Genomic DNA, 230,686 nt, shown 5'->3' on the forward strand with positions numbered 1-230,686 from the left:
GGCGTTACCGGGCCGATCCGCAGCCCCACCTACACTTTGGTCGAGCGCTATCCGCTCAGTACCGGCGACGAGGCCTGGCACATGGATCTGTACCGCATCGGGCATGCCGGCGAATTGGACTTTCTCGGGCTAGACGAGGGCAGCGCGAGCCTGTGGCTGGTCGAATGGCCGGAACGTGGCGCAGGCGCACTGCCGCCGGTGGATCTGGACGTGGAACTGGCCGTTGAAGGCGAAGGTCGCAGCGTCAAGCTGCTGGGCAGAAGCGAAACCGGGCGCGGCTGGCTGGCACGTCTGCTACAGCACCCCGAGTTGCAGGCGCTTTCTGTCGGCTCACAAGAACAATGAACGCCAGGTTGTGGATTATTAAGGGAAATCACCTTGCAATTGACACTATTGGGTGATTGAATCCAGCCCCATGACACCGGGGATCCGCCAGTTCTGTGTTTCTGCCCTGACCGCCAGCCTGAGCCTGGCGGTTTTTGCTGCGTGGGCCGGCGAAATCAAGAGCGTTGGCGTCAGCACCGGTGCCACCGGCACGCGCGCCGAGATTCAGCTTGCCGGCAGCGGCGGCTTCAAGACGCTGTCGTTGGCCAACCCCAATCGGTTGGTGGTGGATTTCCCCGATTCTGCGGGCGTGCGTGGTCTCAAGCTGCCTGGCGCTGCAGGTCTGGTGACTTCGGTGCGCACTGGCCAGCCGGTGCCGGGGACGTTCCGGGTGGTGTTCGAGCTGGCAACGCCGGTGACGCCGCTGAAGCCGCAGATGCAGACGCTGGGCAGTGCCTCGACCTTGGTGATCGAGTGGCCGGGCGATCCGACGCCGGTTGCGGCCACGGCCGCCACCACGGCGACAGCGCCTGCAGCAATGCCGGTGCCGCGCCCGGTCACGGCGCAGCCGGTGAATGCACAGGCCGAGGCAGCGCGTGCGACCGCAGCCTTGGCTGCATCTGCGCAGCGCGCCTCATCCGCGCCACCGCCGCAGGCACCAGAACCAGCACCATACGTGCCGGCATCGGCCATGCCTACCGTCACAACGGCACCCGTTCCGACAACGGTCGCCACTGGCGTGCCGACGCCGCGTCCCAGCGTTGCCACGAACGCGGTGACGACCAGTACGGCTATGCCGGCAAGCGCCGGCAGCAATACGCCCAATCGCGTCACGGTCACCACTGCCAATGCACCCACAGGCGTGGCGATGACTGGCGGCAGCGCATCGCCCGCTGCGATCTTGAACGGTGGCACTGCGCCGATGGGCGTTGCACCCGGCAACACCGCGGCAGCCATGCCGAACGCGGCGTCAGGCGTGGTTGCGGGCACAGACAGCGACGATATCCCGCCGCGCCCGGTCCTGCCCAGCGAAGCCTCGCGGATCAAGATGGCGCCGGGCATGCGCCCGTTGATCGTGGCAATCGATCCCGGCCACGGTGGCCAGGACCCGGGTGCGATGGGCCCCACCGGCAAGCGCGAAAAAGACGTCACCCTGGCGGTCGGCCGCGAACTGGCGCGCCAGATCAACGCAACGCCCGGCATGAAGGCGTACATGACGCGCGACACCGACGTGTTCATTCCGCTGCCGATGCGCGCGCAAAAAGCGCGCGCCGCCAAGGCCGACATCTTCATCTCGATCCACGCCGATGCCGCAGAAAATCGCAGCGCAACCGGTTCATCCGTCTACGTGCTGTCGACCAAGGGGGCTTCCTCGCAGCGCGCGCGTTGGTTGGCCGACAAGGAAAATGCTGCCGACCTGGTCGGTGGCGTGCGCTTGCAGCAAACCGAAAGCACGCTTGCCAACGTCTTGCTGGATCTGGCGCAAAGCGGCCACATGAAGGCTTCCGAAGATGCTGCCGGCCATGTGCTGGGCGGGCTCAAGCGGATCGGCAACAACCACAAGCCGTTTCTGGAACGCGCCAACTTCGCGGTGCTGCGGACCTCGGACATGCCGGCGATGCTGGTGGAAACCGCCTTCATCTCCAATCCGGATGAAGAGCGGCGCCTGATCGATCCGGCCTACCAGCGCAAGATTGCCTCGGCCGTGCTGGACGGCATCGATACCTTCTTCACTCGCCAGCCGCCACCGGGAACGCTGTTCGCCGCGCGTGCGCAGGCAGAAGCCGATGCAAGCGCCGGCACCGTGGCCGGCGGCAGCCGCTGACCCGCTCGGCTATCATTCCGCACTGATTCCTTGATGACGGCGCCTGCGCGCCGCCGGATTGCCGTGCCGACGTCTGTCTTGCTTGCTACACCCTCGATGCGCTTCCCAGTTTGCGACCAGCGCGAGTGCCTGCGCTGATGGCGATTCGTCAACTGCCCGACATCCTGATCAACCAGATTGCTGCCGGCGAAGTGGTCGAGCGGCCCGCGTCGGTGGTCAAGGAGCTGGTCGAAAACGCGCTCGATGCCGGCGCCACCCGCGTGGATATCGAGCTCGAAGAAGGCGGCGTGCGCTTGATCCGTATCCGCGACAACGGCGGCGGCATCCCGCCGGACGAACTGCCGTTGGCGGTATCGCGGCATGCCACCAGCAAGATCGCCTCGCTGGACGATCTGGAAACCGTGGCCACGCTCGGTTTTCGCGGTGAAGCCTTGCCGTCGATCGCCTCGGTCAGCCGCTTCACCCTGGTCTCGCGCCGCCACGATGCCGAACATGGTTCTGCGTTGGAAATCGAAGGCGGGCGCCTGGGCGAAGTGACGCCGCGTGCGCATGCGCCGGGCACCACGGTGGAAGTGCGCGAGCTGTTCTACAACGTGCCGGCGCGGCGCAAGTTCTTGCGTGCCGAGCGCACCGAGCTTGGGCATATCGAAGAGTGGCTGCGCTCGTTGGCACTGGCGCGGCCGGATGTGGAATTGCGGGTCTCGCACAACGGCAAACCCTCGCGCCGCTACAAGCCAGGCGATCTGTATTCGGATGCGCGATTGGGCGAAACGCTGGGCGAGGATTTCGCCCGGCAGGCCTTGCGCGTGGATCACAGTGGCGCCGGTCTACGTCTACATGGCTGGGTCGCGCAGCCGCATTACTCGCGCGCCAGTACCGACCAGCAATATCTCTACGTCAATGGCCGCTCGGTGCGCGATCGCAGCGTGGCGCATGCGGTGAAGATGGCCTATGGCGATGTGCTGTTCCATGGCCGCCAGCCGGCGTATGTGTTGTTTCTGGAACTGGACCCTGCGCGCGTGGACGTCAACGTGCACCCGGCCAAGCATGAGGTGCGCTTCCGCGAGGCGCGGCTGATCCACGATTTCGTGTATCGCACCTTGCAGGACGCGCTGGCGCACACGCGTGCCGGCGCGATGCCAAACAGCATCGGCACGGAAGGCGCCAGCGACACAGGTGCTGCACCGAGTGGAATGGCCAACATCCCAAGCTACGGTGGCGCAACCGGCAGTGGTGGCGGCACTGGCTACGGCAACTGGACCCCATCGCAAACACCCTTGGGCCTGCGCGTGGATGAAGCGCGCGCCGCGTACAGCGCGTTGTATGCACCGCCATCCGGCAGCGCACAGCAGCAGTCCGCGGCCATGCAGACCTTCTCCGGCACCGGCTTGCCGGCGACTTCGCACGACAGCGGTGTGCCGCCGCTCGGTTATGCCGTTGCGCAATTGCACGGCATCTACATCCTGGCCGAAAACGCCGAGGGCTTGATCGTGGTGGACATGCACGCCGCGCACGAACGCATCGGTTACGAACGGCTCAAGAACGCGCACGACAGCATCGGTCTGCACGCGCAGCCGCTACTGGTACCGATGACGCTGGCAGTGGGCGAGCGCGAAGCCGACACCGCCGAGCGCGAAGCCGATACGCTGGCCAGCCTGGGCTTCGAGATCACCCGCGCCGGTCCGCAATCGCTGCATGTGCGCAGTATTCCCGCGCTGCTGGCCAATGCCGAACCGGAAGCGCTGCTGCGCGATGTGCTCGGCGACCTGCGCGAACACGGTCAGAGCCGCCGCATCGCCACTGCGCGCGATGAGCTGCTGTCGACCATGGCCTGTCACGGTGCAGTGCGCGCGAATCGACGCCTCACCTTGCCCGAAATGAACGCGCTGCTGCGCGATATGGAAGCCACCGAGCGCTCCGGCCAATGCAACCATGGCCGACCGACCTGGGCACGGTTTACGCTGGGCGAAATCGATCGTTGGTTTCTCAGGGGGCGTTGATGGCTGGGTTGCATAAGGGGAAACACTGGCTGCTCGGCATGCTGGTGCTCATGACGCTGGCCGGATGCGGGCAAGACGCACCGCCGCCGGCGGCGCCAGTCGCCCTGGACAAGACCTTTCTGGCCGACGATGCCGCCTGGCGCGAAGCCCGCCTGGCAGAGCTGCGTGCGCCAGACGGCTGGACCAGTCTGGTCGGCCTGCACTGGCTTTCGCTGAAGGCGCATTACATCGGCAGCAGCGCCGACAGCGGCATCAAGCTGGCGGTCGGGCCGCCCAAGATGGGCATGGTGTCCTCCGAGGCCAACACGGTCTGGTTCGTGCCCGAGCGCGGTGCAGCACTGAGCGTCGATGGCAAGCCGCTGACCGGCAGGATCCGCTTCCACTCCGATGACGAGCCACAGCCGACCTCGATCAATTTCGATGACGGCAAGGGCGTGTTGAGCCTGATCCATCGCGGCGACCGCAATGCCTTGCGGGTCAAGCATGCCGATGCACCATCTCGCACCGGCTTCGCCGGTTTGGAATACTGGCCAGTCGATCCGTCCTGGCGTATCAGCGGACGCTACGTGCCCAACGATGTCGGCAAGACCATCCCGATGGTAGATATCGTGGGCATCAGCAGCGAGCAGCCGAACGCGGGGGCAGTCGAATTCGAGCGCGACGGCAAGCCCTATCGGCTGGAAACCATCGGCGAACCGGGGCGGCCGATGTTCGTGGTGTTCGCCGACCGTACCAGCGGGCATGGGAGCTACCCGGCCGGGCGTTTTCTGGATCTGGATGTCGCCGATGCTTCCGGGCATGTGGTGATCGACTTCAATCGTGCCTACACCCCGCCGTGCGCGTTTACGCCGTTCGCGACCTGTCTGTTGCCGCCACCGGAAAACCGGATCGACCTGGCCGTGTCGGCGGGCGAGAAGGCTTACAAGGTGCCGCACTGACGTGGAGAAAACCAACGTGGTGAAGACAAGCGCGCGAACCCGATTTGCAACATGGTGCAGCAGCGCACTGATCTGTGTGGCGCTGTGGAGCGGGGCAGTCGTACCGACCTCGGCGCGTGCTGGCGGCGAGACCCCGGCCGGCCCACCGGTGCCGTTGTTGTGGAAGGTCGATGGCAAGGGCGGCACGTTGTATCTGCTGGGCTCGTTCCATGTGCTCAAGCCCGGCGATTACCCGCTGTCGCCGGACGTCATGCAGGCCTTCGCCAAGGCCGACCGGCTGGTGTTCGAACTACCGCCATCGGATGCGCAATCGCCGGAGCTGGCCGGTCGCATGCTGCAGGCGGCACGGCGCACCGACGGGCGCCGGTTGCAGGACGCGCTCGATGCAAAAACCTGGCAGGCCTTGAGCGCCTACGCGCGCAAATACGGCATGTCACTCGATACCCTGCAGCCACTCGAGCCCTGGTTTGTCGCCTTGACGATCAGCCTGGCCGAGATGAGCCGGCAAGGCATGGACCCGAACGCCGGTCTGGATCATTACCTGATGGAGCAGGCGCAGGCCAAGGGCAAACCGGCCGATGGCCTGGAGCGCGCCGAACAACAGATCGCCATGCTGGATGGCATGTCGCCCACCGAGCAGCATCAGTTGCTGGAAGAGTCGCTGGACGAGGCGGAGGCTACCGATCAGGTGCGTCAGCTGCACACGGCCTGGCGCAATGGCGATGTGCATACGCTATCCACGCAAATGGCCGAAGACATGCGTCGGCAATACCCGGCGCTGTATCAGGACATCAACGTCGAGCGCAATGCGCGTTGGGTGCCGCTCCTGGAGCAACGGCTAGGTAAAGGCAGCGGAACCACGCTGGTGGTGGTCGGTACGCTGCATCTGCTGGGTAGCGACGGCGTGGTGGAGCGTCTGCGTGCACGTGGCTACCACGTGGAGCGGATCTGCTCGGCCTGCACGGAGCAGGCCGGCCGCTGATCTGGCTGCGCCGGGAGCGTGTCACGCTCCCGCGCAGCAGTCGTCTTTCAGCCGCGATTGCGGGCCTTGCCGGTGGTGCCCGTGTTGCTGGACGTGCCGTGTGTACCCGTTCCCTTGTGCGTGCCGGTCCCCATCGGGCCGCTGCCCACACCCGTGGAGCCCGGTGGTGTCGGCGGCATGCCGGGGCCACCTGGACGACCGAAGCCGGCGCCGAAATTGCGCTGGAATTCCTGCCACAACTCCAGGTTGCGCTCGGTCAGCTGATTCATCATCGCCCACGGGGTCTGCCCAAGCAGGTTGCCCATCTGCTGGCGGAACTGCTGCTGCTGATCCAGGAACACCTGCATGCTGCGCTCTAGGTAATTGCCCATGAAGCCCTGCAGCGAGTCGCCGTAAAAACGGATGATCTGACTCAGCAACTGGGTGGAGAGCATCGGCTCGCCGTCCTGTTCGCGGTCGGCAATGATCTGCAGCAATACGGCGCGACTGAGGTCTTCGCCACTCTTGGCGTCGCGTACTTCGAATTCTTCGCCGTCGATGATGAGCTGACGCACGTCCTCTATGGTGATGTAGCTGGAAATTTCCGTGTCGTAAAGACGGCGATTGGGATACTTCTTGATGATGCGAAGTCCGGCCATGGAACGTTCACTCACAACGATAGTGCGCGCAGGATGGCGCACCGCAACAGCGCTTGCAACAGCAAAAGGCCTTATTTTCTTAAGCAGACACCTAAAAAATGCTGCGCAGCATGATTTCTAAGGAAATTTCATGCTGCAGCGCGAAGGTGCAGCAAACGCTACCAGCCCATGTGATGGCCGCCGTTGATATCCAGGTTGGATCCGGTGATCCAGGCGGCCTCTTCTGCGACCAGGAATGCCACCGCATAGGCGATCTCTTCCGGGCGACCCAGCCGCCCTGTGGGAATGTCGGCAACGATCTTGGCGCGCACCTCTTCCGGCACCGCCATTACCATGTCGGTGGCCACGTAGCCTGGTGAGACAGTGTTGACGGTCACCCCGAATGCCGCGTTTTCGCGCGCCAGCGAGATCGTGAAGCCGTGCATGCCGGCCTTGGCGGCGGCGTAGTTGGCCTGCCCGTACTGGCCCTTCAATCCGTTGATGGAGCTGATCTGGATCACCCGGCCCCAGCCGCGTTTGCGCATGCCCTCGATCACCGGACGGGTGACGTTGAAGACCGAATTGAGGTTGGTATTGATGACCTCATGCCACTGCTCGGCGGTCATGCGGTGGAAGGTGGTATCGCGGGTGATGCCGGCGTTGTTGACCAGTATTTCGATCGGCCCCAGTGAGGCTTCCACTTCCTCGACCAAGGCGCGCGCATGCTCGGAGGAGGCCACATCGCCGCGAAACAGGGCGAACTCGTAGCCCTGCGCCTGCATGCGCTGCTGCCATTCGCGGGCTTTTTCCTCATTGCGGAAATTGCTGGCGACCCGGTGCCCCTGGTCGGCCAGGCGTTTGCAGATGGCGGTGCCGATGCCGCCGGTGCCGCCGGTGATCAATACGACGCGAGATGTCATGACGACTCCAATCAACAGATGAGGCTGGAGGCAATCGGGGTGCTGGCAGTCGCGCCGCGCCCGGTTGCCGGTGCTGGGTCGCAATTCTAGTCACGCCGGCGCTGTGATGCGCGTTCGGTCACGTTCGGAGGGGGTGGCGGGGCAGCAGCTGGGGCGAAAAATGCTGCACGGCATGTTGCAGCAGCGTGTCGACTGCAGTATGCCGCGGCAGTGCTGCCACGTTCTGTCCTAGTGCGGCCCAGGCGGCGTGCAGGGCCGGCAGCGGGTCGGCATCGTCCAGTGCGGGTGCGTCGTGCGACTTGGACAGCTTGCGGCCGTCGCCATCCAGGATCAGCGGCAGATGCAGATAGCGCGGCTGCGGCAGGCCCAGGGCGCGCTGCAGCAGCAGCTGGCGCGGGGTGGAGTCGAGCAGGTCCGCGCCACGCACCACATCGGTGATGGCTTGCGCGGCATCGTCCACCACCACCGCCAGTTGGTAGGCCCAATACCCATCGGCGCGGCGCAGCACCACATCGCCGACCTCCGCATACACGTCCTGCACCACGTGGCCCTGCAGTGCGTCGTCGAAGCCGACCGACGCCTGTGGCGGCACCCGCAGGCGCACCGCGCGGCGGGTACCCAGCGGCGCCACACAGGCGTGGTGGATGCCGCCCATGCCGGCAAGATCGGCGCGGCTGCAGCTGCATTCAAAGGCCAGCCCGGCCTCCAGCAACGTGGTCAGAGCGGCGGCGTACTGCGCGTCGCGATCGGACTGATACATCACCGGGATGTCCGAGCTCAGCCCGAATGCCGCCAACGTGCGCAACTGGCGTTGGGTGGCGCCGGGCTCGGCACGCGGCGGGTCGATGTCTTCGATGCGCACGCACCACTCACCGCCGGCATGCCGCGCGAGTAGCCAGCTGCCGAAGGCCGCCAGCAGGGAGCCGAAGTGCAGGGGGCCGGTGGGGGAGGGCGCAAAGCGGCCGCGGTAGCTGGGTGATGACATGGGCAGCTGAATCGTCGGTCAGATGCTTGCTTGATTTCAAGCGCTGGCGGCCGCAAATCCGCAGCAGTTCATTCCCGCATGTGTGGAGTCATCGCGCCATGTTCAACCGCATTTTCCTGTTTCTGCTGACAAATTTTGCGGTACTGATGCTGGCCGGCATCGTGATGTCGGTGCTGGGCGTCAATCCCGCGCAGATGAGCGGCTTGCTGGTGATGGCGGCCGTGTTCGGCTTTGGTGGGTCGCTCGTGTCCTTGCTGCTGTCCAAGTTCATGGCCAAGCGCAGCACCGGCGCCCATGTCATCACCGAGCCGCGCACGCCGACCGAGCGCTGGCTGCTGGAGACCGTGCGTCGCCAGGCGCAGGCGGCCGGCATCGGCATGCCGGAGGTGGCGGTCTACGACGGCCCGGAGATCAACGCCTTCGCCACTGGCGCCAATCGCAACAATGCCTTGGTGGCGGTGTCCACCGGCTTGCTGCAGAACATGAGCCAGGACGAGGCCGAAGCGGTGTTGGGCCATGAAATCGCGCACGTCGCCAACGGCGACATGGTGACCATGGCGCTGCTGCAAGGCGTGCTCAATACCTTCGTGATCGTGCTGGCGCGTGTGGTCGGCGGTGTTATCGACGGCGCCATCTCCAGCAATCGTGAAGGTGGCCGCGGTTTTGCGTATTACATCATCGTGTTCGCGCTGGAGATGGTATTCGGCTTGTTCGCGACCATGATCGCAATGTGGTTCTCGCGTCGCCGCGAGTTTCGCGCCGATGCCGGTGGTGCGCAGCTGGCAGGGCGCAGCAAGATGATCGCCGCGCTGGAGCGTTTGTCGCTCAATCACGGCCAGAACACCTTGCCGTCGCAGGTGCAGGCGTTCGGCATCTCCGGCGGTGTGGGCGACGGCCTGCGTCGTCTGTTCCTGAGCCATCCGCCGTTGACCGAACGCATCGCTGCGCTGCGTGCCGCGAACGGTGCTGCGCGATAACGCGGCACTGCTGTCGATTGTCTTGAAGTGGCTGGTCAGCGCGGATAGATCGGTTGTAGAGCGGCTGATCTGTTGATTGGCTGCAGGGCCCTTGCCTGCCCACCATCGCGGGACACGCTGCAAGTACGTCCTTGTAAGCTCTTACGCGGCATCCATGCCGCGTAAGGTCCCGCGACGGTGGGCGGGCAAGGACCAGTCGAGATGGTCGGTGTGCATGGCTTTGAGTAAAGCAGTCAGCAAACCTTCTGGTGCGGTGTCCTCACCGATTGCGGGACCGTGTGGCGGCATGGATGCCGCTACCGAGCCCCCATGGACGGGTTCACGGCGTGTCCCGCGAACGGTGAGGGCACCGCGCCCTCGACTCACCTAGCTTTGATTGTTGATCTTTCGCTTGCCTCGGCAAGGCCTTCAGCCGAACTCGTAGTTCATCAACGGCCCGGTCGGTGCGACGAAGTCGCCTTGCACGTAGTCCACGCCGGCACTGAAGAAGCTGCTCATCGACTGCGCATCGGCCACGAATTCGGCCACGGTAAGAATGCCGGCCGGTTGCGCACGCGAAGTGATCTCGCGAATTTTTTCCTGACTTTCGCGGGCCGATGCGACATCTCCGGTGATGCCGCGATCCAGCTTGAGAAAAGCCGGCTGGAAGTGCGCCAGCAACTGGAACGAATCCAGGCCAGAACCGAATTGTTCCAGCCCCACCTTGCAGCCCATCGAAGACAGCGAGGCCAGAAACTGCTGGGCGTTGCGCAGATGCGTGAACACCTTCGATTCCGGCGTCTGCAACCACAGCCGCTCGCCGGGCACGCCGTACACCGCCAATTGCTCGCGGATGGTGTCGATCATCTGTGGGTCGGAGAACGAGTTCGGTCCGATCCGCACCAACAGATGTGTCTTGTGTCCGGCACGCTGCCGCTCCCCGAGCTGGCGAATCGCGCGCGCCACCACCCAGCGGTCGATTTCGGTGATCAGGTCGTGCTCTTCGGCGATGGCGATAAACGCGTTCGGCGACATGATTTCGCCATTGCGTTCCAGCCGCAGAAACGCCTGGTACAACTCCACCGGCTCGCCCTGCAGGTTGAGTACAGGCTGGTAGTGCAGCGAGAAGCCATCGCCGACCAGTGCTTCGCGCAGCTGTTCTACCCAACGTTCGATGCGTTCTTCTTCGGCGCGATCAGAGGCGGCGGGGTCATAGATGCTGACCGCATTGCCGCCGAGTTCGGCAGTGGTGCGTACCGCCTCGGTGCCGCGATTGAGCACCTGGCCGATGCTGGCGATCTTTTCGCCAATCTGCACGCCCCCGATGCTCACCGTGACCGTGGCCGAGCGCGCGCCGATGCTGAAGACATGCTGCGCAAACGCATCGCGCACCATTTCTGCCAATGCGTGGGTGCGCGCGTAGTTGCCGTCCATCAGCAACGCAAAGCTGTGCTCGCCGAAGCGCGCAGCCACCACGCTGTCATCCAGCACGCTGGCCACGTGCGCGGCCAGGGCGGCGATCAACGCGTCGGCCGAATCCAGGCCGATTTCGGGCAATAACCGCGCGTAATGGTCCGGCTCGATCAGCAGGAAGCCGGATTGGCCTTCGCTGCGACCGGCCCGTGCCACCGCCTGTTCCAGCGCGACCATGAAGGTCGGCCGGTTGAGCAGACCGGTGACCTGATCGCGTTGGCGCAGATCTTCGACCTCGCGTGCCAGTTCCGGGTCGAATTCCTCGCGGCGGCGAAACACCACCTGGATGCACGGCTCGCCTTCATACGTGGCGGTGGCAAATTCCATCGTCGCCGGAAAGGTGTCGCCTTCCAGCCGGCGCGCGTCGACCTTGTATTGCGCCGGCGGCGGTTCGCCCTTGGACAGCGACTTGAGCAATTGCTTGAAATCGTCCACGTACTGCGCGGCGATCATGTCCAGCAACGACACGCCCTCGACATCCTCGAACGACTCGAAGCCGAACATCTCCAGATACGCCTCGTTGGCACGGATATGCATGCCCTCGTGCACGTAGGCGATGGGGTCGCGCGAAGACGCGATCAGGGCATCGCACCGCCGCTCGGTTTCGCGCATCTGCGCTTCGATGCGGCGCAGTCCGCGCCGGGCCTGCAGATCGGCCCATTCCGAACGCACCAGTGCCAGCAGATGCTCGGGACGATGCCGCAGCACGAGCGCGCGAATGCCGTGCGAAGCGGCTTCGACCAACGCGTTTTCTTCGATCCGTTCGGCCAGCAGAATGATCGGAATGTCCTTGCCGCTGCTCGCGATCTGCTGCTGCAGGGCGTTCATCGGAATCTGCAGCGCCTGGCCATGCAGGGCCAGATCGATCTGGCCGGACAACATGCTGGCGAGGTCTTCAAGGGTCTGCGGCCGCGATGGACGCACTGCAATGCCGCCGTTGCGCAACGCGGTCACGATCGCCTCCGCGCTCTCGACACTGTCGTCGACGATCATCAGGCGGAGGGTGAGATCTTTACCTTTCTGCATGCGCGGCTTCCTGGAGACGGCTCTAAATACACGAAGGGGGTCGGAGGCGTCCATGTGTGTGGACAAGGCCGCATCCGGGGTGAGACTTGGTCCACGTTTCTATCACCCAGCATAGGCTTAAGCGACGCTTCCTGCGGCGTGACCGGATGCCCATGCCCACTGAAAGTTGTAGCCGCCCAACCATCCCGTCACATCCAGCACCTCACCGACGAAATACAAGCCGGCCACCAGACGCGACTCCATGGTTGCACTGGAGACTTGGTTGGTATCGACACCGCCGAGCGTTACTTCAGCGGTACGGTAGCCTTCGGTTCCGCTGGCGACCAGCGGAAATGCGCCGAGCAGGTCGGCCGCGGCCTGCAGTTGCGGCGGGTCGAGCTGACGCACCGGCTTGTCCGGCAGCCACACTTCGCACAGGCGCTGCGCAAAGCGTCGCGGCAGCACATCGGCCAGTACATTGCGCAGTTCGGTGGCGCCGCGTTGATTTTTTTGTTCGCGCAACCAGGCTGCAGCATCCTGGCCGGGCAGCAGGTCCAGGCGCAGATCATCGCCGGGCTGCCAATACGAGGAGATCTGCAGGATCGCCGGGCCACTGACCCCGCGGTGGGTAACCAGCATGAAATTGCGAAAGCTGACCCCGTTGCAGTGCGCCTCGACCGGCAAGGCCAGCCCGGACAACTCCTGCAGCCGCTGCTGATGCTTGCCACTCAGCGTTAGCGGAACCAGCCCGGCGCGTGTCGGCAGCAGCTCGTGGCCAAACTGTTTGGCCAGCGTATAGCCGAAGCCGCTGGCGCCCATGCTCGGAATCGACAGCCCGCCGGTGGCCACGATCAGCGATTGCGCCTGCACGCGTCCCTGGCTGGTTTCGATGCTGAAGCCATCACTGTCGCGCCGCACCGAGCGTACTTCGCACTCGGTACGCACCTGCACGCCAGCTGCTTCGCATTCGTCCAGCAACATGCGCACGATCTGCTTGGACGAGATGTCGCAGAACAGCTGGCCCAGTTCTTTCTCGTGATAGGCGATGCCGTGGCGCTCGACCATTTCCACGAAATCCGCCGGGCTGTAGCGGGCCAGCGCGGATTTGCAGAAGTGCCGATTGGCCGACAAAAAGTTGCCTGGCGTGGTGCCGGTATTGGTGAAGTTGCAGCGCCCGCCACCGGACATCAGGATCTTCTTGCCGACCTTGTTGGCGTGGTCGATCACCAGCACCTGGCGGCCACGTCGGCCGGCGGTGAAGGCGCTCATCAGTCCGGCCGCGCCGGCACCGATGACCAGCACGTCGTAACGCGTGCTCATTCGGCCGGGGCTTGCCGCACCATCGGGGTCAGGGTGACGTTGCCCTGATCTGCGAGCATCTGCACCTCGCCGTCCTGGATGATCACATCGAAGCGCATGCCGCGCTGGATCAGGGCACCGAGCGCCTCGGTGGCCTGCGAATCGAGCTCCAGTACGCGCAGGTTGCGTTGTCGGCCGAGCGCATTGGCCTGCTTCTTCCACCAGGTTTCGGTGGCCTGGCCGCCGTAGCCGATCACCACTGCCTCGCGCGAGCGATTGCAGGCCTTGCGCACGCGGCTTTCGTCCGGCTGGCCGAGGTCGATCCACAGATCCGGGTCGCCGGTGTAATCGCGCCGCCACAGGTCGGGCTCGTCGTCGTTGCTCAGCCCGCGGCCGAACTCCAGACGGTCGTCGGCAAACAGCGCGAACGCCAGCAGCCGCACCATCAGGCGCTCGTCGGTTTCGGAGGGGTGCTGGGCCAGGGTCAGTGAATGGTTGGCGTAATAGCCACGGTCCATGTCGCTGATCTGAAGTTCCGCCCTGCGGACGGTGGCGGTAAGAGCCATCAGGATGCCGATTGCAAAGGGCGCTCATGATACGCCGCCGCTGCAAGGCCGGCGTGCTGCCGCTAGATGCGCGGTTGCGCTGCCAGCCAGCGGTCCAGTTGCGCAGCAAATGCTTGGCGGTCGCGTGCATGCAGCGCAGGCGGCCCACCGGTGGCGACGCCGGCACCGCGCAGTTCTTCCAGAAAGCTGCGTACCGACAGGCGCTCCTTGATGGAGTTGTCGGTGAATGGCTCGCCGCGCGGGCTGATGGCGGTCGCGCCTTGCTCCAGGACACGGGCAGCCAATGGAATGTCCTGCGTGACGACAAGATCGCCGGCGGCAACCCGTTCGGCAATGGCATCATCGGCCGCGTCCGGTCCGCCCGGAACCTGGACGGCGCGCACATGCGCCAGGCGTGGCGTGGGCAGGAAATGATTGGCGACCAGGGTCACTGCCGTGCCGGTGCGCACGGCAGCTCTGAACAAGATGTCGCGGACCACGGCAGGACAGGCATCGGCATCGACCCAGATCTGCGCCTGGGTTGGCGTACTCGGCGTATTCATAAGGTGATATCGATAGGGAAGGGACCTGACATGCGGTCGGATTTGGCCCGATAGTAAAAATTTTGACGCGGGGTGTCGCTTTTTATCGGAATCGCGAGTATTGTGCACGCACTGTGTTTGCAAGGGTCACCGTGAATCGTGGCCTGATGCAGCCGGATCGTTACAGATCTCGCTTCATCGTTCCGCTTTACCAACGCCTGCAACTCAGTCTCAGCTCCGGCTTTTCGGACGCTGCGATTTATCAATCAATAGTTCAGGAGTTAGTAAAATGTCAGAACGTCTAAACGGTACTGTGAAGTGGTTCAACGATGCCAAGGGCTTCGGCTTCATCACCCCGGAAAGCGGCCCGGACCTGTTCGTGCACTTCCGTGCCATCCAGGGCACCGGCTTCAAGTCGCTGCAGGAAGGCCAGAAGGTCACCTTCGTCGCCGTGCAGGGCCAGAAGGGCATGCAGGCTGACCAGGTGCAGGCGGTCTAATCCGTCTGCAACCGTAAGGTTGCCAAAAACGCCGGTCGCGCAAGCGATCGGCGTTTTTTATTGGGCGTCGTTTGAGCAATGCGCTTGCATCGTCAGCATCGCGGCGCCTGCAGGCGCGGGTGAGCGCGGCGACGACGCATGGATGGGTAGGATGTGCGCTTTCCGCGCGCAGCCCTTCTCATGATCACTGTCCACCATCTCAATAATTCCCGTTCCCAGCGCGTGCTGTGGCTGCTGGAAGAACTGGCGCTGCCGTACCAGATCGTTCGGCATGAGCGCGACCCCAAGACCATGCTGGCACCGGCCGCATTGCGTGCTATCCATCCGCTGGGCAAATCGCCGCTGATTGTGGATGGCGATCTGACCGTGGCCGAGTCCGGCGCGATCATGGAGTATCTGACCGAACGCTACGACACCGAATGCGCGCTGTCGCCATCGCCGCGTCCGCAGGATTCGCCGGAGCGCATGCAGTTCCGCTACTGGATGCATTACGCCGAAGGCTCGGCGATGCCGCCATTGTTGATGACGCTGATCTTCGCGCGCATTCGCAGTGCGCCGATGCCGTTTTTCGTCAAGCCCATTGCGCGCGCGATTGCGGACAAGACGATGTCGGGCTTCGTCAGCCCGCAACTCAAGCTGCATCTGGACTGGATGGAGCAATCCCTGCAGGCCAGCAACTGGTTCGCCGGTGAGCGCTTTACTGCGGCCGACATTCAGATGAGCTTTCCGGTGCAGGCCGCCGCGGCGCGTGGTGGCGGATTTGAAAATTATCCGCGTTTGCGCGCGTTTCTGGAGCGGATCGAAGCGCGTCCCGCGTATCAGGCTGCGCTGAAAAAGGGCGGCCCGTTCGAGCTGATGGGGCGCAAGTCCCCAGAGTAATGCTGGCAGCGGCTTGGCGAGCCGTAATGCTGCGGCAAGCAGCGATCACTTTGCTTGCCGCCATTCGTCTGGGTTTGCGACTCCCCAATCCCGACGTCCCAATTCCGCGCGCAACCATCTGCGCGCGGACATCCAGACCTCAGGGCGTACGACACTGCCGCAGGAACTGCAACGTGTCGCGCATCACTTGCGAGTCCTTGCGGAGTGACAGCACCAAACGCATATGGCCCATTCCTGGATAAAAAATGCGGTGCGCCTGGACCCCCGCCTGTTGTTCGGCGGCAGCGAGAACCGTGCTGTTACGCGGTTCCACCACGTGGTCGGCATCGCCGTGCAGCAGCAACATCGGCGGCTCGTCCCCATCCACATGACGAATGGGTTGTGAGGCTTCCTGTTCGGCAGGTGAAGTGCCGAAGATCCGGATCAATTCAGGGTCGGTCATCGGCGAGAAGTCGTAAGGGCCTGCGAGGCCGACGAAACCGCAGAGTTGGCGCGGTTGCATGCCCTGTGCCTGCAGCCATCGTGGATCGGTGGCGAGCAGTCCGGCGATGTGCGCACCGGCGGAGTGGCCCATCACCGCCAGGCGGGCAGGGTCTCCGCCGTAGGCGCGTGCGTGCTGATGGCTCCAGGCGGTGGCCTGTGCGGCATCGCTCATGAAGCCGTCCAGTCGGACCTGCGGATACTTTCGATAGTCGGCCACCATCACCACCATGCCCTCGCGGGCCAGCGAGCGGCCGACCCAGCGATAGTTGGCGCGGGCGCCACGCTTCCAGGTGCCGCCGTAGAAAAACACCACCACCGGCGCATCGACGGCGTCGCGCGGTTGGTAGACGTCCAGCGCCAGGCCGTGCTCCGGGTCGAAGACCTCGTTGCGGTGTTCGATGACGCCAGTGCGGCTGGATGCAGCGTTGATGCCGCCGAAGAACACGCTGCTGCAGCCACTCAGGCTTAACGCGCCGAGGAGCAAAAGGGCAGGGCGAAACCAGCGGGAAGTGTGCAAGCGCATGGATAGGGTCGCTGTAATAATTGAAGAGGAATAAATCTGCGGCTGTTGTGATGTGCGAGTGCGGCTGGATGCTGCAGTTCAGCGTGTCTCGAATGGGGATACGAGGCCGGTAGCGAATAGGATGCGCGGTTCACCCATGCGAAGTTCACTCGCTCTGGCCTAGGCTTGTCGCCATGACAGATATCCAGTTCGACAACCGCCTGCGTCAGCAGTTGCCTGGTGATCCGGAAGAAGGGCCGCGTCGCCGGGATGTGGTCGCTGCCTGGTCTTCGGTGTCGCCGACGCCGGTCGCAGCGCCAGGGCTGCTGGCCTATTCTGCCGAGATGGCGCAACGACTCGGGCTGGACGAGGCCGAGCTTGCCAGTGCGCGTTTTGCCGAGGTGTTTGGCGGCAACGCGTTGTATCCGGGCATGCAGCCGTGGGCGGTCAATTACGGCGGGCACCAGTTCGGGCATTGGGCCGGTCAGTTGGGCGATGGCCGGGCCATTTCGCTGGGCGAGGCGATCGGGGTCGATGGTGGTCGCTACGAATTGCAGCTCAAGGGCGCCGGTCCCACGCCTTACTCACGCGGCGCCGATGGGCGCGCCGTGCTGCGCTCGTCGATTCGTGAATTCCTGTGTAGCGAAGCGATGCACCATCTGGGTGTGCCGACCACGCGCGCACTGAGCCTAGTCACGACCGGCGATGCAGTGGTGCGCGACATGTTTTACGACGGCCGGCCGCAGCGCGAGCCCGGCGCCATCGTATGCCGAGTGGCGCCATCGTTCATCCGCTTCGGCAATTTTGAATTGCCCAGTGCGCGCGGGGATAGCGCGCTGCTGCGGCAATGGGCAGATTTCACCATTGCACGCGATTTCCCGGAGTTGGAAGGTGCTGGCGAGAATCTGTACGCGGCCTGGTTTGCGCAGGTCTGCGAGCGCACTGCCGTGATGGTGGCGCACTGGATGCGGGTCGGTTTCGTGCATGGGGTGATGAATACTGACAACATGTCGATCCTGGGTCTGACCATCGATTACGGCCCATACGGCTGGGTCGACGACTACGACCCGAACTGGACGCCGAATACCACCGATGCGCAGGGCCGGCGTTACCGCTTCGGCACCCAGCCGCAAGTGGCGTACTGGAACCTGGGACGCCTGGCGCAGGCGCTGGCGCCGCTGTTTGCCGATGCGGCGCCGTTGCAGCAGGGGCTGGACCACTTCCGCGATACCTACCTGGCCTGCGACCGCCGCGACACCGCGGCCAAGCTGGGTCTGGCCGACTGCCGCGACGAGGATCTGCACTTGATCGATGCGCTGCGTGAATTGATGCACGCGGGCGAGATGGACATGACGCTGACATTTCGTGGCCTGATCGATTGGTCGCCGGAGCATCCCGACCCGGAGCTGCTGCGCGAAGCGTTCTACGACCAGGACAAGCGCCTTGCGCACGCCGGGCAGTTGCAGGAATGGCTGCAACGCTATGCGACACGGCTGGGTCAAGACACACTATCGCCGGACCAACGCCGCGAGCGCATGCGCCTGGCCAACCCACGCTACGTGCTGCGCAACTATCTGGCGCAGCAGGCGATCGATCTGGCAGAGCAGGGCGATCCCTCCGGCGTGCAGGAATTGCTCGAGGCCATGCGCCGGCCCTACGACGACCAACCGGGCCGCGATGCGTTTGCCGCGCGGCGGCCGGAATGGGCGCGCGACCGCGCCGGCTGTTCGATGCTGTCGTGCAGTTCCTGACGCACTCAGATGCACGTATGTCGTAAACGCGGCGTCACGGGTCTGCGCAGCCTAGAATAGGGTCGTCCCCACCGGCCTTGACGCCATCGCCACCATGACTGACTGCACCCGCTGCGCCGGCAATACTTCTTCCGGACCCAACCATTGGGCTGAACGGATCCGCGACATCGCCGACTTTCCCAAGCAGGGCATCGTCTTCAAGGACATTACCCCGCTGCTGTCGGACGGCCCGGACTTTGCCTCGGCGCTGGACGAAATGGCGCAGCCCTGGCGCACCACGCCGCTGGACGCGGTCCTGGGCATCGAAGCGCGCGGTTTCATTCTGGGCGCGGCGCTGGCGCGCGAACTGCGCACGGGTTTTGTGCCGGTGCGCAAGCCAGGCAAGCTGCCCGGACGGACGTTGGTCCAAGAATACGCGCTGGAATACGGCACCGATCGCATCGAAATGCATGAGGACGCGTTGCCGCGTGGCGCGCGCGTGTTGATCGTCGACGACGTGCTCGCCACCGGCGGCACGCTGCGCGCGGCGCTGGGGCTTGCTGCACAGCTGGAACTGGAAATCGTCGGTGCGGCGGTGCTGGTCGAGTTGCTGGCGCTGCAGGGCCGCAGCAAGTGGGCCGATGACGTGCCGTTGCTGGCCACGTTGAGCTACTGATTCATACAGACTGCCGATCGAGCGTCTGGCGACATGGATGCGCAAGAATGCGCATCCATGTAGATGGTGCGGCAGGCGCTTCAGCACCTCCGCTTGATCGTATGGCCGGCGCAGGGTGCCTGCCAGGCGGCTGATTACAGCTTGCTGACCCGGAACCGGCGTCCCTTGATCTTGCCCGCATGCAGATGCGCCAGTGCCTTGGCGACGTGCGCGCGGGCGATGGCGACATAGGAGCGGGTGGGGTAGATCGCGATCTTGCCGATCGCCGCGCCCGAGAGTCCGGCTTCGCCGGTGAGCGCGCCGAGAATGTCGCCAGCGCGCAGTTTGTCGGTCTTGCCGCCATCAATGCGCAGCGTGGTCATGGCCGCCTGCGGCAGCTGCGCCGGGCGCGCGGTGGCCAACGGTGCACGCGACCACTTCAGCGGCTGGCCTTGTTCGGCTTCCAGTGCCTGCGCGCGCCCTGTTTCGCGTGAGGCCACCAGGCTGAGTGCAAGCCCGCGCTTGCCCGCGCGCGCGGTGCGGCCAATGCGGTGACGGTAGGTTTCGGTATCGGTGGGCAGCTCGTAATTGACCACTGCCGCCAGGTCTTCCACATCCAGCCCGCGCGCGGCCACATCGCTGGCCACCAACACGTTGCAGCTGCGGTTGACGAAGCGCACCAGCACTTCGTCGCGGTCGCGCTGCTCCATGTCGCCATGCAGGGCGAGCGCGGAGAAGCCGAACTCCTGCAGCGAACCGGCCACTTCGTCCACTTCCTTGCGGGTATTGCAGAACACCACGCTGGACTCGGGATTGAAGCGCAGCAGCAGCCCGGCGACGGCTTTCTGTCGATAGGTCGGGTCGACCTCGAAGAACTGCTGGTCGATTTCCGGCGCGTTATCGGCGCCTTCGACGGTGATTTCGATCGGATCCTTCAGGATCTCGCGCGCCAGCGTGCGGATGATGTCCGGGAAGGTGGCCGAAAACAGCAGGCTCTGACGGTGTTTGTCGCAGCGGCTAGCGATCTCGCGGATGGGTTCTTCGAAGCCCATGTCGAGCATGCGGTCGGCCTCGTCCAGCACCAGCGTGCGCACGCCGCCCAGATGCAATGCGCGCTTGCGGGCCAGTTCCTGGATGCGTCCGGGCGTGCCGACCACCACTTGCGGGTCGTGCGCTTCCAGCGAGGCCAGTTGCGGGCCCAGCGGCATGCCGCCGGTCAGCACCACCAGTTTCATGTTCGGAATGCCGGTGGCCAGCTTGCGCAGCTGCTTGCCGACCTGATCGGCCAGCTCGCGGGTAGGGCATAGCACCAGCGCCTGCGCGCGGGTCAGCGCGGGATCTAGCTTTTGCAGCAGGCCCAGCCCGAAGGCAGCGGTCTTGCCGCTGCCGGTAGGCGCCTGGGCGATGACATCGAGCCCTTGCAGGATCGGCGGCAGGCTTTGCGCCTGGATGGGAGTAAGGACGGTGTAGCCAAGGGCGTCGATGCCGGGGGCCAGGGCCGGCGACAGCGGCAGCGCGGAAAATTCGTTCATGGCGCATTTTAGCCGGGATTGGGCATTGGGGATTGGGGATTCGCAATCGCAACAGCGCGCGCTCGTACCAATCCCAAATCCCCAATCACCAATCCCGTACAATTGGCCCATGCCTTTAATCACTCTGCAAAGCGTCGACTACAGCGTCGGCGGCCCCTTGTTGCTGGAAAAAACCGACCTCACGATCGAGCCGGGCGAGCGTATCGCCCTGATCGGCCGTAATGGCGCCGGCAAATCGACCTTGATGAAATTGATCGCCGGCGAGCTCAAGCCCGACGACGGCGAAGTGCGCGTGCAACAGGGCGTGCGCATCGCGCGGCTGGAGCAGGAGGTGCCGCAGGGCACCGGCGGCAGCGTGTTCGAGGTGGTGGCCGATGGCCTGGGCGAGCTTGGCCATTGGCTGGCCGAATTCCATCAGCTCAGCCATGCCGAGGTGTTCGATGGCGATGCGTTCGGCAAGGTGCAGGCCAAGATCGACGCGGCCGACGGTTGGGCGCTGGATCAGCGCGTCACCGAGACGCTGACCAAGCTGGAACTGGACGGCGATGCGGAGTTTGCACGCCTGTCCGGCGGCATGAAGCGCCGTGTGTTGCTGGCGCGCTCGCTGGTGTCTTCGCCGGACGTGCTGCTGCTGGACGAGCCGACCAACCATCTGGATATCGAAGCCATCGATTGGCTGGAGTCGTTCCTGAAGAACTGGAACGGCAGCGTGTTGTTCGTCACCCATGACCGGCGCTTCCTGCGCGCATTGGCGACGCGCATCGTCGAAATCGATCGCGGCCAGGTCACCAGCTGGCCCGGCGACTGGGCCAATTACGAGCGTCGCCGCGAAGAGCGGCTCAATGCGCAGGCGCAGGAAAACGCGCGCTTCGACAAGATGCTGGCGCAGGAAGAAATCTGGATCCGGCAAGGCATCAAGGCGCGGCGGACCCGCGACGAAGGTCGTGTACGGCGTCTGGAATCGATGCGCAACGAACGTGGCCAGCGCCGCGATCTGAGTGGCAATGTGCGCATGGAAGTCTCGCAGGGCGAGTCGTCCGGCAAGAAGGTGATCGAGACCAAGGAGGTCGGCTTCGCGTTCGGTGCACGCACGATGGTCAAGGATTTTTCGACCATCATCCAGCGGGGCGACCGTATCGGTCTGATCGGCCCCAACGGTAGCGGCAAGACCACCTTGCTCAAGCTGTTGCTGGGCGACTTGCAGGCGCAGCAGGGCGAAATCCGCATCGGCACCAATCTGCAGATCGCGTATTTCGATCAGTACCGCTCCACGTTGCGCGAGGACTGGAGTGCGATTGAAAACGTGGCCGAAGGCCGCGATTTCATCGAGATCAACGGCAAGCGCAAGCATGTGCATGCGTACCTGCAGGACTTCTTGTTCACCCCGGAACGCGCCCGCGCGCCGATCACCCGTCTCTCAGGCGGCGAACGCAATCGCCTGCTGCTGGCGCGGCTGTTTGCGCAGCCGTCCAACCTGCTGGTGATGGACGAACCGACCAACGATCTGGACGTGGAAACGCTGGAGCTGCTGGAAGAGCTGCTCGGCGAATACACCGGCACCTTGTTGCTGGTCAGCCATGACCGCGACTTCCTCGACAACGTGGTGACCTCCACGTTGGTGATGGAAGGCGAGGGCCTGGTCGGCGATTACGTCGGTGGTTACAGCGATTCGCTGCGTCAGCGTCGCACCCCGGCGCCCAACGCGATGGCGGTTGCCAAGGCATCGGCGACGGCGGCTGCGACTACGCCAGCGGCGCCTGCTGCCGCACCGGCGGAAGCTGCGCCCAAGCGCAAGCTCAGTTACAAGGATGCGCGCGAACTGGAGCAGTTGCCGGCCTTGATCGACAGCCTGGAGCAGCAGGTCGCCGCGCTCACCAATGCGATGAACGACCCGGCCTTCTATCAGCGCGACAGCGCAGCGATGGCCGCGCATACCGCCGCGCTGGGCGATGCACAGGCGCAGCTGGATGCGGCGTTCGCGCGCTGGAGCGAGCTGGATAGTTGATTGCCGGATTGGCGCGCGACTGCGTGCCGGTCTTGTGGGGTTTTAGGCGTGGCAAACAAGCATCGCGAGCTGATAGATGACTTGTAGAGCGGCTGATCTGCGGGTTTGCTGCAGGGCCCTTGCCCGCCTACCATCGCGGGACACGCCGCAAGTACGTCCGTGTAGGCTCTTACGCGGCATCCATGCCGCGTAAGGTCCCGCGACGGTAGGCGGGCAAGGACCAGTCGAGATGGTCGGTGTGCATGCTTTTGAACAAGGCAACCTATTAACTGTCTGGTGCGGTGCCCTTACCGCTTGCGGGACCGTGTGGCGGCATGGATGCCGCCACCGAGCCTACATGGACGTACTTGCGGCGTGTCCTGCAAGCGGTGAGGGCACCGCGCCCTCGACTAACCAGCCTTTGATTCGCATCTAGATTTCGCTGCCAGTCCCGACAGTGCGTCATTCGCCAACGAAGGCGGGTGCGGCCAACACGTTGCCGCCATCGCTACAGCGTTAGAGAGGGTTTGTTAGCCGCTCTCAGTCGCAAGCACTCGCAGGCGCCACAAACGCTGCAAATGTGAGTCCGCGAGCGGCCCAGGCAGTGGCGGCTTCATCGAGAATATCCAGCAAGGTGTTGCGATCGTTCGGTGCAGTGCGCGCGAGTGCGTCTGCGCCGTTGATCAACAGCGCATAGCCATGTGATGCGGGCAGCCAGGCCAGGTCGCGCAAGGCATCAGAGAGCGCGTCCCAGTTGCGACCGAAGCTGACCGGGAAGTCCAGTTGGGCGGCCAGGCGCATCAGCAAAATGTGCTTGTCGCTGCAGCTGGCCAGATCCACACGCAGGATGCGCAGGCCGGCGTCGCGGGCGAGCGCGGCCATGGTGTCAAGATCGTCGGTGTCGGCCTGATAGACGCCTGATTGTTGCGGGTCGGACAGGTCCAGTGCGAAGTCGCCTGCGCTCATGGCGCCTGCTCCGGCGTGGGGCCTTTGAACGATTTGAAGCTCTGGTAATGATCGTCGCTGTAGTACCACGCTTGCGGCGGCGTGCCGCCGGTGACGATGCGGCGTGCGCCGCGGTCAGGGCTGCCGGGCGTCTCCACGGTGTACTCGTGGTAGTAGCCGCGCTCGCGCTCGGGCAGGCGTTGTTCGCGATTGCCGAACACGCTGCCGTCTTGCGCATGCGGGAACGGCCCGCCGCGCTGGATCAACGTGATCGTGGCCATTGCTTCGGGTGGCAGAAAACCCGGGAGACCCTGCTGCCGAGGCGTCTGTTCGGGCGGCGCTGTTGCGGCGATCGGCGCGTTGAGCTGCGGCGCGAACTGCGGCTTGGGCGTCTGCATCACGCGCACGCCCCATAAGCCGGCGACGAGCAGCACGATGGCGACGATCAGCAAAGCGGGCTTGCGCATGAAGACGATCCGGAAGCGATTGTGGAGACAGCAGATCAAGTATGCCGTTGCGCGACTGTGTCGACTTTGAACGCCGCGGCATGTGTACGCCTGCGCGATTCACGCCCAAGTAACCGGGGCATGGTGCAAGGTGTGCAGCGAACACGACGCGGTGTGCGATGGGATGAAGTTTCCCTGCCAGCACTCTTGGTAAGCGCCGCCGCCGTCCCTACTATTTATCCCGCAACGCCCGGTCTTCGCCGGGCGGCAAGTCCAGGAGACACGCATGGCTTACACCCTTCCGCAATTGCCTTACGCCTACGACGCGCTGGAACCGAACATCGATGCGCAGACGATGGAAATCCATCACACCAAGCATCACCAGACCTACATCAACAACGTCAATGCGGCGCTGGAAGGGACGGAGTATGCGGACCTGCCGGTCGAAGAGTTGGTGTCCAAGCTGAAGAGCCTGCCGGAAAACCTGCAGGGCCCGGTGCGCAACAACGGTGGCGGCCACGCCAACCATTCGCTGTTCTGGACCGTGCTGTCGCCCAATGGCGGTGGCGAGCCCAAGGGCGAGGTCGCCAAGGCGATCGACAAGGACATCGGTGGTTTCGAGAAGTTCAAGGAAGCCTTCACCAAGGCCGCCGTCAGCCGCTTCGGCTCGGGCTGGGCGTGGTTGAGCGTGACCCCGGACAAGAAGCTGGTGGTCGAAAGCACCGCCAACCAGGACAGCCCGCTGTTCGAAGGCAACACCCCGATCCTGGGCCTGGACGTGTGGGAACACGCGTACTACCTGAAGTATCAGAACCGTCGCCCGGAATACATCGGCGCGTTCTATAACGCGGTGAACTGGGAAGAAGTCGAGCGCCGCTACCACGCTGCGATCGCCTGATTCTTGAGTTGACGCTGTAACGCAAGAAGGCCGGGAGCGATCCCGGCCTTCTTCGTTTGCGCAATCTGCTGTGTAGGAGCGACCTTGGTCGCGAAGAGGCGTTCCCTGGGAAAGCTTCATCGCGCGCAAGCGCGCTCCTACGATTGCCCGGAGCGCCGATCAGAACTTGGGGTCGAACTCGCGCGCGTAGCCGGTGTTGACGATGACCTTCTGCAGCGCATCGCTGATCTTGATGTTGCCGGCCACGATCTGCTGCGTTTCCGGGCCCATGTTGTCCATGCGCGGCGGGGTGGCGCCCTTGTAGTCGCAGACCCGGCCACCGGCTTCGCGTACCAGCAGCACGCCAGCGGCGATATCCCAGGCTTTGACGCCAGCTTCGAAATACGCATCGGCGCGGCCGCAGGCCACATAGGCAAGATCCAGCGCGGCAGAACCGGTGCGACGCACATCTTCGGCCTGCACCAGCAGCGCATCGACGCACTTGAGCTGCGCACTGATGCGTGCACGCTCGCGCGGTGGAAAGCCGGTGTGGACCATCGCGCCCTCCAGGTCCTTGCGTTCGGCAATGCGGATGCGGCGGTCGTTGAGTACCGCGCCGGCACCGCGGCTGGCGGTGAACAGCTCGTTGCGCAGCGGGTCGAAGATCACCGCATCGGTAGGCTCGCCGTTTTCCACCAGCGCGATCGACACGCAGTAATGCGGAAAACCGCGCAGATAGTTGCTGGTGCCATCCAACGGGTCGATGACCCAGGTGTAGCGGCCACTCTTGCCGCCCTGCACGCCGCCTTCTTCGCCGAACACGGCGTACTCGGGGTAGCCGCGCTTGAGTTCCTTGATGATGACCTTCTCGGCATCGGCATCGACTTCGCTGGCGTAATCCATGCGGCCCTTCTGCACCACATTGAGCGAGTCGAGCTTGTTGATACCGCGCAACAGCACATTGCCGGCGAGGCGGGCGGCTTTGACCATGACGGTGACGGCGGGTTTCTGCATGGTTAAAGCTCCCGTGAAGGCAGAATTGAAGAATTGGCGAAGGTAAAAGAGCGGTCCGGCACGAAACCGGTCGCGCAGTTTACCATCTACGACCGAACAGCTCCCCAATCTCCGTTCATGTCCGTCAGTCAGCGCATCCGTTTTGTTCTTGTCGGTACCCAGCATCCAGGCAATATCGGCGCCGCCGCGCGCGCGATGAAGACCATGGGGATCTCGCGTCTGGTGCTGGTCGCTCCTGAGCGCGCCCTCGACGAAGACGCCTACCGGCGCTCTGCCGGTGCCGAGGACGTGCTCGGCGATGCACCGGTCTTCGCCACGCTGGGCGAGGCGGTGGCCGATTGCACGCTGGTGATCGGCTGCACCGCGCGCGCGCGCCGGGTGGCGTTGGAAGAGTTGCTGCCGGACGCCGGCGCACGCCGTGCCCTGGCCAAGGCCGGCGAGCCGGCGGAAGTGGCGATCGTGTTCGGCCGCGAGCGCACCGGGCTGACCAACGACGAGTTGCAGCTCTGCCACGCGGCCGTGCATATCCCGTCCGACCCGGCTTTCAGTTCGCTTAACCTGGCCGCCGCAGTACAGGTGCTGGCCTATGAAGTGCGGCTGGCACAGTTGGAAGCGGGCCAGGCGGAACCGGCGCCGGCAGCCACCACCGGCGCACTGCGCGAAGGCCCCGCCAGTCACGCGCAACTGGAAGGCATGTTTGCCCAGTTAGGCGAGACGCTGGACGACATCGATTTCCACAAGGGCCGCGCGCCGGAGTCGGCGATGCGCAAGCTGCGGCGGCTGTTGTTGCGCACCGAAATGAGCGAGCAGGAGGTGCGCTTGCTGCGCGGCATCCTGTCCGATGCCCAGCGCATGGCCATGCTGGCAAAGCGGGCCGGAAACTGACGTCTGTCACATCTTGAGAGATTCGGCTAGGCTGTCTGCGGCTCTAGGGAGTGTCCTTTTTGCGCGGTCTACGATGGTGTCTGATTGCCTGTTGGCTGCTCGCTGGGGCGGGCTTTGCCGTGACGGCGGCGGCAGCGCCTTCTTCGGTCCTGGTGCTTGGCCGGATCAGCGACGATCCCGCCACCCATTACGAGCAACTCAAGCCCTTGCTGGACTATGTGGTGCCGCGCATGCGCGTGGTCGGCATCCGCCGTGGCGAAATCCTGATGGCGCCGGATGCGCGGCAGATGTCCAGCTATCTGCGCCGTGGTCGGGTCGATTGGGTCAGCGAAACCACCGGTGCGGCGATGCTGCTGGAACAGCGCGGCGGTGCGCATCCGTTGGTGATGACCGAGCGCGGCGGCATGCGCGAGTTCCACACCGTGTTCTTCGTGCGCCGCGACAGCCCGATCCAGTCGCTCAAGCAATTGCGCGGTCACACTCTTGCGTTGCAGAACGCCTCGTCCACCAGTGGCTATCTGCTGCCGATGCTGGAGTTGCTGCGCAACGGCATCGCCTGCGATGTGCTGCTGTCGCCGGACGACATCCAGGTGCCGGGGTCGGTCGGTTATTTGATGGTCGGTACGAAATTGAACGTGGCCGCATTCGTGCACAAGCGCCTGATCGATGCGGGCGCTTTCAGCAATGCCGATTGGGACGACGAACGCCACTTGCCGGCGACCTTCAAGCGCGACTTCCGCATCGTGCACCGCAGTGCGCCGGTGCCGCGCGCGGTGGAGATGGTGCGTACCGGGCTGGACCCGGCGGTGGAGCGGCAGTTGCGCATCGTCTTGCTGCAGGCCGCGTCCGACCCGCAAGCCGGCCCGGCATTGAAGCGCTTTTTTGGCACCACCGCATTCCATCCTCTGGATGACAACAGCCGCCGACGCCTAAATGCGTTGAGCGCCGGTGTGCAACGTGTCAGGGACCAGGTGGAATGACTCAGGTGCGCTTTGGGTTGCAGGCACGTTTTCTGTTGGTGATGGCGCTGACGCTGCTGTTGGTCGGCGCGATTCTGGCCTCGTTGCTGCAACGCCAGAGCGCGATGCAGCGCGAGGTGCGCGGGCTCAGTGCGCAGATTCTGCACGAGCTGTTCGATCGCAGCCTGCGCTCGCGTGGCGAAACACTGGCCACCGAGCTGGCGGCCGGCCTTGCCAATCCGCTCTACTACTCCGACCTGGGAGCGGTGGGCGCATTGGTGCGCAACGCGTCGCGTCAGCAGGTGGTGAGTTACGTGCTGGTGTTCGACCGACGTGGCCGGCTGGTGCACGACGGCACGCCGACTTTGCAGCGCTACGGTCAGACGATGAACGACCCGCTGGCCGCCAAGGCGGCCAGCGCGCGCGCGATGTTGCTGCAATCCTCGCCCGAGGTGCTGGATGTGACGGTGCCGATCAAGATCGGCGACCAGCGCATCGGCGGCGTGCGCGTGGGCATGTCGCGCGAGCGGGTGCGCAAGATCGAGTCCGGCGCGAATCTGACCCTGGTGCAAAACCTCAACGCGATCGGTAAGCGCGATCTGGGCTGGCTACTGGTGCTGCTGGCTGCACTGGTCGCGTTGGGTGTGTTGCTGGCCATCTACGTGCAGCGCACGCTGGTGGCGCCGGTGCGCTTGCTGGCTGCAGCGGCCAAGCAGATCGAGCGCGGCGATTACGCAGTGCAACTGCCGCCGCATCCGCGCAACGACGAAATCGGCGAGTTGATGTCCGCGTTCGGACGCATGAGCGAGAGCATCGCCCGGCACGATCGCGAGGTGCGCCACATGGCCTATACCGACGCGCTGACCGGGCTGACCAACCGGCTGGGCTTTCGCGAAGGCCTGGACCATCTGCTCAATACCGCGCGCAGCACCGACAGCAAACTGGCGCTGCTGTTTGCCGATATCGACGACTTCAAGCGCGTCAACGACACGCTCGGGCACGAGGCCGGCGATGAGGCGCTGCTGCAGTTCGCCAGCCGTATCAGCCGTGCGGTGGGTGCATTGGGTGGCGACGATGCGATTCTGGCGCGTTTCGGCGGCGACGAGTTCGTGATCCTGCTGCAGAGCGGCGATGTCACGCTGCTGGCTGCCCAGCTCGCAGACCGGCTGGTGCACGAGTTGAGCCGTCCGTTGAATGTGCAGGGCCGCGAGGTGTTCCTGGGTACCTCGATCGGCATCACGTTGTTCCCGGACGATGCCAACGACGCCACCGCGCTGTTGAAGAACGGCGACATTGCGATGTACCAGGCCAAGGTCGCCGGCAAGAATTGCCATCGTTTCTACAGCCGTGCCGCTGATCACGCAGTCGAACGCCGTGTGCATATGGAGCATGAGCTGCGCGGGGCGTGGGAGCGCGACGAGCTGCGCCTGGTCTATCAACCGATCTACCGCACCATCGACCGTGTACTGGTCGGTGTGGAGGTGTTGCTGCGCTGGCAGCACCCGGCGCTCGGCACGATTCCGCCGTCCACCTTTATCGATATCGCCGAGCAGAGCGGCCTGATCGAAGTGATCGGGCCCAAGGTGCTGCGCGCGACCTGCCTGGAGGCAGCGCAATGGCCGGAAGTGGGGGAGGGCTTGTTCATCTCGGTCAACGTCTCACCGCGTCAGTTGCGCAGTGGCGACCTGATCGACACCGTGGCCGAGTGCCTGGCCGAATCCGGATTGCCGGCCGCGCGCCTGCATCTGGAACTGACCGAAACCGCAGTGATCGGCGACGAAATGATGGCCGCCAGCTTGCTCGATCAGTTGCACCGCACCGGGGTGAAGGTGTGGCTGGACGATTTCGGTACCGGCTTCTCCGGCCTGAGCCATTTGCGCCAGGTGCCAGTGGACGGGGTCAAGATCGACAAGAGTTTCATTGCCGACCTGCAGCGCGACCCGGACGATCTGGCGCTGACCACGGCCATCATCGGCATGGCGCATTCGCTGGGAATCACGGTGGTGGCCGAGGGAATCGAGCAAGAAGCGCAATTCAATCTGCTACGCGATCGCGGCTGCGACCTGGGCCAGGGCTACTGGTTCAGCAGGCCGCTGAGCCCGGCCGATTTGGTCAAGCTGATCGCGGCGGGGTGAGTGGCGTGCGTAGGTTGGTTTAACGTGCCATAGCGCGGTGCCTAGGAGCGCCCCTGGGCGCGATTGGGCGTTACCGGCAATGCTTCATCGCGCCCAGGGGCGCTCCTACGGGGTGTGCACGCGGCGGTGACGATTACAGCGGCCGTTTGCCGGTATCGCCAGGAATCTCGCGCACCAGGCGCGGCACCAGATAACCCGACAGACGCGTGGCCAATTCGGTATGCAGGGCGCGTGCATTTGCATCGTCCACTTCGAAATGCGCAACTCCTGCGACCCGGTCGAGCTGGTGCAGGTAGTAAGGCAGTACGCCCGCGGCGAAGCTGCGCTCGCTCAACGCGGCCAGTGCGTCCACGCTGTCGTTGACCCCGCGCAGCAGCACGGCCTGGTTGAGCAGTTGCGCGCCGGTGTCGCGCAGAGCACGCATGGCAGCGTCCACGCTGGAATCGAATTCGTTGGCGTGGTTGGCGTGTATCACAAAGGCCACCGGCCAAGGCAGGCTGCGCAGCCAGGCCAGCAGCGGCGCATCGACGCGCTCGGGCAGCACCACCGGCAGCCGGCTATGGATGCGCAGGCGTTTGATGTGCCCGATGGCGGCCAGCGCGTCGGTGAGTTCGGCCAGTTTGGTGGTGGCCAGCGACAGCGGGTCGCCGCCGGACAGCAGCACTTCGTCGATGCCGGGGTCGGCGGCGATCGCGGCCACCGCCTCGCGCCATCCATCGCGCGCGGCGGTTTCTTCGGCGTACGGGAAGTGGCGGCGGAAGCAGTAGCGGCAGTGCACCGCACAGCTGCCGGTGGCGATCAGCAGGGCGCGGCCGCGGTATTTCTGGATCACACCGTCTGCGGTCTTGGCGGCGCCATCGCCGACCGCATCCAGGCCGAAACCCGGCACCAGCCGCATTTCGGCATCCAGCGGCAGCACCTGGCGCAGCAGTGGGTCGTGCAGGTCGCCACGGCGCATACGCGCAACGAACGCGCGCGGTACCCGCAGCGGGAACTGGGCGGCTGCCTCTGCGCTGATGCCGGCAGCCGCCGCGTCCAGGCCCAGCAGCGCCAGTAGCTCGCGTGGGTCGCGCACGGCATCGCGCCACCGCTGCTGCCAGCGGGGCGGCTGCAGGGTGGGAGGCGGAGATGGCTGTAAGGCGAGGGGGGCTGCGGGTATCATGTGCGGTCACAAAACCAATGCCCGCCGGTTGCGGCGGGCGCCCCATTCTAATCCGACCTGCCACGGCCTGTGGCAGGTCGTGGTCTTATCGAGGAGCTGCACCATGGCCACTGTTGGCATGAACGACGTCAAGAACGGCATGAAGATCCTGGTCAATAACGAACCGGCGGTCATCACCGAGACCGAATACGTCAAGCCGGGCAAGGGCCAGGCCTTTACCCGCATGAAGTACCGCTTCATCAAGTCCGGTCGCGTGGTCGAAATGACCATGAAGGCCACCGACGATGTGGAAGTGGCCGACGTCGTCGATACCGACATGCGTTACCTGTACAGCGATGGCGAGTACTGGCACTTCATGGACCCGGAAACCTTCGAGCAGGTGCAGACCGACAAGGCCGGCATGGGCGGCGCCGAGAAGTGGCTCAAGGGCGAGGAAGACTGCATCGTGACGTTGTGGAACGGCGCGCCGATCTGGGTGCAGCCGCCGAACTTCGTCGAGCTCAAGATCACCGAGACCGATCCGGGCGTGCGCGGCGATACCTCGGGCGGCGGCGGCAAGCCGGCGACGCTGGAAACCGGTGCGGTGGTGCGTGTGCCGTTGTTCGTCAACCAGGACGAAATCATCAAGGTCGATACGCGTTCGGGCGAATACTCGGCGCGCGTCAAGTAAGCCGGATGCGCCCGGGACGCTGGCCTGGTCGAGCGGTACGCAGTGCCGGTGTCCTGGTAGGGCTGTGGGCGGCGCTCGCAGCGTGCCCGGCCTTTGCGCAAGCGGCTGCCGCAACCTGCGGCGCCGGTGACGTGGCCGCCGTTGCGGCCATTGCAACCTCCGGTGTCGTGGGCGGCGCTGCAGCCACGGTACCGGTCGAGCGTGCGGTGGCCCAGGCCTGCAAGCCGTGGCCGAACGATGCGGCGATCCGGCTGGCGGCAATCGCATTTGCTGGCGATGCGGAGGCCGTGCCTGGCGAGCGCGACATTGAGTTGCGCGTGGCCATGCTCGATGCGGCCAGCGGCAAGGTGCTGGCGTTCTACGCGCAGGACATGGGTGAGGACGCCGCCTTCGAACTCGATGCAGACAGTTTGCGTCTGGATACCGCGCGCTACGACCTGGCCAAGGACGTGCGTGCGATCGGCGTGGTGGTGCATAGCGCCGCGCAGGGGCCCAGCTGCCCGGATTTTTACAGCAATCAGGCATTGACCTTGCTGGTGCGTGAGGCGCGTAGCTTGCGCCCGGTACTGCAACGCGATCTCTATGCGTGGCAACGTGTGAAAGGCGAGCCGTGCAGTGTGGGGAAGAGCGATGTGATCACCGAAGTCGCCAATCTGAGCCTGAGCATGGCACCGCAGGCACATGCCGGCTATGCGGACATCGTGCTGACAGCCAACGTATCTACCGCGGAAAGCGTAGCTGACAGTGACACCATTACCGAACGCACCCGTCGCGTGCGCCAGGTGCTGCGCTACAACGGCCAGCGCTATGTGCCTGTGGCCGGCGGCGATACCAGCTGGCCGTTCGACAACTAACCCTTTATGGATCCGCTCATGACCAATGCCCCTCCCGAAGCATGCGACCTGTTGATCGAAGCCGGCTACGTGGTGCCGATCGAACCGCATGCGGTGGTGCTCGAAGACCACGCGGTGGCGGTCAGCAACGGCGCCATCGTGGCGATCCTGCCGATTGCCGAAGCGCGCGCACGGTTTGCGCCGAAGCAGACCGTCTCGCGCCCGGAGGCGGCGCTGATGCCGGGCCTGGTCAACGCGCACACGCATAACCCGATGACGCTGCTACGCGGCATTGCCGACGATCTGCCGCTGATGGTGTGGCTGCAGCAGCACATCTGGCCGGTGGAAGCGGCGGTGATCGGGCCGGAGTTCGTGGCCGACGGCACCACGCTTGCCATTGCCGAAATGCTGCGCGGCGGCACCACCTGCGTCAACGAAAACTACTTCTTCGCCGATGTGCAGGCGGCGGTCTACAAGCAGCATGGCTTCCGCGCGTTGGTGGGCGCGGTGATCATCGATTTCCCCACCGCATGGGCCTCGTCGGACGACGAATACTTCGCGCGTGCCGGTGAGTTGCACGACCAATGGCGCGACGATCCGCTGATCAGCACCGCGTTTGCGCCGCATGCGCCGTACACGGTGAACGATGCCAACTTCGAGCGTGTGCGCATGCTGGCCGACCAGCTCGACCTGCCGGTGCATCTGCATACGCACGAGACCGCGCAGGAAGTGGCCGATTCGATCAAGCAATACGGGCAGCGTCCGCTGGCGCGTCTGGATCGGTTGGGCCTGGTCAACGACCGCCTGATCGCCGTGCACATGACCCAGCTCACCGAGGCGGAAATCCATCTGTGCGCCGAGCGGGGCGTGAGCGTGGTGCATTGCCCGGAATCCAATCTCAAGCTGGCCTCTGGGTTTTGCCCGGCCTGCGCGCTGCAACGTGCCGGCGTGAACCTGGCCATCGGCACCGACGGCTGCGCCAGCAACAACGATCTGGACATGTTCAGCGAGAACCGCACCGCGGCCATTTTGGCTAAGGCAGTCGCCAACGATGCCACTGCGCTGGATGCGGCCACCACCTTGCGTGCGGCCACGCTGGGCGGCGCGCGCGCGCTGGGCTTCGGCGACAAGATCGGCTCGATCGAAATCGGCAAGCAGGCCGATCTGGTCTGCGTGGATCTGTCTGCACTGGAGACCCAGCCGCTGCATCATGTGCTGTCGCAACTGATCTATTCGGCCGGCCGCCATCAGGTCACCGATGTGTGGATCGCCGGCAAGCCCAAACTGGTGCAGCGCGAGCTGGTCGACATGGATATCGCCGCCCTGGTCGCCAATGCGCGGCAGTGGCGCGACCGCATCCGCACCGTCCGCGCCTGAGCGCGCGTCATCGCAACACGGAGCTCCGCATGAATCCGAATACTCACAGCACTTCCGGCAATTTTCATCAGAGCGAGCTGGATAAATTCGCCGCGCTGGCAACGCGCTGGTGGGATGCCGATGGCCCGCAAAAACCGCTGCATGCGCTGAATCCGGTGCGTCTGGATTACGTGTCCGCGCGGCTGGATCTTGCCGGCGCGCGCGTGCTCGATGTCGGCTGCGGCGGCGGGTTGCTCAGCGAGTCGATGGCGCGTCTGGGCGCACAGGTCACCGCGATCGATCTGGCCCCGGAGCTGGTCAAGGTGGCGCGCCTGCACAGTCTGGAATCGGGCGTGCAGGTGGATTACCGCGTGCAATCGGTGGAAGACCTAGCGGCCGAGCAGCCAGGCAGCTTCGATGCGGTGACCTGCATGGAAATGCTCGAACACGTGCCGGATCCGACCGCGATCATCCGCGCCTGCGCCAGCCTGCTCAAGCCGGGCGGCAAGCTGTTCCTGTCCACACTCAATCGCACCCCGGCCGCGTTCGCGCTGGCGGTGGTCGGTGCCGAATACATCGCGCGGTTGCTGCCCAAGGGCACGCATCACTACAAGGATTTCATCAAGCCGGCGGAACTTGCGGCGTGGTTGCGCAGCGCCGAACTGCAGCTGGAAGACGTCAGCGGCATGCTGTACGAGCCGTGGCGCAATCGTGCGCGGCTGTCGTCGCGCACCGAGGTGAATTATCTGGCCTATGCGGTGAAGCCGTGACGCGCAGGGATTGGGGAGTAGGGAGTCGGGATTGGCAACAGCAGGTGCGTGCTTGATGTCTGCGCATTCCCACCTTGCGGATGGCGAGACGCAGCCGTCCAGCGGCGGGGCGTCTATGAATTTCCCGCGTGCGGTGTTGTTCGATCTGGATGGCACCTTGCTGGACAGCGCGCCGGACATGCTTGCCACCGTCAACGCGATGCTGAGCGAGCGGGGACGTGCGCCGATCGCGTTGGCGCAGCTGCGCCCGGTGGTGTCGAAAGGGTCGCGCGCGATGCTGTCAGTTGCGTTTGCCGAACTCGATGCGGACGCACGCGATGCCTTGGTTCCTGAATTCCTGCGTCGCTATGAGGCCTTGATCGGCACGCAATCGCAGCTGTTCGAGGGTGTCGAAGAATTGCTGCTGCGGCTGGATCGTGCGGGGTGCGTGTGGGGCATTGTCACCAACAAGCCCGAATACCTGGCGCGGCTGATCTTGCCGCAACTGGGCTGGGAGCAGCGCTGCGCGGTGTTGATCGGCGGCGACACGCTGGCCGAGCGCAAGCCGCATCCATTGCCATTGCTGACAGCTGCCGAACGCATCGGCATTGCGCCTGCGCAGTGCGTCTACGTAGGCGACGATGAGCGCGACATTCTGGCCGCACGCGCGGCAGCGATGCCATCGGTAGCGGTGTTGTGGGGCTATCGGTTGCACGATGACGATCCCTTGAGTTGGCAGGCCGACGTGTTGGTCGAGCAGCCGCAACTGTTGTGGGATGCCGCGACGTGGCCGCAGCCGTGATCTTCTTTCGTTTTTTTCTGGACCCGCCATGAGCCAATCCAGCGCTCTCGACAGTTTTCTCGACAAGTGGCGCACCCGCTGGCCGGAATGGTCGGTTGCCGAGCCTTTCATTCCGCAACCGCAACGCCCACTGGCTGCCGCCTGGTTTGCCTTGCTGCAGGAATGGGAAGACATCATGAATATCGCCGGCGACCCGTTGCCGGCCGATGCCAAGCTGGCGTGGTGGCAGCAGGAGCTGCGCGATTGGTCGCAGCAGCGCTCGCGGCATCCGCTCGGGCGCGTGCTGGAACCGGTGCGTGCGCCATGGGCGCAATTGGCCGACACCTTGCCCGCAATGCAGGACGCCCGCGTGCCGCCGCAATCGTTGCAGCAAGCGCTGGACACCTTGCGCGCCTTTGCCGAGGCCGTGGTTGCAGTCGAAGCGGTGATGTTTACGCGCAACCAGCCTGGCGATGCCACGGCGGTGGCGGTGCAATGGCTGGACGCACGTCAGCGTGTGGCCGGTGACAGCGCAACGCCCGGCGGCATGACGACCGCCGCATGGCGGGCGCAATTGTTGCAGGCCTGGCCGCGCAAGCCTGGGTTGGCGCGGCCGCATCGGGTATGGTCGCGGCTGGCACGTTTGCGCTTGCAGCGCGAACTCGCTGGGAAGGCGGCGTATCCACCGCCGGTGCAGCAGCTGTGGCATAGCTGGCGTGCGGCCAGCGGTGCGGACTAAGAGCGACGGACAAAATACTGTGCTCACTGCCAGTTGGGCGCGGCCGGTTTTGTGGTTCCCATCAGCCACGACCACGTTAACCGGTGCGATGCCTTTGACTGACTAAGCTTCTTATCGCATCTAATTACGCTATGACTCGAAATCTCGTTCGTCTTGAAGTGATGAGAGAGTGTGGGTAGATCACTCGTCAAGCGGATGATCTGAGGCTTGGCCGCAAGGCCCTTGCCCGCCCACCATCGCGGGACACGCCGCAAGTACGTCCATGTAGGCTCTTACGCGGCATCCATGCCGCGTAAGGTCCCGCGACGGTGAGCGGGCAAGGGCCAGTCGAGATGGTCGGTGTGCATGGTGCAAGCGATGCATGACGTCCGTTGTTTGAATAACGGCGCGTTCGGTCATCTTCCCCACACAGGCCGAGCAACGGACATGCTTTAAGGAAGCAGTCGACCAACGTCCTGGTGCGGTGTCCTCGCCGATTGCGGGACCGTGTGGCGGCATGGATGCCGCCACCGAGCCTACATGGACGTACTTGCGGCGTGTCCCGCGAGCGGTGAGGGCACCGCGCCCCTCGACCATCCGAGTTTCAACGCATGGTTGGTGGCAGTGCACGCAGCGCGGCTTTAAAAAAACTCAGATCGGCGAATCAGGCAATACCGAGTGGTAAGCAATGAAGGCGTCATTGCACTGCAGCGGTGTGCCCGGCCCGGGCTTGCCTTGCAGTTGCACATCGTTGGGCACCGATTCCGACAGCTGATCGAAGAAGCTCACCGGGCCGCCCTTGAAGGTGAAGTGCGTTGCGCCCGGATTGCTGGCCGGCCCGCCGAAATGCGGCTTTGCGAACGAGATCGGGCCACCTTCCAGCACCACGTTGTCCAGCGACAGGGTGATCGGCAAGGTGGTGGTCGCATCGCGATAGCCGTAGAAGCTCAGCTCACCGCCGCCAAACGCCTTGGAACCGAGCGAGTGCACGTTGGTTAACGCAATGCCGCTGAAATTGGGCAGCTTGTTGCGTACCGCTGCATTGGCGTAGTTGGCATCGAATACCAGCGGCCTGGCAACGCTGCGCATGCAGACGTTTTCGAAACTGATGTCGTAGACCTGGCCGCCACGGCTGCCATCGGACTTGATACGCAAGCCGTTGGCAGAATATGGATCGGAGTTCACGTCGTTGCTGTTGAAGCCATCGATGCTCAGGCCGCGCACGGCGATATGGCGCATGCCCGAATCGGTTTCGCTGCCCAGCGAAAAACCGTGCGTGTAATAGAACTGGTTGTAGGCGAACAGCATGTTTTCCGAGGCGATGCTGCGCTTGCTGCTGGCATGCGCCTTGATTGCCACGCCATCGTCGCCGGTGCCGATATACGAGTAGGCCAGCAATACCTTCTTCGACTGGCCAGGATCGAAGCCATCTGTGTTCTTGGCTGTTTCCGGAGTGAAGCAGGTCGCATGCGGATTGACATCAGGCGTGCTGCCGGCCGGGCAGCGATAGCCAGGACGCGAATAGACCAGACTGGGCGCGAGAATCTTGATGCCCCATGCCGTCAGGCCGACCACGTTGTCGGTGGTGACGTGGAAATTGGGCGAATTTTCCAGGGTGATGTCGTACAGCGTGAAGTCGGTGCTGTCGTCGATCTGCAGCAGGCGCGGTACGTGCTGGCTCAGGCCCTTGGTGACGTTGAGATAGGCCAGATCCCACCAGCTGGCGGTGCCGGCATTGGGTCCGGCGGTGAGCGTGCTGCCGCCGCGGCCATCGATCTTGCCGGCACCCACAATCGCACTGTTGGCGGTATCGGCGACGTGGATCAGCGGGTTGCAGGATTTGGCCTTGTCGCTGGTCGCGGTGCCGCAGGTGCCCAGGCCATTGTCGTAGTCGCGCGGATTGCGCGAGCCGAACAAGGTGACGCCGCGATCGATCCACAGCGTGACCCCGCTCTTGATCGTCAACGGGCCGCTCAACACGCCCGACTCGCCGGCATCGCCGGTGACCAGACGCACCGCGCTGCCGGCGGGGCAATCATCGATGGCCGCCTGCAAACGCGCGGTATCGCGCTTGGATTGCGCCGGATCGTTGTCGAGCGTATCCAGCGAACCGGCAACCGGCACCAGCGCGGCCTTGAGCGTGGCGCAGACCTGCGTCGGTAGCGTGGGCTGCTGGATCACGCCCCAACTGGTGGAGATGCTGTGCGCGGTATCGGCCACGTCTGGCGTGTGCGGCCGTGCGGCGCTGGCTTCGTATGTCACCAGACCGAGTAGCGCGAGCGTCAACGGCGCAAGCGCTGGAAAGGGGGAATGAGACTGCATGGGATGACTCCGGGAGTGGAATGCGAAAAACGCCGTCGATCAGTCACGGGCGCGTCGCCGGTGTGTTGCATTCGCATGACAGCGATTGCAAACACGCGCCGTTGGCGCGCCCAAAGTATCGATCGCTACACAGTGTGATCGGGAGCGATCGACGACCAAGCGTGGCCTCTCATGCCAGCGCGCGATGTCGGATGGGCGAATTCAGCGCCGCATCGCCGAAGGCAACGCAGGCGTTGTCGCAATCGGTGCAGTGCAATGCTCCGTACGCGGCCTGTTGCAAGGCATGCGTTGCGCATGCCCTGCAATGTGAAGGCTGCGCTCGACAACCGCGCAACGCGCACTGCGCGCAACCAAGCACACCGACCATTTCCACCGGTCCTTGCCCGCCCGTCATCCCGGGACCTTCTGCGGCATGGATGCCGCAGAAGAGCCTAAACGGACGTACTTGCGGCGTGGTCCCGCGATGGCGGGCGGGCAAGAACCCTCCAGCGAATCAGCAGATCAGCCGCTCCACAACGCGGACTGCCGAAAGGCGATGATGGCGGCGTTGAACCGCGTGTTGACGCGAAGAGTCAGTCTGCGCTGCCGGCACCGCTATTGCTGTATTCGTAAAAACGGTTCGGCGAATTGGCGCAATTGCTGCTGCAGTACGGACGGCTCGCGGTGGACGCATTCCACGGTGCGGTCTTGCGGATATGGCTGCCCAGCGTGGAATTGCGCACCGTGACCTGCCCGTTGGGCGAGGTGCCATCGACATAGGCACTCAGATCGCTGATGCCCTCATCCCAGGCGCGCCCCAGATAGGTGTTGTTGTCGGGTGAGCCGGAAATGGCGACGAAGTTGCTGTCGATCGCCAGAAAGCCGTAGCTGCTGCCGGGGCGCGTGCTGGGCGCAAAGATGTAGCCGCCGCGGCTGGTGCCAAGCCGCGCGCCGGTGGAGCGGATGGTGGCGTGATCGAATACGCCTACGCCGGAGCCGAAGATGAAATCGACATCGCCATCGATCGTGCTGTTCTTGAAATAGGCACGGATCACGTTGGACGCGTTGGTAGCGCTGATCAACAAGGTGTCCTGATTGCCGGTCACAAGCACATCTTCGAAGCTGGCTTTGTCGCCGCGCACTGCCAGCGCCACTGCCGCCTGGTTGTTGTTGGTGTAAGTGCCTTCGACATAATTGTTGTCCACGCGCAGATGGCGTGCCTGAAAGCCGGCAGCGCGTACGGTCAGCGTTGCGCTATTGGACGTTCCCACCGTGGTTGCCGATGCATTGCTGGCACAGGCGTGGCTTGCCGTGCCCACCGGCTTGGGCGTGGGATTGGCGTTGTTGAAGCGGATAACGGTGTCTGCGGTATTCGTGCCCAAGCCGAACACGGTCAGCGGCGGTGCGCCCGTCGGCACGCAGACCAACTCGGTATAGGTACCTGCCTTGATGCTGATGTAACGACGCGTGGTGCCGCCCGCGGCCACGGCTGCATCGATCGCCGCTTGCACGGTGCGATAGCGCGTGGAGCCGTCGGCTGCGACCGCGTAATCCGCGCTGAGTAATGCAACGCCTGCAGTGGGATTCCAGTTGTCGGTCACCAGCGCGTTGAGCGGCCCGGCCTTGGCCAGCGCCTTGGCAATCGTGTAGGTGCTCGCTTCGCTGCTGGTGAGTTGTGGCCGGCTGGCGGTGCCGGTCAAGGCAGTCGCATCGATGCTGACAAGACTCAGCAGTGCGGCAGCGATGCAGCTCGTGCGGATAGGCAATGCAGACATGAGTGGCGCTCTCCATGAACAGGGCACGGTGGATAGGTCGATACGCTGCAGACGCTGAATCTTGCACGCGGGATGGGGAAGCCATGGCGCGACATGGGAAGGCGGGTGTCGATCGCCATGGTTGAGTCCTCTGTGTTGTCACCACGCGAGCAGCGAGGGGATGGTACTGCCGTGTCCGTTTGTTCCGGCTTCGCTACCAGGTGCAATGTCCAGGACCATCGGCGGCATCACGGTTTTCGACGAGATTGCGTCGCAAACGAGCCACGTGTGCTGCGCTGCGATACACGTGCGCATTCGTATTGCGTACTGCACGTTGCTGTTGTGTGCAGACAACGGTGCGCGTCGTCACATGCTGTGGTCGCTCGCGCTTACAGACTCAATCACCCGCGTAGAGATGCGCTTGTCAGGAACCGAAATGTCAGATCCCAAAGAGTTGCAGGAAAAATTCTGGAAGGCGCTCAAATCCGATCGCACCGTGATGCTGGGCCTGGACGGCGTCGAAGACGGCCATGCGCGCCCGATGACCGCGCAGATCGAAGGCGACAGCGGCGGCCCGATCTGGTTCTTTACCTCCAAGGACAATGCGCTGATCGCGATGCTGGGGCAGGGCCGTCGCGTCATCGGCGCCTTCAGCAGCAAGGGGCATGATCTGTTCGCCAGCATCAGTGGCGCCTTGCACGAAGACACTGACCCTGCGGTGATCGATCGCTTATGGAACCCGCACGTTGCTGCGTGGTACGAAGGCGGCAAGGACGATCCGAAACTGGCGCTGCTGCGCCTGGACGCGGACCACGCACAGATCTGGCTCAATGGTTCCAGCCTGCTTGCCGGTATCAAGGTGCTGTTCGGTGTCGATCCGAAGAAGGACTATCAGGACAAGGTGGCGGACGTCCCGCTGCGTTGAGGGTTTGCGTATGCGCGTAGTGCGGCTGACAGAACCTGGCAAGTGGTGGTCGGGCGGATGCGGATGGTGCTCAGGATCGGCATGTGGGAGCTGCTACATGCCGCAATGCGCACGGGCCGCGTCCGCCTGGCGTCTGTGTCGCATTTTTGAACACCGCGCTTGAAAGTCACATCTATGTGGCTTTCAGGCATTCACTAGTGCGATTTGGGGTTGCAGGGTATAGGTGTGCAATCGGCATGTCTGCCGACAACAACGCGATTGCCCACGCCACAACGCGCTGCGTGATGTTTCACCACGCCAGAACATGTCGCGGCGCGATGATCGGCGGTACTCGCTTAGCGCGCCTGCGCGATGCGTGCCCACCAGGAGATGCGACATGCAACGGATCGAAATTGGCCAGATGGTATTCCTGCGCGATGGTGAAGTCGGCGTAGGCGCAATACGCGATATTCGCAACGAAGGCGCCGAGCTTGTCATCAATATCGAAAACGGCGGCGATTTTGTGCTGCCTGTGTCGGTGGTGCGCGACGTGCATTCCGGCAAGGTGATGCTGGATGTCGATCAGTTGCCGGAGGAAGTGCGCGATGCGTTGCGCCACCCGCACGACAACGAGTTGCGAACCAGTCGGTATGCAGCCAGCAACCCACAGGACGGCGCGCTCAAGTAAGTGTTCGTCTCCCAGCGCGGGTAATGCGCGGATGCTCGGCGGCCTAGCGCGGTACCTGGATGGGTGTCAGTGGCCGCGGTGGCCGTGTCCATCTGTAGCTGAGGGCGTCCCATGCGGCATGGTGACTTTCGGGTCGTGCCGCCAGATGACCGATGTTTTACTGTCGAATCTCAGGACAGTGGAATGGGATGATGGGAATCAGCAAGCTGGCACTGGCTCTATCGGTCCTTGTTGCGTTCGATGCTTGCGGTGCGACTGCTCAACAGGACGAAGCCCAGGTGCGATCTGCCGACGCGGCGTTCTGGGAGGCCTACAACGCCTGCGATATGCAAGCCATTGCGGGTCTGCTCACGGCGGACGTGGAGTTCTATCACGACAAGACCGGGCTCACGACCTCGCGCGAGGCGGTCGTCGAGTCGTTGCGTCAGGGACCCTGCGCCGACGAAACCTTGCGTCTTCGACGTGAGGCGCTCAATGACAGCATCGCATTCCATCCGCTCAACGGCGGTTACGCAATGTTGTCGGGCCATCACCGCTTTTATGTGCAGGAACGTGACAAAGCGGAGCGATTGGACGGTCAAGCCGACTTCACCACGGTCTGGAAATTTGCCGATGGACGTTGGCGCATGCATCGCGTGCTCAGTTATGCGCATGGCCCCGTGCCGTATACACCGCCACCAAGAACGACAACACTCCCGGTCACGGTGCTGCAGCGCTACGCAGGCCGTTATCGCTCGCCTCGCATCGGAATCATTCAGATCGCGGTCGCCGGCGATCATCTGACGCTCACCGCCGGCAGTTTCATCGCCACGCTCTATCCGCAATCCACCACGCGTTTCTTTGCGATGGAGCGCGATCTGCGCTTCGACTTCGAGACCAACGGCGACGGACTTTCCAAAACGTTGGTGGTGTATGAAAACGGCGTCGTCAGCGAACGTGCCATGCGCTAAGATCCTGCTGCGCGCGAAGAATGGGCACAGACATGCTTCGCCGGCTGCGTTCGAAAGTACTCAAGCGAATACATCGATGCAGGCAGGCCGCCATATCGCACGGGTCTCTGGCTCAGCTGCCCACAACGTCTGGCGGCAGATCATCCGGTAGCAAAAACGTACGTGGCGCGGCATCTGGCGGGCCAGCCGAGGGCAGTGCCGGTTGCTCGGCTTCGTCCTTGAGTTGCACGCCGGATAGCTTGCGTCGAAACGCCTCGCGTAACAGGTACGCAAGTTTGTGCGTGGCTTCGGCGTAACTCAGCCCTTCGGCGCGGATATTGGAGATGCAATTGCGCGCGGCGTCGGTCAGGCCGAGCCGTGGGGTGTAAGTCAGATACAGGCCCAGGCTGTCGGGCGAACTCAGTCCCGGCCGCTCGCCGATCAGCACGATCACTGCACGGGCCTTGAGCAATTCGCCGACCTCGTCGCCGATGGCCACACGCCCTTGCGCAATCAGCACCACCGGTGCCAGCGACCAGCCCTCGTGTGCGGCCAAGCGATCGATATGCTCCAGCATATGCGGGGCATTGCGGTGTACGGCCAGCGCCGAGAGCCCGTCCGCGACCACCACTGCCACGTCATGTCCACCGCCATGCACGGCGGTCAGACCACGCAGTTGCGTGGCGGCGTCGGCGGCCAGGCGCCGGCCCAGATCCGGGCGTTGCAGATACACATGCCGATCTGCCGCCGCGCTGTGCAGCAGCATGCTGATACGCCCGCGCTGTTCGAGTTCGGCCTGCAGCGGCGCTGGATCGAACGCAAGATGCACCGCATCGCGTGCCTGCGCATGCGCCAGCTGGAAATCCAGATGCGCAGCTGTCGGCAAGCTGGTGCCGACGCGCCCCAACGCGATCCGTGCCGGCGTGAGATGACGCAGCTGCGCCCAGGCATCGCGAGGTGGCGTCGTGGGGCTGCTCATTGCGCCGTGCCGCTGTTCAATTGCGCCAGCGCACGCCGGAACGGTGCCGGCACCTCGCTACCGAGTTCGAAGCGGCCATCGCGCAGGCGCAAAATGCCTTGCTGTTCCAGCCACTGTTCGAACTCGGGCGCCGCACGCAGGCCCAGTGCCTGGCGCGCATACAGCGCATCGTGGAACGAGGTGGTCTGGTAGTTGAGCATCACATCGTCCGAGCCGGGGATGCCCATGATGAAGTTGATGCCGGCGGTGCCGAGCAGGGTCAGCAGCACATCCATGTCGTCCTGATCGGCTTCGGCATGGTTGGTGTAGCAGATGTCGCAGCCCATCGGGACGCCGAGCAACTTGCCGCAGAAATGATCCTCCAGCCCGGCGCGGATGATTTGCTTGCCGTCGTAGAGATATTCCGGGCCGATAAAGCCCACCACGGTGTTCACCAGCAATGGCTTGAACTGCCGCGCCACGGCATAGGCGCGCACCTCGCAGGTCTGCTGATCCACGCCATGATGCGCATTGGCCGACAACGCGCTGCCCTGGCCGGTTTCGAAATACATCACGTTGTCGCCCACGCTGCCACGGCGCAACGACAGACCCGCCTCATAACCCTCCTGCAGCAGGGCCAGATTGATGCCGAAGCTGGTATTGGCCGCTTCCGTGCCGGCGATGGACTGGAACACCAGATCCACCGGCACGCCGCGTCCGATCGCCTTGATGGTGGTGGTGATGTGCGCCAGCACGCAGGACTGCGTGGGAATCTGGTAGCCGGTGATCACCGCATCGAGCATGCGCAACAACGCGGTGGTGGCGGCTAGACTGTCGCTGGCCGGGTTGATGCCGATCACCGCATCGCCGTTGCCATACAACAAACCGTCGAGCACGCTGGCGGCAATGCCGGTGGCGTCGTCGGTGGGGTGGTTAGGTTGCAAGCGCGTCGACAAGCGTCCGCGTAATCCCAGCGTGTTGCGAAAGCGCGTGACCACGCGCGTTTTCTGCGCGACCAGAATCAGGTCCTGCACCCGCATCAGCTTGGACACCGCCGCCACCATCTCCGGTGTCAGTCCGGGCGCCAGTGCAGCCAATGCGGCTTCGTCGGCCTGCGCACTCAACAGCCAATCGCGAAAGCCGCCGACGGTGAGATGCGAGACCGGGGCAAATGCGGTTGCATCGTGTTGGTCGACAATCAAGCGTGTGACTTCATCCGCTTCGTACGGCACCACCGCTTCATCCAGAAAATGGCGCAGCGGCAGGTCCGCCAGCGCCATCTGCGCAGCGACGCGTTGCAGACCGGAGTCGGCGGCGAGCCCGGCCAGTTGATCGCCCGAGCGTGCCGGCGTGGCCTTGGCCAGCAACGTTTTGAGATCGGCAAACTGGAAGCGCTCGCCGCCTGCGGTGAAGGCGAACCCACTCATCTGACAGTGCTCGCAGGCGTGTGTTGGCCGCGCAAGCTCAGCACGCAACACACCGCACCAAACAGCAGCAGTCCTACAAAGATCAGCGCCACGATCGGGTTGAACCACACCATCGCCACCAGGCACACCAGCGCCAGCAGCAGCGCAATCGCCGGCACCACCGGATAACCCGGTGCGCGAAAACTGCGCTCAAGCAATGGCTCGGCGCGGCGCAGTTTGAACAGGCTGAGCATGCTCATCACATACATCACGATCGCGCCGAACACCGACATGGTGATCATCGCCGCGGTCAGCGACATGCCCTGGATCTTGACCACGCCATCGCTGCAGATCGCCGCGATACCGATCGCGCCACCGGCCAGAATCGCGCGATGCGGCGTGCGAAAGCGCGACAGCTTGGCCAGCCCATGCGGCAAAAAGCCCGCACGCGCCAATGCGAAGAATTGCCGCGAATAGCCCAGGATGATGCCGTGAAAACTGGCCACCAGACCGAACAAACCGATCCACACCAGCATGTGCAGCCAGGTCGAGCTATTGCCGACTACCGCTTTCATTGCCTGCGGCAACGGGTCGTTGATGTTGGAAAGCTGGCGCCAATCGCCGACGCCGCCGGCAAACACCATCGTTCCCAACGCCAGCACCACCAGCGTGAGGATGCCGGCGATGTAGGCGCGAGGGATCGTGCGCTTGGGATCCTTGGCTTCTTCGGCCGCCATCGCCGCGCCCTCGATCGCCAGAAAGAACCAGATCGCAAACGGAATCGCAGCGAAGATGCCGGAGATCGCCGCCGGGCCAAAATCGTTGCTGCCGGCCCAACCGTTGGCGGCAAAACGCGCGACGCTGAAACCCGGCGCCACCACGCCCATGAACACCAGCAGTTCGATCACCGCCAGCAGAGTCACCACCAACTCGAAGGTGGCGGCGATCGCCACGCCGACGATGTTCAAGCTCATGAAGATCACATACGCCCCGATTGCGGCGATACGTGGGTCCAGGGTCGGAAACTGCACGTTGAGATAGGCGCCGATCGCCATCGCAATGGCCGGCGGCGCGAACACGAATTCGATCAGCGTGGCCAGGCCCGCCAGCATGCCGCCATAAGTGCCGAACGCGCGCAGGCTGTAGGCGAACGGCCCCCCGGCGTTCGGGATGGCCGTGGTCAACTCGGTGAAGCTGAAGATGAAGCAGGTGTACATCACCGCCACCAGCACGGTAGTCACCAGAAATCCCAGGGTGCCGGCGGTGCCCCAGCCGTAGCTCCAACCGAAATACTCGCCGGAAATCACCAGTCCCACGGCGATCCCCCACAGTTGCCAGGTGCCCAGTGTGGGTTTGAGTTGCTCGTTGCGCATGTCGCACATCTCCTGCGGTCGGGGGAGGGGAGATGAAGCACGTCCGACGCCGCAGCGATGGACCAACCGTCTGGCTCGATCGTCCGCTACGAAAGTGGCGAGGATCGAAGATCGACGGTCGTCCCGGTTATACCCCAAAGCCCCGCGACCAACACAGGCACAGCGGGTAGGCCGCAGAGAACAGGCCGCCACGCTGACGCAACCGGTGCCCGCTGTTTCATTTCGCTACCCAACGGCTCTATTTGTTGCGCTCAAGCACCAGCAACGGATCGATGCGCACATCGAACCAATTCATCCCCCAATGCAGATGCGGCCCGGTCGCGCGCCCGGTGGCACCCACCGCGGCAATCACCTGACCCTGCTCCACGCGATCGCCCACTTTCACGTCGATGCGTGAGAGGTGCAGAAAGTTGGAGCTCACCCCGAAGCCATGGTCCAGCAGCACCGTACCGCCGGTCAGATACAGATCCGGCGCGGCGAAGGTGACCACGCCGGCGGCCGGCGCCTTGACCGGCGTGCCGGTGGGTACCGCGATATCCATGCCCGAATGACCGGCACCGGGCTGACCGTTATAGACACGCGCATTGCCGAAGCGCCCGCTGATGCGGCCCTGCACCGGCCAGATGAAGGGCTGCGCGAAATCGGTGCGCGCGTCGTCGCGATCGCGTGCAGCGGTGACCTGCGCCTGTTCGCGCTTGATCCGCTCGGCGATCGCCGCAGGCGGGTTGACGGTCTTGGGCGGCACGCCGTTGACGCGTTCCACCGGCCAATCGCGCGGCGTCACTGCGATGCTGGCAGTCTCCTTGCCGCCATCGGGCCGGGTGATCTGCACCTGTAACGGGCCGGTGGCATCGCGGCCGATACCGAACACCACGCTGCCATAGCCGCTCACCCGCAGCGTGCGGCCGGCGTACTGCACCTGGCTGCCCGCCGGCACCTTGCCGATCACCATCGCGCCTTGCGAGGCGCTTGGCGGAAACACCACATCCGCAGCGCTCGCAGATTGCGCAGCGGCATCACCAACAGCAAACGCGAGCGGCGCCAGCGCAAGCCAGGCGCCAAACAGGGCTGCGCGCATCAGCGGTCGAAGGTCAGGCGCTGACCGGCGGCAATGCCGACCAACTGTTCGCCATCCCACACCTGCTGGCCGTTGACCCAGGTCGCGGCGATGCGCGAGCGGAAGGTGGTGCCTTCGAACGGCGACCAGCCGCACTTGGACAGCACCTGCTCGCGCTTCACGGTGAACGGGGTGTTGTCGATCATCACCAGGTCGGCGAAATAGCCTTCGCGCAGAAAACCGCGCTCTTCCACATCGAACAACTGCGCCGGCGCATGCGCGAACTTCTGCACGATGCGGGTGATCGGCAGCTTGCCTTCATGCACCAGCTCCAGCGCGGCGACCAGCGCGTATTGCACCAGCGGCAGGCCCGACGGCGCCTGCGCGTAGGGCTTTTGCTTCTCTTCCCAGGTGTGCGGGGCGTGGTCGGTGGCGAGCACATCGATCACGTCTTCGGCCAGCGCTTCGATCAGCGCCAGGCGGTCGTCGGCGTCCTTGATCGCGGGGTTGCACTTGATCAGGTTGCCCAGCCGCGCGTAATCGCTGCGGTCGAAGCGCAAAAAGTGGATGCAGGTCTCGGCGGTGATGCGCTTGCGCACTTTGCCGTCGGCGTCGACCAGCGGGCCGGCCTCGAACAGCGCCAGCTCGTCGGCGGTGGAGATATGCAGCACGTGCAGGCGCGTGTTGTGCTTGCGCGCCAACGACACCGCCAGCTGCGAAGACTTCAGACACGCCTCGCGCGAGCGGATGTCCGGATGCATCTCCGGAGTCAATGCATCGCCGTACTTTTCCTTGAACTGCGCCAGCGTCGCATCGATGGTCGGGGTGTCTTCGCAGTGGGTGATGATCGGCGTCGGCGCGTCGCGGAAGATCGCGTCCAGCGTCTCGGGGTTGTCGACCAGCATGTTGCCGGTGGAGGCGCCCATGAACACCTTGATGCCCGGCGCAGTCTTGGGATCCAGCGTCTGGATCGCGGCCAGATTGTCGTTGCTGGCGCCCATGTAGAAGCCGTAATTGGCCCAGGCGCGCCCGGCTGCGGCGTCGTACTTGGACTGCAGCGCAGCCGCATCCAGGGTCGGCGGATTGGTGTTGGGCATGTCCATGAAGCTGGTCAGGCCGCCGGCCACGGCAGCGCCGGATTCGGTGGCGATATCGCCCTTGTGGGTCAGCCCCGGCTCACGGAAGTGCACCTGGTCGTCGATCATGCCCGGCAGCACCCAGCGCCCGGCCGCGTCCACCACCGTATCGCCTGCAGCCGGAGTGATCTTGTCGGCGATCTTGGCGATGCGGCCACCCTCGATCAGGAGATCGGCGTCGAACTCCTTGCCTTCATTGACCAGGCGGGCATTGACGATGACGGTTCGGCTCATGGGTGGGGTCCTTTGCAGCGGCAGGAAGTGGAAGAGGGCGAAGGCGCGGACGTAGGCGCGTCGGGGACGGGATCGAACCCGCCCGGATGGAAAGGATGGCAACGGCCCAGCCGGCGTGCAGCCAGCCAGCAGCCGCGAAGCGGGCCGAAGCGGCCGATCGCGGTCATTGCATACTCCGAGCAACTGGGCGCAAACCGGCAGCGCGGCCCTAACAGAGGGCTAATGAATATTTTGTAGAAGCGCAGCAGCGCGATGAGCAGGCGTGAGATCACTTGCCAATGATATGCCACTTGGACTAATGGGTGGTTGCCGGGGGGCCTTGGGGTAAGCTATAAAGGCCCGCTTTCCCGGGCCCCGGGGGAACCAAGGATGAGCGTTTCGTGGCTGCTAAAAAAACTGCAAACAAGGCCGTAGAGGCCGCCAAGAAGTCCGCCAAACCCGTTGCGAAGAAAGCGGCGGCGCCTGCCGCTGCAAAACCGGCTGCCAAGCAGGCGACGCCGGCCACCAAGCAACCTGTTGCCAAGAAGGCAGCTGTGACCAAGGCCGCTGCCAAGCCGGCGCCGGCCTCCAAGGCCGCAGTGCCCCAGCCCGCGGCTGTTAAACCTGTAAAACCGGCCGCCAAGAGTGCTGCAAAGCCGGCGGCAAACAAGGCAGCTCCGGCTGCCGCCAAACCGGCCGCCACGCCGGTGGCGCCCAAGTCCGTACCGAAGCCGGCTGCCAAGCCGACTCCGGCCAAGTCAGTCCCGGTCAAGGCTGAAAAGCCCGCGCCCGCACCGGCCCCCAAGGCCGTCCCTGCGAAGCCGGCAAAGCCTGCGACCCCGTCAGTTAAGAATCCCGTGCCCGTTTCGAAATCTTCAGCAAAAACACCAACCAAAACCGAAGCCCCCGCCAAGCCCGCCGCGACCCGTCCGGTCGGTAAGGTGGCCGTGGCCGTGACTGCCAAGTCGTCCAGCCCGACGCCCAAGACCAAGTACAAGGTGGTCGACTACAAGATCGACGAGACCACCGGTCGCCCGATCCTGCCGCAGGGCTACAAGCCTGCCGCGGACGAGGAGTACATGAGCAAGCTGCAGCAGGAGTACTTCCGTCAGCGTCTGCAGCGGTGGCGCAACGAGATGGTCGAGGAATCCAAGCAGACCATCGAGAACCTGCGCGAAGAAGTGCGCGATATCGGCGACGAAGCCGAGCGTGCCACCCGCGAGACCGAGAACTCGCTGGAACTGCGCGCCCGCGACCGTGCACGCAAGCTGATCTCCAAGATCGACAGCACGCTCAAGCGTCTGGAAGACGGCGACTACGGCTATTGCGTGGACACCGGCGAAGAGATCGGCCTGGACCGCCTGGAAGCGCGTCTGACCGCCGAGCGCACCATCGACGCGCAAGAGCGTTGGGAGCATCTGCAGAAGCAGCAGGGCGATTGATCGTTAAGATTGATCGTTCAGCAAGCGTCGAAGCCTCATTGGTCGATTAAAAAAAAACCCCGCCATGTGCGGGGTTTTTGATGCGTCAAGGCAATAGCGATGCCGGCTGCGTTCGCTACCGGCACATCAGCATTGCGCACGTCATTGCAAGTCGCGCAGATCCAGCTTGCGTAGCTTCGGCGCCTTCCACGCGGTGGTCGCAACCACGCCCAGCGTGACGCAGCCGCCGATCACCACCGCCGGCACCAGGCCGACCAGGCGCGCCATCACCCCGTCGTAGAACGCGCCCAGCTCGTTGGAAGAGCCGATGAAGATGCCGTTGATCGACGACACCCGGCCGCGCATCGCATCGGGCGTGGCCAGCTGCAGGATGGTCTGACGCACCACCACCGAGACGCCGTCGCACATGCCGTAGACCAGCAGGATCGCCGCCGACAGCCAGAAATGCCGCGACAGGCCGAACGCGATCGTGCAAAACCCGAAACCGGCCACCGACAGCATGAGGATGCGCCCGGCATTGCGCTGCAGCGGGTGCCGCGCCAGCCACACGCCGACCACGATCGAGCCCAGTGCCGGTGCACCGCGCAGGATGCCCAGGCCTTCCGGGCCGTAGTGCAGGATGTCGTGGATGAAGGCGGGCAGCATCGACACCGCGCCACCCAGCAGCACCGAAAACATGTCCAGTGCCATCGCGCCCAGCATGATCTGGTTGGACAGCACGAATTGCGCACCTTCGGCAATGCTGCGAAAGATCGGCGCGCGCGGGCCCTCGTTGACCGGCTCGCTGACGCGCAACAGGGCCAGCGCCAGGATCGCCACCAACGCCACACTCGCCGCAACTCCATAAGCCAGGCCCTTGCCGCCCCAGCCGACCAGCACGCCGCCCAGCGCCGGGCCGATGACCATGCCGGCCTGGAAGGTGACGCTGCCGATGCTGGCGCCGCGTGCGAAGGCCTCGCGCGGCAACGCGCGCGCGAACAAGGCGTTGTAGACCGGCGACAGGAACGAACGTGCTGCACCGGTCAGTGCGATGGCCGCATAGATCGGCCACACGCCTTGTACCGGCAGCCAGTCATGCGTGATCGCCAACAGCAGCAGCGCGGTGGCGACCAGGCCCAGTACCGCGACCATGCCCAGACGGCGGCGCGGCAGGTGATCGACCAGATAACCGGCAAACGGCGCGATGCAGAAGAACGGCAGGATCTCCGCCAGCCCGATCAGCCCGAGCGAGAGTGGATTGCGGGTGATCTCGTAGATATGCCAACCGACCGTGACCGCGACGATCTGGTACGACAGCATTGCCGCTACGCGATACAGCAGCACTAGGCCGAAGCCGGGGTAGGCGAACAGCGTGCGCAGCGAGGCGGAGGGCGAGGGAGGCGTGGGCGTGCTCACTGCTGGGCGCGGGCGGTGTCGCGAATGAAGGCCAGCATCGCCGCCACACCGTTGCTGCGGGTCGGCGACAGGTGCTTGGCCAGGCCAATGCCGGCGATGTAGTCCGGCTCGGTGGCCATGATCTCCTGCGCGCTACGCCCCGAGTACACTCGCAAGGCGAGATAGATCAATCCGGAGACGATCGCCGAATCGCTGACGGCGTGGAAGTCCAGCCGCTCGGCGTTGCCCTCCGGCACGATCCATACCATCGACTGGCAGCCATGCAGGCGGTGTTCTTCGGTCTTCCACTGTTCCGGGAAGGTGGGCAGCTTGCGGCCCAGGTCGATCAGGTACTGGTAGCGCTCGGACCAGTCGCTGAAGAAGGAAAACTCCTCGGCGATGGTGGCCTGTGCTTCGATGGCGGTGGGTTCGAGCGGGAAGGGGGTAGTGGTCATCAAGATTCCAAAATCACTCGCAAAAATCCAGGGTCGTTCGGTCAAAGCCCCTCTACCTCCGGGGCGAGAAGGCGCGGTTTGCGCGCCACTGGCGCGCGTGCCTTGGAGCGCCCGCGCCGCCAGCGCGGGCCGGGGCGCGAAGCGGGGGTTGGGGTGAGGGTGCGGGCGGAGCCACGTGCATTAACTTCTCTCATGTGGCTTTGCCCGTACCCTCATCCGGCGCTGCGCGCCACCTTCTCCCGCAGGGAGAAGGGAATAAGATCATGCTCGCTTCCAGCGTACGCCTTGCGGGGTGTCTTCCAGCACGATGCCTTCGTCGGCCAGTTGCTTGCGGATGGCGTCGGCACGGGCGAAATCCTTGGCTTTCTTTGCCGCATTGCGCTCTTCGACCAGCGTGGTGATGCGCGCATCGTCGCCGGCATCGGTGCCGCGCGAGAACCATGCCGCCGGGTCTTGCTGCAGCAAGCCTAGCGCCAGACCTGCGCCAAGCAGATCGGATTTGGCTCGGCGCAGCGCCGCAAGATGCTCGCCGCTTCGTTCGCTGTCCGGCCCGCCCGCCGGTGCCAAATCGTGCAGTGCCCGGCTGGCCTCCTTTGCAAGCTTTGCCAGTGCTGCAAGCGCCAGCGGTGTATTGAGGTCATCGTCCAGCGCAGATTCCACATCGCCAGGAATCGTGGTCGGCTGTGTTGTGCCGACGCCTGCATCGGTTTCCACAGCTGCCAGATCGCGCAACGTGCCATACAGCCGGTCCAACGTGTTCTTGGCCTGCTCGATCAAGCCATCCGACCAGTCCAGCGGCTGCCGGTAATGCGCGCTCAGCAGCGCGTAACGCAACGCCTCGGGCGGGTGTCGGGCGATCAGGTCGTGCACGGTCTCGATGTTGCCCAGCGACTTGCTCATCTTGGCACCGCTGAAGTTGAGCATGCCGTTGTGCAGCCAGAACCGCGCAAACGTGGCTCCGCCATGCGCGCATTCGCTCTGCGCGATCTCGTTCTCGTGATGCGGGAACTGCAGGTCCACGCCGCCGGCATGGATGTCGATGGTCGGGCCCAGGTGCGCGGCAGCCATCGCCGAGCATTCGATATGCCAGCCCGGGCGGCCGCGGCCCCAGGGCGAGTCCCAGCCGGGCAGCTCGTCGCTGGAGGGCTTCCACAGCACGAAGTCGCCGGGGTCGCGCTTGTACGGCGCCACGTCCACGCGCGCGCCGGCCAGCATTTCGTCCGGATCGCGGCGCGAGAGCTTGCCGTAGTGCGCAAAGCTGGCCACCGCGAACAGCACATGGCCTTCGGCGGCATAGGCATGCCCGTTGGCGATCAGCTGCTCGATCATCGCCACGATCTGCGGAATATGCGCGGTGGCTGCCGGTTCGATGTCCGGGGGGACCACGCCGAGCGCGGCCATGTCCTGGCGGTAGATCGCGGCGAAGCGGTCGGTGATGGTCGAGATCGGCACGCCCTGCGCCTGGGCGGCGGCGTTGATCTTGTCGTCCACGTCGGTGATGTTGCGTGCATAGCGCAGCGCGCCATAGCGGCGGCGTAGCAGCGCGGCGAGCACATCGAACACCACCGGGCCGCGGGCGTTGCCGATATGCGCGTAGTTGTAGACGGTGGGGCCGCACACATACAGGGTGGGGCTGGTGGGATCGAGCGGCGCGAACGGCTCGACCCGCCGCGTCAGGTTGTTGTGCAGGCGCAGGCTCATCGGCATCTGGAAAAGGGTAACTGCACGATTCTAGCCGGTCGCGGCGGCTAGGCGAACCAAACCCCAGGCGATGGCATGTCATGGCCGGCACTCGCAATCGGATGGGTTGCGTTCAGCCCCGGAGATCGCAAGCTCCATACACTTACGTACTGCCTGGCGACGCCTTCTCTGGTACTGATGCGACCTTCCCTGTTCTTCATGCTGCTGTGTGTGTTTGCCTGGCAGGCACTGGCGGCGCATGCGGCAGAGCCTGACCCCAAGAACCGGGTCGTGGTGATCGAGAACGTGAAGCTGGATTACGCGCAGGTGCTCAACGTGGAGCCGGTCTACCAGACCTTGCGCGCCACCCGCATCGAAGAACAGTGCGAGGCCGAGCAGATTGCGCCGGTCGCCGCTGCGCCTGCGGTAGACGACGAGGGCCGGATCAACCGGATGGTCGATTCGGTCAAGGAGATGTTCTCCCGCCGCCCCGAGCTGCCGTCTGCACCGGTGGCGGTGCCGCCGACCAGCACGCGGCGCAATTGCCGGGTGGTGGAAGTGCCGCGCGAGTTCCGGCGGCCGATCGCCTTCGATGTGGACTACGTTTACAAGGGCACCAAGTACCGTTCGCGGCTGCCGGAAGATCCGGGCAACCGGCTGCGTATCCGGGTCTCGGTGACCCCGTACATTCCCGACGCCATCGTCGCGCCTCCGCGATGACGCGCGCAGCGGTTGCGCCGTGCGCGCATGCATGCGAGGATTCGCGCCCTATGCACGCAAACGCCTTTCAGCACGACACCAGCGCCGCCCGGATGGCCTCCGGCATGACCTCGCGTGCCCGCCGACCGGAATCCCACATTTTCGCTGGGTGACCCGGGCGTGTTGCTGTCCGTTGTTGAAAACCCAGCCTCAAGGCTGGGTTTTTTCGTTTCAGGCGTCATAAAAGTTTCAACCGCAAGAAACGCGCATGTCGCGCACCCCGTCGCTCCTGGCGGACCACGCAGCAGAAGCACGCAGCACAAGGATCGATCGATGTCACTGAAGCACTTCTTGAACACCCAGGACTGGAGCCGCGCCGAACTGGATGCGCTGTTGACCCAGGCCGCGTTGTTCAAACGCAACAAGCTGGGAAGCGAGCTGAAGGGCAAGTCGATCGCGCTGGTGTTCTTCAACCCGTCCATGCGCACCCGCACCAGCTTCGAGTTGGGCGCGTTCCAGCTGGGCGGACATGCGGTAGTGCTGCAGCCGGGCAAGGATGCCTGGCCGATCGAGTTCAACCTGGGCACGGTCATGGACGGCGACACCGAAGAGCACATCGCCGAAGTGGCGCGGGTGCTGGGCCGCTATGTCGACCTGATCGGCGTGCGCGCGTTTCCCAAGTTCGTCGACTGGTCCAAGGACCGCGAGGATCAGGTACTCAAGAGCTTTGCCAAGTATTCGCCGGTGCCGGTGATCAACATGGAGACCATCACCCACCCGTGCCAGGAGCTGGCGCACGCGATGGCGTTGCAGGAACACTTCGGCACGCAGGATCTGCGCGGCAAGAAGTACGTGCTGACCTGGACCTATCACCCCAAGCCGTTGAACACCGCGGTGGCCAATTCCGCGTTGACGATCGCCACCCGCATGGGCATGGACGTGACTTTGTTGTGCCCGACGCCGGACTACATCCTGGACCCGCGCTACATGGACTGGGCGGCGCAGAACGTGGCCGAAAGCGGCGGCTCGCTGCAGGTCAGCCACGACATCGACAGCGCCTATGCCGGCGCCGATGTCGTGTATGCCAAGAGCTGGGGCGCGCTGCCGTTCTTCGGCAACTGGGAGCCGGAAAAGCCGATCCGCGACCAGTACCAGCATTTCATCGTCGACGAACGCAAGATGGCGCTGACCAACAATGGCGTGTTCTCGCACTGCCTGCCGCTGCGTCGCAACGTCAAGGCCACCGACGCGGTGATGGATTCGCCCAACTGCATCGCCATCGATGAAGCCGAGAATCGCCTGCATGTGCAGAAGGCGATCATGGCTGCCCTGGTGGGCCAGGGCAGCCGGGATTCGTGATTCGTGATTGGGGATTCGCAATAGCGAACCCCGCTCCCGATCCAACTTAGTCAACTTTCACAGAGAGCCCCCATGTCGCAGCAGACCGCTTCCACCAATCCCGAATCCCCACTTTCTAATCCCGGCACCAAGAAGGACATCGTCCTGGCGTTCTCCGGTGGCCTGGATACCAGCTTCTGCATTCCGTATCTGCAGGCACAGGGCTACGCGGTGCACACCGTGTTCGCCGATACCGGCGGCGTGGATGCCGAAGAGCGTGACTTCATCGAAAAGCGTGCGGCTGAACTGGGTGCCGCCAGCCATGTCACCGTCGATGGTGGTCCGGCGATCTGGAAGGGCTTCGTCAAGCCGTTCGTGTGGGCGGGCGAGGGCTATCAGGGCCAGTACCCGTTGCTGGTGTCCGACCGTTACCTGATCGTCGATGCCGCGCTCAAGCGCGCCGAGGAACTGGGCACGCGCAGCATCGCGCATGGTTGCACCGGCATGGGCAACGACCAGGTGCGTTTCGATCTGGCAGTGAAGGCGTTGGGCGACTACCAGATCGTGGCGCCGATCCGTGAAATCCAGAAAGAGCACACCCAGACCCGCGCCTACGAGCAGAAGTATCTGGAAGAGCGCGGCTTCGGCGTGCGCGCCAAGCAGCAGGCCTACACCATCAACGAGAACCTGCTCGGGCTGACCATGTCCGGCGGCGAGATCGACCGTTGGGAAGCGCCGGGCGAAGGGGCGCGCGGCTGGTGTGCGCCACGCAGCGAGTGGCCGGTGGAGCCGTTGAACGTCACCTTGAAGTTCGTCGAAGGCGAGGCGGTCGCGCTGGACGGCAAGGCATTGCCGGGCGAACAGATTCTGGCCCAGCTCAACAAGCTGTTCGCGCCCTACGGCGTGGGCCGTGGCGTGTACACCGGCGACACCGTGATCGGCTTGAAGGGCCGCATCGTGTTCGAAGCGCCGGGCCTGATTTCGCTGCTCACCGCGCACCGCGCGCTGGAAGATGCAGTGCTGACCAAGCAGCAGAACCGCTTCAAGCCGGACGTGGCGCGCAAGTGGGTGGAGCTGGTGTACGAAGGCTTTTATCACGACCCGCTCAAGACCGACATCGAGGCGTTCTTGCAGTCCTCGCAGTCCAAGGTCAACGGCGAAGTCACGCTGGAAACCCGCGGTGGCCGCGTCGATGCGGTGGCCGTGCGCTCGCCGCATCTGCTCAACACCAAGGGCGCGACGTATGCGCAGTCGGCCGACTGGGGCGTGGAGGAAGCCGAGGGGTTCATCAAGTTGTTCGGCATGAGCTCGACGTTGTATGCGCAAGTAAACCGCTGACGTTTGGAGTCACGTATGCAAAGCCCCTCTCCCGTCGGGAGAGGGGTTGGGGTGAGGGTACGGAGCGAAGCTCTCGCGATGTTCAGTGCACGAAGCTTCGCCCGCACCCTCATCCGCCCCTTTGGGGGCACCTTCTCCCGGTGGGAGAAGGGTGGCTTCGATGAGATTTACGAGCCGTTTGCGCACCTTCCTTACTTCCGCTTAGCCGCTGCTTCGGACCCTCGATCAAACCGATATGACCGATCTACTCGCATCCACCCTGACGCACCTGGAAACGCTGGTGTCCTTCGACACCCGTAATCCGCCGCGTGCGATCGCTGCCGAGGGCGGCATCTTCGATTATCTGCGTGCGCAGTTGCCTGGTTTCCAGGTTGAGGTGATCGACCACGGTGCCGGCGCGGTGAGCCTGTATGCGGTGCGTGGAAAGCCCAACTACCTGTTCAACGTGCATCTGGACACGGTGCCGGATTCGCCGCACTGGAGTGCCGATCCGCACGTGATGCGGCGCACCGACGATCGTGTGATCGGGCTGGGTGTCTGCGATATCAAAGGTGCGGCGGCGGCGCTGGTGGCGGCGGCCAATGCCGGGCAGGGTGATGCGGCATTCCTGTTTTCCTCCGACGAAGAAGCGAACGACCCGCGCTGCATCGCCGCGTTTCTAGCGCGTGGATTGCCGTATGAAGCGGTGCTGGTGGCCGAGCCAACCATGAGCGAGGCGGTGCTGGCGCATCGCGGGATCAGTTCGGTGCTGATGCGTTTCGCCGGGCGTGCCGGGCATGCGTCGGGCAAGCAGGATCCGTCGGCAAGTGCCTTGCATCAGGCGATGCGCTGGGGCGGAAAGGCGCTGGATCATGTCGAGTCGCTGGCGCATGCGCGTTTCGGTGGCTTGACCGGCTTGCGCTTCAACATCGGTCGCGTCGATGGCGGCATCAAGGCCAACATGATCGCGCCGGCAGCCGAAGTGCGTTTTGGCTTCCGTCCGCTGCCGTCGATGGACGTGGATGGATTGCTGGCCACCTTCGCCGGATTTGCCGAGCCGGCTGCCGCGCAGTTCGAAGAAACCTTTCGCGGGCCGAGCCTGCCGTCCGGCGATATCGCGCGTGCAGAAGAACGCCGCCTGGCCGCGCGCGATGTGGCCGATGCGCTGGACCTGCCGATCGGCAACGCGGTGGATTTCTGGACCGAGGCCTCGCTGTTTTCCGCTGGCGGTTACACCGCGTTGGTGTACGGCCCCGGCGACATCGCACAGGCACACACCGCCGACGAATTCGTGACGCTTGCGCAGTTGCAGCGTTACGCCGAGTCGGTCCACCGCATCATCAACGGCGCGCACTGACCGCTTTCACTAACGGCTCGTACCAAAGCCGCATTCCGCGCCTGGCGCGGCCATTCCTCTCTTCGATCACGGCAATGTCCCTCTCCGCACAGCCCCACAAACAGACCCGCCAGACCATCGTGCGCCTGCTTTCGAGCATGGCCAGCGCCAAGGAAATCAGCCAGTACCTCAAGCGTTTTTCGCAGCTCGATGCCAAACGCTTTGCGGTGGTCAAGGTGGGCGGCGCGGTGCTGCGCGATGATCTGGACGCGCTGACCTCGTCGCTGTCGTTCCTGCAGGAAGTGGGGCTGACCCCGATCGTGCTGCATGGCGCCGGCCCGCAGCTGGATGCCGAACTCTCTGCGGCCGGCATCGAGAAGCGCACCGTCAATGGACTGCGGGTGACCTCGCCTGAAGCCCTGGCGATCGTGCGCAAGGTGTTCCAGGCCTCCAACCTCAAGCTGGTCGAAGCGCTGCAGCAGAACGGTGCGCGTGCGACCTCGATCACCGGCGGCGTGTTCGAAGCGCAGTATCTGGACCGCGACACCTATGGCCTGGTCGGTGAGGTCAAGGCGGTGAATCTGGCGCCGATCGAAGCGAGCCTGCAGGCCGGCTCGATCCCGGTGATCACCAGCCTGGGCGAGACGCCAAGCGGGCAGATCCTCAACGTCAACGCCGATTTTGCCGCCAACGAACTGGTGCAGGAACTGCAGCCGTACAAGATCATCTTCCTCACCGGCACCGGCGGCTTGCTGGATCCCGATGGCAAGGTGATTGATTCGATCAACCTGTCCACCGAGTTCGATCACCTGATGCAGCAGCCGTGGATCAATGGCGGCATGCGGGTCAAGATCGAGCAGATCAAGGATCTGCTCGATCGCCTGCCGCTGGAATCGTCGGTGTCGATCACCCGGCCGGCGGATTTGGCCAAGGAGCTGTTCACGCACAAGGGCTCGGGCACGCTGGTGCGGCGTGGCGAGCGCGTATTGCGTGCGACCTCGTGGGACGAACTGGATCTGCCGCGCCTCACCTCGCTGATCGAATCCAGCTTCGGCCGTACGCTGGTGCCCGATTACTTCAGCAACACCAAGCTGCTGCGTGCCTATGTCAGCGAGAACTATCGCGCCGCGGTGATCCTCACCGATGAGGGCATGCTGGGTGCCAGCGCGCTGATCTATCTGGACAAGTTTGCCGTGCTCGACGACGCGCAAGGCGAGGGCCTGGGCCGCGCGGTGTGGAATGTGATGCGCGAAGAAACCCCGCAGCTGTTCTGGCGCTCGCGTCATAACAACCAGGTCAACATTTTCTATTACGCCGAGTCCGACGGCTGCATCAAGCAGGAAAAGTGGAAGGTGTTCTGGTACGGGCTGGAAAACTTCGAGCAGATCCAGCACTGCGTGGCGCATTGCGCGACGCGTCAGCCGACGCTGCTGGGCTGAGCACGATGGCGTCCATCACCTTGCCACCGCGCTGGCGCGAGTTGCCCACACTACGCGGCCAACACGTAACGCTGGAACCGCTGCAAGCTGCGCATGCCGTTGGTTTGCGCGCTGCGCTGGGCGACGGTGCGTTGTCGCGGCTGTGGTACACCGGCGTGCCGGCACCGGCGCAGGTGGACGACTACGTGGGCGCGGCGTTGGCTGCGCAAGCCGACGGGCTGGTGCTGCCTTACGTGGTGCGCGATGCGGCCGGTGAGGTCGTCGGCTGCACGCGCTATTACGGGCTGGATGCGACCGTGCCCAAGCTGTCGATCGGCTACACCTGGTACGCGCCGCGCGTGCAGCGCAGCGGCGTCAATACCGACGCCAAGCTGCTGCTGTTGCAGCATGCCTTCGAAACGCTGGGCTGTTGGAGCGTGGTCTTCGAAACCAGTTGGTTCAATCACACCTCGCGCGCGGCAATCGCGCGGCTGGGCGCCAAGCAGGACGGGGTACTGCGCAACCACACCCGCCACGCCGACGGCACACCGCGCGATACCGTAGTGTTCTCCATCATCGATACGGAATGGGCCGGGGTCAAACGCCACCTGCAGTTCCGCCTGGAAGCAAACGCATGACTGTTCAAACAACGACCATCGGCATCATCGGCGCCCGCGGGCATACCGGTTCGGAATTGATCAAGCTGGTGGCGGCGCATCCGCACCTGCGGCTGGTGTTCGTGTCCTCGCGCGAACTGGCCGGGCAAGCTGTGGCCGGCCACAACGATGCCTATCAGGGCGAGTTGCGTTACGAGAGCCTGGATGCCGATGCGGTGGCCGCCAAGGCCGCCGATGTGGTGATCCTGGCGCTGCCCAACGGCAAGGCAGAGCCGTTTGTCGCGGCGATCGATGCGGCCAGACCGCAGACGGTGTTGATCGACCTGTCGGCCGATTACCGCTTCGATCCGGCCTGGTATTACGGGCTGCCGGAGTTGACGCGCGGAAAGTACGCCGGGCAAAAGCGCATCAGCAACCCGGGCTGCTACGCCACCGCGATGCAGCTGACGATCGCACCATTGCTCGATCAGCTGGCAGGCCCTCCACAATGCTTTGGCGTCTCCGGCTATTCCGGCGCAGGGACCACGCCCTCGGACAAGAACAACCCGGAGTTGCTGGCCGATAACCTGATGCCGTATGCGCTGACCAACCACATGCACGAGCGCGAAGTTTCCGCGCAGCTCGGCGTGCCGGTGGAGTTCATGCCGCATGTGGCGCCGCATTTCCGCGGCCTCACCATGACCGTCAACCTGTGGCTGCAGCAACCGCTGACGCGCGAGCAGATCCAGGCGCGCTACACGCAGCGTTATGCCGATGAGCCGCTGATCGAAATCGTCGACGAAGCGCCGTGGGTCAGCCACATCGCCGGTACGCACGGCGTGCAGATCGGCGGCGTGACACTGGCACCGGGCAACAAGCGCGTGGTGGTGGTGGCGACGCTGGACAACCTGCTCAAGGGCGCGGCCACGCAGGCGATGCAGAACCTCAACCTGGCATTTGGCTGGGACGAATTGACTGCGATTCGTTGATGCAAGTCCCTCGCAAGCGCCCGCACATCCATGTGCGGGGATTCAACTGGACGACTTATTTCGAGACGCTTTCCGATGACCAATCTGTTGTGGCAAAAACCCGGTTTGGCAGTGGACGCCAAGATCCAGCGCTTCCTGGCCGGCGACGACGTCATCCTGGACCGCGAGTTTTTCCTGTACGACATCGCTGCCAGCAAGGCGCATGCGCAGGGGCTGCAGCACATCGGCATCCTGTCGCTGCAGGAACTGGGCGGGCTGAGCGAGCAACTGGATCTGCTGGCCGATGATTTCCGCAGCGGCGCGTTCGTGCTCGATGAGCAATACGAGGATTGCCATTCGGCGATCGAGGCGCGCCTGACCGAGCGCCTGGGCGATGCCGGCCGCAAGATCCACACCGGACGCAGCCGCAACGACCAGATTCTGGTCGCCACGCGGCTATGGTTGAAGGACAAGCTGCAACGTGTGGCCGAGCTCAGCGCGGAGATCGCCAAGGTGGCGCTGGACCGCGCGCAAGCCGAGGCCGACCTGCCGGTGCCGGGCTATACGCATATCCAGCGTGCGGTGGTGTCGTCGGCCGGCATGTGGTGGGCAGGCTGGGCAGAAGCCTTTATCGACAATGCACTGCGCGCAACCGACACCTTGCGGTTGGTGGACAGCAATCCGCTCGGCACTGCGGCCGGTTACGGCGTCAATCTGCCGTTGGACCGTGCGCATACCACTGCCGAGCTCGGCTTTGCGCGCCTGCAGGTCTCGCCGATCTACGCACAGCTCTCGCGCGGCAAGTACGAACTGGCTGCACTCGAAGCGCTTGGCAGCGCCACCCTGGACTTGCGCCGTATTGCCTGGGATCTGTCGTTGTTCACCAGCGGCGAATTCGCTTTCGTCGCGTTGCCGGCGCAATACACCACCGGCAGTTCGATCATGCCGAACAAGCGTAACCCCGACGTCATCGAACTGATGCGTGCCACCCATGCCAGCATCGCGGCAGCCCGGACCGAAATCGAACAGTTGTTGTCGCTGCCGTCCGGTTATCACCGCGATCTGCAGAGCAGCAAGGGCGCGATCGTGCATGGCTTCGGGCGCGGCCTGGCGGCCCTTGAGCTGCTGCCGGCATTGCTGGCCAATCTGGAATGGCGCCCGGACAAGCTGCGCGCGGCGATCGATTCGGGCATGTACGCCACCGATGTGGCGGTGGAAGCGGCCGTGGCCGGTGTGCCGTTCCGCGAGGCCTACAAGGCGGCAGCGGAATCGTCCGACACTGCAGGGCAGGGGCGCACGCCGGAAGGCAGCCTTGCTGCACGCGTCTCGCCAGGCGCCGCCGCGGATCTGCAATTGGATGTCTTGCGTGCCCGTTGGGAGGCCTTGCGCTGATGGCCGTGATCAGCACCGAGACCGCAGAACACTATCCCTGGGGCGAAGCTTGCGAAGGCTGGCACCTGTTGCGCGACCCCAGCTTGAGCGTGCTCGAAGAACGCATGCCGCCAGGCGTTGCGGAGTCGCGTCATCGGCATAGTCGCGCACGGCATTTTTTCTATGTGCTGGCCGGTGAGGTGATGCTGCAACTGGATGGCGCGCAGCACGTGCTCGGGGTCGGGCAGGGCCTGGACGTGCCGCCTGGCACCACGCACCAGATGCACAATCTGTCCGATGTCGAGGCGCGCTTTCTGGTGATCTCGGCACCGCATGGTCGCGACGATCGTGCACCCACGACAGCACGTGCGAAGGACGTCAGCTGATGACCACGCGCTATCTGGTGCTGGCGATGCGCAAGCCGGATTTTCCCGCCGATGTGGTGCAGCCGCATCTGGATTTTCTCGCTGCATTGCGCGCGGCCGGGCAGCTCGAAATGACCGGTGGTTTCAGCGATCGCACTGGCGGTGCGTATGTGTTGGTCAATCTGGGCAGTCTGGAGGAGGCGCAGCAGATCGTTGCGCGCGATCCCTTGGTGCTGCGCGATGCCTCGACGTTGACCGTGTATGAGTGGAACACGCACTGAGCGTCTGGCTGCCATGACAACCCCTGCCGACATGCCGTCGTTGTTTACCGAGCAGCCGTTGCCGCCATGGCGGCGCGCGGTGCTCAAGGTCGGCAGCAGCCTGTTGGCCGCCGATGGTGGTGGCCTGTCGCCGCGGTTTGCGTTGGGCTTGGCGCAGTTCGTCTCGGCTAATCTGGCCATAGGCCGCGAGCTGGTGATCGTCTCTTCCGGTGCGGTGGCGGCAGGCCGCGCGATCCTGCCGAAAGCCGCCGAAGCCGGTGCACCGATCGCCGCGCGTCAAGCCTTGGCCGCGCTCGGCCAGGCGCAATTGATCGCGCTGTGGCAGCGCTTTTTCGAACGTCCGGTGGCGCAGGTACTGCTCACCCACGACGACCTGCGCAACCGCCGCCGTTATCTCAATGCGCGCGCCACCCTGGGCGAGTTGTTGCGGCTGGGCGCGCTGCCGGTGATCAACGAGAACGACACCGTGTCGGTGGACGAGCTCAAGCTGGGCGATAACGACAATCTCGCCGCGATCGTCGCCGCGCTGGTCGATGCCGATGCGTTGTTCATCGCCACCGATATCGATGGCTTGTACAGCGCCGACCCGCGCAGCAATCCGTTGGCGCGTCCTCTCGATGAGGTGTCCGAACTCACCGCCGAGGTGCTGGCGATGGCCGGCGGCAGCGGCAGCGGCGTGGGCACCGGCGGCATGCGCACCAAGCTGGAAGCCGCCGCAAAAGCCGGTGCTGCCGGCATCGAAACCTATTTGTTCAACGGCCGCAGCAGCGAGGTGGTGCGCGGGCTTGCGCAGGATCGCCTGCGTGGCACGCGCATCCACCCCGCACGCACGCGCATTGCCGCCCGCAAATACTGGCTGCGCCACGCACCGGTGGAGCCGGGCGCGATCCTGATCGATGCTGGTGCCGCTGCGGCGCTGACCGGAAAGGGCGCCTCGCTGCTGCCGGGCGGTGTGGCCGGTGCGCAAGGCGACTTCCGTCGCGGCGACATGGTGGAGATCCGCCTGCGCGAGGCCGATGGCGAGCGCTGCCTGGCGCGCGGTGTCAGCCAGTATTCGGCAGTGGATATCCGCCGCATCGCGGGCCGTCATTCGCGCGAGATCGAAACCGTGCTCGGTTACAGCTATGGCGAGAATGTGGTGCATCGCGATGATTTGGTGCTGTTGTAGCGGGGATTGGGGAGTTGGGATTGGAGATTCGCAAAAACATCTGTACTGCGTTTCCCAAACGTTGCCTCTGTGTCCCAACGACTGATTCCCTTGTGGTGATAAAACGGTGTCGCCCGCTTTTGCCAATCCCCAATCCCGACTCCCCAATCCCGGCCCCCAAATGACCATCAAAACCCTCGCCCTGCAATGCCGTGATGCCGCGCACGTGTTATCGCAACTGTCGTCGTCTGCCAAGCAGGCCTTGCTGGAGGCGATGGCCGCTGCGCTGGAACACGATACGGCGGTGATCCTGGCGGCGAATGCGCGCGATCTGGAGGCGGCGCGCGAGAAGGGCGTGGGCACTGCGATGCTCGATCGTCTGGCGCTGGACACAAAGCGCCTGGACGGGATTGCCGCCGCGTTGCGCGAGGTTGCGCAGTTGCCGGATCCGGTCGGGCAGATCACGCGCGAAGACGTGCGCCCCAACGGCATCGTCGTGCAGAAGGTGCGCGTGCCGCTGGGGGTGATCGCGATGATCTACGAGGCGCGCCCGAACGTGACCGCCGACGCCGCGGCGTTGTGCATCAAGGCAGGCAACGGGGTGATCCTGCGTGGCGGCTCGGAGGCGATTCACTCCAACACCGCGATTGCGCGCGCATTGCAGCGCGCATTGCGTGAGGCCAATGTGCCCGAGGCCGCGTTGACGCTGGTCGAGGACCTGCGCCGCGAGACTATGCTGGAGTTGCTGCAGCTCAGCGAGATCGTCGACCTGGCGATTCCGCGCGGCGGCGAAGGCCTGATCCGTTTTGTTGCCGAACACGCGCGCGTGCCGGTGATCAAGCATTACAAGGGCGTGTGCCATCTGTTCGTGGATGCATCCGCCGACGTGGACCTGGCCGTGCGTCTGTTGGTCGATGGCAAGGCCAGCCGACCGTCGGCCTGCAATTCGCTGGAGACCTTGCTGGTACATGCAGACATCGCCGAGCGTTTTCTGCCGGTTGCTGCGCAAGCGCTGCGCGAACGCCATGTGGAGCTGCGGGGCGATGCGGCAACGCGTGCATTGCTGCCCGATATCGCGCCTGCCAGCGATGACGACTATGCCGCTGAATTCCTCGATCTGATCCTGGCGATCCGCGTGGTGCCGGATCTGGACACCGCGCTGGCGCATATCCGCCAGTACGGCTCGGACCACACCGAAGTGATCGCCACGCAGAGCACCGCCAATGCCGAACGATTCGTGCAATCGCTGCGCTCGGCAGTGGTCATGGTCAACGCGTCCTCGCGTTTTTCCGACGGCGGCGAGCTTGGCCTGGGCGCGGAAATCGGCATCTCCACCACGCGTCTGCATTCCTACGGCCCGATGGGACTGGAAGCGCTCACGGTGGAGCGCTTTGTTGTGCGTGGAGAGGGGCAGGTGCGCCACTGAAATGGCATGCGTTGCCGGTGCACTCGTGTGGCGCTGTGCAGTGCAGCACCACTTGCCGACATCGACTCGATCACGTGGCCTTCTTTTCTCCTCCAAGCACCGTGCTTATCCATTCATCGCTTGTTGGGGAAACGAAGCCAGTTCCTGACAGCCACACCTGTTTCCCGGCGCGGTCCCACTTTTCCATCTTTTCTTTGAATTCGGCGGGATAGTCGTTTGCCATGCAGGCGATATTGCACCAGGGGTCGCAGACATAGATGTCCGCGTCCCAAGCTGTCATGTCCGAAGGCAAGATACCTGCGCCTGGCACTGGGCCGACGATCGCGGCGGTGTGCGCTGTTCCATTGAAGAAGGCAAGGCGTGCAATCTGGTTGTGATCTTGCTGCAAATAGTGGACGGCCAGGGTCGCCAGTTCACCGCAGTTGTGCGCGTTCCCATCCATGGCCGCCGACACCACATCCTCTTCCAGGTCATCCACCTGCTGTCGCATCCGGGCGATCTCTGCAGTCGCCCTGTGGATTCGAACGGCCTCCTCGAAGCCAGTGTTTTTCTTTTTGTTGCTCGATTTCAAGCGGGGCGCTTTGTAGTACTGGGCCCTGACGGACCGCATGACCTGGCTGACAGCCCTGAGGCTCGGCGAGAGCGGGCGCTGTCGTAAAGACGATCTGCTCACACTCCTGCTAGGGCTCACGCTGCTCAGTCCTGCCAGCACGCCACTTGTCTGGTCGGGGTTGTTGACATGCTGCTGCGTGTTGCCCGCCGGCGGCTGCCGGGCCGGAGAACTTTCGATATATGTGAGTCTTCCCGAATTGACACGATCGACGGAACCGCAAATACCCATGAATGAGCACCTGATTGTTGAAGGCCGCTTCATCATGCGCAAGAACATCCCTTTCGAAAAATGGAAGCGCGAAGCGACTGACTTGTGTGCGAATCGTGGGCATCAGCATCGCCTGCAGCATGCGATGCGCGACCAATGGAATACTGAGCGATACATGGACTGTGGTGGTTCAGATGCCTGGACGGCGCCTTGCGGTCAGTCTCCGTGTTCCCAGCCCGGCAACCACGACCTTTGACACTCCCCCGGCAGGCCGCCGTCTGCCTACAGTCGACGACTGCCCCCGCACTTTCGGAGTCGTCGATGCGCCGTTTTGCCGCCTGCCTGCTCGCCACCGCCATTGCTGCCGCCACCGGTAGCACGATGGCGCAAACCTCGCCGATGACGCCGGATATCACCGGCAAGCCGTTCGTGGCAGGCGACACCGCCAACGACTACGTCAAACGCGAGGTGATGATCCCGATGCGCGACGGGGTCAAGCTGCATACGGTGATCGTGCTTCCCAAGGGCGCGCGCAACGCGCCGATCGTGCTCACGCGCACGCCGTACGACGCCAGCGGCCGCACCGAGCGTCTGGCCTCGCCGCATATGAAGGACCTGTTGTCTGCAGGCGATGACGTGTTCGTGGAAGGCGGCTATATCCGCGTGTTCCAGGATGTGCGCGGCAAGTACGGCTCGGAAGGCGAGTACGTGATGACCCGGCCGCTGCGTGGCGCGCTCAATCCCAGCGAGGTCGACCATGCCACCGATGCCTGGGACACCATCGACTGGCTGGTGAAGAATCTGAAGGAATCCAACGGCAAGGTCGGCATGATCGGCTCGTCCTACGAAGGTTTCACCGTGGTGATGGCGCTAACCAATCCGCATCCGGCATTGAAGGTAGCCGCGCCGGAGAGTCCGATGATCGATGGCTGGATGGGCGACGACTGGTTCAATTACGGTGCGTTCCGCCAGGTCAATTTCGACTACTTCACCGGCCAGCTCAGCAAGCGCGGCAAGGGCGCCGGCATCCCGCGTCAGGGGCACGACGATTACAGCAATTTCCTGCAGGCCGGCTCGGCCGGCGACTTCGCCAAGGCCGCCGGCCTGGAGCAACTGCCGTGGTGGCACAAGCTCACCGAACACGCGGCTTACGACAACTTCTGGCAGGAGCAGGCGCTGGACAAGGTGATGGCACGCACGCCGTTGAAAGTGCCCACCATGTGGCTGCAGGGCCTGTGGGACCAGGAAGACATGTGGGGCGCCATCCACAGTTACGCAGCGATGGAGCCGCGCGACAAGCGCAATACGCTCAACTATCTGGTGATGGGGCCGTGGCGGCACAGCCAGGTCAATAGCGACGCCAGTTCACTGGGTGCACTGAATTTCGACGGCGATACCGCGCGCCAGTTCCGTCGCGATGTGCTGCGCCCGTTCTTCGATCAATACCTGGTCGATGGCGCGCCCAAGGCGAGCACACCGCCGGTGTTTATCTACAACACCGGCGAAAACCATTGGGACCGTCTGCAGGCCTGGCCGCGCAGTTGCGCCAAGGGCTGTTCCTCGACCAGCAAGCCGCTGTATCTGCAGGCCGGCGGCAAGCTGTCGTTCCAGCAGCTGGCGGCGGGGCAGGTGGGCTTTGAGGAGTACGTCTCCGACCCGGCCAAGCCGGTGCCGTTCGTGCCGCGCCCGGTGGATTTTGCCGATCGCAGCATGTGGACCACCTGGCTGGTGCAGGATCAGCGCTTCGTCGATGGCCGCCCGGATGTGCTGACCTTTGTCACCGAGCCGTTGACCGAGCCCTTGCAGATCGCCGGCGCACCGGAAGTGCATCTGCAGGCCTCCACCAGCGGCAGCGACAGCGATTGGGTTGTCAAGCTGATCGACGTGTATCCGGATGAGATGGCCTCCAACCCCAAGATGGGCGGTTACGAGCTGCCGGTGTCGCTGGCGATCTTCCGCGGCCGGTATCGCGAGAGTTTCAGCACGCCCAAGCCGCTCGCGTCCAATCAGCCGCTGGCGTTTCAGTTCGGCCTGCCGACGGCCAACCACACCTTCCAGCCCGGGCACCGGGTGATGGTGCAGGTGCAGTCCAGCCTGTTTCCGCTGTACGACCGCAACCCGCAGACCTATGTGCCGAATATCTTCTTCGCCAAGCCGGGCGATTACCGGAAAGCCACGCAGCGCGTTTACGTGAGCCCGGAGCAGCCGAGCTACATCAGTCTGCCGGTACGTTGAGCGCACGGGCGCCGCGCGCAGGCGGCGCCCACACGTCTTCCAGCAGCTGCGGGCGGCAGGCCACCCAGGCGGCGGCCAGCTGCACCAGCAGGCAGATGACCAGGAACACGAACGGCGACGTCCAGCCGCCATGGTGCGCGTGCAACCAGCCGAACAGGAACGGCCCCAGGCAGCTCACCGCATAGCCCATGCCTTGCGAGAATCCGGACAACGCTGCCGACCCGGCAGCGGTGCGGCAGCGCTGATTGACCAGCACCAGCGCCAGCGGAAACGTGCTCGGGCCCAAACCCAGCAAGGTCACCCAGAGAATCGGCGCGGCCAGCGGTGCCCACCACAGCCCGGCAAACGCGACCAGATGGCAGGCCGCGCACAGCAGCACGATCGGGAAGGGATTGCGCATGCGCACCGCCAGTGCCGGCATGGTCAACGCACCGACCATGCCCAGTGCCGCGAACAGCGCGACCATGGTGCCGCCGAATGCGGGCGAGGCGCCGGCTTCGCGCAGCAGCGTCGGCAGCCAGGTGAACATGGAATAGGTGATCAGCGAGGTCATGCCGAAGGTCAGCGCCATGCTCCATCCCAGGGCGGTACGTGCGACGCGGCCTTCGGCCTCGGTTGTCGGCGTGATCGGTGCAGGCCCGGTGGCCCGCAGGCGGCGATGGTTGGCGTACACCAACGCCCAGGCCGCAAACGCCAGCAATGCCGGCAATACCCACACCACCATCGAGCTGCGCCAGCCCAGCGCATCGGCCACCGGCACCGCCAGCAACGCGGGCAACAAGGTGCCGACCTGCAACACGGTGATGTACAGCGTGCTGACCCCGCCCACGCGATCGCCGAAATAGCGCTTCACCAGCGGCGGCAACACCACGTTGCCCATGCCCATGCCGGCCAGCGCAATCAGCGATCCGACCAGCAGGCCGGCGGTGTCCGGCAGCAGCGGTCGCAACACTAATCCGAGCGTGGCCAATGCCATCGACAACAGCGCAGTGCGCAGCAAGCCGAAGCGGCGCAGCAACGCGGGCGTTGCGACGCCGGTGAGTGCGAACGCAGCGGTCGGCAACATGCCGATCGCACCCATGGTGGGCGCGCCGAATGCGTACTCATCTGCGATGCGTTCCAGCAGCGGCGTCAACGAGGTGACCGCCGTACGCAAGTTGAATGCGGACAACAAAATGGCAGCCAGCACCAACCCGCGGCCACGCAACTGGGCAGACGAGGAAGCACCGGCAATGACAACAGACATGACAGACCATCCGCATTGCGCGCATCGCTGCGCCAACGCCTGAAAACACAAAACCGGCACGAGGCCGGTTTTGTGTTTTGAAACTGGTCGGGGAGACAGGATTCGAACCTGCGACCTCTACGTCCCGAACGTAGCGCTCTACCAGACTGAGCTACACCCCGAAGGAGCCGCGTATGTTACATACGGATTGCCGAATCGGCAAGCATCTGCGCGATTTATTTTACGGGCGCGGCTGACCACGCTCGGATTCGCGTGCTTCGAACCACATGCCGTTGAGCACCGCAGCCAACGCAGCCAGGCCGGTGCCGAGGATCCATGCGAAATACCACATCGTTGTTCTCCTTAAAATTGTTGAAGGGTGTGAGATGTCGAGCGGGTGCGGCAACGTGCTTGTGCACCAGTCGCAGCGGGCGCGCTCAATACGCGTTGGGATTGGCCGACAGTTCATCGGCCGTGACCTTGCCCTTGAGCACGCGGTAGACCCAGCTTGTGTAGGCCAGCACGATCGGCATGAACACCGCGGTCGCCAGCAACATGATCCACAGCGTCAGACGGCTGCTGGACGCATCCCACAGCGTCAAGCTCATGCGCGGTGCAGTGGAGGAGGGCAGCAGGAACGGAAACAGCGCAAAGCCGACAGTGAGAATGATGCCGACGATGGCGCAACCCGAAGCGATGAACGCCAGGCCGCCACGCCGCACACGCAGCAGCAGCGCATTCATCGCAAGCCCGACCAGACCGATCAGTGGTGCCATCAAGGTCGCCGGCATGCTGCTGTAGTTGTGCAGCCAGCCACCGGCAGCGGTGAGCGCGGCGGTCTTGGCCAGCGGATTGGTCGGCGCATTGGTGGCCAGGACCGAAGTCACCGCGTAACCAGGCAGACCCAGCGCGACCCATGCACCGGCTGCCGCAAACAGCGCCACCGCACACAGCGCGGCGATGCTGCCGAAACGCGCCGCACGCTCTGCCACCGGCCCATCGGTCTTGAGCACCAGCATCGCCGCCCCGTGCGCCATCAGCATCGCCACGCTGAGCAACCCGGCGAGCAGTGCGAATGGCGTCAGCAAGCCGAACAGATTGCCGGTGTAGTAAATGCGCATGCTGTCGTCGAAATGGAACGGCACCCCGAGCAGCACGTTACCGACCGCCACGCCCATGATCAGCGCCGGAATGCAGCCGCCGATAAACAACGCCCAGTCCCAGTTATTGCGCCAGCGCTGTTCGGCCAGCTTGCCGCGGAACTTGAAACCGACCGGACGCAGGATCAGCGCGAACAGAATCAGGAACATCGCCAGATAGAATCCGGAAAAACTCACCGCGTACAGCGGCGGGAACGCAGCGAAGATCGCGCCGCCGCCCAGGATCAGCCACACCTGGTTGCCCTCCCAGACCGGGCCGATGGTGTTGATCACCAGGCGGCGTTCGGCATCGTTACGGGCAACCAGCGGCAGCAACGTGCTGACCCCCAGATCGAAGCCGCCCATCACCGCGTAACCGGACAGCAAGACGCCCAGCAGCAGCCACCAGATCACGCGCAGTGTGGTGTAGTCGAGCAAGATGAAATCCATGGTGTTTCTCCTGGCTTACGGTGCGCCGCCGGCCAACGCACCGGTGCTCAATGGGGCGCTGGGTGAGGAAGCGTGGGGCGATGTGGCGTTCGGCGAGGTGCCTTGATACGTCGGTGGAAACAGCGCATCCGGGCCCTTGCGGATGGTCTTCAGCGACAGCTTGATCGCGATGACCAGCAGCGTGGTGTACAGCGCGGTGAAGCCGACCAGGGTCAACACGATTTCGTACAGATCCAGGCCAGAGGCGGCGTAGAAGGTCGGCAGCACGCCTTCCACCGCCCACGGCTGGCGGCCGTATTCGGCCACGAACCAACCGCACTCGATCGCAATCCACGGCAGCGGCAAGGTCCACAGCGCCAGCGTCAGGAACCAGCGCTTGTCCTGGAAGTTGTGCTTGCAGGCAAACCAGAACGCGACGGCGAAGAACACGATCAGGTAGATGCCGATGGCGGCCATGATGCGGAAGGTCCAGAACAGCGGCAGCACGCGCGGTACGGTGTCCATGGCGGCCTGGGCGATCTGCTCCGGCGTGGCATTGCCGATATCGTCGCGATAACGCTTGAGCAGCAGGCCGTGGCCCAGATCCTGCCAATGCGCATCGAACACCTTGCGCGCTTCGGCATCGTCCTTGTTGGCGCGCACGCGCTCCAATGCACCGTAGGCGATCTGGCCGCCGCGGATGCGGTGCTCGGCGCGCCCCACCAGTTCCAGAATGCCGGGAATCGGCTCATCCAGCGAACGGGTGGCGATCAAGCCCATCAGATACGGGATCTTGATCGCGTAGTCGTTGCGATGGGTCTGCTGATTGGGAATGCCGAACGCGGTGAAGTCGGCCGGCGCGGCTTCTGTTTCCCACATCGCCTCGATCGCTGCCAATTTCATTTTCTGATGTTCGTTGGCGGCATAGCCGCTCTCATCGCCGAGCACCACCACCGACAGCGACGACAACAGCCCGAATGCCGCAGCCACCGCGAACGAGCGCCGCGCCATCTCCACATGGGTGCCGCGCAGCAGATAGAACGCGCTGATCGACATCACGAACACCGCACCCAGCACGTAGCCCGCGCTGACGGTATGCACGAACTTGGCCTGCGCCACCGGGTTGAACAGCACTGCCATGAAATCGACCACTTCCATGCGCATGGTGTCCGGGTTGAACACCGCGCCGGCCGGGTTCTGCATCCAGCCGTTGGCTATCAGGATCCACAGTGCCGAGAAGTTGCTGCCCAGCGCCACCAGCCAGGTGGTGACCAGATGCTGCACCTTGCTCAGGCGGTTCCAGCCGAGGAAGAACAGGCCCAGGAAGGTCGCTTCCAGAAAGAACGCCATCAGCCCTTCGATCGCCAGCGGCGCGCCGAAGATGTCGCCCACGTAATGGCTGTAGTACGACCAGTTCATGCCGAACTCGAACTCCATCACGATGCCGGTGCCCACGCCCATGGCGAAGTTGATGCCGAACAGCACGCCCCAGAACATGGTAATGCGCCGCCAGATCTGCTTGCCGGTCATCACATAGACGCTTTCCATAATGCCGAGCAGGAACGACAGGCCCATGGTCAGCGGCGGAAAGATGAAGTGGTACATCGCGGTGACTGCGAACTGCAGCCGCGACAGTTCAACAACTGTCGAGTCGATCATGGCGGGGTGGCCTGGTTGGGTGTCGATGAAGGAATGCAACCGATCATCTGCGCTTGCCGCGACACGCGCGTTGATTCAAATCAATGCCGTGGCGAGCGGGTGCGGCACAATGCGCGGCCCGTAGCGGGGAGTGGCGACTTACAATCGCTTGCAACACGATGTCTTCTTAGAGAGCGATGTGAGCCAGCCCAGCGTGCGAGCCAGCGAAACGCCAGCCCAGCGCCGCCAACGCGGCCAATGGCTGGATGCGCTCGCCGCACCGGCTGCGCGTGCGAAGCGGCTGGCCGGCGTTGCGGTCGCGCTGTCGGGCGTGCTGCTGCTGGCGCAAGCGGCGGCGATCGCCTGGTTGCTGCAGGCGGTGCTGGTGCAGCATCTGCCGCTGCTGCGCTTGCGTGATGTGGGCCTGGGATTGTTGGCTGTGCTGGTCGGACGTGCCTTGCTCAATGCCTGGGCGCAGTCGCTGACCGGTGAGGTGGCCGATGTGGCCAAGCGCGAACTGCGTGCCCGCATCGCGCGCCGCCTGGTGCAGCACGGGCCGGTGTGGTTGCGTCGGCAACGCAGCGGCGAACTGGGCGAGCTGAGCCTGGCGCACACCGATGCGCTGGAGGGCTATTTCGTTGGCTATCAACTGGCACGCACCGAGATGATGCTGGTGCCGCCGCTGATCCTGATCGCGGTGTTTTCGGTCGACTGGGTGGTGGGCTTGGTGTTGCTGCTGACTGCGCCACTGATCCCGTTCTTCATGATGCTGGTGGGTTGGGGTGCCGAAGCTGCGGGGCGCGAGCAACTCGGCGAGCTGGCACGGATGGGCGGGCATTTTGCCGATCGCCTCAAAGGCCTGGGCTTGCTACGTGTGTACGGGCGCGGCGAGGCCGAGTTGAGCGGCATTGCCGCCGCAGCCGAAGGCGTGCGCGAGCGCTCGCTCAAGGTGCTGCGCATCGCGTTTCTGTCGTCCACCGTGCTGGAATTCTTCGCCTCGGTGAGCGTGGCGATCGTGGCGCTGTACTTCGGCCTGAGTTATCTGGGCATGCTCGATCTGCACGGCTTGCCGACGCTGGGCGCGGGCATGTTCTGCCTGCTGCTGGCGCCGGAATTCTTTGCGCCGCTGCGGCGGCTGGCCGCGCATTACCACGACCGTGCCAATGCCCTGGCGGCGGTGGCCGAAGCCGAGCGCTTGCTGGAAGGATTCGCGCCGCCCGCAATCGCGCAAGCAGCCACGGTGCCGCCGCGTGCATTGGAACCGGCGCAGGCACATGCGCCATTGTTGCAGGCGCGTGGACTGGCGCTGCGTCCACCGGGCGCGCCACACATGGTGGTGGAGAATTTTTCGCTGATCTTGCAGCCCGGGCAGCGCGTGGCGGTGATCGGTGCAAGCGGCAGCGGCAAGAGCACCTTGCTGGAAGGCCTTGCCGGCTGGCTTGCGCCCGAGGCGGGCAGCGTGGTGTTGCGCCCGGGTGCGCGCATCGGCTATGCCACGCAGCGGCCGTATCTGTTTCACGGCAGCATCGCCGACAACCTGCGCCTGGCCGATCCACAGGCCAGCGACGCGCGGCTGCACGCGGTGGCCGACGCGGCGCAGGTACTGCGCTTTGCCGCTCAGCTGCCGGCCGGCCTGGACACGGTGATCGGCGAACGCGGGTTTGGGCTCTCCGGTGGCGAAGCGCGTCGTGTGGCCCTGGCACGGCTGTTGCTGCGCGAGCCGGGCCTGTTGCTGCTGGACGAGCCCACCGCCTTTCTCGACCCGGACACCGAAGCGGAGTTGCTGCGCACGCTGGGCGTGTTCGCACGCGGCCGCGCGGTGATCCTGGCCACGCACAGCCCAGCGGTGATGCGCTGGGCCGATACGGTGATCGATCTGCGCGGCGCCACTGTCGCAGTGGAGCTGCCATGAACAGCACGCCCCCCGATCGTCTGCGCGATGTGTTTCGCTTGCATGCCTGGCGCCTGCTGCTGTCCGCGCTGTTGGTGCTGGTCACCATGCTGGCGGGCGTTGGCTTGCTCGGTCTGTCCGGCAGTTTCCTGACCGCCGCCGCGTTGGCGGGTGTTGCCGGCATGGGCACGGGTTTCAATTTCTTCTCACCCTCGGCCGGCATTCGCGCGCTGACCTTTGCGCGCATCGTTTCGCGCTATGGCGAAAAATTGATCGGCCACGATGCCACCCTGCGTATTGCCCGCGATCTGCGCGTGTGGTTCTTCCGCCGTGCGTTGCCGCTTGCGCCAGGCCGGTTGTCGGCCACGCGTACCGGCGATCTGCTGGCGCGGCTGATGTCCGATATTGGCGAAGTCGATGGATTGAGCGTGCGTGCGCTGGCGCCGTTGACTGCGTTGCTCGGTATCTGGCTTGCCGGTGCGGGGGCAGCGGCGCTGATCTATCCGCCAGCTGCAGTGTTGCTGGTCGTGCTTGGTGTGGTCATCGGTGGCGTGGTGCCGTGGCAGGTGGCACGCGGCGGTGCGCAGCGCGAACAGCTGCGCGCGCAGCAACGCACCGCATTGCGGACGCAGGCCTTCGAAGGGCTGGAAGGTGCAGCCGATCTGACTGCTGTCGATGCGCAAGGTGCCTGGCTGCATCAGGTCGATGCAGCGGCGGCGGCCGTCGTCGATGGCGACCGCATTCAGCGCCGTCGCTTGATCGGCGGCAATCTGCTGCACGCCGTCTGTGGCGGCATCGGCCTGGCCGGTATGGTGTGGCTTGGGTTGAGTGCGGCAGAGCGCGGATTGATTGCGGCGGAAATGGCGGCCGGCTTGGTGTTTTTGACCATGGCGTTGCTGGAAGTGTGGGCCGGCGCCGGGCTCGCCTTGCAGGCGCTGCAGAGCGCACGCGTTGCGGCCAAACGCCTGCAGTCCATCGTCGATCAGGCGCCGTCGGTCGTCGATCCGCCGCACGCCACGGATGCGCCGCGCAGCGGCACGCTGCAGCTGCATCAGGTCAGCTTTGTGTGGCCGGGCAGCGTACGTCCGGTGTTGCAGGCGCTCGATCTGACGCTGGCGCCTGGAGAGCGTATCGCCATCAGCGGCGACAGCGGTAGCGGCAAGAGCACCTTGTCCGCGCTGCTGCTGCGCTTGTGGGACCCGCAAGCCGGGCAGGTGACCTACGCCGATATCGACCTGCGCCACTTCGCGCAGACGCAATGGCATCGACGCATCGCCTGGCTGCCGCAGAACGCCCCGGTCTTTGCCGGCACGGTGCGCGAAAATCTGCTGATTGGCGATGCCAGCGCCAGCGATGCCGCCATGTGGAGCGTGCTGGATCAGGTGCGGCTGCGCGAGTGGGCCACCGCGCAGAATGGGCTGGACACCTGGGTTGGCGAAAACGGTGCAACGCTCTCGGCCGGCCAGGCGCGCCGGCTGGCACTCGCACGCGCGCTGCTGCGCGATGCACCGATCCTGTTGCTGGACGAACCCACCGACGGCCTGGATGTGGATACCGCAGACGCGTTGTTGCTGGATCTATCTGCAGCGCTCGGCGAACGCAGCCTGGTGATGATCACCCACGACAGCGTGCCGGCCGGCGTGGTGCATCGGCGGTATCGGATGCGTGCGGGCGTGTTGGAACTGTTGCGCTGACGCGTTTCTTTCAATGCGCTAGCAGCGAATAGGTGGCGACCCATGCCCATGTCGTGCGGACGGGGGTTGCAGGTGTTCGCGTTGATTTCTTGCACGCACGCATTGCACGTGTGCGGCTCATTCCAGCAGCGCGTGTAATGCAGCCATCAGTGCAGACTGGCGTAATGCCAGAACCAACACGGCGACGTTCACCATGACGATGATCCAGAACCACGCCTGGAAGGCCGCCTTGCTGGATTTATGTCGGAACAGCCCCTGCGCCAACAATGCCCCCGGCCATCCACCGAGCAGCGCGATGATGTGCAAGGTCGTTTCCGGTGTGCGTTGCTGGCCGCGCTGTGCTGCGCTCTTGTCGCGCCGGTAGACGATCATCGCCACCACACTGGCGGCCGCGTACCACAGTGCCAGCAGCGCCGGCAGTCGACCTGCAACCACCATCGCCGCCATGCCGATCAGAAACAGCAGGGCCAGCGTCTTGCGCGGCAGGCCACCACGCTGCGGCAGGCCACGACGCCGTTGCGTGGTTCTGGAGATCAGCAAGCGTCCAGAAAGTTACGCACGGCCGGACCGAAGCGCGCGAAATCGACCAGGAAGGCGTCGTGGCCCTGTGGCGAATCCAGCCCGAGAAACTGGGCATTGGCGCCGCCGGCGCGTAAGCCTTCGGCGATTTGTTCCTGTTGCTGCACGGGAAACAGGATGTCGGTGTTGGCGCCGATCGCCAGCGCACGCGCGATGCGGATCTGCGCCAAGCCGGCCAGCACCGTGGCGTCGGTGGAGACGCCGGTATCGGGCTTGGCGGCGAGGTGTGAATTATCGACTTGCTGGCCATCGACTCCGGCGTCAATGACCGGTTTGTCGGCGACATATTCGGCCAGATCGAACCAGTCCATCGAGCGGCTCAGATACAGATAGCAATTGGGATCGAAGAAGCGCACGAAGCGGCGTGCGTGACCTTCCAGATAACTTTCGACCTGGAATTCCAGGCCGAACGGGTCGTCGGCAGCCTGCTCGGAATCCAATCGTACGCGACCAAACCTACCGTCCCATTCCAGCGCGGAGCGGTAGGTGATCACGCCGAGTTTGCGCGCCATACGCATGCCCGATTCGGGATAACGGGTGTCGTCGTAATGGCCGCCGTTCCAGTGTGGATCCAGACGGATGGCTTCGCGCTGCAGCGAGCGGATGGCGATCGAAAACGGCAGTGCCTGCGCGCTGCCGGAGATGTTGATGTGGCTGCGCGCAATGCCTTGGTGCCGCAGCAGCAACGCCAACGCGGTCATGCCGCCCATCGAGTTGCCGATCAGGCAGGCAAGTTGCTCGATGCCCAACGCACGCACGACATCGGCTGCAGCATCGGCCACATCTTCGATCGACAACTCCGGAAATGTCAGGCGATACAGCGCGCCGGTGGCGGGGTCGATCGAGGCGGGGCCGGTCGAGCCCTTGCAACTGCCCAAGGAATTGACGCACACCACGAACCAGCGCTCGGTATCGATTGGCTTGCCTGGTCCGAGCATCGCTTCCCACCAACCCGGTTCGGGGTTGGCTTGATTTGCCGCAGCATGCGCGTTCGGCGACAAACCGGTGACGATCAACACCGCATTGCTGCGATCGGCGGCCAGCGTGCCCCAGGTTTCGTAGGCGACGTGCGCCTGGTGCAGCGCGCCGCCACGCTTCATCGGAAACGGCGAGGGCAGGGCGTGGAAGCGCGTGCCGGGGGGAATGAATTCAGTCATGTCGCAATTCTATCTGCCATGGCGTGCGCCGGGTGCAGGATGGGAATGGGTTTGAGCCCTTGCGCTGCTTGATGTCAGCCTTCAGAGCGCTGATCTGCTTCTTGGCTGCAGGGTCCTTGCCCGCCCACCCTCGCGGGACACGCCGCAAGTACGTCCGTGTAGGCTCTTACGCGGCATCCATGCCGCGTAAGGTCCCGCGACGGTGGGCGGGCAAGGACCAGTCGAGATAGTCGGTGTGCATGGTGCAAGCGATGCATGACGTACTTCTAATGCGCTAGATTAATACGCTAGATCTCATGTGGTTGCAGCCCGTACTAGCAAGCCAATGCAATCCGCGAGATGACCCGCTTTTTACTTGGCTACCGACCAACGTCCTGGCGCGGTGTCCTTACCGCTTGCGGGACCGTGTGGCGGCATGGACGCGGCCACCGAGCCCTCATGGACGAGTTTACGGCGTGTCCCGCGAGCGGCGAGGGCATCGCACCCTCGACCAACGCGGCTTGGGACCATCCAGATGACGTTGGTAGCAGCTAACACAACGATGGCGCAGCCGTTACTCGGTGCGGCATGTGATAAGTGACACTCCGATCCCTCTGCGCCGTCCACATCGGCCTTACGACTGCGCGCTACGTTTTGTGGCCGCTCTTCGTCCATTGGCCCAAGCGTCGCAACGAAACGTGGCGAGCAATCATCGCCCGATCACCAACTCCACTGGCGCGTCGGCAGGCAGTGCCACCATCACTGGCGCGCTTTCCACATCGTCGGCCTGGCGCATTGCGTTGCCGCTGCGCGACAGTCGTGCCAGCACCTGCACTTTGTCAAGCGACGACAGCGTGCGCGTCGGCATCGGGCTGTCGCCATCGTCCAGGGTGATGGTCAACGGCAAGTCGCTGAGCGCGTGTTTTTCCACCGCCACCGGCATCGGGGTGTCTGCGGCACGCGCGATCACGAAGACGCTGGTATCGCCGGGCAAGCCGGCGCGTTTGGCGAATTCGGCATCCAGCGTCACGCGCACCTGGATGCGGTTGCCGCTGGCTGCAGCGGCGGGCGCAGCCGGCGCCTGGATCGGTTCCAGCTTGGCCTCGTCACGCGCGGCATTGATCTGTTCCAGCAGGCCGGGGCGCGTGTTGGCATCGACCACAGCGAGCAACGGCGTCCAGGTCTCGCTGGCCCTGGCCGGTTGACCGGCCTGGCGCTGCACCACACCGAGAAACCAGCGCGCGCGTTGATGGTCCGGTTGCACCGCCAGCGCGTGTTCGAGCAAGCGCATGGCCTCTGGGTCAGGGCGCCCGCTATCGTCGGCAAGCATGCGCGATTGCGCGGCAGCCACCAGCACGTCTGGCTCATCCGGGCGCAACGCAACCGCGCGCGCAAACGCATCACGCGCTTCGGCGAATTTCTGTTGGCTGGACAGTGAGCGCCCCAGCAATACCCAGCCTTCGGCCTGATCGGGATTGCTCGCCAGCGCCGCGCGTAGTTGCACGATGGCTTCGTCCAACGAGCGTGGTGTGGCCGGTCGATTGGCCGGCTGTTGAATCGCACTCGGCGTACCGACCAGCCAATACAAGGCCGCGCTCGCCACCAGCAACAACACTGCGACGCTGGCAGCCAGCCCGCGCGTCTGGCGCCACAGCGGCCGCAGCGCCACGGCGAACGCGAGCAAGGCCAGCACCACCACTGCAATGACGAAGCCAACCATCACCACTCCTGCTCATCGGCGGGCAGGGCGGGCGCAGCAACGCTGCGTCGGCGAACCACGAATACAACCGCGCCACCGCCTAGCAACAACACCAGCAGCGGGCCGAACCACAGCAGCCAGGTGCGCGATTCGACACGTGGGCGATACAGCACGAACTCGCCATAGCGCGCGACCAGAAACTGGCGGATCTGCGTATCGCTGCGGCCTTCGTGCATCAACGCCAACACTTCGCGGCGCAGGTCCTGCGCAATTTGCGCATTGGAGTCGGCCAGCGACTGGTTCTGGCATTGCACGCAACGCAATTCGGCAGTCAATGCGTGGAAGCGTGCTTCTTCTTCGGCAGAGGCGTAGCGCAGCGGCGCCGGGTCGCCGACCGGCTGGGCCAGTGCCAGCCAGGGCAACAACAGCAGCGTCAGCAGCCAGGCGCGCATCATCGGCTGGTGTGCAGGTCCGGTGCGGCGCTGGGCGAGCGTTCGATCTTGCTCAGCGCCGGAATCAGCTGCGTGTCGATGATGGATTGGGTGAGCATGCCGCTGTATTTCCAGCGCACCACGCCGCGCCCGTCGACCAGAAAGGTTTCCGGTGCCGCCGCGATACCGAAGTCGATCGCGGTACGGCCGTCTTTGTCGGCGACCACCAGCAGATACGGGTTGCCCAGTTGTTCGAGCCAGCGCAGCGCATCGGCTTGCTCGTCCTTCCAGTTGTAGCCGATCACGCGCACGCGCTTTGTCAGTGCGAAGCGGCTCAGCACCGGGTGTTCTTCGCGGCAGGCCGGGCACCAGCTGCCCCACACGTTGATAATGTAAGGGGCGCCGCGCAGCTCGCGTGCGTGGACCACGATGCTGGGGTCGTGCAGCAGCGACAGCGCGAACTCCGGCGCAGGCTTGCCGATCAGCGCCGAGGGCAGGGCATCGCGATCGTCCTGACCGGAGCGCACCACCGCGTAGACCAGCAGCGCTGCAAGTGCGAGCAGCAGCACGATGGCACCCACGAGTACGGCAGTGGGTAGGCGGGGCGAACGTGACTCAACCATCTTGGATCTCCGGAGAACGACGAAAACGCCGGTCGGCCGCGGTGACCAGGCCACCGAGCGCCATCAGCAGCGCCCCCAGCCAGATCCAGCGCACGAACGGTTTGAGGTGGACGCGCACCGCCCAGGCCTGATTGCCCAGCGGTTCGCCAAGGGCGACATACAGATCGCCAAATGGACCGGGGCGGATCGCCGCCTCGGTCAAGGTCTGCCCGCCGCTGGCGTAGCGGCGTTTTTCCGCATGCAGCAGGCCGACCGGCGCATCGTCCTTGAACACCTGCAGGTTGGCACGATCGGAGACGTAATTGGGGCCGCGCAATTCTTCGACGTGATCGAAGTGCAACGCGTAGCGGCCGATCTGCATCTGCGCACCGGGTGCCAAGGCGACCTCGCGTTGCAGGCTCAGCGATTCCACCAGCAGCGCACCGGCCAGGAACACCGCCATGCCCAGATGCGCCAGCACCATGCCGAGCATTTCGGCGGTGAATTTCCGTCCCTTGGCCGCGCGCCGCGTCCACAGGAATCGCAACGTGCCCAACAGCACCCACACCGCGCCGGCCACACCGATCGCCGCTTTCAGCTGACCCTGCGGGGCGGCGAACCATGCCAGCACGCCTGCGGCAACCGCCAGGCCCGCCCAGGGCGCCAGCATCGCCAACGGGCGCGAGGCCTGTTCGCGCTGCCAGCGGGTCAGCGGGCCGAACGGCAGCAGCGCCACCAGCGGCGCCATCAACACCAAAAACAGCGTGCCGAAGTAGGGCGGGCCCACCGACAACTTGCCCAGCCCAAGCGCGTCGGCCAGCAGCGGATACAGCGTGCCTAGCAGCACCATCGCGCAGGCGCAGGTGAGCAGCAGGTTATTCAACAGCAACAAGGTTTCGCGCGAGGTGCCGGCGAACGCGCGGCGCGGGTCATCCACCAGCGACAAGCGCGGTGCGCGAATCGCGTACAGCACCAGCGAACCACCCACCACTGCCAGCAGGAACACCAGAATAAACAGCCCGCGCGAGGGATCGGCCGCGAACGAATGCACGCTGGTCAGCACGCCCGAGCGCACCAAAAACGTACCCAACAGCGACAATGAAAATGCAGCAATCGCCAGCAATAACGTCCAGCTGGCGAAGTTGCCGCGCTTTTCGGTGACCGCCTGCGAATGCAGCAACGCAGTGCCCACCAGCCACGGCATGAAACTGGCGTTTTCCACCGGGTCCCAGAACCACCAACCGCCCCAGCCCAGTTCGTAATACGCCCACCAGCTGCCCAGCGCGATGCCGACGGTGAGCATCGACCAGGCCACATTGGTCCATGGCCGCGTCCAGCGCAGCCAGCGTGCATCCATCCGGCCTTCCAGCAGCGCGGCGATGGCGAAGGCGAACGGCACTGCAAAGCCGACGTAGCCGCAATACAGCATCGGCGGATGGATGATCAGGCCTGGGTCCTGCAGCAACGGATTGAGGTCGGCGCCTTCCAGCGGTACCGGGAACAACCGCGCAAACGGATTGGAGGTGAACAGCAAAAACGCCAGGAACCCAATACTCACCAGCGCCATCACCCCGAGCACGCGCGCGATGACATGTTCGGGTAGCTGCCGCGACCACAGCGCCACCGCACCGGTCCACAACGCCAGCACCAGCGTCCACAGCAGCAGTGAGCCCTCGTGCGCGCCCCATACTGCCGAATAGCGATACATCACAGGCAACAAACTGTTGGAATTCTCGGCGACGTAGCGCACCGAAAAATCCTGCACCAGGAATGCATGCGTCAGCAGCACGAATGCTGCGGCGATCAGGCCCAGTTGCACCAGCGCGGCCGGCCGCGCGACCGCCATCCAGCTGCTGCGCCCACGCTGCGCACCGGCCAGCGGCAGTGCGGCCTGCACCAACGCCACCAGCAACGCCAGAATCAGCAGAAAGGTGCCGAGCTCAGGCAGCATGGGGTCGGTGCGTTGGTGAGCATGCAGTGGGGCAACGAATGCAAGCGCAATGCAGAGGCATCATCCATGCAGCGTTTGCAAAAGCCACCCCATGCACGGCGACGTTGTCAGCCACACAGCGACCGCGCAGGCTATCGCCCTGCAGGAAAGCGAACGTCCTGACGGATTCCATCAACGCAGCCCTCCAGCCTGGTCCGCCGCCGCCGGCACATCGTGCTTGCGATGCGCACTGCCCATCTTGTCGGCGACTTCCTTCGGCATATAGGTCTCGTCGTGCTTGGCCAGAATATCTTCAGCCACGAACACGCCTTGCTGCATGCGACCGGTGGCCACCACCGCCTGCCCCTCGCGGAACAGGTCCGGCAGGATGCGGTCGTAGCGCACTGCCAGCTGTGCATCGCCGTCGGTGACGCGGAACTGCGCTTCCAGCGAGCCGGAGGCGCGATTGAACGAGCCTTTTTCCACCATGCCGCCGAGCCGGAAGCGCGCGTGGTCGCCGGCGTCGCCACGCAGCACTTCCGACGGTGTGTACAGATAGGCCACATTGCGCTGCAGCGCCATCGCCACCAGCGTGGTCGCCAGCCCGCCGGCCAGCACCAGCGCGATCACCAGCCACATCCGGCGGCGGCGTTGCGGGTTCACCGGATCAGCTCCGCATCGGTGGGCACCGCCGCGCGCTTGCGCTCGCGCAGACGCCGCGCCTGCGCAATCTTCAAGGCGCGGCGCACCTGCCAGCGGCCGGCGATCAGGTCCCACAGCAGTACCAGCACGAACACCGCGTAGGCGGCGATGACGTAGGGCAGGTAGCTCATGCCGCGCCCTCCGGGGCATCGCGCACGATCCAGGCCTTGCCGGCCTCGCGGCGCAGGTTGTCGGCGCGCGCACGCGTCAGCAGCGACCCGGCGAACCAGAACTTGGTGCCGATCACCATCAGCCACAGCGGCAGCAACATGCTCGCATCGATGGTCGAGGGGCCGAGCAGGCGAATGCTCTGGCCTTGATGCAGCGAGTTCCACCACACCACCGAATAGCGGATCACCGGCAGCAGCGCCACGCCGACAATCGCCAGCAACGCGGCCGCGCGCGCGGCCTGACGTCGGTCGTCGATGGCGTGATACAGGCCGATCACGCCCAGATACAGAAACAGCAGGATCAACTCGGTGGTCAGGCGCGGGTCCCAATCCCACCAGGCGCCCCACATCGGCTTGCCCCAGATGCTGCCGGTGAGCAGGGTGATCACGGTGAACGCAGCGCCGATCGGCGCGCAGGCCATCGCCAGGATTTCGCAGATCTTGATGCGCCAGATCAGCGCAATCGCCGCATACAGCGCCATCAGCCCGAACACGAACAGGCTCATCCACGCGCTGGGCACGTGGATGTAGAGAATGCGGAAGCTATCGCCCTGCTGGTAATCGGCCGGCACCGCGAACAAGGCCTGCCAGATGCCCACGCCCAGCAGCACCGCGGCCAGCGCATAGCACCACGGCGCCCAGCGCGCAGTGAAACGGTCGAAGATCGGGGGGGAGGCGAGTTGGTGGAACCAGTGGACGACGACGTTCATACGATGGCAGTAGCCCTTGGAATGGCATTAGCTCTCGAAACAGCAGGGGCGCTTGCAACTGAAATAGCGCTTGCAACTGCAATGGCGCTCGGCGCTGTGCGCCTCATCACCACCGCATCGATCACACACTCAGCTCAGCGAAATACGGATCGCGGCAGCCGCAGCCAGCGGCGCCAGAACCACACCGATCACCAAGCCGGCGCCCAACAACAACAGCGCACCCACCGCATCCTGTCCTTGTCCACTTGCCGCAACACTGCCGGCACCGAACACCAGCACCGGCACATACAACGGCAACGCCAGCAACGCCACGAGAATACCAGAGCGTTTCATCGTCACCGTCAGCGCTGCAACCACGGCGCCGAGCAGACTTAAAAGCGGTGTTCCCAGCGCCAACGATGCCAGCAACACGGGGAGTTGGTCATGTGGCAGGTGCAGCAATTCGCCCAGCAGCGGCGTCACCGCAATCAGCGGCAACGCGCTGGTCGCCCAGTGCAGCAGCACGCGTACCGCGATCAGCCACGCCAACGGCACCGGCGCCAGCAGCCATTGCTCCATCGAGCCGTCCTCCACATCGCTGCGGAACAACGCATCCAGCGACAGCAAGCCGGCCAGCAGTACCGACAACCACAGCACCGCCGGCGCGGCCTGCGCCAGCAGGTCGGGGCGTCCGCCCAGGCCCAGCGCGAACAACACCACGATCAGCAGCGCGAACAGGGCCGGCTGCAGCGCATCGCTGCGACGGCGCCACAGCAATTGCAGATCGCGGCTGAGCAGAGCGCGCGCGGCCTGCCACAGCGAAGGTTGTGGCGAATGCAGGCTCATGCCGCCGCCTCCAGCGTGAGCATGCGCGTGCGCACCGGCGGCGCCGCATAGGCGCCGTGAGTGGTGACCAGCGCCGCGCCACCACCGCGCAGATGCGCGGAGATCATCCGGTTGACCAGGGTGATGCCGTCCAGATCCAGGTTGGCGTAGGGCTCGTCCAGCAGCCACAGCGGGGCCGGCGACAGCCACAACCGCGCCAATGCCAGGCGCTTGCGTTGGCCGGCCGACAATTGCCGAACCAGCGCATCTTCGTAACCGGCCAGGCCGACGATAGCCAGCGCACTGCCGGGCATCTGCTTGGCGCGGCGGCCATGCAAACCACACAAAAAGTGCAGGTTCTCCAGCGTGCTGAGGTCGGCTTTCAGGCCCGGCAGGTGACTGAGATAGGCCATGAAGCGACTGCGGTCGCCGCGCCGCGCGGTCTTGCCGTCGATCAGGATCTGCCCACGCTCCACATGCAGCAGCCCGGCCAGCACCCGCAGCAGCGTGGTCTTGCCGGCGCCGTTGTCGCCCTGCACCAGCAAGGCTTCGCCGGCATCGACATGGAAATCCAGCGGGCCGAACACCGGCTCCTCGTTGCGGCTGAAGGCCAGGGCGCGCGCGGCCAGCAGCGGTGGCGCAGTGTGCAGCGGTTCGATCATCGGGGCAGCGGGCTCCCGTCGCGGGACGGCATGGGGAAGGGCCTGGGCATGGCACGCTCCAGACTGGGCGCGCATTGTAGCGACGATGGCCCGGTGTCGGGGGTGCACCGGGCGGCCTGATGTGTCTGGGAACGCTGTTTTGCACCGGCCGGGAGCAACCGCCTGGCGGCTTTGCGTACACTCGCGGTCCCCCCGTTTCTTGTCCGGACCGGCACGATGCCCCTCACGACCAAGCTGCCCAAGGTGGGCACCACCATCTTCACCGTCATGTCGCAGCTGGCGGCCGAGCACGGCGCGGTGAATCTGGGCCAGGGTTTTCCCGATTTTGCGGTGCCGTCGCGGCTGGTCGATGAACTGACCAAGGCCATGGCAGCCGGCCACAACCAGTACCCGCCGATGACCGGCGTGGCGGCGTTGCGCCAGGCCATCGCCGGCAAGGCGCAGCGTTGCTACGGCGCGCAGGTCGATGCCGACAGCGAGATCACCGTCACCAGCGGCGCCACCGAGGCGATCTTCAACGCCATCCACGCGGTGGTGCGCGCAGGCGAGGAGGTCATCGTGCTGGACCCGGCCTACGATTGCTACGAGCCGGCGATCGATCTGGCCGGCGCGCGCGCGGTGCACGTGGCGCTGCACCCGCAGACCTTCGCGGTCGATTGGGATGCCTTGCGCGCGGCGATCACGCCGAAGACGCGCCTGCTGATGATCAACTCGCCGCACAACCCATCCGGCGCGATGCTGTCTGCCGCCGACATGCAGACGCTGACGGAGTTGCTGTGCGGCACCGAGATCTTCCTTCTCTCTGACGAGGTCTACGAACACATCGTGTTCGACGGCCGCCGTCACGAGTCGGTGTTGCGCTGGCCGGAGTTGCGCGAGCGCGCATTCGTGATTTCCAGCTTCGGCAAGACCTATCATTGCACCGGCTGGAAGATCGGCTACGCCATCGCACCGCCCGCTTTGAGCGCCGAATTCCGCAAGGTGCACCAGTACAACACCTTCACCAGCTTCGGCCCGGCCCAGCACGCGTTTGCCGCGATGATCCGCGACGAACCCGAACACGACGAGCAACTGGGCGCGTTCTATCAAGCCAAGCGCGACCGTTTCCGCGAGCAGCTGCTGACCACACGTCTGAAACCACTGCCGGTGCCTGGCGGCTATTTCCAGCTGGTGGATTATTCGGCCATCAGCGATCTGCCCGACACCGAATTCGTGAAGTGGCTGACGGTGGAGAAGGGCGTGGCGGCGATTCCGCTCTCGCCGTTCTATGAAACCGCGCCCGCTGGCCAGCGTCTGGCACGGCTGTGCTTTGCCAAAAACGATGCGACGCTGGATGCGGCGATCGAGCGCTTGCAGCAGCTCTGACGAGCTGGGAATGGGGAATCGGGATTGGGGAATCGTAAGAGCGTCACTGGACTCCTTCTCGATTCCTGCCGGCCCGGGACAGGGAATCGTGAGCGCGTCGCTGGTGTCCTTCTTGCCTCTCCGATGTCGTCACCCACATAGCGCACATACACCACCACACTCGCTCTACCCATTCCCGATTCCCCACTCCCCATTCCCGAGCCTCAACCATGCACGACCTCCGCATCTCGCTTGTCCAGGGCGACACCCGCTGGCATGACCCGGCCGGCAACCGCGATTACTACGGCGCGTTGCTGGAGCCGTTGGTCGGGCAAACCGATCTGGTGATCCTGCCGGAGACCTTCACCAGTGGGTTCTCCAACGATGCCATCTTCAAGGCGGAAGGCATGGGCGGCCCCACGGTGGCGTGGATCCGTGCACAGGCAACAACGCTGGGGGCCGCCATCACCGGCAGCGTGCAGGTACGCACCGAGCAGGGCGTGTTCAACCGCCTGCTATGGGCTACGCCGGATGGCGCGCTGCAGTACTACGACAAACGCCACCTGTTCCGCTTCGGTAACGAGCATCTGCGCTATGCCGCCGGGCGCGATCGCCTGACAGTGGAATGGAAGGGCTGGCGAATCAATCCACAGGTCTGCTACGACCTGCGTTTTCCAGTGTTCTGCCGCAATCGCTACGATGTCGAGCGGCCGGGGCAGCTGGATTTCGATCTGCAATTGTTCGTGGCCAACTGGCCGTCTGCGCGCGCCTACGCGTGGGAGACGCTGCTGCGCGCACGCGCGATCGAGAACCTGTGCTTTGTGGCGGCGGTCAACCGCGTCGGCGTCGATGGCAATCAGCTGCACTACGCCGGCGACAGCGCGGTGATCGACTTTTTGGGGCAGCCGCAGGTGGAAATCCGCGAGCGGCCGCAGGTGGTCACCACCACCATCAGTGCGTCGGCGCTGGCCGAGCATCGCGCGCGCTTCCCGGCGATGCTGGATGCGGATACGTTTTCGTTGACGGAGTAGGCCGGAGCCGGCGGTGGGATTGGGGATTAGGGATTCGCAACAGCGAGCATGCTGCTGCCTGCGCCAATGTCGCTTACGCCAATCCCGAATCCCGAATCCCGAATATCCAATCCCCAATCCCGAATATCCAATCCCGAATCCCGGCTACTCAGCCAGCCGAATTTCGTAAAGCTTCGGCCAATGCTTGCCGGTCACGAACAGGCGATCGTGTTTGGCGTCATAGGCGATGCCGTTGAGCACATCGTTGCCCGGATCCGTCAGTGTCTCGTCATCCGGCACCAGTGCCTTCAGATCGATCCAGCCGACCACCTTGCCGCTGGCCGGGTCGATGCGTGCGATGCGCGTGGTCAGCCAGACATTTGCCAACAACTCGCCCTTCACCCATTCCAGCTCGTTGAGGTTGTCCAGTGGCCTGCCGCTGGCGGTGACTTTGATACTGCCGACCTGTTGCAGCGTCTCCGGATCGAGGCGGCGGATGGTGGAGCTGCCATCGCTCATGTACAGGCTGCTGGCATCGTTGGTCAGCGCCCAGCCCTCGCCGGAGTACGCAAAACGCGTACGCGGCGTGAGGGTGGCCAGGTCGTAGACAAAGCCCTGCTGATTGCGCCAGGTCAGTTGAATCAGCTTGTCGCGCCAGGCCACGATGCCTTCGCCGAAGTAGGGCGGCGGTGTCGTGGCTTGCTGCAGTACGCGGCCGGTGTGCAGCTCGACCTTGCGTACGCTGGAACGGCCAAGTTCCCCGGTGCTTTCGTAAAGGTATCCGTCCAGATAGAACAGGCCCTCGGTGAACGCGCCGGTGTCGTGCGGATAGGTCTTCACCACGGTGTAGCGCTGGGTCGGAATGGCCTCGCCGGCAATGGCCGCAGACGGCAATAGCAGGGCGGTCAATAGGGTGAGGTGAGCGGTGCGCAACATGCCGCGATCATCCCATGCGCAAAGCGCTTTCTGCACCACCAGGCACGCCTGGCGGCAGCGGCAATCATTCGCTGAACGGTCGCCTGTGCGATGCCCGGAAGTTGTCGCGACTGCCACGCCGGCGCTGCTAGGCTCGGCGCCACGTTCATCAACCGGAATGCCCACATGATCAAGTCGCTTTCTCTTTTCGCGCTGCTGGGCGCTGCCGCACTCGCACCGCAGGCCCAGGCTGCAGGCAACATCGACTGCAAACTGTCGTTCAATCTGGAAGGCTGGTCGGTGTTCTACAAGACCGCCAGCGGCACCGGCACCATCACCTGCGACAACGGTGCAGTGATTCCGGTCAAGATCTCCAGCAAGGGCGGCGGCCTGACGGTCGGCAAGTCCAAGATCACCGGCGGCCGCGGCACCTTCAGCGGCGCCTACAGCCTCAATGATCTGCTCGGCACCTACGCGGCGGCCGAAGCGCATGCCGGCATCGTCAAATCCAGCACCGCACAGGTCGTCACCAAGGGCGACATTTCGCTGGCTCTGGCCGGAACGGGCGAGGGCGTGGATCTGGGCGTCAATGTAGGCAATTTCGTGATCGAGCGTCGCAAGTAAGGACGCAGCAGATCGCGCTGAAGACGGCACTGAACACGCGCATCGGACGGCCGTGCAACACGCACTGCTCGTAACTACGCATACCGACCATCTCGACCGGTCCTTGCCCGCCCACCGTCGCGGGACCTTACGCGGCATGGATGCCGCGTAAGAGCCTACACGGACGTACTTGCGGCGTGTCCCGCGATGGTGGGCGGGCAAGGGCCCTGCAGCCAAGCCGCAGATCATCTTGTTGGCCGCGCTAAAGCTGCCTTGTGTGCCGGTTCGCTGGTGCGAGCCACAGTTAATGTCTTCGCGCTTACTTCGATGTATCGCGTGATTCAAGCGGACATGATCCAAGCGAAAACGAAAAACGGCCCTTCGCAGGGCCGTTTTTTAGTGCGCGTCTTGTAGCTTAGCGACCGCGATTGCCACCGCCTGGTGGCCGACGGTTGCCGCCACCCGGCGGACGACCACCCGGACCACCTGGGCCACGCGGTGCGCCGCCCGGGCCACCGGGACCGCGATTACCGCCCGGTCCACGGTTGCCGCCGGGGCCGCCTGCACGTGCGCCGGTCGGGCGACCGGCTGCCGGACGTGCCGCGCCATACGGGCTGAAACCCGGGTTGGCGTGGTCGGACGGGAAGCTCGGTGCGTTGCCCGGGTGGCCGTACGGATGCTTGCGCTGACCCTGGCCTTGACCCTGCGACTGGCCTTGTCCACCGCCGCCGCCAGCACCGCCACGGCCTTGACCCTGGCCCTGACCGCCTGCACCCGGACGCGCACCGCCCGGACCCTTCTTGGCGTACGGACGTGCCTGGCCGGTGCCGGGACCGCTGGGGCCGGCGTTGCGGTGGCCGCTCGGGCCGGTGCTCACGCCATCGGGCACATACCAGCTGCGGAACGCGGCCGGATTGCCGTCCGGCAACGCGCGATCGCCCTTGCCCGGCGCGCGCGGCTTGAACGGGCGCTGCTGCGACTGCCGCGCGGCCGCTTCGCCGCTGACGGTGAGACCACCCTTGAAACCGCCCGGCTTGCCGCGACCACGGCCGCCACGATCGTCACGCGGATTGTCGAAACGCCGCAGCTCGCGGCCTTCGTCGGCACCGGAGGTCTGGCCATTGACGTAGGCATTGCTGCGGCCATCACGCGAGACGTGCACGGTGGATTTGGCCGCACGGCGCTGGCCGATCACCGGCTGCAGCGTCAGTGCCGACGGTGCGCCTTCTTCCAGCTTGAGTTCGGCGCGCAGGGCGTCGACCTTTTCCTGCGCGACTTCCACCGACTGCCCACGCAGCAACTCGCGCGGCAGCGAAATCTTGCCGTAGCGGCTGCGCTTGAGGCGGCTGACCTGGCAGCCTTGCGACTCCCACAGACGGCGCACTTCGCGGTTGCGGCCTTCCTTGACCACGACGCGGAACCAGTCGTGCGAGTCGGTACCGCCGATGCGCTCGATCTCGTCGAACTTGGCGCCGCCGTCTTCCAGCAGCACACCGCGCGACAGGCGCTCGATGATGGCGTCGGAGACCTTGTCCTCGCCTTCCGGCGCGCGCACGCGCACCACGTATTCGCGTTCGACCTCGTAAGAGGGATGCATCATCGCGTTGGCCAGCTCACCGTCGGTGGTCAGCAGCAGCAGGCCGGTGGTGTTGATGTCCAGGCGGCCGATGGCGATCCAGCGCGAGCCCTTCAATGCCGGCAGCGACTCGAATACGGTCGGACGGCCTTCGGGATCTTCGCGCGTGGTCACTTCGCCTTCGGGCTTGTTGTAGATCAGCACGCGCGAGGGCTCGGTCAGCGCGCTGGCGACGAAACTGCGGCCGTCCAGCTCGATCTTGTCGCCGCTGCGCACCGACATGCCGGTCTGCGCGACGGCGCCATTGACCTTGATCAGGCCATCGGCAATGCGCTGTTCCAGCGCGCGGCGCGACCCCAGGCCGGCCTGGGCCAGCACCTTGTGCAGGCGCTCTTCCAGCTTGGGCGCTTCGGGCGCGCTGTCGCGCTTGAGAGAGAGTTTGTTCAACGACAGCTTGCGGGGGGTGTCACTCATGTGTCTGGCTCCGGCCGACGCGTTGCGGGTCGGCCTCTGGGTCGGAATCGGCTTCGTCAACAGCCACGGTCGTCGTCGCGACGGCGTTGTCTTCGTCTTCGTTCACTGCATCCGCGCGCGTGCCCGGCGCGGTGTCGGGGGCGCCCTCACGGGCGTCGTCTGGGTCCAACGTGTTCTGGTCCTGCGCCGAGGCATGCTCGGAGTGTTGCGGTGTTGCGTCGATCGGGTCTTCGGCATCGGTGGCGTTGTCTGCATCGCCGGCGTCGTGTGTTTCTTCATCCAATTCGGCATCGGTGGTGTCGCCATCAGAGTCCGCGTCTGCCGCATCGGCATGCGTCTCACCCAGCGCTGCATCCATCGCCACCGATGCCGGCACTGCGCCATCCAGCTGACCATCGCGGTCCAGCGGCAGCTGCGGTTCCAGCTCGGCGATGTCCTTCAACTCAGACAATGGCGGCAGCTCGTCCAATCGCTTGAGTCCGAAGTAGTCCAGAAACCCCTTGGTGGTACCGAACAGGGCCGGCTTGCCGGGCACGTCGCGGTGACCCACCACGCGGATCCATTCGCGTTCTTCCAGGGCCTGGATGATGTTGCTGCTGACCGCCACGCCGCGCACCTGCTCGATCTCGCCGCGGGTGATCGGCTGGCGGTAGGCGATCAGCGCCAGGGTTTCCAGCGTGGCGCGGGTGTACTTGGTGCGGCGCTCGGTCCACAGCCGGGCGACCCAGCCATGCACGTCGGCCTTGACCTGAAAGCGGAAGCCCGAGGCCACCTCGACCAGTTCCACGCCGCGGTCGGCGCAGCCCTCGCGCAACAGTTCCAGCGCGCGCTCGACGCTGCCGGGCGGCGCCGGCTCTTCTTCGGGAAACAAGCCCTGCAGCTGCGCCAGCGTCAACGGCTGGCTGCTCGCCAACAGGGCGGCTTCGATAATGCGGGTGATCAACGCTTGATCCATTCGGTGATCGGCTTCAGATAGGTTCGTTGGCGGCATCGCTGTCGTCGAATTCGCTGGAGAATTGCAACGGCGCATTGGTATTGCCCAACGCCAACGACTTCACGTAGATCGGCGCCAGCGGCGCTTCCTGCACGATGTCCAGCAACTGCTCCTTGGCCAATTCGAGCAGCGCCAGGAAGGTGACCAGCACGCCGAGCTTGCCTTCTTCGGCAGTGAACAGCGATTCGAAACGGTAGAACTTGCCATCGTCCAGACGGCTCAGCACGTCGCCCATGCGCTGGCGCACACTCAGCGCCTCGCGCTTGATCGCGTGGCCGGTGAACAGTTCGGCGCGCTTGAGCACGTCGTACAGCGCCATCAGCATTTCTTTCAGTTCCACCGGCGGCGGCAGCTTGACCGCTGCGCGCTCGGGCAGATGCGCCTGTACCGGCGCACTGTCGCGGCCCATGCGGGGCAGGGTGTCCAGATCCTCGGCGGCCTGCTTGAAGCGTTCGTATTCCTGCAACCGGCGTACCAACTCGGCACGCGGATCGTTTTCCTCGCCTTCCTGGCTGGGCGGGCGCGGTAACAGCATGCGCGATTTGATCTCGGCCAGAATCGCGGCCATCACCAGATATTCGGCCGCCAGTTCGAAGCGCAGCTCCTGCATCACATTGATGTAGTCCACGTACTGCCGGGTGATCTCGGCGACGGGGATATCCAGAATGTCCAGATTCTGGCGGCGGATCAGATACAGCAGCAGATCCAGCGGGCCTTCGAAGGCATCCAGGATGACTTCCAGCGCGTCCGGCGGAATATACAGATCCTGCGGGATCTGTAGCACCGGTTGCCCATGCACCACCGCCAGCGGCATTTCCTGCTGCTGTGGCGGCGCGCTTGTGGCTGGCGGATTCGCGTCGTGCGCGAGTTCGGAATTCATCAGGTCGACATCGGGTGTTACGGTCGCCGGCCGCGGTCTGAGCCGCGCCTGCAGGGCTTTGCCTTGAGTAATTGCAATCTAATGTCGTGCCTGTGCCGGCACGATCCCACAAATCCACGTACGCCAATCCACATGAAAGCAGACGCCACGTGGCATGCGGCGACGGAACAGCGAGGAGGTCGTCTACACGGGGCCGGTGGTAGGCAGCGAATCGGTCGTCGAGTGAGGCGTGGGGCCTGGGCCGACGGGCCGCTGCGTCCGGTTGCGTGTGCAGTGGTGCCAAGGGTAATGCGTGCGCGGGGGCGGTGTCCAGCGCTGACACGGCTAGAATCTCCGGCAGTGATCTTCAAGTCTTTGGCGAGGTGGCGTGTGTGGTACGTAATCGAAGGGTATGACCAGGCCGACGCACTGGCCGCGCGGCAGCAGGCGCGACCGGCGCATCTGGCACGTTTGCAGGCGCTTGCGGCGTCCGGCCGCTTGCTGGTGGCGGGCCCATGCCCGGCCATCGATGCCGAGGATCCGGGTCCGGCCGGTTTCAGCGGCAGCGTGGTCATTGCCGAATTCGAGTCGCTGGAACAGGCGCGCGTCTGGGCCGATGCGGATCCGTATGTAGCGGCGGGCGTGTATGTGCGCACCGAGGTCCGCCCGTTCCGGCGGGTGCTGCCATGAGCCGGGTCGAGCGGATCCGCGCCGCATTGCAGTCGGCCCTGGCGCCGAGCGAGCTGGAGGTGGTGGACGACAGCCATCGCCACGCCGGGCATGCCGGCGCGCGCGATGGGCGCGGGCATTTCAATGTGCGCGTGGTCAGTGCCGCGTTCGTTGGAAAGGCGCCGCTGGCCCGCCACCGGGCGGTGTACGCCGCAGTCGGCGAGATGATGCAGACCGATATCCACGCCTTGTCGATCGAGGCGTTTGCGCCTGGTGAGGCGGGGTAACCAGGTCCGCCGTCGTAGGAGCGCACCTGGGCGCGACAGGGGTTATCGGTAAGGCCCGTCGCGCCCAGGTGCGCTCCTACGGGGTCGACTGTCCCCTGACATGACGGAACAAACTGCCCCAACCGTGATCCACGTTGTGCTTCGCTGGTGGACACGACAGTGCGGGATTGTTGCGACGCAGCACAATCTTTCACCTATTCATCACTTGCAGCTATTTGATCTGTAAGCGTTTTCATTGATGTGAAGATGGGGGTTTACGCCCTCATATGAAAACGCTTACAGTCCGCGCCAGTTTTGGGAACTCGGTCGCGGAGGGCGACACGAATGGCCAATGGTGCGGTCACCATCAAAGATGTCGCTCGGGAAGCACAGGTCTCCGTCGCAACGGTGTCGCGTGCGCTCAATGGGCACGATAACGTCGCCGGGCCGGTGCGCCAGTTGGTGCAGGAAGTGGCCGCGCGGTTGCGCTACAGCCCGCATGCGGCGGCGCGCAGCCTCAGCAGCCGACGCACACAGACCCTGGGCGTGGTGCTGCCGGATCTGTACGGCGAATTCTTTTCCGAACTGATCCGCGGCATCGACGGTGCGGCGCGCGCCGCTGGCCAGCACCTGCTGGTGTCCAGCTATCACGGCGACCCGGAAGCGCAGGGCAGGGCGTTGCAGTCCATGCGCGGACGTGTCGACGGCTTGCTGGTGCTGTCTCCCTACGCCGAGCAGCCGGGTTTTCTCACCGATAACCTGCCGCAGGCGCTGCCGACGGTGTTGATCAATGCGCATCTGCCCGGTGCCGATTATCCGGTACTGAGCATCGACGACCATGCCGGCGCCATGGCGATGACCGAGCATCTGCTGCGCGCCGGCCATCGGCGCATCGCCTTCATCGGCGGTCCGGCGCTCAATTTCGATGCGCGCGAACGCCTGCGCGGGTTCCGCGATGCGATCGCCGCGCATGGCGATCAAGCACAGGGTCTGGAATATCCGGGCGATTTCGACGAGGCCTCCGGTCACCGCGCCGGGCTGGCGATGCTGGCCGACGGCACGTTGCCGGATGCGGTGTTCGCCGCCAACGACATGACCGCGCTGGGCTGCCTGTACGCGTTTGCGCAGGCCGATGTCTCGGTGCCCGGCGATGTTGCCCTGGCGGGCTTCGACGATATTCCGCTGGCCCGTTTCGTCCATCCGGCACTGACCACGATGCGGGTCAGCATCGCCCACCTGGGCGGGCAGGCAATGACCCGGCTGATGCGGCTGGTCGACCAGACCGGCGACGACGACGGCATCCGCCAGTTGCTGACGCCAGAGCTGGTGATCCGCGCCTCCTGCGGTGCCGGCGAGCCCGGCCTCTGACTCCATTCGCTGCTGATCCATTCGGTCCTGACCTTTGTCTGGCCACTGACCTCTTCGCGGACGTTCTGTCCGCTCCCGCTGCCCCCGCAGCGGTCGTTCCTGCAAGACCGCAACGCCACAACAACACTCTGTACCGATCCCTGGAGGGACCAATGCGCCACCACAACCCCTATTCCGCCAGTCCGGCGCGCAAGCTGCTCAGCTGCGCCCTGGCCAGTTGCCTGCTGCTGGGCGCCGCACCGGCCTTTGCGCAGAGTGCTGCCGCGACCATCCGCGGCCAGGTCACCGTCGACTCCGCACCTGCCACCCAGGCACAGGTCACCGCCACCAACCTGGCCACCGGCCTGACCCGCAGCGTACAGGTCAGCAATGGCGGCTATTCGCTCGGCGGCCTGCCGCCGGGTTCGTACCGTCTGGACGTCACCGCCAATGGCCAGACCACCTCGCAGAACGTCACCGTGCAGGTCGGCCAGACCGCCACGTTGAACCTGGGCGTCGGCGGCGAACCTGCCACGGCCGACGGTGGTAACGCCACCACGCTGGATGCGGTGCAGGTGAAGGCGCCGCCGGTGCTGGTGGAAACCCGCACCTCCGAGAACGCCACGTATATCTCCAACGTGCAGATCCAGAACCTGCCGCGTGCCACGCGCAACTTCCTGGAACTGGCCGACACCGTGCCGAACGTGCAGTTCACCCGCGATGCCAACGGCACCACCAAGGTCCGTTCGGGCGCTACCTCGGCCGAAGGCACCAACGTCTACATCGACGGCGTGAGCCAGAAGAACTACGTGCTGACCGGCGGCGTCAGTGGCCAGGATTCCAGCCGCGGCAACCCGTTCCCGCAGTCGGCGATCGGCGAGTACAAGGTCATCACCTCCAACTACAAGGCCGAGTTCGACCAGGTCAGCGGCGCGGCCATCGTGGCTTCGTCCAAGTCCGGTACCAACGATTTCCACGGCAGCTTCTTCTGGGACACCAGCAACGACGGCTGGCGCGAAGAAAGCCCGCTGGAAAAACGCGCTGGCGTGCGCGACGACTTCGAAGAGACCCAGTACGGCGCGACCTTCAGCGGCCCGATCCTCAAGGACAAGGCGCATTTCTTCATCGCCTATGAAGCCAAGGAATACACCACCCCGAACGTGGTGATCCCCGGCTCGATCTATTCCGACCGCGTCGACCAGTTGCCGGCGCAGCTGCAGCCGCTGGTGGCCACCTACAGCACGCCGTTCAAGGAAGACCTGTACTTCGCCAAGATCGACTGGACCATCGGCGAGAACAACCTGTTCGAACTGAGCGGCAAGTACCGCAAGGAAGACGAGCTCAACGACGTCGGCGGCACCTCGACCTTCGAGCACGGCAGCATCAACGGCCAGGAAGAAAAGCGCGCCAACCTGCGCTGGCAGTACAGCGGTGCCAATTTCCTCAACGAAGCCAACCTCAGCTACGAGAGCGCGTTCTGGAACCAGGCGCCGATCAACAACGGCACCGGCTACGTGCTCAGCTACACGCCCAACCGTGGTAACGAGACCGACGTGCTCGCCGCAGGCGCGGGCAGCAGCTTCCAGCGCAAGGGCCAGAAGGGCTGGACGTTCCAGGACGATTTGACCTTGAACAGCCTGGAATGGCACGGCGCGCACACCGTCAAGATGGGCGTGAAGTTCAAGAGCATCGATCTGAATTCCACCCAGTTCAACCCGGCCAACCCGCAGTACTACTACAACATCCTCAGCGACGTCGAAACGCCGTACCGGGTGCGCTTCGGTGCGCCGCTGGTCGAAGGCGGCGGCTCGGTGGTGTCCAAGAACAAGCAGTACGGCATCTACCTGCAGGACGACTGGGAGGTCAACGAGCACTGGACCTTGAACCTGGGCGTGCGCTACGACTACGAAGAATCCCCGGCGTTTCTGGACTTCGTGACGCCCTCCGACGTCGCCGGTGCGTTGCAGAACTGGCCCAACCTGCAAAACGCCAACTACAACATCAACGACTTCATCAGCACCGGCAACAACCGCAAGGCGTTCAAGAACGCCTGGCAGCCGCGCCTGGGTGCCTCCTATGACCTATTCGGCGATCAGGCGCATGTGATCTACGGCGGTGCCGGCCGTGCGTACGACCGCAACATCTTCGATTACCTGGCCTTGGAGCAGCTCAACAACTCGTTCAACTCCTATAGCTACTACTTCACCAGCGCCAACAACCCGGCTTGCCTGGGCGACCCGTGCACCGCATGGAATCCGGCCTACAGCACGCAGGAAGGCCTGAACACGTTGACGGCCAACAGCACCGGCGGTGGCGGTCGCGAGGTCTACCTGATCGACAACAACATCAAGACTCCGTACTCGGACCAATACAGCATCGGCATGCGCAACATGGTGCCGCTGTGGGGCCAGGACTGGTACACCGATGTGACCTTGAGCCGCATCGAAAGTCATGACGGCTTCGCGTTCGTGCGCGGCAACCGTCTGCCGGACGGCTCGTTCTTCCAGCCGGGCACCACTTCCGGCTCGCCGAACGATGGTCCCGATGGCTACAGCGCCATCGTGCTGGGCACCAATGGCGTGGAAACCCGCAACAACCAGCTCGCCTTGCAGGTCGAAAAGCCCTATGACGAGGAATCCGGCTGGGGCCTAACCGTGGCCTACACCTTCTCCGATGCCAAGGAAAATCGCCAGTTCGGCGAGCATTACGCACTGGATCGCGAACGCGTCGAAGACTACGGCTGGCGTGAGGCCGGCGGTATCGCCAAGAATCGTCTGGTGGTCACCGGCATCTACGAGCTGCCTTACGAAATCAAGCTGTCCGGCAAGCTGTCACTGGCCAGCCAGACCGCGCGCTATGGCCAGAACTGCGTGGCCGGCAACGACCAGTGCTATATCGTCCAGTTCAAGCCGGACGGCACGCTGGGCTACAAGGAGTTCAGCATCGCGGCCAATAAAGAATGGGATACCGGCGGCGGTGTCAAATTCAACGTGCGTGCGGATATCCTCAACGTGTTCAATTGGGTGAACTACGCCAACTTCAACGGCGAAACCGGGACACTCGAAGACTTGAACACGGCTTACGGCACACCAACCGGTGTGCTGGCGTCGCCGATGCGTACCTTCCGTCTGGCCTTCGGCCTGAACTGGTGAGGTACTCGACCGCCCTGGCAGTGTCAGGGCGGTCGAACTCGGCGCCTGGATAGGGTAGGTTGGCGTGCGAGATGTAATCGATTACACGAGTGGGGGGCGGATGAACAGGGGCAGGACTTCGTATTGGTTGACGATTCCACTATTGCTGGGCGCGCTGGTGCTGGCGTCATGCAAACAGGCCGAGGAACCTAAGGTGGCCGAAAAGAAGGCACCGGTGAAAGTCATTCTGGTGGAAGCGCAGCTGCCACCCAAACCGGTCAAACCGCCGTTGCCGCCGCTGTTTTCGGACATCGAGCGACGCACCTTCCAGTTTTTCTGGGACACCACCAACGAACTCAACGGACTGGCACCGGATCGGTTTCCGTCGCGCCCGTTCGCCAGTATCGCGTCGGTCGGGTTTGCGCTGACCGCGTATCCGATCGGGATCGAGAATGGGTGGATCAGCCGCAATCAGGCGATCGACCGCACCTTGACCACACTGAAATTCTTCCGCGATGCGCCAATGGGGCCGCAGCGGACCGGTAGGGCCGGTTACAAGGGCTTCTACTACCACTTCCTGGACATGCAGCAGGGCAACCGGTACGACAGCTGGGTCGAGTTGTCGAGCGTGGACACCGCGCTGCTGATGATGGGCGTGTTGTTCACCCAGTCGTATTACGACGGCGAGGACCCGCGAGAAAAAGAGATCCGCCAGATCGCCGACACGTTGTACAAGCGTGTGGATTGGCGCTGGCTGCAGCAGCGTGCACCGCTGATCTCGATGGGCTGGTTCCCCGAGAGCGGCTTCATCGACCACGACTGGATGGGCTACAACGAAGCGATGATGCTGTACATCCTCGCGCTCGGCTCGCCCACCCACGGCGTCGATGCTGAGGCCTGGACCAGCTGGACCCGCACCTACAACAACGACTGGGGCGTCTACCAGGGTCAGGAATATCTGTCCTTCGGCCCGCTGTTCGGTCACCAATACAGCCATGTCTGGATCGACTTCCGCGATATCCAGGACCAGTACATGCGCGAGCGCGGTATCGACTACTTCCTCAACAGCCGCCGCGCCACGCTGGCGCAGCGCGACTACGCCATCGACAATCCGATGAAGTGGAAGGACTACGGCGAGAACGTCTGGGGCCTGACCGCCGGCGATGGCCCGCAGAACACCAGCCAGGAATACCGTGGCGAGCAGCGTCAGTTCCGCCATTACTCCTCGCGCGGCGCCGGCCTGCGCGAGAACTTCGACGACGGCACCATCGTGCCATCGGCGGCGATCTCCTCGATCGTGTTCGCGCCCGAGGTGGTGATTCCGGCGGCCGAAGAAATGCACAAGCGCTACGGCGACTTCCTGTATTCCAGCTACGGCTTTCTGGATTCGTTCAACCCCAGCTTCAACTACGACATCCCGCTCAAGACCGGGCGCATGGTGCCGGACCGCGGCTGGGTGGCCAGCGACTACATCGCCATCGACCAGGGCCCGATCCTGGCGATGATCGCCAACTACCAGAACGAATTCGTCTGGACGGTGATGAAGAAGAACCCTTACATCCGCGCCGGTCTGGAACGCGCCGGCTTCACCGGCGGTTGGCTCACCCCCGAAGGCGAGCCGCAGCCCTTGCCCAAGAAGGACGAGCAGGCAGCCGCTGCCCGCTCGCTGGGCATGGCCGAGTCGCGCGCCGCCGCCGCCCAGGCCCAGCAGGACCCGTCGCAGCGGCAAAACTCCACGCAACGCCCCAAACCCGAGTAATCCGTGCGCCTTTTGAAATTGTTGATACTGGCCGCCGCCCTGTGTGCAGGTGCGGCGGGATGCGACCGCGCCGACCCGGCCAAGACCACCGTGCGCTTCTGGGCCATGGGCAAGGAGGCCGAAGTGGTCGCCGAGCTGGTGACCGAGTTCGAGAAGCAGAACCCGGACATCCGCGTGGATGTGCAGAACATCCCGATGACGGCAGCGCACGAAAAACTGCTCACCGCCTTCGCTGCGGATGGCTTGCCGGACGTGTGCCAGCTCGGCAACACCTGGCTGCCGGAGTTCGCCTTGCTCGACACGCTGGAACCGATGCAGCCGTACGTGGCGCGCTCCAGGATCGTCGACCCGCAGGATTACTTCCCGGGCGTGTGGGACACCAATCTGGTCGACGGCACCTTGTATGGGGTGCCGTGGTATGTGGACACGCGGCTGCTTTTCTATCGCAAGGATCTGCTGCGCGAAGCCGGCTATAACGAGATGCCCAAGACCTGGGCCGGGATGGAACAGGTGATGGCGGCGATCAAGCGCAAGGTTGGCCCGGACCGCTACGCCATCCTGATGCCGCTTAACGAATTCGAGCAGCAGCTGTCGTTCGCCCTGCAACAGGACGATCGCCTGCTGCGCGACCACGACAACTACGGCAACTTCCGTGGCGAAGGCTTCCGCAAGGCGCTGGGCTTCTACGACAACATGTATCAGAAAGGCTGGGCACCGAAGGTCTCCGAGACCCAGGTCTCCAATGTCTGGTACGAATTCTTCAACGGCTATTACGCGTTCTATCTGTCCGGCCCGTGGAACGTGCGCGAGTTCAAGTTGCGCCAGCCGCCGGGCATGGAAGGCAAGTGGGGCACCGCGCCGCTGCCGGGTCCGAACGGTTTGGGTGCCGGCATTGCCGGCGGTTCCAGCCTGGTGATCTTCAAGTCGTCCCAGCACAAGGACGCCAGCTGGAAGCTGATCGAATACCTGTCGCAGCCGCAGGTGCAGGCGCGCTTCCACGCCATCATCGGCGACCTGCCGCCGCGTCGCAGCACCTGGAAGTTGCCCTCGCTGGCCAACGACGAACTGGCGCATGCCTTCGGCGACCAGCTGGAGCGGGTCAAGGCCACGCCCAAGGTGCTGGAGTGGGAGCGCATCGTGCAGGAAATGCGGCTGGTGACCGAGCGGGTGGTACGTGGCGGCCAATCGCACGAGGCCGCCGTGCAGGAACTGGATAAACGCGTGGACGAGATTCTGGCCAAGCGCCGCTGGATCTTCGAACAGGAAGGCGGGCATGTCGGCCCGGCGGGTGACTCGGCCCAACCTGCCGCTGCCCCGGTCGCAGCGCCCGTCGTGACGCCGGCCGCCGCGCCAGCTGCAACAGCGGACAAGGAGGCAGCACGATGATGAAGCGCAATTCGGTCGCCGGCTGGGTGTTTGCCGCGCCCTCGATCCTGGTGCTGGGCATGTTCTTCGGCGTGCCGGTGTTCGCCGCGCTGGTGCTCAGCGTCACCGACTTCGACCTGTACGCGCTGGCCGACAGCAGCCATCTGCGCTTCGTCGGCCTGGGCAATTACATCGAGCTGCTGCAGACGCCGCTGTTCTGGAAGTCGTTGTGGAACACCACGTACTTCGTGCTGCTGGGCGTGCCGATGTCGATCGGCGTGTCGCTGGGCGCGGCCTTGCTGCTCAACGCCAAGGCCTCGCGCTTCAAGGCGGTGTTCCGCACCGCGTTGTTCGCCCCGGTGGTGACCACGCTGGTGGCGGTGGCGGTGATCTGGCGCTACCTGTTCCACATCAAGTACGGCCTGGTGAACTTCGGTCTGAGCCATCTGGGCATCGCCCCGATCGACTGGCTGGGCGACCCGCGCTGGGCGATGCCGACCATCATGCTGTTCGCAGTGTGGAAGAACTTCGGCTACAACATGGTGATCTTCCTGGCCGGCCTGCAGGCGATTCCGCAGGACCTGTATGAGGCCGCGCGCATCGATGGCGCCTCGCGCTGGAAGCAGTTCCTGCACATCACCCTGCCGATGCTCGGCCCGGTGCTGATGGTGGTCGGGGTGATCACGATCTCCGGCTATTTCCAGCTGTTCGCCGAGCCGTACGTGATGACCCGCGGCGACCCACTGCAAAGCACCGTGAGCGTGCTGTATTTCATGTTCGAGGAAGGCTTCAAGTGGTGGAACCTCGGCCGCGCGTCGGCGGTGGCGTTTCTGCTGTTCCTGATCATCCTGGCGGTGACCACCGTGATGCTGCGCTTCGGCCGCAAGAGAGATTTGATATGAGTCGTGATGTCGGCCAGTCGCGCTGGAATGCCGTGCTGATCAACGGTGGCTTGCTGGTGCTGGCCCTGGTCAGCCTGGCGCCGCTGCTGTGGATGCTATCGGTGTCGTTCATGCCCACCGGCGAGGCCAGCCGCTTCCCGCCGCCGATGCTGCCCTCGGCATTTACCCTGGCCAATTACCATGAGCTGTTCGCGCGCACCGGCATGGCGCGCAACTTCGCCAACAGCCTGATGGTGTCCGGGCTGATCACGCTCGGCTCGTTGCTGATCAACACCATGGCCGGCTATGCGTTCGCCAAGCTGCAGTTCGTCGGCCGCGAGCGCATCTTCAAGATCCTGATGGCCGCGCTGGTGATCCCCGCGCAGGTGGCGATGCTGCCGTTGTTCCTGCTGATGAAGCAGTTGCATCTGGTCAACAACATCGGCGGGGTGGTGGTGCCGGCGTTGGCGACGGTGTTCGGTATCTTCCTGGTGCGCCAGTACGCGCGCAGCATTCCCGATGAGCTGATCGAAGCCGCGCGCATCGATGGCGCCAGCGAGATGCGCATCTTCTTCCAGATCGTGCTGCCGATGCTCAAGCCGGTGCTGGTCACCTTGACCATCTTCACCTTCATGGGCTCGTGGAACGACTTCATGTGGCCGCTGATCGTGCTGACCGACCAGGAGCAATACACCTTGCCGGTGGCGCTGGCGGCACTGTCGCGCGAGCACATCATGGACGTGGAACTGATGATGGCCGGCGCGGTGGTGACGGTGATTCCGGTGCTGCTATTGTTCGTCGCGCTGCAGCGTTACTACATCCAAGGTCTTCTGCTGGGGAGTGTGAAGGGGTGAAGCGAGTGTTCCTGCGACTGTTTGCCATGGCCGCTGTCGTCACGTCTGCGGGCGCGGCGCAGGCGCAGGAGCGCGTGCTCGACGGTTTCAACGACATCGGCGCCTGGCGCCTGGTGGTGTCCAACCAGGTCAGCGGCTCGCTGCGCCCGGTGGCCACCACATCCGGCGGGCATGCGCTATGCCTGGATTACAACTTCAACGGCGTGTCCGGCTATGTCGGCATCCGTCGCAATCTGCCGATCGAGTATCCGGACAACTACCGCCTCGGCTTCGCGCTGCGCGGTGAATCGCCGTCCAACGATTTGCAGGTCAAGCTGATCGATGCCAGCGGCGACAACGTGTGGTGGGTCAACCGGCCGGGCTTCAATTTTCCGAAGAATTGGACCAGCTTCGCCTACCGCAAGCGCAACATCGAAAAAGCCTGGGGACCAGGCCAGGACAAGCAGCTGCGCAGCAGTGCGGATGTCGAATTCACCATCTACAACAAGGTCGGCGGCAAGGGCTCGGTGTGCTTCGACCGCCTGACGCTGACCCCGCTGCCGCCCGAAGACACCTCGCCGTTGAAGGCCGAGGCCATCACCGACACCGCGCCCGCACTGGAACAACGCCTGGCCGACGGCAAGCCGGAGACCTTCTGGCTGAGCGGTGCGGTCAAGCAACAGACCGTGACGCTGGATCTGGGCAAGGTGCGCGAGTTCGGTGGCGCGGTGGTGCAGTGGGTGCCCGGCTTGCAGGCCTCGCAATACGTGGTGCGCGCCTCCAGCGACGGGCGCGGCTGGCGCGATCTGCGCACCGTCACCGCCGGTGCCGGCGGCACCGATTGGCTGGCATTGCCGGACACCGAGGCGCGCTATCTGCGTTTCGATCTCAAGGATGGCCCCAACTGGCGTTACGGCATCAAGGAAGTGCAGCTGCAGCCGCTGGCCTTCGCCGCAACGCCCAATGATTTCATCAAGTCGCTGGCCGCACAGATGCCGCGTGGCAGCTATCCGCGCGGTTTCTCCGGCGAGCAGCCGTACTGGACCATCCTGGGCCTGGATGGCGGCACCGAGCAGGGTCTGATCGGCGAAGACGGCGCGGTGGAAGTGGGCAAGGGCGGTTTCAGTATCGAACCGTTCGTGGTCACCGGCGGCAAGCTGCTGCATTGGTCCGACGTCAGCAGCGAGCAGAGCCTGCAGGACGATTACCTGCCGATTCCCAGCGTCGACTGGCACCACGACCTGATGAATCTGCGCGTCACCGCTTTCGTGCAGGGCACACCGGATCAGGCGCAGTTGGTCGCACGCTACCAACTGCACAACACCGGCAAGGAGGCGCGCGACTTCACCCTGGCATTGGCGGTGCGTCCGTTCCAGGTCAACCCGCCGGCGCAGTTCCTCAACACCCTGGGCGGCGTCAGCCGGATCGAGCAACTGGCCGTGGACGGCGCGCAGGTCAGCGTCAACGGCAAGCCGCGCGTATTCGCCGCGCAGCGTCCGGATGCCGGCTTTGCCAGCGCCTTCGACAGCGGCATGGACGTCAGCCATCTCACCGCTGCCACGCCGCCGACGATCACCCAGGTGAAAGACGAGACCGGTCTGGCATCGGGCGTGCTGTTGTATCGCTGGAAGCTGGAGCCTGGCCAACGGCGCGAAGTGGCGTTGGTGATTCCGCAAACCGGCACCGCGCAACTGCCGGCCGGCTTCGATGCCGACAAGGCGCAACAGCAGGTTGCCCAGCAGTGGCGCAGCAAGCTCGATCGCGTACGCATCAGCGTGCCGGCCGAAGGCAAGCCGGTGGTTGATACCTTGCGCACCGCGCTGGCGCATATGTTGATCTCGCGTATCGGCCCGCGCCTGCAGCCGGGCACACGCTCGTATTCGCGCAGTTGGATCCGCGATGGCGCGATGATTTCCGAGGGCCTGTTGCGGCTCGGCCGCGAAGACGTGGTGCGCGAGTACGTCGACTGGTTCGCGCCGTATCAATTCGACAACGGCATGGTGCCGTGCTGCGTGGACGACCGCGGCAGCGACCCGGTGCCGGAGAACGACAGCCACGGCGAGCTGATCTTCAATATCGCCGAGTATTACCGCTATACCGGCGACAAGGCGTTCCTGGAAAAGATGTGGCCGCACGTCACCGGCGCCTACGACTACATGGAAACGCTGCGCGCCAGCGAGCGCACCGAAGACAACTTCATGCGCAATCCGGCCTTCTACGGAATGATGCCGGTGTCGATCAGCCACGAAGGCTACTCGGCCAAGCCGGTGCATTCGTACTGGGATAATTTCTGGGCGCTGCGCGGCTACAAGGATGCGGTGATGCTGGCCGGCGCGCTCGACAAGCCCGACGAAGTCGCCCGCTTCAGCACTGCACGCGACGAATTCAGTGGCGACCTGATCGCCTCGCTTGGTGCGGCGGTGCGCCAGCACACTCTCGATTTCCTGCCTGGCTCGGCCGAGCTCGGCGACTTCGATGCGACCTCGACCACCATCGCGCTGGCACCGGGTGGCGAGCAGCAACGCCTGCCGCAGGATCTGCTGACCAATACCTTCGAGCGCTACTGGAAGGAGTTCTCAGACCGCCGCGACAGTAAGCGCGAGTGGAAGGACTACACGCCGTACGAATGGCGCAACGTGGCCGCGTTCGTGCGCCTGGGCTGGCGCGACCGCGCCTGGGACGCCACCGCATTCTTCTTCAAGGACCGTGCGCCGCAGCCGTGGAATCAATGGGCCGAAGTGGTCTCGCGCACGCCACGCACACCGTTCTTCGTCGGGGATCTGCCACATGCCTGGGTCGCCTCGGACTTCGTGCGCTCGGTACTGGACATGTTCGCCTACGGCCGCGAATCCGATGCCAGCCTGGTGATTGCGGCCGGCACGCCCACGCGCTGGTTCGAAGGCAAGGGAATTGGGATTGCCGAATTGCGCACCCCGTACGGGCGTCTCAACTACACCCTGCAACGCACCGACAAGCAACTGGTCCTGCAACTGCAGCCCGGCCTGATTTTGCCGCCGGGTGGAGTGGTGTTGCCTTGGCCGTACCAGGGCACGCCGGGCAAGGCCAGCATCAACGGCGAATCGGCCGAATGGCAGAATGGTGAACTGCGCATCCAGCAACTGCCGGCCAATGTGCAGATCGATGTGCCCAGCGCGGTGCGGCGCGCCGAGCGCGCTACGCAATGAATGACGCACGTCAGCCTACCCGGGCAGCGCCGGCGCGGCGACGTGCCGGATGGCCGGTCGTGTTGGCTGCGCTGCTGTGCTCTGTTGCTGTCCATGCCACGCAGGCCACCCACCCCGTGCAGGCCGTGCAACCCGCACAAGTAGACAAGAACGATCACGCAGCACGCGCCTCCCAGGCCATGCAGTCGCCGAGCGCGGTGCAGCGCGAAATGACCCTGGTCACGCTCAACCTGCATCACGACCGCGAAGACTGGCCGGCACGTCGCGCCTACATCGCCAAACAGCTCAAGCAACTGGCGCCGGATGTGATCGCGCTGCAGGAAGTGATCGAACGGCGGAGCAGCGTGGAAAACCAGGCTGCCTGGCTGGCACGCAAGCTCGGGTACGAGTACACCTTCGCCTCGGTCGATCCGGTCGGCGCGCCCAAGCGCTACGGCAATGCGTTGTTGAGCCGGCGCAAAGTGCTGGCCATGCATCAGCGCCTGCTGCAGCCCTTGGACGATTACCGCGTCGCCGCGCATTTGCAGGTCGATGTCGACGGCCAGCCGGTCAACGTCTACGTCACCCATCTCAACGAACGCGCCGATGCACGCGGCACCGCCACGCGCACGCGACAGGTGGCCGACCTGCTGGACTTTATTTCCTCTAACAGCGATCAAGCCCCCGTCGTGATTGCTGGCGATTTCAACACCGCCGCCGATGCCCTCGATCTGGAAGCGCTACGCAAGGGCTATGGCGACAGCTACGGCAGCGTGCATCGCAACAGCGACGCCACGGTCAGCACCTTGAACCTGCACGTATTCGACAAGCCGGCGCGGATCGACCACGTGTTCTTCCAGCAAAACCGCCTGCTGGCCCGTGAAGCGCGCATCCTGTTCGACGCGCCGTACGCCGAAGGCCGCTGGGCCTCGGACCACTACGGCGTGTGGGTGCGCTTGCAGCTAGCGCCAGGCGCACCTGCCGCCCCGTAACCTGGCGCTTGCTCCAGCTCTCGTAGGAGCGCCCCTGGGCGCGATGAGGCTTTACCGGTAAAACCCCATCGCGCCCAGGGGCGCTCCTACGAAAGGCAACGAATGTTTCGCGGATTGCAGCGCAACGCATCGCCGCCGCAATCAACCATGCAGACGATTGAAGATCTGCACACCCGCCAGCCACACACCGGCCATGCTGCCAAAGTTGGTCAGCAGAAACGTCAGCACCACACGCGAGACGCGATTGCGGTACCAGCCGCGCAAGGTCTGCGCATCGTCGCGCAGCGTCAGGAAATCGCCATAGGCCGGCTTGCGCATATGCACCTCGACCAACGCGGCGAACGCGCCGGTCGGTACGCTCAGTCGGAACGGCTTGAACGGCGCGACCACCGCAGCGGTCAAAATGCTCAAGGGATGACTGCCGGCCAGCAGACAACCCAGCGCCGCCATACCGCCGGTGTACATCGCCCATTGCAACAACAAATCGGCGCCCATACTCAGGCCGCCGCGCCAGAAACCGATCCCGATGCCAACGATGATGACCGCCAGCACGCCCAGCGTGATCCATGGAACGCGCTTGCGTTGCTGCACGTATTCCAGCGATTCGCGCAGCGGGCCGGGTGCATCGGTGTCCTGTTCCAGATGCCGCGCAAGACCTGCCAGATGTCCCGCGCCGACCACCGCCAGCACCTCGTGCTGACCGGCGTTGGCTTCCTCGCGCAGACGCGCAGCCATGTACTGATCGCGCTCGGCAATCACGGTCTCGTACAGCTCCGGGCTTTCGCTGGCGAAATCGCCGAAGCTCGCCTCCAGCATGTCGCCTTGCTTGAGTTTTTCGATTTCCTCTTCGCCCACCTCATCGGCGGCGAACAAGCCGCTCAGCAAGCCGCCGGCCAGCTTCATCTTGCCGAAGAATCCCAGCCGCCCGGAGGCGCGCTTGAAGGTCAGGCCGACCTCGCGATCGATCAGATGCACCGGCAAGCCTTGTGCGCGCGCCAGATTGACCGCCTCCTTCAATTCCGCACCTGGCTCGATGCCGAGCTGCTTGGCCAGGCGGCGCTGATAAGCCGCCAGTGCCAGGTTCGCTGCGAACAATGCCACGCGGCCCTTGCGGATCACCTGCACCAGGTCCAGGCGGGCGAGGGCGTCCGGGTCGCTGAGCGCCTGCAGGCGCTGTGCATCCAGTTCCACCGCCACCGCGTCGTAGCGCCCGCTGCCGATCGCCCGCTGCACCGCGGCCACGCTGGCCAGCGAGACATGCGCAGTGCCGAGCAAGGTGTAGCGCACGCCATCGCGTTCGACGATGCGGTGCGGCTGGCCGGACAGCGCATCGTCCAGAACGTGGGTGGTCTGCTCAGTCATTGGGTCATTCATCAGAAGGAGGGGCGGTGTCACCGGGGCCGAGCGGGCGTTGCATCTGCAAACCGTCCAGCCAGCGGCCATGCTTGCGGCCGATTCCGGTGAACACTCCGACCGTGCGAAAACCAAAACGTTCATGCAGCCGTCGCGATGCCTGATTCTCGGCATCGCCGATCACCGCAATCATCTGTCGATAGCCGCGTTGTTCACAGCGTGCGATCAGCTCGCCCAACAAGGCCTTGCCGATGCCACGTCCTTGCATGTCGCTGGCAAGGTAGATCGAATTCTCCACGGTCCAGCGATACCCCGCACGTGCGCGGTACGCGCCAGCATAGGCATAACCGACCACTGCAGCATCGCGTTCGGCGACCAGATACGGATACCCGGCATCTACGGTGGCGCGCACCCGCGTGCGCATCTCGTCGCTCGACGGAGCGCTGTATTCGTAGCTGTTGACCCCGGCGATCTGCTCCGCATAGATCGCGGTGATCGCCGGGATGTCCGCCTCGCGGACCTCGCGTACCTCGACAGGCATGCGGTCAGTCGATGTAACGCTTGAGCAGATCGCCATACGCATCGATGCGGCGATCGCGCAGGAACGGCCAGATGCGCCGCACATGCTCGCTGCGCTGCAGATCGACATCGCATACCAGCACCGTCGGCTCCTGGCCGGCTTCGGCGATGAATTCGCCCTGCGGCCCCAGCACATGGCTGTTGCCCCAGAACTGGATGCCCGAGGCGCCCATCGGCGAAGGCTCATGCCCCACGCGGTTGCACGACAGCACCGGCACACCGTTGGCCACTGCATGGCCGCGATGGCTGAGCACCCACGCATCGCGCTGACGCTCCTGTTCGGGTTGCTGATCGTCCGGATCCCAGCCGATCGCGGTGGGGTAGAGCAGCAGTTCCGCACCGGCCAGCGCCATCAGGCGCGCAGCCTCGGGGTACCACTGATCCCAGCACACCAGCACGCCGAGACGACCCACCGAAGTATCGATTGGCGTGAAGCCCAGATCGCCCGGCGTGAAGTAGAACTTCTCGTAAAAACCCGGGTCGTCGGGGATATGCATCTTGCGGTATTTTCCGAGCAGGCGGCCGTCCTTTTCGAACACCACCGCCGTGTTGTGATACAGCCCGGCAGCGCGCCGCTCGAACAACGAGGCCACCAGCACCACGCCATGTTGCTTGGCCAGCGCGCCGAGGCGCTCGGTGCTGGGGCCGGGAATCGGCTCGGCCAGATCGAATTCGTCCACCGACTCGTGCTGGCAGAAGTACGCGCCGTTATGCAGTTCCTGCAGCAGCACCAGCTTGGCGCCCTGCGCAGCGGCTTCGGCCACGCGCGACTCAATGATGGCCAGATTGGCCTCGGCGTCGCCGTGGTTGCGCTCCTGGATCAGCGCGACGGGAAGGAGATGACGGGTCATGGCAGCATCCAACTAGGTGGCGCACAGGGTAGCGCGCCATGGCGTAACACCGGCCTGCCGGCCGGAACAGGAATGACTCAGGCGGCCAACAGACCGGCGGGCAGTTGCATGGTCAAACAGTGCAGGCTGCCGTTCTGCCAGATCAGCGCCCGACACGGCACTGGCACGATTTCATGCTGCGGGAATGCTTCGGCCAGCACTGCCTGCGCAGTTGCATCGGCCTTGTCGCCATAGGCGGGCATCAGCACCGCACCGTTGACGATCAGGAAATTGGCATACGAGGCCGCAAGACGGCGGCCGTGGTCGAGAATCGGCTCGGCCCACGGCAACACGAACAGGCGATACGGCTGCCCATCGGCCTTGCGCAGTGCAGCCAGTTCGGCGCCCATCGCCTGCAGTTCGGTGTAATGCGAATCGGTGGCTACATCGCAGCCCTGGTAGACGATCGCATCCGGGCCGGCAAAGCGCGCCAGCGTATCGATATGCGCGTCGGTGTCGTCGCCTTCCAGATAGCCGTGATCCAGCCACAGCACACGCTCCTGCGACAACCACGCAGCAAGATCGCTGCTCAACGATTCGCGCGAGCGCTGCGGGTGCCGCTCGTGCAGGCACTTCCAGGTGGTCAGCAAGGTACCGGCACCATCTGTCTCGATTGCACCGCCTTCCAGCGCAAAGTCGACCGTCTGCACCTGCGCCGGCACGAACACCTGCGCTATATCCAGCGAGGTGACCAATTGATCGTCCAGGCTGGCCTCGAACTTGCCGCCCCAGCCGGTGAAGCGGAAATCCATCAGCCGGAAACCGCCATCCTGGCGCAACGTGATCGGCCCCGAATCACGCAGCCAGGTGTCGTTGTAGGCCGCAATCACAAAGCGCACGCGCGCCATGTCCACCCGCGCCGAACGCAGCCGCGCTTCGGCATAAATCTGCAGATCGTCATCGGCCACGCAGACGATCACCGGCTCGAAACGGGAAATCGCCGTCACCAGCGCGATATAGGTCTCTTCCACCTCGGCCAGACGCTCGGCCCAATCGGTGCCCGCATGCGGCCACGCGATCAACACGGCGGATTGAGGTTCCCACTCGGCAGGAAAGCGAACGCTATCGGTCATACCTAACAAATACCCATCAATGCCCAACCGAAGCCAGGCTGTTAATCAAATCCCCGCACACGGATGTGCGGGCTCTTGTAGAGGGATCTACACAACATCGGCTCGCATCAAAGCGGCTTGGGCCCGATCTCGTTCGCATCGGCCTGATTGGCCACCACGTCGATCACCCGGCTCTTTTCGAAATACACGGTAAAAGCCGGATACACCCAGCGATGGATGGTCGGCCACTGACGCTTCTGGCCACCGCGCGGATCCAACTTTTCCTGCGGCGCGCCGTAACGGCCTTCGACCTGGCTCATGCTGTCGCCACGCAAGGGAAGGGCGGCGGCGGGCTTTTGCTTTGCACGATCGACCAACAGTGTGTCGGCCGAGGCAACGGCACTGATCCCCATCAGCGCGATTGCCAGCATGATCGGCGGCATCACAAACAAACGGTTGCGCATGTCATCTACTCCCCAGTGGACAAGACTTCGAATGGTGATTACAGCAAAAAACCAGGTCAGGCGTTGGTGCCATTGCTCCCCCGATGACGACGCGCAAGTTCCGGCACGCTGCGCCGGGACGTCCTCGACCGCCGCACCCAGGCGCATCACGGTGTCCGTCAAGACGATGCCCGTGCAGTCTCCATCGGCCAGGAAACATCGGCCAAGAAAAAACCGCCCGAAGGCGGCTTTCTCGGGTCTTGCACGCGCAGCAAAGGCTTAGCGCTGACGGGCCTTGAAACGCGGGTTCGACTTGCAGATCACGAACACCTTGCCACGGCGGCGGACCACCTTGCAGTCGCGGTGACGGGTCTTCGCAGACTTCAGGGAGGACAGGACTTTCATGGCACACCTCGGCGTAAACGGTTGGATTCGATGGAAGAGTGCCCGCTATCGAGGGTGCACCCGGAATTAAGCCGGCAATTCTAACCGGCTTTTCGTCGTGCTTTCAAGTGGTTGCATCCGAATCGCTGCGAGCGGCGCTACACTGGTCGCTTCATTACCTTCCGGAAACCTGAATGACCGACCTTTCGCCCGTCCTCACCATCGACGGACCCTCCGGTGCCGGCAAGGGCACCGTGAGCCGGATCGTGGCCGCGCGGTTGGGCTGGCACTACCTCGATTCGGGCGCACTGTACCGCGCCGTCGGTGTTGCAGCGAGCTGGGCCGATCTGGACGTGTCCGACCCGGCGGCGCTGGTGCGTTGCACCTTCGACACCAAGGTCGAATTCGATGACGCAGGCGAGGCGGGGCTGCGGGTGCTGGTCAATGGCGTGGACGCCACCAGCGAGTTGCGCCTGGAAACGACCGGTGCGCTGGCCTCTGCAATTGCGGCCATTCCCGAGGTGCGCAGTGCCCTGAAAGAGCGCCAGCGCGCATTCAGGCGAGCGCCCGGCCTGGTTGCCGATGGGCGCGACATGGGCACGGTGATCTTCCCGGATGCCGCATTCAAGGTCTTTCTGACCGCCAGTGCCGAGGAACGTGCGGGCCGTCGCCATAAACAGTTGATGGAAAAGGGTGTTTCGGTTATCTTTGACGACCTGCTGCGCGAGATCATGGCTCGCGATGCGCGTGATGCGCAGCGGGTGGTGGCGCCATTACGGCCGGCCGAAGACGCCGTGCTGATCGATACCAGCGGGATGGGAATCGAAGATGTCGTCCAGCGTGTGGTCGGGTTGTTAGCCGCTCGCACGTCGTCGTAAGCGTTCCGCAAGCGGGCACGTCCCGCCGACCGTAAGGCGTTCCAAGGCTCTGCCGCACATCCCGTGTGGCGGTTCTATGACTACTTAACCGACTCGCTGTCCGGAGTCGACCAACAGGCTGGGCGGCTCGTATCTGTCGCAATCCGACGATCAACGCCCGTGTGTTCAACTGAGTAAAATTCAAATGACAGAATCTTTTGCTGAACTGTTCGAAGCCAGTCAAGCCAATCTGGCGAAGCTGAAGCCGGGCTCGATCGTCACCGGTACCGTCGTGGAAGTGCGCGGCGACGTGGTGGTGATCAACGCTGGCTTGAAGTCCGAAGGCATCGTGCCGATCGAGCAGTTCCGTAATGACGCTGGCGAGATCGATGTCGGCGTAGGCGACCAGGTCAAGGTTGCCCTCGATTCCATCGAGAACGGCTTCGGTGAGACCGTGCTGTCGCGCGAGAAGGCCAAGCGCGCAATGGTGTGGGACGAGCTGGAAGAGGCGTTGGAAAAGAACGAAACCATCACCGGTCGCATCAGCGGCAAGGTCAAGGGTGGTTTCACCGTGGACATCAAGGATGTTCGCGCGTTCCTGCCTGGTTCGCTGGTGGATGTGCGCCCGGTGCGCGACCCGGCCTACCTGGAAGGCAAGGAACTCGAGTTCAAGCTGATCAAGCTGGACCGCAAGCGCAACAACGTGGTGGTTTCGCGTCGTGCAGTGGTCGAGAGCGAGCACTCGGAAGAGCGCGAGCAGCTGATGGACAAGCTGCAGGAAGGCGCGATCCTGAAGGGTGTCGTCAAGAACCTGACCGATTACGGCGCGTTCGTGGACCTGGGCGGTATCGACGGTCTGCTGCACATCACCGACATGGCCTGGAAGCGCGTGCGCCATCCGTCCGAAGTCGTCAATGTCGGCGACGAGCTCGACGTGCGCGTGTTGAAGTTCGATCGCGAGCGTAACCGCGTCAGCCTCGGCCTGAAGCAGCTGGGCGAAGATCCGTGGGACAACATCGCCCGTCGTTACCCGGCCAACAGCCGCGTGTTCGGCAAGGTCTCCAACGTCACCGATTACGGCGCATTCGTCGAAATCGAGCCGGGCGTCGAAGGTCTGGTGCACGTCTCCGAGATGGATTGGACCAACAAAAACGTCAACCCGTCCAAGGTTGTGCAGGTTGGTGACGAAGTCGAAGTGATGGTGCTGGATGTCGACGAGGAGCGTCGCCGCATCTCGCTGGGCATGAAGCAGGTTGCCGCCAATCCGTGGGAAACCTTCGCTGCCACCCACAAGAAGAACGACAAGGTGTCCGGTCAGATCAAGTCGATCACCGACTTCGGCATCTTCATCGGTCTGGACGGCGGCATCGACGGTCTGGTGCACCTGTCCGACATCAGCTGGAACACCACCGGCGAAGATGTCGTGCGCAACTACAAGAAGGGCGACACGCTGGAAGCCGTTGTGCTGGCAGTGGACCCGGAACGTGAGCGCATCAGCCTGGGCGTCAAGCAGCTGGAGCAGGACCCGTTCGGCCAGTACATGGCGTCCAACCCGAAGGGTTCGAAGGTCGAAGGCGTGGTACGTGAAGTGGACGCCAAGGGCGCCACCATCGACCTGGCCGACGGCATCGAAGGCTACGTCGCTGCACGCGACATCGCCAACGAGCGCGTCGACGACGCGACCCAGCACCTGAAGGTCGGCGACAAGATCGAAGCCAAGTTCGTGGGCATGGACCGTAAGGGCCGCACCCTGCAGCTGTCGATCAAGGCCAAGGACGATGCCGAAATGCGCGAAACGATGGAGGAATACCAGTCCTCCTCCGCAGCGTCGGGCGGCATGACTCAGCTGGGCGCGCTGCTGCGTGCACAGTTGAACAGCAACAAGTCCGAGTAAGCGCGTAGCGCTCGCAAGAGCGTGATGGATCGGCCCGGGCTTGCCCCGGGCCGATTCCGATGTGTCAGTCGAAAAAAGCAAGTCTTCCCATGACCAAGTCCGAATTGATTGAAATCCTGGCGCAACGCCAAGCGCATCTGAAGTCGGACGACGTGGATCTGGCAGTCAAATCGCTGCTGGAAATGATGGGGCAAGCGCTCTCCGATGGTGATCGGATCGAAATCCGCGGGTTCGGCAGTTTTTCGCTGCATTACCGTCCGCCACGTCTGGGGCGTAATCCCAAGACCGGCGAATCGGTTGCGCTGCCGGGCAAGCATGTTCCGCACTTCAAGCCGGGCAAGGAATTACGTGAGCGTGTCAGCTCCGTGGTGCCCCTCGATCTGGCCGATGCGGCAGATTGAAGATCGTTCTACCGCTGTGTTTATGTCGGCTCGGTTAAGCTAGGCCCCTTCCCGACGGAGTCTGTCCATGAAGGTGTTTCGCTTGCTGGTGATGTTGGCCTTCCTGCTGGTTGGTCTGATCATCGGTGCGGTCAATTCCCAGGATGTCACTCTCGATTTCCTGTTCTCAAGTGTGCACACGACCTCCGGAGTCGCGATCATCGTCGCGCTGCTGGTCGGTGTGTTGATCGGTGCCGGCATGGTGCTGGTCAGTGTGGTCATTCCCCTCTATTCCCGATTGCGCCAGGCCAACAAGGCTGTTGCGGTCAGTCGCGTCGACGCCGGGCCCGTTGCGCCTGCCGCAGTCCAGACGCGCCCCATCGATGGACTGTAAGTACGTATGGAATTTCTGACCGAGTGGATCTGGTTCTTCCTGTTTGTGCCGCTGGCAGCACTGGGCGGGTGGATCGTCGGCCGTCGTGGCGGTCAGCGCCACGGCGATACGCAGGTCAGTCGTCTTTCCAGTACCTATTTTCGCGGTCTGAACTATCTGCTCAACGAGCAGCCGGACAAGGCGATCGAGCTGTTTCTGCACATCGCCGAACTGGACAAGGAAACCTTCGAAACGCAGGTCGCGCTGGGGCATCTGTTCCGTCGTCGTGGTGAAGTCGATCGTGCGATTCGTTTGCATCAGGGGTTGGTGCAGCGCGCCGACCTGACCGATCAGCAGCGTGTGCAGGCCTTGCTGGCGCTGGGCGAGGACTACATGAAGTCCGGTCTGCTGGATCGCGCCGAAACAGTCTTCACCGAGTTGGCGCAGCTGGATCAACGCGCGCCACAGGCATTGCGGCACCTGATTGGCATCTATCAGGCCGAGCGCGATTGGGAAAAAGCGATCGACAACGCCACCCGCTACGAAGAAGTCACCGGCGAGCCGATGGGCAAGCTGATTTCCCAATTCGAGTGCGAGCTGGCCGATCGCTATCGCGGTTCGAGCAAGACCGACGAGGCGCTTCAGGCCGTCGCCCGTGCCTACCAGGCCGACGGTACGTCCGTGCGTGCGGGCATTCTGGAAGGCCGCATCGAAGCCGAGCGCGGTCATGACGAAGCGGCGGTACGCGCATTTGAACGAGCGGCGCGGCATGACCCGGAATACCTGCCGGAAATCATTCCTGCATTGATGGCAGCCTATCGCCGGGTCGGCGACATCGCTGGCGCGCGCAACTTCCTGTCGGAGATGACCGAGCACTATCGTGGCATCGCACCGGTCTTGGCGCTGACCCAGTTGATGGAAGCGCAGGATGGGGTGGCACCTGCGTTGGCGTACCTGGGGCGCCAGCTCAAGGATCGGCCGTCGGTACGTGGCGAATCGGCGTTGATCGATCTCACCCTGGCCGAAGGCAGCGACCCGGTTGGCACGCTGCAGGATCTCAAGCACATCACCGACCAGCTGCTGGTACGTAACCCAAGCTACCGCTGCACCCGCTGCGGCTTCGGCGCCAAGACGCATCACTGGCAATGCCCGAGCTGCAAGGAATGGGGCACGGTCAAACCGCTGTTGAACTACGCGGTGGTCTAATGCCGCAGGTCTGGCTGTGGTGCCTGTCGCACCTGGTGGTCGCAGCGCTGGGAACTTGGCTGTTGCGCCGTTATGCCTTGCATCGCCGCCTGCTGGATCAGCCGGGCGAGCGCCGCAGTCATGTGATCGCGACCCCGCGTGGCGGTGGCATGGCGATCGTGGCGGCAATCCTGCTGGGTTGCATCGCTGCCACGGTGTTCTGGCCGGCTGCTCGCATGGTCATTGGCTGGTTCGCCGTCGGGCTGGTACTGGTGGCAGGCGTGGGTTGGTGGGACGACCATCGTCCACTGTCGGCCAGGCTGCGTTTTGCGATCCATCTGACGGCATCGGCGTCTCTGGGAGTCTTGGTCAGTCACTCCACTGGCAATGTCTGGGATGGCGTGCTCAGCGCGGTGGCGTCTGTCGTGTTGATCAACGTCTGGAATTTCATGGACGGCATCAACGGTCTGGCTTCCAGCCAGGCGGCATTGGCGGCGTTGGCATTTGCGTTTGTCTTGCCCGGCGCATGGGCATGGGCGGGTCTTGCAGTTGCGGCGTCCTGCCTGGGGTTCTTGCCGTTCAATTTTCCGCGCGCGCGCATTTTTCTGGGCGATGGCGGCAGTGGCGCGCTGGGATATGTGCTGGCCGCGTTGCTCGCACTCACCGTGGCTAGCGGGAAGGTGAGCTGGTGGATCGGTTGGCTGCCATTGACCGCATTTCTCGTAGACGCCGGCTTCACGTTGCTGTCTCGCATGCTCGCCGGGCAACGTTGGTGGGAGCCGCATGCTCAGCACGTCTATCAACGACTTGCACGCCAGCTTGAGACGCACGTTCCGGTAACGGGTGTTTATTTCGCTTTCAGCGTCGCTGCGTTCTGCTTGTATGTGTTAATTCGTCATGATCCGGTTTGGATGCAGGTAGTCGGCGCCCTGACCTGGGCTGCAGGTACTACCGCGATCTGGCACTTTCTGCGCGATGGACTGCGCAATTCCTGAGTAATGGACTTTTATGATTTCCTGGCGTGACCGTTTGACCAAAGTGTTGCCGCAAGCGGCAGTCGTACTGCACGATCTGTTGATGGTGTGGGTGTGCTGGCAACTGCTGCATGCCGGCCGCTACTCGATGCTGCGCGACGCGCCCGACCTTCCACTGTGGGATTGGCGCACTGCGGTGGTGCTGGTCGCGCAGGGGCTGGTGTTCTGGAAGATGGGGTTGTATCGCGGGCTGTGGCGATTCGCCTCGGTGCCGGACCTGTGGAATATCTTCAAGTCCAGTTTCCTTGGTCTGGTCGCGATCGTGCTGGCGCTGTCTTACGACCGCCTGGACGGGGTGCCGCTGTCGGTGCTGGTGGTCTATCCGTTCGCGCTATCGGCATTGCTGGGCACGCCGCGTCTGCTGTATCGCGCCTGGAAGGATTATCAGATCGCGCATTCCGGCGATGCCGCGCAGCGCGTGTTGATCCTGGGCGCCGGTCGCGCTGCCGAGGGGCTGGTGCGCGATCTTCGTCGTAGCGGCACGTTCGTGCCGGTCGGGTATCTGGACGACGCCAGCAACCTGCATGGTGCCAAGATCCAGGGCCTCAACGTGCTGGGTAACCTGGATCAGGCCGCATCGATCGCCAAGGAGACGGCGGCCAAGCTGCTGGTGATCGCGATCCCGTCGCTGGATGCCTCGGGAATGCAGCGCGTGGTGGCGATCTGCGAAAGCACCGGTTTGCCATTCCGTATGGTGCCCAAGCTGATCAATGTGCTGGAAGGGCGCTCCTTGCCTGGCGAATTGAAGGAGGTCGCGATCGAGGACCTGCTCAATCGCAAGCCGGTTACGCCCGATTGGCGCCTGATCCGCGATTGGCTGACCAACAAGACGGTGATGGTCACCGGCGCTGGCGGTTCGATCGGCTCGGAAGTCTGCCGCCAGTGCGCGCGGCATGGTGCGCGTCGGATTGTGCTACTGGAAATCGACGAGCTGGCATTGCTGACCATCGATTCGGATCTGCGCCGGCTGTTCCCCGATATCGAAGTGGTGCGTGTGCTCGGCGATTGCGGCGACCCGGCCGTGGTCGCGTATGCGCTGAACACTGCGACTCCGGATGCGGTGTTCCATGCCGCCGCCTACAAGCAGGTGCCGTTGCTGGAAGAGCAGTTGCGCGAAGCGGTGCGCAACAACGTGCTGGCAACCGAGAACGTGGCGCGCGCCTGTCAGCGTGCGCGTATCGAGACGTTCGTCTTCATCTCTACCGACAAGGCCGTCGAGCCGGTCAATGTGTTGGGCGCGAGCAAGCGCTATGCGGAGATGATCTGCCAGAGTCTTGACGCACGCGATGCGCCGACGCGCTTCATCACCGTGCGCTTCGGCAACGTGCTGGATTCGGCCGGCAGCGTGGTGCCGTTGTTCCGTGAGCAGATCCGTCAGGGCGGGCCAGTCACGGTGACGCACCCGGATGTGACGCGATACTTCATGACCATCCCCGAAGCCTGCCAGTTGGTGGTGCAGGCCGCTGCCTCCGCTTCGCATGGTGCGATCTACACATTGGACATGGGCGAGCCGGTGCCGATCCGCTTGCTGGCCGAGCAGATGATTCGGCTTGCCGGCAAGCAGCCGGGCAAGGATGTGGCGATTCTCTATACCGGCTTGCGTCCGGGCGAGAAGCTGCATGAAACGCTGTTCTATTCGGACGAAGACTATCGTCCCACCGCGCATCCCAAGATCCTGGAAGCCGGTGTGCGCGAGTTCTCGCACGAGCAGGTGTTGCAGCTGGTGACGCGCTTGCGTGAGGCAGTTAACCGCTATGACATCAAGGCAATGGAGACTGTGTTCGGCAGTCTGATGCCGGATTTTGCGGCTGCTCGACGGAAAGTCGACACGCGATCTGATACGGTCGTTCCATTCCCCGCACGTGAGGTCAGAAGACTTTAATGAGCAAGCGTATTCGCAAGGCCGTATTCCCCGTCGCAGGTCTTGGGACCCGCTTTCTTCCGGCAACCAAGACGGTGCCGAAAGAAATGCTGCCAATCATCGACAAACCGTTGATCCAGTATGCCGTCGACGAGGCCATCCAGGCCGGTTGCGATACGTTGATCTTCGTGACCAATCGCTACAAGCACTCGATCGCCGACTACTTCGACAAGGCTTACGAGCTTGAGCAGAAGCTCGAGCGTGCCGGCAAGCTCGAACAGCTGGAGCTGGTGCGTCATGCATTGCCCGAAGGCGTGCGTGCTATTTTCGTGACGCAGGCCGAGGCACTGGGTCTGGGTCATGCGGTGCTGTGCGCCAAGGCCGTGGTCGGCGACGAGCCGTTCGCGGTGTTGTTGCCTGACGATCTCATCTGGAACCGCGGTGCTGGTGCGCTGACCCAGATGGCCGATGTGGCCGAAGCCTCCGGCGGCAGCGTCATTGCCGTCGAGGACGTGCCACACGACAAGACCGCCAGTTACGGCATCGTGGCCACCGATGCATTCGATGGTCGCAAGGGGCGTATCAACGCCATCGTCGAAAAGCCCAAGCCGGAAGTGGCACCAAGCAATCTGGCGGTGGTCGGTCGTTACGTGCTCAGCCCGAAGATCTTCGAACTGCTCGAAGAAACCGGCGCTGGCGCAGGCGGCGAAATCCAGCTGACCGATGCGATTGCCGGGCTGTTGCAGCAGGAAACGGTCGATGCGTATCGCTTCGAAGGCCGTCGTTTCGATTGCGGCGCGCACATCGGCCTGATCGAGGCCACGGTGCATTTCGCGCTCGAGCACGAGAAGCATGGTGGGCCGGCCAAGGAAATCCTGCGTGCTGCGCTGGCCGAGGCCGACGCGCGCGGCTGATTACCCGGTCATTGCCTGCATCCACGAACGACGCCATCCGGCGTCGTTCGTCATTTGGGGCGTCGCAGATCAGGGTCGACGTGCTGGTCGAGATCGATGTGGAAGAGCTGGCTGATCGACCGATGCGCACGCAGGTGCAGGGCAACGCCAAGCCTGTGCCGCTAGAATCCTTGGCATGAGCCAAGCTGCCGAATCCAGTGAACTGATCAACGTCGTCGTGCTGCTGGGCGCTGCCGTCGTTGCGATCCCCTTGTTCCGTCGTCTGGGCCTGGGCTCGGTGTTGGGGTACCTGGCTGCGGGATTGGCGATTGGTCCGTTCGGCCTGGGGTTGTTCGATGAGCCGCAGGCGATCCTACATGTGGCCGAGTTGGGCGTGGTGATGTTCCTGTTCGTGATCGGGCTGGAGATGCGGCCGTCCCACCTGTGGAGTCTGCGCAAGGAGATCTTCGGTCTTGGGACCGCTCAGATTGCGGTCTGCACGCTGGTACTGACCGGCATCGGCATGTTGCTCGGCTTTGCGCCGCCGGTGGCGTTTGTCGCCGCGTCCGGCTTCGTGCTGACCTCCACGGCGGTGGTGATGCAATTGCTGGCCGAGCGTGGCGATGTCGCCTTGCCGCCGGGTCAAAAGATCGTGGCGATTCTGCTGTTCGAAGATCTGTTGATCGTGCCGCTGCTGGCGATCGTGGCCTGGATGGGGTCCAACGGCGATCCGCAGGCGGCGTCGCAGCGCTGGCAGGACATCGGCATCGGTCTGGCCTGCATCGTCGGGTTATTGGTGGCAGGGCGCTGGCTGCTCAATCCCTTGTTCCGGATCCTGGCTGCGTCCAAGGCACGCGAGGTGATGACGGCGGCTGCCTTGCTGGTGGTACTGGGCGCGGCGCTGTTGATGCAGGTGGGTGGGTTGTCGATGGCGATGGGGGCGTTTCTGGCCGGTGTGCTGCTGTCCGAATCCACCTTCCGCCATCAGATCGAAGCGGACATCGAGCCGTTTCGCGGGATTCTGCTGGGGCTGTTCTTCCTCGGCGTCGGCATGAGCCTGGACCTGCACGTGGTTGCGGCGGACTGGCGGCTGATCGTTGCCGGCGTGCTGGCCTTGATGGTCGGCAAGGGCGTGTGCATCTATGCGGTGGCACGGCTGATGCGCAGCGATCATCGCCAGGCGCTGGACCGTGGCGTGCTGATGGCGCAGGGCGGCGAGTTCGCCTTCGTGCTGTTTGCCGCGGCATCGGCTTCCGGGGTCATCGATGCACAGGTCAACGCCAGCCTGACCGCGATCGTGGTGGTGTCGATGGCGCTGACGCCGTTGTTCGTGCTGCTGCAGCGCCGGCTGACGCCGGCCGCCAAGCCGTCGCTGGAGGGCGTGGAAGCAGTCAGTGACCAGACCGGCAGCGTGCTGATCATCGGGTTTGGGCGCTTCGGTCAGGTCGCCAGCCAGTCGCTGCTGGCGCGCGATGTGGACGTGACCATCATCGACAACGACATCGAGATGATCCAGAGCGCGGAGGAGTTTGGTTTCAAGATCTACTACGGCGACGGCACCCGGCTGGATGTATTGCATGCGTCCGGTGCGCACAGCGCACGCGCGATTGCGGTGTGCGTCGACAGCCGCGAGGCGGCCAATCGCATCGTGGAGCTGGCAACGCGCGAGTTCCCGCACGCCCGATTGTTGGTGCGCTCGTACGATCGTGAGCATTCGTTGCAGTTGGTCGCTGCCGGCGTGGATTACCAGATCCGCGAGACCTTCGAGTCGGCGGTGGCGTTCGGTCAAGCGGCCCTGGTCGAGTTGGGCGTTGACGAGGACGAGGCCGTCACCATCGCGCGCGAGATCCGGCGTCGCGATGCCGAGCGTTTCGAATTGGAGATTGCGGCCGGCAACACGCGTGCCGGTGCTGTGTCAGGGCTGATGTACGGCAATATCACGCCGACCGTGCCCAAGCCCACGCCATTTACCCCGCCGCGGCGCGAAAGCCGCACGCTCAATCCCGATGCGGTGCCGCAGGCCAATCAGGTAGAAGAAGCGGCCCGCGACTGAGCCGCGTGTGCAGGGTGAGCGCCGACACGTGTTCAGCGCTGCGCTTGCATTGGCTGGTCGAGAAAACACATTGGGCGCCAACGTAGCCGGCGCCCATGCGTCAGCCGCCAGCCGATCGACTCAGCCGTGCGTGCGTTGAGCGGCAGCGAAGGCTTCCAACTGCTCGGGCGTGGCGTCTTTCTGGTGCTGCTGTTTCCAGTCGGCGAACGGCATGCCATACACCGCTTCGCGCGCCTGATCCTTGCTCATCGGTTGGCCGTGCGCTTCGGCGGCTTCGCGGTACCAGTCGCCCAGGCAATTGCGGCAGAAGCCGGCCAGGATCATCAGATCGATGTTCTGCACATCGAGCCGGTCCTGGTTGAGATGCTGCAACAGACGGCGAAATGCGGCCGCTTCGATAGAGGTGGTGATTGAATCGGGCGTTGAGGTGGTGTCGGTCATGACGGAATCGGGGACAATAGACGGCCTTCGACTCTACACCTGACGCCCCATGACCGTTTCCGCGCCAGCTGCCTCTGCTCCGGCCCGCCTCCTCGATGGCCGCCGCATTGCCGAGGACCTGCTCGACGGATTGAAGCTGCGGGTGGATGCGCGCGTGGCGGCCGGCAAGGCGCGCCCCGGGTTGGCAGTGGTGCTGGTCGGCGGCGACCCGGCCTCGTCGGTGTATGTGCGCAACAAGCGGCGCGCGGCGGAGAAGGTCGGTATCGAGGCCTTCGATTACGACTTGCCGCACGGCACCAGCGAGGCCGAGCTGGCGACATTGATCGACCGGCTCAACGCCGATCCCAAGATCCACGGCATCCTGATCCAGCTGCCGCTACCGGGCATCCCCGATGCCAATCGCCTGATCCAGCGCATCGACCCGCGCAAGGACGTGGATGGCTTTCATCCGCAGAATGTGGGGCATCTGGCGCTGCGCGAATTCGGCCTGCGCCCGTGCACGCCGCGCGGCATCGTGACCTTGCTGGCGCATACCGACCAGCCGGTGCGCGGGCGCAATGCGACCATCGTGGGCGTGAGCAATCACGTGGGCCGGCCGATGGGCCTGGAGTTGCTGATCGCCGGTTGTACGGTCACCAGCTGCCACAAGTTCACCCCGCCCGAGGTGCTGGAGGCCAGCGTGCGCAATGCCGACATCCTGGTGGTGGCGGTGGGCCGCCCCGGTTTGATTCCCGGCGAGTGGGTCAAGCCGGGCGCGGTGGTGATCGATGTGGGCATCAATCGCCTGGAAGACGGGCGTCTGGTTGGCGATGTCGGTTTCGACGCCGCCGTGCAGCGCGCGGCCTGGATCACGCCGGTGCCGGGTGGAGTAGGGCCGATGACGGTCGCCACGTTGATGCAGAACACGCTGGAAGCAGCCGACGCAGCCGGCTGAGGCGCGCGCGTAACGCAGCATTGCGGCTGCGTTGTGTCTTCGTGAAGGCTTTCAGGGTAAAATGCCGCGCTTCCCCAAACTCGGGTCCGCCGATGCTCCGCATCCAGGCTGAAGCTCTCACCTACGACGACGTTTCGCTCGTCCCCGCTCATTCGATCGTCCTGCCCAAGGATGTCAGCCTGGAAACCCGGCTGACCCGCGATCTGCGCCTGAAACTGCCGATTCTCTCGGCCGCGATGGACACAGTGACCGAACACCGCCTTGCGGTGGCAATGGCCCAGCTGGGCGGCATCGGCATCATCCACAAGAACCTGACCCCGGCGCAGCAGGCCGGCGAAGTGGCCCGGGTCAAGAAGTTCGAATCCGGCGTGATCACCGAGCCGTTCACGGTCAGCCCCGACACCACGATCGGTGAAGTGATTGCGCTGACCCGCGCGCGCAACATCTCCGGCGTGCCGGTGGTGGATGGAAGCGAACTGGTTGGCATCGTCACCAGCCGCGACATGCGCTTCGAGAAGAAGCTCGACGATCCGGTTCGCCATATCATGACCAAGAAGGATCGCCTGATCACCGTGCGCGAAGGCGCCAGCGATGAGGAAGTGCTGGAGCTGCTGCATCGCAACCGCATCGAAAAGATCCTGGTGGTCAACGACAGCTTCGAGCTGCGCGGCCTGATCACGGTCAAGGACATCCAGAAAAAGACCGACAACCCCAACGCTGCCAAAGACGCTGCCAAGCGCTTGCTGGTGGGCGCCGCGGTGGGCGTGGGCGGCGATACCGAACAGCGCATCGAACTGCTTGCCGCAGCGGGCGTGGACGTGGTGATCGTGGATACCGCGCACGGCCATTCGCAGGGCGTGATCGATCGCGTGGCCTGGGTCAAGAAGACCTATCCGCAGCTGCAGGTGATCGGCGGCAATATCGTCACCGGCGATGCCGCGCTGGCGTTGATGGATGCCGGCGCCGATGCGGTCAAGGTCGGCGTGGGTCCGGGCTCGATCTGCACCACGCGCGTGGTCGCCGGTGTCGGCGTGCCGCAGATCACTGCGGTCGACATGGTGGCCGAAGCGCTGCAGGACCGCATTCCGCTGATCGCCGATGGCGGCATCCGCTATTCCGGCGACATCGGCAAGGCGCTGGTCGCCGGTGCGTCCACGGTGATGGTCGGCGGTTTGCTGGCCGGTACCGAGGAGGCGCCAGGCGAGGTCGAGTTGTTCCAGGGCCGCAGCTACAAGAGCTACCGCGGCATGGGCAGCCTGGGCGCGATGGAAAAGGGGTCCAAGGACCGCTATTTCCAGGATTCCAGCGACGCCGACAAGCTGGTGCCGGAAGGCATCGAAGGGCGTGTGCCGTATCGCGGCTCGGTCGGCGGCATCATTCATCAGCTGATCGGCGGCCTGCGCGCGACCATGGGCTATGTCGGCTGCGCCACTGTCGAAGAGATGCGCACCAAGCCGAAGTTCGTCAAGATCACCGGCGCCGGTCAACGCGAAAGCCATGTGCACGACGTGCAGATCACGAAAGAGCCGCCGAACTATCGCGCTGGGTAAGCCAGCGCGCGGGAGTGGGGATTCGGCATTCGGGATTCGTAAGAGCCTACCGCGTCCTCATCCGGCAGCGGTTGTGGCTAGCGTTTTTGCGAATCTCCAATCCCAACTCCCCAATCCCGGCCCTCGATGACCAACATCCATACCGACAAGATCCTCATCCTCGATTTCGGCGCGCAGTACACCCAGCTGATTGCGCGGCGTATCCGCGAAATCGGCGTGTACTGCGAGATCTGGGCCTGGGATCATGATCCATCCGAGATTGCTGGATTCGGTGCCAAGGGCATCATTCTGTCTGGTGGGCCGGAATCGACCACCTTGCCGGGTGCGCCGGTCGCGCCGCAGGAAGTGTTCGACAGCGGCCTGCCGGTGTTCGGCATCTGCTACGGCATGCAGACCCTGGCTGCGCAGCTAGGCGGAGCGACAGAAGCGGCAGATCAACGCGAATTCGGCCATGCCGAAGTGGATGTTGTGGCGGCCGATGCGCTGTTCGCCGGCTTGACCGATCACGCCGGCGCATCGCGTTTGAATGTGTGGATGAGCCACGGCGATCACGTGTCGCAGGTGCCGCCGGGCTTCACCGTCACCGCAGTGACCGACCGCATACCGGTGGCGGCGATGTCCAACGAAGACAAACGCTGGTACGGCGTGCAGTTCCACCCGGAAGTGACGCACACGCTGCAGGGCCAGACTTTGTTGCGCCGCTTTGTGGTCGATGTCTGCGGCTGCCAGACGCTGTGGACGGCGGCCAATATCATCGACGACCAGATCGCACGCGTGCGCGCGCAGGTGGGCGATGACGAAGTCATCTTGGGTTTGTCTGGCGGCGTCGATTCGTCGGTGGTCGCGGCGTTGTTGCACAAAGCGATCGGCGACAAGCTGACCTGTGTGTTCGTCGATACCGGCCTGCTGCGCTGGCAGGAAGGCGACCAGGTGATGGCGATGTTTGCCGAGCATATGGGCGTCAAGGTGATCCGCGTCAACGCGGCCGACCGCTATTTCGCCAAGCTCGAAGGCGTGAGCGACCCGGAAGCCAAGCGCAAGATCATCGGCAACCTGTTCGTCGATATCTTCGACGAAGAATCCAACAAGCTGGCCAATGCCAAGTGGCTGGCGCAGGGCACGATCTATCCGGACGTGATCGAGTCGGCCGGCAGCAAGACCGGCAAGGCGCACGTGATCAAGAGCCACCACAATGTCGGCGGCCTGCCCGAGCACATGAAGCTGGGTCTGGTCGAGCCGTTGCGCGAATTGTTCAAGGACGAAGTGCGTCGTCTCGGCGTCGAACTCGGCCTGCCGCGCACCATGGTGTATCGCCATCCGTTCCCCGGCCCTGGCCTGGGCGTGCGCATTCTGGGCGAAGTGAAGCGCGAGTACGCCGAACTGCTGGCCAAGGCCGATGCGATCTTCATCGACGAACTGCGCAAGGCCGATCTGTACGACAAGACCAGCCAGGCGTTCGCGGTGTTCTTGCCGGTGAAATCGGTGGGTGTGGTCGGCGATGCACGCGCCTACGAATGGGTGATCGCGCTGCGCGCGGTGGAAACCATCGACTTCATGACCGCGCACTGGGCACACCTGCCGTACGACTTCCTCGGCACGGTCTCCAACCGCATCATCAACGAACTGCGCGGCGTCTCGCGCGTGGTCTACGACATCTCCGGCAAGCCGCCTGCGACGATCGAGTGGGAGTGATTTAAACGACAAAGGCGCCGCAAGGCGCCTTTGTCGTTATGGCAATCCGGTCGGGCAATGGAATGGTCTTGTCGGTGCACCGCATCGAGGCATGGGTCAACTGCTGGCTGGATAGCCGGCGTGCGTGTCGCAAACATCACCACTGCGCGCGACCCAATCCAACTCGATCAAGTCTTCCAGTGTGCCGGCAAGTCGAACGGGAATTATCGGTACTTGCTAAAGAGAAAGCCGCGCAACGCGCGGCTTGATTCGCAATGTGTTGCAGTATCCCTCAACGCACCTTGGCCAGCGCCACGCGCGCATCCGCCATGAACTTCTGCGTTTCCTGCGGCGTGGAGAGGTTGGCGCCAAGCTGATTGAGCACTTGCTCGATGTCGCTCGATGCCTCCCAGGCTTCGTCGCACAGCATGCCGGCGATCGGGCCGAGGTAGTTCAGCGCGACTTTTTCCAATGCATCGCGGACGCGCTCGTCGGGTGCAGATCCGCCGACGGATGCATGCGCTGCGCTCGGTGCCGCGATAGGCGTTGCTGCGGCCGTCACGACTGCCGGTGCAACTGGCGCACGCGGCGCAGCCGGCGCACCACCCAGATCCTGCTCAAAACCACCCATCAACCACTGGCGTGAGTCATCGCTGAGCAGCGAGGGTTTGCCCATGCCGGCGCCGGGGTCGGTCTGAAAACGTGCCTTTGCCGCGTTGACCATGGTGAGGCGTTGCACCGCCTCGTCGTTGCGCAGCATGCGGAACACCACTTCTTCGATCTGCCCGGCATTGAGGCGGACGATGCAGGAGTGGTTTTCCTCGGTGACGATGAACAGAAAGCCGGACGCCTTCTTCAATGCCAGCGCCTTGAGCTCGCGCAGGATCTCGATCAGCGGACGGAATTCAGTGGACATGGCGTCTTCCTTGCATCATCTGGTACAGAGTGGGTGCGAGCGGCTCAGCGTTTGCTGAGGCGCTCCATGGCCAGCCGGACACTGTTGGACAGGCGCGAGATGGCGCGCGCCAGGGTACCGATTTCATCTTTGAGATTGACCTCGTCGATGGTGTGGTTCCACTTGCCCAGGCTCAGTTCTTCGGCCACGGTGGTCAAATGCTGGATCGGGCGCAACACGCGGCTCCAGATCAACGCCCATTGCAGGCCGAGCAGCAACGCGCAGACCAGCAGGCCGATGCCGGCGATCCACAGCGATTGGCGCACGATCACGCCATTGACGTCGCTCTTGGGATAGGCAGAGACCAGGGTGAAGCCCCAATCGGGCACTTCCTGCTTGGTCACGACCCAGTCGCCGGGGCTGTCCTTGACGATGCGTTCGATGGTCGCAGTGTCGGTGGTGGCACCGGTGGTGGACTGGAAGCGCAGCTTGTTCTTGCTGTCGAAGATGGCGATGAAGCCGGAATCGAGCACGCGGCGGCTGCTGACCACGTTTTCCAGCGCCTGCGTATCGGCCTTGTAGCCGACGTACCAGGCACCGATCACGCGCTTGTCGTTGCCGGCAAAGATTGGCTCGTAGCCGGTGACGTACGGGTTGCCGAGGATGTCGACCACGCCGTAGAAACTTTCGCCGTTACGCAGCTTGGCGGCGGCCTGGCCGTTGGGATCGAGCACGGTGCCGATGGCGCGGCTGCCGTCGTCCTTCTTGACGTTGGTGGAGATGCGCACGAAGTCTTCGCCGGTCCGCGAGAACAGCGTGGCGGTGCCTTCGTGGATGGCGGTGACATCGTCGAGCATGTCGAAGGCATTGGCTTGCGCCTTCTGGCCCAGCAGCAGGTCGTTGGCGTTGCGGTCGCCCACGCGCACTTCGTTGCCGATGCTTGCGGCGCCGTGTGCGTTGGCTTCCTTGCGCAGCTGGCGCATGGAGGAATTGACGCGGTCGAGCATCATCGCGCGAGTGACAGAGAACAGGGTCTGCAAGGACACCGACTGGCGCTCGATCGCGTCGCCGGCCTCGAATTTGACCCGGTTCGCTTCGGTAATGGCCAGAATGACCGTCAGTGCCGCCACCACGACCAGCACCAAGGCCAGCACCGGCAACAGCAGGCGCACCCGCAAAGAGTGACGAAGCATCGCAATTCCCCTGAACGCGTTTAGTGATTGGATCGAGTGCCGCCGCTGCGCTTTGCTGCGTCCGGACGTAGCCGTTATCGGCTGTCGCACACGATGCTGAAGCGACCCCCTTGCCGCTCGGCGGTGCATACCATAGCGCAAGCCCGTCGATTTGACAGGGCGGCGGTCACGCTGCCCTGGCCCTGCGTTCAAGAATGCTGGACCGCTCAGGTCTCCAGCGACAGGATCCCGCGACGCAAAGCGACGGTCACTGCATGGGTGCGATCGTGCACGCCGAGCTTGCACAGGATGTTTTTCATATGCGCCTTGACGGTCTCTTCGGAAATCGTCAAAGCGCTGCCGATCTGCTTGTTGGAGCAGCCGGTGGCGACCAGGCTGAGTACTTCGGTCTCGCGCGCAGACAGGGCATCGTCGAGTACGTGTGCGGCGATGTTTTCGGCCACTAGCGCCGGCACATGCCGCCGTTGGCCGCGGCGCACGTCGCGGATAGTGTCCACCAGTTCGCGGCGCAGCGAACTTTTCAGCAGATAGCCGCAGGCACCGGCCTGCAACGCGCGCACCGCACGCACATCGCCGGTGTAGGTGGTCAGCACGATGACCTTGGCAGACGGGTCGAGGCGGCGGATGCGCTGGATCGCTTCCACACCATCCACGCGCGGCATCTGCAGATCCATCAACACCACATCCGGGCGCAGGCTGCTGTAGCAGGCCACCGCCTGTTCGCCGTCTTCGGCCTCGCCGACCACGCGCATGTCGTGCTCGGCCGCGAGCATGGCGCTGAGACCATCGCGCAGCAGCGGATGGTCGTCTACCACCAGCACATCGGTTGCTTTGACCATCTCAGCCATTGCTGCTCTCCGTGGATGTTGCCTGTCGAAATGGCCACCACCAGCGCGGTGGACTTGCGTAGGCCGCACGCGCGGGTACCAGGATCTGAATTTCGGTACCGCTGCCGGGGCGCGACCACAACTGCATCTTGGCGCCGATGCGTTGCGCGCGTTCCTGCATGCCGGTAAGTCCCCAGTGGCCGGTGCGGGCCTGGCCGTGCAGGACGTCCGGTTCGAGACCGCAGCCATCGTCATGGATGCGCAGCACGAAGTCACGTGCACCGTAACGCAGTTCCAGCGCAATACGGGTGGCATTGGCATGCCGGTCGGCATTGGTGAGCGCTTCGCGGCCGAGCTGGAACAGCTCATCGGCCACCAGCGGGCGCAAGCGCAGGGGCCGGCCTTCGACCAGGAGATGCAGTTCCGCCGTGGGTGGCGGCATGATCGCATTGCGTGCCCGTTGCAGGGCACCGGCCAGGTCTTCGTGCAGGGATTGGCTGTCGCGCAGCCCGTTGACGCGGTCGCGGCCTTCGATCAGCGCGTCTTCGGCCAGGTCCACCGCCTGCTCCAGTTCCAGCCGGCGCGGGTCGTTCGAGGGCAACGAGCGGCTGGCCGCGTGCAGACGCAGAATCAGTCCCTGCGTGCCCTGCAACAAGGTGTCGTGCAATTCGCGGGCGATGCGCTCGCGTTCGCGATAACGCTCCTCCAGGCGCGCACGCAAGCGGCCGGCGACCTGGCGGGTACGCATGCGCCAGGCGATGCCCAACGCCAGCAGCATCGCGAGCGCGCAGCAGAGCTTGAACTGCCAGGTCTGCACGAACGCTGCTGCAATGACGAAGTCCAGCGTGTCGCCGCGTTGGTTCCATACGCCGTCGTTGTTGGCTGCGGCAATGTGGAAGCGATAACGCCCCGGAGCGAGATTGGTATAGAACGCCTCGTTGCGATTGCCTGCGTCCTGCCATTGCGCGTCCACGCCCTCCAGCCGGTAGCGGAAGCGCACGCGTTCGGGACGGGTGAGGCTGATGGCGTCGTAGCCAATGCGCAGGCGATCGGTCCATTTTGGCAGTTGCAGGCCGTCCTGCCGCGGATAGGGCCGTTCGTTGGCGACTACCTCGGTGATGAACACCGCCGGTGCGATCGGGTTGCGGTAGGTCTGTTCGGGATCGAGCCAGGCCAGGCCCTGATTGGTGGCGAACCAGAGCAACCCATCGTCGGCGGCAAGTGCGGTGGGCACCGGCGTGGCCTGCTGGGCGACGCCCGGCAGCCCATCCATGATGTCGTACAGGTGCAGCGCCGGGCTGGCCACGCCGGTGCGCAGGCTGGTCAGCAGCGCTTGCCGACCGAGGTGCACCACGCCGCGATTGCCGTTCAACCAAAACGTGCCGCGGCGGTCCTGCGCGATGCCGGTGATGCCTTGCAGGAGCGCAGTGGCCTGGTCGGGTACCTGTCGAAAGCGGCCATCCTCGCCCAACACCGCAAGCCCGGTTTCGCCAGCCACCAGCGTGAGCGAGCCGCGTTGCAGCACGGCGGTGATCGGGCCGACCGACAAGCCGTCGGCCGCGCTGTATCGGTGGACCTGCGTGCCACGCAACATGCGCAGTTCGCCCGTGACGGTACCCACCCACATGCCGCCATCGCTGGTGTTGGCAAGCACCGAACATGGCGTGTCCTGCAGGCTGGCGATGGGTTGCCAGAGGCCGTTGTCGAACTGGAAGGCACCGTCTGCTTCGGTGCAGATCCATGGATGGTTGTGCGCATCGACAACCAGGGCGCGCACGGAGCCGGCCGACAATGCATGTGGCAGCGGCACTGCTTGCCCGCGGCCTGCTTGCAGCCGTAACAGCTCGTGCCTGCCCAGCACCCAGCCGCTGGCGGTCGCCGGGACGTCCAGCACCGCGACAGACGCACCGTGCTGCAAACGTTCGACGCGATCGCGCGTCAACGCCTGCAGGCGACCGTCGCGAAAGGTCGCCAGTAGCGGTGCTGCGGTCTGGCTGGGCGTGGTGGTGAAGAGCGCCACCGCCATCGCCTGACCCGGCAACAGCGGCGCAAGCGGCAGCAACGCGCGATGACGGAAGCGGTTGAGGCCCAGATTGGTGCCGGCCCACAGATTGCCTTCGCGATCTTCCAGCAGCGGGCCGGCGGTGGTCGAGGTCAGGCCCTGCATGGTGTCGAAGCGTTCCAGCACCGGCGCCGGCGACGCCGGCGATGCGATGCGGAACAGCCCGCGCGCCGCGTAGTCGCTGCCCCACAACGCACCGTCGCGGGTGAAGCGGATGCGGTGTGCAAACAGGCCGGGAAACTGCGGCTGCGCGCGTACCGCTGCGGGCAGCACCTGGCCGTGTGCGTCGGTCAGCGCAAACACGCCGCGATATGGATCGGCCACCCAGATCGCGCCATCGGGACTCTCGGTCATGGTGACGAAATGGCCGATTCGCTGGCCGCTGGGCTCGAAACGTTTGGCGCCGGGCCGCAGCAGCAGAATCTGCGCGCCATCGCTGACCCACAGCACGCCGCGGCGATCGCGCAACAGCCATTGCGCGCGGGTGGCTGCATAGCCCCACTCCATACCGGCGCGTTGCCAACGTTGCCCGTCGAACCAGCACAACCCGCCATCGATGGCCGCCCACAGACGCCCGCTGCCATCGCGCTCGATCCGGAACACCATGCCGGCCGGCAGGTCCTTGCCGGGTGCGAAGTGGGTGAGGTGGCCGTCCGCCATCCGGTCGATGCCGGCGTTGAAATAGCCGATCCAGGCGCTGTTGTCCGGCGTCAGCGCCAGCGTGGTCATGTTGTGCGAGGCATAGGCCTCACCGTCGGGCGGCGTCCGCCGCGCGAAGTGTTGGCCATCGAACTGGAACAGCCCGAAGCCGGTGGCCAACCACAACGGGCCGGTGTCGGCCTGCTGGATGTCCCAGATATCGGCCGGCGCACCGCGCTCGGTGCTCCACGCGGTGTGATGGAACTGCAGCAATCCGTCGCGCGTGGAGGCGATCGCGCTTGCCCAGGCCGGTGCGCACAGCAGGCTGCTGCCACAGCACGCCAACGCCGCCAGCGCGATGCACACGCGCAGCAGCGAAGACGATCGAATAGCGGGCGCATGCGGCATCGCGGCATTGTCGGGCGGGATCAGGGCAAGCACCAACACCTCTTTCGGGGGAGCGACGTATGGATCGAATTCGAGTAGGTGCTACTAGCGAGCGAGATTCGGCACGGCTGGACTTCAGCGCCGGGTGCGCTGCGCTGCACGCAACTATAGGGCGGGGCGATTGCGGTGATGAGCGGCGTAACGTGCAGGTTGGCGATGCGGTTGTGATCGGTTGTCTGCGTTCTCTACTGCCGAGCACGTCGATCGATACCCCCGAAAGAGTGAGCGATTCGCCTCACCTTCAGGGGTAGGGCGCGACGGCACCTGACCTCACCATGAGGTCATTCCCCGCCGGAGACGCCGCATGGCAAGTCTGACCGCCGCCGCTCGCCCCGATGCGCACAGTGCATGCGTCAACCAACCGACTGCACCACGTGTGCGTGCGGTGGCCAGAGCCATGCACTACATCGACACGCATCTGTGCGAACCCATCAGCGTGGCGCAATTGGCGGGTGCTGCGTGCATGAGCCGCTTCCATTTCGCACGCGTGTTTCGCGAGGTGGTGGGTGCCAGCCCGATGGAATACCTGCGTGGTTGCCGTATCGAACGTGCACAGGTGTTGCTGCGCGAAAGGCGCCACAGCATCAGCCAGATCGCCACCGATCTGTGCTTCTTCGATCAGAGCCATTTCGTGCGCAGCTTTCGGCATGCCACCGGCTGCACACCGGCGCGCTTTGCCGCGCAAGACGCGATGGATGCCTGCGCTGCGTTGACCACATCGCGTGCGCAAGTGCGCGGCGGCCACGCGTTTTCATCTTCCCTGGAGCATCACCCATGAGCACCGCTACTGCAGTTCCCGGCACACGCCTGCTGTCGCCCGGCGATCACGCCCTGATCCTGATCGACCATCAATCGCAGATGGCCTTCGCCACCCACACCATCGACATCTCCGCGCTGCGCAACAACGTGGCGCTGATTGCCAAGGGTGCCAAAGGCTTCAAGGTGCCGGTGATCCTGACCACCGTGGCGGAAAAGTCTTTCTCCGGTCCGTTGTTTCCCGAGCTGCCGGAGATCTTTCCCGGCGAGCCGGTGTACGACCGCACCAGCATGAATGCCTGGGAAGATCCTGCCGTGATCGACCGCGTCAATGCCATCGGCAAGCAGCGGCTGGTGATCGCCGGGCTGTGGACCAGCGTGTGCATCGTCGGCCCGACGCTGTCGGCGATCGAACAAGGGTTTGAGGTCTACGTCATCACCGATGCCTGCGGCGATGTCAGCGATGAAGCGCACGAACGCGCGGTTACGCGCATGCTGCAGGCCGGCGCCGCGCCGATCACCAGCGTGCAATACCTGCTGGAATTGCAGCGCGATTGGGCGCGCGGTGAGACCTATGAGCTGACCACCGGAATTGCACGCGCACATGCCGGCGGCTACGGCATCGGCATCCAGTACGCCAAGACGATGTTCGGCGCGCAGGAAGGCGGGCATTGAACCGCTCTCTGCTGCGCGGCACTGCCGGCCAGGCAGCTGCGGTGTTGCTGCTGCGCCTCGCCGGTGGCGGCTTTCTGTTGCCGCATGGATTAGGCAAGTTGCTGGGGTGGTTCGGTGGTCCGGGCCTGGTCGGCTTCGCCGGTGAATTGCAGCACTTTGGCTTTCCTGCAGCGGCACCGTTGCCGCTGGTGTTGGCACTGGTACAGACCTTGTCCGGTGGTGCGGTCTTGCTCGGTGCATGGACGCGCGCCAGTGCGATGCTTGCCGCGTTGTTCATCGCCATCACCGTGGTGTTGGCAGTGCCCAACGGCTGGTTCTGGATGCACGGCGGCATGGAGTATCCGCTGATGTGGCTGCTGGTCTTGCTGGCACTGATCGGGACCGGTGGCGGCGACTGGTCGCTGGATGGATGGCGCAGGCGCGTCGCCAGATGAGCAACAACCCCTCACACGATGCCGGACGACGTCAACTGCTGCAGGGCGCTGCGGCCAGCCTCGCGGTTGCTGCACTCCCGGGTGTCGTGTCTGCGGCCACCTCGCCGACTTCCAAGGAAGCTGACATGGTCGATCTTGTCGTTCGCAATGCGAGCATCACCACACTGGATCCGCGCCAGCCCAGTGCCAGCGCAATTGCGGTGGCCGATGGACGCATCGTCGCGGTCGGCGACGATGCACACGTCATAGCGCTAGCCAAGGGCGCACGCGTCATCGATGCGCAGGGGCGACGCCTGCTGCCCGGCCTCAACGATAGCCATACCCATCTGATTCGCGGCGGGCTGAACTACAACCTGGAGTTGCGCTGGGACGGCGTGCGTTCGCTGGCCGATGCGATGGCGATGCTCAAGGCGCAGGTCGATCGCACGCCTGCGCCGCAATGGGTGCGCGTAGTCGGCGGTTTCACCGCGCATCAATTCGTCGAAAAACGTCTGCCCACATTGGATGAGATCAATACGATCGCACCGGACACGCCGGTATTTCTGCTGCATCTGTACGACCGCGCCTTGCTCAATCGCGCCGCGCTGCGCGCCTGCGGCTACGACAAACAGACACCGGATCCGCCGGGCGGGCGTATCGAACGCGACAAACTCGGCAATCCCACCGGCCTGCTATTGGCCAAGCCCAACGCGCTGATCCTGTACGCAAGTCTGGCCAAAGGCCCGCGCTTGCCGCTGGAATACCAAGCCAACTCCACGCGTCACTTCATGCGCGAACTCAACCGGCTGGGCATCACCTCGGTGATCGATGCCGGCGGCGGTTTTCAGAACTATCCCGAGGACTATCAGGTCATCGAGCAGTTGCATGCAGCCGATCAACTGAGCGTGCGCATCGCCTACAACCTGTTCACCCAGAACAAGGGCAAGGAGGTCGATGACTTCCGTGGCTGGACCGAGATGATGCCGGTACGCAAGGGCGACGATCTGCTACGTCACAACGGTGCTGGTGAAATGCTGGTGTTCTCTGCGGCCGACTTCGAGCAGTTCAGCGAGCCGCGTCCGGAGTTGCCGCCGGAACTGGAGCCGGAGCTTGAGCAGGTGGTGCGGCTGTTGGTGGAAAAGCGTTGGCCGTTCCGCATCCATGCCACCTACGACGAAAGCATCGGGCGCATTCTCGATGTCTACGAAAAGGTCAATGCGGAGATTCCGTTCGATGGCCTGCACTGGTTCATCGATCACGCCGAAACCATCACCCCGCGCAATATCGATCGCATCCGGGCCTTGAATGGCGGCATCGCCGTGCAGCACCGCATGGCCTATCAAGGCGAAGCCTTCGTCGAACGCTATGGCGTGCAAGCCGCACGGCACACACCGCCGGTGCGTCGCATGCTGGCCGCCGGGGTACCGGTCGGTGCCGGCACCGATGCCACGCGTGTTGCCAGTTACAACCCGTGGGTGGCGCTGTCGTGGCTAGTCACCGGCCGCACCGTAGGCGGGCTGGCCTTGTATGGCGAGGAGAATCTGCTCGATCGCGAACAGGCCTTGCGATTGTGGACGCAGGGCAGTGCGTGGTTCTCCGGCGACGAGGCCAACAAGGGCACGTTGGCGGTGGGGCAGCTGGCCGACTTCATCGTGTTGTCGAACGATTACCTGCACGTCGACGATGCCGCCATCGCCGACATCACCAGCGTGCTGACCGTGTTGGGCGGGCGCGTGGTGCATGGCGATGGCGACTTTGCCGCGCTGGCGCCGACCCTGCCACCTGCCATGCCGGACTGGTCGCCGATTAACCGTTTCGGTGGCTATCACGTTGGTGGTGTGGTTACCAAACTTGCCGGTGCCACGCATGTGCACGGCCACGGCTGTCACACCCATGGCGCACATCGCCACGCGGCGCAGCACGCTGCACCGTCTGACGATCTGCGCAGTTTCTGGGGTGCATTGGGATGCGCATGTTTCGCGTTCTGATGCCGCTGACATCGTGCGCTAGCGTGCGTTGCGCATACCGCCGCATCGCCTGTTTCATCCCACTGCCTGGAGCTTGGCCGCAATGACTTCTTCCGCTGCACCTGCCGATGGCGGTGCCTGGGCGCCGCTGCGCGAGCCGGTCTTCCGTGTATTGTGGCTGGCGATCCTGGGCAGCAACATCGGCACCTGGATCAATGATGTCGCCGCTTCGTGGGTGATGGCCGAACAGACCGGCTCGCCGTTGATGGTGGCGGCGGTGCAATCGGCAACCACCTTGCCGGTGGTGTTGTTTGCGCTGGCGGCCGGCACCCTGGCCGACATCGTCGACCGGCGCCGCTATCTGATGTTCACGCAAGCGTGGATGTTGCTGGTGGCCGGCATGTTGGCACTGCTGTCGCATCTGCAGTTGCTCACCCCCTGGGTGCTGGTGGGCCTGACCTTTGCGATGGGCACCGGCGCAGCGATGGCGATGCCGGCGCAGGCGGCGATCGTGTCGGAGCTGGTGCCGCGCCCGATGCTGGCCTCGGCAGTGGCGCTCAACTCGATTGGAATGAACATCGCACGCTCGATCGGCCCGGCGATCGGCGGCCTGATCGTGGCGCAGTTCGGCCCGCCATGGGCCTTCCTGCTCAATGCGCTCACCTTCGGATTGATGCTGTGGGTGGTGTGGCGTTGGCGCCGCGAGACGCATGCCTCGGCGTTGCCACCGGAGAGTTTTGGCGCCGGCCTGCGTGCCGGCTTGCGTTACGCCGCGCGTGCCGGTGTGCTGCAGGCGGTGTTGATCAAGGCCGGCGGATTCTTTTTGTTTGCCAGCGCGCTGACGGCATTGTTGCCCTTGGTAGTGCGCCGCGAGATGCAACTGGGCGCCGGTAGTTACGGCATCTTGCTGGGCTGCATCGGGATCGGTGCGATCAGTGGCGCATTGCTGTTGCCGCGGCTGCGTGCGCGTTACGACCGCGATCTGCTGGTGTTCGTCGCCACCTTGGTGTGCGCGGCATCGCTGTTGGGACTCGCGTTGTCGCGCCAGATCGGCGTGTTGTGCGTGGTGATGGTGGTGAATGGACTAGCCTGGATCACCGTGCTGTCGTCACTGCAGATCGCCGCGCAAACGTCGGTGCCGGCATGGGTGCGTGCGCGTGCGCTGTCGTTGTACATCGTGGTGTTTTCTGCAGGCATGGCCAGCGGCTCGTTGCTGTGGGGTGCGTTGGCGCAACGCACCTCGATTGCCACTGCGCTGCAGATCGCTGCCGTAGGTGCGGTGATTGCGGCGGTACTGGTCAAGCGCGCGCGCATTGCCGGTACCGAACAGCTGGACCTTGCACCCGGGGGACACTGGCCCACGCCTGCGCAATCGGACACGGTCGAACACGATCGCGGCCCGGTGCTGGTGACAGTGGAATACCGCATTGCCGCAGATGCACGCGCCGCGTTCATCCAGTTGATGACGCAACTCGGCAACGCACGCCGCCGCGATGGCGCAGTGGTCTGGGGGGTGGCCGAAGACGCCGCAACTCCTGGCGTGCAGCTGGAATATTTCATCGTCGCCTCGTGGCTGGAGCACTTGCGCCAGCACGAACGCGTTACCGGCGACGACCGCCAGTTGCAGGAGCGGATCCGCGCTTTGCATCAAGGCGAGCGTGCGCCGGTGGTGCGGCATTTTGTCGGTGGCGGCGGCGTGGCAGTTCCACCGCATGCGCATTCGGATATCTGATGACCGTGAACTGGAAATTCATCAGCGGTGTTGTGCTGGGTGTGGCAATCGGCTGCGGCTGCCGTGCGGCGGGCATTCCATCGCCTGCACCAACAGCGTTTGTAGGCGCGTTGCTGGTGCTGGCGATGACTTGCGGCTATGCGCTGGCCGACCGCTTTCTAGCCCGCCGTGACGCGCGCAACCTGGTGCATTGCGGCGGGCCCAGCGGCCGCGTTGCGGGGCATGGCGAAGGATGAGCCTGGCATTGCTTGGCGTACTGCTCGCATTGGCCATTGGCGTTGGTTGCCGGCTGCTGGATCTGCCGTTGCCTGCACCGCCACGCCTGACCGGCGCGTTGTTGGTGGTCGCGATGAGTGGCGGGTTTTTGCTGGCAGATTGGGTGCTGCGTTAACTCAGCACGGTGTTTGATAGGCGCTGGTGACGCAGATGGCACTGACGAATCAATGATGTCGAATTGATGTGTTGGAGCGGCTGAAAAAATTACTTCATGCCGGTCTGTTGCGGAGCGGCTGATCTGGGTCTTCGGTGCAGGGCGGCTGATCTGTTGATTGGCTGCAGGGCCCTTGCCCGCCCACCATCGCGGGACACGCCGCAAGTACGTCCGTGTAGGCTCTTACGCGGCATCCATGCCGCGTAAGGTCCCGCGATGGTGGGCGGGCAAGGACCAGTCGAGTTGGTCGGTGCATGGCTTTCAACAAAGCAGCCAGGAAACTCTCTGGTGCGGTGTCCTCGCCGCTTGCGGGACCGTGTGGCGGCATGGATGCCGCCACCGAGCCTACAGGGACGTACTTGCGGCGTGTCCCGCGAGCGGCGAGGGCACCGCGCGCTCGACCAACCAGGCTTGTGAAAGCATCCAATAACATGCAGCTAACAAAACTGCTGCGCTCACTGCCATGCGAGTGCGAACAATGCCCGAAATCGGCACGTACCACTCGTACACGGCGATTCCCACGCGTCGTCCGCATCCACCTCACGACCGCTCGCTAGGTTGTGTTAGCTGCTTTTAAGTACAACCTCAGTATCGCCAAAAAAAAGGCCGGCTCGCACAAGCCGGCCTTCTCTTAGCGATTCAAAACAGATCAGGCTTTTGCGAACGCCAGCAGATCCTTGTTGAACTGGTCGGCATGGGTGACCGGCAGACCATGCGGCGCACCGGCATAGATCTTCAGTTCGGCGTGCTTGATGATCTTGGCCGACAACTTGCCGGACGCGTCGATCGGCACGATCTGGTCGTCGTCGCCATGTACCACCAGCGCCGGCACATCGATCTTCTTCAGGTCGGCGGTGTAGTCGACCTCGGAAAATTCCTTGATGCAGTCGTACTGGCCCTTGTGGCCGCCCAGCATGCCCTGCAGCCAGAACGAGTCGCGCATGCCCTGGGTGACCTTGTTGCCGTCACGGTTGGCGCCGAAGAACGGCGTGGTCAGATCCTGATAGAACTGCGAACGATCCTTGGCCACGCCGTCGCGAATGCCGTCGAACACGCTCAGCGGCAGGCCGCCCGGATTGGTCGGGCTCTTGACCATCTGCGGCGGCACCGCGCCGACCAGCACGACCTTGGCCACACGCTTGCTGCCATGGCGGCCCACGTAATGCGCCACTTCGCCACCGCCGGTGGAATGCCCGACCAGGATCGCGTCTTTCAGATCAAGCTTTTCGATCACCGCAGCCAGATCGTCGGCGTAGGTGTCCATGTCGTTGCCGTCCCAGGTCTGGGTCGAACGACCGTGGCTGCGACGATCGTGCGCAATCACACGGAAGCCGTGTTGGCCCATGAACAGCATCTGCGCATCCCAGGCATCGGCGCTGAGCGGCCAGCCGTGCGAGAACACGACCGGTTGGCCCTTGCCCCAATCATTGTAGAAAATGTTGGCGCCGTCGGGGCGGGTGACAAAATTGGACATCGGGTTGACTCCGTTGTTGGTCGGGTGGGGCGGTGTGGAGGGAGGTGCGCGCACGGCTGCGGCGGCACTGGCGAGAGCGGGCAAAGACAACGCTGCCACGGCGGCCGTGCTGGAGATGAGAAAGCTGCGGCGTCCGGCGTCGGCCGGAGTGGGCTCGAACGGATGCATAAACACTCCTGTGGGCGAGGGCATGCATCCCGGGCGTCGCGTGACAGCGTGAAGCGTCATGGCTGTCTCTGCGAAGCGCAGCGCGAATGCAGCGCAGGCCGTGGACACACCGGTGCATCCACTCAGTAGACCCGCGCAAGCAGCAAGCAGATTGCACACGCGTGCGCACTGTCGCAGGGGTGCACGCTGACTGTGATCTGGTCGATCAAAGCAAGCGGCGGCTACGAAACGCGTTGGTCAAGCAGACTCAGTCGTGCGGCAAGAGCGTGCAGCGTGCAGGCGGTCGCGCACGCGCTTCGACTGGATGGGGAGAGACGATGATGCTCGCTCAGCCCCAACCGACACCGCCGGTCACTGCAGCGCGGTATCCCACAACAACTTGATGTTCAAACAGACGATCACCGCCGCGATCACCCAGGCGATGCGCACCAGCCACGCCGGTGCCACCAGCGCACCCATCAATTGACGATCCGACACGAAGCGCACCAGCGGAATCACGGCAAACGGCAGCTGCATCGACAACACCACCTGGCTGAGCACCAGCAGCCGCGCAGTGCCGGCTTCGCCGTACAGCCAGGTCACGATCACCACCGGCACGATCGCGATGCCGCGGATCAGCAGGCGGCGTATCCACGGCGGTAGCCGCAGTTGCAAAAATCCTTCCATCACGATCTGACCGGCCAACGTGGCAGTCACCGTGGAGTTCACGCCTGAAGCAAGCAACGCAACCGCAAACAAGGTCGAGGCCAGACCCACCCCCAGCATCGGCGCCAGCAACGCATGTGCCTGCTCGATCTCCTGCACATCGGTGCGGCCCTGCGCATGAAACACCGCCGCTGCCAGAATCAGGATCGAGGCATTGATGAACAACGCGAACATCAAGGCCACGGTGCTGTCGGTCACCGCCCAGCGCAACGCCGACTTGCGCCCCATATCGGTGCGCGGATACGCACGCGTCTGCACGATCGACGAATGCAGATACAGGTTATGCGGCATCACCGTCGCACCGATGATGCCGATTGCCAGATACAAGGCCTTTGGGTCGGTGATCACTTGCGCACGCGGAATGAAGCCGCCCAACACCGCCGCGATCGGCGGTGCAGCCAGCGCGATCTGGATGCCGAAGCACACGAAGATGATCAGCAGCAACGCCATCACGAACGCTTCCAGCGCGCGGAAACCGCGGTTCATCAGCAGCAACACCAACACTACATCGACCGCGGTGATGATCGCGCCCATGGTCAGCGGAGTGCCGAACAACAGCTTCAACGCGATCGCGGTGCCGATCACCTCGGCCAGGTCGCAGGCGATGATCGCCAGCTCGCACAATCCCCACAGCGCCAGGTTCACCCCGCGCGGGTAACGCGCCCGGCAAGCCTGGGCCAGATCCAGCCCTGTCGCGATGCCCAGGCGTGCCGACAAACTCTGCAACACGATCGCCATCACGTTGGACAGCAGGATCACCGACAGCAGCAGGTAGCCGAACTGCGAGCCGCCGGCCAGATCGGTGGCCCAGTTGCCCGGGTCCATGTAGCCCACAGACACCATGTAGCCCGGCCCCAGAAACGCCAGCAAGCGGAACCACCAGTGGCCGCCCTTGGGCACGGCAACGCTGGCGTGGTGCTCGCCCAGACCGCCGTTGGCGGAATGCGCTGCGGGGGTGGGCGGATGAGTGTGCGAGAGGGTGTCGGCGGACATGCGAGACGGCGTCGGCGAGGGATCGGAGCGATGATATAGCAACTGCTATGCTGTTGAGCATTGGCAATCTCAATCGTAATGATCGGCGGCGTGCTTCACACTACGCAGACCGGCACTGGCGCCGGACGCGATGATGAGGAAGAGGGTGGGCAAGAGCGAAAAGCAGGAAGCCGCCGCGCCGGTGCTGATCGATGCGCAGGTGCATATGGAAAGCTTCCGTCAGGTGCGCGAAGCGCGCCGCGCCGAGTTGGTCGAGGACTATGTGGAGCTGATCTCCGATCTACTGGTCGACGGTGGCGAAGCGCGCCAGGTCGATATCGCCGCGCGCCTGGGCGTGGCCCAGCCGACCGTGGCCAAGATGCTCAAGCGGCTGGTGCGCGATGGCTGGGTGGTGCAGCGCCCGTACCGCGGCGTGTTCCTGACCCCGGCCGGCGAGGCGCTGGCCGCGTCCAGCCGGCAGCGCCATCAGATCGTCGAGCGCTTCCTGCTGGCCCTGGGCATCGACGAGGCCACCGCGCGCCGCGATGCCGAGGGCATCGAGCACCATGTCAGCGAAGCCACCGTTGCCGCGTTCGCCGCCTTCCTGGATCGCCAGGGCGGCAGCGCTGCGTGAGCACATCGGTGGAGATGCCTTTCGATGCGGCGCGGTCGCCGATCGACCAGCAATGGATGCAGCGCGCCCTGCAACTGGCCGAGCGTGCCGAGCGCGACTATGACGAGATCCCGGTGGGTGCGTTGCTGGTCGATGCCGATGGCAACGTGCTGGGCGAAGGCTGGAACTTCAATATCGCCAGCCACGACCCTACCGCGCATGCCGAAATCATGGCCATGCGCGAGGCCGGCCGCCGGCTGGCCAATCACCGGCTGATCGGCTGCACCTTGTACGTCACCCTGGAGCCCTGCGCGATGTGCGCGATGGCCATGATCCATGCGCGTATCGCGCGGGCGGTGTTCGCCGCCAGCGACCCCAAGACCGGTGCCTGTGGCAGCGTGTTCGACCTGTTGGCCGACCCGCGTCACAATCATCGCGTGCAGGTCAGCGGCGGCGTGCTTGCAGCAGAAGCGAGCCTGCGGCTGACCAATTACTTCAGGGCCAAGCGTGGCAAGCCGCCCCTCGCGCCCTGAGCGGCGCGGCCGCGGTATGATGCGCGCCCTTCAGCATCTGGCCGGCGACGGCCCTCCACAGGACGGCGATATGGCAGACAACCTTGCGGGCAACGACCGACTGATCTGGATCGATCTGGAAATGACCGGGTTGGATACCGATCGCGACTCCATCATCGAGATCGCCACCATCGTCACCGATGCGCAGTTGAACGTGCTTGCCGAGGGGCCGGAACTGGCCATCGCGCATCCGCTGGAAAAACTCGAAGCGATGGACGAATGGAACCGCAATCAGCATCGCCGTTCGGGCCTGTGGCAACGCGTGCTCGACAGCCAGGTCACCCATGCGCAGGCCGAAGCGCAGACCGTGGCGTTCCTGAGCGAGTGGATCCGCGCCGGCGCCTCGCCGATGTGCGGCAACTCGATCTGCCAGGATCGCCGCTTCCTGCACCGGCAGATGTCGCGCCTGGAGCGCTACTTTCACTACCGCAATCTCGATGTGTCCACCATCAAGGAGCTGGCACGGCGCTGGGCGCCGACGGTGGCCAATGGGTTTGCCAAGAGCTCGGCGCATACCGCGCTGAGCGACGTGCGCGATTCGATCGATGAGCTACGCCACTATCGCCAGTTCATGGGCGCGTTGGGCGGTGCAAACCAGGGTGGCGCGCAGGGATAAGGGCGACACTGGTTCGCGGCACGCCGACGGCGTGCTGCGACTGATACTGGTGTGCAGCGAACGTTGCGAGTTGGAAGTTGCGTATCTTCAGACTCATCCGTTCGATGCAGCAGGCGCCAGAGACGCCACACAACAAAAAGGCCGCATCACTGGATGCGGCCTTTTGCATGACAGATTGCTTTACACGCGAAAACGCACTCAACGCGCCAACGACGGCCCCTTGCTCAAATCGCCATCATCGGCAATGCCTTTCAGCAGCAGATCGGAGATCGGCTTGCCGTCGGCATCGTGGTGATACACATGCAGGTCGCGCTGCGGGTACGGGATATTGAGCCCGTTTTCCAGCAGCTGGTTACGGATCTGCTCCAGCGTGGTGCTCTTGGCCGCGCCGAAGTTGCCGTTGGTGGCATACGCAAACAATATCAGATCCACCGTGCTCTCGCCCAGGTTGGTGACCTGCACGAACGGTGCGGGCGAATCCAGTAGGTTCGGGTTCTCCTTGGCGATCTGCAGCAACAGCTGCTGGGCTTTTTTCAGATCGTCTCCATAGCCCACGCCCACGGTCACTTCCAGGCGACGGTTGGGCAGGGTGCTGTAGTTGACGATCGGCGAGGTGGTGATCGTGCTGTTGGGCAGGGTGATCATGCGTTCGTCGAACGAGCGCAGCCGGGTCTGGAAGATACGGATCTCGTCCACGATGCCTTCCTGGCCTGCGATCACGACATGGTCGCCATCGCGCATCGGTCGCAGCACGATCAGCATCACGCCTGCTGCGATGTTGGACAGTGAATCCTTCAACGCCAGACCGACCGCCAGACCAGCCGCACCCAGCACCGCAATCAGCGAGGTCGGCGGCACGCCGATCTTGCTCAACGCGCTCACGAACACCAGCACCAGCAACAACGCATACAGCACGTTGCGCAGGAAGTTGGTCAGCGTGATCTCGATACGCGCGCGGGTCAGCGCACGATGCAGCCACTGGCTGAGCTGTTTGGCCAGCCACATGCCGACCACCACGATCAGCAGCGCCAGCCCCCAGTTGAGCGCGTACTGCGCCCACGGGATGTTGGCCCAATTGAACGCCGGCTCCGCCGCCTTGGTGGCCGCCGCTGCCGGCTTTGCGGCGACTGCTCCTGCAGCCGCCGCCCACACCACACCCAACATTCCCATCAGCTCTCGCTCTTCAACTTGGCCAGACGCAACCAGGTGTCGACCACGGTGTCAGGATTCAGCGACACCGACTCGATGCCTTCCTGCATCAGCCACTCGGCCAGTTCCGGGTGATCCGACGGCCCCTGGCCGCAGATACCGACGTACTTGCCCTTGGCGCGCGCGGACTTGATCGCCATCGACAGCAGCTTCTTGACCGCCGGATTCCGCTCGTCGAACAGATGCGCCACGATCGAGGAATCGCGGTCCAGGCCCAGGGTCAGCTGGGTCAGATCGTTGGAGCCGATCGAGAAGCCGTCGAAGATCTCCAGGAACTCGTCGGCCAGCAGCGCGTTGGACGGCAGTTCGCACATCATGATGATCTTCAGGCCGTTCTCGCCCTTCTTCAGGCCGTTCTGCTCCAGCACCTCGATCACCTTGCGGCCTTCTTCCAGCGTGCGCACGAACGGGATCATCACCCAGAGGTTGTCCAGGCCCATCTCGTTGCGCACTTTCAGCACCGCCTTGCACTCCAGCGCGAACGCCTTGGTGAAGGACGGGTCGACATAGCGACTGGCACCGCGGAAGCCGATCATCGGGTTCTCTTCATGCGGCTCGTAACGCGAACCGCCGATCAGGTTGGCGTACTCGTTGGACTTGAAGTCCGACAAACGCACGATCACCGTGTGCGGCGCCACCGAGGCGGTCAGCGTGGCGATGCCTTCGGCCAGACGGTTGGTGTAGAAGCTCACAGGATCGCCGTAACCGGCGGTCTTGGCGTCGATCTTCTTGCGGACGTCGGCGTCCTGCTTGTCGTATTCCAGCAGTGCATTGGGATGGATGCCGATATGCGCGGCGATGATCATTTCAAGACGCGCCAAACCAATGCCGGCATTGGGCAGCTGACCGAAGTCGAAGGCACGCTCCGGGTTGGCCACATTCATCATGATCTTGAGCGGGGCTGGCGGCATGTTGCCCAGATCGGTGGTGGTGCGCTCGAACGGCAGCAGGCCATCGTAGATGAAGCCGGTATCGCCTTCGGCGCAGCTCACCGTTACTTCCTGTCCATCGCTGATCATGTCGGTGGCATTGCCCGAGCCGACCACGGCCGGCACGCCGAGCTCGCGCGCGATGATCGCCGCATGGCAGGTACGGCCGCCGCGGTTGGTGACGATCGCCGATGCGCGCTTCATCACCGGCTCCCAATCGGGGTCTGTCATGTCGGCGATCAACACGTCGCCGGCCTGCACGCGATTCATATCGTCCAGCGAGCGCACCACGCGCGCGACGCCGCTGCCGATCTTTGCACCGACTGCGCGGCCTTCGACCAGGATCTTGGCGTCCTTGGCATCCAGCGAAAAACGCTCGATCTGGGTGGCATGGCTGCGCGACTTCACCGTCTCAGGGCGCGCCTGCACGATAAACAGCTTGCCGCTGACACCGTCCTTGGCCCACTCGATATCCATCGGGCGGCCGTAATGCTTTTCGATCACCAGGGCCTGCTTGGAGAGCTCCTGCACGTCTTCGTCGCTGATCGAGAAGGTGTTGCGCAGTTCCACCGGCGTGTCCTCGGTGCGCACACGCTCACCGGGCACATCCGAATACACCATGCGGATCGCCTTGCTGCCGAGCGAGCGACGCAGGATCGCCGGCTTGCCTGCATTGAGCGTGGGCTTGTAGACATAGAACTCGTCCGGGTTGACCGCGCCTTGCACGACCATCTCGCCCAGGCCGAAGCTGGAGGTGACGAACACCACATCGCGAAAGCCCGACTCAGTGTCCAGCGTGAACAGCACACCGGCCGCACCGACGCCCGAGCGCACCATCAACTGCACGCCGGCCGAGAGGAACACGTCTTCGTGCTTGAACCCGTGATGCACGCGATAGGCAATCGCACGGTCGTTGTAGAGGCTGGCGAACACTTCCTTGACCTTGTGCACCACATCGTCGGCGCCGGTCACGTTGAGGAAGGTTTCCTGCTGGCCGGCGAACGAGGCATCCGGCAGATCTTCGGCCGTTGCCGACGAACGCACTGCCACCGCCACTTCGCCGCCGCCGTTTTCGGCGCACAGCTGTTCGTAGGCGGTGCGGATGTCGCGGTCCAGTTCCGGCTGCAGCGGCGCATCGATCACCCAGCCGCGGATCTCCTTGCCGGCGATGGTGAGCGCAGTGACATCTTCCACGTCCAGCGTGGCCAGCTTGTCGAAGATGCGCTTGGACAGATCGTTGTGGGCGATGAAGTCCTTGAAAGCTTCCGCAGTGGTCGCATATCCACCGGGAACCGAAACGCCAAGCCCGGCCAGGTTGCCAATCATCTCGCCAAGCGAGGAATTTTTACCGCCTACGCGGGCCAGATCGACCAGGCGTAGCTCATGCAACCACAGGATATTCTCGTTCAAGCGCGATGCTCCGTAAGGCCATCGCCCGAGCGGGCTGGATGGCCGCGACCGTAGGAAGAAGCCGCTATGATGCAGTGCACAGCGGAATCTGCACAAGCATGAACCCGTAAGTTTTGAACACCAGTTCAAAGAGGTGGCCTTGATGTCAACAATTCGACCGGTGTTCTACGTCTCCGATGGAACCGGTATCACCGCTGAAACGATTGGGCATAGCCTGCTCACGCAGTTCAGTGGATTCAACTTCGTCACCGACCGCATGTCGTTCATTGACGATGCAGAAAAAGCGCGCGATGCCGCGCTACGCATTCGTGCGGCAGGCGAGCGGTACCAGGTGCGCCCGGTGGTGGTCAATTCGTGTGTCGACCCACAATTGAGCATGATCCTGGCCGAAAGCGGCGCGTTGATGCTGGATGTGTTCGCGCCCTTCATCGAGCCACTGGAGCGCGAGCTCAACGCGCCGCGGCACTCGCTGGTGGGCCGCGCGCACGGCATGGTGGACTTCGAGACCTATCACCGCCGCATCAATGCGATGAACTTCGCGCTGAGCCACGATGACGGCATCGCGCTCAATTACGACGAGGCCGATGTGATCCTGGTCGCAGTGTCGCGCGCGGGCAAGACGCCCACCTGCATCTATCTGGCATTGCATTACGGCATCCGCGCCGCCAACTATCCGTTGACCGAAGAAGATCTGGAAAACGAACGTTTGCCGCCGCGCTTGCGTAACTACCGCAGCAAGCTGTTCGGTTTGACCATCGACCCGGAGCGGCTGCAGCAGATCCGTCAGGAGCGGCGCGCCAATTCGCGTTACAGCGCGGCGGAGACCTGCCGGCGTGAAGTCGCCACCGCCGAGCGCATGTTCCAGATGGAGCGGATTCCCACCTTGAGCACCACCAATACCTCGATCGAGGAAATCTCCAGCAAGGTGTTGTCCACGCTGGGGCTGCAGCGCGAGATGTTTTGAGGCCGGGATTGGTGGGTAGGGATTCGGGATTGTGCAGGCAGGCGGCGCGTTCACACACAATCCGGGTGTTGCCGCGACGCGGCTGACGGCTTGCTGACAAGCCGGGCGAAATCAAGCGGGCGGGACAATGCTCGAATAAAGTAGGCCTGCCGATGGGCAGTCGTCAATGCTGCCCGTGCGGCAGCGCAGCGTGTAGGATCGGTTTATGGCGCAAGCACTGAGCAAACTCGAACGCATCCCCAAGTTGAGCCGATTTGGCTGGCTGATGGGCTTGTACGCAGAAAACTTCCAGCACCTGACCCGGCTGTTCGCGCCGGCCGACCTCGCTCCCGGTTCCTATGTATCGTCGATCGGCGATGGGCTGAATCTGCGTTTGGACGTGATCGAGTGCCACCGCTACACGGTGGAGCTGCGGCTGACCTACGACCTGTGCGACCCGGTGACCGGCGAGCCCGATCCCTCTGCTTATGTGCGGCTGTACCGCGACGCGCGCCAGGCTGAGACCACGCATTGCTATGTCGGCCGCCGCTGGCAGGACGTGATGGGCATGTTCCCGCCGCCGGCCGAGCTGATCAGCCACCGCATGCGCATGAATACGTTCCTGGGCAAGTGGCTGGACTATCTGGCCGAGCGCGGTCACGGTGTCGCCACGCTGCGCCGGGATCACGATTACGTTGCACCGCCGCGCGCCAATTCGCAGATCGGTTGAGCGGGCGCGTCGCTGCCATGCCCACTCGTTGTTGACGACGCGTCCGCTGTTGATGGCGCATCGGTCATACTGATGTGCTTCGTGTCAGATCGCGTGCCATGCCCTATACCCCTATCGTCGCCACACTTGGCTACCTGTTGTCGCCGGACGGCAGCCAGGTCCTGATGATCCACCGCAATGCCCGCCCCGGCGATCAGCACCTGGGCAAGTACAACGGGCTCGGCGGCAAGGTGGAACCGCATGAAGACGTGCTGGCCGGCATGCGCCGCGAAATTCGCGAAGAAGCTGGCGTGGAATGTGGCCAGATGCAATTGCGCGGCACCATCAGTTGGCCCGGCTTCGGCAAGCACGGCGAAGACTGGCTGGGCTTTGTCTTCCTGATCCACAGCTTCGAAGGCGAGCCGCAGGCCTCGAACTCTGAAGGCACGCTGGAGTGGGTGGCACTCGATCGCATGGAGCAGCTGCCGATGTGGGAAGGCGACCGCAATTTCCTGCCGCTGGTGTTCGATGGCGACCCGCGTCCGTTCCATGGCGTGATGCCGTATCGCGACGGGCGTATGCAATCGTGGACGTACTCGCGCATCTGAGCGCATGGGTCCGCTAGCGAGCGCGAGGGTGGTCTTTTCTCTTATATCAAGGCTGCGTTGAACCCAGCTGCCGCACCGAGCACTTCTCCACATCCGCTGTGGATGAAACCTGCGCAAGTCTGTGGACAACTGTGCACGCGCCTTGCGGCGCAAGGCTGTCAAGTCGACTGGTGAAATTTTCGCCAGTCGTGATTATTGCGCCGTCCAGCCGCCATCGATGGCGATCGACTGGCCGGTGATGTTGCGCGCAGCATGCGACATCAGGAACGCGACCGTGCCGGCCAGTTCGTCGTACGCAATAAAGGCGCCCTTGGGCATCGGCTTGAGCATCACATCGCGGATCACGGCGTCTTCGGCAATGCCGCGCGTGCGTGCCTGGTCGGCGATCTGGCGCTCCACCAACGGCGTGCGCACATAGCTGGGGCACAACGTGTTGACGGTGATGTCGCAGTCTGCGGTTTCCAGCGCGATGACTTTCGCAAGACCGACCAGACCGTGCTTGGCCGCGACATACGCACTCTTGTACGGGCTGGCCACCAACGAATGGATGCTGCCGATATTGACGATGCGCCCGTAGCCGGCTTCACGCATACCGGGCAGGACAGCGCGGCTGAGCCGTGCGGCGCCGGTCAACATCACCTCCACCAGCAACGCCCAGCGCTGCATCGGGAAGTCTTCCAGCGCGGACACGTGCTGCAGGCCGGCGTTGTTGATCAGCACCTGCGGCGCGCGCGATGCGCTGGCCAGCGCACGCACAACGCTATCTTCATCAGTCACGTCCAGCGCCAGCGCTTCGGCCGAACCGCCGGCGTCGCGCAGAGTGCGCGCAGTGCGCTCGGCGGCCGCCAGGTCCATATCGCTGACGATCAGATGGTGGCCAGCGGCGGCCAGCTCGGTGGCGATGCCGGCGCCAATGCCGCTGCCTGCACCGGTGATCAGGATGCTGCGCATCGGGTGTCCTTCTCGGGAATCGTGCGCGGCCAGGGCGGCAACGCTGGCCGTCAGACTAGCCGAGTCCCGCGAAACGGTCGCCTGCATGGCGCGCGCGCGTTACCCTTTGCGCCTCGATCACCTCAGGCTGCGCATGAAACGCCATTTCTCGATGCTGCGCGATTTCCAACTCGCGGACTGGTTCACCCTGGCCAATGCCTTCTGCGGCACCGGTGCGGTGTTTGCCTCGATGCGCTTTCTGCAGGAAGGCCATCGCGGCGACCTGCTGCTGGGCATGGCGCTGATTCCGCTGGCGTTCGTCTTCGATGCGCTGGACGGGCACGTGGCGCGCTGGCGCAAGGCATCCTCGACGCTGGGGCGCGAGCTGGATTCGCTGGCCGATGTGATCTCCTTCGGCGTGGCGCCGGCGGCGCTGGGCTATGCCTGCGGCATGCGCGGCGGCTGGGACTGGTTGGTGCTGAGCTATTTCGTCTGCTGCGGCGTGAGCCGGTTGGCGCGTTACAACGTGACCGCCGAAGAGATCGCAGGCGAGGCCGACAAGGTGCCGTATTTCGAAGGCACGCCGATTCCCAGCAGCCTGCTGCTGGTGATCCTGCTTGCGGTGGCCGCCAGCAGTGGCCATATCGGTCAAAGCCTGTGGTGGGGCCAGTGGCAGCTCGGGCCGTGGCAGCTGCATCCGTTGGTGATGCTGTTTGCGGTCTCCGGCTCGCTGATGATCAGCAAGACACTGCGTATTCCCAAACCCTGACCGGCACGCCGGGACACACGCGGTAGGATGGCTCGGTGAACAGGCACAGGAAGGGATGATGGCAAGCAGCGGTTCGGACAATGGCAACGAAGACAAGGCGCGCCAGTACTGGAACGCCTGGGGAGATGCCATGCGCCACGGCCAGTCCGGCTCCGCTGCGCCGCCGGGTGCGGTTCCAGGCATGGGGCCGAGTACGGACGCACCGCAGGACTGGCGCAAGGCGATGGACTGGTGGTCGCAGTTGTTGCCCACCCAGGCCGCACCGCAGGCGCAGGAGGCGATCGACCGCTTCCGCAATCAGGCCGGCGACTGGTTCGGCACCATGCAACAGGTGGCCGCGCAATTTGCCGGGCGCGATACCTCGGCCAACGAAGTCTCCGATGCCTGGCGACAGGCCGTGCAAGGGCAGGGCGAACAACTGATGCAGTGGACGCTGGGCTCGTTGCGCGGCGGCAGCCCGGGCGGGTTCGATCCGTGGCTGCAGCAAGCAGCGCAGACCCTGGAAAAGTGGCAGCAGGAAAACGCGCCCTGGCTGCAGATGCCGGCATTCGGCTTGAACCGCAATCATCAAGCGCGCCTGCAGACGCTGGCACGCGCGCAGCAGGACTATCAGGCGCAGTCGCAGGCCTATGGCGAACAACTCAAGTCGGCCATCGAGCAGGCGTTCGGCCGGTTTACCTCCAAGCTGGGCGAGCATGAAAGCAGTGGCAGTCAGCTGACCAGTGCGCGCGCCCTATTCGATCTGTGGATCGAAGCGGCCGAAGAGTCTTACGCAGACATTGCGTTGTCCGACCGGTTCCGCGAGGTGTACGGCGGCTTTGCCAACGCGCATATGCGCCTGCGTGCCGCGTTGCAGGAAGAAGTGGAGCAACTGAGCGAGCGCTTCGGCATGCCGACCCGTTCGGAGATGGATGCTGCGCATCGCCGCATTGCCGAGCTGGAGCGCGCGGTGCGGCGGATGCTGCGCACTGCAGCGAGCCCGGCGAGCAAACCTGCGGCAGCGCCGGCAGCAGATCCGGTGGCATCGGCCACGGCCAAGCGTGCGTCGTCGTCCAAGGCGAGCGCAGTGTCCGAAGCAGCGCATGCAGCGAGCGCCGTCAAAAAGACCGCAGCTAAAAAGTCTCCGGCCAAACAAGCGACCGCTTCGAAACCGGTCTCCAGGCCAGCCACTGGCAAACCCGCCGGCAAGCCAGCCGCACGCAAGCCACGTGGAGCGCAGGTATGAAAGGCCCGTTGGGATTCAGTGCCGAAGACCTGATGCAGGAAACCCTGTCGATGCAGCGCAAGCTGCGCGAGGGGCTCAAGCTGCTGCCCGGGGTGGAAGACGTGGATTACGGCGTCACCGAGCGCGAAGAAATCTGGCGCGACGGCAAGGTAGTGCTGTATCGCTTCGTCGGCGAACAGGCGCCGGTGGCCAAGACGCCGCTGCTGATCGTCTACGCGCTGGTCAATCGCCCGTACATGGTCGACCTGCAGGCCGACCGCTCGCTGGTCAAGGGCCTGTTGAGTCATGGCCAGGACGTCTATGTGCTGGACTGGGGCTACCCGGACCGCTCCGAGCGTTACCTCACGCTCGAGGATTATCTGCTGCGCTATATCGATGGCGCGGTGGACCATTTGCGCGCGCAATCAGGTCTGGAAGCGGTCGATGTGCTCGGCATCTGCCAGGGCGGCACGTTCTCGCTGTGCTACGCCGCCTTGCAACGGCCCAAGGTGCGCAACCTGATCACCATGGTCACGCCGGTGGATTTCCATACCCCCGACAACATGCTCTCAAACTGGGCGCGCATGGTCGATGTGGACCTGTTCGTCGATACGATGGGCAACGTGCCGGCGGATCTGATGAACGCCAGTTACCTGATGCTCAAGCCGTTCCGGCTGAATCTGCAGAAGTATGTCGGTTTGCTCGACATCCTCGACGACAAGCAGGCGCTGGAAGATTTCCTGCGCATGGAAAAGTGGATCTTCGATTCGCCCGACCTGGCCGGCGAAGCCTTCCGCGAGTTCGTCAAGCTGTTCTATCAGCGCAATGGCCTGGTGACCGGGCAGGTGAGCATCGGCGGGCAGGCGGTCGATCTGCAGGCCGTCGACATGCCGGTGCTGAACATCTACGCCGAACACGATCACCTGGTGCCGCCCGATGCCTCACGCGCGCTACGTTGCCTGGTCGGCAGCGACGATTACAGCGAGCTGAGTTTTCGCGGCGGGCATATCGGTATCTACGTCTCCGGGCGTGCGCAGCGCGAAGTGCCGGTGGCGGTCCATCGCTGGCTGCAGGAGCGTGGCGGCAACGCCTGATGCGGTACGGCGGTGCGATCCAAACGCCCGCCATGACGCCACGCAGCACGCCGCCAGCGCCATCACGACGCACTGGCGCTGCTCTTTCTAGACTGGGCGCAACGTTTGAAGGAGGCTTTCCATGTCCACCAGCACCACGCTGTCCCGTTCTCTCAACGATCGCATGATCGCCGGCGTTGTCGGCGGCATCGCGCGTCGGCTCGGCTGGAGTTCCACGTTGCTGCGCGTGTTGTTCGTGATCGTGTCGATCGCTTCTGCCGCATTTCCGGGCATCCTGGTCTATCTGATCCTGTGGCTGCTGATCCCCAATCAGGCCGATTGACGCCCGCCCCGCGCGGGTGGCCCGCAGTGCAGGTGTTGGGCGCGTTGTGGACGCTGCCCAACACCGTGCTTGGCATCGTGATCGGTGCGGTGGGCAGCTGTTTCGGCGCACGCCCGCGCTGGTCTAGCCAGGAGCTGGCACTGGTCTTCCACGCCTGGCCGTGGGGGCCGGGCGGGGCGATGACGCTGGGTAATGTGATCCTGTTGAAGGGTGCCTCGCTCGATCTGCAGTGCAGCACCTATGCGCATGCCGCCGGCCGCTGCCAGCATCCGCTGGTGCGTCTGGGCGATCACGAACGTGCACACGTCTATCAATACATGCTGCTCGGGCCGCTGTTCTTGCCGGTCTATGTCCTGTGCGGCGGCATCCATGTGCGCAATCCGCTGGAGCGGGCTGCCGATCACTATGCGATGCATGGCCACGGGTGGTGGCCGTGGTGGGTTCAGCCCAGTCGCGAGAACCCGAACAACTCGGACAAGGGATGAGGTCTGCCCTCCAGTTGCGCGCGCAGTAACCCGGCGCCGATCGCGCTATAGGTGATGCCGTTGCCGCCGTAGGCCATTGCGAACGACACGCGCGGCCCGTATTGGGGGTGGGTGCCGAAGAACGGCAACCCGTCCGCGGTTTCGGCGAAGGTGCCGCCCCAGGCAAACACCGGGCGCAAGCTCACATCCGGCATCGTCTGTTGGATCTTCTTCAGCAGGGTCTTCAGCTTGCGCATGACGCGCGCATCGCGACGTGCGGGAATATCGACGTTGTCGTCTTCGCCACCGGCCACCACGCGCCCATCCGGCGTGCTGCGCAAGTACAGATACGGACGCGCGGTTTCCCACATCATGGTGTGCTTGAGCGCGCCCATCTCGCTGTCGTGCAAGGGGTCGGTCACGAATGCGTAGCTGCTGCGATTGCGCGCCACGCGTTGCGATAGCCACTGCTGATTGCCATAACCGGCAGCCATGATCACGTGGCGCGCGCGCAGGCTGCCACCGTCCTGGGTGCGCAATACCACGTGCTGGTCGTGAGGTTCGAGAGTGGCAATCGTGCTGCGGTCGTAGATGCGCGCACCGTATTGCTCGCACTCGGCGAACAGGCGATAGCACAGCCGGTACGGGTCGACGCTGGCGGCCAGGCGGCTGAGGATCGCGCCCTCCGAGCGTACCCCGTAGTTGTGCCATAGCGGTGCGCGCTCGATCCACTCCACCGGCAAGGCATGCGCCTGGCGTGCCTCCAGCTCGCTGCGTAAATCTTTCAGATCGCGTGCCCGGCTCGCGTAATACAGGCTGTCCTGGCGGGTGAAGTCGCAGCCGCCCAGCGTATTGCACAGGCCCTGCAGGTCGAGGATGGCCTGCGCACACGCGCCGTAAGCGAGCGCGGCCGCCGGCATGCCGTGTTGCCTGGCCAACTCGATCATCGGCGTGTCGATTTCGTATTGCAGCAAGGCGGTGCTGGCCGAGGTGCTACCCCAGCCGATCTCGCGTTGTTCGACCACCACCACGTTGTGCCCGTGCTTGAGCAGTTCGTGCGCGATCAGGGCTGCGGTGACGCCGCCACCGACGATGGCGACCTCGCAGTGGCTGTCTTGTTCCAGGCGCGGATAGGCGCGCATCAATCCGTTGCGGATCGACCAGAACGGGTAGCCACTTTTGAGGTCCATGCGGTGTCGTCAGAGAGCGGAAGGTCTGCAATTTGACGGCCAAGCGGGGTGAAGCGGTCGTGCAGATCGAGCAGACCTGCGGCCGTCACCAAACCGCAAACAGCCGGCGTTAACGTGCGTGGAAAGCTCCTCACGGCACGGTCGTTATGCTCGCGCCACTAACGTAGTCACAGTTGTTAACGAGGGTGTGGGTATGTCGATCGTTCTGTACGTCGGTGGCAGCAAAGATGGCGACAAAGGTGTTGTGCCTTATGGGTTCAGCAAGTCGCGTGCGATGACCGATGCCGGCCCGGAGGTCTATGTGGAGCGCATGGTGCCGCTGAAAGACGTCGGCAAGATCCGTGTGATGGCGCTCGAATCGCTGCACGAAAGCATTCTGGTCGAGCGCGCAGCCACCCATTACGCGCGCCGCGTCAGCTGAGCGCGTCGGCATAGGTTTACGGGTTCCGTGTCAACGGGTTCCCGCGGCGGGCCAGCACTGCGAAAATGCTTTTTTCAGTGAAGCGGTTCTTGCCGCGCCGTCATGATCGATAGTCAGCTTGCCCAGCAGATCGCTCGCACCATCGCCGATGAGATCGGTGCCCAAGCCGCTCAGGCGCGCGCCGCCATCGCCCTTCTCGACGAGGGCGCCAGTGTTCCGTTCATTGCCCGCTACCGCAAGGAAGTCACCGGCGGTCTGGACGACACCCAACTACGTAATCTGGAAACGCGGCTGACCTATCTGCGCGAGCTGGAAGAGCGCCGCGCAGCGATCCTGTCCAGCATCAGCGAGCAGGGCAAGCTCAGCGAAGAATTGCGTAACGAGATCGGCGCGGCCGACACCAAGTCGCGGTTGGAAGATCTGTACCTGCCTTACAAGCCCAAGCGCCGCACCCGTGCGCAAATTGCGCGCGAAGCCGGTCTGGAACCGTTGGCCGATGGGTTGCTGGCCGATCCGAGCCAGGCGCCGGAAGTGGCCGCTGCGGCGTTCATCGATGCAGAGAAGGGCGTGGCCGATATCAAGGCGGCGCTGGAAGGCGCGCGCGCGATCCTGATGGAACGCTGGGGCGAAGATGCTGCCCTGGTCGGCGAGCTGCGCAGCTGGTTGAACGACAACGGCGTGATCCGCGCGCGCGTGGCCGAGGGCAAGGAAGAGGCCGGTGCCAAATACCGCGATTACTTCGATCATGTCGAATCATTGGCAAAGATCCCGTCGCACCGCTTGCTGGCGCTGTTCCGCGCGCGCCGCGAGGAATTTCTGTATCTGGACCTGGACCCGGGCAGCGACGCCGATGCCGGCCACCAGTATGCCGAAGGCCGGGTGGCACTCAGCGCCGGCGTGTCCAACCAGGGCCGCCCGGCCGACCGCTGGCTGCTGGACGCCTGCCGGCTCACCTGGCGCGCCAAGCTGCACATGCATCTGCTGCTGGACCTGTTCAACCAGGCGCGCGAAAAGGCCGAGGCCGAGGCGATCGCGGTGTTCGGCGACAACCTAAAGGACCTGATGCTGGCCGCGCCGGCCGGCGCACGCGTGGTGCTCGGGCTGGACCCGGGCATCCGCACTGGTTGCAAGATCGCTGTGGTCGATGCCACCGGCAAGCTGTTGGCCACCGAGACGATCTATCCGCATGAGCCCAAGCGGCAGTGGGATCAGTCGCTGCAGACGATCAAGCAGCTGTGCCTGCAGCACAACGTGGAACTGATCGCGATCGGCAACGGCACCGCCAGCCGCGAGACCGACAAGCTGGCCGGTGAAGCAATCGCGCTGTGCGGCGCGGCCAAGCTGCAGAAGGTGGTCGTCAGCGAAGCCGGTGCGTCGGTGTATTCGGCGTCCGAATTTGCGGCCAAGGAATTTCCGAATCTGGATGTATCGCTGCGCGGCGCGGTGTCGATCGCGCGGCGTCTGCAGGATCCGTTGGCCGAGTTGGTCAAGATCGAACCCAAGGCGATCGGCGTGGGCCAGTATCAGCACGACGTGGATCAATATCGTCTGGCCAAGGCGTTGGAAGCGCGTGTGGAAGACTGCGTCAATGCGGTCGGGGTGTACGTCAACACCGCCTCGGCGGCGCTGCTGTCGCGGGTGTCGGGGTTGTCGAGCACGGTGGCGGAGAATATCGTGCGCCATCGCGACGACAATGGCCCGTTCAAGCGCCGCAAGGATTTGCTCAAAGTGCCGCGCCTGGGCGACAAGACCTTCGAGCAGTGCGCCGGTTTCCTGCGCATCGCCGATGGCGACGAGCCGCTGGACGTGTCGGCGGTGCATCCGGAAGCCTATCCGGTGGTGGAGCGCATCGTCGGCAGCACCGGCAAGCCGATCAAGGCGTTGCTGGGCGATGGCAGCTTTTTGCGTGGACTCAAGCCTGAGTTGTTCACCGACGAGCAGTTCGGTGTACCGACCGTGCGCGACATCCTCAAGGAGCTGGAAAAACCCGGCCGCGATCCGCGCCCTGAGTTCAAGGCGGCGCAGTTTGCCGAAGGCATCGAGGACATCAAGCATCTCAAGCCCGGTATGGTGCTCGAAGGGGTTGTCAGCAACGTGGCTGCATTCGGTGCGTTCGTCGATATCGGCGTGCACCAGGATGGCTTGGTGCATATCTCGGCGTTGTCGGACACCTTCGTCAAGGATCCGCGCGATGTGGTCAAGGCCGGCGACATCGTCAAGGTCAAGGTGTTGGAAGTGGACGTGGCGCGCAAGCGCATCGCGCTGACCTGCCGCCTGTCCGACACGCCGCCGCCGGCCGATGCAGCAGCCCAATCACGCGATCAGCGCGGCAATGGCGGCCCAGGGCAGGGGCGGCGCGATGGTGGTGGTGGGCGAGGCCCGGGGCAGGGCAACAACAAGCCGCGCACCACTGCACCGCCGGCCGACAACGCGCTGGCAGCCGCGTTTGCACGCGCAAAGCGCACTTGAGTGATGTTGTCAGGTTGCTGTCTTGGGGCGTTGTACCTTGCGGATGGATCAACTGTGCGGATAGATCAGTTGTAGAGCCGCTGATCTGCAGCTTGGCTGCAGGGCCCTTGCCCGCCCACCATTGCGGGACACGCCGCAAGTACGTCCATGTAGGCTCTTCTGCGGCATCCATGCCGCATAAGGTCCCGCAACGGTGAGCGGGAAAGGACCAGTCGGGATGGTCGGTGTTCACGGTTGCGAGCAAGTGCATGACGTTTCAACTCGCTAGCTTTCATCTAGTTCTGCGAACTGCACGAGCAAGCCAATGCACCCGCGAGATTGCGCTTGTTTTAAACCAGCTACCGACTAACTTTCTGGTGCGGTGTCCTTACCGCTTGCGGGACCATGTGGCGGCATGGATGCCGCTACTGAGCCTACATGGACGTACTTGCGGCGTGTCCCGCGAGCGGTGAGGGCACCGCGCACTCGACTCACTGGCTTCTGATTTACTAGCTTTTGACCTATCTCAGTAACGCACTAGCCAAGCAGCGCACGAAGCGGTTGAGCATCGTCAATGTCGGTCTAAAGTGCGCGCCCGATGGTAAACAAGGTCGTTTTAGTCAGCCGCTCCCAGCGATATCAAACCTCGTCCAGTAGCGCGCGCTTCGGCAACATCAAACGTTCGATCAGATCGACCAGGCCGGGCGGCTCCACCGGCTTGCCCATATGTGCATCGAACCCGGCGATGACGGCGCGGTCGCGGTCTTCTTCGCGCACATAGGCGGTCAGCGCGATCGCCGGAATATGCTGCGGCAGGTGGGCGCAGCCGGAGCGCACCGTGCGAATGAGATCGTAGCCATCGCGTACCGGCATCGCGATGTCGCTGACCAGTACGTCGAATTGCCCTTGTGCCAGGCACTGTTCGGCGGCGTCCACCGAGCCGGCCGCATGCACCTGCGCGCCCGCGTGCATCAGGAACTGCATTACCGCCTCGCGTGAATCCTGGTCGTCGTCGACCAGTAGCAAGCGCACGCCCTCCAATCGCCCATGGCAATCGGCCGGCAACGGGCCGACCTGCTTGGTTTCTGCCGAGGCCGGCCGTAGATCGCTGACGCCGTGCTGGAATGGCAGCACGATGGTGAAGGTCGATCCCTTGCCTTCGCCTTCGCTGGAGGCGCCCAGACTGCCGCCATGCAGATCCACCAGCTGTCGCGAGATCGACAAACCCAAGCCCAGCCCACCGACACGACGCGTTGTGCCTGCATCGGCCTGCCGAAAACGGTCGAACACGTGCGGCAGGAAGTCGGCCGCAATGCCCATGCCGCTGTCCTGCACGCATAGCCGTAGTCGCTCATCTTCGATGTCCAATGCCACCCGCACCGTGCCGCCGGGGGCGGTGAACTTGAGCGCGTTGCTGAGCAGGTTGGTCAGCACCTGCTGCAGGCGCCCGGCATCGCCGAAGAACCACAATTCGCCCTGCGTGGGCGCATCCAGCTCCAAGCTGATCTCGCGTGCGAATGCGGCCGGCTGCATCAATTCCACCGTGCTGCGCGCCAGCCCGGCGATGTCGAAATGCTCCGGCTGCAGGCGGAGCTTGCCGGACAGGATCGCGCTCATGTCCAGCAGGTCGTCGATGATCTGCGTTTGCGCACGCGCGCTGCGCTCGATGATGACCATGCCCTTGCCCAGATTGGCCGGCTCGAAGATGTCCGACTGCATCAGCCGCGACCAGCCCAGGATGGCGTTGAGCGGCGTGCGCAATTCGTGGCTGAGCGTGGCCAGAAACTCGTCCTTGACCCGGCTGGCATGTTCGGCCTGGCCGCGCGCGGTGGTTTCTGCTTGCAGCGACAGCTTGAGCTTGGCATCCACGCGCGTGCGTTCGATGACGATGCCGGCCAGATGCGATGCAGAGCGCGCCATCGCCTGTTCGCGCAGCGAGGGCAGGTGAGTGCGGTCGTAATAGATGTTGAGCGTGCCCAGCACCTGGCCATTGCTGTCCAGGATCGGCGTCACGCAACAAGCCACGATGCCCAGTGCCGACGAGACGGCGTGATGGTCGCTGAAGCTGGGGTCTGCCTGGATGTCCTCGCAGATCACTTGCCGGCCAAGATAGGCCGAGCGCGCGCAGGGCGGCCCGCTCAGCCCGATCGGCGATGCTTCGAACGGCCCGCGGTACTCGATTGGAAAATGTGGCGCCGAGCCGAAGCTCAGTGTTTTTCGTACTTCATCCAGCACCATCACCGCGCAATACAAGGCGATTTCGCCACGCGCTTCCACGCTCAAGGCGATGGCGTCCAGCACCACCTGCAGTGGCGCGCCGGTGGTGATCAGACTCAGGATGGCGCGGTCCGAGGCAGTGGCATCTTCGATGTGCTTGCGTTCGGAGATGTCGGTGAGCGAGCCGATGTGGCCCAGAAAACGTCCATCGCTGGCGAAGTGCGGCGAGGCGTTATCGATGCACCAGCGGTATTGCCCGTCATGGCGACGCACGCGGTATTCGGCCAGAAATTCACCGCGCTGCTGCAGCGATTGTTCGAACGCGTCGCGCACGCGCGCGGCATCGTCGGGATGCATCACATCCCACCAGCCCTGATCCATGGCCTGGTCTTCGGCCTGCCCGGTGAAGTCGTACCAGCGCGGATTCCAGTACACGCAGTCGCCTTGCGCGTCGGACATCCAGATCATTGCCGGCACGGTCTCGCACAAGGCGCGGAAGCGCGTCTCACTTTCGCGCAATTGCTGCTCGAACGCGCGCCGGTCGTGGATGTCGGTATAGGTACCGATCCATTCGCTGATGCTGCCATCGTCACCGCGCACCGGCAGCGCACGCGCTAGATGCCAGCGCGTCTGGCCGTCGTGCTGCCGCAGTTCGCATTCGACCTCGTAAGCGCGCTCGCCACGCAATGCCTGCGTCCACGCCTGCGCGGACAGTTGCAGGCCATCGGCGGTATGCGCTTGCTGCCAGGCAGCTGCGTCACTGTCTGCGGGATTCAGCCCGGTGTACTCATACCAACGCTGGTTGAAGTAGTGCGGATGCCCATCCGCTGCGGCAATGAAAATGATCTGCGGCAGCGTGTCTGCCAGGCGACGCAGACGTGCTTCGCTGGCAGCCAGTTGCTGCTGCGTCTTGGCCCGTTGCATGGATTCCCAGCAGCGTGCCGCGACCAGGCGGACCAGTTCGATCTCGGTCGACAACCAGCGTCGCGGTGCACGCTGATGCACGCCGATCGCCGCGACCAGACGGCCATGCTTGTGCAACGGAATGGCCAGCGATGCACGCAGGCCGGAGCGGCGATACTGCTCTGCCACATAGTCAGGTGCACCGGGCGCGGTGGCATCAGTGGTGAACCAGGGGCGATTTTCCAGCAAGGCATCGCGCAGTCCTTGTGCCACTTCCAATGGGAAATCGCCTTGCAGGCTCGGCATGTCCTGCACGTGGTCGCTGATCACGTGCATGGTCTTGCCGTCCGCACCCGCCAGACCGAACGCACAGCGATTGGCCTGCAGATGTTCGCCGAGCAAACGCACGCTGGTGTCGATGATCTGACGCGGATCGGAGACGTGCTGCAGCGCGTCCTCGAGCATCAACAGGAAACTGTCGCGACTCTCGCCGCGGTGTTGTTGGGTGACGTCGAATCCGTGCACCAGAATCGCATCGATGCAGCCTTCGCTATCGCGCATCGGCTGATAGAGAAAATCCACGAAGGTTTCATCCAGCGCACTGCCGGGTGTGCGCTGCAGGTAGGCGGTCATCGATTCGCCAATGAAGGGCTGGCCACTGCGACGCACTTCATCGAGCAGACCCAGATAGCCCTGGTCGACGATTTCCGGCATCGCTTCGACCAACGGACGACCAATCAGCAGCCGCTCGCCAACCAGTTCGTGGAAGCGTTGATTGACGCTTTCGATGATGTAGTCGGGTCCGCGCAGCACCGCCATGAAGGCGGGCGATTGATCGAGTGCCGCGGACACGGCAAGCGGCTCGGGGTCGCTGCCGGCAGCCCGGATGTTGGCGGCCGGCGTGCCGGTAACATACAACGAGCCCACGCGTTCGCCGGCATCCAACACCGGGCTGCACGACCATGCTGCCAGATTCAGTGCAGGCGTCGCTTCGACACGCACGCCGTTGGAGGTGCGCGCGTTGGTCGGTGATGCAAGCGTCAGTGTTGCAAGCGGTTGTCCGAATGCGGCCGGGTGGCGCTCACCCAGTAACGCAATGCAGGCGTCGTTATAGACGCAATGCGATGCCTCGCCCCAGACCAGCAGCATCGGAACCTGCGCATGCAGACACACCGACAAGGTGGTGCGCAATGCCGCACTGTTGCGCAACAACGTGTCGGCAGCGCACGTGGAGGCGTGCAACAACACGGCAGTTTCGCTCGTCTCCGGCAGCAGGCCGGCAAACGGCAACACGGCGCTATCCATCCGGCGGCCCGCCTGTAAACCTTCAATCCACGATTCTAGTGGCAACCAGGGTGGTAGCGACTGCTTTGGACCAGCTGACAAGCGCAGCAGGTGTCCACCATTTAGATGCGGGCCCGCACAGACTGCGACATAGGCGGAAACCTGCGGATTTCGAACGGCGGCCGCGCTCGCTTTGCGCCGTGTGGTGGTGCTGTTCGTTGCGTTAGCTGTTTGCGTCGCTCAGCTGCCGCGCCCTGGACAGGGCACCGACCAGTTCTTCGGACAAATAGGGCTTGGTCAGGATCACGCCGCGTTCGAAGCCGCTCGGGATGCTGCCGCTGGCAACACCGGTGGCCAGCACGAACGGAATTCCGAGCTCCGACAACAGCCGAGCGATCGGCTCGCTGGTCTGACCATTGCCGAGACGGTAATCCAGCACTGCAATATCGGGCGCGTCGGCATTGATCAGCTGCAACGCTTCGGCGACTTCTCCAACAGGGCCCAGCACGGCGGCGCCAGCCTGGACGAGCTGCAACTCGAGCAGCATGGCATTCATGTCATCGTTTTCGACCACGAGTACCCGAATTCCACGCAACACCGACATTGCCCACTCCTCCACGTAAGTCGGCCAGTATATCGACACCGGTTCGCCCACGGGTTGCAGACCCCGCTTGCAGCTGAATTCGTCAGCCACGTCCTGACACTGTTCGTTTCGCTCGCGACTCGCTATACTGCGCGGCCACGCCGAAGTGGCGGAATCGGTAGACGCAGCGGATTCAAAATCCGCCGCCCTTAAAAGCGTGTGGGTTCGAGTCCCACCTTCGGCACCAGGTTACTGCAGTACAAGCGAAAGCCCTTCCGGCGAAATTTGGAGGGGCTTTTTGCTTTGCGTGGTTCGGTGGTGATGGAGGGGGCGCGACTGGGGTGCTGATTTGCTTCATGACGCACGCTGAGGTTGTCGCGTGCGGGGGCTTTTTTCGCACCCCCGGTCGAACCGTGCGATGTGGCGTATGTCTGTGTTGTGGCGCAGTGCGTTCTGTTCGCACGGGCGGGCACATGATCGGCATGGCATGGCATGGCGCAGTGCGAGCGCATGCACGCGAGATGATCCCGATGCTTGTCGAACGACATGCAGGCACGCAGCCATCACGCCCGGTCCGTACCGTGGAAGGCTCTTTACAAGCAGGTGGCCTCCATGGATTTTGACTCTACGCAGCAACTGCGCATTCTTCGCGACATCCACGACACCACACCGGTCGCCGACGAAGAAGCCAATTGGGCAGTGCGCGCCGGCTACGCGACACAGGCCGAAGACGGCGATATCGATCTCACCCACGAAGGCCGCAAGGCATTGGATGACGGGCAGACCTGACGCAGTTTTTTGCGTAGACGTTCGCACACGTAAACGTCAGGCAAAAAAAAGCCCCGGTAGTGCCGGGGCTTCTGGATGATTGGCGTCCCCACGGGGATTCGAACCCCGGTGTCCACCGTGAAAGGGTGGTGTCCTAGGCCTCTAGACGATGGGGACGCGTATCAAAACCTGGTTGTAGATTCCAGACGGCCTATGTCTAGAATTTGGTGGAGCCAGGCGGGATCGAACCGCCGACCTCCTGCATGCCATGCAGGCGCTCTCCCAGCTGAGCTATGGCCCCGCAGTGTTGCGAGCCGGCAATCATAGCGACATCGAGAGCGCTTGGGAAGTAATTCGTAGAAAAAATTTGCTGGATGCATCTGCCGCTGTGTGCATCGACTAAATGCATCTGTTCGCCCGCAGTGCTCGCAGTAAAAACACGCAAAAAAAAGCCCCGGCAGTGCCGAGGCTTTCAGATGATTGGCGTCCCCACGGGGATTCGAACCCCGGTGTCCACCGTGAAAGGGTGGTGTCCTAGGCCTCTAGACGATGGGGACGCGTATCAAAACCTGAGTTGTCATCCTGACGGCCTAATGCCAGGAGTGGTGGAGCCAGGCGGGATCGAACCGCCGACCTCCTGCATGCCATGCAGGCGCTCTCCCAGCTGAGCTATGGCCCCACGAAACTGAGAACGAAATGATAGCGGCCGGTTAAGGTTCGCGCAAGTGGTTTTTCATTCGGAATGAGACGGAGCGTGCGCCCGATACGGCACGCACGCTATGACTCAATTGACACCGTGCAGATCGCGCAACTGCGTCTGCCGTGCACCGAAATACGCGGCCAGATCGGCGATGTCCTGATCGCTCAACGCGGTGGCCTGCGCGGTCATCAACACGTGTTGGCGGTCACCGCTGCGGTAGGCCTGCAAGGCATGCGCAAGATAGTCGCCGTACTGGCCGCCGAGTTTGGGATAGCTGGGGTCGATCGGTGCATTGCCATCGGCGCCGTGACAATCCACGCAGCTCTGGCCGGTGGCTTTGCCTTTCGCGTGAGCCAGCTTGTCGCCGGCGGCAGCGCGTCCGGTCGGCAGGCCGGCCGACGAGCCGGAGCCGTGTTCGCCGCTGGCGTGGCCGGCATCGCCGGCAGAATGATCGGTGGATTCCACCTGGGATTGGGAGCAGGCCGCCAGCATCAGGGCAGCGACCAGGGCGATGGCTAGACGCGGAGCGTACAGGGCGTTCGTCATGTGGGCGCTTATTTGAGGGTGGACAGGTAGGCGGAGATATCGGCGATATCCTGCTCGGAAAAGCTCTGCGCCTGTGCCTGCATGGTCGGGTGTTTACGCTTGCCCTGGCGATATTCGGTCAGCGCCTGCGTGAGGTACTGGCTGGACTGGCCGCCGATCTTGGGCACGCGATAACTGGGGTAGGCGTTCTTGTAGCCGGTCACGCCATGGCAGCCCTGGCAGGTATAAGCCAGTGGCCGGCCATTCGACGGATTGCCGGTGGGCGCTGCAGGTGCTGCCACTGCCGCGGCGGGCGCAGGCGTGGACGGAACTGCAGGCGTGATTGACGGTGTCGCTGATGCGCCCCCAAACGGCAGGAAGACGACCAGAGCGAGACAAGCGGCGAGCGGCTGCGGGCGCATGGTTTCGTATCCGGAAGACTGATTGAGCGTCCGCACGTGGGGGCGTGACGAACCGGTCCGAGTATGCCTGCGATTTGGCGCGGCGCAAACCGGGGGTGAATAGGCAAACTTGAACAGACCATGACCTTTGGCGCATTGGCGACATGATCGTTCGGGTGGTCTACTTGCCTACAACACCTGTTCACGCATCCACTAGGACACGACGATGTCGCCACTCTCTTTCTTGCCCGGCCGCAGCGGAACCTGCGCCGCCGCGTTGTTGATCACCACTAGCCTGCTGCTGGGCGGTTGCAAGACCGGAGACGGCGAAGCCAAGGCCGCCGAGGAAAAGAAAACCGTCGATGCGGTGCCGGTGGAAATCGCCAAGGCCGCGCGCCGTGCGGTGGCGGCCAGCTATACCGGCACCGCCGCGCTGGAGCCGCGTGCCGAAGCACAGGTGGTGGCCAAGACGTCCGGCGTGGCGTTGGCGGTGATGGTGGAAGAGGGGCAAAAAGTGTCGGCTGGCCAGGCATTGGTACGGCTGGACCCGGACCGCGCGCATCTGGCGGTGGCGCAAAGCGAGGCGCAATTGCGCAAGCTGGAAAACAGCTATCGCCGTGCCACGCAACTGGTCGGCCAGCAATTGGTCAGTGCCGCCGATGTCGACCAGCTCAAGTTCGATGTCGAAAACAGCCGCGCGCAGTACCGGCTCGCATCGCTCGAGTTGTCCTACACCACGGTGCAGGCGCCGATTTCCGGGGTGATCGCCTCGCGCTCGATCAAGACCGGCAACTTCGTGCAGATCAATACGCCGATCTTCCGCATCGTCGATGACTCGCAATTGGAAGCCACGCTCAATGTGCCCGAGCGCGAGCTGGCCACGCTCAAATCCGGCCAGCCGGTGACCTTGCTCGCCGACGCATTGCCGGGCCAGCAATTCATCGGCAAGGTCGATCGCATCGCGCCGGTGGTGGATTCGGGCAGCGGCACGTTTCGTGTGGTGTGTGCGTTCGGCCAGGGCGCCGAAGCGCTGCAGCCGGGCATGTTCGGGCGCATCCGCATCGATTACGACCAGCGCAAGGATGCCTTGGTGATCCCGCGCCTGGCGCTGCTGGACGATGGCGAACCGGCAGTGTTCGTGGTGCGCAATGGCAAGGCCAGCCGGGTACCGGTGAAGCTCGGTTATGCCGAAGGTCCGTGGCTGGAAGTGCGGCAAGGCCTGAAGGAAGGCGACCAGGTGGTCACCGCCGGCAAGGTGGCGCTGCGCGATGGCACCGTGGTGCAGATCATCGGCCAGCCTGAGCGCAAGCCGGTGGCTGCGGCGGCACCGGCAGCCGGCGACAACACCGGCAGCGATGAGAAACGCTCATGAGCGATCACGGCAACGCGCACGGACCCGTGCACGACCCGCACGCGCCTCTGCACGGGGGTGGTGGCGGTTTGGTGGCCTTCGCGACACGGCGGCGGGTGACCATCGCGATGATCACCGTGACCATGCTGCTGTTCGGACTGATCGCGCTGCGCAGCCTCAAGGTCAATCTGCTGCCGGATCTGAGCTATCCCACGCTGACCGTGCGCACCGAGTACACCGGTGCGGCGCCAGCGGAAATCGAGACGCTGGTGACCGAGCCGGTGGAAGAAGCGGTCGGCGTGGTCAAGAACCTGCGCAAGCTCAAGTCGATCTCGCGCACCGGGCAAAGCGATGTGGTGCTGGAATTCGCCTGGGGCACCAACATGGACCAGGCCGGCCTGGAAGTGCGCGACAAGATGGAAGCCCTGTCGCTGCCGCTGGAAACCAAGCCGCCGGTATTGCTGCGCTTCAATCCCTCGACCGAGCCGATCATGCGGCTTGCGCTGTCGCCCAAGCAGGCGCCGGCCTCCGACAGCGATGCGATTCGCCAGCTCACCGGCTTGCGTCGTTACGCCGACGAGGATCTGAAGAAGAAGCTCGAACCGGTGGCTGGCGTGGCCGCAGTCAAGGTCGGCGGCGGGCTGGAGGACGAGATCCAGGTCGACATCGATCAGCAGAAACTCGCCCAGCTCAATCTGCCGATCGACAACGTGATCACCCGGCTCAAGGAGGAGAACGTCAATATTTCCGGTGGCCGCCTGGAAGAAGGCTCGCAGCGTTATCTGGTGCGCACGGTCAACCAGTTCGTGGATCTGGACGAGATCCGCAACATGCTGGTGACCACGCAAAGCAGCAGCGGCAGCGCAGCGGAAGCAGCGATGCAGCAGATGTATGCGATTGCCGCGTCCACCGGCTCGCAGGCGGCATTGGCTGCGGCGGCCGAAGTGCAGAGCACCTCGTCGTCGGCCAGCAGCAGCATTGCCGGCGGCATGCCGGTGCGATTGAAAGATGTGGCCGAGGTGCGCCAGGGTTACAAGGAACGCGAGGCGATCATCCGCCTTGGCGGCAAGGAAACGGTGGAACTGGCGATCTACAAGGAAGGCGATGCCAATACCGTGTCCACGGCGGCTGCGTTGCGCAAGCGGTTGGAGCAGTTGAAGGCGACCGTGCCCGGCGATGTGGAAATCACCACCATCGAGGACCAGTCGCACTTCATCGAGCATGCGATCAGCGACGTCAAGAAGGATGCGGTGATCGGTGGCGTGCTGGCGATCCTGATCATCTTCTTGTTCCTGCGCGATGGCTGGAGCACGTTTGTGATCAGCCTGTCGTTGCCGGTGTCGATCATCACCACGTTCTTCTTCATGGGTCAGTTGGGACTGAGCCTCAACGTGATGTCGCTGGGCGGCTTGGCGTTGGCGACCGGCCTGGTGGTAGACGATTCGATCGTGGTGCTGGAAAGCATTGCCAAGGCGCGCGAACGTGGCTTGAGCGTGCTGGATGCGGCCATCGCCGGTACCCGTGAAGTGAGCATGGCAGTGATGGCCTCCACGCTGACCACGATCGCGGTGTTTTTGCCGCTGGTGTTCGTCGAAGGGATTGCCGGGCAGTTGTTCCGCGACCAGGCAATGACGGTGGCGATCGCGATTGCGATCTCGCTGGTGGTGTCGATGACGCTGATTCCGATGCTGAGTTCGCTCAAGGGTGCGCCGCCGATGGCGTTCCCGGACGAGCCGAGCCATCCGCAGTGGCAGCCGGAGCAGCGCTGGCTCAAGCCGGTGGCCGCAGGCCGGCGTGGCGCGGGTGCGAGCGTGCGCTATGCGTTCTTCGGTGCGGCGTGGGCGGTGGTCAAGCTCTGGCGTGGCATCGCGCGGGTGGTGTCGCCGGTGATGCGCAAGGCCAGCGACCTGGCGATGGCGCCGTATGGGCGTGCCGAGCGTGGTTATCTGGCGATGCTGCCGGCGGCGTTGCGTCGCCCTGGCCTGGTGCTGGGACTGGCGGCCGCTGCGTTTATCGGCACGGTGTTCTTGGTGCCGATGCTGGGCGCGGACCTGATTCCGCAGCTGGCGCAGGACCGTTTTGAAATGACGGTGAAGCTGCCTTCCGGCACGCCGCTGGCGCAGACCGATGCGTTGGTGCGCGAGTTGCAGCTGGCGCACGACAAGGACCCGGGCATCGCCTCGTTGTATGGCGTCAGCGGCAGCGGCACGCGGCTGGATGCCAACCCGACCGAGAGCGGCGAGAACATCGGCAAGCTCACCGTGGTGATGGCCGGCGGCGGTAGTCCTGAAGTGGAAGCTGCGGCCACCGAGCGGCTGCGCAGCAGCATGGTCGGGCATCCCGGGGCACAGGTGGATTTCGCGCGGCCGGCGTTGTTCAGCTTTTCCACGCCGCTGGAAGTGGAGCTGCGTGGGCAGGATCTGGGCGAGCTGGAACGCGCAGGGCAGAAGTTGGCGGCGATGCTGCGGGCCAATGGCCACTACGCCGACGTCAAATCGACAGTGGAAGAAGGCTTTCCGGAAATCCAGATCCGTTTCGATCAGGAACGTGCCGGTGCGTTGGGGTTGACCACGCGTCAGATCGCCGATGTCATCGTCAAGAAGGTGCGCGGCGATGTGGCCACGCGTTACAGCTTTCGCGATCGCAAGATCGATGTGCTGGTGCGTGCGCAGCACAGCGACCGCGCCAGTGTGGAGGCGATCCGGCAGCTGATCGTCAACCCGGGCAGCAGCCGACCGGTGCGTCTGGCGGCGGTGGCCGAGGTGTTGGCGACGACCGGGCCGAGCGAGATCCATCGCGCCGATCAGACCCGCGTGGCGATCGTCTCTGCCAGCCTGCATGACATGGATCTGGGCGGTGCGGTGCGCGAGGTCGAGTCGATGGTGCGCAACAATCCGCTGGCCGCCGGCGTAGGCATGCATATCGGCGGGCAGGGCGAAGAGCTGGCGCAGTCGGTGAAGTCGCTGTTGTTCGCGTTTGGTCTAGCGATTTTTCTGGTCTATCTGGTGATGGCCTCGCAGTTCGAATCGCTGCTGCATCCGTTCGTCATCCTGTTCACCATTCCGCTGGCGATGGTCGGCGCGGTGCTGGCCTTGCTGATGACCGGCAAGCCGGTGTCGGTGGTGGTCTTCATCGGCTTGATCCTGCTGGTGGGGCTGGTGACCAAGAACGCGATCATCCTGATCGACAAGGTCAACCAATTGCGCGAGGAGGGCGTGCCCAAGCGCGAGGCCTTGATCGAGGGCGCACGTTCGCGCTTGCGGCCGATCGTGATGACCACGTTGTGCACGCTGTTCGGCTTCCTGCCGCTGGCGGTGGCGATGGGCGAGGGCGCGGAAGTGCGCGCGCCGATGGCGATCACCGTGATCGGCGGCCTGCTGGTGTCCACGTTGTTGACCTTGCTGGTGATCCCGGTGGTGTACGACTTGCTGGACCGCCGCGCGGACGCGTACTACCTGGAGCGCGGCCGGCGCATGGCGCGGCAGCAGGCGCAGGCGCGCGATAACACCGACGGACTGGAGGCGCTATGAGCGTTGCCGCCTTCAGCATCCGTCGCCCGGTCACCACCATCATGTGCTTCGTGTCGCTGGTGGTGGTGGGGTTGATCGCCGCCTTCCGGCTGCCGCTGGAAGCATTGCCGGATATCTCCGCACCGTTCCTGTTCGTGCAACTGCCGTACACCGGCTCTACGCCGGACGAGGTGGAACGCAACCTGGTGCGGCCGGCCGAGGAAGCGCTGGCGACGATGACCGGCATCAAGCGCATGCGCTCGACCGCCACCGCCGATGGCGCGAATATCTTCATCGAGTTCTCCGACTGGGACCGCGACATCGCCATCGCCGCATCGGATGCGCGCGAGCGGCTGGATGCCATTCGCGATGATTTTCCGGAGGATCTGCAGCGCTTCCATATCTTCAAATGGTCCAGCAGCGACGAGCCGGTGCTCAAGGTGCGCCTGGCCAGCCAGACCGACTTGACCGGCGCGTATGACATGCTCGACCGCGAGTTCAAGCGGCGTATCGAACGGATTCCCGGCGTGGCCAAGGTGGAGATCTCCGGCGCACCGCCGAACGAGGTCGAGATCGCCATCGCGCCGGACCGGCTGACCGCGCACGACCTCAGCCTCAACGATCTGAGCGAGCGTCTGAGCAAGCTCAATTTCTCGGTATCTGCTGGCCAGATCGATGACAACGGCCAGCGCATCCGCGTGCAGCCGATCGGCGAACTGCGCGATCTGCAGGAGTTGCGCGAGTTGGTGCTCAACGCAAAAGGACTGCGTTTGGGCGATATCGCCGAGGTGCGGCTCAAGCCGACGCGGATGAATTATGGGCGTCGTCTAGATGGACGCCCGGCGATCGGGTTGGATGTCTACAAGGAGCGCAGCGCCAACCTGGTGGACGTGTCCAAGGCGGCTTTGAAGGAAGTCGAAGATATCCGCGCCGAGCCTGCGATGCGCGATGTACAGGTCAAGGTGATCGATAACCAGGGCAAGGCGGTGACTTCATCGCTGGCCGAACTGGCCGAAGCCGGCGCGGTGGGCTTGCTGTTGTCGATCACGGTGTTGTTCTTCTTCCTGCGGCATTGGCCCTCGACGCTGATGGTGACGCTGGCGATTCCGATCTGCTTTGCGATCACGCTGGGCTTCATGTACTTCGTCGGCGTCACGCTCAACATCCTCACGATGATGGGCTTGCTGCTGGCGGTCGGCATGTTGGTCGACAATGCGGTGGTGGTGGTGGAAAGCATCTATCAGGAACGCGAGCGCATGCCCGGCCAACCGCAGCTGGCTGCGCTGCTGGGCACGCGCAGCGTGGCGATCGCGCTCAGTGCCGGCACCTTGTGTCACTGCATCGTGTTCGTGCCCAATCTGTTCGGCGAAACCAACAACATCAGCATCTTCATGGCGCAGATCGCGATCACCATTTCGGTGTCGCTGCTGGCCTCGTGGCTGGTGGCGATCAGCCTGATTCCGATGTTGTCGGCGCGCATGAAGACACCGCCGATGGTGACTTCCGAACATGGCGTGATCGCGCGGCTGCAGCGGCGCTACGCCAAGGTGCTGGCATGGACGCTTGCCCATCGCGGCTGGAGCGTGGCCGGTATCGTGTTGGTGAGCGCGATCAGCCTGGTGCCGATGAAGTTGACCAAGGTGGACATGTTCGGCGGCGATGGCGGCAACGAGGCCTTCATCCAGTACCAATGGAAAGGCTCGTACACACATGAGCAGCTCGGCGAGGAAATCGGACGGGTCGAAAACTTTCTGGAAGCCAATCGCGACAAGTACCACATCACCCAGGTGTATTCGTGGTTCAGCGAGGTGGAAGGCAGCAGCACCACGGTGACCTTTGACGCGAGCAAGGTCAAAGACCTGCCCGCATTGCTTGAGCAGATCCGCAAGGCCCTGCCGCGTTCGGCGCGCGCCGACTACAGCATCGGCAACCAGGGCGATGGCGGCAGCGGCAATCAAGGCGTGCAGGTGCAGTTGGTCGGCGATTCGACCCAGGCATTGCAGGCGCTGGCTGACGACGTGATTCCATTGCTGGCACAGCGCAAAGAGTTGCGCGATGTGCACGTGGACACCGGCGACCGCACCAGTGAGTTGGCGATCCGGGTGGACCGCGAGCGCGCGGCGGCCTTCGGTTTCAGTGCCGAGCAGGTGGCGAGTTTCGTCGGGCTGGCACTGCGCGGCACACCGCTACGCGAGTTCCGCCGCGGCGACAACGAGGTGCCGGTATGGGTGCGGTTTGCCGGCGCCGAACAGAGCAAGCCGGAAGACTTGGCCAGCTTCACGGTGCGTACCAAAGATGGCCGCAGCGTACCGTTGCTCAGTCTGGTGGACGTGCAGATTCGCCCGGCGGCGACGCAGATCGGCCGCACCAATCGGCAGACAACGTTGACCATCAAGGCCAATCTGGCCGAAAAGGTGACCGTGCCCGAGGCACGCGCGGCGATGGAAAAACCGCTCAAGGCGATGAGCTTCCCGGCCGGTTACAGCTATACCTTCGACGGCGGCGATTATCAGAACGACGGCGAAGCGATGGGCCAGATGGTGTTCAATCTGGTGATCGCGCTGGTGATGATTTACGTGGTGATGGCGGCAGTGTTCGAGTCGCTGCTGTTTCCTGCAGCGATCATGAGTGGCGTGCTGTTTTCGATTTTCGGGGTGTTCTGGCTGTTCTGGATCACCGGCACCTCGTTCGGCATCATGTCCTTCATCGGCATTCTGGTGCTGATGGGGGTGGTGGTGAACAACGGCATCGTGATGATCGAGCACATCAATAATCTGCGCCGCCGCGGCATGGGCCGCACGCAGGCGTTGATCGAAGGCTCACGCGAGCGCTTGCGGCCGATCATGATGACAATGGGCACGGCGATCCTGGCGATGGTGCCGATCTCGCTGACCAGCACCACGATGTTCAGCGATGGCCCACCGTACTTCCCGATGGCCCGCGCGATCGCGGGCGGGTTGGCGTTTTCGACGGTAGTGAGCCTGCTGTTCCTGCCGACGATCTACGCGATTCTCGATGACATGAGCAACGGCGCAGCAGCGCTGGTACGACGTGCGCGCGGTCTGCCGAAGACGACGCAGGCGAGCGCTGCTTTGGAGTCATGAGCAGTCAATCGTGCCGAGGTCTTTCATGGCATAAGTCATCGACCAATGTGCTGGAGTCTTCAAACAACGCCAGGTACATAAAGCCCCTCTCCCGTCGGGAGAGGGGTTGGGGTGAGGGTACGGTTTTCCAGAGTACGATCAGGCCCTCGCCTGCGAGCCGCGGACTTCGGTAAGCGGCGCCAGCGCGGCCGGGGACTGGCTCCTCGGCTCGGTCAGACATCCTGTCTGACTCGCCGCCGCGGCACATCCCTGTGCCGCTCTCCGCCAATCCCCGGCCACGCTGTCGCCTCGGCAAGTCGCTGTCATGCACTAGTCAAGGCAAGCGAATTCTCCATCCTGTTTCAAGACATACGCGATTCTCGATGACAGCAGCAGATCAGGGATCTGTTGGCGTGTCGTGGTGCGTCGAACGCCACCGCTACGTAGCGCTAGAGTCTTGAACGTCATGAGCCGCCTGAAGCCCCTCTCCCGCCGGGAGAGGGGTTGGGGTGAGGGTACGGTTCCCGGGTACTGACAAGTGCGCGGCTGTTGGTTACTGGCGTCGGTGAGTGGCGGCAGCGCGACCGGGGACTGGCTCCTCGGCTCGGTCAGACATCCTGTCTGACTCGCCGCGCGGCACATCCCTGTGCCGCTCTCCGCCAATCCCCGGCCACGCTGCCGCCTCGGCAAGTCGCTGTCATGCACTAGTCAAGGCAAGCGAATTCTCCATCCTGTTTCAAGACCTACGGGATTCTCGATGACAGCAGCAGATCAGGGATCTGTTGGTGTGTCGTGGTACGCCGAAAACGCCACCGCCACGTAGCGCTCGAGTCTTGAACGTCATGAGCCGCCTGAAGCCCCTCTCCCGCCGGGAGAGGGGTTTGGGTGAGGGTACGGTCGCGTACTGCCAAGTCCGCGGCAGTTGATTACTGGCTTCGGTAAGCGGCAGCAGCGCGGCCGGGGATCGGCTCCTCGGCTCGGTCAGACATCCTGTCTGACTCGCCGCCGCGGCACATCCCTGTGCCGCTCTCCGCCAATCCCCAGCCACGCTGCCGCCTCGGCGAGTCGCCATCATGATCTTGATCAGGTAAGGCAATTTTTCAAAGCTTGGCGGCGGAGCGTGCCCGACAGTAATCGCTGCTCTACGTTCCGCCAACATAGGAACATTCGAAGAGTGGTTCGCGGGCGCCGGGGCAGGACCTTACACGACATGGATGTCGTGTAAGAGCCCCCATGGATGGGTTCACGGCGTGTCCTGCCCCGGCGCCCGCGGGCCGCTCCCACGCACAAGATCAAGGCGCCAGCCAATCAGGCTTTCATCGAGCAACCAGCTTTCTTCACGCAGAAGCCCGGCCTTACAAGCCGCTGGATGCGGCGCCCAGAAATCAGCCCGCACGCACCTGTCGAACGATCGCCGCCGCCTTGGCCGAGCTTTCCTTGACCTTGTCCCACTGACCCTGGGCCAACCAGTCTTTGGGCACCATCCACGAGCCGCCGATGCACACCACGTTCGGCTGCGACAGGAACTCTGCCGCGTTGGCTTCGCTGATGCCTCCGGTGGGGCACAACTTGAGCTCGGACAGCGGACCTGCCAGGCCTTTGAGCATCTGCAAGCCACCCACGGCGGTGGCCGGGAACAGCTTGCACACGCGGAAGCCCAGGCCCATCAGGGTCAGCAGTTCGGTCGGCGTGGCCGCGCCAGGCACGGCCGGGATCGGCGCGTCGGCGAGCAGGCGTGCCAGCGGCGCGGGGGTGCCTGGGGTGACCAGAAAGTCCGCACCGGCATCCACCGACTGACGCAGTTGCAGCTCGCTCAGCACGGTGCCGGCGCCGATCACGATGTTGGGTAGCTCGCGCTTGAGCATGGCCAGCGCTTCGATCGCGATCGGGGTGCGCAGGGTCAGCTCGATCGCGGGCAGGCCGCCTTCGAGCAGCGCATCGGCGACGCGGCGCGCCTGGTCCAGCGTGTCCACGGTAACCACCGGCAGGATGCCGGCGTCGCGCAGCAGCTGTTCGGCGGTGTTCTGGGTCTGGGCAATCGTCATTGCAACTCCGTTAGACGGCGACCGCCAGGCGGTCGCTGAGAGGGAAGGGGATCAGGCGTCCTTGGACTCGTGCGGCGCGGCAGCTGCGGCAGCATCGGCACCGAGTTCGTACTCGGCGTCGTAGCTCCACAGCGCGCCGTCCTGATGGGTCGGGCCACAGGAAATCGAGATCGCGCCCTGGTCGGCCGGGCCCACGACCTGGCGGTTGATGCCGAACAGGTTGCGGCCCAGGTCATTGCCGGCCACCGTGGTGTTCGGTGCGACTTCGCGCGATGCCCATTCTTCGGCCGAGACCAGCACTTCCAGCGTGCCGGCTTCGCCATCCAGGCGCACGATGTCGCCTTCGCGCACGCGCCCGATCGGACCGCCGCGTGCGGCTTCCGGGGTCATGTGGATCGCGGCCGGGAATTTGCCCGAGGCGCCGGACAAACGGCCGTCGGTGACCAGCGCCACACGCCGGCCCTGGTTCTGCAGCAGGCCCAGCAGCGGTGCCATCGAATGCAATTCCGGCATGCCGTTGGCGCGTGGGCCCTGATAGCGCAGCACCACCACAAAATCGTGCGGCAGCACACCGGCGGCATGCAGTTTGTTGAGCACCTGCGGGGTATCGATCACTACCGCCGGCGCCTCGATGGTGCGGTGTTGCGGCTTGACCGCCGACAGCTTGATCAGCGAGCGGCCGAGATTGCCGCGCAGCAGACGCAGCCCGCCTTGCGATTCGAATGCGGCGCTGACCGGACGCGCCACGCTGTCGTCGGCGGTGGTCGCAGTGCCGGGCACGTACACGACCTTGCCGTCCTGCAGCCGCGGCTCGTTGGCGTAGGCACGCATGCCGCCTTCGACCACGGTGGGGATGTCGTCGTGCATCATGCCGGCGTCCATCAGCTCGCGGAACACGAATGCCGTGCCGCCAGCGGCCTGGAAGCGGTTCACGTCGGCTTCGCCGTTCGGGTAGACGCGGGTCAGCAGCGGCACGGTCTGCGAGATCAGATCCATGTCGTCCCAGGTCAGCACGATGCCGGCCGCGCGCGCCACCGCAATCCAGTGGATGGTGTGGTTGGTCGAACCGCCGGTGGCCATCAGCGCGACCACGGCGTTGACGATGGCGCGCTCGTCGATCAGGCGGCCGAACGGGCGGAAGTCCTGACCCAATCCGGAAATCGCCAGCGCACGCGCGGTCCCCTCACGCGTCAGCGCATCGCGCAACGGCAGTTCCGGGTTGACGAACGAGGCGCCGGGCAACTGCACGCCCATCGCTTCGAGCAACACCTGGTTGGAGTTGGCGGTGCCGTAGAAGGTGCAGGTGCCGGGCGAGTGGTAAGACGACGACTCGGCCTCCAGCAGCTCGGCGCGGGTGGCTTCGCCGGCGGCATAGCGCTCGCGCACTTCGGCCTTCTGTTTGTTCGGAATGCCCGGCGTCATCGGGCCGGCCGGCATGAACAGCGCCGGCAGATGCCCGAACGCCAGCGCGCCGATCAGCAAGCCCGGGACGATCTTGTCGCACACGCCCAGATACACCACGCTGTCGAACATGTCGTGGCTGAGGCCGATGGCCGCGGCCTGGGCGATGTTGTCGCGCGAGAACAGCGACAGCTCCATGCCGGCACGGCCCTGGGTCACGCCGTCGCACATCGCCGGCACACCGCCGGCGACCTGCGCGGTGGCACCGAGCGCCCGCGCGGTCTCGCGGATCAGCTGCGGGTAATGCTCGAACGGCTGATGCGCCGACAGCATGTCGTTGTAGGCGGTGATGATGCCGAGGTTGGGCGTGGCCGCACCACGCAGGCGCGACTTGTCGGTCGGCTCGGACGCGGCAAACCCATGCGCAAGGTTGCCGCAGCTCAAACGGCTACGGAACGGGCCCTCACGCAGGGCGGCATCGAGACCGGCCAGATACGCCGCGCGCGACGGCGCGCTGCGCTTGCGGATACGGTCGGTGACAGCTTGGATATTCGGATGCAGGCTCATTGGCTACCGGCTATGAGAAACGGGGGGAAGAAAATGCTGTTTTAATTCCCCGCACACGGATGTGCGGGCTGTTGCGAGGGACTCGCATTAATGATTCGCACTCAAGCACACCAATGCACCCGCAAACGCGGACCCGGCTGCTGTAACGCCACCCGGATCGGATATTCGCTGACATCGTCACCCGCCAATGCGGCTTGCAGCACGTCGAGCTTCTGCTTTCCGCGCAGCAATAGCAGGCGGGTCGGGATCGCAGCGAGCCCGGCCGGCGTCAGCGTGATGCGCAGCGGCCACTGATTGGAGCCCGGGCAGCCGGTGGCATCCAGTGAAGCGTACGGCTGCGGGCTGGCCAACGCCTTGGGCAGATCGGTGGCGCCGGGAAACAGCGAGGCGGTATGCCCATCGCCGCCCATGCCCAGCACCGCCAGGCAGGCGGGTTCGGCATGCGTGGCCTGCAGGTTCGCGGTGTGCACGCACTCGGGCAACTGCTTGCCCGGGCGCACCAGCGGGATGAAGGTCGCTGCCGGCGCATGGCTCAGGAAGCTGTGATTCACCAGCCAGGCATTGCTGTCCTGATCCTGCGGCGACAGCCAGCGCTCATCGACCAGGCCCACTTCCACCCGCGACCAGTCCAGCGAACGGTGGGCGAGGGATTCGTACACCGGCGCCGGCGTGGTGCCGCCGGACAGCAGCATGCGCGCCTGACCGCGGCGCGAAATCTCCTTCTCCAGCAGATCGGCCATCTCGCTGGCCACCGCCTCGGTCCATTCGGCCGGGTCTTCGTAGCGCACCAAGGTGATGCGCGGATTGTCCTGCAGGCTCATCGCTGCTCTCCTGGATGCTGACGCTGCGCATCCACCGCATACGCGGCGGCGCCGAGCAGGCCGGCATGCGGATGCATGACGGCCAGCGACGGCACCCGCGACATGATCGCGGAGAAGCGTCCCTTGTGTTCGAAGCGCTGGCGGAAACCGGAATGCTGCAGCGAATCCAGCACCTTGGGCACCAGCCCGCCGGTGAGGAACACGCCATCCCAGGCGCCCTGCATCAACACCATGTCGCCAGCGATCGCACCGAAGATGGCGCAGAACAGATCGATGGTGCGCGACGAGCGCGGGTCGCCCGCAGCCGCACGCGCGGTGATGTCCTTGGGCTGCAGCGGGCCCGGGTCGACCCCGGCGATCTCGCTGAGCGCACGATGGATGTTGACTAGGCCCGGCCCACAGATCAGGCGCTCGTTGGAAACCCGGCCGAACTGCTCGGAGAGGATTTCCAGGATGCGGATTTCTTCCGGCGTACCCGGCGGAAAGCTGACATGGCCGCCTTCGGTTTCCAGCGGAAAACAGCGCCCGTTGCGCACGATCAGGCCGCCCACACCCAGGCCAGTGCCGGGGCCGATCACCCCGTAATTGCGCGGTTGATCGATCGCCGCCGGCTGCCAGCTGGCGCCGCCCACCTGCACCACGTCCTGCGGACGCAGCAGGCTGATCGCCATGGCCTGCGCGGCAAAATCGTTGATCAGGTGCAGGGTGCTGAAGCCCAGCATGGCAGCGGTGCGCGAGCGCGAGATCACCCATGGGTGGTTGGTGATGCGCGCCTCGTCGCCATCCACGCGGCCAGCCACGGCGAATACGCCCTGGGTAGCCTGCACGCCGATCTGGTCGAGGTAATACCGTGCGGCTTCGCCGAGCGAACCGAAATCGACCACCGCAAATTCGCGCGAGGTGTCATCCAGCAGCGGTACCGAGGCGTCGACGTCGGCCAGCGCGAAGCGCGCATTGGTTCCGCCGATATCGGCAACCAGCACCGGCTTGGAAGGAGCGGTCATGCGGTGTATCCCTGTGCGTCGGTGGCCGGGGGCAGGAAGGGCGCCGCGCTCTCGGGTCCCCAACTGCCGGCCGGGTAGGTCTGAAGCGGCAACTGCGCGTCTTTCCAGGCATCGCTGACGCTGTCGATCCACGACCAGGCCGCCTTGACCTCGTCATCGCGCACGAACAGCGCCGGGTTGCCGTTGAAGGCATCCACGAACAGGCGCTCGTACGCGATGCGGCGGTGCAGGCCGGTCGGGACCGACAATTCCAGTTCCAGCGGCTGCAGTTCGATCGCGCCCCATTCCGGGCCGGCCAGACTGCTCATCAGGCCGAGTTCGATATTTTCCTGCGGCTGCAGCTGGAAGGTCAGACGATTAGGCACCGCGTTCTGGCGATCCGGGCGCTCGAACAACCAATGCGTCACCGGCTTGAGCGTGACCACGATGCGGGTGGAACGCTCGGCCAGGCGCTTGCCGGTGCACAGGTGGAACGGCACGCCGGCCCAACGCCAGTTGTCGATATGCGCGGTCACCGCAACGAAGGTCTCTACATCGCTGCCTTCCGGCGGGTGATAGGCCTGCGCCGGCTGGCCGTTGATGCTGCCGGCGGTGTAGCGGCCGCGTACGCTGTCATGGGCGGCGTGTTCGGCGGTCATCGGGCGCAGGGCGCGCAGTACCTTGACCTTCTCGTCGCGGATGCGGTCGGCTTCCAGCGACGCCGGCGGCTCCATCGCCACCAGACACAGCAGCTGCAGGATATGGCTCTGCACCATGTCGCGCAGTGCGCCGGAGCGGGCGTAATAGGCATCGCGCCCGTCCACGCCTTCGCTTTCGGCCACCAGGATCTGCACCGACTCGATGTAGGTGCGGTTCCACACCGCCTCCAGCAGCGTATTGCCGAAGCGCAGTGCGATCAGGTTCTGTACCGCCGCCTTGCCCAGGTAATGGTCTAGGCGGAACACGCGGTCTTCGTCGATCAGCGCGCCGATCGACTGCAAAATCTCGAGCGCGCTATCCGAATCGTGGCCGATCGGCTTTTCCAGCATCAATCGATGCGGGGCGGCCAGCGCACCACCCAGGGCCAGACCCTGACAGGTGCTGATGTACAGGCCCGGCGGAATCGCCAGGTAGCTCACGCACTGGCGGCTGGACAGCTCGCGCACGGCGTTGGCCACCGATTCGGCATCGCGCAGATCCACCGAGCGGTAGTCGACCCGCTGCAGCAGCGTTTCGATCTGTTCGGGCGTGGCGATCGGCAAGGCCTGGGTCAGACGCGGCCGCAGCACCTCGCGGAAGGCCTCGGTGTCGTGCGGCGACAACGCCAGCGCACGGATACGGAAATCCTCCGGCAGCAGGCCGTCGACGAACAACCGCAACAGGGAAGGAAACAGATAGCGCTGGGCAAGATCGCCGGTGGCGCCGAACAGGATCAGGGTGTTGTGCATGGACCGAATTTCAGATTCTGGAGACATCGTTATCAGCAGCTTGTCGGAAAGGCGCCGGACAGCCGGCGGTCGGTACGTCTGTTCCTGAGCGACACTGACGTGCGCGCAGCGGAGGATGGACGCGCACGCCCAATCCCCGATTGTTGCAGCAAGTGGCCGTCAGCGGTTAGCGCTGCGGCGGTAGACCTGCACATGCGTGGCGAAATGCCTGGCCTCGCACGGTAGGCTGCACCGCTTGAAACAGCGGCGTGGGTAACTGGCGTCATGGTCCCTCCCGAGATCGATGTTGCCATGTGAAAACGATTACATGTCAGAATAAACCAATGCATTCGTTTGCAGGAGATTTCCTTGCAGGCGCATGTGGCGTCACCGCCGTCGGGAGGGCCGAGGGCAGGGCGCACAACTTACGTTGAGGCCGAAGATGGCGAAAGTGCAGTTGGAAGGTGTCCGCAAGGTCTACGAGAATGGCCAGGTCGCGGTGCAGGGGGCGAGCTTCGAAGTCGCCGATGGCGAGCTGATGGTGCTGGTCGGGCCATCCGGCTGCGGCAAGTCGACCTTGCTGCGCATGATCGCCGGGCTCGAGGACATCAGCGCCGGCACGCTGAAGATCGGCGAGCGCGTGGTCAACGACGTGGCACCAAAAGACCGCGACATCGCCATGGTGTTCCAGAGCTATGCGCTGTATCCGCATATGACCGTGGCCGAGAATCTGTCCTTCGGTCTCAAGCTGCGCGGCCATCCCAAGCAGGTCATCGCCGAACGCGTCAACAACGCCGCCGAGCTGCTTGGCCTGACCCCGATGCTCGACAAGCTGCCCAAGGCGATGTCCGGCGGCCAGCGTCAGCGTGTGGCACTGGGCCGGGCGATGGTGCGCGAATCGTCGGTGTTCCTGCTCGACGAGCCGCTCTCCAACCTGGATGCCAAGTTGCGCCACAGCGTGCGTACCGAGATTGCGCAGCTGCACCGCAAGCTCGGCACCACCATGATCTACGTCACCCACGACCAGGTCGAGGCGATGACGCTCGGCCAGCGCATCGTGGTGCTCAAGGATGGCGTGATCCAGCAGATCGACAGCCCGATGGCGCTGTACGACCGCCCGGCCAATCTGTTCGTGGCCGGCTTTCTCGGCAGCCCGGCAATGAACATGCTGCAGGGACGGCTGGACGAGCAGGACGGCCTGCATCTGGTCATGGCCGACGGCTGGCGTGTGCCGCTGGGTGCGGCGCAGGTGGATCGCAGTTGGTTCGGTCGCGAGGTGATCGTCGGCGTGCGTCCGGAGCATCTGCAGCCGTCGAGCGATGCGCTGCTGGGCTTCGAGGCGAAGGTGGAAGTCATCGAGCCGGTCGGCAACGAGATCTTCCTCAACCTGGATCGTGGCGGTCAGCCGCTGGTCATCCGCGTCGCGCCGCAGGCCTTGCCGGCGGTCGGTCAGCCACTGCGCCTGGCGTTGCGTAGCGAGGCGCTGCACTTCTTCGACCCGGCCACCGGCGAGCGACTGGACCCGGCTTAACGCTCCAATCCGGGTGTCATGGCAAGTGGGCGTGCGCTGTGCGCGCCTGCTTGCAGTGTGGTAGTGGAGTCCAATGTCAGCTCCAACGGCAGCACCGCCAGTGCAAGAGTGCCGGCAACACTCACCAGCGTGCCGATGGCCGTGCCGTCCAGCGTGACCGCATCGCCCGTCTCGATGGCGCCATCGACTTCCAATAGCTGCAAGGCGCGTTTGGCCTTGCCCAGGAAGTGCGTGCGCGCGACGATTTCCTGGCCCGGATAACAGCCTTTTTTCACGCTGAAGGCGTGCAGGCGATCCAGTGCCAACTGTTGCGGTGTCCACTGCTCGCGTTGTGCGTCGGGCAGGCGGACCAATCCCAGTTGCAGATCGGCGCGGCGCCACTGCGCATCTACGCCTGGCAATTCGATAGGCGCTGCCAATGCCTGGTCGGTGTGCAACAGCAAGGTGCGGGGCAGGGCGGGCGTGCCCATATCCAATTCGATACGCTGCGTTCCGATATCGGCCTGTGTGCCCTGTGCACGTTGCGCTGCTTCGAATCCGCCGTAGGCAGATAGCGCTGCAACAACGATCTTGAGCTTGCGCCGGAACACGAAACGGCCCAGTTGCAAGGCGATCTCGGCCGCGTTGCCGTCGGGCAACAGCATCAATACGTGTGTGTCGTCCTCACGCAACAGTGCGAAGATGGCAATCACGCGCCCCTTCGCAGTCAACCACGCATTCCACTGCCACTGCCCAACCGCCAGCGCCTGTACGTCGTTGGCAAATTGCGCATGCGCGAACGCCACTGCATCCGTCCCGATCAAGCGGACGTATTGCATGTCGTGCAGGGAGCCAAAACCCTGCGGAATAAGATTCAGGTTGTCAGCCACGGAAGGGGAGGACTAAAATCGCACTGTTGTGAGACCACTATGATAGGCCATCCAACCCCCACCCCAGCGCAGGATTCCGAAACGCAGCCTTCTTCTCAGGAGCACATTCCCGAGAAGCAGCCACTGCCCAAGGAGATTGGTGGGCGCGACGGCCCTGAGCCAACGCGCTACGGCGACTGGGAAAAAAATGGACGCTGCATCGATTTCTGATCAGCTTTTAGCCACAGCGGCCTAGTGCCGCCCAGCCGAGATAATGAGCCCAGCGAATGGCGATCCGAGAACGTCCTCTTTCCCCGCATCTCCAGGTGTACCGCTGGCAGATACAAATGGTCACCTCGATCCTGCATCGAGCGACCGGCATCATTCTGTCAGGAGGAGCGCTGGTGATTGCCGCCGCTTTGCTGGTGTTGATGCTCGGCCAGGACCACTGGACCTGCCTCACCCAGCAGCTTGGCGCCTGGTATGGCCAGCTGTTCCTGTTCGGATGGACCTGGGCATTTGCCTACCATCTGTCCAACGGCATCCGCCATATCGTGCAGGACTTCGGGTATGGCTACAGCATTCCCGCCTTCGTTCGTAGCGGCTGGGCTTCGGTGCTGGTCAGCCTGCTGATCACCGCTGCGATCTGGGCCTATGTATTGATTGGAGCTGGCGCATGAACCGTTACCGCACCCCGCTGAAAAATGTGCGTGGTCTGGGCGCGGCCAAGACCGGCACCGAGCATTTCGTTCTGCAGCGACTGACCGCCACCGCGCTGGTGGTGTTGTCGATCTGGTTCCTGGTCTTCGTGCTGAGCCTGCTCGGTTCGGACTACCCGACCGCCGTTGCGGCCGTGTCCAAACCCTGGAACGCGATCTTGCTGGTCGGCTTCCTGGTGGCGATGTTCTGGCATGCGCAGATCGGTCTGCAGGTCGTGCTCGAGGATTACATCCACAACTCGTTGCTGGCGCTGGCGTTGCAGACCACGGTCAAGTTCGTCGCCGCGCTCGGTGCGATCGTCAGCATTTTCGCAGTGGCGCGCATCGCGCTGGGCGGTGCCTGAGTCATCGGGCACCCAGAACAGGAATCCAGATTAGATGTCCGCTTATAAGATTACAGAACACAAGTACGACATGGTCGTGGTGGGCGCCGGCGGCGCCGGCCTGCGCGCGACGTTCGGCCTGGCCCAGAAGGGCCTGCAGACGGTCTGCCTGACCAAGGTTTTCCCGACCCGGTCGCACACCGTGGCAGCGCAGGGCGGCATTTCCGCCGCGCTCGGCAACATGGGCGAAGACGATTGGCGCTACCACTTCTACGACACCATCAAAGGCTCCGATTGGCTGGGCGACCAGGATGCGATCGAGTACATGTGTCGTGAAGCGATCCCGGCAATTATCGAGCTTGAGCACTACGGCGTGCCGTTCTCGCGTACCGAAGAGGGCAAGATCTATCAGCGCCCGTTCGGTGGCATGACCACCAAGTACGGCGAAGGCCCGTCTGCACAGCGCACCTGCGCGGCGGCCGACCGGACCGGTCACGCCATGTTGCACACGCTGTATCAGCAGTCGCTGGCGCATAACGCGCGTTTCATGATCGAGTACTTCGCGCTCGACCTGATCTTCGACGAAGAAGGCGTCTGCCGTGGCGTGCTTGCGCTGGACATGGCCGACGGCACCTTGCATCTGTTCCGCGCCCACGGCGTGGTGCTGGCGACCGGCGGTTATGGCCGTGCCTACTTCAGCGCCACCTCCGCCCACACCTGTACCGGTGACGGCGGCGGCTTGGTGATGCGTGCCGGCCTGCCGGTGCAGGACATGGAGTTCGTGCAGTTCCATCCCACCGGCATCTACGGTGCGGGCTGCCTGATCACCGAGGGCGTGCGTGGCGAAGGCGGCATTCTGCGTAACAGCAACGGCGAGCGCTTCATGGAGCGCTACGCACCGCATTACAAGGATCTGGCATCGCGCGATGTGGTCTCGCGCTCGATGACGGTGGAGATCCGCGAAGGCCGTGGCGTGGGCGAGCACAAGGATCACATCCTGCTCGACCTGACCCATCTCGGCCCGGAAGTCATCAACGAAAAGCTGCCCGGCATTGCCGAAAGCGCGCACATCTTTGCCGGTGTGGACGTGACCAAGCAGCCGATTCCGGTGCTGCCGACCGTGCACTACAACATGGGTGGCATTCCGACCAATTTCTACGGCGAAGTCGTGCGCAAGCAGGGCGACGACCCGGATGCGGTGGTGCCTGGCCTGTACGCGATCGGCGAAGCCGCCTGCGTGTCGGTGCACGGTGCCAACCGGTTGGGTTCCAACTCGCTGCTGGATCTGGTGGTGTTCGGCCGTGCGGTGGCAAACCGCTGCGCCGAGACGGTCAAGCCCAACCAGCCGCACAAGACGCTGCCATCGGATGCCTGCGACAAGGCGCTCGGTCTGCTGGACAAGTTGCGCTACGCCAACGGCTCTACGCCGACCTCGGTGATCCGCGACAACATGCAGCGCACCATGCAGTCCGATGCTGCGGTGTTCCGCACCAGCAAGACGCTGAAGGAAGGCGTGGACAAGATGGCCGAGATCTTCGCCACCTTCGAAGACGTCAAGGTGTCCGACCGCTCGCTGGTCTGGAACTCGGATCTGATCGAGACCTACGAGTTGAACAACCTGCTGCTCAATGCGGTGGCGACGATCAATTCGGCCGAGCAGCGCAAGGAAAGCCGTGGCGCGCATTCGCACGAAGACTTCCCGGACCGCGACGACGTCAACTGGCAGAAGCACACGCTGGTCACCGTCGACGACAAGGGCAAGTGCGAGTTCGAATATCGCCCGGTGCACATGTACACGCTGAGTCAGGACGTGGATGTCGTCCCGCCGAAGCCGCGCGTCTACTAATCGATGCGTATGCAACGCTCCCTCGCTGCATTGAAGCCTGTCGCCGGGTTGTCCTGGCGCAGCGGCAATCGCTTGCAGCGGTCGGGGCGTTTCATCACGCAGGGGCAGGGCCGGCAATACGCCGGTCTCTGCACCGCCGCTTCGGTGGCGGGATCCATCGTCTTTACCTTCATGCGCACGGTGCGGCTGTCGTTCGCACCGCGCATCGCCTGAGCCAACGAGAGCAGCTATGGCAGAGTTCACCCTCCCCAAGAATTCAAAGATCGGCAAGGGCAAGCATTACCCTGCACAGGGCGCCAAGAACACGCGCACCTTCAAGGTCTACCGCTGGGATCCGGATGGCGACGCCAACCCGCGGACCGACAGCTATGAGATCGATCTCGACAAGTGCGGCCCGATGGTGTTGGACGCGCTGATAAAGATCAAGAACGAGATCGACCCGACGCTGGCGTTCCGTCGTTCGTGCCGCGAAGGCATCTGCGGTTCGTGCGCGATGAACATCGACGGCACCAACACGCTGGCCTGCACCAAGGCGATCGATGCCTGCGGCAAGGCCGAAGTGCCGATCTATCCGCTGCCGCACATGAGCGTGATCAAGGATCTGGTGCCGGATCTGACGCATTTCTACGCGCAGTACGCGTCGATCAAGCCGTGGATCCGTACCCAGACGCCGCCGCCGCCGGATCGCGAGCGCCTGCAGTCGCCGGAAGATCGCCGCAAGCTCGATGGGTTGTACGAATGTATCCTGTGCGCCTGCTGCTCGACCAGCTGCCCAAGCTACTGGTGGAATGGCGAGCGTTATCTGGGCCCGGCGATCCTGCTGCAGGCGTACCGCTGGATCATCGATTCGCGCGATGAAGACACCGGCGCGCGTCTGGACGATCTGGAAGATCCGTTCAAGCTGTATCGCTGCCACACGATCATGAACTGCGCGCGGACCTGTCCGAAGGGACTGAACCCGGCGCTGGCGATTGCCGAAATCAAGAAGTTGATGATGGCGCGCCGCGCCTGATCGCAAGGCAATGCCGCCCCGCCTTGGCGGGGAGGTGGTTCACAGCGGCACCGGCCCTTGGTCTGGTGCCGCTGTCGTTTTCGGCGCCGCGTCAGGCGAGGAGAGTGAGATGGACGAAGAAACCCTGCTGAAAAAACTGCGCTGGCGCTGCCGGCGCGGTATGCGCGAGCTCGATCAGTTGTTCGGGCGCTATCTGGATCAACGCTGGGCGCAGGCGTCTGAATCCGAGCGCGCGGTTTTCCTACAGCTGCTGGATTGCGAAGACGATAAGTTGTGGCGCTGGTTCATGGGATACGAGGCCTGCCCCGATGCCGACAACGCCGCACTCATTGCCGATATCCGCGCCTTGCCAGCTTGAATGGCGGCCTTCGCGCGGGATGGGTTGCGCATTGAGCGTGTTGAACGCGCTGGCGCTTTGGGCGGTCTGGCGTAGCGGGGTGCCGGTGTGGCTGGCAGCGGTGTTGTCTGCCTACGCGCTGTTGGCCAGTGGACGAACGTTGCGCATGCTGTTGCGTTCGCCAGTGCGAGAAGTGATCGTGCCCTGGGGCGAAACGCCCGCCAGCGTTGACGGCGCGCAGGTGCAAAGCCTGCAGGTCGCATGGCGCGGGCCGATCGCCGTGGTGTCGTGGACGCGTCTGGATGCACGCCGCGAGCGCCTGCATTTCTGGCCTGATACGTTGCCGGCAGCGCAGCGACGTGAACTGCGTCTGGCCGCTCAGGCACACGCCATTTCGTCCGGGCCGCCGCAAGTGGCACCATGGCGTCCCTTTCCTGGTTGAACCGCATGTTCAAACCTATCCCGGTTGCCATCGGCTTGCGCTATCTGCGTGCCAAACGGCGCAATGGCTTCATCTCGTTTATCTCGATGGCATCGATCCTGGGCATTGCCCTGGGGGTGACGGTGCTGATCACCACGCTGGCCGTGATGAGCGGTTTCCAGAAGGAAATCCGCGATCGCCTGTTGCAGATGGCCGCGCATGCGACGGTCAGTGCGGACGGCGCGCCGATGCGCGACTGGCAACACGCGGTCGAGGTCGCCACCGCCGATCCGCGTATCGCCGGTGCCGCCCCCTACATCGAGACCGAATCGTTGCTGCAGGGCCCGCGCAAGCAGCCGGCCATCGTGCGCGGCATCATTCCTGCCGAAGAAGGCAAGGTCTCGGTGCTGGCCAAGAAGATGCAACAGGGCTCGGTGGATAGTCTGACCCCCGGTTCCTACAACATCGTCATCGGCAAGGAGCTGGCAATCTGGCTGGGCGTGGACGTGGGCGACAGCATCGTCGTGTTGCTCAGCGACACCCAGGCCACGCCGCTGGGCGCGATGCCGCGGCTCAAGCGCTTCACCGTCAGCGGTATTTTCGAGGCGGGCTACAACGAGATCGACCGCGGTCTGGCGGTGGTCAACATGCAGGACCTGGCGCGCGTGCTGCGCATGGATGGGGTCACCGGCGTGCGGCTGCGGCTGCACGATATGGATCAGGCCTGGACGGTGGCGCGCGATCTTGCGATCAAGTTGCATGGTCCGTACCGGGTCAGCGACTGGACCCAGGAAAACGCCAATCTTTATCACTCGTTGAAGATGGAAAAGACCGTGATGGGCATCCTGCTGTCGCTGATCGTGGCGATGGGCGCGTTCAACCTGGTGTCTTCGCAGGTGATGCTGGTGACCGACAAACAGGCCGATATCGCGATCCTGCGCACGCTGGGCCTGTCGCCTGCGGGCGTGATGCAGGTGTTCATGGTGCAGGGCTCGCTGATCGGCTTCATGGGCACGATCATGGGGGTGATCGGCGGCATCGTGCTGACGCTCAATCTCGAGCGCATCCTCGGGGTGATCGAGACGATCTTCAACGTCAAGCTGTTGCCGGAGGACGTGTATTACATCACCGGCCTGCCGACCGATATGCAGACCCAGGACGTGGTGGTGATCACCGTGGTGGCGTTGGTGATGAGCTTTCTGGCGACCTTGTATCCGGCGTGGCGCGCCTCGCGTACGCAGCCGGCGGAGGCGCTGCGTTATGAATGAGAACCGGGAATCGGCCGTGCAAAAGTCAGGTCAAGCAGAGGCGGTGATCCGCGCCGAGGGTCTGGCCAAGACCTACGCCGAAGGCAAGATGCGCACGCCGGTGTTCGATGGATTGGACCTGTCGGTGGCGACCGGCGAAACGGTGGCGATCGTCGGGGCGTCCGGCGCGGGCAAGAGCACGTTGTTGCATCTGCTCGGCGGGCTGGATATTCCGACCTCGGGCGAGGTGTATGTGGCCGGTCGGCGCATGTCGGCACTGTCCGATGGCGAGCGCGGCAAGCTGCGCAATCAGGCGTTGGGCTTCGTGTACCAGTTCCATCATCTGCTGCCGGAATTCACCGCGTTGGAAAACGTGATGATGCCGGTGCTGTTGTCCGGCAAAGAGGTGTCGGTGGCCAGGGCGCAGGCATTGCAGTTGCTGGAGTCGGTCGGGCTGGGGCATCGCATCGAGCACAAGCCCAGCGAGTTGTCCGGCGGCGAGCGCCAGCGTGCTGCCGTGGCACGTGCGCTGGTGAACAAGCCGGGCTGCGTGCTCGGCGACGAGCCCACCGGCAACCTGGACGACAAGACGGCGGAGACCGTGTTCGAGCTGATGCTGGAACTCAATCGTGCCCAGCGCACCAGTCTGGTCCTGGTGACGCACGATCGCAGCCTGGCGCGTCGTCTGGATCGCGTGCTGGAGCTGCATCAGGGCAAGCTGCGCGAGTTGGCGCCGTCTGCGGTGTAAGCAACGCCCAGCCGTCGGAATCTCTGGCGGCTGGGTCATATTGAACTCCGGATTTCAGTTTGAAAATCCTGATTCCGGTTGCCGATGTATCGGTGCGATGCATTAGCCGGCTAGCGCAGCAACACGCTTGCTCACGATGTGGTGCTCGCAAGCGCTATCGAGTCAACCGGCGCTTCGACAACACGCGGTCGCCGCCACGCATGTGACGGCGACCTTGCGCATCAGGGAATGACGCGCTGCGCCCGCAGCCGTGTGAAAAGCTCCAGGAACGAGGCGCGGCTGTCGTAGAAGTCCAGAAAGCCCAGCTCGCGGCTCTTGGTCATATCGTTGACGCACTCGATCTCGCGGCCCAGGTCGGCGTCGGTATGCCACCACGATGCCAGTCGGTTGACGTCGGCTTCCGCCAAACCATGCTGCTTGGCGATATCTGCCCACACGGCCGGCGCGGTCTCGCTCAGGCGTGCTTCCAGCGGTGCCGGCGTTTCGGGGCAGGGCAGAACTTCGAGTTCGAAGAAGTCGGCAATCTGGCCCCACATCCAGCGCCAGCGGAACACATCGCCGTTGACGGTATTGAAGGCCTGATTGCGTGCGGCCGGACTCAAGCCGGCCCAGGCCAGCTGCCGGCCGAGCAGGCCGGCGTCGGTGAGATCGGTGAGGCTGTTCCATTGCGCTTGCGAGCCGGGGAACACGAACGGCTGACCGGTGTGTTTGCACAGCGACGCGTACACCGCCAGCGTCACGCCCATGTTCATCGCATTGCTGCCGTTGGCCATGCCGATCATGGTGTGCGAGCGATGCACGCTCCAGCCGAAGCCGTGTTGCTCGGCGTTCGCGAACAACAGATCTTCCAGCGTGTAGTAGAAGTTTTCGCCAGGCTGGCGCGGCTCGCTTTCGCGAAACGGTGTTTCGGCCTTGCCGCTGCCGTAGTTCTCGAACGCACCCAGATAGTGCTTGGTGCCGGTGACCAGCGCCATGTGCTGCAGCGGTGCATCGCTCAACGCCTCGCACAGATGCCGCATCATCGCGCCGTTGGCCTCGACGTTTTCGCGCTCGGTATCGCGACGTGTCCAGGTGCAGAAAAACACGTGGGTGATCGGCAGGCCACGTAGCGCGTTGGCGGTGCTCTCGGCATCCAGCAGATCGGCTGCCACCGGAATCACGCCGTCCTGGGCGAGCGGACGCCGTGCCAGGCCGTAGACGGTCCAACCATCGGCGACCAACACGTTGGCGAGGTTGTAACCAGAAATTCCGGTCACGCCGACAATCAATGCAATGCCTTTACGCATGGGGGAGCTCCTCGAAGACAGCGTTGAACATAGCGCTGCGGCCATGAAATCGAGGCGAATGCATGCCGGAGTGATGCGTGTGTCACGTGCACAGCCGTCTTCCTACCCGCCAATGCGCCGATCCCCGCTGTGGTCAAGCTGTGCGAGCAACTAGCTTGAGTCGGTGGATGGACCACAGACGGGAGGCGACCGGCAGCATGGATGTGTCAGCACCAGTGCCGTCGGCGCCGCGCGCCGGATCGGCGGTCGCCGCTGCAGCGGCGTTGCTGCTGGGCGTAGTGGTGTGCGCCTGGTCGCCTGCGGTGTTGCCGCGTGCGGTCTACGCGATCTTTGCGTGTGCAGGTGGGCTGGGTATCGGCTTGACCCTGTGGCTGCGGCCGCAGCGGATCTTGTTGTTGCTGGCGACGACAACGGCACTGTGCGGCTTCGGTCTGATGGGGTGGCAGGTCGCCAGCACCTTGCAGGCGCAGCTGCTCCCGCAAGACGAAGCGCGCGAGCTGGCTGTGCGCGGCCAGATCGTCGGGCTACCGGTGGCCGAGCAACGACGCACGCGCTTTCAGCTGCGGGTGGATGACGACCACACACAACCCGCATCGCTACGCGGCAAGCTAGTGCAGTTGGCCTGGTACGACGACTTCGGTGCCGAACACATCGGTCCACGCGCAGCACTGCGCGCCGGTGCAGGTTGGCGATTGCGCCTCAAGCTGCGGGCGCCGCGTGGCCTGCGCAATCCCGGTGGGTTCGATGCCGAACGTCAGGCACTGGCGCAGCGCATTGCCGCGACCGGTTACGTGCGCGTCCCTGCTGCCGCACGGCAAATCGCGGCACCGCGTGGCGTGGATGCCTGGCGCGAACGCATGTCGCAGCGGATTGCCGAGCACGTGCCCGGGCCTTCAGCGCCTTATCTGCGCGCACTTGCGCTAGGCGACACGCGCGGGCTGGACGATGCGGCCTGGGCGACGCTGCGTGCGACCGGGCTCAGCCACCTGATCGCAATCTCCGGATTCCATGTCGGATTGGTCGCCGCGTTCTTCGCGATGCTGGTGGCCGGACTCTGGCGAGTGTGGCCCGGTCTGGGAACGCGCCTTCCACGCCTCCACGCCGCGGCCATCGCGGCATTACTCGCCGCCGCTGCGTACGCGGTGCTGGCAGGATTGGCGCTGCCCACCGTGCGCACGGTGTTGATGATTGCCGTGGTCGCGCTGGCGCGGGTGGTGCGCCGCCGTGCCACGACCGCGCAGATCCTTGCGCTCGCCTTGTTGGCTGTCGTGCTGTGGGACCCGCTGAGCGTGCTGGTCGCCGGCTTCTGGCTCAGCTTCGCCGGTGTGGCCTGGTTGGTGTGGTGCCTGCCGTCCGACGATCGCGCCATCCTGCGCGGCTTTTTATCGGCGCAGACCGTCGCCACCGTCGGCCTGCTGCCGCTGACGGTCAGCCTGTTCGGGCAGGCGTCGTTGGTCGGGCCATTCGCGAATCTTGTTGCGATCCCATGGTGGACCTTCGTGGTGGTGCCGCTCGCCTTGCTGGGCACGGCGCTCGAAGCGCTCCATCCAGGCGCGGGCGTGTGGGCATGGCGATTGGCCGGCTGGTGTTTCGAGCTGACCTGGCCGGGCTTCGTCTGGCTTGGGCAGACCCCGGTGGCGTTGTGGTGGGTGCCCGAATCCGATGCGATAGCGCTGGTGTTGGCCTTGCTCGGCGCGTTCTGGCTGTTGCTGCCGCGCGGTACGCCCGGCAAGTCACTGGCCTTGCTGTTGTGGTTGCCACTGCTATGGCCCGACCGCGAACTGCCTGCAGCCGGCGAGGCGGATGTGCAGGTGCTGGACGTGGGGCAGGGCCTGGCGGTGCTGGTGCGCACGCAACGGCATGCGCTGTTGTTCGATACCGGCCCTGCAGTGCGCGATGGCTTCGATGCCGGCGAGCGGGTGGTGCTGCCGGCATTGCGGGCGCTCGGCCTGCGCCGCCTGGATGCGATCGTGCTCAGTCATGCCGATGCCGATCATGCCGGCGGCTACGCGGCGGTACGTGCGGGATTGCCGGTTGCCATGACCACCGCGCCGCCGGATGCACCGCTGGACGTCAGCACGCGCTGCCATGCCGGCCAACAGTGGGAATGGGACGGCGTGCGCTTTCGCTTCCTGCATCCGAGTGCCGGTTTTCCGTATCTGCGCAATCAGTCCAGCTGCGTGCTGCGAGTGGAGACGTGGTATGCAAGCGCGCTGCTGCCGGGCGACATCGGCGAGATCGTCGAACGTCGATTGATGCATGGGCATCTGTCCGAGCTACGCGCCGATCTGGTGATCGTTCCGCACCATGGCAGCGCAGACGGCTCGCATGCCGGGTTCATTGCCGCGACCGGCGCGCGGCTGGCGCTGGTGTCTTCCGGGCACGGCAACCGCTTCGGCCACCCGCGTGCGGAGGTGGTGCAGCGCTGGCAGGGCAGTGGCGCCGAGCTGCTCGACACTGCGCAGGCCGGCGCGATCCGGGTCTGGCTGGGCGCCGACGGCCTGCAGGTCCGCGAGCGACGGCGCTGGCAGCCGCGGCTGTGGGATGCTGCAGAACGGCGGCGGTCGGCTGCTATCCTATCGGCCAGCGAATAGGCGGCCGCGTTGCCGGAGGAATCGAATCGTGTTGGAGCTGGTCAAGGCGGGCGGTTGGCCGATGGTGCCGTTGCTGTTGCTGGGCGTGATTGCCCTGGCGATCGTGCTGGAGCGTCTGTGGAGCCTGCGCCGCAACGAGGTGACTCCGCCAGGTCTGGGCGAAGAGGTCCGCAACTGGGCCGCGCGCGGCAAGCTGGATCCCGGCCATATCGAGTCGCTGCGTGGCAATTCGCCGCTGGGCGCCTTGCTCGCCGCCGCGTTGGACGTGCGTGGCCGCCCGCGCGAGTTGATCCGCGAACGTATCGAAGACACCGGCCGACATGTGGTGCATCGCATGGAGCGCTATCTGAATGCCTTGGGCACGATTGCCTCGGCCGGGCCGTTGCTGGGTCTGCTGGGGACCGTGGTTGGCATGATCCAGATGTTCATGGGCATCCTCGATCACGGCGTTGGCGATGTGAACCAACTGGCTGGCGGCATCGGCAAGGCCTTGGTGTGCACGGCAACCGGCATGATCATTGCGGTGCCCGCATTGATGGCGCATCGCTTCTTCAAGGGCCGCATCGCCGGCTACATCATCGAGATGGAGCAGGAAGCCACGTTGTTGCTGGATACGATGGATGGACGTGCGATGCCGGTCGCTGCGGCACCGGTTGCGGCGGGTACCAAGCCCGTCATGGCAAAGGGCTGACGGATGCGCATCGGCAGTGACCGAAGCCAGGACGAGCCGCATATCGACCTGGTGCCATTGATTGACGTCATTCTTGTCCTCATCATCTTCTTCGTGGTGACCACGACTTTCGACGCACGCTCCACGCTGCAATTGCAGCTGCCGACTGCCAGCGACCAACACAGCAGTGCGCCGCCACGTGCGTTGAGCGTGCTGGTCAATGCCGATGGGCATTACTTCATCAACGACCAGGAAGTGCTGCGCTCGGATGTGGATTCGCTCAAGCAGACCATCGCGCAGATCGCCGGAGATGACCGTGAGCAGACGGTTCTGATGCGCGCCGATGCGCGTACGCCATATCAGGCCGTAGTGACCGCGCAGGATGCCCTGGGGCAACTCGGCTTTCGGCGCATCGCGATTGCGACTGCGCCCGAAACCGGCACTTCCGGTACTACCGGCACGACAAGCAAGCACGGAACCCGCCAGTGAACATCTCCAACGACCGCCCGGCGCCAGTATCGTCCTGGCGCACGTACCGTCGCCTGCTGGCCTTCGCCAAGCCGTACCGTCTGTTGCTGATCGCCGCGCTGATTGCCGCGCTGGTCGAAGCGGCGGGCACTACCGGCTTTCTGGCGTTGATGAAGCCGATCACCGACGAAACCTTCATCTACAAAAACGCCGAAGTCAGTCGCTGGCTGCCGGTGCAGATCATCCTGTTGTTTGTGGTGCGCGGCATTGCCGGTTACATCACCGATATGGCGATGGGCAAATCCGCACGCAGCATCGCGCGCGATCTGCGCGTTAAGGTGATGTCCAAGTATCTGCGCCTGCCGGGATCGCGGTTCGATTCCGAGCCGGTGCCGTCGATGCTGATCCGCCTGGGCTCGGACTCCGATCAAGTGGCGCAGGCGGCGGTGGATGCGGTCAAGGTGATGATCCAGCAGTCGTTGCAGGTGATCGGTGCGTTGGCACTGATGCTGTGGCATAGCTGGCAGGTCACGCTGACCATCCTGGTGCTGGCGCCGGTGCTGGCGTGGGTGATGGACAAGGTGGCGCGGCGATATCGCCGCATCAGCCACAGCATCCAGGAGAGCGGCGCGCATCTGTTGCAGGCAGCCGATCAGACCTTGTCCAGCCATCAGGAGGTCAAGATCTACGGCGCACAACAGACCGAAATGGAGCGCTACGGCGCGCTGGCCGACCGCAATCTGCGTCTGGCGATGAAGGTCGAATCCACGCGTGGCATTTCCACTGCCACGGTGCAGATGATCGGTGCGATCGGTTTGTCGGCGCTGTTGTTCGTGGCCGGTGCGCAGGCACTGGCGGGGCGGCTGACTGCAGGCGACTTCGTGGTGCTGATGACCTCGATGCTGACGATTATTCCTGGCCTCAAGCAGCTCACCAATGTGCAGAACATGGTGCAGCGCGGCCTGGCGTCGGCCGAGCGCTTGTTCTCGGTGCTCGACAGCCCCGACGAGCCGGACCAAGGCGCCATCCCGCTCAAGCGTGCGAAGGGCTTGATCGAATTCCGCGATGTCACCGCGCGCTATCCGGGTCAGGTGAATCCGGCGCTGGCGGAGGTGAGTTTTGTTGCGCAGCCGGGCACGGTGACGGCGATTGTCGGGCGCTCGGGCAGCGGCAAATCCAGCCTGATCAAGCTGATTCCGCGCTTCTACGAGGCCGAGGCCGGGCAGATCCTGCTCGACGGTCATCCGGTGCAGGCGTACTCGCTGGCCGATCTGCGCCGGCAGATCGCGCTGGTCGGCCAACAGGTGATGTTGTTCGACGGCAGCATCGCCGACAACGTGGCCTATGGCGAAATGCGCAGCGCAGATGCGAGCCAGTTGGAGCGCGCGATTCTGGGTGCCAATGCGATGGAGTTCGTCGCGCAGTTGCCGGACGGCTTGCAATCGCACGTGGGCACCAAGGGCGGGCGTCTGTCCGGCGGGCAGCGCCAGCGCCTGGCGATCGCGCGCGCGATGCTCAAGGATGCGCCGATCCTGATTCTGGACGAAGCCACCGCCGCGCTGGACAACGAGTCCGAGCGGCTGGTGCAGGATGCCTTGCACAAGCTGATGCCGGACCGCACCACGCTGGTGATCGCGCACCGCCTGTCCACCATCGAACATGCCGATCAGGTACTGGTGATGGATCAGGGCCGCATCGTCGAGCGTGGTACGCACAGTGAATTGCTGGCGCAGGGCGGGCTGTATTCGCACCTGCACGGCATGCAGTTCCGCGAACGGCAGGCATGAGCAAGCGCGGCGCCCGCACGCCGGGCTATTGGTACGACAATGCGCCGATTCCGCTATCGGCGCGCATGCTTGCGCCGGTCTACGGTGCCGCCATCGCGCTGCGACGCGCTCTGTATCGCCGCGGCTGGCGCAAGCGCCACGGCGTGCCGGTGCCGGTGATCGTGGTGGGTAACGTCACTGCCGGCGGCACCGGCAAGACGCCGCTGACGATCGCCTTGGTGACCAAATTGCAGGAAGCCGGTTGGACGCCGGGTGTTGCCAGTCGTGGCTATGGCCGCGACGAATCGGGCACGGCGCGTTGGGTCGAAGCGGACACGCCTGTGGCGCTCGGCGGCGACGAGCCGGTATTGATCGCCTGGAAAACCGGCGCGCGCGTGCGCGTGGATAGCGATCGTCTGGCCGCGGCACGCGCACTCGTCGAAGCAGGTTGCGACATCGTCGTCTGCGACGATGGGTTGCAGCATTACCGGCTTGCGCGCGATGTGGAAATCGAAGTGGTCGATGGTCAACGCCGCTACGGTAACGGGCGCCTGCTGCCGGCCGGGCCGCTACGCGAGCCTGCAGCGCGTGCGCGCGATTGCGATTTCCGTGTGGTCAATCTGGGGCAGGGCAGCGCTGCGGCGACACCGCAAACGCCTGAAGACGCCGGTTTTGGCGAGTGGCAGATGCGCCTGAGCATCGACAGCGTGCAACCGATGGATGGCAAGCGTGTGCAGCCGTTGAGCATGCTTGCCGGGCAACGCGTGCACGCGGTGGCCGGGATCGCGCATCCGGAACGCTTCTTTGCGATGCTGCGCGCGCGCGGCATTGGCGTGGTGCCGCATGCCTTCCCCGATCATCACGTGTATCGCGCTGCGGATTTCAGTTTCGGCAGCCGCTTGCCGGTGCTGATGACCGAAAAGGACGCAGTGAAGTGCAGGCCGTTTGCCGACGAGTGGTTGTACAGCGTGCCGCTCAAGGCGGAGTTGCCGGCCGCGTTCTGGGTGAGTTTGCTGGATCGTCTGGACAAGTTGGCGAGTCGGCAGGGTGTGTGAGTGCGGTTTTTCTGGCAATGGTGATCTTGGTTCGGCTGCAGGGTCCTTGCCCGCCCACCGTCGCGGGACACGCCGCAAGTACATCCATGTAGGCTCTTACGCGGCATCCATGCCGCGTAAGGTCCCGCGACGGTGGGCGGGCAAGGACCAGTCGAGATGGTCGGTGTGCATGTGCGAGCAGTGTATGCAGCGGCGTCCTAGTGATGTAGCGCATCGCTGCTCCAACCGAATACCGTTATTTCGCTCAATCACATAGATACATCATGCGATTCGGTTATTTCGTTTCTCCAATTTTTCCTGCATCCCAGAGCGCGTACGCATGACCACCACAACGCCTGCAGATTTCGTCGTCGCCATTCCCGCGCGCTATGCCTCCACGCGGTTGCCGGGCAAGCCACTGCAATTGATCGGCGATCGCCCGATGATCCAGCATGTGGCCGAGCGGGCGCTGCTCGCAGGTGCGCGCGAGGTCTGGGTGGCCACCGACGATGCGCGGATTGCCGAGGCGATCGAAGGCCTGGCCGGCGTGCATGTGGCGATGACCGGCAGCGAGCACATGTCCGGGACCGACCGGCTTGCCGAATGTGCACGGATCGCCGGCTGGGAGGTCGAGACCTGTGTGGTGAATCTGCAGGGTGACGAACCGTTTGCGCCTGCTGCCGGTATCCGCGCAGTCGCCGAGCTGCTGCTGCGCTCCGGTGCTGAAATGGCTACGCTTGCCGCGCAGGTGGATAGCGCGCACGAGCTGTTCGATCCGAATGTGGTCAAGCTGGTGCGCACGGCGCACGGCGACGCGCTGTACTTCAGCCGCGCGCCGATTCCCTGGCATCGCGACAGCTTCGCCAATGAGCGTGAGACCTTGCCCGATGCCGGTCAGTGGCTGCGCCATATCGGTATCTACGCGTACAGCGCCGGATTTCTGCAGCGTTTTGCGGCGATGCCGCCCGGCCTGCTGGAGCGCATCGAGTCGCTGGAACAATTGCGCGTGATGGAGGCAGGCTACCGCATCGCAGTGGCGTTGACGCCGGAGCAGTTTCCGCCCGGCATCGATACGCCGGACGATCTGGCGCGTGCGCAGACGCGGGTGGCGTCGGCATGAAGGTACTGATCGTGTGTCTGGGCAACATCTGCCGCTCGCCGATGGGCGAGGGCGCCTTGCGTGCGCGGCTGGACCAAGCGCGGTTGTCGCGGCGTGTCGAGGTCGATTCGGCCGGCACCGGCGACTGGCATGCCGGCGAGCCACCCGATCCGCGCGCCATTCGCTGCGCACGCGGTCATGGCGTGGATATTTCCGGATTGCGCGCCCGTCAGGTGCGTGCAGCGGACTTCGAACACTTCGATTGGGTGCTGTGTGCCGACAACAGCAATCTGCGCGATCTGCAGCGGCTTGCTCCGGCGCCGCTGCGCGACAAGGTCGCACTCTGGCTGCCATGGGCGGGCGTTGCAGAGCGCGACGAGATCCCCGACCCCTACACCGGCGGCATGGACGATTTCGAGCATGCCTGGCAGCTGGTCGACACCGCTGCAAGCCAGACCGTGGCCAGGCTCACCCGCAGCTAATCGGGCTTGGGCATAATTACCGGATGACTGCCCAGCTCACCCAGGAACTGCCGGAATTCCCTACCTGGCTCAACGCCAGGCCATCCACCTTGCAGGAGCATCGTGGACGCGCGCTGGTGCTGGCGTTCGTCAATGCCAGCTCGGTGTGGTGCGCCGAGCGCCTGGCCGAGCTGGCCCATTGGCAGGCGCGCAGCCCGGGGCGGTTGCAGGTGATCGTGGTGCAGGTGCCGCGTTTCGATAGCGAGCGCTTGCCGCAACGCTCGCTCAAGCAACTGCGCGGACATGGAGTGAGTGCGCCGATCCTGCTCGACAAGGACTGGGAAACCTGGCGCCGCTTCGGTATCGAATCCTGGCCCACGCTGGTGCTGCTCGACGCCTACGGCCGCGAGCGTCAACGTCTGGTGGGCGTCACCGGCGATCTGGACAGGGCATTGGTGGCGCTGTGCGAAGGCCAGCAACCGCCGTCGGACATCGACCTGCATGGCGTGGCCGAGCGCGAAGCCGAACCGCGTCTGGAACTGCAATTTCCGACCGGCCTGGCCGCCACCGAAGACCGCCTGTATATCGCCGACACCGGCCACCACCGCGTGCTCGAATGCACGCATGGCGGGCGGGTGCTGCGCCAGTTCGGCCATGGCAATGCCGATCTGATCGACGGTGGCGTCGGCGAAGCGGCGTTTCGACGTCCGCAAGGCCTGGCGCTGGAACGCGACCAGCTCTACGTCGCCGATACCGGCAATCACGCCCTGCGCCGCATCAACCTGCGCAGCGGGCAGGTCGACACCTTGTGCGGCACCGGTCGCTCCGGTGAGCCCGTCGAAGGCCCGCTGGCGTCCTCCAGCGCATCTGCGCTGAATTATCCGCAAGGTCTGGCCATCGCCGACAACCAGGTGTTGATCGCCATGGCTGGCGACAATCGTATCTGGAGCTATCACCTGGGTAGCGCCGCGTTGACCGCGCGCGCAGGTACCGGCTCGCTCGAAATCCGCGATGGCAGCGGCCATCTGGCCGCGTTCGCGCAACCAGCCGGATTGGCCGCGGTGCAGCAGGTGGCCTACGTCTGTGACGGGTTGGGTTCGTCGATCCGCACCATGCAATTGCGCGGCGATCTGGTGCAGACCCTGGTCGGCGGGCAGGGCGCCTGGCTGTTCGGCGACCAGGACGGCCCACGCGGCATCGCGCGCCTGCAGTTTCCGCAAGCGATTGCCTTGGCCGCCGATTCGCCGCTGCTGTGGATCGCAGACACCGGCAACGGCCGTCTGCGTTGCCTGCGCCTGGGCGGTGGCGAACTGACCACGGTCGAGCTGCCGCGCCGCCTGCATGGCCCGGCCGGGCTGGCGGTTGCCGCAGGTGCGGTCTGGATTGCCGAGACCGATGCCCATGCCGTCTTGCGTTACGACCTCGCAAGCGGCGAACTGAGCGATGTTTCGATAGCAGAATGAGCGCAAGGCCCCAAGCTGATTTCGATGGAAAGGCGTTTGCTGCCCAACTGAGCACCGCGCCCGGCGTCTACCGCATGTATGCGGGCGACGACACGTTGCTGTACGTGGGCAAGGCCGGCGCGCTGCGCAAGCGCGTGGGCAGCTATTTCAACGGCACGCCGAAGAACGCGCGGCTGACCTCGATGCTGTCGCAGGTCGCGCGCATGGATGTCACCGTGACCCGCAGCGAAGCCGAGGCGCTGCTGCTGGAAAACCAGCTGATCAAGTCGCTGTCGCCGCGCTACAACGTCTCGCTGCGCGACGACAAGAGTTACCCGTATGTGTTGCTGACGCGCGAAGACTGGCCGCGCATCGCGCTGCACCGTGGCCCGCGCGCGGTGCAGGGGCGCTATTTCGGCCCGTACACCGGCGTGACCGGCGTGCGCGAAACCTTGAGCCTGATGCACAAGCTGTTCAAGCTGCGCAGCTGCGAAGACAGCGTGTTCCGCAATCGCTCGCGGCCGTGTCTGCAATATCAGATCGGCCGCTGCAGCGCGCCGTGCGTGGACCTGGTCGCAGCGCCCGACTACGCAGAATCGGTACGCCGCGCCACGATGTTTCTCGAAGGCAAGAGCGACCAGCTTGGCGAAGAGATCATGCAGTCGATGCAGCAGGCCAGCGAAGCGTTGGAGTTCGAGCGCGCCGCGCGTCTGCGCGATCTGCTGTCCTCGCTGCGCAGCATGCAGAACCGCCAGTACGTGGACGGTCGCGCGGCCGACCTGGACGTGCTGGCCTGCGCCACGCAAGCCAGCCAGGCGTGTGTGCTGCTGTTGAGTTTTCGCGACGGCCGTAATCTGGGCACGCGTTCGTTCTTCCCCAAGACCAATGGCGAAGACAGCGCCGACGAAATCCTGGGTGCGTTCGTCTCGCAGTACTACGCCGAACATTCGCCGCCGCGCGAGATCCTGCTCGATCGCGAAATCCCCGATGCCGAGTTGATCGAAGCCGCGCTCAGCAGCGCCGCCGAGTACAAGGTGACGTTGAAGTGGAACGTGCGCGGCGAGCGTGCCGGCTATCTGCTGCTGGCCACGCGCAACGCACAGCTGACCCTGGTCACCGAACTCACCAGCCAGAGCGCGCAACACGCACGCAGCGAAGCACTGCGCGAAATGCTGGGGCTGGCCGAGCAGGTCAAGCGGGTGGAGTGCTTCGATATCAGTCACACCATGGGCGAGGCGACGGTGGCCTCGTGCGTGGTGTTCGATGCCAGCGGCCCGGTGCGCGGTCAATACCGGCGCTTCAATATTTCCGGGATCACGCCGGGCGACGACTACGCCGCGATGCGCCAGGCCATCGAGCGGCGCTTTCGACGCGCGGTGGAAGAGAACGGTGTGCTGCCGGATGTGTTGCTGATCGACGGCGGCGCCGGCCAGCTGGCGCAGGCAAAGGGCGCGCTGGCCGATCTGGGCATCGAGAACGTGCTGCTGGTCGGCGTGGCCAAGGGCGAGGAGCGCAGGGCAGGGCATGAAGCACTGGTCATGGCCGACGGCCGCGAACTGCGCCCGGGTGCGGCATCGCCGGCGCTGCAGTTCATCCAGCAGGTGCGTGACGAAGCGCATCGCTTTGCGATCACCGGTCACCGCGGCCGCCGCCAGAAGGCGCGCATGACCAGCAAGCTCGAGGATATCCCCGGCATCGGCCCGCGCCGTCGCGCGAGCCTGCTCAAGCATTTCGGCGGTCTGGTCGGGCTCAAAGCCGCTGGCGAGGCCGAGATTGCACGCGTGGAAGGGGTCAATGCCGCACTCGCCGCGCGAATCTACGCTAACCTGCATGGGCTGGCGCTCCCCGATGCGGCAGGCGAGTCGAGTCCGTAATGAAGTTGACCATCCCCACGTGGCTGACACTGCTGAGGATCTTGATGATCCCGGTGTTGGTCGTGGTGTTCTACCTGCCGTACACGTGGACCAATTTCGCGTCTGCCGGCGTGTTCGGGCTGGCTGCCATCACCGACTGGCTGGATGGCTGGGTTGCGCGGCGGTATCACCAGTATTCCGCCTTCGGCGCGTTTCTGGACCCGGTGGCCGACAAGCTGATGGTCGCCGTGGCGCTGTTCCTGATTGTGCAGGGCCACCCGACGCCGTGGATGGCATTCTGGGCGGCGGTGATTGTGGGCCGCGAAATCGCCGTCTCTGCGCTGCGCGAGTGGATGGCCGAGATCGGCCAGCGTGCCAAGGTGCGCGTGGCGGCGATCGGCAAGATCAAGACCACCGCGCAGATGGTCGCGCTGTTGTGCCTGCTGTATTCGGTCACGCCGGGGCAGATGCCCACGCATGAAATCTGGTTCGGCAACCTGATTTTCCGCGCCGGTTACTGGACGCTGGCGATCGCCGCGCTGCTGACATTGTGGTCCGGTTTTCAGTACCTGCAGGCCGCATGGCCGAGCCTGCGCGCCGACGAAAAAGCAGCAATCACCAGTAAGCCAAAAAAAGTCGAAGGCAATGGTTGACAGCCCTGCTGTTCGCTGTAGAATCTCGCCTCCCAAGCGGGAATAGCTCAGTTGGTAGAGCGCAACCTTGCCAAGGTTGAGGTCGCGAGTTCGAGTCTCGTTTCCCGCTCCAGGTTTTGATGTTTGGACTTCTGCTGGGGTCCATTGCGGTTCGATCACACAGTGGGTTTTGCCTGTGGAGCATCTAGCCAAGTCTGCTGAAATCCATTCCGAGCCACGTAGTTCTATAAAACGGATCTGCGTGTCCAGAGCCTGAAGCTTGGCCGCCAGAGCACGCTGTCGCAGATCGCAGCATCGACACACTGCATGCCTTACGACTCATTTGCAGTACGCCAGGGCCGTTACCCGATACTTCTCAGTAAAGTTGCGGGGATTATGGTTCTCAGTGGCGCCCACGCTCGCTACGGTAAACCCGTTCGGACAGTGGCTGCGGATAAGGCTCTCGCAGGGAGGAGCGGTCGTGTCGTCTAAGGTGTTGCCAGGCTCATTGCAGCTAGCGAGATAACTGCCGTCATCGTAGCTTTTGAACCGTCTCAGTGGTTTTCAGCGGCCTTGTTGTCATACACAGGTCGCACGCGTTGCCTAGCATTTCGGCAACCGAGCGCGACTGGCTTCGGTTTGTGCTGGTACGTGCCGATGTTTGTTAGGCAGGGCATGTCATCGGTGCATTTGCCCATCGCGGTACCTGCCTGTGGACCACCTACCCGTGAACGAAGCCGACCTGAGCGAGTTGCTCGCGACCTTGTCCAGCCTGCCGGACGAACTGCAGCGTGTGCGTGTAGCAGCGCCTGCGCTGGCGCCGCAGTTGGATGGGGTGGACGCATTGCTGGAGCGCAGCCTGGTGCAGACACGGGCTGCGTTGGTGCAGGAAGGGACCTCGCCGGCGTTGGCCTACGATCTGATGGCAGATCTGCACAAGAGCAGTCGCCTTGCGGATAACCCGTTCGGGGATCGTGCGCATTTCATCATCGGCAATCGCCGCTCCGGCACCACGTTGCTGGCGTATCTGGTCAATGCCAGCGAGACGATCTGCAGCCTGCCGGAAAACATGTTGTGCGGAGAGCTGGCCAAGTGCGACAGCTTGCTGCGCCTCGGCAGCATGGTGCTGCCGCATCTGGGCTTGCCGCAGAGCGGGTTGTACCCGCGCTTGGGGCGCATGATCGATGAGTTGCATTGCGAGTACGCGCAGCGCTTCGGGCGGCAGTGCTGGATCGCCAAGGAATTGTTTTCGTCCAGCCGGCTCGATGTGATCGATGCGATGTTCGATTTTCGCGGCAAGTTTCTGTTTCTGCATCGTCATGGGTTGGATGTGGCGCTGTCGTGCTTTCAGCGCTTCGTACGTCGTGATGGCTTGCCGGGCAATCCGCGTTCCGGCTTGTATCTGATGCAGTATCTCGACGAGTGGGTCGCCACCAACGAAGCGGCGTTGGATTTTGCCGAACGTGCGGGCGATCGCTGCTTGCAACTGGGTTATGACGAACTTTCGCGTACGCCAGAAGTGGTCGGGGCGCGCGTGTTCGAGTTTCTTGGCGAGCCATGGTCTGAGCAGGTGCTGCCGCGCATGGCGCAACAACGCATCCGGCCGTTTATGGGCGACAACCTGACCGCGCAGCGCGGGCTTGCGATCGCTGCTGACGCGCGCGTGCCGAGTTGGCATGCGTGGCCGCCGGAGCTGTTGCGTAGCCTGGGGCGGCGAGCGAATCCGATGCTGGAACGCTTGGGTTACGTGCCGCTATAGATGCCGTGGAGTTAGCTGCAAAGGCGATCAGCAACAGGTTGCAAAAGGTAGTTGATGCACGATGTGCACCAGTTCGTCTCAGGTATCGGTGGCGATGCCGCCTGGTGCATTGAGCGCGATGCCTGGCTGACGTAGCCGCGCCATGCTGTAAGCGCTGACGTAGCCGCCATCGCGCATGGCGTAGTCGCGCAGTTCGCCTTCCACGTCGAAGCCATGACGCTGGTACAGCGCCACTGCCGCGGTGTTGTCTGCATAGACGGTGAGTTCGAGCCGGTGCAGTTGCATCCAGCGGTCGGCGACGTCGAGCAACGCGCTCAGCAGGCGCGTGCCGACACCACGGCCATGCCAGTCCGGCCGGACCGCCAGCGCGATGCCGCCGACGTGCGCACGACGTACCCGTGCCTGGCTGCCCAGGCTGCCGACACCGACGACTTCCGCGCCGTGCAACGCAACCAGTGCCAGCTGCCGCTCGTCTTCGTGCAGCAATTGCCGGCGCCATTGCTCGACCCCGCGATACGGCAGCTCCAGCAGCTGTCGCGCCACCTCGGGGGCGTTGTAGAGCGCACACACGCCGTCGGCATGCGACTCGCATGCACGTTCGATCTGGATGTCGTGCTGCATCGATGCGGACTCGTTTGCACTGCGGAAGGCAGATGCTCGCGCAGACTCATGATGCTGCGATGACCGGGACGCGACACGCGACACTTGCCGAACTGTCACAGGCCGCCGCTAGCCTGTACGGATGAGTGCGATTGCGTGTGTCGACGATTTGCAGGCCTTGGCGCAGCGCCGTTTGCCGCGCATGTTCTACGACTACGTTGCCGCCGGCAGCTGGAGCCAGACCACGCGGCAGGCCAATCGCTGCGATCTGGACGCGTTGCGGCTGCGCCAGCGCGTTGCCATCGATGTGGCGCGGCGCAGTACCGCCAGCACGCTGCTGGGCGTGCCGGTGGCGATGCCATTGGCATTGGCGCCGACCGGCTTGGCCGGCCTGTTGTATCCGGATGGCGAGGTGCTGGCCGCATGCGCGGCCGAGGCATTCGGGGTGCCGTTTGTGCTGTCGACGATGAGCATCTGTTCGCTGGAGCAGGTCTGCGCCAGCGTGCAGACGCCATGCTGGTTTCAGCTCTATCTGATGCGCGACCGCGGATTCTCCGCCGCGTTGATCGCGCGCGCACAAGCGGCCGGCTGCGGCGCGTTGATGCTGACGCTGGATGTGCCGTTCATGGGGCAGCGGCATGCCGATCTGCGCAATGGGTTGAGCGTGCCGCCGCGTGTGAGCCTGGCGACGCTGCGCGATTTCGCGACGCATCCGCGTTGGTGTCTGCGCATGCTCGGCAGCCGTCAGCACGGCTTCGGCAATCTTGCCGGGCAGGTGGGTGGCAAGGGTGATCTGGCATCGCTGGCAGCATGGACTGCCAGTCAGTTCGATGCAGCGCTGACCTGGGACGATGTGGCCTGGGTGCGGGCGCGCTGGCGTGGCCCGCTGATCGTCAAGGGCATCCTGGATGTGGACGATGCGCGGCAGGCAGTCGCTGCAGGCGCGGACGCGCTGGTGGTGAGCAATCATGGCGGGCGCCAACTCGATGGGGCGGCGTCCAGCATCCGCATGCTACCGGCCATCGTCGCTGCGGTCGGTGGCGATGTCGAAATTCATCTGGATAGCGGTATCCGCTGCGGCCAGGACGTGCTGAAGGCGCTGGCGCTTGGCGCGCGCGGCGCTTACATCGGGCGTGCCTGGCTGTATGGGCTGGCCGCATCGGGCCAGGCCGGTGTGACCGAGGTACTGCGGCTGATCCAGCGCGAGCTGGAGCTGAGCATGGGGCTGTGCGGCAGGCCGCAGGTTGCGGATATCGACGCCAGCGTGCTGCTCACCCAGCCCTGAGTTGCTGCTGCGTCATGCACGAAGTTCGATTGATGCGGCAGTCACCGCGCCCTTCTCCAGACGCGTGCGAACGAACGCGGCGAATTGCGCGATGCCGTGCGCGATGTCCTGGCTTGCGACGTTGCTGTAGGCCAACCGCACTTGCATGCTGCAACCGCCATCGATAGCGAAGAACGATAGCGGCATCACCAGCACGCCGTACTGCCGCGCGCAGATTTCCGCGTCCTCGGCAGTGAAGGCGAACGGCAACGTCACCACCAGAAAGAAACCGCCGGCCGGCGTATTCCAGCGCACCTGTGGTGCGCACTGGCCGAGTTCGTGCTGCAGGCAATCGAGCATGCGATCGCGGTTGTGCCGATACAGCGCACGCGGCGCGGCAATCAGGCGTTGCAGGCTGCCGCCATGTTCGAGCAGTACGCCGCCGACGATGGCCTGGCCGATCTGGCTGGTGTTCAAGCTGCAGAAACTCTTGCGACGCAATAACCGCTCTTTCAATGCAGTCGCGGCGTCGGCATCGCCGAACAACTGTGCAGGCAGCACTGCAAAGCCCACTCGCAACGCCGGGCACAAGGTCTTGGAATAAGTGCCCAGATAGATCACGCAGCCGTGCCGATCCAGTGCCGCCATTGGCGCGACCCGCTCGGCTTCGAACCCGAACATGCCGTACGGGTTGTCTTCCAAAATCACGATGCCGTGTTCGGCACACACCTCCAGGATGGCCTCGCGTGCCTCACGCGATAGCAGCGTGCCGGTGGGGTTGTCGAAATCCGGCACCAGATAGAGCACGCGTGCGCGCTTGCCGGCCGCCTGCAGTTGCTGCAGCGTGTGCTGTAACGCGCTGGCATCGGTGTGTGCGTCGCTGCATGCGTGCTGATTGAAAGCGACGATCTCGATACCGTGCGTGTCGGCTACGCCGGTGATGCCGATGTAGCTGGGATTGCGCGCCAGAATCACATCGCCCTTGGTTTGGCACAGTTCGGTCACGCACAACAACAAGGCCTCCTGGCAACCGGCGGTGACGATGATGCGCTCGGGCGTGGCTAGTACCTGTTCGTCATGCCGCAGCTGTGCGGCGATCAGTTCGTCGAGAATGCCCTGGGTGCGTCCGTACTGGGCGATCAACTCCAGTGCGCGTTGCGGTGCAAGGCCGTGGCGCTGGGCAAAATAGCTGGCAAAGCGCGGCAGCGTGTGCAGCCAGGCCTGCAGGTCGAAGCCGCTATCGCTGGGGCGGCCGGAGGCGAACGAGATCGCCTGCGGATAGCGCGCGGAGACCTCGTTGAGGAAGTTCATCACCTCCAGGCGATCGCCTGCGGTTGCGGTGCTAGGCGGCGGTGGCAGCTGCATCGCAGGCGCGGCGCTCAATACGCACCGCTGCGTTCGAGTTGGGCGAACAGTTCGTTGACCGAGGCGTCCTGGAATCCGCTTTCGCCATGGCGTTCGATCAGTTCGAAGCACAGGCCGGTCACGCTGTCGCGGCTGGAAAAGGCCTGTTTCAAGCCACTTCCTTCGATCACGCTGGTGTCGAAACCGAGCCCGCGCTCGCGCAGCTGGCCGGTGGTGGCGTGTACATCGTCCACGCGCAACGCGATGTGGGCCACGCCAACGCCGTGATGCTCGATCAGCCGCGACACCTGCGATTCCGGCTCGGTGCCCTGGCACAGCACGAAGGTGATCTCGCCCTGGCGCATCTCCGCCGAGACCATGCCGGTGTGCTTGCCGGCGATCTGCCGGCGTCCCATCAGCTCGAAGCCCAGGCGGTGCTGAAAGAAGTCGACCGCTGCTTCCAGGTCCTGCACGGCGAGCGCGATGTGGTCGATGCTGTGATAGCGCGGGGTCGGATCGGTGTGTTGCAGTGGCGAGGCGGTCATGGGGAACTCCGGACGTCTTGCGATGGGGCAGGGGGAAGGTCGGCTGGGCTGCCGACGTGGGTCGCGTTTGCGTTGGTGTCGGTCTGCAACAGCGCGGCCAGACCGGCCGGGGTGGGGGCCCGGTAGAGCTGGCGCAGGGTGAGCGCCAGCCCCAGTCGTGATGCTTGCTGAAGAAATGCAATGGCGCGCATTGAATCGCCGCCGATGGCGAAGAACGCGTCGTCGCGGCCGACCTGCGGCAGCGCCAGCAGCTCGGTCCAGAGCGTGGCGATCCGGGTCTCGGTCGCGCCGCGCGGTGCGCTGAAGGCGGCGATGGCGCGGTCGGCTGCTTGTGGCGCGGGTAAGGCACGCAGGTTGTGCTTGCCATTGACGCTCAATGGCAGTGCATCCAACTGCACATAGGCCGCTGGCACCATGTGGGCGGGCAGGCGGACCGCCAGCCTGGCGCGCAGTGCTGCCGCAGACAGCGACTGCCGATCTGCCTCGGGGTGTGCGACCAGATACGCCACCAACACTGGCTCGGCTTGATCGGTGTTGTGTAGCGTGACCAAGACCTCGGCCAGCTCGGTGCAGGCTTCGCGCAATGCGGCCTCGATCTCGCCGGGTTCGACCCGGTAGCCGCGGAGCTTGAGTTGCCGGTCGCGCCGGCCGAGGAATTCCAGCGTCCCATCACTGCGCCAACGTGCCAGGTCGCCGCTGCGGTACATGCGTTCGCCGGCATTGAACGGATCAGCCACAAACGCAGCCGTGTTCAATGCCGCGTGCCCGAGATAGCCGCGTGCGACAGTGCGGCCGGCGATGCAGATCTCGCCGGGTGCGCCATCCGGCACCAGACGACCAGCGGCATCGAGCAGATAGATGCGGGTATTGGCGATGGGCAGGCCGATCGCTGGCGGCGCGTGTTCGTCTTCGCCGCACACGTGCAGCGTGCTCCATACGGTGGCTTCGCTGGGGCCATAGGCGTTGAACAGGCGGCGGCCCGGTGCCCACTGTCGTGCCAGTGCGGCGGGCAGGACGTCGCCAGCCGCGATCAGGGTCTGCAGGCGTGGCAGCGGTGCGTGCGGCAGCGACTGCAGCACGGCCGGCGGCAGCACTGCGTGGGTGATCTGCGATTGCGCGAGCCATTGATGCAGCGACTCGCCGCTGCGCGCCTGTGTGGCCGGTGGCACATGCAGGCTGGTGCCGCTGGCAAGTGCGAGCAACCACTCGAACACGTGCGCATCCACGCCGTGAGGTGCCAGCTGTGCAACGCGGTCGCCGGGCCCTGCGCCGAAGGCTGCCAGCTGCGCGGCAACCAAGTTGGCGGTGCTGTGATGTTCGACCAGCACTGCTTTCGGCGCACCGCTGGAGCCGGAGGTATAGACGACGTAGGCCAGATGGTGCGGACTCAGGTCAGGTAGCGCTGGCGCTGTGGTTGCCAGGTTCTTCCAGGCTGGCGCGGGATCGTCCAGCGCGCAGACCTTCAGGTCATGCGCCGCGCCCAGTTGCTGCACGCCCGCGCTGTCAGCCAGCACCAGCAGCGGTGCACTGTCGGCGAGCAGTTGCATCAGTCGCGCCGTGGGCAGGCGTGGGTCGAGCGCCAGATAGGCGCCGCCGGCCTTGAGTGTGGCCAGAATCGCCGTCATCGCCCGCGGGCCAGGTGTGGCGATGACCGCAACCAATCGCTCCGGCGCCACACCCGCGGTGTGCAGATAGTGCGCGAGGCGGTTGGCCTGCAGATCGAGTTCGGCATAGCTCAGCCGCTGTTCGCCGCATTCCACTGCAAGGGTCTCGGGAATGCGTTGCGCCTGGATTTCGAACCACCGGTGCAGAGCATGTTCGCCGATTGGCCGTGCGGTGCTGCCGCGGTTGCGAAGCCGCGCGGCTTCTTCTGCAGGCAATAAGTCGATGTCATGCAATGGGGTGTCGGGAGCCTGTTCCAGTGCCTGTACCAGCTGCAGCAACGCGCTCTGCATGAAGCGGCACACGCGGGCTGCGCCGATCTCGGGCAAGGCCTGCGCGGTGAGGCCCAATGCAGTGCCGAAATCCTCCACCGAGATCACCAACGGCAATGGACTGCGTTCGCGCGCATGCAGCAGTTGCGCGCCACCGAGCGTGTGCTGTGCACGTGCCGGTGACTGGTGGCGGTAGTTGATCAAGCTGTTGAACAACGGTGCGGGGGCAGGCACACCGCTGCAGCGTTGCACCATGCTGAGAGAGGCATGTTCGTGCAGCAGCAGTTCGGCCAGCTGTGCGTGCAGTTGCTGCAGTGCTGTGCGTGCACCGTCGCTGTTGCTGCGCACGCGCACTGGCAGCACGTTGATGCATGGGCCCATCAACTGCGCGTCGGCCTGACCCATGCGCCCCAGCAAGACGGTGCCGAACACGGCATCGTCGGCACCGGCGGCGCGCGCCACCACCAGGCCCCAGGCCAGATGGCACAGGCTGGCCAGGCTCGCCCCGGCGGCCTTGGCCTGGGTGCGCAGGCGTTCGCTCAGCGCCGGATCCAGTGGCAGGTGATGTTCTTGAACCGGCGCGCCATCCGGATGCAGGCCGACCAGGCCGAACGGCGCGGTGGCGGTGTGCACATCGCCGAGCAGGCGACGGAAGAAATGTCGTTGCTGCACGGCCGCTTCGGGTTGGCGGGTATGCGCCACCAACGCGCGAAACGGCGAGGGCGGCGGCAGCTGCGGCGCTTGCTCGTCCAGATGCTGCTGGATCTCGTCCATCAGCAGATCCAGCGTGGCGTGGTCGCCGACCATGTGGTGCCAGCGCAGCGCAAGTAACCAGCGTTGCGCGTGGGCGTCCTGTACCAAGGTGGCGTGCATCAGCGGTGCCTGACGCAGGTCCAGGCGATGGCGCAGCGGGGTGATGAGGTCGTCCAGCTGTGCGCTTGTCTGATCGTTGGGTTCCAGGGCGGCAGGGTCCAACACGTTCACCTGCAGTGGCGCATGCCGCAGAACCACTTGCACCGGCTCGCTCATGCCCTCCCACAACACCGCGCTGCGCAGGATATCGTGGCGGTCGATCACGGCCTGCAGTGCAGCCAGATAACGCTGCGCTGCTGGGCGATCGGCGAAGGCCCATTGCGCGCTGAGGATGTAGGGATCGCCTGTGCTGGCGAGCAGATGGTGGAACAGCAGGCCATGCTGGAATGGCGAGAGTGCGTAGATGTCCTGGACGTTGGCGAGGCCGCCGGGAGCCTGTTCCAGCACGCGGTCGATGTCTTGTTGGGTGAGGTCGGCTAGCGGCAGGTGTTGCGGGGCGAGTTGGGTTAGGTCGGGTGTGATGCGGTTGGGTGGGACCGTCGGCGCACTGCTGGTTTCTGTGTTGCTGCGCAGACTGGCGGCAAAGCCGGCCAAGGTGGGGGAGGCGAAGAGGTTACGGACTTCGGCATGTAGCCCATCGGCGCGCAAGCGTTCGATCAGGTGGATCGCCAGCAACGAGTGTCCGCCTAGAGCGAAGAACTGATCGTCGCGACCGACCTGATGTACGCCGAGCAACTCACACCAGTGTGCTGCGATGGTGCATTCGATAGGTCCTTGTGGGAGCACGAAGTCTTGCTTAGTCAAGGCGTTTTCGGTTGGCGCGGGCAGGGCGCGGCGATCGAGCTTGCCGTTGGGCGTCAGTGGCAGCACCTCCAGGTGCACGTAAGCGGCTGGCACCATGTAGTCGGGGAGTTGCGCGGCGAGATGGGTGCGCAGCGTTTCGATTGGTAGCGCCGTGGTGGCGAGGTAATAGGCCACCAAGCGGAGTTGTCCGGGTTGATCGGTGCGGGCCAGCAGCACTGCATCACGTACCTGCGGATGGGTTGCCAGTCGTGCAGCGATTTCGCCTGGTTCGATACGCAGCCCGCGGATCTTGACCTGATCGTCGTTGCGGCCAAGGTATTCGAGGACGCCATCGCTGCGCCATCGTGCCAGATCACCAGTCTTGTAGAGCTGCGCATCGGGTGCGGGGCGGAAAGGATCGGGAATGAAACGCTGGGCGGTGAGCTCAGGGCGATCGAGATAGCCACGTGCGACTTGCACACCGCCGATATGCAGCTCTCCCGCCACACCGATTGGCACTAGCTGCAGATGCGTATCGAGCACATAGAGCTGCGTGTTGGCGACTGGGGTGCCGATCGGTGTGTTGTCGGGGATATCGGGATTAGCGTTGCAATCCCAGAAGCTGACGTCGATGGCGGCTTCGGTCGGGCCATAAAGATTATGCAGTTGCACGCCGGGTAGCTGGGTGCGGAAGCGCTGTACCAGTTGCCCGGGCAAAGCTTCGCCGCTGCAAATCACGCGGGTGAGTCCGCTGCACTGCTGCGGTGCGTCGGTCGCCAGAAAAGCGTCCAACATCGAAGGCACGAAATGCACTGTGGTTACGTTGGCTTGAGCGATGGTTGCGCCGAGGTAAGCCGGATCCTTGTGTCCACCAGGACGCGCCAGCTGCAAACGCGCGCCACTCAACAGCGGCCAAAACAATTCCCACACCGAGACATCGAAGCTGATCGGCGTTTTTTGCAGCACCACATCGTCTGGGGTGAGCGCATAGGCCTCCTGCATCCACAGCAGCCGATTGACCACACCGCGATGGGTGTTCATCGCACCCTTGGGCGTGCCGGTGGAGCCGGAAGTGTAGATCACGTAGGCCAGGTGATGCGGTTGTAATTCGGGGATATGCGGGGCGGTGGTGGGCAACGTTGCCCACGGTGGGCTGGCGTGGTCCAGAACGCAGATGGGCAGCCCTGCCAGGCGCTGCATGCTGTCCAGTGCATTGGTATCGAGTGGTGGCAGGCGCTCTGCTGCATTTGTATTTAGCAGCGACACGCTGCCGGGTGCATCGGTAGCAAACAGCGACACGTGATCGCACGCATGGGCATCGACGAGCAGGGCAAGCGGTTGGCTGTCGGCGAGCATGTCGGCCAGGCGCTGGGCGGGATAATCTGGATCCAGCGGGACGTAGGCGCCACCGGTCTTCAGGATGGCGAGCAAGCCGACCACCAGCGCCGTGCTGCGCTGCGCGCAGATCGCCACGCAGACATCGGGGCCGACGCCCAGTTGGCGCAGATGGTGAGCCAGCTGATTGGCCTGTGCTTCGAGCGCGGCGTAGTCAAGTTGCTGGTCGTCTTGCGCGACGGCAATGGCATGTGGAGTGCGCTGCACCTGCTGTGCGATCACCTCGTGCAAGAGCATGGCGGGGTAGACCACCGGCGCGGGCTGGAACTCGACCAGCAGTTGGTGGCGCTCGCGTGGATCGAGCAATGCGACGGTGTCCAGTGGCGCGTCACTGTCGGCGACCATGGCGCGCAGGAGAGCGTGCAGATAGCCGACGATGCGGGTGGCAGTGGCGGCGTCGAAGACTGCGGTGGCATAACTCAGCGTGCCGTGGATGCTGACGCCCTGGCTGCCATCGGCGAGCCGCCGGACTGAAGTGCCGCCACTGTGCAATTGCAAGGTGAGATCGAAACGCGCGGCATTGGCCGAAATCTGCAGCGATTGCGGATTCAGCGCGAACCAAGGGTCGTTTGTCATCTCTGACGACTCACCAGGTTCGTCCGTGGTTCCCGGATGATTGGCATGCTCGTCGACAGCACTGGGCCACACGCCAGCAATCGCGTCTTGCTCCCATGCCATCAGCGTCTGCACCAGCGGCGTATGCGCACTGCTGCGTACCGGCTGCACGGCCTGGACTACCTGCTCAAATGGCAGATCCTGATGCGCCTGCGCAGCGAGTACGTGCTGTTTTACATGCGCCAACAGCGCAGCAGTGCTCAAGCTTGCTGGGGTGTCGAAACGGATCGCCAGCGTGTTGACGAAGAAACCGATCAGCGGCTCCAGCTCGGCGCGCGTACGCCCGGCGACCGGGATGCCGACCAGCACGCAATCCTGCCGGCACAATCGCGACAACAGCGCACCCCATGCCGCCAGCACGGTCATAAACACCGTGCAGCCATGGCGGCGCGCCAGCATTTCCAGTGCCTGGCCAAGGTCGGCGTCGAAGGCAACAGGAACTTCAGCGCCGCTGAAATCCTGCTGGGGCGGACGCGGACGATCCAACGGCAGATCAAGCAGGGTGGGTACGTCGGCGAGCTGGCGTTGCCAGTACTCGACTTGCTGCTGACGGCGCGCTCCTTCCAGCCACTGGCGCTGCCAGGCGGCGTAGTCGGGATACTGGATCGGCAGCGGTGGTAAAGGGTTTGGCAGGCCACCTAGGCAACTGACGTACAGGACTGCCAGTTCGTGCAGCAGCACACCGACCGACCAACCATCCGAGGCGCTGTGATGCTGAGTGATCAGCAGCGCATGTTCATCGGCCGACAATTGCAGCAGACGAAAACGGATCGGGGCATCGCGATCGAGCTGGAACGGCGTGTTGGCCTCATGCGCGATCCACTGCTGCAGCGCGGTGTCTGCGTCAGAGTGATCTGTGAGCGTGCCGTCAGTGAGCAGGTGCTCGTGCAGTACCAAGGCGTGTTCGGGCGGTAGTAACGCGACATGCACCTGTTCGCTACGCATCTTTTCGACATGCGCTTGCTCGGCAGAACGCGGCGCCGGAACCAGACTACTGGGTAGCGTGGCATCGGCGATATCGCTGCTTTGGTGCGGTACGCGGCTCTGCCGAAAACAACTGCGCAACGCCTCATGCCGTGCGACCAGCGCATGCAGCGCCGCACGCAGGGCACCGCGATCCAACGCGCCGTGCAGACGCAAACCCATTGGCATGATGTACGTCGCGCTGGGGCCTTCCAACTGATCCAGAAACCACAGCCGCTGCTGGGCGAAGGACAGCGGCAATGGCTGATCGCGCGGCAGGCGTGGGATCGGTGTAGAGACATCCTCCTCAGCGTCTTGCAGCGCGAGCGCCAGGTCGCATAGCACCGGGTGGGAAAACAACAGCGCTACCGGTACGTGCCGTGCAAGCGCGGTCTGCAGGCGGGCGCACACGCGCATGGCCAGTAACGAGTGGCCGCCGAGTTCGAAGAAGTGATCATGCCGGCCAACATGCGGCAGCCCGAGTAGCTCACTCCATAACGCGGCCAGCAGATATTCATTAGGGCCTTGTGGCGTTGCATAGCCGGCCGCTGCGACTGCAGCGCGATCCGGCGCAGGCAACGCGCGACGGTCGACTTTTCCGCTGGCGGTGAGTGGCAGGCACTGCAAGCGCACGAACGCCGATGGCAGCATGTGCTCGGGCAGGTGCTTGGCTAGCGCCTCACGCAGCGTTGCCGGATCCAACGCGTCGTCGATGCCGTTGTCACTGCTCGCCTGTGGCTTCGTCGCTGCAACGACATACGCCACCAACTGCTTGTCGGCTGCGCCTTGCTGACGCGCGATCACCACCGCGTCGGCCACTCCAGCGCAGCCGCGCAGTGCCATTTCAATCTCGCCGGGTTCGATGCGGAAGCCGCGTACTTTCAGCTGCTGATCGCAGCGGCCCAGGAAGTCCAGGCTGCCGTCCTCGCGCCAACGCGCCAGATCGCCGCTTCGATACAACCGACCACCGGGCACGAACGGATCTTCGCTAAAGCGTTCTTCCGTGAGGGCCAGCTGATTGAGATAGCCGCGTGCCACGCCGGGCCCGCCGATGTAGAGCTCGCCAGGCACACCGATCGGCACCAATTGGCGTTGATCGTCCAATAGATAAATCCGCGTGCTGGAGATCGGGCGCCCGATCGGCACTGCAGTTGCCGGTGCCTTGGCAAAGCGATGACAGGTGCTGAAGGTGGTTGCCTCGGTCGGCCCGTACGCGTTGATCAACTGGCAGTGCGGCAACGCTTGATTGACACGCTCGACAGCCGCTCGCGACAGCACATCGCCGCCGGCCAACAGCTGCCGCAGACTACGCAACTGCGCCAGTTGCGCAGGACCAAGCAGTTCGAACAGCCCAGCGGTCAGCCACAACGTGCTGACCTGATGCTGTTGGACCTGCGCACAGATCACGTCCAGGTTCAGCGGGCCGGGCGGTGCGAGCACCAATCGCGCACCATTGAGCAGCGCACCCCACAGCTCGAACGTTGAAGCATCGAAAGCCAGCGGTGCTGCGAGGAGGAAGCACTGCGAGGCATCGCAGTGGGCGTAGTCAGGCGCGCACACCAGTCGCACCACATTGCGTTGCTCGACCATCACGCCCTTGGGCGTGCCGGTAGAGCCGGAGGTGTAGAGCACGTAGGCCAGGTGATGCGGCTGTAGCTCAGGCACAGCAGGTGCAGTGGTGGGCAACGTGGCCCAGGCAGGATCGACCTGATCCAGCTGACACACAGGCAACGCATCGGGCAGCGGCAAGCGATGTAGTGACTGAGCATCTGCAAGCACAGCCACCGGGCGAGCATCGTCCAGCAACGCGTGCAATCGCTGCGGCGGTGCCTCAGCATCCAACGGCAAATAAGCACCGCCTGCTTTGAGAATGGCGAGCAAGCCGATCACCAACGCGGGGCTGCGCACGGCGCTGATCGCAACCAGACAATCGGGGCCAACGCCCAGTGCACGCAGATGATGTGCCAGACGATTGGCCTGCAGATCCAACTCGCCGTAACTCAACTGTGTATCGCCGCACACCAGCGCAGTCGCTTGCGGCGCGCGTGCGGCCTGCTCGGCGAACAACGTTGCCATGCCACGTTGCGGAAACTGCGTGTGGCTGCAGTTGAACGCTTGCAGCAAGCGATCGCGCTCACTGCTTTTCAGCAGTTGCGCCTGGCTCATGATGGCAGCCGGCTGCGCGCTCATCGCACGCAGTACGTCTTGAAAATGGCTGGCGAAACGTTGCGCACTCCGCATATCGAACAACGCGGTGGCGTAGTTGAGCTGGCCGACCAACCCATCGCCTGCTGCCCCCACGGTCAGACCAAGCTCGAACTTGCCGGTGGTGTTGGCCACCGGCATCGGCTCGATCGTGAGTCCATCCCACCGGGTCATTGCCAGCGTGTCTTCCCAAGAAAAAATCGTCTGCACCAGCGGTGGATACGCGGTGCTGCGCGGCGGCCGCAGCGCTTCGACCACCTGTTCGAACGGCAGGTCCTGATGCGTCTGCGCGTCCAGCACGGTCTGGCGGATCTGTGCCAGCAATGCGGTCGCGTCGAGGCTGCCAGGTGCGTCGAAGCGGATCGCCAGCGTGTTGACGAAGAACCCGATCAGCGGTTCCAGCTCCACCCGTGTGCGCCCGGCCACCGGGATCCCGACCAGCACGCAGTCCTGGCGACACAGCCGCGACAACAATGCGCCCCAGGCCGCGAGCAAGGTCATGAACAAGGTGCAGCCATTGCGGCGCGACAATGCTTCAAGGTCGTGCGTCAACGCGGCATCCAGTTCGAAGCGGACTTCTGCGCCGATGCCGTCCTGCTGCGATGGACGCTGGCGGTCCAGCGGTAGATCGAGCAGCGTCGGTGCGTCGGCGAGCTGGCCTTGCCAATAGTCGAGTTGCTGCTGGCGGCGTGGCCCCTGCAACCACTCGCGCTGCCAGGCGGCGTAGTCCGGATACTGGATCGGCAGCGGCGGCAATGGATCGGGTTGGCCGTGGCGGCAGCTGGCATACAGCGTGGACAGTTCCTGCAGCAGCACGCCCACCGACCAGCCGTCCGAGCAACTATGGTGCTGGGTGATCAGCAGCACATGCTCGGTTGCGCTCAGTTGCAGCAGACGGAAGCGGATCGGCGCCTCCCGATCCAGCTGAAACGGAGTCTTGGCTTCCTGTTTCAGCCACTGCCGCACGGCCGCTTCGGAGGCGTCGGCGCCGAGGTCGTGCAACGCGTGCTCGGTCAGCACCAACGCGTGTTCCGGCTCCAGTAGTACGACGTGCGCGTCGCCATCGCTGGTCACGAAACAGCTGCGCAGCGCCTCGTGTCTGGCCAGCAACATTTGCAGTGCTGCGATCAGCGCGGCGCGATCCAGTGCGCCGTGCAGGCGAAGACCCAGCGGCATCAGATACGTGGCAGCAGGCCCCTGTAACTGATCCAGAAACCACAGCCGCTGCTGGGCAAAGGACAAGGGAAGCCGCTGGTTGCGTGCATGCCTTTGGATCGGTGCCAGCGCCTGTACGGTGCCGGCATCCAGAGCGCACGCCAGCGCATGCAGCACCGGATGCGCAAACAGCAACGCCACCGGCATGTGGCGACCCAGGCTTGCCTGCACCCGCGCACTCAAGCGCATCGCCAGCAACGAGTGCCCACCCAGTGCGAAGAAGTCGTCGTGGCGGCCAATGCGCGGCAGCCCCAACAGCTCGGCCCACAGGCCTGCCAGGCTGACTTCGGTGGCGCCTTCGGGCGCGCGATAGGCGTGGGTGGCGAACGCATTGCTGTCGGGTGCCGGCAATGCGTTGCGATCCAGCTTGCCGTTGCGCGTCAACGGCAGGCTGTGCAGACGCACGAACGCGGCGGGTACCAGATAGTCGGGCAGCCGCATTGCCAACGCCGCGCGCAGCGTTGCAGGAACAAGCTCGCTGTCTTTCGCGTTCGTCGTTGCGGTGACATAAGCCACCAGCACCTTGCCGTTGCCGGCCGGGCCATCTTCGCGTGCGATCACGGCCGCTTCTGCCACACCGCTGCACTGGCGCGACGCCGCTTCGACCTCGCCCGGCTCGACGCGGAAACCGCGGATCTTGACCTGCTGGTCGCCACGGCCGAGAAATTCCAGGCTGCCGTCTGCCAGCCAACGCCCCAGATCGCCGCTACGGTAGATTCGCCCGCCCGGATGGAACGGGTCTGTAAGGAAGCGCTCGGCAGTGAGCTGCGGCCGGTTGAGATAACCGTGCGCCACGCCGATGCCACCGATGCACAGCTCGCCCGGCACACCGATCGGCACCGGCTGCAGTTCGCCGTCGAGCAGGTAGATGCGTGCATTGCCGATCGGCCGTCCCAGCGGTGGCCGTTGCCCGTCCAGCGGTTGGCGCAGCACGCAGGTGGTGGCGAAGGTGGTGGCCTCGGTGGGGCCATAGCAATGCAGCAACTGCCCGGGCGGGTGCTGGCGCAGCACGTGATCGATGGCGCTCGAATCCACTGCATCGCCGCCCACCATCAACAGGCGTAGCTGCCCGATGACATTGCCCAACGCGCGTGCATGCTGCTGAAACAGGCCTGCGGTGAGATGCAGCACGCTGACCGCTTCGCGACGCAGCAGCTGTGCCAGCGCGCCGGCCTGCAAGGTCTGCGCGTGATCGACGACCACCAAGCGCGCGCCATGCAGCAGCGGTGCCCACACTTCCAGCGTGCTGATGTCGAAAGCGGGATTGCCGACCCAGGCGACGCGGTCCTGCTCGATGAAATTGCCGCAGGCCGGATTGCAAGCCAGGTTGATCACTGCACGTTGGGTGATCTGCACACCTTTGGGCCGGCCGCTGGAGCCGGAGGTGTACATCACATAGGCCAGTGCTGCGGCGCTTGCCGGACGTGGTGAGACGCTGGTGACCGCAGCGGCATCGGCATCAAGATCGACCGCATGCAATTGCAGCGTCGCCGCCAGTGCGGCTTGCGGCGCGCGTCCGGCAGCATGCAGCAGATGTCGCGCTGCGCAGTCGTCGAGAATGCTGGCGCTGCGTGTCCACGGCGCGTCCGGATCCAGCGGCACATAGGCGGCACCGGCTTTCAGAATGGCCAACTGCGCCAGCACCAGTTCCGCACTGCGCGGTAGCCACATGGCCACCAGCTCACCGGGGCCGACGCCGGCAGCGCGCAACTGCCGGGCCAGCGCAGTGGCCTGCGCATCCAGCGTGGCGTAATCGATCTGGCGCGCGCCATCGACCACCGCGATGGCGGCAGGGCTGCGCTGCGCCTGACGCTCGAACAGTGCGGCCAGCGCGGTTTCGTCGGGGCAGGGCGCGTCGGTCTGGTTGAAGGTGTGCAGCAGCTGCCGGCGTTCGTCTGGCGGCAGCACAGCGAGCTGGGTCAGCGCTGTGTCCGGCGATCGCTCCAGCGCAGCTGCCAGCGCCTGCAATGCAGATTCCATGAAGGCGCACAGCCGCTCCGGCGCCAGCGGCGCGACGCTTTGCGCGCTCAGCTCCAGCGTGCGGCCATCGTCTCCCACCGACAGCGCCAGCGGGTAATGCGTGCGTTCCTCGGCGCTCAGCAAGGCGCCGTCTTGCGGAGGCGCGGCCACCGCGTTGGAGCCGGCGTTGTGACGATAGTTGAGCAACGCGGTGAACAGCGGCGCAGGAGCCGGCACCGCACTGCAGCGCTGTGCCAGCGCGAGCGAGGCGTGTTCGTGGCGCAGCAGTGCGCTCAGTTCGGCATGGGTGTGCTGCAGCGCCGCTGCCACGCCAGTGTGTTGCTGCAGCCGCAGACGCAACGGCAAGGTGTTGATGAACAGGCCCAGAGTGCTGGCATCGGCCTGGTCCATGCGGCCGAACAACACGGTGCCGAACACCGGCTCGGCGCAACCGCTGCTGCGTGCCACCACCAGGCCCCAGGCGAGATGGCACAGGCTGGCCAGACTGACGCCGTGCTGGCTGGCAAGTTGCCGCAGGCGTGCGCTCAGCGCTGGCGGCAACGCGTGTTCGTAGCTGCTCACCACGCCGGTGGCATCGAGCAGACCGAACGGCGTGCACGAGCTGTCCAGATCACCCAGCCGTTCGCGGAAAAACGCTTCGTGCGCAGCTTGCGGTAGTCCCAACCGCGCTTGTGCGACCAGATTGCGGAACGGTTGCGGTGGCGGGAGTTCATCGCCGCGCCCAGCCAGCAGCGCCTGGATTTCGGACTGGATGGTTTCCAACGTGGTGTGGTCGCCGATCAGATGGTGTTGCAACAACAGCAGATGCCAGCGTTGGCCATCCGGGTCGGCGACCACGCTGGCATGCAGTAGCGGTGCACGGCGCAGATCCAGCTGGCGCAGCTGCGGGTGCGCGGCGAGCTGTTCTTCGAACGATTGCCGTGAATCGAAGCTGGAGCAATCCAACGCTTCGACCGGCAACGACGCATGGCGATAGACCGCCTGCACCGGTTCGCTCAGGCCTTCCCACAGCACTGCGCTGCGCAGGATGTCGTGGCGATCGATCACGCGCTGCAGTGCGGCCAGATAGGCATCCAGCCCGGCGCGATCGGCAAAGCGCAGGCGCAGGCGCAGCAGATACGGATCGCCATCGGGCGCGAGCAGGTGATGGAACAGCAGGCCGTCCTGCAGCGGCGACAGCGCGTACAGATCCTGCAGGTTGGCCAGGCCGCCGGGCACGTGTTCGAGCACGCGATCGATGTCTTGCTGGGTGAGCTCGGCAAGTGGCAACTGCTGCGGCGTGAGCTGGGTCAGCTCGGCAGTGATGCGGTTGGGTGGCACCACCAGCGCGGCGCTGTTGTCGCCTTGCAGGCTGGCGGCGAAACCGGCCAGGGTGGGCGCGGTAAACAGGTGCCGCACCTGCGCATGCAGCCCGTCGGCACGCAGCCGTTCTACCAGGCGGATCGCCAGCAACGAGTGCCCGCCGAGCGCAAAGAACTGATCGTCGCGGCCTACTTGCTGCACACCGAGCAATGCGCACCAATGCGCGGCGATGGCGCATTCGGTCGGTCCCTGTGGCGGGACGAACGCACGCGCGGCCAGGGCGTCGTCGGTGGGGGCGGGCAGGGCGCGGCGATCGAGCTTGCCGTTGGCCGTCAGCGGCAGCGCGTCCAGCAGCACGTACGCGGCCGGCAGCATGTAGTCGGGCAATTGCGCGGCCAGTGCGGCGCGCAGCTCGGCCGGTGCGAGCGCGTCGGCGTCAGTATCGGGCTGCGCGGTGATGTAGGCGACCAAGCGTTTTTCTGTCGCGCCGCTGCCGGTGGCGATCACTGCGGCTTCGGCCACGCCAGGGCAGGCGCCGAGCCGCGCGGCGATCTCGCCGGGCTCGATGCGGAAGCCGCGGATCTTGACCTGATCGTCCGCGCGCCCGCGAAATTCCAGACGGCCATCGGCCCGCCAGCGCGCCAGATCGCCGCTGCGGTAACAACGTTCGCCCGGCTCGAACGGATCGTCGATAAACCGTTCCGCGCTCAGCACCTGCTGATGCAGATAACCACGCGCAACACCATGCCCGCCGATGTACAACTCGCCGACGCAGCCGTGCGGCACCAGCTGCTGGAAGGCGTCGAGTAGGTACACGCGGCTATTGGCGATCGGCCGGCCGATGTCGGCGGGGTGATCGCCATCGGCCAGCAGGCCGGAGGTGGCCACGACCGTTGTTTCGGTGGGCCCGTAGTTGTTGCTCAGGCGCAGGCCGGCCGGCAACCGCGGTAGCCGCCGCAATTGGTCGCCACCGATCAACAGTTGCTGCAATGACGGAGGCAGCGCGCCTTGTTCCAGCGCCAGTTCGGCGATGGGCGTGACCAGAAAACCGCTGTGCAATGGCTGCTGCCGCCACCAGTCGAGCAAAGCCTGCGGGTCGCGCGCGGTGGTCGCTGGCGGCAGGTGCAAGGTGGCGCCGCTGCACAAGGCCGGCCACAGTTCCCAGGCATTGGCGTCGAAGCCGATCGCCGCAGTGGCGGCGGTGTGCTGTCCTGCAGTCAGGCCGAAGCTCTGCCGATGCCAGTGCACCAGATTCGCAAGCGCGCGATGTTCCACCATCACGCCCTTCGGTGTGCCGGTGGAGCCGGAGGTGTAGATCACGTAGGCCAGATGATGCGGCTGCGCAAGCGCGAGCGCTTCGTCCAGCATCGAGGCCTCTGCCCAGGCAGGCGCGGCGTCATTCATCCGGCAGATCGGCAGATCGATGGGCGGCATCAAATGCGACAGCGTGGCGCTGTCTGCCAGCAACACGCTGGGCCGGCAATCGGCGAGCAGGAATGCCAGGCGCTCGCCTGGATCTTCCGGGTCCAGCGGCACATACGCAGCTCCGGCCAGCAGGCTGGCCAGCAGGCCAACGACCTGCTGCGGGCTGCGCCGCAAACACACCGCGACACGCGCATCCGGCATCACGCCGAGCCTGCGCAGATGCCGTGCGAGCTGTGTTGCCTGCGCTTGCAGCTGCGCGTAGCTCAGCTGCTGCTCGCCTTGCACCAACGCAAGTGCATCCGGTGTGGCTGCAGCTTGTGCCGCGAACCACTGCACCACACTGCCGGCCGGTACCGTCATCTGGGTCTGATTACGATCGTGCAGCAACTGTCGACGCTCGGCGGGCGACAGCAGTTCGATCGTTGCCAGTGCGCGCCGCTCGTCGTCCAACATGCCGCGCAGCAGCGCTTCGAAATAGCCCACCAGCCGCGCGATCGTCGATGCATCGAACAAGGCGGTGGCATAGCTGAGCCGTCCGCACAGCCCTTGCGGGGTCGCCGCCAGGGTCAGGGTCAGATCGAATTTTGCGCTGCGTTCGGTCAGTGTCAGTAGCTGCGGTTGGAGTGCTGCCCACGCGCCTTGTTCCGGCGCAGCGTGCGATTCCTCCCAGGCAAACATCACCTGCACCAGCGGGGTGTAGCTTGCATCGCGCACGGGTTGCAGGTGTTCGACCAACTGCTCGAACGGCAGCTCCTGATGGTCCTGCGCGGCCAGCACATTGCGGCGAACCTGGGCCAGTAGCGTGGCGGTGTCGGTGGTGAGGTCCACATCCACGCGCACCGGCAAGGTGTTGACGAAAAAGCCCACCAGCGGCTCCAGCGCCGCACGCGTACGGCCGGCGAACGGACTGCCGATTAATACGCTGGATTGCCGGCACAGCCGCGCCAGCAGCGCGCCCCAGCCGGCCAGCAAGGTCATGAAACGCGTGCAGCCATGCCGCCGCGACAGCGCGTCCAATGCATCGCTGAACTCAGCGTCGAACGCAAACCTGAGTTCGCCGCCATCACTGTTGACCAGTGGCGGGCGCGGACGATCCATTGGCAGGTCGATCAGAGTCGGTGCGTCGGCCAGCTGCGCGCGCCAGTAGTCGACCTGGCGTTTGCCTTCGCCCGCGCCAAGCCACTGGCCTTGCCAGGCGGCGTAGTCGGCATAGTCGATCGCAAGCGCCGGTAGCGGGTTCGGCCGGCGTGCGTGGAAGGCGTTGTAAAGCGCAGCCAGTTCGCGCTGCAGCACTGCTTCGGACCAGGCATCGGAAGCGCTGTGATGTGTCGTGCTGAGCAGCACATGTGCATCGTCTGCCAGCTTTAGCAGGCGGAAACGAATCAGTGGGCCTTGTTCGAGTTGGAACGGCGTACTGGCTTCGTGGTCCAGCCAGTGCTGCAGCGCTGCGTCGGCCTGCGCAGCATCAAGCGTGGACAGATCGTGTTCGTTGAGCTGCAGTGCCTGCTCGGCCGGCAACCATTGCATCCGCACCTGCTCGCCGTCGGGCACAAAGCGGCTGCGCAGTGGTCCATGGCGTGCCAGCAATGCCTGCAGTGCTTCGATCAGTGCGGTGCGGTCCAGCGTGCCCTGCAGACGTAGCCCGGCGCACATCAGGTAACTCGTGCCGGAGCCGTGCAACTGCTCCAGAAACCACAGCCGCTGCTGCGCGAACGAGGCCGGCAGCAGGCCGCTGTGGTCGGTTGGCACCAAGGTGTCCAGCACCGGTGCGGGGGCGAGGTGCTGTTGCTGCGCCAGCGCGAGCAAGCGTTCCAGCGCGTCGGTGTCCAGGGCGTCCAGCGCGGTGGACCTATCGTGCGACATGATCCATCTCCGTAAGTGCACTCAGTTGCGCCAGGGCGTCGGGCGCCAGGCGTTGCAGCTGCGCCAGCGCGAGCCTGCGGCTGAATGCGGCCAGGGTCGGGAACTCGAACACCGTCGACAGCGGCAACCGCACCTGCGCCTGTTCGCTCAACTGCGCCAGCAAGCGCACCGCCAGCAGCGATTGCCCGCCCAGCGCGAAGAAGTCGTCGTCGCGCCCAACCTGCGGCAGCCCCAGCAGCCGGCACCAGTGCGCGGCCACCAGGCATTCGGTGGGGCCAGTCGGCGCGCTGTAGGGGCGCAGCGCAAACGCCTGGCCTTCCGGCGCCGGCAGGGCCTTGCGATCGAGCTTGCCGTTGGCGGTCAGCGGCAGCTTGGGGAGCACCACCCAGGCCGACGGCAGCATGTGCTCGGGCAATGCGCGGTCGAGTGCGGCACGCAGCGTGGCAGGCCGTAAAGCCCCGGCATCGACATCGGGCAGCGCGGTGAGATAGGCCACCAGCCGCGTCAGGCCCGGGCTGTCTTCGCGTGCCAGCACCACCGCTTCACGCACCCCGGGGGCCGCGAGCAGACGCGATTCGATCTCGCTCAGCTCAACGCGCAAGCCGCGGATCTTGACCTGATGATCGTTGCGTCCCAGGTACTGCAGGTTGCCATCGGGCAGCCAACGCGCCAGGTCGCCGGTTTTGTAGCGGCGTGCGTGGTGTACGTCGAAATGATCGTCGGCGACGAAGCGCTCGGCACTGAGCTCAGGCAGATTCCAGTACCCGCGCGCCACCTGCACGCCGCCGATCTGCAGCTCGCCGGGCACGCCCACCGGCACCGGCTGGCCGTGGGTATCGAGCACGTACAAGCGGGTATTGGCGATCGGCCGGCCGATCGGCACCAGCCCGGGGTGCAGCTGCGGATCGCACTGCCAATGACTGACTTCGATCGCCGCCTCGGTGGGGCCATAGAGGTTGTGCAATTCAACATGCGGCAGCGCCTGCAGACAGCGCCGCTGCAAGGCATCGCTCAGCGCCTCGCCACTACACAGCAGCCAACGCAGGCTGGGGCAACGTGGCGGTTCGGCCTGATCAAGAAACAGCTGCAGCATCGACGGCACGAAGTGCGCCTGGGTGATGCCGCGTTGTTCGATCAACCTGGCCAGATACTGCGGATCCTGATGCCCCTGCGGGCGCGCAAGCACCAGGCGTGCGCCGGCCTGCAGCGGCGAGAAGATCTCCCATAGCGAGATATCGAAACCGAACGGCGTCTTCTGCAGCGCCCGATCATGCGGCCCCAGCGGGAACATGGTTTGATGCCACTGCAGCCGGTTGACCACGCCGCGATGCGCGTTCATCACTCCCTTCGGTTGACCGGTGGAGCCGGAGGTGTAGATCACGTAGGCCAGGCAGTCTGGATGCAGGTCGGGCAGCTGCGGTGCGCTAGCGGGCTGCGCGTTCCACGGCAGGTCTGGTGCATCCAGACGACAGTGAGTGACTTCGGGAAGTTGCGGAATTCTTGCCAGGCCATAGCCATCGCAGAGCACCGCCAGCGGTTGGCTGTCGGCCAGCATGTAGGCCAGTCGCTCGCTCGGATACTCCGGATCCAATGGCACATAGGCAGCGCCGGCCTTGAGGATGCCGAGCAGGCCGATCACCAGCTCCGGACTGCGCTGCAGACACAGCGCCACGCGACATTCCGTACCCACGCCGAGACTGCGCAGGTGATGGGCCAACTGGTTGGCCTGTGCCTCTAACTGGGCGTAACTCAACGAGCGCGCATCCAGTTCCAGCGCGATGGCATCGGGCGTGAGCCGTACCTGCGCTTCGAACAGCTGATGCAGGCAGATGCCGGGGGCAAACGCGGTGACGCTGGCATTGAAGCTTTCCAGTACCTGCGTTTGCTCTTCTTCGGGCAACACTGGCAATCGCTGCACCGGCGTCTGCGGCGCATGCTCCAACGCATCGAGCAGCCCGCTCAGAGCGGTGGCCAGATAGCTGCACAACCGCTGCGGGTTCAGCGCTGCACAGACTTGCGCGGTCAGCGCCAGACCATGCCCATCGTCTTCCACGGCCAGATGAATCGGATAGTGCGTGCGCTCCTCGCCACCGCGCAGAGCAGCATCGCCGCCGTCGCGATTGTGCCGGTAGTTGAACAAGGCGGTGAACAGCGGCGCCGGTGCCGGCACCGCGCTGCAACGCTGCGCCAGTGCCAGCGAGGCGTGTTCGTGACGCAGTAACGCGGCCAGATCGGCATGCGTGCGGCGCACGGCCGCTTCGGCGCCGATCGGCTCGGCCAGCGCGATGCGTAGCGGCAGGGTATTGATAAACGGTCCGAGTGCTCCAGCTGCGGTCTGCCCCATGCGGCCGAACAGCACGCTACCGAACACCGCGTCGGTGCAGCCGCTGGTGCGGGCCACGACCAATGCCCAGGCCAGATGGCACACGCTTGCAAGACTGACACCCAATCGTTGCGCCTCCTGGCGCAGTCGTGCCACCAATGCAGCATCCAGCACCATCGTGTGTTCGCCGGGCGCGGTATCGGCCGCCTGCAACAGGCCGAATGGTGCGCACGGCGTATCCAGATCGCCGAGGCGCTCGCGGAAAAACGCTTCGTGCGCGGCTTGCGGCAATCCCAGGCGCGCTTGTGCCACAAGGTTGCGGAACGGTTGCGGCGGCGGGAGTTCAGCGCCGCGTCCGGCTTGCAGCGCCTGGATCTCGGACTGGATGGTTTCCAGCGTGGTGTGGTCGCCGATCAGATGGTGTTGCAGTAGTAAGAGGTGCCAGCGTTGGTTATCAGGATCGGCAACTACACTGGCGTGCAGCAGCGGTGCGCGACGCAGATCCAACTGGCGCAGTTGTGGGAACGTGGCTAGTTGCTCTTCGAACGGTTGTCGTGGATCGAAGCTACCGCAATCCAGTGCGTCGATCGCTAGCGTTGCGCGGCGATAGACCACTTGTACCGGTTCGCTCAGGCCTTCCCACAGCACCGCGCTGCGCAGGATGTCGTGGCGGTCGATGACGGTTTGCAGTGCGGTCAGATAGGCGTCCAATCCGGTGCGATCGTTAAAGCGCAGCCGCAGGCGTAACAGGTAAGGATCGCCATCGGTGGCAAGCAGGTGATGGAACAGCAGGCCGTCCTGCAACGGCGAGAGTGCATAGATGTCCTGCACGTTGGCGAGGCCGCCGGGAACCTGTTCCAGCACGCGGTCGATGTCTTGCAGGGTGAGGTCGGCTAGCGGCAGGTGTTGCGGGGTGAGTTGGGTTAGGTTGGGGGTGATGCGGTTGGGTGGGATGACTAGCGTGGTGTTGGCAGTTGTCGTGTTGTGCAGGCTTGCGGCAAAACC

Annotated in this window: 189 protein-coding genes, 7 tRNA genes, 2 other RNA genes and 4 pseudogenes (2 of these 202 running past the window's edge); 118 read left to right on the plus strand and 84 right to left on the minus strand. The window is 64.4% G+C overall.

The genetic code is table 11. The features are described from left to right. The 5 genes from tsaE to AC1PLU_RS09900 form a co-directional block, all read left to right on the plus strand. Positions 1-345: the 3' portion of a tRNA (adenosine(37)-N6)-threonylcarbamoyltransferase complex ATPase subunit type 1 TsaE gene (gene tsaE, locus AC1PLU_RS09880; RefSeq protein ID WP_481108338.1), read on the plus strand. Its footprint begins 156 nt before the window's first position; only the last 345 of its 501 coding nucleotides appear in the window; the start codon falls outside the window, past its left edge; it ends in the stop codon at positions 343-345. A gap of 70 nt (positions 346-415) precedes the next feature. Next, positions 416-2,149, plus strand: coding sequence for an N-acetylmuramoyl-L-alanine amidase (locus AC1PLU_RS09885; protein WP_481108339.1), 1,734 nt, complete (start codon positions 416-418; stop codon positions 2,147-2,149). A 137-nt stretch (positions 2,150-2,286) separates the two neighbouring features. Next, on the plus strand, positions 2,287-4,149 hold the full coding sequence (mutL, locus tag AC1PLU_RS09890) for a DNA mismatch repair endonuclease MutL (RefSeq protein WP_481093393.1): 1,863 nt from the start codon (positions 2,287-2,289) through the stop codon (positions 4,147-4,149). Beyond that, positions 4,149-5,087 carry a DUF1684 domain-containing protein gene (locus tag AC1PLU_RS09895; RefSeq protein ID WP_481093392.1) on the plus strand — a complete coding sequence of 313 codons (939 nt, stop codon included), beginning with the start codon at positions 4,149-4,151 and terminating at the stop codon, positions 5,085-5,087. The genes mutL and AC1PLU_RS09895 overlap by 1 nt, the downstream gene beginning before the upstream one ends. 16 nt (positions 5,088-5,103) lie before the next feature. Beyond that, positions 5,104-6,069 carry a TraB/GumN family protein gene (locus tag AC1PLU_RS09900; RefSeq protein ID WP_481108340.1) on the plus strand — a complete coding sequence of 322 codons (966 nt, stop codon included), beginning with the start codon at positions 5,104-5,106 and terminating at the stop codon, positions 6,067-6,069. A gap of 47 nt (positions 6,070-6,116) precedes the next feature. Here AC1PLU_RS09900 and phaR read toward each other — a convergent pair whose 3' ends face one another. The 3 genes from phaR to gluQRS form a co-directional block, all read right to left on the minus strand. Next, positions 6,117-6,707, minus strand: a complete 591-nt coding sequence (phaR, locus tag AC1PLU_RS09905; protein WP_006452176.1) for a polyhydroxyalkanoate synthesis repressor PhaR — start codon at positions 6,705-6,707, stop codon at positions 6,117-6,119. 158 nt (positions 6,708-6,865) lie between these two features. Continuing rightward, positions 6,866-7,606 carry an acetoacetyl-CoA reductase gene (gene phbB, locus AC1PLU_RS09910; RefSeq protein ID WP_481093390.1) on the minus strand — a complete coding sequence of 247 codons (741 nt, stop codon included), beginning with the start codon at positions 7,604-7,606 and terminating at the stop codon, positions 6,866-6,868. 118 nt (positions 7,607-7,724) lie between these two features. Further along, positions 7,725-8,591 (minus strand): tRNA glutamyl-Q(34) synthetase GluQRS, encoded by an 867-nt coding sequence (gene gluQRS, locus AC1PLU_RS09915; protein WP_481093389.1) that lies wholly within the window; start codon positions 8,589-8,591, stop codon positions 7,725-7,727. Between the two features lie 98 nt (positions 8,592-8,689). Between gluQRS and htpX the strand changes: the two genes are divergently transcribed. Further along, positions 8,690-9,568, plus strand: a complete 879-nt coding sequence (htpX, locus tag AC1PLU_RS09920) for a protease HtpX (RefSeq protein WP_481093388.1) — start codon at positions 8,690-8,692, stop codon at positions 9,566-9,568. A gap of 408 nt (positions 9,569-9,976) precedes the next feature. Here htpX and AC1PLU_RS09925 read toward each other — a convergent pair whose 3' ends face one another. The 4 genes from AC1PLU_RS09925 to AC1PLU_RS09940 form a co-directional block, all read right to left on the minus strand. Next, complete coding sequence (locus tag AC1PLU_RS09925; RefSeq protein WP_074057331.1) at positions 9,977-12,046, minus strand: GGDEF/EAL domain-containing response regulator; 2,070 nt, start codon at positions 12,044-12,046, stop codon at positions 9,977-9,979. A 117-nt stretch (positions 12,047-12,163) separates the two neighbouring features. Beyond that, entirely contained in the window at positions 12,164-13,345 is a 1,182-nt protein-coding gene (locus AC1PLU_RS09930) for a BaiN/RdsA family NAD(P)/FAD-dependent oxidoreductase (protein ID WP_023904224.1), read from the minus strand. Continuing rightward, on the minus strand, positions 13,342-13,890 hold the full coding sequence (locus AC1PLU_RS09935) for a YaeQ family protein (protein ID WP_168957367.1): 549 nt from the start codon (positions 13,888-13,890) through the stop codon (positions 13,342-13,344). The genes AC1PLU_RS09930 and AC1PLU_RS09935 overlap by 4 nt, the downstream gene beginning before the upstream one ends. Before the next feature lie 62 nt (positions 13,891-13,952). After that, on the minus strand, positions 13,953-14,432 hold the full coding sequence (locus AC1PLU_RS09940) for a YaiI/YqxD family protein (RefSeq protein WP_023904222.1): 480 nt from the start codon (positions 14,430-14,432) through the stop codon (positions 13,953-13,955). A gap of 268 nt (positions 14,433-14,700) precedes the next feature. On the opposite strand from AC1PLU_RS09940, the gene AC1PLU_RS09945 reads away from it, so the two are divergent. Together AC1PLU_RS09945 and AC1PLU_RS09950 are read left to right on the plus strand one after the other, a co-directional pair. Beyond that, positions 14,701-14,910, plus strand: a complete 210-nt coding sequence (locus tag AC1PLU_RS09945) for a cold-shock protein (protein WP_205394530.1) — start codon at positions 14,701-14,703, stop codon at positions 14,908-14,910. A gap of 180 nt (positions 14,911-15,090) precedes the next feature. Then, positions 15,091-15,789: a glutathione S-transferase gene (locus AC1PLU_RS09950; protein ID WP_481093387.1), complete on the plus strand. Its 699-nt coding sequence runs from the start codon at positions 15,091-15,093 to the stop codon at positions 15,787-15,789. Between the two features lie 139 nt (positions 15,790-15,928). Here the strand turns inward: AC1PLU_RS09950 and AC1PLU_RS09955 are convergent, their stop codons facing one another. After that, entirely contained in the window at positions 15,929-16,795 is an 867-nt protein-coding gene (locus AC1PLU_RS09955) for an alpha/beta hydrolase (RefSeq protein WP_481093386.1), read from the minus strand. Between the two features lie 173 nt (positions 16,796-16,968). Here AC1PLU_RS09955 and AC1PLU_RS09960 point away from each other — a divergent pair, with 173 nt between their 5' ends. Beyond that, positions 16,969-18,525: a protein adenylyltransferase SelO gene (locus AC1PLU_RS09960; protein WP_481108341.1), complete on the plus strand. Its 1,557-nt coding sequence runs from the start codon at positions 16,969-16,971 to the stop codon at positions 18,523-18,525. A gap of 94 nt (positions 18,526-18,619) precedes the next feature. Further along, positions 18,620-19,180 carry an adenine phosphoribosyltransferase gene (locus tag AC1PLU_RS09965; RefSeq protein ID WP_104550041.1) on the plus strand — a complete coding sequence of 187 codons (561 nt, stop codon included), beginning with the start codon at positions 18,620-18,622 and terminating at the stop codon, positions 19,178-19,180. A gap of 134 nt (positions 19,181-19,314) precedes the next feature. Here the strand turns inward: AC1PLU_RS09965 and dbpA are convergent, their stop codons facing one another. Next, positions 19,315-20,691, minus strand: a complete 1,377-nt coding sequence (gene dbpA / locus AC1PLU_RS09970; protein ID WP_006452773.1) for an ATP-dependent RNA helicase DbpA — start codon at positions 20,689-20,691, stop codon at positions 19,315-19,317. 109 nt (positions 20,692-20,800) lie between these two features. Between dbpA and AC1PLU_RS09975 the strand changes: the two genes are divergently transcribed. Beyond that, a complete protein-coding gene (locus AC1PLU_RS09975; protein WP_115040179.1) occupies positions 20,801-22,696 on the plus strand; it encodes an ATP-binding cassette domain-containing protein in 1,896 nt (631 codons plus the stop codon). A 519-nt stretch (positions 22,697-23,215) separates the two neighbouring features. On the opposite strand, the gene AC1PLU_RS09980 is transcribed toward AC1PLU_RS09975, so the two are convergent. Both AC1PLU_RS09980 and AC1PLU_RS09985 read right to left on the minus strand, forming a co-directional pair. After that, on the minus strand, positions 23,216-23,641 hold the full coding sequence (locus tag AC1PLU_RS09980) for a barstar family protein (protein WP_481108342.1): 426 nt from the start codon (positions 23,639-23,641) through the stop codon (positions 23,216-23,218). Then, positions 23,638-24,087 carry a guanyl-specific ribonuclease gene (locus tag AC1PLU_RS09985; RefSeq protein WP_481108343.1) on the minus strand — a complete coding sequence of 150 codons (450 nt, stop codon included), beginning with the start codon at positions 24,085-24,087 and terminating at the stop codon, positions 23,638-23,640. The genes AC1PLU_RS09980 and AC1PLU_RS09985 overlap by 4 nt, the downstream gene beginning before the upstream one ends. Positions 24,088-24,352: 265 nt before the next feature. Between AC1PLU_RS09985 and AC1PLU_RS09990 the strand changes: the two genes are divergently transcribed. Continuing rightward, on the plus strand, positions 24,353-24,964 hold the full coding sequence (locus AC1PLU_RS09990; protein ID WP_016904847.1) for a superoxide dismutase: 612 nt from the start codon (positions 24,353-24,355) through the stop codon (positions 24,962-24,964). A gap of 159 nt (positions 24,965-25,123) precedes the next feature. On the opposite strand, the gene AC1PLU_RS09995 is transcribed toward AC1PLU_RS09990, so the two are convergent. Continuing rightward, complete coding sequence (locus AC1PLU_RS09995; protein WP_481108344.1) at positions 25,124-25,957, minus strand: inositol monophosphatase family protein; 834 nt, start codon at positions 25,955-25,957, stop codon at positions 25,124-25,126. A gap of 117 nt (positions 25,958-26,074) precedes the next feature. On the opposite strand from AC1PLU_RS09995, the gene AC1PLU_RS10000 reads away from it, so the two are divergent. Genes AC1PLU_RS10000 through AC1PLU_RS10010 form a run of 3 tightly spaced genes read left to right on the plus strand, consistent with a single transcriptional unit; the run spans position 26,075 to position 29,936 of the window. Next, complete coding sequence (locus AC1PLU_RS10000; protein ID WP_006450336.1) at positions 26,075-26,842, plus strand: RNA methyltransferase; 768 nt, start codon at positions 26,075-26,077, stop codon at positions 26,840-26,842. Positions 26,843-26,892: 50 nt separating this feature from the next. Continuing rightward, the gene (locus AC1PLU_RS10005; RefSeq protein WP_255085406.1) at positions 26,893-27,822 is read left to right on the plus strand and encodes a phosphate/phosphite/phosphonate ABC transporter substrate-binding protein; all 930 of its coding nucleotides are present in this window, start codon (positions 26,893-26,895) and stop codon (positions 27,820-27,822) included. Beyond that, the gene (locus AC1PLU_RS10010; RefSeq protein ID WP_481108345.1) at positions 27,819-29,936 is read left to right on the plus strand and encodes a putative bifunctional diguanylate cyclase/phosphodiesterase; all 2,118 of its coding nucleotides are present in this window, start codon (positions 27,819-27,821) and stop codon (positions 29,934-29,936) included. Before AC1PLU_RS10005 ends, AC1PLU_RS10010 begins: the two co-directional genes overlap by 4 nt. A 133-nt stretch (positions 29,937-30,069) precedes the next feature. On the opposite strand, the gene epmB is transcribed toward AC1PLU_RS10010, so the two are convergent. Further along, the gene (gene epmB / locus AC1PLU_RS10015) at positions 30,070-31,098 is read right to left on the minus strand and encodes an EF-P beta-lysylation protein EpmB (RefSeq protein ID WP_481108346.1); all 1,029 of its coding nucleotides are present in this window, start codon (positions 31,096-31,098) and stop codon (positions 30,070-30,072) included. Between the two features lie 103 nt (positions 31,099-31,201). Between epmB and efp the strand changes: the two genes are divergently transcribed. The 6 genes from efp (at position 31,202) to AC1PLU_RS10045 (ending at position 36,226) form a co-directional block, all read left to right on the plus strand. Then, a complete protein-coding gene (gene efp, locus AC1PLU_RS10020) occupies positions 31,202-31,768 on the plus strand; it encodes an elongation factor P (RefSeq protein ID WP_006450332.1) in 567 nt (188 codons plus the stop codon). 131 nt (positions 31,769-31,899) lie between these two features. After that, positions 31,900-32,622 (plus strand): PA3715 family protein, encoded by a 723-nt coding sequence (locus AC1PLU_RS10025; RefSeq protein WP_481108347.1) that lies wholly within the window; start codon positions 31,900-31,902, stop codon positions 32,620-32,622. Between the two features lie 18 nt (positions 32,623-32,640). Continuing rightward, the gene (locus AC1PLU_RS10030; RefSeq protein WP_481108348.1) at positions 32,641-33,978 is read left to right on the plus strand and encodes a TRZ/ATZ family hydrolase; all 1,338 of its coding nucleotides are present in this window, start codon (positions 32,641-32,643) and stop codon (positions 33,976-33,978) included. 29 nt (positions 33,979-34,007) lie between these two features. After that, positions 34,008-34,727, plus strand: coding sequence for a bifunctional 2-polyprenyl-6-hydroxyphenol methylase/3-demethylubiquinol 3-O-methyltransferase UbiG (gene ubiG / locus AC1PLU_RS10035; RefSeq protein WP_115040320.1), 720 nt, complete (start codon positions 34,008-34,010; stop codon positions 34,725-34,727). Positions 34,728-34,842: 115 nt separating this feature from the next. Beyond that, positions 34,843-35,508: a phosphoglycolate phosphatase gene (locus tag AC1PLU_RS10040; RefSeq protein WP_115040169.1), complete on the plus strand. Its 666-nt coding sequence runs from the start codon at positions 34,843-34,845 to the stop codon at positions 35,506-35,508. Between the two features lie 28 nt (positions 35,509-35,536). Continuing rightward, positions 35,537-36,226, plus strand: coding sequence for a phytoene/squalene synthase family protein (locus tag AC1PLU_RS10045; RefSeq protein ID WP_481108349.1), 690 nt, complete (start codon positions 35,537-35,539; stop codon positions 36,224-36,226). A gap of 630 nt (positions 36,227-36,856) precedes the next feature. On the opposite strand, the gene AC1PLU_RS10050 is transcribed toward AC1PLU_RS10045, so the two are convergent. Both AC1PLU_RS10050 and AC1PLU_RS10055 read right to left on the minus strand, forming a co-directional pair. Then, complete coding sequence (locus tag AC1PLU_RS10050; protein ID WP_481108350.1) at positions 36,857-38,527, minus strand: diffusible signal factor-reguated family 28 glycoside hydrolase; 1,671 nt, start codon at positions 38,525-38,527, stop codon at positions 36,857-36,859. Between the two features lie 572 nt (positions 38,528-39,099). Continuing rightward, positions 39,100-40,239: a putative acyl-CoA thioester hydrolase gene (locus AC1PLU_RS10055; protein WP_481108498.1), complete on the minus strand. Its 1,140-nt coding sequence runs from the start codon at positions 40,237-40,239 to the stop codon at positions 39,100-39,102. Positions 40,240-40,696: 457 nt separating this feature from the next. Between AC1PLU_RS10055 and AC1PLU_RS10060 the strand changes: the two genes are divergently transcribed. From AC1PLU_RS10060 to AC1PLU_RS10070, 3 genes are all read left to right on the plus strand, one after another. After that, entirely contained in the window at positions 40,697-41,185 is a 489-nt protein-coding gene (locus AC1PLU_RS10060; protein WP_481093378.1) for a pyridoxamine 5'-phosphate oxidase family protein, read from the plus strand. Between the two features lie 376 nt (positions 41,186-41,561). Then, complete coding sequence (locus AC1PLU_RS10065; protein WP_006452612.1) at positions 41,562-41,852, plus strand: hypothetical protein; 291 nt, start codon at positions 41,562-41,564, stop codon at positions 41,850-41,852. Between the two features lie 278 nt (positions 41,853-42,130). Further along, positions 42,131-42,802 (plus strand): nuclear transport factor 2 family protein, encoded by a 672-nt coding sequence (locus AC1PLU_RS10070; RefSeq protein WP_481108351.1) that lies wholly within the window; start codon positions 42,131-42,133, stop codon positions 42,800-42,802. A 112-nt stretch (positions 42,803-42,914) separates the two neighbouring features. Here AC1PLU_RS10070 and eutC read toward each other — a convergent pair whose 3' ends face one another. The 7 genes from eutC to AC1PLU_RS10105 all read right to left on the minus strand — a co-directional run bounded on the left by eutC (position 42,915) and on the right by AC1PLU_RS10105 (position 49,888). Beyond that, entirely contained in the window at positions 42,915-43,760 is an 846-nt protein-coding gene (gene eutC / locus AC1PLU_RS10075; protein WP_481108352.1) for an ethanolamine ammonia-lyase subunit EutC, read from the minus strand. Beyond that, the gene (locus tag AC1PLU_RS10080; RefSeq protein ID WP_481108353.1) at positions 43,757-45,166 is read right to left on the minus strand and encodes an ethanolamine ammonia-lyase subunit EutB; all 1,410 of its coding nucleotides are present in this window, start codon (positions 45,164-45,166) and stop codon (positions 43,757-43,759) included. Before AC1PLU_RS10080 ends, eutC begins: the two co-directional genes overlap by 4 nt. Then, entirely contained in the window at positions 45,163-46,527 is a 1,365-nt protein-coding gene (eat, locus tag AC1PLU_RS10085; protein WP_006452607.1) for an ethanolamine permease, read from the minus strand. Before eat ends, AC1PLU_RS10080 begins: the two co-directional genes overlap by 4 nt. A 229-nt stretch (positions 46,528-46,756) precedes the next feature. Then, complete coding sequence (locus AC1PLU_RS10090; protein ID WP_481108354.1) at positions 46,757-47,596, minus strand: M23 family metallopeptidase; 840 nt, start codon at positions 47,594-47,596, stop codon at positions 46,757-46,759. Next, positions 47,596-48,945 carry a dihydroorotase gene (locus AC1PLU_RS10095; protein WP_481108355.1) on the minus strand — a complete coding sequence of 450 codons (1,350 nt, stop codon included), beginning with the start codon at positions 48,943-48,945 and terminating at the stop codon, positions 47,596-47,598. Before AC1PLU_RS10095 ends, AC1PLU_RS10090 begins: the two co-directional genes overlap by 1 nt. Then, positions 48,942-49,235, minus strand: coding sequence for a membrane protein insertion efficiency factor YidD (gene yidD, locus AC1PLU_RS10100; protein ID WP_481108356.1), 294 nt, complete (start codon positions 49,233-49,235; stop codon positions 48,942-48,944). The genes AC1PLU_RS10095 and yidD overlap by 4 nt, the downstream gene beginning before the upstream one ends. A 5-nt stretch (positions 49,236-49,240) precedes the next feature. Continuing rightward, complete coding sequence (locus AC1PLU_RS10105; RefSeq protein ID WP_255171873.1) at positions 49,241-49,888, minus strand: hypothetical protein; 648 nt, start codon at positions 49,886-49,888, stop codon at positions 49,241-49,243. Here AC1PLU_RS10105 and dksA point away from each other — a divergent pair. Next, positions 49,878-50,366 (plus strand): RNA polymerase-binding protein DksA, encoded by a 489-nt coding sequence (gene dksA, locus AC1PLU_RS10110; RefSeq protein WP_369910408.1) that lies wholly within the window; start codon positions 49,878-49,880, stop codon positions 50,364-50,366. The genes AC1PLU_RS10105 and dksA overlap by 11 nt on opposite strands. A gap of 141 nt (positions 50,367-50,507) precedes the next feature. Here dksA and AC1PLU_RS10115 read toward each other — a convergent pair whose 3' ends face one another. The 3 genes from AC1PLU_RS10115 to cysS form a co-directional block, all read right to left on the minus strand. Further along, on the minus strand, positions 50,508-51,761 hold the full coding sequence (locus AC1PLU_RS10115; RefSeq protein ID WP_481108357.1) for an MFS transporter: 1,254 nt from the start codon (positions 51,759-51,761) through the stop codon (positions 50,508-50,510). Beyond that, a complete protein-coding gene (locus AC1PLU_RS10120) occupies positions 51,758-52,195 on the minus strand; it encodes a SufE family protein (RefSeq protein ID WP_006449428.1) in 438 nt (145 codons plus the stop codon). The genes AC1PLU_RS10115 and AC1PLU_RS10120 overlap by 4 nt, the downstream gene beginning before the upstream one ends. A 261-nt stretch (positions 52,196-52,456) precedes the next feature. After that, positions 52,457-53,896 carry a cysteine--tRNA ligase gene (cysS, locus tag AC1PLU_RS10125; RefSeq protein WP_481108358.1) on the minus strand — a complete coding sequence of 480 codons (1,440 nt, stop codon included), beginning with the start codon at positions 53,894-53,896 and terminating at the stop codon, positions 52,457-52,459. A 198-nt stretch (positions 53,897-54,094) separates the two neighbouring features. Here cysS and AC1PLU_RS10130 point away from each other — a divergent pair, with 198 nt between their 5' ends. The 12 genes from AC1PLU_RS10130 to AC1PLU_RS10185 all read left to right on the plus strand — a co-directional run bounded on the left by AC1PLU_RS10130 (position 54,095) and on the right by AC1PLU_RS10185 (position 66,137). Continuing rightward, positions 54,095-54,595 carry a hypothetical protein gene (locus tag AC1PLU_RS10130; protein ID WP_043889250.1) on the plus strand — a complete coding sequence of 167 codons (501 nt, stop codon included), beginning with the start codon at positions 54,095-54,097 and terminating at the stop codon, positions 54,593-54,595. A gap of 312 nt (positions 54,596-54,907) precedes the next feature. Further along, complete coding sequence (locus AC1PLU_RS10135; protein WP_255085401.1) at positions 54,908-55,933, plus strand: N-acetylornithine carbamoyltransferase; 1,026 nt, start codon at positions 54,908-54,910, stop codon at positions 55,931-55,933. Between the two features lie 72 nt (positions 55,934-56,005). After that, entirely contained in the window at positions 56,006-57,250 is a 1,245-nt protein-coding gene (locus AC1PLU_RS10140) for an argininosuccinate synthase (RefSeq protein WP_481108359.1), read from the plus strand. Between the two features lie 235 nt (positions 57,251-57,485). Then, the gene (locus AC1PLU_RS10145) at positions 57,486-58,586 is read left to right on the plus strand and encodes an acetylornithine deacetylase (protein ID WP_104550738.1); all 1,101 of its coding nucleotides are present in this window, start codon (positions 57,486-57,488) and stop codon (positions 58,584-58,586) included. 74 nt (positions 58,587-58,660) lie between these two features. Then, positions 58,661-60,004: an acetylglutamate kinase gene (locus AC1PLU_RS10150; protein WP_481108360.1), complete on the plus strand. Its 1,344-nt coding sequence runs from the start codon at positions 58,661-58,663 to the stop codon at positions 60,002-60,004. Positions 60,005-60,009: 5 nt separating this feature from the next. Next, positions 60,010-60,621, plus strand: coding sequence for a GNAT family N-acetyltransferase (locus tag AC1PLU_RS10155; protein ID WP_481108361.1), 612 nt, complete (start codon positions 60,010-60,012; stop codon positions 60,619-60,621). Next, on the plus strand, positions 60,618-61,568 hold the full coding sequence (argC, locus tag AC1PLU_RS10160) for an N-acetyl-gamma-glutamyl-phosphate reductase (protein ID WP_481108362.1): 951 nt from the start codon (positions 60,618-60,620) through the stop codon (positions 61,566-61,568). The genes AC1PLU_RS10155 and argC overlap by 4 nt, the downstream gene beginning before the upstream one ends. Positions 61,569-61,643: 75 nt before the next feature. Next, positions 61,644-62,939: an argininosuccinate lyase gene (argH, locus tag AC1PLU_RS10165; RefSeq protein WP_481108363.1), complete on the plus strand. Its 1,296-nt coding sequence runs from the start codon at positions 61,644-61,646 to the stop codon at positions 62,937-62,939. Next, a complete protein-coding gene (locus AC1PLU_RS10170) occupies positions 62,939-63,304 on the plus strand; it encodes a cupin domain-containing protein (protein ID WP_167393494.1) in 366 nt (121 codons plus the stop codon). Before argH ends, AC1PLU_RS10170 begins: the two co-directional genes overlap by 1 nt. Beyond that, positions 63,304-63,564 carry a YciI family protein gene (locus tag AC1PLU_RS10175; protein ID WP_006449417.1) on the plus strand — a complete coding sequence of 87 codons (261 nt, stop codon included), beginning with the start codon at positions 63,304-63,306 and terminating at the stop codon, positions 63,562-63,564. Before AC1PLU_RS10170 ends, AC1PLU_RS10175 begins: the two co-directional genes overlap by 1 nt. A gap of 13 nt (positions 63,565-63,577) precedes the next feature. Beyond that, the gene (proB, locus tag AC1PLU_RS10180; RefSeq protein WP_481108364.1) at positions 63,578-64,732 is read left to right on the plus strand and encodes a glutamate 5-kinase; all 1,155 of its coding nucleotides are present in this window, start codon (positions 63,578-63,580) and stop codon (positions 64,730-64,732) included. 160 nt (positions 64,733-64,892) lie between these two features. Continuing rightward, positions 64,893-66,137 (plus strand): glutamate-5-semialdehyde dehydrogenase, encoded by a 1,245-nt coding sequence (locus AC1PLU_RS10185; protein WP_481108365.1) that lies wholly within the window; start codon positions 64,893-64,895, stop codon positions 66,135-66,137. Positions 66,138-66,207: 70 nt separating this feature from the next. Here AC1PLU_RS10185 and AC1PLU_RS10190 read toward each other — a convergent pair whose 3' ends face one another. After that, the gene (locus AC1PLU_RS10190; RefSeq protein WP_481108366.1) at positions 66,208-66,708 is read right to left on the minus strand and encodes a hypothetical protein; all 501 of its coding nucleotides are present in this window, start codon (positions 66,706-66,708) and stop codon (positions 66,208-66,210) included. Positions 66,709-66,976: 268 nt separating this feature from the next. Here AC1PLU_RS10190 and AC1PLU_RS10195 point away from each other — a divergent pair, with 268 nt between their 5' ends. Further along, positions 66,977-67,213, plus strand: coding sequence for a hypothetical protein (locus AC1PLU_RS10195; RefSeq protein ID WP_481108367.1), 237 nt, complete (start codon positions 66,977-66,979; stop codon positions 67,211-67,213). 65 nt (positions 67,214-67,278) lie between these two features. Continuing rightward, positions 67,279-69,192, plus strand: coding sequence for a CocE/NonD family hydrolase (locus AC1PLU_RS10200; RefSeq protein ID WP_481108368.1), 1,914 nt, complete (start codon positions 67,279-67,281; stop codon positions 69,190-69,192). On the opposite strand, the gene AC1PLU_RS10205 is transcribed toward AC1PLU_RS10200, so the two are convergent. The 5 genes from AC1PLU_RS10205 to AC1PLU_RS10225 all read right to left on the minus strand — a co-directional run bounded on the left by AC1PLU_RS10205 (position 69,173) and on the right by AC1PLU_RS10225 (position 73,644). Then, complete coding sequence (locus tag AC1PLU_RS10205) at positions 69,173-70,399, minus strand: CynX/NimT family MFS transporter (protein WP_481108499.1); 1,227 nt, start codon at positions 70,397-70,399, stop codon at positions 69,173-69,175. The genes AC1PLU_RS10200 and AC1PLU_RS10205 overlap by 20 nt on opposite strands. Before the next feature lie 123 nt (positions 70,400-70,522). Continuing rightward, positions 70,523-70,599: transfer RNA gene (locus AC1PLU_RS10210), tRNA-Pro, on the minus strand. Positions 70,600-70,658: 59 nt separating this feature from the next. Further along, entirely contained in the window at positions 70,659-70,769 is a 111-nt protein-coding gene (cydX, locus tag AC1PLU_RS10215) for a cytochrome bd-I oxidase subunit CydX (RefSeq protein ID WP_176339846.1), read from the minus strand. An 85-nt stretch (positions 70,770-70,854) separates the two neighbouring features. After that, entirely contained in the window at positions 70,855-72,006 is a 1,152-nt protein-coding gene (gene cydB / locus AC1PLU_RS10220; RefSeq protein ID WP_481093360.1) for a cytochrome d ubiquinol oxidase subunit II, read from the minus strand. A 15-nt stretch (positions 72,007-72,021) separates the two neighbouring features. Continuing rightward, positions 72,022-73,644, minus strand: a complete 1,623-nt coding sequence (locus AC1PLU_RS10225) for a cytochrome ubiquinol oxidase subunit I (protein ID WP_481093359.1) — start codon at positions 73,642-73,644, stop codon at positions 72,022-72,024. A 148-nt stretch (positions 73,645-73,792) separates the two neighbouring features. Here AC1PLU_RS10225 and cydD point away from each other — a divergent pair, with 148 nt between their 5' ends. Together cydD and cydC are read left to right on the plus strand one after the other, a co-directional pair. Next, the gene (gene cydD, locus AC1PLU_RS10230) at positions 73,793-75,535 is read left to right on the plus strand and encodes a thiol reductant ABC exporter subunit CydD (protein ID WP_481093454.1); all 1,743 of its coding nucleotides are present in this window, start codon (positions 73,793-73,795) and stop codon (positions 75,533-75,535) included. Further along, positions 75,532-77,208, plus strand: a complete 1,677-nt coding sequence (cydC, locus tag AC1PLU_RS10235) for a thiol reductant ABC exporter subunit CydC (protein ID WP_481093358.1) — start codon at positions 75,532-75,534, stop codon at positions 77,206-77,208. Before cydD ends, cydC begins: the two co-directional genes overlap by 4 nt. Before the next feature lie 117 nt (positions 77,209-77,325). On the opposite strand, the gene AC1PLU_RS10240 is transcribed toward cydC, so the two are convergent. Continuing rightward, a complete protein-coding gene (locus tag AC1PLU_RS10240) occupies positions 77,326-77,748 on the minus strand; it encodes a DUF1294 domain-containing protein (RefSeq protein WP_481093357.1) in 423 nt (140 codons plus the stop codon). Further along, entirely contained in the window at positions 77,742-78,944 is a 1,203-nt protein-coding gene (gene metX, locus AC1PLU_RS10245; protein ID WP_481093356.1) for a homoserine O-acetyltransferase MetX, read from the minus strand. The genes AC1PLU_RS10240 and metX overlap by 7 nt, the downstream gene beginning before the upstream one ends. A gap of 567 nt (positions 78,945-79,511) precedes the next feature. Between metX and AC1PLU_RS10250 the strand changes: the two genes are divergently transcribed. Beyond that, a non-coding RNA gene (locus tag AC1PLU_RS10250) (sX9 sRNA) lies at positions 79,512-79,585 on the plus strand. Positions 79,586-79,632: 47 nt separating this feature from the next. Here the strand turns inward: AC1PLU_RS10250 and AC1PLU_RS10255 are convergent. The 9 genes from AC1PLU_RS10255 to ccmA form a co-directional block, all read right to left on the minus strand. Further along, positions 79,633-80,643, minus strand: coding sequence for a tetratricopeptide repeat protein (locus AC1PLU_RS10255; RefSeq protein ID WP_481093355.1), 1,011 nt, complete (start codon positions 80,641-80,643; stop codon positions 79,633-79,635). After that, positions 80,643-81,077, minus strand: a complete 435-nt coding sequence (locus AC1PLU_RS10260; protein ID WP_023904170.1) for a cytochrome c-type biogenesis protein — start codon at positions 81,075-81,077, stop codon at positions 80,643-80,645. The genes AC1PLU_RS10255 and AC1PLU_RS10260 overlap by 1 nt, the downstream gene beginning before the upstream one ends. Next, the gene (locus AC1PLU_RS10265; RefSeq protein ID WP_481108369.1) at positions 81,074-81,676 is read right to left on the minus strand and encodes a DsbE family thiol:disulfide interchange protein; all 603 of its coding nucleotides are present in this window, start codon (positions 81,674-81,676) and stop codon (positions 81,074-81,076) included. Before AC1PLU_RS10265 ends, AC1PLU_RS10260 begins: the two co-directional genes overlap by 4 nt. Then, complete coding sequence (locus tag AC1PLU_RS10270; protein ID WP_481108370.1) at positions 81,669-83,606, minus strand: heme lyase CcmF/NrfE family subunit; 1,938 nt, start codon at positions 83,604-83,606, stop codon at positions 81,669-81,671. Before AC1PLU_RS10270 ends, AC1PLU_RS10265 begins: the two co-directional genes overlap by 8 nt. A 171-nt stretch (positions 83,607-83,777) precedes the next feature. Next, on the minus strand, positions 83,778-84,248 hold the full coding sequence (gene ccmE / locus AC1PLU_RS10275) for a cytochrome c maturation protein CcmE (RefSeq protein ID WP_481108371.1): 471 nt from the start codon (positions 84,246-84,248) through the stop codon (positions 83,778-83,780). Beyond that, positions 84,245-84,418, minus strand: a complete 174-nt coding sequence (locus AC1PLU_RS10280; protein ID WP_023904167.1) for a heme exporter protein CcmD — start codon at positions 84,416-84,418, stop codon at positions 84,245-84,247. The genes ccmE and AC1PLU_RS10280 overlap by 4 nt, the downstream gene beginning before the upstream one ends. Continuing rightward, positions 84,415-85,167 (minus strand): heme ABC transporter permease CcmC, encoded by a 753-nt coding sequence (gene ccmC, locus AC1PLU_RS10285; RefSeq protein WP_055826273.1) that lies wholly within the window; start codon positions 85,165-85,167, stop codon positions 84,415-84,417. The genes AC1PLU_RS10280 and ccmC overlap by 4 nt, the downstream gene beginning before the upstream one ends. Positions 85,168-85,296: 129 nt before the next feature. Continuing rightward, a complete protein-coding gene (gene ccmB / locus AC1PLU_RS10290; RefSeq protein ID WP_006452115.1) occupies positions 85,297-85,992 on the minus strand; it encodes a heme exporter protein CcmB in 696 nt (231 codons plus the stop codon). Next, positions 85,989-86,633: a heme ABC exporter ATP-binding protein CcmA gene (ccmA, locus tag AC1PLU_RS10295; RefSeq protein ID WP_481108372.1), complete on the minus strand. Its 645-nt coding sequence runs from the start codon at positions 86,631-86,633 to the stop codon at positions 85,989-85,991. Before ccmA ends, ccmB begins: the two co-directional genes overlap by 4 nt. Positions 86,634-86,849: 216 nt before the next feature. On the opposite strand from ccmA, the gene AC1PLU_RS10300 reads away from it, so the two are divergent. Together AC1PLU_RS10300 and AC1PLU_RS10305 are read left to right on the plus strand one after the other, a co-directional pair. Next, on the plus strand, positions 86,850-87,998 hold the full coding sequence (locus AC1PLU_RS10300) for a pyridoxal phosphate-dependent aminotransferase (RefSeq protein ID WP_481108373.1): 1,149 nt from the start codon (positions 86,850-86,852) through the stop codon (positions 87,996-87,998). A gap of 209 nt (positions 87,999-88,207) precedes the next feature. Further along, on the plus strand, positions 88,208-89,008 hold the full coding sequence (locus AC1PLU_RS10305; protein WP_481108374.1) for an amidohydrolase: 801 nt from the start codon (positions 88,208-88,210) through the stop codon (positions 89,006-89,008). 144 nt (positions 89,009-89,152) lie between these two features. On the opposite strand, the gene AC1PLU_RS10310 is transcribed toward AC1PLU_RS10305, so the two are convergent. Continuing rightward, positions 89,153-89,923 carry a glutaminyl-peptide cyclotransferase gene (locus tag AC1PLU_RS10310; RefSeq protein ID WP_481108375.1) on the minus strand — a complete coding sequence of 257 codons (771 nt, stop codon included), beginning with the start codon at positions 89,921-89,923 and terminating at the stop codon, positions 89,153-89,155. 165 nt (positions 89,924-90,088) lie between these two features. Here AC1PLU_RS10310 and AC1PLU_RS10315 point away from each other — a divergent pair, with 165 nt between their 5' ends. Beyond that, positions 90,089-90,526, plus strand: a complete 438-nt coding sequence (locus tag AC1PLU_RS10315) for a hypothetical protein (RefSeq protein ID WP_006452110.1) — start codon at positions 90,089-90,091, stop codon at positions 90,524-90,526. Between the two features lie 394 nt (positions 90,527-90,920). Here the strand turns inward: AC1PLU_RS10315 and AC1PLU_RS10320 are convergent, their stop codons facing one another. From AC1PLU_RS10320 to AC1PLU_RS10330, 3 genes are read right to left on the minus strand one after another with little or no spacing between them, the layout of a single operon-like run. Beyond that, positions 90,921-92,555 carry a pseudouridine synthase gene (locus AC1PLU_RS10320; protein ID WP_168957421.1) on the minus strand — a complete coding sequence of 545 codons (1,635 nt, stop codon included), beginning with the start codon at positions 92,553-92,555 and terminating at the stop codon, positions 90,921-90,923. After that, on the minus strand, positions 92,548-93,510 hold the full coding sequence (gene scpB / locus AC1PLU_RS10325; protein WP_481108376.1) for an SMC-Scp complex subunit ScpB: 963 nt from the start codon (positions 93,508-93,510) through the stop codon (positions 92,548-92,550). Before scpB ends, AC1PLU_RS10320 begins: the two co-directional genes overlap by 8 nt. Positions 93,511-93,523: 13 nt before the next feature. Next, the gene (locus tag AC1PLU_RS10330) at positions 93,524-94,429 is read right to left on the minus strand and encodes a segregation and condensation protein A (protein WP_023904160.1); all 906 of its coding nucleotides are present in this window, start codon (positions 94,427-94,429) and stop codon (positions 93,524-93,526) included. A 369-nt stretch (positions 94,430-94,798) separates the two neighbouring features. On the opposite strand from AC1PLU_RS10330, the gene AC1PLU_RS10335 reads away from it, so the two are divergent. The 10 genes from AC1PLU_RS10335 (at position 94,799) to AC1PLU_RS10380 (ending at position 108,815) form a co-directional block, all read left to right on the plus strand. Further along, positions 94,799-95,098, plus strand: a complete 300-nt coding sequence (locus AC1PLU_RS10335; protein WP_115040137.1) for a YciI family protein — start codon at positions 94,799-94,801, stop codon at positions 95,096-95,098. Further along, positions 95,095-95,364, plus strand: coding sequence for a BolA family protein (locus tag AC1PLU_RS10340; RefSeq protein WP_104550822.1), 270 nt, complete (start codon positions 95,095-95,097; stop codon positions 95,362-95,364). Before AC1PLU_RS10335 ends, AC1PLU_RS10340 begins: the two co-directional genes overlap by 4 nt. 324 nt (positions 95,365-95,688) lie before the next feature. Then, a complete protein-coding gene (locus AC1PLU_RS10345; protein WP_006451820.1) occupies positions 95,689-96,711 on the plus strand; it encodes a LacI family DNA-binding transcriptional regulator in 1,023 nt (340 codons plus the stop codon). 152 nt (positions 96,712-96,863) lie between these two features. Next, positions 96,864-99,842, plus strand: a complete 2,979-nt coding sequence (locus tag AC1PLU_RS10350) for a TonB-dependent receptor (RefSeq protein WP_481093345.1) — start codon at positions 96,864-96,866, stop codon at positions 99,840-99,842. Between the two features lie 100 nt (positions 99,843-99,942). Continuing rightward, on the plus strand, positions 99,943-101,580 hold the full coding sequence (locus tag AC1PLU_RS10355; RefSeq protein WP_043889243.1) for a glucoamylase family protein: 1,638 nt from the start codon (positions 99,943-99,945) through the stop codon (positions 101,578-101,580). A gap of 3 nt (positions 101,581-101,583) precedes the next feature. Then, on the plus strand, positions 101,584-102,966 hold the full coding sequence (locus AC1PLU_RS10360) for a sugar ABC transporter substrate-binding protein (protein ID WP_481093344.1): 1,383 nt from the start codon (positions 101,584-101,586) through the stop codon (positions 102,964-102,966). Beyond that, complete coding sequence (locus AC1PLU_RS10365) at positions 102,963-103,847, plus strand: carbohydrate ABC transporter permease (protein WP_006451816.1); 885 nt, start codon at positions 102,963-102,965, stop codon at positions 103,845-103,847. The genes AC1PLU_RS10360 and AC1PLU_RS10365 overlap by 4 nt, the downstream gene beginning before the upstream one ends. Next, positions 103,844-104,680 (plus strand): carbohydrate ABC transporter permease, encoded by an 837-nt coding sequence (locus tag AC1PLU_RS10370; RefSeq protein WP_115040133.1) that lies wholly within the window; start codon positions 103,844-103,846, stop codon positions 104,678-104,680. Before AC1PLU_RS10365 ends, AC1PLU_RS10370 begins: the two co-directional genes overlap by 4 nt. 26 nt (positions 104,681-104,706) lie before the next feature. Beyond that, positions 104,707-107,844, plus strand: coding sequence for a discoidin domain-containing protein (locus AC1PLU_RS10375; protein WP_481108377.1), 3,138 nt, complete (start codon positions 104,707-104,709; stop codon positions 107,842-107,844). Then, entirely contained in the window at positions 107,841-108,815 is a 975-nt protein-coding gene (locus AC1PLU_RS10380; RefSeq protein ID WP_481108378.1) for an endonuclease/exonuclease/phosphatase family protein, read from the plus strand. The genes AC1PLU_RS10375 and AC1PLU_RS10380 overlap by 4 nt, the downstream gene beginning before the upstream one ends. A 141-nt stretch (positions 108,816-108,956) precedes the next feature. Here AC1PLU_RS10380 and AC1PLU_RS10385 read toward each other — a convergent pair whose 3' ends face one another. From AC1PLU_RS10385 to ykgO, 6 genes are all read right to left on the minus strand, one after another. Continuing rightward, the gene (locus AC1PLU_RS10385) at positions 108,957-110,189 is read right to left on the minus strand and encodes a TraB/GumN family protein (RefSeq protein ID WP_023904151.1); all 1,233 of its coding nucleotides are present in this window, start codon (positions 110,187-110,189) and stop codon (positions 108,957-108,959) included. Further along, positions 110,182-110,709 carry an N-acetyltransferase family protein gene (locus AC1PLU_RS10390; RefSeq protein ID WP_481093341.1) on the minus strand — a complete coding sequence of 176 codons (528 nt, stop codon included), beginning with the start codon at positions 110,707-110,709 and terminating at the stop codon, positions 110,182-110,184. Before AC1PLU_RS10390 ends, AC1PLU_RS10385 begins: the two co-directional genes overlap by 8 nt. Before the next feature lie 4 nt (positions 110,710-110,713). Further along, positions 110,714-111,598 carry a carbon-nitrogen hydrolase gene (locus tag AC1PLU_RS10395; protein WP_104550843.1) on the minus strand — a complete coding sequence of 295 codons (885 nt, stop codon included), beginning with the start codon at positions 111,596-111,598 and terminating at the stop codon, positions 110,714-110,716. 77 nt (positions 111,599-111,675) lie between these two features. Continuing rightward, complete coding sequence (locus AC1PLU_RS10400) at positions 111,676-112,710, minus strand: agmatine deiminase family protein (RefSeq protein ID WP_481108379.1); 1,035 nt, start codon at positions 112,708-112,710, stop codon at positions 111,676-111,678. A gap of 107 nt (positions 112,711-112,817) precedes the next feature. Then, a complete protein-coding gene (locus AC1PLU_RS10405; RefSeq protein WP_104550831.1) occupies positions 112,818-113,153 on the minus strand; it encodes a hypothetical protein in 336 nt (111 codons plus the stop codon). A 258-nt stretch (positions 113,154-113,411) separates the two neighbouring features. Then, a complete protein-coding gene (gene ykgO, locus AC1PLU_RS10410) occupies positions 113,412-113,537 on the minus strand; it encodes a type B 50S ribosomal protein L36 (RefSeq protein WP_005913193.1) in 126 nt (41 codons plus the stop codon). 173 nt (positions 113,538-113,710) lie between these two features. On the opposite strand from ykgO, the gene cmk reads away from it, so the two are divergent. The 9 genes from cmk (at position 113,711) to AC1PLU_RS10455 (ending at position 124,046) form a co-directional block, all read left to right on the plus strand. Further along, the gene (gene cmk / locus AC1PLU_RS10415; RefSeq protein WP_115040129.1) at positions 113,711-114,394 is read left to right on the plus strand and encodes a (d)CMP kinase; all 684 of its coding nucleotides are present in this window, start codon (positions 113,711-113,713) and stop codon (positions 114,392-114,394) included. A gap of 184 nt (positions 114,395-114,578) precedes the next feature. Beyond that, positions 114,579-116,267, plus strand: coding sequence for a 30S ribosomal protein S1 (gene rpsA / locus AC1PLU_RS10420; protein ID WP_023904145.1), 1,689 nt, complete (start codon positions 114,579-114,581; stop codon positions 116,265-116,267). 89 nt (positions 116,268-116,356) lie between these two features. Further along, positions 116,357-116,668: an integration host factor subunit beta gene (locus AC1PLU_RS10425; RefSeq protein WP_481108380.1), complete on the plus strand. Its 312-nt coding sequence runs from the start codon at positions 116,357-116,359 to the stop codon at positions 116,666-116,668. Between the two features lie 67 nt (positions 116,669-116,735). Continuing rightward, positions 116,736-117,041, plus strand: a complete 306-nt coding sequence (locus AC1PLU_RS10430; protein WP_481108381.1) for a lipopolysaccharide assembly protein LapA domain-containing protein — start codon at positions 116,736-116,738, stop codon at positions 117,039-117,041. 6 nt (positions 117,042-117,047) lie between these two features. Continuing rightward, positions 117,048-118,226 carry a lipopolysaccharide assembly protein LapB gene (gene lapB, locus AC1PLU_RS10435; protein WP_006451181.1) on the plus strand — a complete coding sequence of 393 codons (1,179 nt, stop codon included), beginning with the start codon at positions 117,048-117,050 and terminating at the stop codon, positions 118,224-118,226. Continuing rightward, complete coding sequence (locus AC1PLU_RS10440) at positions 118,226-119,200, plus strand: MraY family glycosyltransferase (protein WP_481108382.1); 975 nt, start codon at positions 118,226-118,228, stop codon at positions 119,198-119,200. Before lapB ends, AC1PLU_RS10440 begins: the two co-directional genes overlap by 1 nt. A gap of 13 nt (positions 119,201-119,213) precedes the next feature. Then, positions 119,214-121,121, plus strand: coding sequence for a polysaccharide biosynthesis protein (locus AC1PLU_RS10445; protein WP_481108383.1), 1,908 nt, complete (start codon positions 119,214-119,216; stop codon positions 121,119-121,121). Beyond that, positions 121,121-122,014, plus strand: a complete 894-nt coding sequence (gene galU / locus AC1PLU_RS10450) for a UTP--glucose-1-phosphate uridylyltransferase GalU (protein WP_006451184.1) — start codon at positions 121,121-121,123, stop codon at positions 122,012-122,014. The genes AC1PLU_RS10445 and galU overlap by 1 nt, the downstream gene beginning before the upstream one ends. Positions 122,015-122,189: 175 nt before the next feature. Further along, the gene (locus AC1PLU_RS10455; protein WP_481108384.1) at positions 122,190-124,046 is read left to right on the plus strand and encodes a monovalent cation:proton antiporter-2 (CPA2) family protein; all 1,857 of its coding nucleotides are present in this window, start codon (positions 122,190-122,192) and stop codon (positions 124,044-124,046) included. A 120-nt stretch (positions 124,047-124,166) separates the two neighbouring features. Here the strand turns inward: AC1PLU_RS10455 and AC1PLU_RS10460 are convergent, their stop codons facing one another. Further along, positions 124,167-124,487: a DUF1244 domain-containing protein gene (locus tag AC1PLU_RS10460; RefSeq protein ID WP_023904140.1), complete on the minus strand. Its 321-nt coding sequence runs from the start codon at positions 124,485-124,487 to the stop codon at positions 124,167-124,169. A gap of 49 nt (positions 124,488-124,536) precedes the next feature. On the opposite strand from AC1PLU_RS10460, the gene folD reads away from it, so the two are divergent. The 3 genes from folD to guaA all read left to right on the plus strand — a co-directional run bounded on the left by folD (position 124,537) and on the right by guaA (position 128,663). Further along, the gene (gene folD / locus AC1PLU_RS10465) at positions 124,537-125,421 is read left to right on the plus strand and encodes a bifunctional methylenetetrahydrofolate dehydrogenase/methenyltetrahydrofolate cyclohydrolase FolD (RefSeq protein WP_176339874.1); all 885 of its coding nucleotides are present in this window, start codon (positions 124,537-124,539) and stop codon (positions 125,419-125,421) included. 92 nt (positions 125,422-125,513) lie between these two features. Then, on the plus strand, positions 125,514-126,971 hold the full coding sequence (guaB, locus tag AC1PLU_RS10470; protein WP_104591596.1) for an IMP dehydrogenase: 1,458 nt from the start codon (positions 125,514-125,516) through the stop codon (positions 126,969-126,971). A gap of 126 nt (positions 126,972-127,097) precedes the next feature. Then, complete coding sequence (gene guaA, locus AC1PLU_RS10475; protein ID WP_168957440.1) at positions 127,098-128,663, plus strand: glutamine-hydrolyzing GMP synthase; 1,566 nt, start codon at positions 127,098-127,100, stop codon at positions 128,661-128,663. A 271-nt stretch (positions 128,664-128,934) separates the two neighbouring features. Here the strand turns inward: guaA and AC1PLU_RS10480 are convergent, their stop codons facing one another. The 4 genes from AC1PLU_RS10480 to AC1PLU_RS10495 all read right to left on the minus strand — a co-directional run bounded on the left by AC1PLU_RS10480 (position 128,935) and on the right by AC1PLU_RS10495 (position 134,666). Then, positions 128,935-129,558, minus strand: coding sequence for a DUF8082 domain-containing protein (locus AC1PLU_RS10480; RefSeq protein ID WP_481108385.1), 624 nt, complete (start codon positions 129,556-129,558; stop codon positions 128,935-128,937). 44 nt (positions 129,559-129,602) lie between these two features. Next, the gene (locus AC1PLU_RS10485) at positions 129,603-130,730 is read right to left on the minus strand and encodes a Cache 3/Cache 2 fusion domain-containing protein (RefSeq protein WP_268214948.1); all 1,128 of its coding nucleotides are present in this window, start codon (positions 130,728-130,730) and stop codon (positions 129,603-129,605) included. Positions 130,731-130,936: 206 nt separating this feature from the next. After that, positions 130,937-131,578 carry a response regulator transcription factor gene (locus AC1PLU_RS10490; RefSeq protein ID WP_481108386.1) on the minus strand — a complete coding sequence of 214 codons (642 nt, stop codon included), beginning with the start codon at positions 131,576-131,578 and terminating at the stop codon, positions 130,937-130,939. After that, positions 131,571-134,666: a sensor histidine kinase gene (locus AC1PLU_RS10495; protein WP_481108500.1), complete on the minus strand. Its 3,096-nt coding sequence runs from the start codon at positions 134,664-134,666 to the stop codon at positions 131,571-131,573. The genes AC1PLU_RS10490 and AC1PLU_RS10495 overlap by 8 nt, the downstream gene beginning before the upstream one ends. A 343-nt stretch (positions 134,667-135,009) precedes the next feature. Here AC1PLU_RS10495 and AC1PLU_RS10500 point away from each other — a divergent pair, with 343 nt between their 5' ends. From AC1PLU_RS10500 to AC1PLU_RS10540, 9 genes and pseudogenes are all read left to right on the plus strand, one after another. Further along, positions 135,010-135,483, plus strand: coding sequence for a helix-turn-helix transcriptional regulator (locus AC1PLU_RS10500; RefSeq protein WP_481108387.1), 474 nt, complete (start codon positions 135,010-135,012; stop codon positions 135,481-135,483). Further along, complete coding sequence (locus AC1PLU_RS10505; protein ID WP_481108388.1) at positions 135,480-136,136, plus strand: hydrolase; 657 nt, start codon at positions 135,480-135,482, stop codon at positions 136,134-136,136. The genes AC1PLU_RS10500 and AC1PLU_RS10505 overlap by 4 nt, the downstream gene beginning before the upstream one ends. Further along, complete coding sequence (locus tag AC1PLU_RS10510) at positions 136,133-136,570, plus strand: DoxX family protein (protein ID WP_481108389.1); 438 nt, start codon at positions 136,133-136,135, stop codon at positions 136,568-136,570. Before AC1PLU_RS10505 ends, AC1PLU_RS10510 begins: the two co-directional genes overlap by 4 nt. A gap of 125 nt (positions 136,571-136,695) precedes the next feature. Beyond that, positions 136,696-138,537 carry an amidohydrolase gene (locus AC1PLU_RS10515; protein ID WP_481108501.1) on the plus strand — a complete coding sequence of 614 codons (1,842 nt, stop codon included), beginning with the start codon at positions 136,696-136,698 and terminating at the stop codon, positions 138,535-138,537. An 82-nt stretch (positions 138,538-138,619) separates the two neighbouring features. Further along, positions 138,620-140,248, plus strand: a complete 1,629-nt coding sequence (locus AC1PLU_RS10520; RefSeq protein WP_481108390.1) for an MFS transporter — start codon at positions 138,620-138,622, stop codon at positions 140,246-140,248. Between the two features lie 5 nt (positions 140,249-140,253). Further along, on the plus strand, positions 140,254-140,484 hold the full coding sequence (locus tag AC1PLU_RS10525; RefSeq protein ID WP_268215146.1) for a DUF1427 family protein: 231 nt from the start codon (positions 140,254-140,256) through the stop codon (positions 140,482-140,484). Continuing rightward, on the plus strand, positions 140,481-140,639 hold the full coding sequence (locus AC1PLU_RS10530) for a XapX domain-containing protein (protein ID WP_043889239.1): 159 nt from the start codon (positions 140,481-140,483) through the stop codon (positions 140,637-140,639). Before AC1PLU_RS10525 ends, AC1PLU_RS10530 begins: the two co-directional genes overlap by 4 nt. 246 nt (positions 140,640-140,885) lie before the next feature. After that, positions 140,886-141,095, plus strand: a pseudogene (locus AC1PLU_RS10535) (hypothetical protein); the annotation flags it as partial. A 76-nt stretch (positions 141,096-141,171) separates the two neighbouring features. After that, positions 141,172-141,247: non-coding RNA, sX9 sRNA (locus AC1PLU_RS10540), on the plus strand. Between the two features lie 80 nt (positions 141,248-141,327). On the opposite strand, the gene AC1PLU_RS10545 is transcribed toward AC1PLU_RS10540, so the two are convergent. Beyond that, positions 141,328-142,152: an alpha/beta fold hydrolase gene (locus AC1PLU_RS10545; RefSeq protein WP_481108502.1), complete on the minus strand. Its 825-nt coding sequence runs from the start codon at positions 142,150-142,152 to the stop codon at positions 141,328-141,330. A gap of 519 nt (positions 142,153-142,671) precedes the next feature. Then, entirely contained in the window at positions 142,672-144,018 is a 1,347-nt protein-coding gene (locus tag AC1PLU_RS10550; protein WP_481108391.1) for an Nramp family divalent metal transporter, read from the minus strand. 145 nt (positions 144,019-144,163) lie between these two features. Between AC1PLU_RS10550 and mntR the strand changes: the two genes are divergently transcribed. The 3 genes from mntR (at position 144,164) to orn (ending at position 145,798) form a co-directional block, all read left to right on the plus strand. Beyond that, positions 144,164-144,631, plus strand: a complete 468-nt coding sequence (gene mntR, locus AC1PLU_RS10555) for a manganese-binding transcriptional regulator MntR (protein ID WP_043909134.1) — start codon at positions 144,164-144,166, stop codon at positions 144,629-144,631. A 14-nt stretch (positions 144,632-144,645) separates the two neighbouring features. Then, positions 144,646-145,143 (plus strand): tRNA adenosine(34) deaminase TadA, encoded by a 498-nt coding sequence (gene tadA / locus AC1PLU_RS10560; protein ID WP_481108503.1) that lies wholly within the window; start codon positions 144,646-144,648, stop codon positions 145,141-145,143. 70 nt (positions 145,144-145,213) lie between these two features. Next, positions 145,214-145,798 (plus strand): oligoribonuclease, encoded by a 585-nt coding sequence (orn, locus tag AC1PLU_RS10565; RefSeq protein WP_023904122.1) that lies wholly within the window; start codon positions 145,214-145,216, stop codon positions 145,796-145,798. Positions 145,799-145,996: 198 nt separating this feature from the next. Here the strand turns inward: orn and AC1PLU_RS10570 are convergent, their stop codons facing one another. After that, on the minus strand, positions 145,997-146,968 hold the full coding sequence (locus tag AC1PLU_RS10570; protein WP_481108392.1) for a mechanosensitive ion channel family protein: 972 nt from the start codon (positions 146,966-146,968) through the stop codon (positions 145,997-145,999). Further along, complete coding sequence (gene ppsA / locus AC1PLU_RS10575; protein ID WP_481108393.1) at positions 146,968-149,346, minus strand: phosphoenolpyruvate synthase; 2,379 nt, start codon at positions 149,344-149,346, stop codon at positions 146,968-146,970. The genes AC1PLU_RS10570 and ppsA overlap by 1 nt, the downstream gene beginning before the upstream one ends. A 142-nt stretch (positions 149,347-149,488) precedes the next feature. On the opposite strand from ppsA, the gene ppsR reads away from it, so the two are divergent. From ppsR to AC1PLU_RS10590, 3 genes are all read left to right on the plus strand, one after another. Beyond that, positions 149,489-150,310 carry a posphoenolpyruvate synthetase regulatory kinase/phosphorylase PpsR gene (ppsR, locus tag AC1PLU_RS10580; RefSeq protein ID WP_043889794.1) on the plus strand — a complete coding sequence of 274 codons (822 nt, stop codon included), beginning with the start codon at positions 149,489-149,491 and terminating at the stop codon, positions 150,308-150,310. 205 nt (positions 150,311-150,515) lie between these two features. Next, positions 150,516-151,019 carry a DUF1249 domain-containing protein gene (locus AC1PLU_RS10585; RefSeq protein ID WP_104551538.1) on the plus strand — a complete coding sequence of 168 codons (504 nt, stop codon included), beginning with the start codon at positions 150,516-150,518 and terminating at the stop codon, positions 151,017-151,019. A 98-nt stretch (positions 151,020-151,117) separates the two neighbouring features. Further along, on the plus strand, positions 151,118-151,606 hold the full coding sequence (locus tag AC1PLU_RS10590; protein WP_481108394.1) for an NUDIX hydrolase: 489 nt from the start codon (positions 151,118-151,120) through the stop codon (positions 151,604-151,606). 192 nt (positions 151,607-151,798) lie between these two features. Here the strand turns inward: AC1PLU_RS10590 and AC1PLU_RS10595 are convergent, their stop codons facing one another. Next, positions 151,799-152,557: a 3-hydroxybutyrate dehydrogenase gene (locus AC1PLU_RS10595; protein ID WP_074057426.1), complete on the minus strand. Its 759-nt coding sequence runs from the start codon at positions 152,555-152,557 to the stop codon at positions 151,799-151,801. An 85-nt stretch (positions 152,558-152,642) separates the two neighbouring features. On the opposite strand from AC1PLU_RS10595, the gene AC1PLU_RS10600 reads away from it, so the two are divergent. From AC1PLU_RS10600 to AC1PLU_RS10620, 5 genes are all read left to right on the plus strand, one after another. Then, the gene (locus AC1PLU_RS10600) at positions 152,643-153,305 is read left to right on the plus strand and encodes a CDP-alcohol phosphatidyltransferase family protein (protein WP_481108395.1); all 663 of its coding nucleotides are present in this window, start codon (positions 152,643-152,645) and stop codon (positions 153,303-153,305) included. A 55-nt stretch (positions 153,306-153,360) separates the two neighbouring features. Next, positions 153,361-154,530, plus strand: coding sequence for a class III poly(R)-hydroxyalkanoic acid synthase subunit PhaE (phaE, locus tag AC1PLU_RS10605; protein ID WP_481108396.1), 1,170 nt, complete (start codon positions 153,361-153,363; stop codon positions 154,528-154,530). After that, a complete protein-coding gene (locus AC1PLU_RS10610) occupies positions 154,527-155,603 on the plus strand; it encodes a class III poly(R)-hydroxyalkanoic acid synthase subunit PhaC (protein WP_481108397.1) in 1,077 nt (358 codons plus the stop codon). Before phaE ends, AC1PLU_RS10610 begins: the two co-directional genes overlap by 4 nt. Before the next feature lie 121 nt (positions 155,604-155,724). Continuing rightward, complete coding sequence (locus tag AC1PLU_RS10615) at positions 155,725-155,925, plus strand: PspC domain-containing protein (RefSeq protein ID WP_006450932.1); 201 nt, start codon at positions 155,725-155,727, stop codon at positions 155,923-155,925. Beyond that, a complete protein-coding gene (locus tag AC1PLU_RS10620; RefSeq protein WP_481108398.1) occupies positions 155,922-156,410 on the plus strand; it encodes a hypothetical protein in 489 nt (162 codons plus the stop codon). The genes AC1PLU_RS10615 and AC1PLU_RS10620 overlap by 4 nt, the downstream gene beginning before the upstream one ends. On the opposite strand, the gene AC1PLU_RS10625 is transcribed toward AC1PLU_RS10620, so the two are convergent. After that, positions 156,368-157,579 (minus strand): NAD(P)/FAD-dependent oxidoreductase, encoded by a 1,212-nt coding sequence (locus AC1PLU_RS10625; RefSeq protein ID WP_481108399.1) that lies wholly within the window; start codon positions 157,577-157,579, stop codon positions 156,368-156,370. The genes AC1PLU_RS10620 and AC1PLU_RS10625 overlap by 43 nt on opposite strands. Positions 157,580-157,772: 193 nt before the next feature. On the opposite strand from AC1PLU_RS10625, the gene AC1PLU_RS10630 reads away from it, so the two are divergent. Together AC1PLU_RS10630 and AC1PLU_RS10635 are read left to right on the plus strand one after the other, a co-directional pair. Next, positions 157,773-158,000: a hypothetical protein gene (locus AC1PLU_RS10630; RefSeq protein WP_006450935.1), complete on the plus strand. Its 228-nt coding sequence runs from the start codon at positions 157,773-157,775 to the stop codon at positions 157,998-158,000. Between the two features lie 102 nt (positions 158,001-158,102). Then, a complete protein-coding gene (locus AC1PLU_RS10635; protein ID WP_481108400.1) occupies positions 158,103-160,469 on the plus strand; it encodes a Tex family protein in 2,367 nt (788 codons plus the stop codon). Between the two features lie 618 nt (positions 160,470-161,087). Here AC1PLU_RS10635 and AC1PLU_RS10640 read toward each other — a convergent pair. The 3 genes and pseudogenes from AC1PLU_RS10640 to AC1PLU_RS10650 form a co-directional block, all read right to left on the minus strand. Continuing rightward, a pseudogene (locus AC1PLU_RS10640) lies at positions 161,088-164,063 on the minus strand (PAS domain S-box protein); the annotation flags it as partial. A 57-nt stretch (positions 164,064-164,120) separates the two neighbouring features. Further along, positions 164,121-164,873, minus strand: a pseudogene (locus AC1PLU_RS10645) (PAS domain-containing protein); the annotation flags it as partial. A 202-nt stretch (positions 164,874-165,075) separates the two neighbouring features. After that, positions 165,076-165,456: a response regulator gene (locus AC1PLU_RS10650; RefSeq protein WP_023904110.1), complete on the minus strand. Its 381-nt coding sequence runs from the start codon at positions 165,454-165,456 to the stop codon at positions 165,076-165,078. 139 nt (positions 165,457-165,595) lie between these two features. Here AC1PLU_RS10650 and AC1PLU_RS10655 point away from each other — a divergent pair. After that, positions 165,596-165,682 (plus strand) — tRNA-Leu (locus AC1PLU_RS10655). 365 nt (positions 165,683-166,047) lie between these two features. Continuing rightward, complete coding sequence (locus tag AC1PLU_RS10660; protein ID WP_104550866.1) at positions 166,048-166,224, plus strand: hypothetical protein; 177 nt, start codon at positions 166,048-166,050, stop codon at positions 166,222-166,224. An 80-nt stretch (positions 166,225-166,304) separates the two neighbouring features. On the opposite strand, the gene AC1PLU_RS10665 is transcribed toward AC1PLU_RS10660, so the two are convergent. The 6 genes from AC1PLU_RS10665 to AC1PLU_RS10690 all read right to left on the minus strand — a co-directional run bounded on the left by AC1PLU_RS10665 (position 166,305) and on the right by AC1PLU_RS10690 (position 167,850). Further along, positions 166,305-166,380, minus strand: a tRNA-Glu gene (locus AC1PLU_RS10665). 48 nt (positions 166,381-166,428) lie between these two features. Beyond that, positions 166,429-166,504: transfer RNA gene (locus AC1PLU_RS10670), tRNA-Ala, on the minus strand. A gap of 180 nt (positions 166,505-166,684) precedes the next feature. Then, a tRNA-Glu gene (locus AC1PLU_RS10675) sits at positions 166,685-166,760 on the minus strand. Between the two features lie 46 nt (positions 166,761-166,806). Continuing rightward, positions 166,807-166,882, minus strand: a tRNA-Ala gene (locus AC1PLU_RS10680). A gap of 105 nt (positions 166,883-166,987) precedes the next feature. After that, entirely contained in the window at positions 166,988-167,449 is a 462-nt protein-coding gene (locus AC1PLU_RS10685; protein ID WP_006452401.1) for a c-type cytochrome, read from the minus strand. Positions 167,450-167,457: 8 nt separating this feature from the next. After that, complete coding sequence (locus AC1PLU_RS10690) at positions 167,458-167,850, minus strand: c-type cytochrome (RefSeq protein ID WP_481108401.1); 393 nt, start codon at positions 167,848-167,850, stop codon at positions 167,458-167,460. Between the two features lie 205 nt (positions 167,851-168,055). Between AC1PLU_RS10690 and AC1PLU_RS10695 the strand changes: the two genes are divergently transcribed. From AC1PLU_RS10695 to AC1PLU_RS10705, 3 genes are read left to right on the plus strand one after another with little or no spacing between them, the layout of a single operon-like run. Beyond that, a complete protein-coding gene (locus AC1PLU_RS10695; protein ID WP_481108402.1) occupies positions 168,056-169,201 on the plus strand; it encodes an efflux RND transporter periplasmic adaptor subunit in 1,146 nt (381 codons plus the stop codon). After that, positions 169,198-172,710: an efflux RND transporter permease subunit gene (locus tag AC1PLU_RS10700; protein WP_481093318.1), complete on the plus strand. Its 3,513-nt coding sequence runs from the start codon at positions 169,198-169,200 to the stop codon at positions 172,708-172,710. The genes AC1PLU_RS10695 and AC1PLU_RS10700 overlap by 4 nt, the downstream gene beginning before the upstream one ends. Then, entirely contained in the window at positions 172,707-175,793 is a 3,087-nt protein-coding gene (locus AC1PLU_RS10705) for an efflux RND transporter permease subunit (RefSeq protein ID WP_481108403.1), read from the plus strand. Before AC1PLU_RS10700 ends, AC1PLU_RS10705 begins: the two co-directional genes overlap by 4 nt. Positions 175,794-177,157: 1,364 nt before the next feature. Here AC1PLU_RS10705 and AC1PLU_RS10710 read toward each other — a convergent pair. The 5 genes from AC1PLU_RS10710 to zwf all read right to left on the minus strand — a co-directional run bounded on the left by AC1PLU_RS10710 (position 177,158) and on the right by zwf (position 183,037). After that, complete coding sequence (locus AC1PLU_RS10710; protein ID WP_023904102.1) at positions 177,158-177,817, minus strand: bifunctional 4-hydroxy-2-oxoglutarate aldolase/2-dehydro-3-deoxy-phosphogluconate aldolase; 660 nt, start codon at positions 177,815-177,817, stop codon at positions 177,158-177,160. Between the two features lie 51 nt (positions 177,818-177,868). Continuing rightward, complete coding sequence (gene edd / locus AC1PLU_RS10715) at positions 177,869-179,785, minus strand: phosphogluconate dehydratase (protein ID WP_023904101.1); 1,917 nt, start codon at positions 179,783-179,785, stop codon at positions 177,869-177,871. 101 nt (positions 179,786-179,886) lie between these two features. Then, complete coding sequence (pgl, locus tag AC1PLU_RS10720; RefSeq protein WP_481108404.1) at positions 179,887-180,606, minus strand: 6-phosphogluconolactonase; 720 nt, start codon at positions 180,604-180,606, stop codon at positions 179,887-179,889. After that, positions 180,603-181,610 carry a glucokinase gene (gene glk, locus AC1PLU_RS10725; protein WP_481108405.1) on the minus strand — a complete coding sequence of 336 codons (1,008 nt, stop codon included), beginning with the start codon at positions 181,608-181,610 and terminating at the stop codon, positions 180,603-180,605. Before glk ends, pgl begins: the two co-directional genes overlap by 4 nt. Next, positions 181,607-183,037, minus strand: a complete 1,431-nt coding sequence (gene zwf / locus AC1PLU_RS10730; protein ID WP_481108406.1) for a glucose-6-phosphate dehydrogenase — start codon at positions 183,035-183,037, stop codon at positions 181,607-181,609. Before zwf ends, glk begins: the two co-directional genes overlap by 4 nt. Positions 183,038-183,458: 421 nt before the next feature. On the opposite strand from zwf, the gene AC1PLU_RS10735 reads away from it, so the two are divergent. Beyond that, a complete protein-coding gene (locus AC1PLU_RS10735; protein WP_104592352.1) occupies positions 183,459-184,547 on the plus strand; it encodes an ABC transporter ATP-binding protein in 1,089 nt (362 codons plus the stop codon). Here the strand turns inward: AC1PLU_RS10735 and ygfZ are convergent. Next, the gene (ygfZ, locus tag AC1PLU_RS10740; protein ID WP_481108407.1) at positions 184,544-185,416 is read right to left on the minus strand and encodes a CAF17-like 4Fe-4S cluster assembly/insertion protein YgfZ; all 873 of its coding nucleotides are present in this window, start codon (positions 185,414-185,416) and stop codon (positions 184,544-184,546) included. The two genes, AC1PLU_RS10735 and ygfZ, sit on opposite strands and share 4 nt — an antisense overlap. A 39-nt stretch (positions 185,417-185,455) precedes the next feature. Here ygfZ and AC1PLU_RS10745 point away from each other — a divergent pair, with 39 nt between their 5' ends. The 10 genes from AC1PLU_RS10745 (at position 185,456) to lolD (ending at position 192,048) form a co-directional block, all read left to right on the plus strand. After that, positions 185,456-185,626, plus strand: coding sequence for a DUF1674 domain-containing protein (locus tag AC1PLU_RS10745; RefSeq protein WP_074057438.1), 171 nt, complete (start codon positions 185,456-185,458; stop codon positions 185,624-185,626). A 56-nt stretch (positions 185,627-185,682) separates the two neighbouring features. After that, complete coding sequence (sdhC, locus tag AC1PLU_RS10750; RefSeq protein ID WP_205394632.1) at positions 185,683-186,075, plus strand: succinate dehydrogenase, cytochrome b556 subunit; 393 nt, start codon at positions 185,683-185,685, stop codon at positions 186,073-186,075. Beyond that, positions 186,072-186,458, plus strand: a complete 387-nt coding sequence (sdhD, locus tag AC1PLU_RS10755; RefSeq protein ID WP_023904094.1) for a succinate dehydrogenase, hydrophobic membrane anchor protein — start codon at positions 186,072-186,074, stop codon at positions 186,456-186,458. The genes sdhC and sdhD overlap by 4 nt, the downstream gene beginning before the upstream one ends. 34 nt (positions 186,459-186,492) lie before the next feature. Continuing rightward, entirely contained in the window at positions 186,493-188,283 is a 1,791-nt protein-coding gene (sdhA, locus tag AC1PLU_RS10760) for a succinate dehydrogenase flavoprotein subunit (protein WP_023904093.1), read from the plus strand. Between the two features lie 9 nt (positions 188,284-188,292). Then, positions 188,293-188,496, plus strand: coding sequence for a hypothetical protein (locus AC1PLU_RS10765; RefSeq protein ID WP_374151394.1), 204 nt, complete (start codon positions 188,293-188,295; stop codon positions 188,494-188,496). A 16-nt stretch (positions 188,497-188,512) separates the two neighbouring features. Beyond that, positions 188,513-189,295 (plus strand): succinate dehydrogenase iron-sulfur subunit, encoded by a 783-nt coding sequence (locus tag AC1PLU_RS10770; RefSeq protein ID WP_006449601.1) that lies wholly within the window; start codon positions 188,513-188,515, stop codon positions 189,293-189,295. Between the two features lie 109 nt (positions 189,296-189,404). Continuing rightward, the gene (locus AC1PLU_RS10775; RefSeq protein ID WP_104592354.1) at positions 189,405-189,653 is read left to right on the plus strand and encodes an FAD assembly factor SdhE; all 249 of its coding nucleotides are present in this window, start codon (positions 189,405-189,407) and stop codon (positions 189,651-189,653) included. Continuing rightward, positions 189,604-190,074: a YgfX family protein gene (locus tag AC1PLU_RS10780; protein WP_043889228.1), complete on the plus strand. Its 471-nt coding sequence runs from the start codon at positions 189,604-189,606 to the stop codon at positions 190,072-190,074. The genes AC1PLU_RS10775 and AC1PLU_RS10780 overlap by 50 nt, the downstream gene beginning before the upstream one ends. Before the next feature lie 5 nt (positions 190,075-190,079). Then, positions 190,080-191,321, plus strand: a complete 1,242-nt coding sequence (locus tag AC1PLU_RS10785) for a lipoprotein-releasing ABC transporter permease subunit (RefSeq protein WP_104550852.1) — start codon at positions 190,080-190,082, stop codon at positions 191,319-191,321. Further along, positions 191,314-192,048 (plus strand): lipoprotein-releasing ABC transporter ATP-binding protein LolD, encoded by a 735-nt coding sequence (gene lolD / locus AC1PLU_RS10790; protein ID WP_023904088.1) that lies wholly within the window; start codon positions 191,314-191,316, stop codon positions 192,046-192,048. Before AC1PLU_RS10785 ends, lolD begins: the two co-directional genes overlap by 8 nt. 221 nt (positions 192,049-192,269) lie before the next feature. Here lolD and AC1PLU_RS10795 read toward each other — a convergent pair whose 3' ends face one another. Further along, the gene (locus AC1PLU_RS10795) at positions 192,270-193,334 is read right to left on the minus strand and encodes an SDR family oxidoreductase (RefSeq protein ID WP_481108408.1); all 1,065 of its coding nucleotides are present in this window, start codon (positions 193,332-193,334) and stop codon (positions 192,270-192,272) included. Positions 193,335-193,501: 167 nt separating this feature from the next. On the opposite strand from AC1PLU_RS10795, the pseudogene AC1PLU_RS10800 reads away from it, so the two are divergent. The 12 genes and pseudogenes from AC1PLU_RS10800 to AC1PLU_RS10855 form a co-directional block, all read left to right on the plus strand. Then, a pseudogene (locus tag AC1PLU_RS10800) lies at positions 193,502-196,063 on the plus strand (DNA internalization-related competence protein ComEC/Rec2); the annotation flags it as partial. Beyond that, positions 195,957-196,619, plus strand: a complete 663-nt coding sequence (locus AC1PLU_RS10805; protein WP_115040087.1) for a MotA/TolQ/ExbB proton channel family protein — start codon at positions 195,957-195,959, stop codon at positions 196,617-196,619. The pseudogene AC1PLU_RS10800 and the gene AC1PLU_RS10805, both read left to right, overlap by 107 nt. A 3-nt stretch (positions 196,620-196,622) precedes the next feature. Next, complete coding sequence (locus tag AC1PLU_RS10810; protein ID WP_481108409.1) at positions 196,623-197,087, plus strand: ExbD/TolR family protein; 465 nt, start codon at positions 196,623-196,625, stop codon at positions 197,085-197,087. Then, a complete protein-coding gene (gene msbA, locus AC1PLU_RS10815; protein WP_481108410.1) occupies positions 197,084-198,853 on the plus strand; it encodes a lipid A export permease/ATP-binding protein MsbA in 1,770 nt (589 codons plus the stop codon). Before AC1PLU_RS10810 ends, msbA begins: the two co-directional genes overlap by 4 nt. Further along, complete coding sequence (gene lpxK, locus AC1PLU_RS10820; RefSeq protein ID WP_176339967.1) at positions 198,850-199,887, plus strand: tetraacyldisaccharide 4'-kinase; 1,038 nt, start codon at positions 198,850-198,852, stop codon at positions 199,885-199,887. Before msbA ends, lpxK begins: the two co-directional genes overlap by 4 nt. Positions 199,888-200,206: 319 nt before the next feature. Continuing rightward, positions 200,207-200,986 (plus strand): 3-deoxy-manno-octulosonate cytidylyltransferase, encoded by a 780-nt coding sequence (gene kdsB, locus AC1PLU_RS10825; protein ID WP_481108411.1) that lies wholly within the window; start codon positions 200,207-200,209, stop codon positions 200,984-200,986. Next, the gene (locus AC1PLU_RS10830) at positions 200,983-201,447 is read left to right on the plus strand and encodes a low molecular weight protein-tyrosine-phosphatase (RefSeq protein WP_481108412.1); all 465 of its coding nucleotides are present in this window, start codon (positions 200,983-200,985) and stop codon (positions 201,445-201,447) included. Before kdsB ends, AC1PLU_RS10830 begins: the two co-directional genes overlap by 4 nt. Before the next feature lie 23 nt (positions 201,448-201,470). Continuing rightward, the gene (locus AC1PLU_RS10835) at positions 201,471-202,889 is read left to right on the plus strand and encodes a hypothetical protein (protein ID WP_481108413.1); all 1,419 of its coding nucleotides are present in this window, start codon (positions 201,471-201,473) and stop codon (positions 202,887-202,889) included. Continuing rightward, on the plus strand, positions 202,886-204,742 hold the full coding sequence (gene uvrC, locus AC1PLU_RS10840) for an excinuclease ABC subunit UvrC (RefSeq protein ID WP_023904079.1): 1,857 nt from the start codon (positions 202,886-202,888) through the stop codon (positions 204,740-204,742). Before AC1PLU_RS10835 ends, uvrC begins: the two co-directional genes overlap by 4 nt. After that, positions 204,742-205,374, plus strand: coding sequence for a CDP-diacylglycerol--glycerol-3-phosphate 3-phosphatidyltransferase (pgsA, locus tag AC1PLU_RS10845; protein ID WP_176339972.1), 633 nt, complete (start codon positions 204,742-204,744; stop codon positions 205,372-205,374). Before uvrC ends, pgsA begins: the two co-directional genes overlap by 1 nt. Positions 205,375-205,410: 36 nt before the next feature. Next, a tRNA-Gly gene (locus AC1PLU_RS10850) sits at positions 205,411-205,486 on the plus strand. A gap of 594 nt (positions 205,487-206,080) precedes the next feature. Beyond that, positions 206,081-207,112, plus strand: coding sequence for a sulfotransferase family protein (locus AC1PLU_RS10855; protein ID WP_481108414.1), 1,032 nt, complete (start codon positions 206,081-206,083; stop codon positions 207,110-207,112). Between the two features lie 78 nt (positions 207,113-207,190). Here AC1PLU_RS10855 and AC1PLU_RS10860 read toward each other — a convergent pair whose 3' ends face one another. Then, entirely contained in the window at positions 207,191-207,733 is a 543-nt protein-coding gene (locus tag AC1PLU_RS10860) for a GNAT family N-acetyltransferase (protein ID WP_481108415.1), read from the minus strand. Positions 207,734-207,854: 121 nt separating this feature from the next. Here AC1PLU_RS10860 and AC1PLU_RS10865 point away from each other — a divergent pair, with 121 nt between their 5' ends. Continuing rightward, positions 207,855-208,997 (plus strand): alpha-hydroxy acid oxidase, encoded by a 1,143-nt coding sequence (locus AC1PLU_RS10865; protein WP_481108416.1) that lies wholly within the window; start codon positions 207,855-207,857, stop codon positions 208,995-208,997. A 12-nt stretch (positions 208,998-209,009) separates the two neighbouring features. On the opposite strand, the gene AC1PLU_RS10870 is transcribed toward AC1PLU_RS10865, so the two are convergent. The 4 genes in view from AC1PLU_RS10870 to AC1PLU_RS10885 are tightly spaced (each overlapping or abutting the next) and all read right to left on the minus strand, a layout consistent with a single transcriptional unit that may run on beyond the window. Then, positions 209,010-210,359: an aminotransferase-like domain-containing protein gene (locus tag AC1PLU_RS10870; protein ID WP_481108417.1), complete on the minus strand. Its 1,350-nt coding sequence runs from the start codon at positions 210,357-210,359 to the stop codon at positions 209,010-209,012. Further along, positions 210,356-210,865, minus strand: a complete 510-nt coding sequence (locus AC1PLU_RS10875; protein ID WP_176339976.1) for a VOC family protein — start codon at positions 210,863-210,865, stop codon at positions 210,356-210,358. Before AC1PLU_RS10875 ends, AC1PLU_RS10870 begins: the two co-directional genes overlap by 4 nt. After that, complete coding sequence (locus AC1PLU_RS10880) at positions 210,862-227,358, minus strand: non-ribosomal peptide synthetase (protein WP_481108418.1); 16,497 nt, start codon at positions 227,356-227,358, stop codon at positions 210,862-210,864. The genes AC1PLU_RS10875 and AC1PLU_RS10880 overlap by 4 nt, the downstream gene beginning before the upstream one ends. After that, on the minus strand, positions 227,345-230,686 hold the 3' portion of the coding sequence (locus AC1PLU_RS10885; RefSeq protein WP_481108419.1) for a non-ribosomal peptide synthetase. Its footprint extends 5,193 nt past the window's final position; 3,342 of the gene's 8,535 nt are visible here — the last part of the coding sequence; the start codon falls outside the window, past its right edge; the stop codon is at positions 227,345-227,347. Before AC1PLU_RS10885 ends, AC1PLU_RS10880 begins: the two co-directional genes overlap by 14 nt.

The sequence above is a fragment of the Xanthomonas sp. NCPPB 2933 genome, from assembly GCF_056725225.1.

Excerpts from the sequence above, each read along its gene's own strand:
- AC1PLU_RS10150 (WP_481108360.1), top strand. The coding sequence starts at position 58,661 with ATGTCCCTCTCCGCACAGCCCCACAAACAGACCCGCCAGACCATCGTG.
- AC1PLU_RS09930 (WP_023904224.1), bottom strand. The coding sequence starts at position 13,345 with ATGAGCACGCGTTACGACGTGCTGGTCATCGGTGCCGGCGCGGCCGGA.
- cysS (WP_481108358.1), bottom strand. The coding sequence starts at position 53,896 with ATGAGCCTGCGCCTGCACAACAACCTGACGCGGCGGGTCGAGCCGTTC.
- AC1PLU_RS09925 (WP_074057331.1), bottom strand. The coding sequence starts at position 12,046 with ATGCAGAAAGGTAAAGATCTCACCCTCCGCCTGATGATCGTCGACGAC.
- AC1PLU_RS10400 (WP_481108379.1), bottom strand. The coding sequence starts at position 112,710 with ATGACCGATAGCGTTCGCTTTCCTGCCGAGTGGGAACCTCAATCCGCC.
- htpX (WP_481093388.1), top strand. The coding sequence starts at position 8,690 with ATGTTCAACCGCATTTTCCTGTTTCTGCTGACAAATTTTGCGGTACTG.
- ubiG (WP_115040320.1), top strand. The coding sequence starts at position 34,008 with ATGAATCCGAATACTCACAGCACTTCCGGCAATTTTCATCAGAGCGAG.
- AC1PLU_RS10480 (WP_481108385.1), bottom strand. The coding sequence starts at position 129,558 with ATGTCCACTGAATTCCGTCCGCTGATCGAGATCCTGCGCGAGCTCAAG.
- AC1PLU_RS10520 (WP_481108390.1), top strand. The coding sequence starts at position 138,620 with ATGACTTCTTCCGCTGCACCTGCCGATGGCGGTGCCTGGGCGCCGCTG.
- orn (WP_023904122.1), top strand. The coding sequence starts at position 145,214 with ATGGCAGACAACCTTGCGGGCAACGACCGACTGATCTGGATCGATCTG.
- AC1PLU_RS10570 (WP_481108392.1), bottom strand. The coding sequence starts at position 146,968 with ATGGGAATGTTGGGTGTGGTGTGGGCGGCGGCTGCAGGAGCAGTCGCC.
- AC1PLU_RS10040 (WP_115040169.1), top strand. The coding sequence starts at position 34,843 with ATGAATTTCCCGCGTGCGGTGTTGTTCGATCTGGATGGCACCTTGCTG.
- AC1PLU_RS10405 (WP_104550831.1), bottom strand. The coding sequence starts at position 113,153 with ATGCGCAACCGTTTGTTTGTGATGCCGCCGATCATGCTGGCAATCGCG.
- AC1PLU_RS10120 (WP_006449428.1), bottom strand. The coding sequence starts at position 52,195 with ATGACCACTACCCCCTTCCCGCTCGAACCCACCGCCATCGAAGCACAG.
- eutC (WP_481108352.1), bottom strand. The coding sequence starts at position 43,760 with ATGAGCAGCCCCACGACGCCACCTCGCGATGCCTGGGCGCAGCTGCGT.
- AC1PLU_RS10430 (WP_481108381.1), top strand. The coding sequence starts at position 116,736 with ATGAAGGTGTTTCGCTTGCTGGTGATGTTGGCCTTCCTGCTGGTTGGT.
- AC1PLU_RS10705 (WP_481108403.1), top strand. The coding sequence starts at position 172,707 with ATGAGCGTTGCCGCCTTCAGCATCCGTCGCCCGGTCACCACCATCATG.
- AC1PLU_RS10170 (WP_167393494.1), top strand. The coding sequence starts at position 62,939 with ATGGCCGTGATCAGCACCGAGACCGCAGAACACTATCCCTGGGGCGAA.
- AC1PLU_RS09990 (WP_016904847.1), top strand. The coding sequence starts at position 24,353 with ATGGCTTACACCCTTCCGCAATTGCCTTACGCCTACGACGCGCTGGAA.
- AC1PLU_RS09945 (WP_205394530.1), top strand. The coding sequence starts at position 14,701 with ATGTCAGAACGTCTAAACGGTACTGTGAAGTGGTTCAACGATGCCAAG.
- AC1PLU_RS10690 (WP_481108401.1), bottom strand. The coding sequence starts at position 167,850 with ATGCGCCCGCAGCCGCTCGCCGCTTGTCTCGCTCTGGTCGTCTTCCTG.
- phaR (WP_006452176.1), bottom strand. The coding sequence starts at position 6,707 with ATGGCCGGACTTCGCATCATCAAGAAGTATCCCAATCGCCGTCTTTAC.
- AC1PLU_RS10225 (WP_481093359.1), bottom strand. The coding sequence starts at position 73,644 with ATGATCGACTCGACAGTTGTTGAACTGTCGCGGCTGCAGTTCGCAGTC.
- ppsR (WP_043889794.1), top strand. The coding sequence starts at position 149,489 with ATGTCAACAATTCGACCGGTGTTCTACGTCTCCGATGGAACCGGTATC.
- AC1PLU_RS10315 (WP_006452110.1), top strand. The coding sequence starts at position 90,089 with ATGATCAAGTCGCTTTCTCTTTTCGCGCTGCTGGGCGCTGCCGCACTC.
- AC1PLU_RS10310 (WP_481108375.1), bottom strand. The coding sequence starts at position 89,923 with ATGTTGCGCACCGCTCACCTCACCCTATTGACCGCCCTGCTATTGCCG.
- sdhD (WP_023904094.1), top strand. The coding sequence starts at position 186,072 with ATGAACCGTTACCGCACCCCGCTGAAAAATGTGCGTGGTCTGGGCGCG.
- AC1PLU_RS10500 (WP_481108387.1), top strand. The coding sequence starts at position 135,010 with ATGGCAAGTCTGACCGCCGCCGCTCGCCCCGATGCGCACAGTGCATGC.
- AC1PLU_RS10615 (WP_006450932.1), top strand. The coding sequence starts at position 155,725 with ATGTCCACCAGCACCACGCTGTCCCGTTCTCTCAACGATCGCATGATC.
- AC1PLU_RS10330 (WP_023904160.1), bottom strand. The coding sequence starts at position 94,429 with ATGAATTCCGAACTCGCGCACGACGCGAATCCGCCAGCCACAAGCGCG.
- AC1PLU_RS10130 (WP_043889250.1), top strand. The coding sequence starts at position 54,095 with ATGCTGCTGTGTGTGTTTGCCTGGCAGGCACTGGCGGCGCATGCGGCA.
- ykgO (WP_005913193.1), bottom strand. The coding sequence starts at position 113,537 with ATGAAAGTCCTGTCCTCCCTGAAGTCTGCGAAGACCCGTCACCGCGAC.
- eat (WP_006452607.1), bottom strand. The coding sequence starts at position 46,527 with ATGTGCGACATGCGCAACGAGCAACTCAAACCCACACTGGGCACCTGG.
- AC1PLU_RS10635 (WP_481108400.1), top strand. The coding sequence starts at position 158,103 with ATGATCGATAGTCAGCTTGCCCAGCAGATCGCTCGCACCATCGCCGAT.
- AC1PLU_RS10545 (WP_481108502.1), bottom strand. The coding sequence starts at position 142,152 with ATGTCCAATTTTGTCACCCGCCCCGACGGCGCCAACATTTTCTACAAT.
- AC1PLU_RS10775 (WP_104592354.1), top strand. The coding sequence starts at position 189,405 with ATGGACGAAGAAACCCTGCTGAAAAAACTGCGCTGGCGCTGCCGGCGC.
- AC1PLU_RS10145 (WP_104550738.1), top strand. The coding sequence starts at position 57,486 with ATGACCGATCTACTCGCATCCACCCTGACGCACCTGGAAACGCTGGTG.
- phbB (WP_481093390.1), bottom strand. The coding sequence starts at position 7,606 with ATGACATCTCGCGTCGTATTGATCACCGGCGGCACCGGCGGCATCGGC.
- pgl (WP_481108404.1), bottom strand. The coding sequence starts at position 180,606 with ATGAGCCTGCAGGACAATCCGCGCATCACCTTGGTGCGCTACGAAGAC.
- AC1PLU_RS10065 (WP_006452612.1), top strand. The coding sequence starts at position 41,562 with ATGCAACGGATCGAAATTGGCCAGATGGTATTCCTGCGCGATGGTGAA.
- AC1PLU_RS10585 (WP_104551538.1), top strand. The coding sequence starts at position 150,516 with ATGGCGCAAGCACTGAGCAAACTCGAACGCATCCCCAAGTTGAGCCGA.
- AC1PLU_RS10425 (WP_481108380.1), top strand. The coding sequence starts at position 116,357 with ATGACCAAGTCCGAATTGATTGAAATCCTGGCGCAACGCCAAGCGCAT.
- lolD (WP_023904088.1), top strand. The coding sequence starts at position 191,314 with ATGAATGAGAACCGGGAATCGGCCGTGCAAAAGTCAGGTCAAGCAGAG.
- AC1PLU_RS10255 (WP_481093355.1), bottom strand. The coding sequence starts at position 80,643 with ATGGTTGGCTTCGTCATTGCAGTGGTGGTGCTGGCCTTGCTCGCGTTC.
- AC1PLU_RS10010 (WP_481108345.1), top strand. The coding sequence starts at position 27,819 with ATGACTCAGGTGCGCTTTGGGTTGCAGGCACGTTTTCTGTTGGTGATG.
- AC1PLU_RS10045 (WP_481108349.1), top strand. The coding sequence starts at position 35,537 with ATGAGCCAATCCAGCGCTCTCGACAGTTTTCTCGACAAGTGGCGCACC.
- AC1PLU_RS10090 (WP_481108354.1), bottom strand. The coding sequence starts at position 47,596 with ATGCGCGCAGCCCTGTTTGGCGCCTGGCTTGCGCTGGCGCCGCTCGCG.
- AC1PLU_RS09935 (WP_168957367.1), bottom strand. The coding sequence starts at position 13,890 with ATGGCTCTTACCGCCACCGTCCGCAGGGCGGAACTTCAGATCAGCGAC.
- galU (WP_006451184.1), top strand. The coding sequence starts at position 121,121 with ATGAGCAAGCGTATTCGCAAGGCCGTATTCCCCGTCGCAGGTCTTGGG.
- guaA (WP_168957440.1), top strand. The coding sequence starts at position 127,098 with ATGACCAACATCCATACCGACAAGATCCTCATCCTCGATTTCGGCGCG.
- uvrC (WP_023904079.1), top strand. The coding sequence starts at position 202,886 with ATGAGCGCAAGGCCCCAAGCTGATTTCGATGGAAAGGCGTTTGCTGCC.
- AC1PLU_RS10260 (WP_023904170.1), bottom strand. The coding sequence starts at position 81,077 with ATGATGCGCGCCTGGCTGCTGACGCTGCTGTTGTTGCCCTGGCTGGCA.
- AC1PLU_RS10340 (WP_104550822.1), top strand. The coding sequence starts at position 95,095 with ATGAGCCGGGTCGAGCGGATCCGCGCCGCATTGCAGTCGGCCCTGGCG.
- AC1PLU_RS10710 (WP_023904102.1), bottom strand. The coding sequence starts at position 177,817 with ATGACGATTGCCCAGACCCAGAACACCGCCGAACAGCTGCTGCGCGAC.
- lapB (WP_006451181.1), top strand. The coding sequence starts at position 117,048 with ATGGAATTTCTGACCGAGTGGATCTGGTTCTTCCTGTTTGTGCCGCTG.
- sdhA (WP_023904093.1), top strand. The coding sequence starts at position 186,493 with ATGTCCGCTTATAAGATTACAGAACACAAGTACGACATGGTCGTGGTG.
- AC1PLU_RS10590 (WP_481108394.1), top strand. The coding sequence starts at position 151,118 with ATGCCCTATACCCCTATCGTCGCCACACTTGGCTACCTGTTGTCGCCG.
- glk (WP_481108405.1), bottom strand. The coding sequence starts at position 181,610 with ATGACCGCTCCTTCCAAGCCGGTGCTGGTTGCCGATATCGGCGGAACC.
- argC (WP_481108362.1), top strand. The coding sequence starts at position 60,618 with ATGACTGTTCAAACAACGACCATCGGCATCATCGGCGCCCGCGGGCAT.
- AC1PLU_RS09955 (WP_481093386.1), bottom strand. The coding sequence starts at position 16,795 with ATGCGCTTGCACACTTCCCGCTGGTTTCGCCCTGCCCTTTTGCTCCTC.
- AC1PLU_RS10385 (WP_023904151.1), bottom strand. The coding sequence starts at position 110,189 with ATGAATGACCCAATGACTGAGCAGACCACCCACGTTCTGGACGATGCG.
- cydX (WP_176339846.1), bottom strand. The coding sequence starts at position 70,769 with ATGTGGTATTTCGCATGGATCCTCGGCACCGGCCTGGCTGCGTTGGCT.
- AC1PLU_RS09960 (WP_481108341.1), top strand. The coding sequence starts at position 16,969 with ATGACAGATATCCAGTTCGACAACCGCCTGCGTCAGCAGTTGCCTGGT.
- AC1PLU_RS10505 (WP_481108388.1), top strand. The coding sequence starts at position 135,480 with ATGAGCACCGCTACTGCAGTTCCCGGCACACGCCTGCTGTCGCCCGGC.
- AC1PLU_RS10080 (WP_481108353.1), bottom strand. The coding sequence starts at position 45,166 with ATGAGTGGGTTCGCCTTCACCGCAGGCGGCGAGCGCTTCCAGTTTGCC.
- AC1PLU_RS10300 (WP_481108373.1), top strand. The coding sequence starts at position 86,850 with ATGCCCCTCACGACCAAGCTGCCCAAGGTGGGCACCACCATCTTCACC.
- AC1PLU_RS10155 (WP_481108361.1), top strand. The coding sequence starts at position 60,010 with ATGGCGTCCATCACCTTGCCACCGCGCTGGCGCGAGTTGCCCACACTA.
- pgsA (WP_176339972.1), top strand. The coding sequence starts at position 204,742 with ATGAAGTTGACCATCCCCACGTGGCTGACACTGCTGAGGATCTTGATG.
- AC1PLU_RS09985 (WP_481108343.1), bottom strand. The coding sequence starts at position 24,087 with ATGCGCAAGCCCGCTTTGCTGATCGTCGCCATCGTGCTGCTCGTCGCC.
- ccmB (WP_006452115.1), bottom strand. The coding sequence starts at position 85,992 with ATGAGCCTGCATTCGCCACAACCTTCGCTGTGGCAGGCCGCGCGCGCT.
- AC1PLU_RS10395 (WP_104550843.1), bottom strand. The coding sequence starts at position 111,598 with ATGACCCGTCATCTCCTTCCCGTCGCGCTGATCCAGGAGCGCAACCAC.
- cydB (WP_481093360.1), bottom strand. The coding sequence starts at position 72,006 with ATGGATTTCATCTTGCTCGACTACACCACACTGCGCGTGATCTGGTGG.
- AC1PLU_RS10265 (WP_481108369.1), bottom strand. The coding sequence starts at position 81,676 with ATGGTTGAGTCACGTTCGCCCCGCCTACCCACTGCCGTACTCGTGGGT.
- AC1PLU_RS10000 (WP_006450336.1), top strand. The coding sequence starts at position 26,075 with ATGTCCGTCAGTCAGCGCATCCGTTTTGTTCTTGTCGGTACCCAGCAT.
- AC1PLU_RS10485 (WP_268214948.1), bottom strand. The coding sequence starts at position 130,730 with ATGCTTCGTCACTCTTTGCGGGTGCGCCTGCTGTTGCCGGTGCTGGCC.
- AC1PLU_RS10200 (WP_481108368.1), top strand. The coding sequence starts at position 67,279 with ATGCGCCGTTTTGCCGCCTGCCTGCTCGCCACCGCCATTGCTGCCGCC.
- lpxK (WP_176339967.1), top strand. The coding sequence starts at position 198,850 with ATGAGCAAGCGCGGCGCCCGCACGCCGGGCTATTGGTACGACAATGCG.
- ccmA (WP_481108372.1), bottom strand. The coding sequence starts at position 86,633 with ATGATCGAACCGCTGCACACTGCGCCACCGCTGCTGGCCGCGCGCGCC.
- argH (WP_481108363.1), top strand. The coding sequence starts at position 61,644 with ATGACCAATCTGTTGTGGCAAAAACCCGGTTTGGCAGTGGACGCCAAG.
- AC1PLU_RS09975 (WP_115040179.1), top strand. The coding sequence starts at position 20,801 with ATGCCTTTAATCACTCTGCAAAGCGTCGACTACAGCGTCGGCGGCCCC.
- AC1PLU_RS10195 (WP_481108367.1), top strand. The coding sequence starts at position 66,977 with ATGAATGAGCACCTGATTGTTGAAGGCCGCTTCATCATGCGCAAGAAC.
- AC1PLU_RS10440 (WP_481108382.1), top strand. The coding sequence starts at position 118,226 with ATGCCGCAGGTCTGGCTGTGGTGCCTGTCGCACCTGGTGGTCGCAGCG.
- AC1PLU_RS10835 (WP_481108413.1), top strand. The coding sequence starts at position 201,471 with ATGACTGCCCAGCTCACCCAGGAACTGCCGGAATTCCCTACCTGGCTC.
- scpB (WP_481108376.1), bottom strand. The coding sequence starts at position 93,510 with ATGGATCAAGCGTTGATCACCCGCATTATCGAAGCCGCCCTGTTGGCG.
- AC1PLU_RS10185 (WP_481108365.1), top strand. The coding sequence starts at position 64,893 with ATGACCATCAAAACCCTCGCCCTGCAATGCCGTGATGCCGCGCACGTG.
- AC1PLU_RS10795 (WP_481108408.1), bottom strand. The coding sequence starts at position 193,334 with ATGCGTAAAGGCATTGCATTGATTGTCGGCGTGACCGGAATTTCTGGT.
- AC1PLU_RS09950 (WP_481093387.1), top strand. The coding sequence starts at position 15,091 with ATGATCACTGTCCACCATCTCAATAATTCCCGTTCCCAGCGCGTGCTG.
- mutL (WP_481093393.1), top strand. The coding sequence starts at position 2,287 with ATGGCGATTCGTCAACTGCCCGACATCCTGATCAACCAGATTGCTGCC.
- guaB (WP_104591596.1), top strand. The coding sequence starts at position 125,514 with ATGCTCCGCATCCAGGCTGAAGCTCTCACCTACGACGACGTTTCGCTC.
- epmB (WP_481108346.1), bottom strand. The coding sequence starts at position 31,098 with ATGATACCCGCAGCCCCCCTCGCCTTACAGCCATCTCCGCCTCCCACC.
- AC1PLU_RS10135 (WP_255085401.1), top strand. The coding sequence starts at position 54,908 with ATGTCACTGAAGCACTTCTTGAACACCCAGGACTGGAGCCGCGCCGAA.
- AC1PLU_RS10495 (WP_481108500.1), bottom strand. The coding sequence starts at position 134,666 with ATGCCGCATGCGCCCGCTATTCGATCGTCTTCGCTGCTGCGCGTGTGC.
- AC1PLU_RS10785 (WP_104550852.1), top strand. The coding sequence starts at position 190,080 with ATGTTCAAACCTATCCCGGTTGCCATCGGCTTGCGCTATCTGCGTGCC.
- gluQRS (WP_481093389.1), bottom strand. The coding sequence starts at position 8,591 with ATGTCATCACCCAGCTACCGCGGCCGCTTTGCGCCCTCCCCCACCGGC.
- AC1PLU_RS10380 (WP_481108378.1), top strand. The coding sequence starts at position 107,841 with ATGAATGACGCACGTCAGCCTACCCGGGCAGCGCCGGCGCGGCGACGT.
- folD (WP_176339874.1), top strand. The coding sequence starts at position 124,537 with ATGACCGTTTCCGCGCCAGCTGCCTCTGCTCCGGCCCGCCTCCTCGAT.
- AC1PLU_RS10460 (WP_023904140.1), bottom strand. The coding sequence starts at position 124,487 with ATGACCGACACCACCTCAACGCCCGATTCAATCACCACCTCTATCGAA.
- AC1PLU_RS10305 (WP_481108374.1), top strand. The coding sequence starts at position 88,208 with ATGCACGACCTCCGCATCTCGCTTGTCCAGGGCGACACCCGCTGGCAT.
- AC1PLU_RS10660 (WP_104550866.1), top strand. The coding sequence starts at position 166,048 with ATGGATTTTGACTCTACGCAGCAACTGCGCATTCTTCGCGACATCCAC.
- AC1PLU_RS10700 (WP_481093318.1), top strand. The coding sequence starts at position 169,198 with ATGAGCGATCACGGCAACGCGCACGGACCCGTGCACGACCCGCACGCG.
- AC1PLU_RS10865 (WP_481108416.1), top strand. The coding sequence starts at position 207,855 with ATGAGTGCGATTGCGTGTGTCGACGATTTGCAGGCCTTGGCGCAGCGC.
- AC1PLU_RS10140 (WP_481108359.1), top strand. The coding sequence starts at position 56,006 with ATGTCGCAGCAGACCGCTTCCACCAATCCCGAATCCCCACTTTCTAAT.
- AC1PLU_RS09995 (WP_481108344.1), bottom strand. The coding sequence starts at position 25,957 with ATGCAGAAACCCGCCGTCACCGTCATGGTCAAAGCCGCCCGCCTCGCC.
- AC1PLU_RS10370 (WP_115040133.1), top strand. The coding sequence starts at position 103,844 with ATGAGTCGTGATGTCGGCCAGTCGCGCTGGAATGCCGTGCTGATCAAC.
- AC1PLU_RS10685 (WP_006452401.1), bottom strand. The coding sequence starts at position 167,449 with ATGACGAACGCCCTGTACGCTCCGCGTCTAGCCATCGCCCTGGTCGCT.
- AC1PLU_RS10095 (WP_481108355.1), bottom strand. The coding sequence starts at position 48,945 with ATGAGCCGAACCGTCATCGTCAATGCCCGCCTGGTCAATGAAGGCAAG.
- AC1PLU_RS10695 (WP_481108402.1), top strand. The coding sequence starts at position 168,056 with ATGTCGCCACTCTCTTTCTTGCCCGGCCGCAGCGGAACCTGCGCCGCC.
- AC1PLU_RS10765 (WP_374151394.1), top strand. The coding sequence starts at position 188,293 with ATGCAACGCTCCCTCGCTGCATTGAAGCCTGTCGCCGGGTTGTCCTGG.
- sdhC (WP_205394632.1), top strand. The coding sequence starts at position 185,683 with ATGGCGATCCGAGAACGTCCTCTTTCCCCGCATCTCCAGGTGTACCGC.
- AC1PLU_RS10780 (WP_043889228.1), top strand. The coding sequence starts at position 189,604 with ATGCCGACAACGCCGCACTCATTGCCGATATCCGCGCCTTGCCAGCTT.
- AC1PLU_RS09965 (WP_104550041.1), top strand. The coding sequence starts at position 18,620 with ATGACTGACTGCACCCGCTGCGCCGGCAATACTTCTTCCGGACCCAAC.
- AC1PLU_RS10455 (WP_481108384.1), top strand. The coding sequence starts at position 122,190 with ATGAGCCAAGCTGCCGAATCCAGTGAACTGATCAACGTCGTCGTGCTG.
- AC1PLU_RS10860 (WP_481108415.1), bottom strand. The coding sequence starts at position 207,733 with ATGCAGCACGACATCCAGATCGAACGTGCATGCGAGTCGCATGCCGAC.
- efp (WP_006450332.1), top strand. The coding sequence starts at position 31,202 with ATGGCCACTGTTGGCATGAACGACGTCAAGAACGGCATGAAGATCCTG.
- AC1PLU_RS10550 (WP_481108391.1), bottom strand. The coding sequence starts at position 144,018 with ATGTCCGCCGACACCCTCTCGCACACTCATCCGCCCACCCCCGCAGCG.
- rpsA (WP_023904145.1), top strand. The coding sequence starts at position 114,579 with ATGACAGAATCTTTTGCTGAACTGTTCGAAGCCAGTCAAGCCAATCTG.
- AC1PLU_RS10830 (WP_481108412.1), top strand. The coding sequence starts at position 200,983 with ATGAAGGTACTGATCGTGTGTCTGGGCAACATCTGCCGCTCGCCGATG.
- AC1PLU_RS10735 (WP_104592352.1), top strand. The coding sequence starts at position 183,459 with ATGGCGAAAGTGCAGTTGGAAGGTGTCCGCAAGGTCTACGAGAATGGC.
- AC1PLU_RS10270 (WP_481108370.1), bottom strand. The coding sequence starts at position 83,606 with ATGCTGCCTGAGCTCGGCACCTTTCTGCTGATTCTGGCGTTGCTGGTG.
- AC1PLU_RS10610 (WP_481108397.1), top strand. The coding sequence starts at position 154,527 with ATGAAAGGCCCGTTGGGATTCAGTGCCGAAGACCTGATGCAGGAAACC.
- AC1PLU_RS10770 (WP_006449601.1), top strand. The coding sequence starts at position 188,513 with ATGGCAGAGTTCACCCTCCCCAAGAATTCAAAGATCGGCAAGGGCAAG.
- AC1PLU_RS10060 (WP_481093378.1), top strand. The coding sequence starts at position 40,697 with ATGTCAGATCCCAAAGAGTTGCAGGAAAAATTCTGGAAGGCGCTCAAA.
- AC1PLU_RS09885 (WP_481108339.1), top strand. The coding sequence starts at position 416 with ATGACACCGGGGATCCGCCAGTTCTGTGTTTCTGCCCTGACCGCCAGC.
- ccmC (WP_055826273.1), bottom strand. The coding sequence starts at position 85,167 with ATGAACGTCGTCGTCCACTGGTTCCACCAACTCGCCTCCCCCCCGATC.
- edd (WP_023904101.1), bottom strand. The coding sequence starts at position 179,785 with ATGAGCCTGCATCCGAATATCCAAGCTGTCACCGACCGTATCCGCAAG.
- AC1PLU_RS10050 (WP_481108350.1), bottom strand. The coding sequence starts at position 38,527 with ATGCAGTCTCATTCCCCCTTTCCAGCGCTTGCGCCGTTGACGCTCGCG.
- AC1PLU_RS10595 (WP_074057426.1), bottom strand. The coding sequence starts at position 152,557 with ATGCGCAGCATCCTGATCACCGGTGCAGGCAGCGGCATTGGCGCCGGC.
- AC1PLU_RS10175 (WP_006449417.1), top strand. The coding sequence starts at position 63,304 with ATGACCACGCGCTATCTGGTGCTGGCGATGCGCAAGCCGGATTTTCCC.
- AC1PLU_RS10515 (WP_481108501.1), top strand. The coding sequence starts at position 136,696 with ATGGTCGATCTTGTCGTTCGCAATGCGAGCATCACCACACTGGATCCG.
- phaE (WP_481108396.1), top strand. The coding sequence starts at position 153,361 with ATGATGGCAAGCAGCGGTTCGGACAATGGCAACGAAGACAAGGCGCGC.
- AC1PLU_RS09940 (WP_023904222.1), bottom strand. The coding sequence starts at position 14,432 with ATGAATACGCCGAGTACGCCAACCCAGGCGCAGATCTGGGTCGATGCC.
- AC1PLU_RS10600 (WP_481108395.1), top strand. The coding sequence starts at position 152,643 with ATGGCGCGCGCGCGTTACCCTTTGCGCCTCGATCACCTCAGGCTGCGC.
- proB (WP_481108364.1), top strand. The coding sequence starts at position 63,578 with ATGACAACCCCTGCCGACATGCCGTCGTTGTTTACCGAGCAGCCGTTG.
- AC1PLU_RS10030 (WP_481108348.1), top strand. The coding sequence starts at position 32,641 with ATGACCAATGCCCCTCCCGAAGCATGCGACCTGTTGATCGAAGCCGGC.
- AC1PLU_RS10530 (WP_043889239.1), top strand. The coding sequence starts at position 140,481 with ATGAGCCTGGCATTGCTTGGCGTACTGCTCGCATTGGCCATTGGCGTT.
- metX (WP_481093356.1), bottom strand. The coding sequence starts at position 78,944 with ATGACTGAATTCATTCCCCCCGGCACGCGCTTCCACGCCCTGCCCTCG.
- kdsB (WP_481108411.1), top strand. The coding sequence starts at position 200,207 with ATGACCACCACAACGCCTGCAGATTTCGTCGTCGCCATTCCCGCGCGC.
- AC1PLU_RS10365 (WP_006451816.1), top strand. The coding sequence starts at position 102,963 with ATGATGAAGCGCAATTCGGTCGCCGGCTGGGTGTTTGCCGCGCCCTCG.
- AC1PLU_RS10280 (WP_023904167.1), bottom strand. The coding sequence starts at position 84,418 with ATGAGCTACCTGCCCTACGTCATCGCCGCCTACGCGGTGTTCGTGCTG.
- AC1PLU_RS09895 (WP_481093392.1), top strand. The coding sequence starts at position 4,149 with ATGGCTGGGTTGCATAAGGGGAAACACTGGCTGCTCGGCATGCTGGTG.
- AC1PLU_RS10810 (WP_481108409.1), top strand. The coding sequence starts at position 196,623 with ATGCGCATCGGCAGTGACCGAAGCCAGGACGAGCCGCATATCGACCTG.
- AC1PLU_RS10320 (WP_168957421.1), bottom strand. The coding sequence starts at position 92,555 with ATGAGTGACACCCCCCGCAAGCTGTCGTTGAACAAACTCTCTCTCAAG.
- AC1PLU_RS10880 (WP_481108418.1), bottom strand. The coding sequence starts at position 227,358 with ATGTCGCACGATAGGTCCACCGCGCTGGACGCCCTGGACACCGACGCG.
- AC1PLU_RS09980 (WP_481108342.1), bottom strand. The coding sequence starts at position 23,641 with ATGAGCGCAGGCGACTTCGCACTGGACCTGTCCGACCCGCAACAATCA.
- zwf (WP_481108406.1), bottom strand. The coding sequence starts at position 183,037 with ATGCACAACACCCTGATCCTGTTCGGCGCCACCGGCGATCTTGCCCAG.
- cmk (WP_115040129.1), top strand. The coding sequence starts at position 113,711 with ATGACCGACCTTTCGCCCGTCCTCACCATCGACGGACCCTCCGGTGCC.
- dbpA (WP_006452773.1), bottom strand. The coding sequence starts at position 20,691 with ATGAACGAATTTTCCGCGCTGCCGCTGTCGCCGGCCCTGGCCCCCGGC.
- AC1PLU_RS10630 (WP_006450935.1), top strand. The coding sequence starts at position 157,773 with ATGTCGATCGTTCTGTACGTCGGTGGCAGCAAAGATGGCGACAAAGGT.
- AC1PLU_RS10375 (WP_481108377.1), top strand. The coding sequence starts at position 104,707 with ATGGCCGCTGTCGTCACGTCTGCGGGCGCGGCGCAGGCGCAGGAGCGC.
- AC1PLU_RS10745 (WP_074057438.1), top strand. The coding sequence starts at position 185,456 with ATGATAGGCCATCCAACCCCCACCCCAGCGCAGGATTCCGAAACGCAG.
- tadA (WP_481108503.1), top strand. The coding sequence starts at position 144,646 with ATGCCTTTCGATGCGGCGCGGTCGCCGATCGACCAGCAATGGATGCAG.
- AC1PLU_RS10490 (WP_481108386.1), bottom strand. The coding sequence starts at position 131,578 with ATGGCTGAGATGGTCAAAGCAACCGATGTGCTGGTGGTAGACGACCAT.
- AC1PLU_RS10625 (WP_481108399.1), bottom strand. The coding sequence starts at position 157,579 with ATGGACCTCAAAAGTGGCTACCCGTTCTGGTCGATCCGCAACGGATTG.
- AC1PLU_RS10345 (WP_006451820.1), top strand. The coding sequence starts at position 95,689 with ATGGCCAATGGTGCGGTCACCATCAAAGATGTCGCTCGGGAAGCACAG.
- AC1PLU_RS10875 (WP_176339976.1), bottom strand. The coding sequence starts at position 210,865 with ATGACCGCCTCGCCACTGCAACACACCGATCCGACCCCGCGCTATCAC.
- cydC (WP_481093358.1), top strand. The coding sequence starts at position 75,532 with ATGAACAGCACGCCCCCCGATCGTCTGCGCGATGTGTTTCGCTTGCAT.
- AC1PLU_RS10445 (WP_481108383.1), top strand. The coding sequence starts at position 119,214 with ATGATTTCCTGGCGTGACCGTTTGACCAAAGTGTTGCCGCAAGCGGCA.
- AC1PLU_RS10355 (WP_043889243.1), top strand. The coding sequence starts at position 99,943 with ATGAACAGGGGCAGGACTTCGTATTGGTTGACGATTCCACTATTGCTG.
- AC1PLU_RS10350 (WP_481093345.1), top strand. The coding sequence starts at position 96,864 with ATGCGCCACCACAACCCCTATTCCGCCAGTCCGGCGCGCAAGCTGCTC.
- AC1PLU_RS10650 (WP_023904110.1), bottom strand. The coding sequence starts at position 165,456 with ATGTCGGTGTTGCGTGGAATTCGGGTACTCGTGGTCGAAAACGATGAC.
- AC1PLU_RS10390 (WP_481093341.1), bottom strand. The coding sequence starts at position 110,709 with ATGCCTGTCGAGGTACGCGAGGTCCGCGAGGCGGACATCCCGGCGATC.